Annotated in this window: 215 protein-coding genes and 2 tRNA genes (2 of these 217 only partly in view); 162 read left to right on the top strand and 55 right to left on the bottom strand. The window is 59.8% G+C overall.

The window, feature by feature from the left end; all coding sequences use genetic code 11:
- The 8 genes from dnaB to RI101_03515 all read left to right on the top strand — a co-directional run.
- On the top strand, positions 1-118 hold the 3' portion of the coding sequence (gene dnaB, locus RI101_03550; protein ID MEC4889115.1) for a replicative DNA helicase. 1,238 nt of this gene lie to the left of the window's left edge; only the last 118 of its 1,356 coding nucleotides appear in the window; its start codon lies off the left edge, out of view; the stop codon is at positions 116-118.
- Positions 119-194: 76 nt separating this feature from the next.
- The gene (locus RI101_03545) at positions 195-2,033 is read left to right on the top strand and encodes a tetratricopeptide repeat protein (protein ID MEC4889114.1); all 1,839 of its coding nucleotides are present in this window, start codon (positions 195-197) and stop codon (positions 2,031-2,033) included.
- Between the two features lie 498 nt (positions 2,034-2,531).
- Entirely contained in the window at positions 2,532-3,149 is a 618-nt protein-coding gene (locus RI101_03540; protein ID MEC4889113.1) for a prepilin-type N-terminal cleavage/methylation domain-containing protein, read from the top strand.
- An 84-nt stretch (positions 3,150-3,233) separates the two neighbouring features.
- Entirely contained in the window at positions 3,234-4,205 is a 972-nt protein-coding gene (locus RI101_03535) for a hypothetical protein (GenBank protein MEC4889112.1), read from the top strand.
- A gap of 6 nt (positions 4,206-4,211) precedes the next feature.
- On the top strand, positions 4,212-5,174 hold the full coding sequence (locus RI101_03530) for an ABC transporter ATP-binding protein (protein ID MEC4889111.1): 963 nt from the start codon (positions 4,212-4,214) through the stop codon (positions 5,172-5,174).
- Entirely contained in the window at positions 5,171-5,932 is a 762-nt protein-coding gene (locus RI101_03525; protein MEC4889110.1) for an ABC transporter permease, read from the top strand. The genes RI101_03530 and RI101_03525 overlap by 4 nt, the downstream gene beginning before the upstream one ends.
- Positions 5,933-6,052: 120 nt before the next feature.
- Positions 6,053-7,171, top strand: a complete 1,119-nt coding sequence (locus tag RI101_03520; protein MEC4889109.1) for a DegT/DnrJ/EryC1/StrS family aminotransferase — start codon at positions 6,053-6,055, stop codon at positions 7,169-7,171.
- A 157-nt stretch (positions 7,172-7,328) separates the two neighbouring features.
- Positions 7,329-8,336 (top strand): trypsin-like peptidase domain-containing protein, encoded by a 1,008-nt coding sequence (locus RI101_03515; protein ID MEC4889108.1) that lies wholly within the window; start codon positions 7,329-7,331, stop codon positions 8,334-8,336.
- A gap of 110 nt (positions 8,337-8,446) precedes the next feature.
- Here RI101_03515 and ilvD read toward each other — a convergent pair whose 3' ends face one another.
- From ilvD to RI101_03460, 11 genes are all read right to left on the bottom strand, one after another.
- Positions 8,447-10,120 (bottom strand): dihydroxy-acid dehydratase, encoded by a 1,674-nt coding sequence (gene ilvD, locus RI101_03510; GenBank protein MEC4889107.1) that lies wholly within the window; start codon positions 10,118-10,120, stop codon positions 8,447-8,449.
- A 178-nt stretch (positions 10,121-10,298) separates the two neighbouring features.
- On the bottom strand, positions 10,299-10,652 hold the full coding sequence (locus RI101_03505; protein MEC4889106.1) for a PepSY domain-containing protein: 354 nt from the start codon (positions 10,650-10,652) through the stop codon (positions 10,299-10,301).
- Positions 10,653-10,675: 23 nt separating this feature from the next.
- Entirely contained in the window at positions 10,676-11,269 is a 594-nt protein-coding gene (locus tag RI101_03500; protein ID MEC4889105.1) for a hypothetical protein, read from the bottom strand.
- 45 nt (positions 11,270-11,314) lie between these two features.
- Complete coding sequence (locus RI101_03495; GenBank protein ID MEC4889104.1) at positions 11,315-11,950, bottom strand: MarC family protein; 636 nt, start codon at positions 11,948-11,950, stop codon at positions 11,315-11,317.
- 31 nt (positions 11,951-11,981) lie between these two features.
- Positions 11,982-13,001, bottom strand: coding sequence for a DnaJ C-terminal domain-containing protein (locus RI101_03490; GenBank protein MEC4889103.1), 1,020 nt, complete (start codon positions 12,999-13,001; stop codon positions 11,982-11,984).
- A 113-nt stretch (positions 13,002-13,114) separates the two neighbouring features.
- Complete coding sequence (locus RI101_03485; GenBank protein ID MEC4889102.1) at positions 13,115-13,771, bottom strand: acyloxyacyl hydrolase; 657 nt, start codon at positions 13,769-13,771, stop codon at positions 13,115-13,117.
- On the bottom strand, positions 13,756-14,709 hold the full coding sequence (locus RI101_03480) for an ATP-binding protein (protein MEC4889101.1): 954 nt from the start codon (positions 14,707-14,709) through the stop codon (positions 13,756-13,758). Before RI101_03480 ends, RI101_03485 begins: the two co-directional genes overlap by 16 nt.
- Before the next feature lie 87 nt (positions 14,710-14,796).
- Complete coding sequence (locus tag RI101_03475) at positions 14,797-14,994, bottom strand: thiamine biosynthesis protein ThiS (GenBank protein ID MEC4889100.1); 198 nt, start codon at positions 14,992-14,994, stop codon at positions 14,797-14,799.
- Positions 14,995-15,078: 84 nt separating this feature from the next.
- Entirely contained in the window at positions 15,079-16,461 is a 1,383-nt protein-coding gene (locus RI101_03470; GenBank protein ID MEC4889099.1) for a hypothetical protein, read from the bottom strand.
- Positions 16,462-17,466 carry a galactose-1-phosphate uridylyltransferase gene (galT, locus tag RI101_03465; protein ID MEC4889098.1) on the bottom strand — a complete coding sequence of 335 codons (1,005 nt, stop codon included), beginning with the start codon at positions 17,464-17,466 and terminating at the stop codon, positions 16,462-16,464.
- Positions 17,467-17,566: 100 nt separating this feature from the next.
- Positions 17,567-19,771 (bottom strand): glycoside hydrolase family 57 protein, encoded by a 2,205-nt coding sequence (locus tag RI101_03460; GenBank protein MEC4889097.1) that lies wholly within the window; start codon positions 19,769-19,771, stop codon positions 17,567-17,569.
- A gap of 76 nt (positions 19,772-19,847) precedes the next feature.
- On the opposite strand from RI101_03460, the gene RI101_03455 reads away from it, so the two are divergent.
- Complete coding sequence (locus RI101_03455) at positions 19,848-20,306, top strand: VanZ family protein (GenBank protein ID MEC4889096.1); 459 nt, start codon at positions 19,848-19,850, stop codon at positions 20,304-20,306.
- Here RI101_03455 and RI101_03450 read toward each other — a convergent pair.
- Positions 20,278-21,066, bottom strand: a complete 789-nt coding sequence (locus RI101_03450; GenBank protein ID MEC4889095.1) for a response regulator transcription factor — start codon at positions 21,064-21,066, stop codon at positions 20,278-20,280. The two genes, RI101_03455 and RI101_03450, sit on opposite strands and share 29 nt — an antisense overlap.
- Complete coding sequence (locus RI101_03445) at positions 21,063-21,782, bottom strand: helix-turn-helix transcriptional regulator (GenBank protein ID MEC4889094.1); 720 nt, start codon at positions 21,780-21,782, stop codon at positions 21,063-21,065. The genes RI101_03450 and RI101_03445 overlap by 4 nt, the downstream gene beginning before the upstream one ends.
- Positions 21,783-22,318: 536 nt before the next feature.
- On the opposite strand from RI101_03445, the gene RI101_03440 reads away from it, so the two are divergent.
- From RI101_03440 to RI101_03430, 3 genes are all read left to right on the top strand, one after another.
- Complete coding sequence (locus RI101_03440; GenBank protein MEC4889093.1) at positions 22,319-25,354, top strand: response regulator; 3,036 nt, start codon at positions 22,319-22,321, stop codon at positions 25,352-25,354.
- A 198-nt stretch (positions 25,355-25,552) separates the two neighbouring features.
- Entirely contained in the window at positions 25,553-26,656 is a 1,104-nt protein-coding gene (locus RI101_03435) for a phosphotransferase (GenBank protein ID MEC4889092.1), read from the top strand.
- 109 nt (positions 26,657-26,765) lie between these two features.
- Positions 26,766-27,509: an NDP-sugar synthase gene (locus RI101_03430; GenBank protein MEC4889091.1), complete on the top strand. Its 744-nt coding sequence runs from the start codon at positions 26,766-26,768 to the stop codon at positions 27,507-27,509.
- A gap of 14 nt (positions 27,510-27,523) precedes the next feature.
- On the opposite strand, the gene RI101_03425 is transcribed toward RI101_03430, so the two are convergent.
- From RI101_03425 to RI101_03415, 3 genes are all read right to left on the bottom strand, one after another.
- Entirely contained in the window at positions 27,524-28,924 is a 1,401-nt protein-coding gene (locus tag RI101_03425; protein ID MEC4889090.1) for a sigma-54 dependent transcriptional regulator, read from the bottom strand.
- Between the two features lie 96 nt (positions 28,925-29,020).
- Positions 29,021-30,343, bottom strand: coding sequence for a DUF1015 domain-containing protein (locus tag RI101_03420; GenBank protein ID MEC4889089.1), 1,323 nt, complete (start codon positions 30,341-30,343; stop codon positions 29,021-29,023).
- 130 nt (positions 30,344-30,473) lie between these two features.
- Positions 30,474-31,478, bottom strand: coding sequence for a polyprenyl synthetase family protein (locus tag RI101_03415; protein MEC4889088.1), 1,005 nt, complete (start codon positions 31,476-31,478; stop codon positions 30,474-30,476).
- 358 nt (positions 31,479-31,836) lie between these two features.
- On the opposite strand from RI101_03415, the gene gltB reads away from it, so the two are divergent.
- The 3 genes from gltB to RI101_03400 all read left to right on the top strand — a co-directional run bounded on the left by gltB (position 31,837) and on the right by RI101_03400 (position 38,513).
- Positions 31,837-36,354, top strand: coding sequence for a glutamate synthase large subunit (gene gltB, locus RI101_03410; protein MEC4889087.1), 4,518 nt, complete (start codon positions 31,837-31,839; stop codon positions 36,352-36,354).
- Positions 36,355-36,367: 13 nt separating this feature from the next.
- Positions 36,368-37,804, top strand: a complete 1,437-nt coding sequence (locus RI101_03405; GenBank protein ID MEC4889086.1) for a glutamate synthase subunit beta — start codon at positions 36,368-36,370, stop codon at positions 37,802-37,804.
- A 421-nt stretch (positions 37,805-38,225) separates the two neighbouring features.
- Entirely contained in the window at positions 38,226-38,513 is a 288-nt protein-coding gene (locus RI101_03400) for an antibiotic biosynthesis monooxygenase family protein (protein MEC4889085.1), read from the top strand.
- A 416-nt stretch (positions 38,514-38,929) separates the two neighbouring features.
- On the opposite strand, the gene RI101_03395 is transcribed toward RI101_03400, so the two are convergent.
- Positions 38,930-39,292, bottom strand: a complete 363-nt coding sequence (locus RI101_03395; protein MEC4889084.1) for a PilZ domain-containing protein — start codon at positions 39,290-39,292, stop codon at positions 38,930-38,932.
- Between the two features lie 177 nt (positions 39,293-39,469).
- Here RI101_03395 and RI101_03390 point away from each other — a divergent pair, with 177 nt between their 5' ends.
- Positions 39,470-39,907: a DUF5069 domain-containing protein gene (locus tag RI101_03390; GenBank protein ID MEC4889083.1), complete on the top strand. Its 438-nt coding sequence runs from the start codon at positions 39,470-39,472 to the stop codon at positions 39,905-39,907.
- Positions 39,908-40,230: 323 nt separating this feature from the next.
- Positions 40,231-40,575, top strand: coding sequence for a hypothetical protein (locus RI101_03385; protein MEC4889082.1), 345 nt, complete (start codon positions 40,231-40,233; stop codon positions 40,573-40,575).
- Between the two features lie 109 nt (positions 40,576-40,684).
- Here RI101_03385 and RI101_03380 read toward each other — a convergent pair whose 3' ends face one another.
- The 5 genes from RI101_03380 to RI101_03360 form a co-directional block, all read right to left on the bottom strand.
- Entirely contained in the window at positions 40,685-41,116 is a 432-nt protein-coding gene (locus RI101_03380; GenBank protein ID MEC4889081.1) for a hypothetical protein, read from the bottom strand.
- 143 nt (positions 41,117-41,259) lie between these two features.
- On the bottom strand, positions 41,260-41,916 hold the full coding sequence (locus RI101_03375; protein MEC4889080.1) for a CHAP domain-containing protein: 657 nt from the start codon (positions 41,914-41,916) through the stop codon (positions 41,260-41,262).
- Between the two features lie 16 nt (positions 41,917-41,932).
- On the bottom strand, positions 41,933-43,495 hold the full coding sequence (locus tag RI101_03370; protein MEC4889079.1) for an AAA family ATPase: 1,563 nt from the start codon (positions 43,493-43,495) through the stop codon (positions 41,933-41,935).
- Between the two features lie 64 nt (positions 43,496-43,559).
- Positions 43,560-44,468 (bottom strand): SUMF1/EgtB/PvdO family nonheme iron enzyme, encoded by a 909-nt coding sequence (locus RI101_03365; GenBank protein MEC4889078.1) that lies wholly within the window; start codon positions 44,466-44,468, stop codon positions 43,560-43,562.
- The gene (locus tag RI101_03360; GenBank protein ID MEC4889077.1) at positions 44,468-45,193 is read right to left on the bottom strand and encodes a hypothetical protein; all 726 of its coding nucleotides are present in this window, start codon (positions 45,191-45,193) and stop codon (positions 44,468-44,470) included. The genes RI101_03365 and RI101_03360 overlap by 1 nt, the downstream gene beginning before the upstream one ends.
- Here RI101_03360 and RI101_03355 point away from each other — a divergent pair.
- Both RI101_03355 and RI101_03350 read left to right on the top strand, forming a co-directional pair.
- Positions 45,187-45,963, top strand: coding sequence for a hypothetical protein (locus tag RI101_03355; protein MEC4889076.1), 777 nt, complete (start codon positions 45,187-45,189; stop codon positions 45,961-45,963). The two genes, RI101_03360 and RI101_03355, sit on opposite strands and share 7 nt — an antisense overlap.
- A gap of 28 nt (positions 45,964-45,991) precedes the next feature.
- On the top strand, positions 45,992-46,633 hold the full coding sequence (locus tag RI101_03350) for an MBL fold metallo-hydrolase (protein ID MEC4889075.1): 642 nt from the start codon (positions 45,992-45,994) through the stop codon (positions 46,631-46,633).
- Positions 46,634-46,641: 8 nt separating this feature from the next.
- Here RI101_03350 and RI101_03345 read toward each other — a convergent pair whose 3' ends face one another.
- From RI101_03345 to RI101_03330, 4 genes are read right to left on the bottom strand one after another with little or no spacing between them, the layout of a single operon-like run.
- Positions 46,642-46,947, bottom strand: coding sequence for a hypothetical protein (locus RI101_03345; GenBank protein MEC4889074.1), 306 nt, complete (start codon positions 46,945-46,947; stop codon positions 46,642-46,644).
- A 28-nt stretch (positions 46,948-46,975) separates the two neighbouring features.
- Positions 46,976-47,971 (bottom strand): tryptophan--tRNA ligase, encoded by a 996-nt coding sequence (gene trpS, locus RI101_03340; GenBank protein ID MEC4889073.1) that lies wholly within the window; start codon positions 47,969-47,971, stop codon positions 46,976-46,978.
- On the bottom strand, positions 47,968-48,708 hold the full coding sequence (locus RI101_03335) for a site-2 protease family protein (protein MEC4889072.1): 741 nt from the start codon (positions 48,706-48,708) through the stop codon (positions 47,968-47,970). Before RI101_03335 ends, trpS begins: the two co-directional genes overlap by 4 nt.
- 11 nt (positions 48,709-48,719) lie before the next feature.
- Positions 48,720-50,666: a penicillin-binding protein activator gene (locus RI101_03330; protein ID MEC4889071.1), complete on the bottom strand. Its 1,947-nt coding sequence runs from the start codon at positions 50,664-50,666 to the stop codon at positions 48,720-48,722.
- Positions 50,667-50,859: 193 nt separating this feature from the next.
- Between RI101_03330 and xerD the strand changes: the two genes are divergently transcribed.
- The 17 genes from xerD (at position 50,860) to RI101_03245 (ending at position 66,164) form a co-directional block, all read left to right on the top strand.
- Positions 50,860-51,789 (top strand): site-specific tyrosine recombinase XerD, encoded by a 930-nt coding sequence (gene xerD, locus RI101_03325; GenBank protein ID MEC4889070.1) that lies wholly within the window; start codon positions 50,860-50,862, stop codon positions 51,787-51,789.
- Positions 51,790-51,905: 116 nt separating this feature from the next.
- Positions 51,906-51,981, top strand: a tRNA-Val gene (locus RI101_03320).
- A 122-nt stretch (positions 51,982-52,103) separates the two neighbouring features.
- Positions 52,104-52,181, top strand: a tRNA-Asp gene (locus RI101_03315).
- A gap of 91 nt (positions 52,182-52,272) precedes the next feature.
- On the top strand, positions 52,273-52,947 hold the full coding sequence (locus RI101_03310; protein ID MEC4889069.1) for a MotA/TolQ/ExbB proton channel family protein: 675 nt from the start codon (positions 52,273-52,275) through the stop codon (positions 52,945-52,947).
- Positions 52,944-53,387 carry a biopolymer transporter ExbD gene (locus RI101_03305; GenBank protein ID MEC4889068.1) on the top strand — a complete coding sequence of 148 codons (444 nt, stop codon included), beginning with the start codon at positions 52,944-52,946 and terminating at the stop codon, positions 53,385-53,387. The genes RI101_03310 and RI101_03305 overlap by 4 nt, the downstream gene beginning before the upstream one ends.
- Before the next feature lie 14 nt (positions 53,388-53,401).
- A complete protein-coding gene (locus RI101_03300; GenBank protein ID MEC4889067.1) occupies positions 53,402-54,430 on the top strand; it encodes a TonB family protein in 1,029 nt (342 codons plus the stop codon).
- Positions 54,431-54,433: 3 nt separating this feature from the next.
- Positions 54,434-55,750, top strand: a complete 1,317-nt coding sequence (gene tolB / locus RI101_03295; GenBank protein ID MEC4889066.1) for a Tol-Pal system beta propeller repeat protein TolB — start codon at positions 54,434-54,436, stop codon at positions 55,748-55,750.
- Positions 55,751-55,838: 88 nt separating this feature from the next.
- Entirely contained in the window at positions 55,839-56,540 is a 702-nt protein-coding gene (gene pal / locus RI101_03290) for a peptidoglycan-associated lipoprotein Pal (protein MEC4889065.1), read from the top strand.
- Between the two features lie 81 nt (positions 56,541-56,621).
- A complete protein-coding gene (gene ybgF, locus RI101_03285) occupies positions 56,622-58,088 on the top strand; it encodes a tol-pal system protein YbgF (GenBank protein MEC4889064.1) in 1,467 nt (488 codons plus the stop codon).
- 2 nt (positions 58,089-58,090) lie between these two features.
- Positions 58,091-58,867, top strand: a complete 777-nt coding sequence (gene ybgF, locus RI101_03280; protein ID MEC4889063.1) for a tol-pal system protein YbgF — start codon at positions 58,091-58,093, stop codon at positions 58,865-58,867.
- A gap of 69 nt (positions 58,868-58,936) precedes the next feature.
- The gene (gene mutL, locus RI101_03275) at positions 58,937-60,733 is read left to right on the top strand and encodes a DNA mismatch repair endonuclease MutL (protein ID MEC4889062.1); all 1,797 of its coding nucleotides are present in this window, start codon (positions 58,937-58,939) and stop codon (positions 60,731-60,733) included.
- Positions 60,734-60,749: 16 nt separating this feature from the next.
- Positions 60,750-61,760: a tRNA (adenosine(37)-N6)-dimethylallyltransferase MiaA gene (gene miaA, locus RI101_03270; GenBank protein MEC4889061.1), complete on the top strand. Its 1,011-nt coding sequence runs from the start codon at positions 60,750-60,752 to the stop codon at positions 61,758-61,760.
- A gap of 14 nt (positions 61,761-61,774) precedes the next feature.
- The gene (mtnP, locus tag RI101_03265; GenBank protein ID MEC4889060.1) at positions 61,775-62,677 is read left to right on the top strand and encodes an S-methyl-5'-thioadenosine phosphorylase; all 903 of its coding nucleotides are present in this window, start codon (positions 61,775-61,777) and stop codon (positions 62,675-62,677) included.
- 4 nt (positions 62,678-62,681) lie between these two features.
- Positions 62,682-63,596, top strand: a complete 915-nt coding sequence (locus RI101_03260) for a PfkB family carbohydrate kinase (GenBank protein MEC4889059.1) — start codon at positions 62,682-62,684, stop codon at positions 63,594-63,596.
- Positions 63,593-64,282, top strand: coding sequence for a tetratricopeptide repeat protein (locus RI101_03255; protein MEC4889058.1), 690 nt, complete (start codon positions 63,593-63,595; stop codon positions 64,280-64,282). The genes RI101_03260 and RI101_03255 overlap by 4 nt, the downstream gene beginning before the upstream one ends.
- A gap of 10 nt (positions 64,283-64,292) precedes the next feature.
- Positions 64,293-65,213, top strand: coding sequence for a DUF4115 domain-containing protein (locus RI101_03250; GenBank protein MEC4889057.1), 921 nt, complete (start codon positions 64,293-64,295; stop codon positions 65,211-65,213).
- A 504-nt stretch (positions 65,214-65,717) separates the two neighbouring features.
- Positions 65,718-66,164 (top strand): cytochrome c, encoded by a 447-nt coding sequence (locus RI101_03245; GenBank protein MEC4889056.1) that lies wholly within the window; start codon positions 65,718-65,720, stop codon positions 66,162-66,164.
- 138 nt (positions 66,165-66,302) lie between these two features.
- On the opposite strand, the gene RI101_03240 is transcribed toward RI101_03245, so the two are convergent.
- Positions 66,303-68,135, bottom strand: a complete 1,833-nt coding sequence (locus RI101_03240; protein ID MEC4889055.1) for a caspase family protein — start codon at positions 68,133-68,135, stop codon at positions 66,303-66,305.
- Between the two features lie 336 nt (positions 68,136-68,471).
- Between RI101_03240 and RI101_03235 the strand changes: the two genes are divergently transcribed.
- The 13 genes from RI101_03235 to RI101_03175 all read left to right on the top strand — a co-directional run bounded on the left by RI101_03235 (position 68,472) and on the right by RI101_03175 (position 82,774).
- Positions 68,472-69,974, top strand: a complete 1,503-nt coding sequence (locus RI101_03235; protein MEC4889054.1) for a Do family serine endopeptidase — start codon at positions 68,472-68,474, stop codon at positions 69,972-69,974.
- A gap of 68 nt (positions 69,975-70,042) precedes the next feature.
- Positions 70,043-70,981, top strand: coding sequence for a twin-arginine translocase subunit TatC (tatC, locus tag RI101_03230; GenBank protein MEC4889053.1), 939 nt, complete (start codon positions 70,043-70,045; stop codon positions 70,979-70,981).
- 48 nt (positions 70,982-71,029) lie between these two features.
- Positions 71,030-71,983, top strand: a complete 954-nt coding sequence (locus tag RI101_03225; protein ID MEC4889052.1) for an Mrp/NBP35 family ATP-binding protein — start codon at positions 71,030-71,032, stop codon at positions 71,981-71,983.
- A gap of 13 nt (positions 71,984-71,996) precedes the next feature.
- Positions 71,997-73,295 carry a molybdopterin molybdotransferase MoeA gene (locus RI101_03220; protein ID MEC4889051.1) on the top strand — a complete coding sequence of 433 codons (1,299 nt, stop codon included), beginning with the start codon at positions 71,997-71,999 and terminating at the stop codon, positions 73,293-73,295.
- A gap of 19 nt (positions 73,296-73,314) precedes the next feature.
- On the top strand, positions 73,315-73,827 hold the full coding sequence (gene mobB, locus RI101_03215; protein ID MEC4889050.1) for a molybdopterin-guanine dinucleotide biosynthesis protein B: 513 nt from the start codon (positions 73,315-73,317) through the stop codon (positions 73,825-73,827).
- A complete protein-coding gene (locus tag RI101_03210; GenBank protein MEC4889049.1) occupies positions 73,811-74,515 on the top strand; it encodes a NapC/NirT family cytochrome c in 705 nt (234 codons plus the stop codon). Before mobB ends, RI101_03210 begins: the two co-directional genes overlap by 17 nt.
- Complete coding sequence (locus tag RI101_03205; GenBank protein ID MEC4889048.1) at positions 74,516-75,268, top strand: ABC transporter ATP-binding protein; 753 nt, start codon at positions 74,516-74,518, stop codon at positions 75,266-75,268. It begins immediately after the preceding gene.
- A 14-nt stretch (positions 75,269-75,282) separates the two neighbouring features.
- A complete protein-coding gene (locus RI101_03200) occupies positions 75,283-75,696 on the top strand; it encodes a hypothetical protein (GenBank protein MEC4889047.1) in 414 nt (137 codons plus the stop codon).
- A 6-nt stretch (positions 75,697-75,702) separates the two neighbouring features.
- On the top strand, positions 75,703-76,494 hold the full coding sequence (locus RI101_03195) for an ABC transporter permease (protein MEC4889046.1): 792 nt from the start codon (positions 75,703-75,705) through the stop codon (positions 76,492-76,494).
- A 286-nt stretch (positions 76,495-76,780) separates the two neighbouring features.
- Positions 76,781-79,462, top strand: a complete 2,682-nt coding sequence (locus RI101_03190) for a PAS domain-containing protein (GenBank protein MEC4889045.1) — start codon at positions 76,781-76,783, stop codon at positions 79,460-79,462.
- Between the two features lie 55 nt (positions 79,463-79,517).
- Positions 79,518-81,422 (top strand): response regulator, encoded by a 1,905-nt coding sequence (locus RI101_03185; GenBank protein ID MEC4889044.1) that lies wholly within the window; start codon positions 79,518-79,520, stop codon positions 81,420-81,422.
- Positions 81,423-81,613: 191 nt separating this feature from the next.
- Complete coding sequence (locus tag RI101_03180; protein MEC4889043.1) at positions 81,614-81,955, top strand: RNA-binding protein; 342 nt, start codon at positions 81,614-81,616, stop codon at positions 81,953-81,955.
- Positions 81,956-82,099: 144 nt separating this feature from the next.
- Positions 82,100-82,774, top strand: a complete 675-nt coding sequence (locus RI101_03175; GenBank protein MEC4889042.1) for a 2OG-Fe(II) oxygenase family protein — start codon at positions 82,100-82,102, stop codon at positions 82,772-82,774.
- Positions 82,775-83,091: 317 nt separating this feature from the next.
- Here RI101_03175 and RI101_03170 read toward each other — a convergent pair whose 3' ends face one another.
- Positions 83,092-83,586, bottom strand: coding sequence for a response regulator (locus tag RI101_03170; GenBank protein ID MEC4889041.1), 495 nt, complete (start codon positions 83,584-83,586; stop codon positions 83,092-83,094).
- Positions 83,587-83,717: 131 nt separating this feature from the next.
- Complete coding sequence (locus tag RI101_03165) at positions 83,718-85,160, bottom strand: NFACT family protein (protein MEC4889040.1); 1,443 nt, start codon at positions 85,158-85,160, stop codon at positions 83,718-83,720.
- A 244-nt stretch (positions 85,161-85,404) separates the two neighbouring features.
- Between RI101_03165 and RI101_03160 the strand changes: the two genes are divergently transcribed.
- From RI101_03160 to RI101_03145, 4 genes are all read left to right on the top strand, one after another.
- Positions 85,405-85,632 carry a hypothetical protein gene (locus RI101_03160; GenBank protein MEC4889039.1) on the top strand — a complete coding sequence of 76 codons (228 nt, stop codon included), beginning with the start codon at positions 85,405-85,407 and terminating at the stop codon, positions 85,630-85,632.
- Positions 85,633-85,812: 180 nt separating this feature from the next.
- Positions 85,813-87,372 (top strand): HEXXH motif-containing putative peptide modification protein, encoded by a 1,560-nt coding sequence (locus tag RI101_03155; GenBank protein ID MEC4889038.1) that lies wholly within the window; start codon positions 85,813-85,815, stop codon positions 87,370-87,372.
- Between the two features lie 245 nt (positions 87,373-87,617).
- Positions 87,618-87,800 carry a hypothetical protein gene (locus RI101_03150; GenBank protein ID MEC4889037.1) on the top strand — a complete coding sequence of 61 codons (183 nt, stop codon included), beginning with the start codon at positions 87,618-87,620 and terminating at the stop codon, positions 87,798-87,800.
- Complete coding sequence (locus tag RI101_03145; protein MEC4889036.1) at positions 87,788-88,072, top strand: type II toxin-antitoxin system RelE/ParE family toxin; 285 nt, start codon at positions 87,788-87,790, stop codon at positions 88,070-88,072. The genes RI101_03150 and RI101_03145 overlap by 13 nt, the downstream gene beginning before the upstream one ends.
- A 16-nt stretch (positions 88,073-88,088) precedes the next feature.
- Here the strand turns inward: RI101_03145 and RI101_03140 are convergent, their stop codons facing one another.
- The 4 genes from RI101_03140 to RI101_03125 form a co-directional block, all read right to left on the bottom strand.
- The gene (locus tag RI101_03140; GenBank protein MEC4889035.1) at positions 88,089-88,286 is read right to left on the bottom strand and encodes a hypothetical protein; all 198 of its coding nucleotides are present in this window, start codon (positions 88,284-88,286) and stop codon (positions 88,089-88,091) included.
- A gap of 197 nt (positions 88,287-88,483) precedes the next feature.
- Positions 88,484-89,146 carry a hypothetical protein gene (locus RI101_03135; protein MEC4889034.1) on the bottom strand — a complete coding sequence of 221 codons (663 nt, stop codon included), beginning with the start codon at positions 89,144-89,146 and terminating at the stop codon, positions 88,484-88,486.
- 150 nt (positions 89,147-89,296) lie between these two features.
- Positions 89,297-90,400: a PKD domain-containing protein gene (locus RI101_03130; GenBank protein ID MEC4889033.1), complete on the bottom strand. Its 1,104-nt coding sequence runs from the start codon at positions 90,398-90,400 to the stop codon at positions 89,297-89,299.
- A gap of 24 nt (positions 90,401-90,424) precedes the next feature.
- A complete protein-coding gene (locus RI101_03125; protein ID MEC4889032.1) occupies positions 90,425-92,248 on the bottom strand; it encodes an APC family permease in 1,824 nt (607 codons plus the stop codon).
- Between the two features lie 352 nt (positions 92,249-92,600).
- On the opposite strand from RI101_03125, the gene RI101_03120 reads away from it, so the two are divergent.
- The 28 genes from RI101_03120 to RI101_02985 all read left to right on the top strand — a co-directional run bounded on the left by RI101_03120 (position 92,601) and on the right by RI101_02985 (position 129,218).
- On the top strand, positions 92,601-97,460 hold the full coding sequence (locus RI101_03120) for a multicopper oxidase domain-containing protein (GenBank protein MEC4889031.1): 4,860 nt from the start codon (positions 92,601-92,603) through the stop codon (positions 97,458-97,460).
- Between the two features lie 107 nt (positions 97,461-97,567).
- On the top strand, positions 97,568-98,542 hold the full coding sequence (locus RI101_03115) for a carboxypeptidase regulatory-like domain-containing protein (protein ID MEC4889030.1): 975 nt from the start codon (positions 97,568-97,570) through the stop codon (positions 98,540-98,542).
- 23 nt (positions 98,543-98,565) lie between these two features.
- Complete coding sequence (locus RI101_03110) at positions 98,566-99,183, top strand: hypothetical protein (GenBank protein MEC4889029.1); 618 nt, start codon at positions 98,566-98,568, stop codon at positions 99,181-99,183.
- A gap of 20 nt (positions 99,184-99,203) precedes the next feature.
- Complete coding sequence (locus RI101_03105; protein MEC4889028.1) at positions 99,204-100,568, top strand: HEAT repeat domain-containing protein; 1,365 nt, start codon at positions 99,204-99,206, stop codon at positions 100,566-100,568.
- A gap of 219 nt (positions 100,569-100,787) precedes the next feature.
- On the top strand, positions 100,788-101,585 hold the full coding sequence (locus RI101_03100; GenBank protein MEC4889027.1) for a hypothetical protein: 798 nt from the start codon (positions 100,788-100,790) through the stop codon (positions 101,583-101,585).
- Positions 101,586-101,754: 169 nt separating this feature from the next.
- Positions 101,755-102,735: a methyltransferase gene (locus RI101_03095; protein ID MEC4889026.1), complete on the top strand. Its 981-nt coding sequence runs from the start codon at positions 101,755-101,757 to the stop codon at positions 102,733-102,735.
- 15 nt (positions 102,736-102,750) lie between these two features.
- Positions 102,751-103,464 carry a DUF420 domain-containing protein gene (locus tag RI101_03090; GenBank protein MEC4889025.1) on the top strand — a complete coding sequence of 238 codons (714 nt, stop codon included), beginning with the start codon at positions 102,751-102,753 and terminating at the stop codon, positions 103,462-103,464.
- Positions 103,465-103,494: 30 nt separating this feature from the next.
- The gene (locus tag RI101_03085; protein ID MEC4889024.1) at positions 103,495-103,962 is read left to right on the top strand and encodes a PCP reductase family protein; all 468 of its coding nucleotides are present in this window, start codon (positions 103,495-103,497) and stop codon (positions 103,960-103,962) included.
- 77 nt (positions 103,963-104,039) lie between these two features.
- Positions 104,040-105,095: a hypothetical protein gene (locus RI101_03080; GenBank protein MEC4889023.1), complete on the top strand. Its 1,056-nt coding sequence runs from the start codon at positions 104,040-104,042 to the stop codon at positions 105,093-105,095.
- Positions 105,096-105,099: 4 nt separating this feature from the next.
- The gene (locus RI101_03075; protein ID MEC4889022.1) at positions 105,100-106,971 is read left to right on the top strand and encodes a cytochrome ubiquinol oxidase subunit I; all 1,872 of its coding nucleotides are present in this window, start codon (positions 105,100-105,102) and stop codon (positions 106,969-106,971) included.
- 24 nt (positions 106,972-106,995) lie between these two features.
- Positions 106,996-107,652: a DUF3047 domain-containing protein gene (locus RI101_03070; protein ID MEC4889021.1), complete on the top strand. Its 657-nt coding sequence runs from the start codon at positions 106,996-106,998 to the stop codon at positions 107,650-107,652.
- Between the two features lie 21 nt (positions 107,653-107,673).
- Positions 107,674-108,075, top strand: coding sequence for a hypothetical protein (locus RI101_03065; GenBank protein MEC4889020.1), 402 nt, complete (start codon positions 107,674-107,676; stop codon positions 108,073-108,075).
- A 36-nt stretch (positions 108,076-108,111) separates the two neighbouring features.
- On the top strand, positions 108,112-109,029 hold the full coding sequence (locus RI101_03060; protein MEC4889019.1) for an SUMF1/EgtB/PvdO family nonheme iron enzyme: 918 nt from the start codon (positions 108,112-108,114) through the stop codon (positions 109,027-109,029).
- A 5-nt stretch (positions 109,030-109,034) separates the two neighbouring features.
- Positions 109,035-109,985, top strand: coding sequence for an SUMF1/EgtB/PvdO family nonheme iron enzyme (locus RI101_03055; GenBank protein ID MEC4889018.1), 951 nt, complete (start codon positions 109,035-109,037; stop codon positions 109,983-109,985).
- Positions 109,986-110,343: 358 nt separating this feature from the next.
- The gene (locus RI101_03050; GenBank protein MEC4889017.1) at positions 110,344-110,466 is read left to right on the top strand and encodes a hypothetical protein; all 123 of its coding nucleotides are present in this window, start codon (positions 110,344-110,346) and stop codon (positions 110,464-110,466) included.
- Positions 110,467-110,532: 66 nt separating this feature from the next.
- A complete protein-coding gene (locus RI101_03045; GenBank protein MEC4889016.1) occupies positions 110,533-112,446 on the top strand; it encodes a cytochrome ubiquinol oxidase subunit I in 1,914 nt (637 codons plus the stop codon).
- 78 nt (positions 112,447-112,524) lie between these two features.
- The gene (locus RI101_03040; GenBank protein MEC4889015.1) at positions 112,525-113,835 is read left to right on the top strand and encodes a nitric oxide reductase; all 1,311 of its coding nucleotides are present in this window, start codon (positions 112,525-112,527) and stop codon (positions 113,833-113,835) included.
- 39 nt (positions 113,836-113,874) lie between these two features.
- Complete coding sequence (locus tag RI101_03035; protein ID MEC4889014.1) at positions 113,875-114,912, top strand: cytochrome c; 1,038 nt, start codon at positions 113,875-113,877, stop codon at positions 114,910-114,912.
- 50 nt (positions 114,913-114,962) lie between these two features.
- Positions 114,963-116,741: a c-type cytochrome gene (locus RI101_03030; protein ID MEC4889013.1), complete on the top strand. Its 1,779-nt coding sequence runs from the start codon at positions 114,963-114,965 to the stop codon at positions 116,739-116,741.
- A gap of 83 nt (positions 116,742-116,824) precedes the next feature.
- Complete coding sequence (locus tag RI101_03025; GenBank protein ID MEC4889012.1) at positions 116,825-117,448, top strand: molybdenum cofactor guanylyltransferase; 624 nt, start codon at positions 116,825-116,827, stop codon at positions 117,446-117,448.
- The gene (locus RI101_03020) at positions 117,448-118,461 is read left to right on the top strand and encodes a glycosyltransferase family 9 protein (protein MEC4889011.1); all 1,014 of its coding nucleotides are present in this window, start codon (positions 117,448-117,450) and stop codon (positions 118,459-118,461) included. The genes RI101_03025 and RI101_03020 overlap by 1 nt, the downstream gene beginning before the upstream one ends.
- Positions 118,462-118,544: 83 nt before the next feature.
- Positions 118,545-120,299, top strand: a complete 1,755-nt coding sequence (gene argS / locus RI101_03015; GenBank protein ID MEC4889010.1) for an arginine--tRNA ligase — start codon at positions 118,545-118,547, stop codon at positions 120,297-120,299.
- Entirely contained in the window at positions 120,296-121,462 is a 1,167-nt protein-coding gene (tgt, locus tag RI101_03010; protein ID MEC4889009.1) for a tRNA guanosine(34) transglycosylase Tgt, read from the top strand. The genes argS and tgt overlap by 4 nt, the downstream gene beginning before the upstream one ends.
- A gap of 26 nt (positions 121,463-121,488) precedes the next feature.
- Positions 121,489-121,821 (top strand): preprotein translocase subunit YajC, encoded by a 333-nt coding sequence (gene yajC, locus RI101_03005; GenBank protein ID MEC4889008.1) that lies wholly within the window; start codon positions 121,489-121,491, stop codon positions 121,819-121,821.
- A gap of 32 nt (positions 121,822-121,853) precedes the next feature.
- Entirely contained in the window at positions 121,854-123,497 is a 1,644-nt protein-coding gene (secD, locus tag RI101_03000) for a protein translocase subunit SecD (protein ID MEC4889007.1), read from the top strand.
- Between the two features lie 99 nt (positions 123,498-123,596).
- Positions 123,597-124,514, top strand: a complete 918-nt coding sequence (secF, locus tag RI101_02995) for a protein translocase subunit SecF (GenBank protein ID MEC4889006.1) — start codon at positions 123,597-123,599, stop codon at positions 124,512-124,514.
- A 79-nt stretch (positions 124,515-124,593) separates the two neighbouring features.
- Positions 124,594-127,773 (top strand): PAS domain S-box protein, encoded by a 3,180-nt coding sequence (locus RI101_02990; protein MEC4889005.1) that lies wholly within the window; start codon positions 124,594-124,596, stop codon positions 127,771-127,773.
- The gene (locus RI101_02985) at positions 127,770-129,218 is read left to right on the top strand and encodes a sigma-54 dependent transcriptional regulator (protein MEC4889004.1); all 1,449 of its coding nucleotides are present in this window, start codon (positions 127,770-127,772) and stop codon (positions 129,216-129,218) included. The genes RI101_02990 and RI101_02985 overlap by 4 nt, the downstream gene beginning before the upstream one ends.
- A gap of 116 nt (positions 129,219-129,334) precedes the next feature.
- Here RI101_02985 and RI101_02980 read toward each other — a convergent pair whose 3' ends face one another.
- The gene (locus RI101_02980; protein MEC4889003.1) at positions 129,335-130,435 is read right to left on the bottom strand and encodes a WD40 repeat domain-containing protein; all 1,101 of its coding nucleotides are present in this window, start codon (positions 130,433-130,435) and stop codon (positions 129,335-129,337) included.
- 209 nt (positions 130,436-130,644) lie between these two features.
- Here RI101_02980 and RI101_02975 point away from each other — a divergent pair, with 209 nt between their 5' ends.
- The 13 genes from RI101_02975 (at position 130,645) to RI101_02915 (ending at position 144,291) form a co-directional block, all read left to right on the top strand.
- Positions 130,645-131,643 (top strand): hypothetical protein, encoded by a 999-nt coding sequence (locus tag RI101_02975; protein MEC4889002.1) that lies wholly within the window; start codon positions 130,645-130,647, stop codon positions 131,641-131,643.
- A gap of 11 nt (positions 131,644-131,654) precedes the next feature.
- Positions 131,655-132,251 (top strand): 4Fe-4S binding protein, encoded by a 597-nt coding sequence (locus RI101_02970; protein ID MEC4889001.1) that lies wholly within the window; start codon positions 131,655-131,657, stop codon positions 132,249-132,251.
- Between the two features lie 231 nt (positions 132,252-132,482).
- Complete coding sequence (locus RI101_02965; protein MEC4889000.1) at positions 132,483-133,457, top strand: molecular chaperone TorD family protein; 975 nt, start codon at positions 132,483-132,485, stop codon at positions 133,455-133,457.
- Positions 133,458-133,544: 87 nt separating this feature from the next.
- Positions 133,545-134,498 carry an ethylbenzene dehydrogenase-related protein gene (locus RI101_02960; protein MEC4888999.1) on the top strand — a complete coding sequence of 318 codons (954 nt, stop codon included), beginning with the start codon at positions 133,545-133,547 and terminating at the stop codon, positions 134,496-134,498.
- A gap of 267 nt (positions 134,499-134,765) precedes the next feature.
- Positions 134,766-136,538 (top strand): radical SAM protein, encoded by a 1,773-nt coding sequence (locus tag RI101_02955; GenBank protein ID MEC4888998.1) that lies wholly within the window; start codon positions 134,766-134,768, stop codon positions 136,536-136,538.
- Positions 136,539-136,632: 94 nt separating this feature from the next.
- Complete coding sequence (locus tag RI101_02950; protein MEC4888997.1) at positions 136,633-137,751, top strand: hypothetical protein; 1,119 nt, start codon at positions 136,633-136,635, stop codon at positions 137,749-137,751.
- Between the two features lie 59 nt (positions 137,752-137,810).
- The gene (locus RI101_02945; protein ID MEC4888996.1) at positions 137,811-138,593 is read left to right on the top strand and encodes a tetratricopeptide repeat protein; all 783 of its coding nucleotides are present in this window, start codon (positions 137,811-137,813) and stop codon (positions 138,591-138,593) included.
- Positions 138,594-138,618: 25 nt separating this feature from the next.
- A complete protein-coding gene (gene tatA, locus RI101_02940) occupies positions 138,619-138,906 on the top strand; it encodes a twin-arginine translocase TatA/TatE family subunit (protein MEC4888995.1) in 288 nt (95 codons plus the stop codon).
- 42 nt (positions 138,907-138,948) lie between these two features.
- On the top strand, positions 138,949-140,202 hold the full coding sequence (locus RI101_02935) for a hypothetical protein (protein ID MEC4888994.1): 1,254 nt from the start codon (positions 138,949-138,951) through the stop codon (positions 140,200-140,202).
- Between the two features lie 67 nt (positions 140,203-140,269).
- Positions 140,270-141,091 carry an ethylbenzene dehydrogenase-related protein gene (locus tag RI101_02930; protein MEC4888993.1) on the top strand — a complete coding sequence of 274 codons (822 nt, stop codon included), beginning with the start codon at positions 140,270-140,272 and terminating at the stop codon, positions 141,089-141,091.
- Between the two features lie 161 nt (positions 141,092-141,252).
- The gene (locus RI101_02925) at positions 141,253-141,687 is read left to right on the top strand and encodes a PDZ domain-containing protein (protein ID MEC4888992.1); all 435 of its coding nucleotides are present in this window, start codon (positions 141,253-141,255) and stop codon (positions 141,685-141,687) included.
- A gap of 9 nt (positions 141,688-141,696) precedes the next feature.
- Positions 141,697-142,989, top strand: a complete 1,293-nt coding sequence (locus RI101_02920) for a multiheme c-type cytochrome (GenBank protein ID MEC4888991.1) — start codon at positions 141,697-141,699, stop codon at positions 142,987-142,989.
- A 54-nt stretch (positions 142,990-143,043) separates the two neighbouring features.
- The gene (locus RI101_02915; GenBank protein MEC4888990.1) at positions 143,044-144,291 is read left to right on the top strand and encodes a multiheme c-type cytochrome; all 1,248 of its coding nucleotides are present in this window, start codon (positions 143,044-143,046) and stop codon (positions 144,289-144,291) included.
- A gap of 74 nt (positions 144,292-144,365) precedes the next feature.
- Here the strand turns inward: RI101_02915 and RI101_02910 are convergent, their stop codons facing one another.
- Positions 144,366-144,620, bottom strand: coding sequence for a hypothetical protein (locus RI101_02910; GenBank protein MEC4888989.1), 255 nt, complete (start codon positions 144,618-144,620; stop codon positions 144,366-144,368).
- Between the two features lie 315 nt (positions 144,621-144,935).
- Between RI101_02910 and RI101_02905 the strand changes: the two genes are divergently transcribed.
- From RI101_02905 to RI101_02890, 4 genes are all read left to right on the top strand, one after another.
- Positions 144,936-146,990 (top strand): sodium-translocating pyrophosphatase, encoded by a 2,055-nt coding sequence (locus RI101_02905; GenBank protein MEC4888988.1) that lies wholly within the window; start codon positions 144,936-144,938, stop codon positions 146,988-146,990.
- Between the two features lie 188 nt (positions 146,991-147,178).
- Positions 147,179-147,376: a ubiquitin-like protein Pup gene (locus RI101_02900; GenBank protein MEC4888987.1), complete on the top strand. Its 198-nt coding sequence runs from the start codon at positions 147,179-147,181 to the stop codon at positions 147,374-147,376.
- Between the two features lie 207 nt (positions 147,377-147,583).
- The gene (gene recJ / locus RI101_02895; protein MEC4888986.1) at positions 147,584-149,278 is read left to right on the top strand and encodes a single-stranded-DNA-specific exonuclease RecJ; all 1,695 of its coding nucleotides are present in this window, start codon (positions 147,584-147,586) and stop codon (positions 149,276-149,278) included.
- Positions 149,279-149,284: 6 nt separating this feature from the next.
- The gene (locus RI101_02890; GenBank protein MEC4888985.1) at positions 149,285-151,462 is read left to right on the top strand and encodes a bifunctional (p)ppGpp synthetase/guanosine-3',5'-bis(diphosphate) 3'-pyrophosphohydrolase; all 2,178 of its coding nucleotides are present in this window, start codon (positions 149,285-149,287) and stop codon (positions 151,460-151,462) included.
- 5 nt (positions 151,463-151,467) lie between these two features.
- Here the strand turns inward: RI101_02890 and RI101_02885 are convergent, their stop codons facing one another.
- Complete coding sequence (locus RI101_02885; protein ID MEC4888984.1) at positions 151,468-151,935, bottom strand: DUF192 domain-containing protein; 468 nt, start codon at positions 151,933-151,935, stop codon at positions 151,468-151,470.
- A gap of 138 nt (positions 151,936-152,073) precedes the next feature.
- Between RI101_02885 and RI101_02880 the strand changes: the two genes are divergently transcribed.
- A complete protein-coding gene (locus RI101_02880; protein ID MEC4888983.1) occupies positions 152,074-152,259 on the top strand; it encodes a hypothetical protein in 186 nt (61 codons plus the stop codon).
- A 44-nt stretch (positions 152,260-152,303) separates the two neighbouring features.
- Positions 152,304-152,939, top strand: coding sequence for an NAD(P)H-dependent oxidoreductase (locus RI101_02875; protein MEC4888982.1), 636 nt, complete (start codon positions 152,304-152,306; stop codon positions 152,937-152,939).
- A 92-nt stretch (positions 152,940-153,031) separates the two neighbouring features.
- Here RI101_02875 and RI101_02870 read toward each other — a convergent pair whose 3' ends face one another.
- Both RI101_02870 and RI101_02865 read right to left on the bottom strand, forming a co-directional pair.
- A complete protein-coding gene (locus RI101_02870; protein MEC4888981.1) occupies positions 153,032-153,277 on the bottom strand; it encodes a (2Fe-2S)-binding protein in 246 nt (81 codons plus the stop codon).
- Between the two features lie 216 nt (positions 153,278-153,493).
- Positions 153,494-155,314, bottom strand: a complete 1,821-nt coding sequence (locus RI101_02865) for a M3 family oligoendopeptidase (protein MEC4888980.1) — start codon at positions 155,312-155,314, stop codon at positions 153,494-153,496.
- A 130-nt stretch (positions 155,315-155,444) separates the two neighbouring features.
- Here RI101_02865 and RI101_02860 point away from each other — a divergent pair, with 130 nt between their 5' ends.
- Both RI101_02860 and RI101_02855 read left to right on the top strand, forming a co-directional pair.
- Positions 155,445-155,774, top strand: a complete 330-nt coding sequence (locus tag RI101_02860; GenBank protein ID MEC4888979.1) for a hypothetical protein — start codon at positions 155,445-155,447, stop codon at positions 155,772-155,774.
- A gap of 91 nt (positions 155,775-155,865) precedes the next feature.
- Positions 155,866-156,711 carry a hypothetical protein gene (locus tag RI101_02855; protein ID MEC4888978.1) on the top strand — a complete coding sequence of 282 codons (846 nt, stop codon included), beginning with the start codon at positions 155,866-155,868 and terminating at the stop codon, positions 156,709-156,711.
- 21 nt (positions 156,712-156,732) lie between these two features.
- Here RI101_02855 and RI101_02850 read toward each other — a convergent pair whose 3' ends face one another.
- Positions 156,733-157,047, bottom strand: a complete 315-nt coding sequence (locus RI101_02850; GenBank protein MEC4888977.1) for a tetratricopeptide repeat protein — start codon at positions 157,045-157,047, stop codon at positions 156,733-156,735.
- 134 nt (positions 157,048-157,181) lie between these two features.
- Between RI101_02850 and RI101_02845 the strand changes: the two genes are divergently transcribed.
- From RI101_02845 to RI101_02815, 7 genes are all read left to right on the top strand, one after another.
- Positions 157,182-158,126, top strand: a complete 945-nt coding sequence (locus RI101_02845) for a histone deacetylase (protein MEC4888976.1) — start codon at positions 157,182-157,184, stop codon at positions 158,124-158,126.
- A complete protein-coding gene (locus RI101_02840) occupies positions 158,123-159,409 on the top strand; it encodes a multiheme c-type cytochrome (GenBank protein ID MEC4888975.1) in 1,287 nt (428 codons plus the stop codon). Before RI101_02845 ends, RI101_02840 begins: the two co-directional genes overlap by 4 nt.
- 21 nt (positions 159,410-159,430) lie before the next feature.
- On the top strand, positions 159,431-160,309 hold the full coding sequence (locus RI101_02835; GenBank protein ID MEC4888974.1) for a sulfurtransferase: 879 nt from the start codon (positions 159,431-159,433) through the stop codon (positions 160,307-160,309).
- Positions 160,310-160,398: 89 nt separating this feature from the next.
- Positions 160,399-160,752 carry a small metal-binding protein SmbP gene (smbP, locus tag RI101_02830; GenBank protein MEC4888973.1) on the top strand — a complete coding sequence of 118 codons (354 nt, stop codon included), beginning with the start codon at positions 160,399-160,401 and terminating at the stop codon, positions 160,750-160,752.
- Positions 160,753-160,862: 110 nt separating this feature from the next.
- The gene (locus RI101_02825; protein MEC4888972.1) at positions 160,863-161,654 is read left to right on the top strand and encodes a nitrilase-related carbon-nitrogen hydrolase; all 792 of its coding nucleotides are present in this window, start codon (positions 160,863-160,865) and stop codon (positions 161,652-161,654) included.
- Between the two features lie 81 nt (positions 161,655-161,735).
- Positions 161,736-162,296 (top strand): YqgE/AlgH family protein, encoded by a 561-nt coding sequence (locus RI101_02820; protein ID MEC4888971.1) that lies wholly within the window; start codon positions 161,736-161,738, stop codon positions 162,294-162,296.
- 66 nt (positions 162,297-162,362) lie between these two features.
- On the top strand, positions 162,363-163,616 hold the full coding sequence (locus RI101_02815) for a CsgG/HfaB family protein (protein ID MEC4888970.1): 1,254 nt from the start codon (positions 162,363-162,365) through the stop codon (positions 163,614-163,616).
- A 54-nt stretch (positions 163,617-163,670) separates the two neighbouring features.
- Here the strand turns inward: RI101_02815 and RI101_02810 are convergent, their stop codons facing one another.
- Both RI101_02810 and uvrA read right to left on the bottom strand, forming a co-directional pair.
- On the bottom strand, positions 163,671-164,843 hold the full coding sequence (locus RI101_02810; GenBank protein MEC4888969.1) for a hypothetical protein: 1,173 nt from the start codon (positions 164,841-164,843) through the stop codon (positions 163,671-163,673).
- 34 nt (positions 164,844-164,877) lie between these two features.
- A complete protein-coding gene (gene uvrA / locus RI101_02805; GenBank protein ID MEC4888968.1) occupies positions 164,878-167,667 on the bottom strand; it encodes an excinuclease ABC subunit UvrA in 2,790 nt (929 codons plus the stop codon).
- Between the two features lie 128 nt (positions 167,668-167,795).
- On the opposite strand from uvrA, the gene RI101_02800 reads away from it, so the two are divergent.
- Complete coding sequence (locus RI101_02800; GenBank protein ID MEC4888967.1) at positions 167,796-168,116, top strand: heavy metal-binding domain-containing protein; 321 nt, start codon at positions 167,796-167,798, stop codon at positions 168,114-168,116.
- 54 nt (positions 168,117-168,170) lie between these two features.
- Positions 168,171-168,743 carry a hypothetical protein gene (locus RI101_02795; GenBank protein ID MEC4888966.1) on the top strand — a complete coding sequence of 191 codons (573 nt, stop codon included), beginning with the start codon at positions 168,171-168,173 and terminating at the stop codon, positions 168,741-168,743.
- Between the two features lie 24 nt (positions 168,744-168,767).
- Here RI101_02795 and RI101_02790 read toward each other — a convergent pair whose 3' ends face one another.
- From RI101_02790 to RI101_02780, 3 genes are read right to left on the bottom strand one after another with little or no spacing between them, the layout of a single operon-like run.
- Complete coding sequence (locus RI101_02790; protein MEC4888965.1) at positions 168,768-169,106, bottom strand: DUF3147 domain-containing protein; 339 nt, start codon at positions 169,104-169,106, stop codon at positions 168,768-168,770.
- 56 nt (positions 169,107-169,162) lie between these two features.
- Positions 169,163-169,870, bottom strand: a complete 708-nt coding sequence (locus RI101_02785; GenBank protein ID MEC4888964.1) for a CPBP family intramembrane glutamic endopeptidase — start codon at positions 169,868-169,870, stop codon at positions 169,163-169,165.
- Positions 169,871-169,878: 8 nt separating this feature from the next.
- Complete coding sequence (locus tag RI101_02780) at positions 169,879-171,438, bottom strand: TolC family protein (protein MEC4888963.1); 1,560 nt, start codon at positions 171,436-171,438, stop codon at positions 169,879-169,881.
- Positions 171,439-171,499: 61 nt separating this feature from the next.
- Here RI101_02780 and RI101_02775 point away from each other — a divergent pair, with 61 nt between their 5' ends.
- Positions 171,500-171,931: a hypothetical protein gene (locus tag RI101_02775; protein ID MEC4888962.1), complete on the top strand. Its 432-nt coding sequence runs from the start codon at positions 171,500-171,502 to the stop codon at positions 171,929-171,931.
- A gap of 41 nt (positions 171,932-171,972) precedes the next feature.
- Here the strand turns inward: RI101_02775 and RI101_02770 are convergent, their stop codons facing one another.
- On the bottom strand, positions 171,973-173,553 hold the full coding sequence (locus tag RI101_02770; GenBank protein ID MEC4888961.1) for a M20/M25/M40 family metallo-hydrolase: 1,581 nt from the start codon (positions 173,551-173,553) through the stop codon (positions 171,973-171,975).
- A 180-nt stretch (positions 173,554-173,733) separates the two neighbouring features.
- On the opposite strand from RI101_02770, the gene RI101_02765 reads away from it, so the two are divergent.
- From RI101_02765 to uvrB, 4 genes are all read left to right on the top strand, one after another.
- The gene (locus RI101_02765) at positions 173,734-173,997 is read left to right on the top strand and encodes a hypothetical protein (GenBank protein MEC4888960.1); all 264 of its coding nucleotides are present in this window, start codon (positions 173,734-173,736) and stop codon (positions 173,995-173,997) included.
- 29 nt (positions 173,998-174,026) lie between these two features.
- Positions 174,027-174,815: a hypothetical protein gene (locus tag RI101_02760; GenBank protein ID MEC4888959.1), complete on the top strand. Its 789-nt coding sequence runs from the start codon at positions 174,027-174,029 to the stop codon at positions 174,813-174,815.
- 260 nt (positions 174,816-175,075) lie between these two features.
- On the top strand, positions 175,076-175,381 hold the full coding sequence (locus RI101_02755; GenBank protein MEC4888958.1) for an RNA-binding protein: 306 nt from the start codon (positions 175,076-175,078) through the stop codon (positions 175,379-175,381).
- Between the two features lie 136 nt (positions 175,382-175,517).
- The gene (gene uvrB / locus RI101_02750) at positions 175,518-177,524 is read left to right on the top strand and encodes an excinuclease ABC subunit UvrB (protein ID MEC4888957.1); all 2,007 of its coding nucleotides are present in this window, start codon (positions 175,518-175,520) and stop codon (positions 177,522-177,524) included.
- A gap of 21 nt (positions 177,525-177,545) precedes the next feature.
- On the opposite strand, the gene RI101_02745 is transcribed toward uvrB, so the two are convergent.
- Positions 177,546-177,755 (bottom strand): DUF4321 domain-containing protein, encoded by a 210-nt coding sequence (locus RI101_02745; protein MEC4888956.1) that lies wholly within the window; start codon positions 177,753-177,755, stop codon positions 177,546-177,548.
- A 264-nt stretch (positions 177,756-178,019) separates the two neighbouring features.
- On the opposite strand from RI101_02745, the gene ffh reads away from it, so the two are divergent.
- From ffh to RI101_02690, 11 genes are all read left to right on the top strand, one after another.
- Positions 178,020-179,366, top strand: a complete 1,347-nt coding sequence (ffh, locus tag RI101_02740) for a signal recognition particle protein (protein MEC4888955.1) — start codon at positions 178,020-178,022, stop codon at positions 179,364-179,366.
- A 61-nt stretch (positions 179,367-179,427) separates the two neighbouring features.
- Positions 179,428-179,709, top strand: coding sequence for a 30S ribosomal protein S16 (rpsP, locus tag RI101_02735; protein ID MEC4888954.1), 282 nt, complete (start codon positions 179,428-179,430; stop codon positions 179,707-179,709).
- An 8-nt stretch (positions 179,710-179,717) separates the two neighbouring features.
- Positions 179,718-180,236: a ribosome maturation factor RimM gene (rimM, locus tag RI101_02730; protein ID MEC4888953.1), complete on the top strand. Its 519-nt coding sequence runs from the start codon at positions 179,718-179,720 to the stop codon at positions 180,234-180,236.
- A 1-nt stretch (position 180,237) separates the two neighbouring features.
- Positions 180,238-181,023, top strand: a complete 786-nt coding sequence (gene trmD / locus RI101_02725) for a tRNA (guanosine(37)-N1)-methyltransferase TrmD (protein MEC4888952.1) — start codon at positions 180,238-180,240, stop codon at positions 181,021-181,023.
- A 4-nt stretch (positions 181,024-181,027) separates the two neighbouring features.
- The gene (rplS, locus tag RI101_02720) at positions 181,028-181,417 is read left to right on the top strand and encodes a 50S ribosomal protein L19 (GenBank protein MEC4888951.1); all 390 of its coding nucleotides are present in this window, start codon (positions 181,028-181,030) and stop codon (positions 181,415-181,417) included.
- Between the two features lie 67 nt (positions 181,418-181,484).
- Positions 181,485-182,144 (top strand): ribonuclease HII, encoded by a 660-nt coding sequence (locus tag RI101_02715; GenBank protein MEC4888950.1) that lies wholly within the window; start codon positions 181,485-181,487, stop codon positions 182,142-182,144.
- Positions 182,145-182,546 carry a YraN family protein gene (locus RI101_02710; protein MEC4888949.1) on the top strand — a complete coding sequence of 134 codons (402 nt, stop codon included), beginning with the start codon at positions 182,145-182,147 and terminating at the stop codon, positions 182,544-182,546.
- A gap of 22 nt (positions 182,547-182,568) precedes the next feature.
- Positions 182,569-183,252 carry a cell division ATP-binding protein FtsE gene (gene ftsE / locus RI101_02705; GenBank protein ID MEC4888948.1) on the top strand — a complete coding sequence of 228 codons (684 nt, stop codon included), beginning with the start codon at positions 182,569-182,571 and terminating at the stop codon, positions 183,250-183,252.
- Complete coding sequence (gene ftsX / locus RI101_02700) at positions 183,249-184,148, top strand: permease-like cell division protein FtsX (GenBank protein MEC4888947.1); 900 nt, start codon at positions 183,249-183,251, stop codon at positions 184,146-184,148. The genes ftsE and ftsX overlap by 4 nt, the downstream gene beginning before the upstream one ends.
- Positions 184,145-185,332 (top strand): peptidoglycan DD-metalloendopeptidase family protein, encoded by a 1,188-nt coding sequence (locus RI101_02695; protein ID MEC4888946.1) that lies wholly within the window; start codon positions 184,145-184,147, stop codon positions 185,330-185,332. The genes ftsX and RI101_02695 overlap by 4 nt, the downstream gene beginning before the upstream one ends.
- A gap of 76 nt (positions 185,333-185,408) precedes the next feature.
- Positions 185,409-186,770 carry a S41 family peptidase gene (locus tag RI101_02690; protein MEC4888945.1) on the top strand — a complete coding sequence of 454 codons (1,362 nt, stop codon included), beginning with the start codon at positions 185,409-185,411 and terminating at the stop codon, positions 186,768-186,770.
- Here the strand turns inward: RI101_02690 and RI101_02685 are convergent.
- On the bottom strand, positions 186,767-187,237 hold the full coding sequence (locus RI101_02685; GenBank protein ID MEC4888944.1) for a histidinol-phosphatase: 471 nt from the start codon (positions 187,235-187,237) through the stop codon (positions 186,767-186,769). The genes RI101_02690 and RI101_02685 overlap by 4 nt on opposite strands.
- A gap of 109 nt (positions 187,238-187,346) precedes the next feature.
- Between RI101_02685 and thiS the strand changes: the two genes are divergently transcribed.
- The 9 genes from thiS (at position 187,347) to RI101_02640 (ending at position 196,488) form a co-directional block, all read left to right on the top strand.
- Positions 187,347-187,562 carry a sulfur carrier protein ThiS gene (thiS, locus tag RI101_02680; protein MEC4888943.1) on the top strand — a complete coding sequence of 72 codons (216 nt, stop codon included), beginning with the start codon at positions 187,347-187,349 and terminating at the stop codon, positions 187,560-187,562.
- 18 nt (positions 187,563-187,580) lie between these two features.
- Positions 187,581-188,357 (top strand): thiazole synthase, encoded by a 777-nt coding sequence (locus RI101_02675; protein ID MEC4888942.1) that lies wholly within the window; start codon positions 187,581-187,583, stop codon positions 188,355-188,357.
- 82 nt (positions 188,358-188,439) lie between these two features.
- Positions 188,440-189,069: a thiamine phosphate synthase gene (gene thiE / locus RI101_02670; protein MEC4888941.1), complete on the top strand. Its 630-nt coding sequence runs from the start codon at positions 188,440-188,442 to the stop codon at positions 189,067-189,069.
- A 133-nt stretch (positions 189,070-189,202) separates the two neighbouring features.
- Positions 189,203-190,972, top strand: coding sequence for a proteasome ATPase (gene arc / locus RI101_02665; protein ID MEC4888940.1), 1,770 nt, complete (start codon positions 189,203-189,205; stop codon positions 190,970-190,972).
- Positions 190,973-190,987: 15 nt separating this feature from the next.
- Positions 190,988-192,487, top strand: coding sequence for a depupylase/deamidase Dop (gene dop / locus RI101_02660; GenBank protein ID MEC4888939.1), 1,500 nt, complete (start codon positions 190,988-190,990; stop codon positions 192,485-192,487).
- Positions 192,488-192,512: 25 nt separating this feature from the next.
- Positions 192,513-193,337 carry a proteasome subunit beta gene (prcB, locus tag RI101_02655; GenBank protein MEC4888938.1) on the top strand — a complete coding sequence of 275 codons (825 nt, stop codon included), beginning with the start codon at positions 192,513-192,515 and terminating at the stop codon, positions 193,335-193,337.
- A 2-nt stretch (positions 193,338-193,339) separates the two neighbouring features.
- Positions 193,340-194,026, top strand: coding sequence for a proteasome subunit alpha (prcA, locus tag RI101_02650; GenBank protein MEC4888937.1), 687 nt, complete (start codon positions 193,340-193,342; stop codon positions 194,024-194,026).
- Between the two features lie 87 nt (positions 194,027-194,113).
- The gene (pafA, locus tag RI101_02645) at positions 194,114-195,490 is read left to right on the top strand and encodes a Pup--protein ligase (GenBank protein MEC4888936.1); all 1,377 of its coding nucleotides are present in this window, start codon (positions 194,114-194,116) and stop codon (positions 195,488-195,490) included.
- The gene (locus RI101_02640; protein MEC4888935.1) at positions 195,487-196,488 is read left to right on the top strand and encodes a M23 family metallopeptidase; all 1,002 of its coding nucleotides are present in this window, start codon (positions 195,487-195,489) and stop codon (positions 196,486-196,488) included. The genes pafA and RI101_02640 overlap by 4 nt, the downstream gene beginning before the upstream one ends.
- Before the next feature lie 56 nt (positions 196,489-196,544).
- On the opposite strand, the gene RI101_02635 is transcribed toward RI101_02640, so the two are convergent.
- On the bottom strand, positions 196,545-196,805 hold the full coding sequence (locus RI101_02635; GenBank protein ID MEC4888934.1) for a type II toxin-antitoxin system RelE/ParE family toxin: 261 nt from the start codon (positions 196,803-196,805) through the stop codon (positions 196,545-196,547).
- Positions 196,806-196,814: 9 nt separating this feature from the next.
- A complete protein-coding gene (locus RI101_02630) occupies positions 196,815-197,069 on the bottom strand; it encodes a type II toxin-antitoxin system Phd/YefM family antitoxin (protein MEC4888933.1) in 255 nt (84 codons plus the stop codon).
- 222 nt (positions 197,070-197,291) lie between these two features.
- Between RI101_02630 and RI101_02625 the strand changes: the two genes are divergently transcribed.
- Positions 197,292-197,420, top strand: coding sequence for a hypothetical protein (locus tag RI101_02625; protein ID MEC4888932.1), 129 nt, complete (start codon positions 197,292-197,294; stop codon positions 197,418-197,420).
- Between the two features lie 44 nt (positions 197,421-197,464).
- Here RI101_02625 and RI101_02620 read toward each other — a convergent pair whose 3' ends face one another.
- From RI101_02620 to galU, 6 genes are all read right to left on the bottom strand, one after another.
- Positions 197,465-197,815 carry a hypothetical protein gene (locus RI101_02620; protein MEC4888931.1) on the bottom strand — a complete coding sequence of 117 codons (351 nt, stop codon included), beginning with the start codon at positions 197,813-197,815 and terminating at the stop codon, positions 197,465-197,467.
- A gap of 120 nt (positions 197,816-197,935) precedes the next feature.
- Positions 197,936-199,357, bottom strand: a complete 1,422-nt coding sequence (locus RI101_02615) for an HD domain-containing protein (protein MEC4888930.1) — start codon at positions 199,355-199,357, stop codon at positions 197,936-197,938.
- A 14-nt stretch (positions 199,358-199,371) separates the two neighbouring features.
- Positions 199,372-199,860 carry a DUF2062 domain-containing protein gene (locus RI101_02610; protein MEC4888929.1) on the bottom strand — a complete coding sequence of 163 codons (489 nt, stop codon included), beginning with the start codon at positions 199,858-199,860 and terminating at the stop codon, positions 199,372-199,374.
- Between the two features lie 17 nt (positions 199,861-199,877).
- Positions 199,878-200,912 carry a thiamine-phosphate kinase gene (thiL, locus tag RI101_02605; GenBank protein ID MEC4888928.1) on the bottom strand — a complete coding sequence of 345 codons (1,035 nt, stop codon included), beginning with the start codon at positions 200,910-200,912 and terminating at the stop codon, positions 199,878-199,880.
- Positions 200,913-200,948: 36 nt separating this feature from the next.
- Positions 200,949-203,363, bottom strand: coding sequence for an endopeptidase La (gene lon, locus RI101_02600; GenBank protein ID MEC4888927.1), 2,415 nt, complete (start codon positions 203,361-203,363; stop codon positions 200,949-200,951).
- Between the two features lie 29 nt (positions 203,364-203,392).
- The gene (galU, locus tag RI101_02595) at positions 203,393-204,301 is read right to left on the bottom strand and encodes a UTP--glucose-1-phosphate uridylyltransferase GalU (protein ID MEC4888926.1); all 909 of its coding nucleotides are present in this window, start codon (positions 204,299-204,301) and stop codon (positions 203,393-203,395) included.
- 336 nt (positions 204,302-204,637) lie between these two features.
- On the opposite strand from galU, the gene bamA reads away from it, so the two are divergent.
- The 25 genes from bamA to RI101_02470 form a co-directional block, all read left to right on the top strand.
- Positions 204,638-206,950, top strand: coding sequence for an outer membrane protein assembly factor BamA (gene bamA, locus RI101_02590; protein MEC4888925.1), 2,313 nt, complete (start codon positions 204,638-204,640; stop codon positions 206,948-206,950).
- A 35-nt stretch (positions 206,951-206,985) separates the two neighbouring features.
- Positions 206,986-207,540: an OmpH family outer membrane protein gene (locus tag RI101_02585; protein MEC4888924.1), complete on the top strand. Its 555-nt coding sequence runs from the start codon at positions 206,986-206,988 to the stop codon at positions 207,538-207,540.
- Positions 207,541-207,558: 18 nt separating this feature from the next.
- A complete protein-coding gene (locus RI101_02580) occupies positions 207,559-208,104 on the top strand; it encodes an OmpH family outer membrane protein (protein MEC4888923.1) in 546 nt (181 codons plus the stop codon).
- A 37-nt stretch (positions 208,105-208,141) separates the two neighbouring features.
- Entirely contained in the window at positions 208,142-208,600 is a 459-nt protein-coding gene (gene fabZ / locus RI101_02575) for a 3-hydroxyacyl-ACP dehydratase FabZ (protein MEC4888922.1), read from the top strand.
- Between the two features lie 120 nt (positions 208,601-208,720).
- Positions 208,721-209,527, top strand: coding sequence for an acyl-ACP--UDP-N-acetylglucosamine O-acyltransferase (lpxA, locus tag RI101_02570; GenBank protein MEC4888921.1), 807 nt, complete (start codon positions 208,721-208,723; stop codon positions 209,525-209,527).
- 5 nt (positions 209,528-209,532) lie between these two features.
- Positions 209,533-210,381, top strand: a complete 849-nt coding sequence (lpxI, locus tag RI101_02565; GenBank protein ID MEC4888920.1) for a UDP-2,3-diacylglucosamine diphosphatase LpxI — start codon at positions 209,533-209,535, stop codon at positions 210,379-210,381.
- A 24-nt stretch (positions 210,382-210,405) separates the two neighbouring features.
- Positions 210,406-211,398, top strand: a complete 993-nt coding sequence (locus RI101_02560; protein ID MEC4888919.1) for a Gfo/Idh/MocA family oxidoreductase — start codon at positions 210,406-210,408, stop codon at positions 211,396-211,398.
- A gap of 179 nt (positions 211,399-211,577) precedes the next feature.
- Positions 211,578-212,708: a lipid-A-disaccharide synthase gene (lpxB, locus tag RI101_02555; GenBank protein MEC4888918.1), complete on the top strand. Its 1,131-nt coding sequence runs from the start codon at positions 211,578-211,580 to the stop codon at positions 212,706-212,708.
- The gene (msbA, locus tag RI101_02550) at positions 212,696-214,441 is read left to right on the top strand and encodes a lipid A export permease/ATP-binding protein MsbA (protein ID MEC4888917.1); all 1,746 of its coding nucleotides are present in this window, start codon (positions 212,696-212,698) and stop codon (positions 214,439-214,441) included. The genes lpxB and msbA overlap by 13 nt, the downstream gene beginning before the upstream one ends.
- Positions 214,442-214,530: 89 nt before the next feature.
- Entirely contained in the window at positions 214,531-215,157 is a 627-nt protein-coding gene (locus RI101_02545; GenBank protein ID MEC4888916.1) for a lysophospholipid acyltransferase family protein, read from the top strand.
- Positions 215,158-215,278: 121 nt separating this feature from the next.
- Entirely contained in the window at positions 215,279-216,664 is a 1,386-nt protein-coding gene (locus RI101_02540; GenBank protein ID MEC4888915.1) for a 3-deoxy-D-manno-octulosonic acid transferase, read from the top strand.
- A gap of 2 nt (positions 216,665-216,666) precedes the next feature.
- A complete protein-coding gene (gene lpxK / locus RI101_02535) occupies positions 216,667-217,770 on the top strand; it encodes a tetraacyldisaccharide 4'-kinase (protein MEC4888914.1) in 1,104 nt (367 codons plus the stop codon).
- The gene (gmhB, locus tag RI101_02530; GenBank protein ID MEC4888913.1) at positions 217,767-219,482 is read left to right on the top strand and encodes a D-glycero-beta-D-manno-heptose 1,7-bisphosphate 7-phosphatase; all 1,716 of its coding nucleotides are present in this window, start codon (positions 217,767-217,769) and stop codon (positions 219,480-219,482) included. Before lpxK ends, gmhB begins: the two co-directional genes overlap by 4 nt.
- Before the next feature lie 116 nt (positions 219,483-219,598).
- Entirely contained in the window at positions 219,599-220,633 is a 1,035-nt protein-coding gene (locus RI101_02525) for a glycosyltransferase family 9 protein (GenBank protein ID MEC4888912.1), read from the top strand.
- Positions 220,630-221,649, top strand: coding sequence for a glycosyltransferase family 9 protein (locus tag RI101_02520; GenBank protein MEC4888911.1), 1,020 nt, complete (start codon positions 220,630-220,632; stop codon positions 221,647-221,649). Before RI101_02525 ends, RI101_02520 begins: the two co-directional genes overlap by 4 nt.
- A gap of 178 nt (positions 221,650-221,827) precedes the next feature.
- Positions 221,828-222,415: a winged helix-turn-helix transcriptional regulator gene (locus tag RI101_02515; protein ID MEC4888910.1), complete on the top strand. Its 588-nt coding sequence runs from the start codon at positions 221,828-221,830 to the stop codon at positions 222,413-222,415.
- A 165-nt stretch (positions 222,416-222,580) separates the two neighbouring features.
- Entirely contained in the window at positions 222,581-222,970 is a 390-nt protein-coding gene (locus RI101_02510) for a four helix bundle protein (protein MEC4888909.1), read from the top strand.
- 14 nt (positions 222,971-222,984) lie between these two features.
- Positions 222,985-223,491 carry a UpxY family transcription antiterminator gene (locus RI101_02505; protein MEC4888908.1) on the top strand — a complete coding sequence of 169 codons (507 nt, stop codon included), beginning with the start codon at positions 222,985-222,987 and terminating at the stop codon, positions 223,489-223,491.
- Positions 223,492-223,518: 27 nt separating this feature from the next.
- The gene (gmd, locus tag RI101_02500; GenBank protein MEC4888907.1) at positions 223,519-224,529 is read left to right on the top strand and encodes a GDP-mannose 4,6-dehydratase; all 1,011 of its coding nucleotides are present in this window, start codon (positions 223,519-223,521) and stop codon (positions 224,527-224,529) included.
- A 2-nt stretch (positions 224,530-224,531) separates the two neighbouring features.
- Positions 224,532-225,476, top strand: coding sequence for a GDP-L-fucose synthase (locus tag RI101_02495; protein ID MEC4888906.1), 945 nt, complete (start codon positions 224,532-224,534; stop codon positions 225,474-225,476).
- Positions 225,477-225,567: 91 nt separating this feature from the next.
- Positions 225,568-226,044: an NUDIX domain-containing protein gene (locus RI101_02490; GenBank protein ID MEC4888905.1), complete on the top strand. Its 477-nt coding sequence runs from the start codon at positions 225,568-225,570 to the stop codon at positions 226,042-226,044.
- A gap of 129 nt (positions 226,045-226,173) precedes the next feature.
- Positions 226,174-227,520, top strand: a complete 1,347-nt coding sequence (locus tag RI101_02485) for an oligosaccharide flippase family protein (protein ID MEC4888904.1) — start codon at positions 226,174-226,176, stop codon at positions 227,518-227,520.
- Positions 227,520-228,551 carry a glycosyltransferase family 2 protein gene (locus RI101_02480; protein ID MEC4888903.1) on the top strand — a complete coding sequence of 344 codons (1,032 nt, stop codon included), beginning with the start codon at positions 227,520-227,522 and terminating at the stop codon, positions 228,549-228,551. Before RI101_02485 ends, RI101_02480 begins: the two co-directional genes overlap by 1 nt.
- A 137-nt stretch (positions 228,552-228,688) precedes the next feature.
- Positions 228,689-229,579 (top strand): glycosyltransferase, encoded by an 891-nt coding sequence (locus RI101_02475; protein ID MEC4888902.1) that lies wholly within the window; start codon positions 228,689-228,691, stop codon positions 229,577-229,579.
- 130 nt (positions 229,580-229,709) lie between these two features.
- Positions 229,710-230,686 carry the 5' portion of a radical SAM protein gene (locus RI101_02470; GenBank protein ID MEC4888901.1) on the top strand. Its footprint extends 580 nt past the window's final position, so the window shows 977 of its 1,557 coding nt (coding positions 1-977); the start codon lies at positions 229,710-229,712; the stop codon falls past the right edge of the window.

Raw genomic sequence — 230,686 nt, 5'->3', positions numbered from 1 at the left:
AGGCATTGCCGATATCATCGTCAGCAAGCACCGGAACGGGCCGATCGGCAAGGTCGATCTCCATTTCCACAGCAAGTATGCGAAATTCGAGAATCTCGATACGCGCGAAGTTGTTTGACGGGTCTTTTCTCCGCTCGGTATACTTCTTTTCATCAGTGCGGCGCACTCCGAGTCTTTTCCCTCATAAGGGTACCGTGACGACATTACAGAATTCTTCCATCGTGGGCGCATCTTCCGGTCTGGCGCTGTCCCGGTCGGGGAAGCGGTTGTGGCTCGCGCTGATTCCGCTCGTTATCGTGGCTTGCGCAGCGGCACCCAAACCGCAGGAACCGCAGCCAGCCGTCACCGCGAGCGTCACGCCAAAACCAGCCCCTGTGCCCGATGCCTCGGCGGCCTATCATTTTATGCTGGGCTATCAGGCGGAACTGGCGCAGGACACAGAGAAAGCCATTCAGGAATATCGTGCCGTGTTGAAGGCCGATCCGTCTTCCCGTTCCGTAAAGGCCCGTTTAGCGGGGATTTACTTTGGATTGGGCGATCTGCCCAATGCCGTACGGTATGCCGAAGAGGCAGGAGAGGGGGGCGGCCAGGAGGCGCCGCTGCTCATACAGCTAGCCAGCATTTTGGCGAGCGCCGGCAAGGCCGATCGAGCGTTGCATTTCTTGGATCTGGCCATTGAACGCGAGCCTAATAAAGGCGAGGCCTATTTCCATAAGGGCATCATTCTCGTCAATCAAAAACGGATGGCCGAAGCCGAGCAGACGATGAAGCAGGGGCTGGCTGTATCGCCGGACTCGCCCAATGGGCATTATTATCTCGGGCGGATCTATGGCGACGTAGGGAATATGGAGCAAGCCGTCGCCAGTTTTGAACGGGCCATTGTCGTGAATCCCTTGTTTGAGCCGGCCTATCTGGCTGAAGCCTCTCTGTATGAATCGCGGCAGGAGAAAGAAAAAGCGATTGGCATTCTCAGGCGGTATCTCGATCGGGTCAATCCGAACAACAAAGATATCCGGCAACGGCTGGTGCAGCTGTACGTGGCGGCCAAAGACTATGCCGGTGGATTAGCCGAATTGGAGAAAATGCTGGCCGAAGAGCCCGGAGATCTTGATGCCCAGCTCAGGATGGCCTTGATCTATGGAGAAAAAAAAGACTTCCCCAAGGCCATCGAACAACTCCAGGCTGTGCTTACAGTGCGTCCGGCCGAACTGAAAGTGCGGGATTATCTGGGCTATCTCTATGAGGAGACGAGGGAGCTGCCCAAGGCGATCGACGCCTATCAGTTCAATCTGCAACTCGATGCGACCTATGTCGAGAGTCATATTCATCTTGGCGTGTTGCACTATCGGCTGAAGCACTATGCCGAGGCGATCGTTCACCTGAGCGAGGCCACCAGGCTCAACCCCAAGCAACCGGAGCCCTTTATTGTCTTGGGGCTGGCCTATCTGCAGGCTGAGCAGTTTGAGAAGTCGGTACAGACCTTTGAAGAGGGGTTGAGGCATCATCCCAAGCATGCCGACCTGCACTTTAACCTCGGCACCGTCTACGACAAGCTGAACCGGTTCGATGATGTGGTGCGGACCATGGAATCGGCGCTGGCCTTGGATCCGCATCATGCCGATGCCATGAACTATCTGGGCTACAGTTATGCCGATCGCGGGATCAAGATCGAGCAGGCCGTCTCACTCACCAGGCAGGCGGTCGCGCTCAAGCCGGAGAATGGGTATTACGTCGATAGCTTGGGCTGGGCGTTTTTCAAGTCAGGCATGCTGGCGGAGGCACTCGCTGAAATCAAGCGGGCCGTGGCGTTGGTGGGGGATGATGCGGTTATTTACGAACATCTGGGTGAAATCTATGTGAAACAGCAGAAGCTGTCAGAGGCCAGAGAAGCCTGGCTCCATTCGCTAGAACTCGATCCATCGAACGACAAGCTCGCGCAACGATTCCGCGAGCAAGGATTTGGCGATCCCGGGCAGGAAGACCGCATCCAGCAAGCCAAGCGCCGCGTATCAGACAAGATACAGACACCGTAACTTTCCTCGTACAGATTTCTTTCGTTCTTCTTCCCATTCATCAACACCAGAGAATTTCCCCGCCGACAAGTTCCCGGGTTGCGCGTAAAGTGCAAGCGCGCCCGGTTCGATCACATGCATTTCACGAAGAGATTCAATCAGATACGTGCGGTATGTTCGGTTGTAGTCTGTTCAGATCGGATTGTGTACCTCATCCAGAGCTGTCGCGTGAGGAACGTGCGACACATGCACAGAATCGTCGTTGAAGAAGAAAAAGTGCCAATTCTTGGCATCTGTGGGCACAAAGAGGAAAGGCCGTTGGTGATGGATGCGCGATGTCGCGTGGGATGAAATTCGTAAATGATTGATTTCCATACGTCTGGTGATAGAGTCGATTCTGACGCTGACAGGCACCGATCCTGCTAAGGCACAGGTAGGCGGCAGTAGAGGCGCCGCAGATGACCAAGGCACAAGAAGTAAGTTGGGCCCGTCAGTAACCATCAACCAGGAGGCAGTGCAATGTTGAAGTCATTCCGCAAACAAGAGGGTTTCACCCTCATCGAGTTGATGATCGTCGTGGCGATCATCGGCATCTTGGCGGCCATCGCCATTCCGAACTTCTTGCAGTACCAGATGAAGTCTCGGCAGGCTGAGGCCAAGACCAACTTAGGCGCGATCCGGACCTCGATGACCTCATTTCAGGCTGAGCGAGGCTGCTACATTGGCGTCCCCGTTTGGCCAACTGGCAACACACCCAGCACCACGGCTAAGAATACTCCTACCCCCTGGTCAACCGCTGCGACACCAGCGCCTGGTGGCATAACAGACTATTGCACTGTAACCTTTACTGCTCCGGCCACCGCGTCTTTCCTCGACATCGGGTTTGTGGCAACCGGAAGTGTTCTGTATCAGTATGGAGTTGTTCCGGCGGCGACGGGCTCTACAGTGCCAGTCCTGGCATGTGCCCCAGCTGCCTTTGGAACCAACACGAATGCGCTCACGGGTGCTGCTGGAGCGGCTACGGACGTTGGTTTCAATGCGTTTGCACAGTCCAACTTGGATGGAGATGGTACGATTTCACATTGGGGTGCGAGCCAGGACAACGGCTCAGCGGATTGTACTGTCGGAACATTCTAAGCCAAGTAGTTATCTAGGAATGGGTCCTGGCAGCCATTCGGCTGCCAGGACGTTCCGTTTTATTCGCCTGCCGGTATATCTCCCATGGCAGTTTCAAAACCGTTCGTATATTGCCGCAGCACAGTCCTCCTAAATCAGATTCTGCTGGGCTTTGGGGGAGGGGTGTTGCTGCTGATCCTTGGTTGGGTCCAAGGAGAACTCGATCGGCGACAGGATCGAACCGTCATTCAGATTGAGGGGCTCGCGCAGTTGCCCAAAGGCGAATATTTAAAACCTGCCTTGCTCGGCTACCATCACTTAGGGGCCGACCTTCTTTGGCTCAGGCTGTTACAGGTTGTGGGGAAGAGAGGGATTAGCGAAGACGAATACGAGTGGATGTATCATACACTGGATGTCATTACGACGCTCGATCCCCAATATACCTATCCCTACTATGCCGGCGGAGTTGTTCTCGTCGATCAGGCCAACCGCACGGACTTGAGTAATCGCCTACTTGAAAAGGGCGCCAACGAAAATCCCAGTGTTTGGAATATTCCTTTTCTCCTTGGCTACAATTACTATTTTCTGCTAGCTGATCCGGCTAAGGGGGCAGAGTACCTTATGAAAGCGGCTATTCTTCCAGATCGGCCAGCCTATCTTCCTGGGCTTGCCACTCGTATGGCTGCGGAGGCGGGGAATCCTGAAACAGCCATGGCCTTTCTGGACGCGCGTATACGAGAGACGAATGATCCAGATGTGCGAGATGTCTTGGTGAAAAGGATGAAAGAAGTTATCATTGAAAGAGATATTCGAATTCTTGAACGTGCCATCGAAACGTATCAGATATCACATCGGGCTTTCCCGACGACACTCATGGCATTAGTGGCCGACAGGATTTTATCCGGTCTTCCAGTGGAGCCATTTGGCGGTGAATATCGGTTGAATCATGAGACCGGTTCAGTGTTCAGTTCTACCCATCCAGAACGGCTACGCACGTTTTATAAACGTAAGCGGCCACCTGTTTATAGATATCCGAAAATAGAGCCTGCCTATGTGTTCCCTCGGACATGGGAGTAAGTGGTGATGCCTAGTTCAGATGTCGTGGTTCAGATCGATCAACTCTCCAAAGTGTTTCGCGTAGGGTTTTGGGGAAAGCGGGTAACCGCCGTCGATCAACTCTCGTTGAGCGTGCGACGGGGTGAAGTGTTCGGCTTTCTCGGCCCCAATGGGGCAGGGAAGACCACGACGATCAAGATGTTGATGGGCCTCATCTATCCCACAAGCGGACAGGCTTCGATTTTGGGCCATCCGATCGGTGATCCCGCGTCCAAGGCCAAGCTCGGGTTTTTGCCGGAGTCCCCGTATTTCTATGACTATCTCACCAGCCGCGAGTTTCTCAACTTCTATGGCCATCTGTTCGGCCTCTGGGGAGCGGCACTCGATACACGCGTGGACGAGCTGCTTGAATTGGTGGGCATGACCCATGCGCGAGATCTGCAACTCAGAAAGTTTTCCAAGGGCATGTTGCAGCGGGTGGGGATTGCCCAGGCGCTGATTAACGATCCTGAGTTAGTGGTGTTGGATGAGCCCATGTCGGGGCTCGATCCGGTTGGCCGGAAAGAGGTCCGTGACCTCATCCTCCGACTGAAGGAATCGGGGAAGACTGTGATGTTCAGCTCCCACATTTTGCACGATGCGGAACTGCTGTGCGATCGCGTGGCGATGATCATGAAGGGCAAATTAGTCGCCTGCGGGCAGGTGTCGGATCTGATTGAGCGTGGCGCGACTCATGAGGTGGAGATGGTTGTTGATCGTCTCTCGCCAGAAGGACTGGCGCAACTTCGGCTGCTGGCCAGTAAAGTCGTGCTCCATGGGGAGCGGGTCATGGTGGTGCTGGCCAGTCAGCAGTCTGTGGATGAGGCGCTCGACGTGATTCGCGTGGCCAACGCCAAGCTGGTCTCGTTGACGCCGCACAAGGCCTCGCTCGAAGATCTCTTTATCCGTGAAGTGCGGGGCGGGCAGCCGGCGGCGGAGGTGCATGTATGAAAGTGCTGTCGATTGCGCTGAATACCTTCCGCGAAAATTTACGGGACAAGCTGCTCTACAATCTCTTGGTGTTCGCCCTCTTGATGATCGGCAGTTCCTTGCTGCTGATGCGGCTGACGTTGGGTGAGTTTCATCGCTTGTTGCTGGATGTCGGGCTCGGGAGCATCAATATTTTTGGCGTCTTGATTGCGATTTTTGTCGGCATTGGACTGGTCAATAAGGAGATTGAAAAGAAAACGATTTACACCATCGTCTCCAAGCCCGTGGCCCGGTACCAATTTTTGGTGGGGAAGTATCTGGGGTTGACGATTACGTTGTTCGTGAACACCCTCATCATGGCCGGCGGGTTGCTTCTGGTGCTCATTGCGCAAGAGGTGCCGATCGACAGCATGTTATTCAAGGCCCTGGGACTCATCTTTGTCGAGTTTATGGTGATCACGGCGGTTGCGCTGCTCTGCTCAACGTTTACGAGTGCGACGCTCAGCGCCATCTTTACGCTGGCCGCCTATGTCATCGGGCATCTGACGGCTGATCTCAAGACCTTCGGGGCCAAAATGGGCGAGGGGGGGCAGGCGCTGCTCAATGGGCTCTACTATGTCCTCCCCAATTTAGAACGGTTCAATCTGAAGGGGCATGTGATTCACCACCTGGAGGTATCGGGGGCCGATCTGCTGTTGATTGTGGCCTACGGACTCACCTATGTCGCCTTTCTCTTGGTTTCCGCCAGCATCATCTTCCAGCGGCGAGACTTCCGCTGAGGCGGCTGGTCCGCGTCGGGTTATTTCTCCGCTTGCAAAGACAATGCGTCCAGGGTATTGATGGAGCATCGGGTGTTGTGAAGAGCCCATGCTATATCCTCCAATCACGAGCGTAATCGCATGAATATCCCTTTGCTTGATCTCAAAGCTCAATTCCAACCGCTCCGTGCCGAAATCATGGCGGCGGTGCACACCGTGTGTGATGAACAGGGCTTCATCCTCGGTCCTCGTGTCGTGGCATTTGAAGAGGCTGTGGCCAAGTACACCGGCGCCCGTTATGCCATCAGTTGCGCCTCGGGCAGCGATGCCCTGTTGCTCTCCCTCATGGCCATGGGGGTGGGCCACGGTGATGAGGTCATCACCGTGCCATTTACCTTCTTCGCCACGGCTGGCGCCATTTCCCGGCTTGGGGCGAAGCCGGTGTTCATCGATATCCAGCGGGATATCTTCAATCTCGATCCTGCGCAGCTTGAGCGGGCGATCACCCCGAGAACAAAGGCGATCATTCCGGTGCATCTCTTCGGCCAGTGCGCCGATATGGACGCGATCAATCGTATTGCCCGTGCGCACAAGATCCCGGTGATTGAAGATGCCTGCCAGGCGATCGGAGCCTGGCAGGGCGGCAAACGGGCTGGCGTGCTGGGCGAGACTGCCTGTTTCAGCTTTTTCCCCTCGAAGAATCTGGGGGGCTTTGGCGATGGCGGGATGATCACGACCAACGATCAAGCGCTGGCGGATTCTCTCTCCATGTTGCGGGTGCATGGAAGCCGCGTGCGGTATCTCCATGAGGCGATCGGCATCAATAGCCGCTTGGATGCGCTCCAGGCCGTCGTGCTCCATATTAAATTGAAATATCTCGATCAGTGGGCCGAAGGCCGCCGGCGCAATGCGGCTCGGTATGAGCAGTTATTCAAGGATGCCGGGTTGCTCGATCGAGTCACCTTGCCTGCGACCAGGCCGGGGAATTTCCACGTCTATAACCAATATACCGTTCGTGTCTCGAAACGAGACGAGCTTCGCGCCTACCTCAAAGACAAAGGGGTGGGGACGGAGATTTATTACCCCCTGCCCATGCATCTCCAGCAGTGCTATCAGGATCTTGGCCATCGAACAGGAGCGTTCCCCGAGTCTGAGCGGGCGGCGGCAGAGGTGCTCTCGCTCCCGGTCTTTGCCGAACTCTCCGAAGCCCAGCTCGCCTATGTCGCCGAGATGATCGCCGGATTCTACAAGGGCCAATAGCCGGTTCCTGCGTCTTCCGGGTGGGCCCATCATCCGGTCAACGATGGGTGCCTTCCGGCGTTCATTATTCTACGACGATCGACGTTGGTCTGGCCCATTGCGCCGGAGCCATAGGCTCATGGGCCGGTTCCATTCTTGGCGGTCAAAGGGGGACGCGATGAAATACGGCCTCGTACTTGTGGTTGTGTGCTGCCTTAGCGCAATGGCAGAGGCGAAGGACCTCTCGCCCCGAGACATTTACGAACAGGCCTCGCCGGCGGTTGTCATGGTGATGGGGCATCCCGACAGCGGAAAAAACGGAAGTGGCGGAACCGGATCCATCATTCAATCCGACGGGCTGGTGCTGACGAATGCGCATGTCGTGATCGACGACAAAACCGGCAAGCCCTATCCGCGGTTGTCGGTATTTCTGAAGCCGGCACGGGTGAGCGGCGATTCACAGGCCGATCTCTCACGGATGCTGCGCGCTATAGTTGTGGCCTATTCCTCACCGCTGGATCTGGCGTTACTGAAGCTTGAGGGGGTTGCGGGGCCGCTCCCTACGATTGACCTCAGCGATTCCGCCGGTACGAGAATCGGCGATCGAGTGGTGGCGATCGGGCATCCGGAGCAGGGCGGACTCTGGACCTTGACGACGGGGGTCATCAGCGCCGAAGTCGATAATTTCAACGGCGTGAAGGGCAAGCACGTGTTTCAGACGGAAACGGGCCTGAATCGGGGCAATTCCGGCGGCCCGCTCGTCGATGGCGAGGGGCACATGATCGGAGTCAATACGGCTATTGCCCGTGTGGCGCCGGATGGGCTGCCGATTACCAGTATCAGCTTTTCACTCAAGTCGGCGGTGGTAAGACAATGGCTCCGCGAACAGGGCGGGATCAGCCAGCAGCCCGCCTCGTCCGTTCCGGCACCAACGCGTGCTGCGGTTGAGGCTCCGGTAGGCCAGGCGGCCCCTCCTCATGCGCTGGCCTCCCCGAGTCCAGCCCCAAGCCAGGTTCCTGCGCCGAAGGTTGCCCCTGTAAAGCCGTCCGTGCCGCCAACGTCTGCAGAGAGTCTTTCTCCCGTGCGTTCCTACAACCTGGACGAGCTGGTCAGTGATCGGGCAAAGGCCGAAGCTGATCTTGAAGGCATGATCTCAGAGATGCGCGGCCGATTGAAGGGGCGGTAACGACACCAACGTGTTGTGATGAGGTGACGCGTGATGGCCTCGGTCGTCTGTCTGGCGGTTCAGGCCAGACAGACTAGATAGACCGAAGAGACCAGACAGACCGTTTCTTCCTAGGTCGTGATCGCCCCTTCCGATGCCGAGGAGACATGGCGGGCGTACTTGCCAAACACTCCGGTGGTATAGCGCGGCTTGGGATGTTTCACTTTCTTCAAGCGCGCTTTGATTTCCTTCTCGGTGAGAGCCACATCCAAACGACGCTTGGCGATATCGAAGGTGATGAGATCGCCGGTCTTGACCGCGCCGATCGGTCCGCCTTTGATGGCTTCCGGGGCGACATGGCCGGCCATGAGGCCGTGTGTGGCCCCGGAGAACCGTCCATCGGTGAGCAGGGCGACGGAGTCGCCCAGCCCGGCCCCCACGATCGCCGCCGTGACGCCCAGCATTTCTCTCATGCCGGGGCCGCCTGACGGGCCCTCGTAACGAATAACCACGACATCGCCTGCCTTGATCCGTCCTGCTTTCACGGCGGCAAAGGCATCTTCTTCCCGCTCATAGACCTTCGCCGGGCCCTGGAACTTCATAATGGAATGTCCGGCGACTTTCACCACGCAGCCTTCCGGCGCCAAGTTGCCCTTCAAAATGACCAATCCGCCTGTGGGCTTGATGGGGTTCGAGAGCGGGCGCAGGACTTGTTGCCCCGGCGTTTCTTTCCCTGTGGCAGCTTCCTCGCCGATAGTCCGGCCGGTGACCGTGGGCTGATTCGCGTGCAACAGGCCGGCGTCCAGCAAGCGTTTGGCAACCAAGGTGGTGCCGCCCGCCGCAAAGAGGTCCGAGGCCGTGTAATGACCACCCGGTTTGAGGTCCGCGAGAAGCGGCACTTTGCGGTTCAGTTTGTCGAAGTCGTCGATGGTCAGCTTCACGCCCATCTCGCGGGCGACGGCCAGCAAGTGCAGCACGGCGTTCGTCGATCCGCCGGTCGTCGCCACGGCGGCAATCGCATTCTCCAGCGACTTGCGGGTGATGATCTGCTTCGGGCGGAGATCCCGCTTGATCAAGTCCATCACCATCTTGCCGCATTCAAAGGCGACGTCATCTTTGTGCGGATCCATGGCGGGGACGCCGTTGCGGCCCATGGGCGACATCCCGAGGAACTCGAAGGCAATGGCCATGGTGTTGGCGGTAAACTGGCCTCCGCACGCGCCGGGTCCCGGGCAGGCATGGTCTTCCAGATCCTTCAGCTCGGCGTTCGTCATGTTGCCGCAGGCATGTTTGCCGACGGCTTCGAAGACGTCCTGAATTGTCACGTCATGCCCCTGGAATTGGCCGGGCATGATCGATCCGCCATAGAGCATCACCGAGGGCAGATTCAGCCGGGCGAGCGCCATCACGGTGCCGGGAATGGTTTTGTCGCAGCCGGAGAGCGCTACGACGGCATCGAACAGATGGCCGCGAGCCACCAGCTCGATCGAATCCGCGATCACTTCCCGGCTGATCAAGGAGGCCTTCATGCCTTCCGTGCCCATGGAAATGCCATCGGACACGGCGATGGTGTTGTACTCGATCGGCGTCCCGCCCGCCGCGCGAATGCCGGCTTTCACCCGTTCCGAGAGCCGCCGCAAATGGTAATTGCAGGGCATGACCTCGATCCAGGTGTTGGCCACACCGACGATCGGTTTGGAGAGATCTTCGTCGGTGAACCCGACCGCTTTCAACATCGCCCGGGCCGGTGCCCGGCCCGGGCCAACCAGCAGATCGTGACTCTTGAGCTTTAACTCTTTCGGCATAACATCCTCTTTCAGGCTGCTGAAAATGCCCTCCAGCTTCGTTCTCAGTCGTTCGGCCCCCTCAACGTACCCTGCCTGCGTACGCCTCGGGGCCCTCTCTCCTTGCGGCCTTGCTGGACGGCATTTTGATCAGCCTGGGGAGCAGTCGACCTATGGTTGAGAAATGAGAAGGCAGGAATTACTTTCCTTTCTTGCCTTCTTTTTTCTTTTCGTCTTTCTTGTCTTTGGCTTCGGTGTCGAGCACGGCTCCGGTCACGGCGTCGATGCACACTTCCGTCACCTTCCCATCCGCGCCCAGCACTTCCACTTCCCAGACGATCTTGTCGTGCTTCTTTTCGAGTTCCGCTTCGACCACCGTGCCTGGCACCTTGTCGGTCGCGGCCTTGACCGCTTGATCGATGGTGAGTTTGGCTTCTTTCACCAGGACGGCGATGTCGCCACCCTCGTCCTTCTTCTTGTCACTCCAAGCCGGAGAGCCAAGGGCTAAGACGGTTCCGACGGTGAGCGTGAGGATCAGGCTCAGGGATTTCATGGGCGACCTCCTTGGTGGATGCGTTATTGCGCGGACGGGGTGCTCTTGTGGGGGTTGGCACCGCCATGGGGATTGGCTGCCCCGCCGCCATGCGGGTTCCCGTGGCCGCTGCCCTTGTGCTCCTGCATCATTTTCTCGTGCTCGCTCTTTTCCTTGGCGCGTTGTTCCGGGGTCAACAGGCCCAACACCTCGCGCTTGGTCTTGATCGACGTCAGGCGCAGGCCGACTTGCAGGTCTTCGCTCTGCTTCAGCTTGGCTTCGATGGCCCCGAGATCGGATTTCTCCTCGTCGGTCAGGGCTTTCAATTCACGTTCCGCGACCTGGATATCCGCTTCCGCCTTGATGCGCGTCTTGTCCAAGTTGAGCTGGATCTCCTTCAGCTTGGCGACCTGGTCGGCGGTCAGGCCGATTTCCTTTTCATGCTTCAGAAGGTGGCGGATGAGATGGCCGGTGCTGCTGTGCATCATGCCCATGCCAGGGCCGCCCATGGCGCTGTGGCCGCTGCCGGCATGGCCTTCTTTTCCATAGCCTTCGGCCCAGACGCCGGACGTGCCGAGCACGAGGCTGAATGCGGTTGCAAGGCTCACCGTCAAGAGTGCGGTACGGGATCGTTGCATACTGTCCTCCTTGGTTGATGTCATAAGATGATGAATGATCTGAGATTATGGCTGTAATAGCCCGCCTGTTCCCTTCAGCCCATTAAACAGAAACTGGACCGCCAGTGCTGCCAGCAACAGCCCCATCAGGCGGGTCACGATCTTTTCGGCCATCGGGGGCAGCCATTTGGCGCCCGTCGCGCTGAGGGCCAGAATGATGTAGCTTGCCAGACCGACCACCACAAGGCAAGCGAGTAAGATACCGCGTTGCGCGAGCCCTGCGGCCTGGGCATCCAGCAAAATGACGGTGGAGATGGCGGCGGGGCCTGCCAGCATCGGAATGGCCAGGGGCGTAATCGCAATGTCGTCCTTCGCGCTCGCGGCTTCTGTTTCCGCCGCCGTTTCCATCACCGGCGAACGCTGCGCCCGCAGCATATCCAGCGCCACGAGAAGCAACACGAGCGCCCCGGCGACTTGGACGGCAGGGAGGGTGATGCCCAGGAGATTGAACAGGGATTGGCCGACGAGGGCGAATCCCGCCAGGACGCCGACCATGACCAGGCAGGCCACGCGGGCCATCCGGAGGCGCTGCTGGACTGTATCGCGCGCGGTCATTGCGAGGAAGGCGGGGACGGTCGCAATCGGATCGACAATCACGAAGAGCGAGCTGAAGGCCAGGAGGGCATACTCTGTGAGTGGCATGGGGGGAGGATCTCCGGGACGTCCGGTGTGGTTAGCTCCGTTGCGCCGCCGCGAGCAGCTCGGCTCGCGGGTCGCCCGGTTGCAAGCGGCCCAGTTGCGCATAGAGCGCGCGTTCTTCGTCGGTCAACGAGGCCGGCATCACGATCTGCAAGACGAGAAAGAGATCGCCGTGGCCTCCTGCGGCGGTCGGCAGCCCTTTGCCTCGGAGGCGCAGCTTGCTGTCGGCCCGGCTCCCGGCAGGAATTTTGACGCGCACCGGTTCGGTCAGCGTCGGAGCCATGACCTCGGCGCCGATGGCGGCTTCCCAGGGCCAGACGGGGAGCGTCGCGTGCAAATCGCTGCCTTGGCGGCGAAAGATCTTATCGGGCGCAATGGTGACATGGAGGTAGAGATCCCCGCGTTTGCCGCCATTCATGCCGGGCTGGCCTTTGCCTGCCACGCGTACCCTGGTGCCGTCCTGCACGCCGGCCGGGATTTTTACCTCGATCGTTTTTGATTCCATGAGGCTGCCGGTTCCGAGGCACCCCTGGCAGGGGCGATTCTTGATGGCCCCGTTGCCCTTGCAGGTAGGACAGGGGGCAGGCTCTTGCAAATTCACCCGCTTTGTCACGCCGGTGAGGACTTCGCGCAGCGAGAGCGCAGCCTCGGTTTCCAGATCCTCCCCCTGGGCCGCAAATCCCCGTCCTCCGCTGCTCCGGCCTCGTCCCCCGAAGAGATTTTCAAAGATATCGGAGAAGCCTTCGCCACTGAAGGAATGGGCCTGGGTCCGGCCTTGTGCTTCGGCGGCCTGGCGGGCGCGCTCGTAGGCTTCGGCCTGTTCCCAGTTCGAGCCATGCTGATCGTATTTCTTGCGTTTATCCGGGTCGCTCAGAACCTCGTGTGCCTCGTTCAACTCCTTGAACTTCTTCTCCATCTCGGTTTTCTTGCTGCCGCTGTGCATGTCGGGATGGAGTTGGCGCGCCAGGCGGCGGTAGGCCTTCTTGATCTCGTCCGCCGACGCCGACTTGGGGATTCCCAGTACTTGATAATAGTCGCGTTCACTCGTTGCCATGAGCCTGCTCTCTGGATTGGGGGGCCGCTACATCGAAGATAATTTCGCAGCTTACGGGGTCAATCCCCTCTTTGCAAGCCAAGAACGGTCCGGGACCGCCATCGAGGGGGCGCTCAGAACCCTTGATAGGACAAGCCGAGAAAGGGGAGCCCGAAGTTCAGGCCGGAGTTGGGCTGACGCGTCCCGGCATTGGAGATGTGCATGACGCGATAGCCGGCGTCGATCGTCCAGGCTCTGGTCATGTGGTAGGAGCAGCCTGCGCCACCCCACACGAGAAAATTGAATTGCCCCGGCTGTTCGGGAACCCGGCCGCCGAGATCCGTCCACACGGGGCCTCCGCCTGCTTCGAGGAACGGGCGCACCCGTCCAAAGGCCGTGGAGGTATAGACCAGCTTCGGCGTAAATCCGATGCCATAGGCGGTGATCGGCTCGTTGGTATGAAAGGCCACGATCTCCGCGCCGAGTGCCAACTGGCCTTGGTACCAGCCTGAGCCAATCGGTTCCGTGAGCGTGACCCTCCAGGAGGGCATGACGGCTTCTCCAAAGAGTTTTGAGGATTGGCTGGAGAGCACCCGGACGGGAAAGAATGGGCCGGCGGCCATGCCGATGGTGTGGGTGCCGACAGGTGTCGATGCGGGAAGGTCCTCTGCCGCCGCCGGACGGTCCATGAGTCCGCAGAGCATGAGGAGGAGCGTCACGATCAGCCCGAAGGTTGTCCGTACCAGCCTTCGTCCGGGTATGGGAACGTCGTGGATCAGGCCGGTGGGCATGACGAAGCGGAATGGGTTTTGGCGCGCGCCATCATTTTGCAGTAGGAGCAGACTTCAGCGGTCGTCGGTTGCTGGCAGACCGAACAGGGGTGGAGAGAGGCCTGGTCGCGTTCCGCCATCGTCGTGGGCGCCGTCTCCGGCTTGTGCTGTTTGTCGAGAAAGCCCCAATAGAACGCTTGCTTGGTGCCGGGCGATTCGGTTTCCAGCCGGTTGAGCACCTCTTTATAGAGAATCGTGCGCGCGCCCTTCGCCATCGGACATTCTTCGACGATGTAGTCGATCCGGTTCAAGACCGAGTAGGCGGCGAGCTCCCGTTCGGAGAGCCGATAGAGCGGCTTCACCTTCTTGGCGAATCCTTCCAGCGAGGCTGGCAGGCTGGGAGTCTGCTTATCCAGATATTCCTCCTGCCAGCGGAGCACGTTGCCGAGGAGGCGGGCGGCTTCGTCGTCCAGATTATGGCCGGTCGCCATCACGTCGTACTTGTGCTCCAGCGCCACGCGGTTGAACTGGTAGCGCTTGATCGTGCCGCAGGCCGAGCAGGCAGGGCGATGAATCAGCTGCGCCAGTTCCTTGATCCCGGCCCCGGCCTCTTCCTGGACGGTATGCACGTGGAGAGTGGCGCCATGCGCCGCCGCGGTGGTCTCGGCAAACTTCGTGACTTTCCGGTGCGATTCTTCCGAATAGGTCCCGATGCCGAGATTGACGTAGAGGGCATCGGCTTTGTAGCCCAACTTCAATAAAATGTCCCACAGCGCCAGACTGTCCTTGCCGCCGGACACGGCCACCAGAATCCGGTCGTCCTTCCCGAACATCTTCTGCGACTTGATGGCCTTGGCCGTCTGATCGTGGACGAAGACGTTGAAGCAGCCTTTGCAGAAGGCGGCATTGTGGCGCGGCAGATCGATCACCGCTTTGGTTTTGCATTTGGTGCAATTCATATTTTTACGGCGCGAGGCTCGTGGCGAGAGGCAAGGGGATAGGGAATTGCAGCCCTCGTGCCCCTAGCCGCTTGCCCCGTGCCTGTTTCAATTTCCACCGGAGATCACCGGTCTGATTTCGATCAGGTCCTTGTCATAGAGCATTTCGTCTTCGGTCACGAGTTCATCGCCGCGGATGACGAGGTGTGCTTCGACGACGAGGTTCAGCTCCTTGAGCAGCTCTTTGGCCTTCTTGGGGCCTTTGATTTCGACACTTCGCGTGGGATGGCTGAGTTGGATCTGCATGCCGCGATCATATGCCGCGGATATGTGAGGGAGCAAGGGGCTTGGGGAAGTGATGGGGGATGTGTGATGAGTGGGGGGATTGGGTTAAGACGTCGCGGAGTGAATTCTGCGGGCGTAGGCCAGGCCCTCGTCGAGGGTCGAGAACACGCCATCCAGTTGGGCTTCGTAGCAGGCCTCCAGCAGCGTGCCCATGGCGGGGCCTGGCGGGACTCCCAGTTCAAGCAGATGGCGGCCCATCACGATCGGCGCCGGCGCCTCTCGTTCGACCGCCAGTTTCCGTGCCTTCTCTAGCAGCCAGACGCCGGCGGGAAAGCCGTCGTCCGGTTTAGGGGGGCGGCCCAGATGATCGGCGCGCGCCACTCGCACGAGGCGATCGATCCGTCCGACCTGTTTGGCCAGCCGGCGGACCGCGCTATCCGAGGCCTGAGCGTCGTAGAGCTGGCGTGGGCGCAGGTGGCAGCGGACGAGCAACACGACCTCATCTGCCAGGCCTTGTTGATTGGTCAGGCGTTCGAGAAAACGTCTGGTCGGCGCCTCGCCTTCCGGTTCGTGGCCGCGCGAAGTGATCCGCCCCGCCTCCTCTTTTGTCGTGGCGGGCTTCCCAAAATCATGGCAGAGTACGCCGAGCCCCACAGCCAGATCATCGTCATTTTGGCCGGTTCGTTCAGTGGCGAAGGCATCAAGGCAGTGCAGTGTATGCACCCATACGTCCCCTTCCGGGTGCCATTCCGCATCTTGAGGGCAGCCCTGCAGGGCTGCGAGCTCCGGATAGAACCGCAGCCACTCGCAGTCATGCAGCCAGTGCAGCCCCGCCGAGGGTTTCGCGCCTTGCAACAGCCATTTCTTCCACTCATCCCACACTCGTTCAGAGGGCAGGGTATCCTGCGTGAGCGTTCGACAGAGCGCCAGCGTGTCCGGCGCGCCGGTCAGATCATAGCGGGCGGCCAGTTGCATGCCGCGCAAGACGCGGAGCGGGTCTTCGCTGAAACGGTCCGAGACATGGCGCAGGCAGCGTTGGGCGAGATCCGCTCGGCCGTCGAACGGATCACGGAGTTCCAGCGTGTCGGGGTCCCAGGCCATGGCGTTGATGGTGAAATCGCGCCGGGCCAGGGCCTCGTCGATGTCCATGTCAGGATCGGCTTGTTGCAAGAGTCCGGGGATGGAAGGCTCGCCCATGAGGCGGCGCGTGGGGAGCGCGATGTCGATCGGCAGACCGGCCAGCTTGAAGACGCCGAAGGCCTTGCCGACGAACTGCACGGGGACGTGTTCGGTGAGCAGTTTGTGCAGCAGCCCCGGCGGGAGGCCGTGGATTTCGAGATCGAGGTCGCGCGGTTGCCGGCCGAGCACGAGGTCGCGCACGCAGCCGCCGACCAGCCAGGTGCGGCCGCCGGCGCGGCGGATTACCTGCTCAATCTGCCGCAGCGGCTGCGCGAGCGCGGGATTCTCGATGCGAAAGCGCGCGGGCACTTAGAGCTCCGCGTCTCGCAGGCACTTCGCCGATTCTTCCGGTGACACGGGGTTGATGTAAAAGCCGGTGCCCCATTCAAAGCCGGCGACCTGCGTGAGTTTCGGAATAATCTCCAGATGCCAGTGGTAATAGTCTCCGGTCTTTTCGTGCAGCGGGGAGCTGTGGAGGACGAAGTTGTACGACGGCCGCGCGAGAACCTTGTCCATGCGGCGGAGCGCTTCGGAGAGCATCGGGGCCAAAAATTCGAATTGCGACTTTTGGCTTTCTTCAAAGTAGGCCGCATGGCGCTTGGGGAGAATCCACATTTCAAACGGAAAGCGCGGGGCAAAGGGTGTGACGCAGAGGAACTCGGGATTCTCCGCCACGATCCGCTTTCCGTCCGAGAGGTCTTGCCGCAGGATGTCGCAATAGATGCAGCGCTCTTTCTGCAGATAGTGCGTCCGGCACCCGTCGAGTTCCTCCAGGACGCTGGTCGGGATGACGGGGAGCGCGATCAGCTGGGAGTGGCTGTGCTCCAGTGTGGCGCCGGCTGAGGCGCCGTGGTTTTTGAAGATGAGAATGTAGCGGAAGCGCTGGTCTTTCCTGAGGTCCAGCATCCGGTCGCGATAGGCCCAGAGCACGTCTTCGATCTTTTTGGCCGGCAGGTCGGCCAGGCCGGCCGTGTGCTCCGGCGTTTCGATGATGACTTCATGGGCGCCGATGCCGTTCATGCGGTCGTACAGGCCGATGCCCTCGCGGCCCATGTCGCCCTCGACTTGCAGGGCGGGGAATTTGTTCGGGACCACGCGCACGGTCCAGTTGGGCGTGTTGGGCCCGGCGGGTTGTGGCCGGTAGGCCATGATTTCCTTCGGGGTCAGCCGCTCCTGACCTGGACAAAAGGGACAGAGCGCGGTGGAGAGCGGGCGCGCGGGCTGCAGCTGGACAAAGTCGTGCGGGCGGCCGCTCCGCTCCGTGGAAATAATCACCCAGCGGCCGACGATGGGATCGCGTCGAAGATCTGGCATGTATTCCTCCGTGTTGGGTCAGGGGCGAGAGGCTAGGGGCTATGGGTATGAGGTGTTAGTCCGGCCTCTCGCCGCATGCCTCTTCCCTCTCGCCTTCATCTCATACCCGCCACATGGCGGCATCAAAATCATCGCCGGGAACCAGTAAAGTTGCCGGCGCCTGATGGGGATAGCGGGCGACTTCCAACCCATGTTCCAGGACGATCAGACTCATGTGAATACTATCTCCTGGTTCAAGCGAAAGATCCTTCACCGGGATCGCCAGTTCCACAATGGCCTTGGCGCAGATGGAGCGATAGCAGCCCTTTTCTTCCCAGGTTCCGTTTTCGCGTTGCTGGAAGAGCTGAAAGGAGTCCGGTCCCGGTGGCGGACAAGAGAATGCCAGGCGAAAGTGATGGCGAGGACCATGGAGGACAATCTGCATTGCCAGGCTCTGGTGTCTGGGCTGCGCGGCCTCATCCGGGTCCAATCGCAGGAAGAGCTGTTCGTCGCTCCAGCCAAAACGGATCGCGGTAAAGAGCCCTTCCGCTTTCCACATGGCGCCGAGCGGCGGCTGGGTGTTGATCGTGCCGGCGCCGCGCCATTCGAAGAAGTCCGTCACCACGCCGTCGATGGCCGGGGAGAGCCGCGCGACCGGTTGCATGACGCGATCCGTATCGGGCGGTGCCGTGATGGCGCAGATGGGCTGGTTCAAGGAATCCGGCGGCGTCAGGCCCATGTGCGTCCAGACGTTGCGGAGGTGCGTCCTGAAGAGCCGGTCGAATTCGGGCTTGAAGTCGGTCTCGAAATCATCGCCGTACCACCAGAACCAATCGCTGCCTTCGGCGGCGTAGAGTTCGTTCCAGGCGGCGCTGGCCTGCGCCGTTGGAAGTGTCGGAGCGGCCTCAACCAGGCGGGTACGGGTATGGCCGAGGAGATCCCAACCGCGATTGTCTTCGGCGTGCCCGATCCAGATTTTGTAATCCTGATTGATCCAGGAGCCGGAATGGAGATGGGACAGGGATTGCGCCGGAGGCACGGCCGCAAGGCCCTCCGACATGGTGGAGGCGACACATCTTACTGCGCCGGGCTCATCCAATGTCTGCGCCGTCAAGGCGCGGTAGAGGCGGGAGAGAAAGTGCTCGCCGCCGTCGTGATAGTGTTCCCAGGGATTTTCGCCGTCCAGAATGATCGGGATCAGGAGATGTTTGTGTGGCGCGTTGTGGACAATGGCGCGGAGGCGGCGGAGGACATCGTCGGCAGCCGAGTCCGGATCGGTCTTGTGATAGACGAATCCGAACGCATCGGACAGGTCGCGATCGCGAAACACCATCGTGACCTCTTGCCCAGGCTCGCCGGCCCGATAGGGCTGGTAGAGCGAGCGGGAGCGGTCCCAGGGCTGGCCGCCCATGTCGAGCGACCGGGCCAGCACCCCTTCATCGGTCGCCAGCCACTGGAGGCCGGCACGCCGGACGAGCGGGAGCAGCTCGGGACACACTGAGCCTTCAGACGGCCAGAGGCCGGCGGGAGGGTGGCCGAAGGTGGCGGTATGAAATGCGACGGCGCGTTGCAATTGCGCTTCGGCATCGTCCGGGGCGCGGAATCGGGACGGAAGCGGAAGGTCGGGTCTCGCGCGGCGCGTGAAGTCGGTATCGATGACGAGCGGCAGGATGGGATGGAAAAAGGGCGTGGTGGTCAACTCGATCTGGCCCTGTTCCGCGAGCCGGCGATAGAGCGGGACAATCTCTTGCACCGCGGCGCGCTGGAGGGCGAGCACTTCCTGTTTCTCGTCTTCCGTAAACCCGCGATTCTTGCTGCGCAAGGCGGCGAGGCGCGGATAGCGGCGGACGGCGCCATAGCCGAACCAGGCGAGGTTGTGCCAGACCTGCAGATCGAGAAAATCCTGCGTCGAAAACTGCTTCGCGACCTTGGCCAGATCCTGTCCGTTGACCTCGGTGCCGCGTTTGACGAGCAACTCATGGTAGCGGGGGTAGGGGCGGACCATCGTGGCCCAGTTGGCCGAAAAGAAATGGCGGATCAGAAACGCCTGTTCCTCCTGAGTCAAATCCGCGGCCGGGCGTTGGGCCCGTTCGAGAAACAGGTCCCGGATGGTGCCCCCTCCGATCTCCTGGAGTTGCAAGAGCAGCGACGGCGTAAAGTTGAACGTCGCACGGACAGCCGGGAATTGCTCCAGCAGAGAGGCCATGTCGTAATAAGCTTTGGTGGCGTGGAGGCGCACCCAGGGCATACTCGCCGATCCCGCCACCGGATCGGTGTAGTAGGGCTGGTGCATGTGCCAGAGAAAACAGACGTGAACGTGTTTCATCGGTGCGTGATGTCTCGAAGAGTGTTAAGTATGTCATAGGGATACGGGGCATGCAATGAACGGAGGATAGCCGGTGATGGAGCGGCAGGCGGGCGGCTTAGGATGGAGGAGAGTCGTCGCCTATTGGGGGCCGGTGGTCCTATATGCCGGGGTGATCTTTTATCTCTCTTCACGATCGCATCCGGACGACGATCTGCCGTCGCTGTTCGATCTCTTCGGCGACAAGGTCTTGCATCTGGTGGAATATGCCGGATTGGGTGGCCTCTGTTACCGGGCCTTCCGCTGGGGCTTGGAGGGGCCCCTTGCCTCGTGGGCGATGTTCTGGGCCATTGGGGCCGCGTCAGTCTATGGCGTGACGGACGAAGTGCACCAACTGTTTGTCCCCTTTCGTGAGGCGGGCTGGCAGGATTGGCTGGCCGATACGGCCGGGGCGGCCCTGGGAGCGGCTGGGATCAGCCTCTGTGGAAGAAGCCTGGGCGGCGGTTCCGGGGATGGGCCTGCGGGCGTCACAACTCAGCGGACGAGGCCGTTATGAGGGGGCATGAGAAATCGGTGAGGCTCGGGTGGCCGGCCCCTCTGGTCTGTTGGAGGAAGGCGGAGGCGGCGTGAGCCCGGCGGGTGACCTGCAGTTTGGCGTACACGTTGCTGAGGTAGTTTTTGATCGTTTTATCGCTGAGGCCCAGCGCCCGGGCGATCTCTTTGTTCGTTCTCCCCTGGGCCACGAGTTCCATAACCCGCTGTTCCTGCGCGGAGAGTCCGGTGCTGCCTGTGCCGCGCATCGAGAATGACAGGCTACAGAGGTGTGACAGCAGCCGGTGCAGGAGCGCGCCATCGAAGATGGCGTGGCCGTTCCGTACCGCGTCGAGGGCGCGGGCGATGTCCGTGCCGGAGGCGGTTTTGAGGAGCACGCCTGCGGCGCCTGCGCGCAGCACGGCCATGACGGATTCGTCATCCGCCATATCGGTAAGAATCAAAACCCGCGTGTTGGGAGAAGACGCACGAATATGCCGGCAGGCGTCGATGCCGCTGCCATCCGGCAAGCGCAGCTCCATCAGCACGACATCCGGCGTATTCCTGCCGAGGGCCTCCATGGCGCCGGCGATCGTGGCGGACTCGCCGATGGATCTGATATGCGCGGTCCGTTCGAGCATTGCCCGGAGCCCCTGGCGGACCATTTCGTGCCCATCCACGATCTGCACTTTGATGGCGGGAGGAGCGGGAGCCGCGGCCGGTGTGTTCACGGAGGCCGGTCCGGCTGATGGCCGTAGTGGAGAAGAAATCGTCCGGCGTGTCATCGCAGGCTCGATCTCAGCGCGAATCGAATGAGCGCGCTGCGCGAGTGCAAAGCGGTTTTTTCACGGATTCTGGCCAGATGGCCTTCGACGGTCCTGACGCTGAGCCGGAGGGCTTCGGCGATCTGTTTGTCCGACAGTCCTTCGGCCAGCTGCGCAACGATTTGCCGTTCTCGCGGCGTCAGTTGGGTGAGGACGCGGGCGGCGGCGGCATCGGTGCTGCCGCTGTGGCTATGAGGAGAGAGTGGGAAGGTCAATCCTTCGGCGGCGAGGCTGTGCGGCGTCTGTTCCGTGTGGATGGTAAACCGGCAATTGCGTGGCGGCTGGCTGTCGCCGCGTTGCAGCGCGACTTTGCCGTAGCCGAACAATTCTCCGGCGATTCCCCCCAGGATGCCGATTTCCACCCCGCAAATATGCGACTGGTGCTGGCTGAGATGTTCAAACGGGCATCGGTGGCAATGTACGTCAAGCTGGCCGTCCTTGCCGGCAGAGGCGGTGTGCTCCCACCCCCAATGAGTTTTCATCCAGTCGCTGCATCGAAAGTAATCGGTCCGCGCGTCGGGGAAAGGGGATGTGCGCGGTACGGAGGCTTGCGCGACGACGTCCCGCCCGAGGGTGGCCCCCACCTCTAAGAACGTTCGTTCAAAAATAGCTGGGTGCAAGAGATTTTGGAAGGATTCAACCACCCGAGCCAAGACTTGTTCCGGGAATGGCATCATGTCTCCTGTGAGTACGAGTCACTCATCTGGGTGTTCAAGAGAGGCATCTCACAAACCCCCAGGGAGAAACTGGCCCAGGGGGTTGTCGATGGTCGAAGGCATTGAAATAACTCTTGAACTCATTCCGGCCTTGTTTTTGGAACCATTTTAAGTGCAACTGGACCTAGGGCGGTAGAGCTGATATGCCCTGATATAAGAGCCGGATGCGGATTGTCGATGGTTGTATCGGCCGGATACATGATAACGGTCATACTATACGAAGGCTCAAATTTTTATGATAGCGGGAGAATGCGTGTCCAAGCCGGGTAGTCCTACGGGGATGTCAGGGTGGTCAAGAACGGAGAAAAATTCACCGATAAGTCAAAATGTTACCAGCGCCGAGCGGCGAGGTTCTCTATGGCCGATCCATTCGTGGCGCAGCTGGCCACCCATAAGGTTCCGTTACTGCCGTTTCTTGCTGCTATAGGCTGAGGCACGATGTAACCATTTGACATCATGTGGAAGTCTGGAGGCGATTGTTGCCGGTACAAGATGTTGTGAAGAAGCATAGCTTGCCGCTGCTCATCGTGTTCTGCACTGTGCTGGTGCTTGGGGGCGGCCTGGTGACGCTTCATTATATCGAGTCCCGGTTTGTGGCGAATGCGGGGGAAAGTCTTGCCTTGGCCGCGGTCGATATTGCGGGCAAGCTGGATCTGTTGATGGCGGAACGCTACGGCGACATTCAGATGATGGCCCGGTCGCGCGTTGTTCAATCGGGCGATGCGGTGGCTGTCTCGCAGTACATGGAGTGGATGATCTCGGCCTATCCGGTCTACGAATGGATCGGTGTGACGGATGCCGCCGGGCGTCTCGTGGCGGCATCCGACCGGGCCAGTGTCGGCAAGCACTATGGCAATGCCCCCTGGTTTCTGGCCGTGAGGGATCGCGGGGGGATTTTTGTTAGGGATGTGTTTGCGCCAGACGAAACGACGGAAGAGAGAAGGACGGTGGCCTTTACGGCGGCGGTCAGAGGGGGGCGTGGGGAATTTCTCGGCACGGTGACGTCGCGTGTGGCCTTGCCAGTCCTTGAAGATCTCATTGTGCGCACGGCGGTGGCCTTGCAGGCGCAATGGGGCACGGATGTGCGGATCGAATACCTCTTTGTCGATCGTAACGGAGAGGTCATTGCGGATTCGCTCTTGCGGGAAGAGGGGCGTATCAATTTGAAGCAGGCGGGGCTGCCCTCCGCGGACCTGTTCGATGCGGCCCCTCCCGGTTTTGTCGAAGAGCGGCACCTGCGCCGGCAGGTCGATGTGCTGACGGGGTATGCGATGACGGCAGGCGTGGGGGACCACGGTCTGCTGCGCTGGGGCGTGCTGGTGCGGGTGGACCGGAGCGATGTACTGTCGCCCATCAGGGCGATCGTGCGGAACGTCGGATTGGCCGGAGTCGGCATGCTGCTTCCGCTGGCCGGATTTCTCCTGTGGAGCATCCGGCGATTGGAGCGCACGCGGGCGATGGCCTTCGAAGAAAGCGTGCGGGCCAGGGGCGCGGAGCGGAAATTTCAAGAGCTGCTGCAGGCGGCGCCAGATGCCATTGTCATGACCGATATCCGTGGCCGGATCGTGCTGACGAATCGTAAATCCGAGCACTTGTTCGACTATACGGCGGACGAATTGCGCGGCGCGCCGATTGAGATCCTGGTGCCGGAACGGCTGCGCGCACGGCATCGAGAACATGTCGCGCGTTTCATGGAGTGGCCTATCGCCAGGCCGATGGGTGCGGGGTTCGATTTGTCGGGCTGCCGCCGAGACCAGAGTGAGTTTCCCGTGCAGATCAGTCTCAGCCCGGTCGATACGGCGGAGGGAAGGTTCGTGCTCGCGGCCATCCGCGATGTGTCACAGCAACGGGCGCACGACTTGGAATTGTGCGCCGCCAAGGAGGCGGCGGAGTCCAGCGCCCGGGCCAAGAGTGAATTCCTGGCGACGATGAGCCATGAAATCCGGACGCCGATGAACGGGGTTATCGGCATGACGGATCTGTTGATGGGCACGGCGCTGACCGCCGACCAGCGGGATTATGCCGAGATGATCCATGCGTCCGGGGAGTCGCTGCTGGGGATCATCAACGACATCCTGGATTTCTCAAAAATTGAAGCGCGGAAGCTCGATCTGGAGCAGGTCGCGTTCGATGTGCGCACGACGATCGAGAGCACGGTGGCGAGCTTTTCCGATCGGGCGCGGAACAAGGGGATCGAGGTGGGGTGCCTCATTCACGGGGCGGTGCCCGCCATGGTGGAGGGGGATCCCGGACGCCTGCGGCAGGTGGTCAGCAATCTGATCGGCAACGCGGTCAAGTTCACGGAACGTGGCGATGTGCTCGTGGCGGTGACGGTGGCGGCAGCCGGAGGGGATGGATCCGTTGACCTCCGTGTCGAGGTGACGGACACGGGCATCGGAATGACGCCGGAGCAGAGCGGGAAATTGTTCCAGCCCTTCACGCAAGCCGACAGTTCGACAACCCGCAAATATGGCGGCACCGGCTTGGGGCTGGCCATTTGCAAGCAGCTCGTCGAATTGATGCAGGGCCAGATCGGCGTCGAGAGCACGCCGGGAGCGGGGTCCCGGTTCTGGTTTACCGTGCGAGTGGCCCGGCATCCGAAGGACAGCCAGATGCCGGCGCTGCCGGATGAGATGTCCGCCCGGCTGCGCGGCCGGACGGTGCTGATCGTGGATGATATGGCGATCAATCGGAAGATTCTCGAACAGCAATTTCTCAATCATGGGCTGGTCTGCCAAAGTGTGGGCGATAGCGAGAGCGCGCTGGCTGCGCTCAGGCAGGCCGCGGAGGACGGCCACCCGTTCGATCTGGCCATCCTCGATATGCAGATGCCCGGAATGAACGGTCTTCAGCTGGCCCGCCATATCAAGGGGGACCCGGCAATCCGGCCGGTCCGTTTGGTACTATATGTCTCGCATGGCCAGCGCGGAGATGTGAAGGCGGCTCATGAAGCCGGGGTGGCCGCCTATTTGACCAAGCCGGCTCGCCAGGATCAATTGCTGGACTGTTTGCGGCTGGTGCTGGATCAGGCGCCGTCCGGCCCGGATTCTTGCGAGGCCAGTACGATCATTACCCGGCATCGGCTGGCCGAAGTGCGCGCCGGAATGCAGGGATCCGTGTTGGTGGTGGACGACAATCCGATTAATCGGAAGGTCGCGGCCAAGATGCTGGAAAAGCTGGGGTGCCGGGTCGAGGTGGCCGCCAATGGCCGGGAGGCCGTGGAGGCGGTAGCCAATCGCTCGTACAGCCTGGTATTTATGGACTGCCAGATGCCTGAGATGGATGGATTCGAGGCCACGCAAGAGATCCGAAGGTGGGAGGCGAAGGGGCAGGAGGGGGCGGCATCGGATGCCTCCGGCCACTCGCTTCGCCGTATTCCCATCGTTGCGATGACGGCCAATGCCATGTCCGGGGACCGGGACCAGTGTTTGGCCCATGGCATGGATGATTATCTGAGCAAGCCGGTGCAGTTGCAGGATGTGAAGCTGGTGCTCCAGCGATGGCTGGAAATGCCGCACCCTGCGGACTCTTGAAATTCGTCGATGCTGTGGGCCTGAGGGGATGCGGGCCTCTTGCTGCGCGGAGGAAGCGGTCCTGCGTCCGTCCGGCATGGCTGTAATGGTTTCAATAGGGCCGGTCTATTATTTGAAATCCTTTCTTTTCGTGCCCGCTTCCTGTATAGTGTGGCCGCTTTTGAGCACGATGAACAACCTAGTGATAAGTAACTACGTATGACAACGATTCATCCGGCGGCTCCCAGAGGGCCCCTTGCGTTTCCCGACCGGGCGCTCGTGGCGCAGACGATCGAGTCTCGATTCGCGCCGGGCCTTGCCCTTGGTGAATTACAGCCCTTGGCCGGCGATGCCTCCAATCGCCGCTACTTCCGCGCGGTGCTGACGGGCGGCCCGCCGCATTCCCTCATCCTCATGCAGCTGGCGGAGCCGGAGGGGTTCAAACAGTCGGAGGAGGCCGTCAGCGGCGCCGCCCACCAGATCACCGAGCTGCCGTTTCTGAATATTTTGTCGCATCTGGCGAAGGCGGGCGTGTCGGTGCCCCGGCTGCATGTCTACGATCAGGCGGCGGGGCTGCTCTACCTTGAGGACTTTGGCGATCTGACGCTGGCCGAGGCCGTGCGGGAGGCCGACGGGCCGACGGTGGAGTCCCGATACAAACAAGCCATCAATGTGCTGGTGCAGATGCAGGTGAAGGCCACGGCTCCGGCCGATCCGGGCTGTCTGGCATTCCACCGGAGCTTCGATGCGCCGCTGCTGATGTGGGAGTTCGAACACTTTCTCGAATACGGGATTGCGGCGCGGCGGGATCAGCCGATCCCGGCGGGAGACGAGGCGGCGATCCGCCAGGAATTCGGGAAGCTGGCCGATCTGCTGGCCGGCCAGCCGCAGGTTTTTACCCATCGGGATTTTCATTCCCGCAATTTGATGGTCGATGGGTTGCGTCTTGGCGTGATCGACTTTCAGGATGCCCTGCTGGGCCCGGCGACGTACGATCTGGCCTCCCTGCTGCGCGATGCCTATATCCAGCTGGACGAAGCCTTGGTCGATCATTTGGTCGAGTACTATCTGGACCGGCTCGCGGAACACCGGCATGTCTGGACGAATCGCGATGCGTTTCGGCGGCTCTTCGATCTGACCAGCATTCAGCGGAATCTGAAAGCGGCTGGCCGTTTCGTCTATATCGATCGGGTGAAAGGGAATCCGAAATTTCTCGCCGATATTCCCCGTGTGTTGAGTTATGTGAAACGCAATTTGCAGCGGTACCCCGAACTGGCCATTCTGCGCAAGCACCTCACCCCGTATGTGCCTGAATTGCAGTGATGGGCGGGCTAGAGGTGAGTGGCCAGAGGCGAGGGAGTAGAGTTATCATGGGAAATATAGCCCCGCTTCTTGTCCCGTGCCCCGCGCCGCATGCCTGCGCCGAAATTATATGAAAGCCATGATTCTCGCGGCGGGTCTTGGGACCCGTCTCAGGCCATTGACCAATACGATTCCCAAGCCATTGCTGCCTGTCGGTGGAATCCCGCTCATCGTCTGGAATCTGCTGTTGCTCAAACGGCACGGGTTTCATGATGTCATCATCAATCTGCATCATCTCGGGCCGATGATCGAACAGGCGCTTGGCAACGGATCGGCCTTCGGGTTGCGGCTGATCTATTCGCGTGAACCGGTCATTCTTGGAACCGGCGGCGGGATCAAGCAGGCCGAAGGCTATTTTGCGAACGAGGCCGTGCTGGTGCTGAACGGAGACACCCTCTTTGATCTGGATCTGAGCGCCCTGTGCGCCTTTCATCGGGAGCGCCATGCCGTGGCTACCTTGGTGGTGCGTGAAGATCCGGATGCGAAACGGTGGGGGCTGGTCGAAGTGGGGGACGAGGATCGCATCGTGCGGATTACCGGCAAGGGTGTGCCGGATCCTGTCCCGACCAAGCCGCGCATGTTTGCCGGGATTCACATTTTGCACCCGCGGCTGCTTCGGGGCGTGCCGAAGGGAGTGATCTCCTCGATCATCGATCCCTATGTGGCGGCGATTATGCGGGGCGAAACGGTGCTGGGCTATGATCTGACCGGGTACTGGTCCGACGTCGGCACGCCTGAGCGCTATGCGCAGGCGGAGCGGGACGTCATGGACGGACGCATTCGCATCGAAGACCGGCAGGCCGTGCCAAGCTGAGTTTCCCCCCAGGTTCAGGATTCCGGTTCGCTCTCGGCTTTTTCGTCCTGCCGGTCGCGCTGTTGCTTGAGAAGCCGGGCCAGGTAGGTGCGCTGCAGCTTGAGGTATTCCGCCGCTCTCGTTTGATTCCCCTCGGCCTTTTCGATCGCGCGCGCAATGATGTGGCGGCTATGTTCGTCCATCGATTCGTGGTAGGGCAAATCCAGATAGGGCAGGGCCTCTTCGTGTGTCCCGCAGAGGTGGGCGTCTTCCGGCGCCAGGGCGATGACCTCGGGCTCGATGGTGTCGGTTGGACTCAGGACGACCGCCCGGGCAATGACGTTGTCCAGTTCGCGGATGTTGCCGGGCCAGGGGTGCCGCGTCAGGGCGTCCATGGAGGTCGGGCTCAAGGCGATGGCGGGCCGTTTGGCCTCCCTGGCGTGCCGCTCAAGGAAAAATTGGGCGAGGGCCGGGATGTCGCTCCGCCGTTCCCTGAGCGGCGGGAGCGTGAGGGTAATGACGTTGAGCCGGAAATAGAGATCCTCGCGGAATTGCCCGGTCTTGACGGCCTGCCGGAGATCCTTGTTCGTCGCGGCAATGATGCGGATATTGATCGAGACGGTTTTCGTGCCGCCGACCCGCTGAAACTCGCGGTCTTGAAGCACGCGCAAGAGCTTCGCCTGAAGCGGAAGCGGCATGTCCCCGATCTCATCGAGGAAGACCGTGCCGCCGTCCGCCATTTCCAGCTTGCCCTTCTGTTGCCGGTCGGCGCCCGTGAAGGCGCCGCGTTCGTGGCCGAACAGCTCATTCTCCAGCAGGGTTTCTGTCAGCGCGACGCAGTTGATGACCACCAGGGGCATCGCATGGCGATGGCTCCATTGATGGATGGAGCGGGCGAACAGTTCCTTGCCGGTTCCGCTTTCTCCCAGCAGCAGCACGCTGGCGTCGGATCGCGCGGCGCGCTGCGCCGCTTCGACGACCGACCGGACGGAGGTGCTCTGGCCGATGATTTTGGCGTAGCGGCCGTCCACTTCCGATCGAAGATAGGCCACCTGGCGCTTGAGGGAGTCGCGCTCGAGCGCTTTCCGGATGACGATCAGCAGGTGGTCTTTGTCGAGCGGCTTGGTGAGGAAGTCGTAGGCGCCTTCTTTCATCGCCTCGACCGCGGCGTTGACCGAGCCATGCGCGGTCATCACGATGACTGGCAGGTCCTCGACCTGTTTGATCTGTGAGAGCCGTTTGAGCACCTCGATGCCGGTGAGTTTCGGCATGTCGAGATCAAGGAGCACGAGGTGTGGCGCGTCTTGTTCGATCTGATCGAGAGCCTGCTGGCCGTCGCGGGCGACGAGCGGATGATAGCCTGACGCCTGAAGGCGGTCTTCCAAGACCGTGACGATGTCCGGATCGTCATCGACGATGAGGATCTTGGCTTTCATAACGCGTTTGCGAGGCGAGGGGCGCGAGGTGCTGGGCAAGGGGGGGAGATTCGACGTTGGCCGGCTTTCCCGCCCCGTGCCGCTGGCCTCTCGCCGCTAGCCCTCCATCACATTCATGACCAATCCGGTCAGCGGCTTTGGAAAGAAGTAGGTGGATTTGTGCGGCATCCGCTCGCCGGCGGTGGCCACATCCTTCACCTCGCTCACCTTCGTCGCGTTCAGCAGCAGGGCGCCGGTGCCTGTTCCGTTGGCCGCCCAATCCAGTGCTTCGTGGTCGTCTTTGGTGTAGAGGATGGCTTCCTGTTCCTGTTGGGTGGGGCAGAGTTTCGCCACGACCAACTGTTGTAAGAGCGAGACGTCAAGTTTCGCGCGGGGCGACGCGCTGGCCGGCGGGCGGTGCGTGGCCTTGAGCTCAAGGGTCAGATAGGCGTCTCGTCCCTTCAGCGCGATTCCGAACATCGGGGCCGTCCGGCCTTTCGTGCGCAATGCATCGAGAAATTGCCGGCGGACGGCCGATTGGGTCTGGCCGGTGAATGCGTATTCATGCACGTCGAACTGGTCCGCGAAGAGGGCCTTGACCTGATCGAACGGTGGCAGCGGAGTTGTGGTCACCCGGTGCGTCGGCAAGACGGTGAGCCCCGGATCTTCGATCGGGGTGAAGAGCATGAGCACGCTGTCATAGGGCTGGAGGCCCTGCGGATTCCCGGCCTGCTGGCGGCGGAGTTTCTGGTAATTCAACGCGGTCTCGTAGCGGTGGTGGCCGTCGGCGATGAAAATAGGCTTGCTCGCCATGGCGGCGGCGATCTGCTGCGTGATCGCGGGATCGTCGATCACCCACAGGCGTTCCTCGAAGCCGGCGTCATCGCGGAAGGCGATGTGGGGGGCGATGGTTTTGGCGGCCTGGGCCAGCGCGGAGAGGATGGCATCCTGCGGGTCGGAATAGAGCGACCAGATCGGGCTGAAGTTGGCGCGGCAGGCTTCCATCACATTCAACCGGTCGGTCTTGGCCGCGGCTCTGGTGTTTTCATGCGGATAGATCGCACCGGTGCCGAATTCTTCCAGCTTGAACGTGGCAAGAAATCCGCGCAGAGTTTTTCTCGGCCCGTTCGGATCAGCTCCCGGCGGCACATACTCGATGGTGTGGTAGTAGATGGCCGGCCGCGCATCCCGCTTGAGCGCGCCGGATTGCATCCACTGGGAGAGGGTGGCGGCGGCGCGCGTATAGCGATTGTTGGCGGGGCCGTCGTCCGGCTGGTCCATGCCCAATTCCAGGCGAATGACGTTGTGCGGATTGCGGTTGTACAGCGCCTGCTGGCCGGCGGCGTCGATAATGTCGTAGGGAGGGGCGACCACGTCGCGCGCGGCTCCGGCAATGGTGGCGTCGTAGCGTGCACCGCAAAACGGGAAAATCTGGGCCATGATGGTTTCGTGCTCCAGTGTGTGATGGTATGAGTAAAAGATACGAGACCGGAATGATCTCCGCCCCTTCCCGGCTCAGTGCCGCTCTTCTCACCGGACACGGGTGGCGACAAGAGTGAGCGGAGGGCGGTTACCGGTCGCGGGTGATCATGTAATCGGCGGCGACGGCCAGGGCCCGGCGCGCCGTGGAGTCCTCAAACGCTTCAAGTTCGTGCTTGGCCGCGGCAATGTAGGTTCTCGCCCGCTCCATGGCATAGGTCAGTGATCCATGGTCGTGCATTAACGCGAGGATGCGAGCCAGGTCCCCCTCGGTGAGGGTGCGGGTCTCCATCCGATCCTTGATCATGGTCCGGTCCTGTTCGCTGCAGTGCGCGAGCAGGTGAAGCAGGGGCAAGGTCGCCTTGCCTTGCCGCAAATCCTGGCCGAGGGTTTTTCCCAGCCGTTCTCCGTCGGCGTTGTAGTCGAGGGTGTCGTCCGCCACTTGAAACGCGATCCCGATATATTGCCCGAACCGGAAGAGCGCGGTCTGTTTGTCTTCGGAGGCCTCGGCGAGGATGGCGCCCATGCGGCAGGCCGCGGCCATCAGCCCGGCGGTTTTATGTTCGACGATCTTGATGTAATCGGATTCCGGCATCGACGGGTTGCCGTTATGGTAGAGCTGCAGGACTTCCCCTTCCGCCATCTTGGTGCAGGCTTCGGCCAGGACCTCGTTGATGCCCTGGCTGCGAAACTCGACCACCTGGGCCATGGCTTTGGAGTAGAGATAATCGCCGACGAGGATGCTGATCTGATTGCCCCAGACTTTTCTGGCCGTTTGCCGTCCGCGCCGGATATCGGCGTCGTCCACCACGTCGTCGTGCAGCAGGGTAGCGGTATGGATGAATTCAACGAGGCTGCCGAGCTGATGGTGTTCGCGGCCGATGTAGCCGCAGGCTCTGGCGCTGAGGAGCAGCAGAAGCGGGCGGACGCGTTTGCCGCCGCTGCTGAGGATGTGAGCCGCAACCGTGTTGACGAGGGTGACGCTGGAATCGAGATTTTTTCGGACTTGCTGCTCGACGCCGTCGATCTCGTCGCGGTACGCGTCCCAGACGTCCGCCATGCTGCTGATGGTCGAGATGGCTGGTCCCTGTGGCATGCGGCGGATGGTAGGGCAGCGGGGGAAACAAAGTCAAGCAAACGGCCGGCCCGATTCATGGTCCGGGAGTCCTTGCGGGGCCGGTGGAATAAGACCATTTTCTGGCACGGGAGAATCTTGACAGGGCCGCAACCCATCCAGTAAGGTGGCGCACGAGAGAACGCTGTAGGAGATCGTCAAGAAAACAACAAGATATCGCGTTTCTGCCTCCTCGCACGAGTGGCCCCAGACCGCGACGCAGTCACCTGCCTTGCTAGATAACGAGATTGAATGATGCTGATCCCGGGCTTCCCCGAAGCAAGGCCTTTATGACCCTGTGCATGAAATGAATTCCTGTGTGCCATGGTGAGATGACGAGATGATGATTCCAGGACTTCCCCCGAAACAAGGCTTGTACGATCCCGATCAGGAAAAGGATTCCTGCGGGGTGGGCTTTGTCGTCAATATTCAGGGCCAGAAATCCCATACGATCGTCCAGCAGGGGCTGCAGATCCTTGAAAACCTGACCCACCGAGGGGCTCAGGGGTGCGACCCCTGTACCGGCGACGGCGCGGGCATTCTGCTCCAGGTGCCGCACGACTTTTTGAAGCGCGCGGCCGGCGATGCCGGCGTGTCGTTGCCGGGCGCCGGCGAGTATGGCGTGGGCATGGTGTTCTTGCCGCCCCAGGCCGACCGCCGGCAGCAGTGCGAACAGCTGTTTGCGAAGGTGATTGCGGAAGAAGGGTTGCGGCTGTTGGGCTGGCGCGATGTGCCGGTGAAGAGCGATGCCATTGGCGACGTGGCGCGCAGCACCGAGCCGTTCATGCGGCAGATCTTTATCGCCCGCGACGTGCTCAACGACGCGCAGTTCGAGCGGAAACTGTACGTGGTCCGCAAGCGGGTCGAGAACGCCGTGCGGGCGTCCGCGATTCAGGGCCGCGAGTATTTCTATATTCCCAGCCTGTCGGCGAACACCATCGTCTACAAGGGATTGCTGCTGCCGCATCAGATGGCGGCGTACTATCAAGATCTCAAAGACGCGAGCGTGACCAGCGCGCTGGCCCTGGTCCACTCGCGGTTCAGCACCAATACCTTTCCGACCTGGCCGCTGGCCCATCCCTATCGCTATATCTGCCACAACGGCGAGATCAATACCCTCAAGGGCAACGTGAATTGGATGCGCGCCCGCCAGGGGCGGCTCAATTCCGATCTGTTCGGCAAGGATCTCGAAAAGCTCTATCCCATCGTCCATGAGCAGCAGAGCGACTCGGCCTGTTTGGATAATGCCGTCGAGTTTCTCACCATGGGCGGCCGGTCGCTCCCCCACGCGATGATGATGCTCATTCCCGAGCCCTGGGTGGCGAATCCGCAGATGGATCTTGACCGGCGCGGGTTCTACGAATATCACGCCGCAATGCAAGAGCCCTGGGACGGCCCCGCGGCGGTCTGCTTCACAGACGGCAAATTGATCGGCGCGACGCTGGACCGGAACGGCCTGCGTCCCTGCCGGTATCAAGTCACCACCGATGGCCTGGTCATTCTGGCGTCGGAAGCCGGGGTGCTGCCGATCGAGACACAGAAGATCCGGCAGAAGGGCCGGCTCATGCCGGGCCGCATGTTCCTGATCGATACCGTGCAGGGCCGCCTGATCGACGACGAAGAAGTGAAGGCGGAGATTGTCAGCCGCAAGCCCTATCGGTCGTGGGTCACGCAGTACCGGATTTCGCTGGATGAATTGCCGGAACCGTTGAACGTGCCGCAGCCCGACCATCCGACGACGCGCCAGCGTCAGCAGGCCTTCGGCTATACGGTCGAAGAGCTGAAGATGGTGCTCACGCCGATGGTGGTGAACGGGGAAGAGGCGATCTCGTCGATGGGCACGGATACGCCGCTGGCCGTGCTGTCAGACCGGCCGCAGCTCCTGTTCAAGTATTTCCGGCAGCTCTTTGCGCAGGTGACGAATCCGCCGATCGATCCGATCCGCGAAGAACTCGTCATGTCGCTGACGACGAGCATCGGGCCGAAGCCCAATCTGATGGATGAACATCCGGAATCCTGCCGGCGCATCCGTGTGAAACAGCCGATTCTGACCAATGCCGATCTGCAAAAGATTCGCGAGATCGCCGATCCCCATTTCAAGAGCAAGACGTTGAAGATGCTCTTCCGCGTGGCCGAAGGGCCGGAGGGATTGGGCGCCGCGGTCGATGATCTCTGCCGCCAGGCCTCACAGGCCATTAAAGAGGGCTACAAGTTCCTGATCCTGAGCGACCGGGGCGTGAACGAAGAGTGGGCGCCGATCCCGAGCCTGCTCGGCATTGCGGCGGTGCACCACCATCTGGTCCGCGAATGCACCAGGACGGAAGTCGGGTTGACCGTGGAAACCGGCGAGCCGCGCGACGTGCACCACTTCGCCTGCCTCATCGGCTACGGCGCCGGGACGGTGAATCCGTACCTCGTGTTCGAGTCGCTGGTGGACATGGAGCGCGACGGCTATTTGCCGGAAGGGCTCGATGCGCAGACCGCCGAAGGGAAATTCATCAAGGCGATCAATAAGGGCCTGCTCAAAGTCTTCTCGAAGATGGGCATCTCCACGGTGCAGTCGTATTGCGGTGCCCAGATTTTCGAGGCCATCGGGCTCAATCATGAATTGATCGGCCGCTACTTTACCGGGACGCCCTCCCGCGTCGAAGGGATCGGCATTCGGGAGATCGGCGAGGAAACGCTGCGTCGGCATAAGCTGGCCTACGAACCGGTGCCGATCAGACAGCTCGATTTCGGCGGCGAAATTCACTACCGGATCCAGGGCGAGCACCACAACTGGAACCCGGACACGATCTATAAGCTGCAGCACGCGACGCGGAACAACGATCCCAAGACCTTTGCGGAGTTCTCGCAGCTCGTCAACGACGAGAGCAAGCGGCGCTCCAATTTGCGCGGGCTGCTCGATTTCAAGTTCCTGCCCGAGCCGATTCCCCTCGATGAGGTGGAGCCGGCCAAGGACATCGTCAAGCGCTTTACCACCGGCGCCATGTCGTTCGGCTCCATCAGCAAGGAAGCCCACGAAACGCTGGCGGTCGCGATGAACCGCCTCGGCGCCAAGAGCAACACCGGCGAGGGCGGCGAAGATCCGGAGCGGTTCAAGCCGCTGCCGAACGGGGATTCCAAAAACAGCTACATCAAGCAGGTGGCGTCGGCCCGGTTCGGCGTGACCAGCCATTATCTGGCGAACGCCAAAGAGTTGCAGATCAAGATGGCGCAGGGTGCGAAGCCGGGCGAAGGCGGCCAGTTGCCGGGGCACAAGGTCGATGAGAACATCGCCAAGTTCCGCCATTCCACGCCCGGGGTGGCGTTGATTTCCCCGCCGCCGCATCACGACATTTATTCCATCGAAGACTTGGCGCAGCTGATTTTCGATTTGAAGAATGCCAACCCGGACGCCGCCGTGTCGGTCAAGCTCGTGTCGGAAGTGGGCGTCGGGACCGTCGCCGCGGGCGTGGCCAAAGCGCATGCCGACAAGGTATTGATCAGCGGCGATTCCGGCGGAACCGGCGCGTCGCCCTTGTCGTCGATCAAGTATGCCGGCGGGCCCTGGGAGCTGGGGCTGGCGGAAACCCATCAGACGCTCGTGATGAACGATCTGCGCGGCCGTATCCGTGTCGAAACCGACGGCCAGTTGAAGACGGGGCGGGATGTCGCCATTGCCACGCTGCTCGGCGCGGAAGAATATGGCTTTGCCACGGCGCCGTTGATCGTGGAAGGCTGTATCATGATGCGCAAGTGCCATCTGAACACCTGCCCGGTCGGCATCGCCACGCAAGATCCCGAGTTGCGCAAGAAGTTCAGCGGACAGCCGGAGCATATCGTCAATTTCTTCTTCTTCGTCGCCGAAGAGTTGCGGCACATCATGGCGAAGCTGGGGTTCCGGACCATCAATGAGATGGTTGGCCGCGTCGATAAGCTCAAAGTGCAACAGGCCATCGATCATTGGAAGGCCAAAGGCCTCGATCTCACGCCCTTGCTGAAGGCGCCGGACGTCGGTGCCGATGTCCCGCGTCATTGCGTTCAGAAACAGGACCATGGCATCGCCGAGGTGTTGGACAACCAGTTGATCGAGCTGTGCAAGCCGGCCTTGGACAGACGCGAAAAGGTCTCGCTCGACTTGCCGATCCGCAACGTCAATCGGACCGTCGGTACGATGTTGTCGAGCCGGATCTCCAAGCAGTATGGCTCGGAGGGGCTTCCGGACGACACGATCTCCATCAAGTTCAATGGATCGGCGGGCCAATCCTTCGGCGCATTTCTGGCGCGCGGCGTCACGCTGACGCTCGAAGGCGAGTCGAACGACTATATCGGCAAGGGGCTCTCCGGTGGCAAAATCGTCGTCTTCCCTCCGAAGAACGCGATCTATGTGCCGGAAGAGACGATTCTGGTCGGCAACACGTCGCTCTACGGCGCTACGCAGGGCGAAGCCTATTTCTACGGCATGGCCGGTGAACGGTTTGCCGTGCGGAACAGCGGCGTGCGGGCCGTCGTGGAAGGCACCGGCGATCACGGGTGCGAATATATGACCGGCGGCGTCGTCGTCGTGCTGGGACGGACCGGGCGCAACTTTGCGGCCGGGATGTCGGGCGGCGTGGCCTTCGTGCTCGACGAATTGGGCAAGTTCCCGGCGCGCTGCAACACCGGCATGGTCGAGCTGGAGAAGGTGGCGGCCGCCGACGATAAAAAGCTGCTGCATGAGATGATTACTGCGCACTTCATGGTCACCGGCAGCCGGAATGCCAAGCGCATCCTGGATTCGTGGGAGGCCCTGTTGCCGAAGTTTGTGAAGGTGATGCCGGTCGATTACAAGCGCGTACTGGAAGAGCGGAAGAAGAAGGCCGCCGCGAGCAAGTAGAAGGATAGAGGGAATGGGCGATCCAAAAGGTTTCATGAAATATGCCCGCGAGGGCCCCAAGCGGAAACCGGTCGAGTTGCGCGTGCTCGATTGGAAGGAAATGTACGAGCCGATCCCCGAGGACAAGCTCAAGGTCCAGGGCGCCCGTTGCATGGATTGCGGTGTGCCGTTCTGCCAGGGCTCGACCGGCTGCCCGGTGGTCAATCTGATTCCCGAGTGGAACGATCTCGTCTACCGTGGCCGCTGGAAAGACGCGCTCAAGGCGCTCCATACCACGAACAACTTCCCCGAATTTACCGGCCGGCTCTGTCCGGCTCCCTGCGAAGGCGCCTGCGTCCTCGGCATCAATGAAGATCCGGTGTCGATCCGCATCATCGAATGGAACATCATTGATCGGGGATTCAACGAGGGCTACGTCGAGCCGATTTTGCCGGTCGTCAAGACGGGCAAGACCGTGGCCATCGTCGGGTCCGGCCCCTCCGGGTTAGCGGCCGCGCAGCAACTGGCGCGCGCCGGACATAGTGTCACCGTGTTTGAGAAGGCCGATCGCATCGGCGGCTTGCTGCGCTACGGCATTCCCGATTTCAAGATGGAAAAGTGGGTCATTGACCGGCGGCTGGAGCAGATGAAGGCCGAAGGCGTCGACTTCAAGACCGGCGTCACGATCGGGAAAGACATCACGGGCGAACAACTGCGCAAGCAGTTCGATGCGGTGGGTTTAACCATGGGCGCCGAGCAGGCGCGCGAGCTGCCGATCCCAGGGCGCGAGCTCAAGGGCGTGCACCTCGCGATGGAATATCTCACCCAGCAGAACAAGCGCACGGCGGGCATTCCCATCACGGACGAGCCCATCGTGGCCAAAGGCAAGCGGGTGATCGTGATCGGCGGCGGCGATACCGGGTCCGATTGCGTCGGCACCGCCCATCGCCAAGGCTGCGCGGAAGTGCATCAGTTTGAATTGCTGCCGGAGCCGCCTCCAACCCGCGCCAGTTCAACGCCCTGGCCGCTCTGGCCGATGCAGCTGCGGACCTCGCATGCGCATGAAGAAGGCTGCGACCGGCAGTGGAGCATTTCGACCACTAAGTTTACCGGCCACAACGGCCAGGTCACCAAGCTGCATGGGAACAAGGTGAAGTTCGAGGGCGGCAAGTTCACGCCAATTCCGAACAGCGACTTCGAGATGGATGCGGATCTTGTCTTGCTCGCCATGGGCTTCACCGGTCCGGTGAAGAACGGCCTGCTCGACAGCCTCGGCGTGAAGTACGATCAGCGCGGCGCGGTGTCGGTGGACGAAGGCTTCATGACCAACCTCGACGGGGTTTTTGCCGGCGGCGACACCAAGCGCGGCGCCTCCCTCATTGTCTGGGCGATCTCCGAAGGCCGCAAGATGGCCGCGGGGATCAATCAGTATCTGCAAGCGGGAAAATCCGCAAAACAGGCAGTAAAGTAACGGGGACTGGCTCCGGCATCGCCGGCGCCTGTCCCTGGCCCAGCTTCCTGAGGCGGCGGGGCCTGTCACGGAGAACAGCCCCGCCGTGCTCACTCCACCCATCCCCCAGTGGGGCCCTTTCGTTGCGCGCCCTTGGTGAAAAGCCGCGTCTTGGCGCGGCAGGGCTGGGAGGGTGAGAAAGTCGCCCAGTTCGCCGTGCCACCCGCTGATAATTTCAGCTTCCCCTCTTGGTTAAGTCTCGGTGGGTCCCCGCTCCTTCGGCAACGTCAGCGAGGAGCCCCGGCACACGCGGGCAATTGTCTCCCTCGTCTGGTTGACACGCTGTGGTACAAAAAGTAGCCTGTTCCTATTCCTGTCCGCAAACGTTGTTAGGCGGAGCGGCAGCGCCTTTTATCTGCCGCAATCTTTTAGGGGAAACACCATGAGTACAAATGTAATCGTCACTTTTAAATCGAAGCCTGAAAAGTTAGCGGCGTTTGTAGAAATACTGAACCAAGCAAAAATTGACGTCCCTAAAGTCGCTGGCTGCAAGGCATTTCGAATATTCAATGACGTCAACGAGCCTTGTACATTTACTCTGGTCGAAACGTGGGTATCTGAAGCCGAGCATAAACAATTTTTCGAAGGTATGGTGTCATCTGGTTTTTGGAGCCACATTGCTACACATTTAGCTTGTGATCCAACAAGCAGTTACTACAAAGAGTTCTAAGGCATGGCAATCGCCATAGCTATGCTTAACATGGCACTCGAGAGGGACACGCCAAAAGCCGCGTGCCCCTTAATGTAACGTTAGGTAATCTGAAAAGAGCAGTTACTTTTCAGTGCAGGGGTAACAGGTTGCTCATCTAATCAGTCCGTTTCTGGCCAAGAAGTGCGGCTAGTTGAAAAGCGCAGTGTTTACGGACAGACATCACTCTGATCCGTGATGAGTCGTTTCTTGGCAAGGAGTGAGTAGACTTTTTAGATTTCTCGCCTTGACTAGTTTTTGTGCGGGTGGCATCAAGCGCAAGGCAACATCAGAACCGGAAAATCTACCGAAAGTCTTTCAGGGAAAAGAAAAACTCTCTCTTCGGTCGAGCCCGCTCAGGGGTTCTATTTGTGAACGTGATTTTTGCGGAGATTGGGCTATACGCTGGCGGCGCTGAGGGTTGATTCTGCGTAGGCCGAGACGGGGGCGTGATACGAGGGCATGGTTTCGACGAAATGCGTGACCCGCTCGCGGTCTCCCTGGCGGTACCGAAGAAACTCAATTCCCAATTGGCCGTCCTTGCACCAGCGGACCACGGACACTTCCACTCCCAGCGGGGCTGGCTCCTGGGCCACCGCGATCTCGAGCGCCAGGTAGGTGCCTGCATCTAGCGCAATGTCGCTGCGCATTCTGCAGCCCGTGGGCGAGAGGTCGAGCAAGGTGCCTTCACCGGCGCAGGTATCACTTTGGATATTGGCCGGATAGCCGACGGGAATGCGGTGGCGACCTCGGGACTGCATGGTTTTGCCCTCCTGTTAGATACGTATCGGTCATGCGACGGAAAACTTGATGTTGTGGCATCTTCGCTTGGCAAAAGTTGGGGTGCTTGCGTTGAATTCCATCCGCGCGTTCCTCGCTAGACTTCTCTTGCCCAGGCCTGTATGGTTTGGGTCCTCACCAATCTGGAGAATACTCGCATGACGCAATCCACCTATCCCCGCAGTCCGAAAGCCTTGCTCGGTGGCATCGCCCACCTGGGCCGGTTTATCGACAAGATCAAGCTCCGCCATGCGGGGCAGATTCAGGATTACAATTACATCACGGTAGGGTTTGACAAGTATCTGATCGATTTCCTCGGCATCGATGCGAAGGCGTTTGAGCAGAAGGTGTTGGCCGGTGGAACGGATGAACAGTTGCTGGACTGGGTGAAGGCGAACGGCAAGCCGCATTCTCACGAAGCGATCGCGCAATGGTCGCAGGGCTTGCTGGTGTCCGGCCCGAAAGATGACGCGACTCGTGCGCGCTTTCAGGGACGGCTGGATGAGATAGCCAAGAAGCGCGGCGTGCCGGTTAGTGCACTGCCTCCGGCATCGACCTGGGCGGATGCGATTGAACTCGACGAAGGGCGCCTGTAGGTCGGTTGGCAGAGGAGAAGACTCGGGGAGACGGCCTGGCCCTGTGCTCAAATTGTAGAAGTGTATCGGTTCTCGTACTTATCTCCCCCTGTGTAACTCGACAAGAGATGAGGCGATCCGGCTGGTCTGTCGCGTTTTTGCCGGAACTCCCTGGCGCAAGGACACAGAAAGATTGAGGCAATCCTTCGTATATCAGGGATCTGCACACTTCAAAGATTCGATGGCGTAATGGCATCGACCTTGCTAGATTTCAGGGTTCCTAGACGCATTGTGCGGGGAATTCCCCGAGTGCACCATTATCCATTTCAACGAGGAGGATCAGCATGATCAAGACTGTCTCGACTGTGACCGCCGCGGCGGTGTTGTTGGCATTTTCGAATTTGTACGCGCAGGCGCCGGCCCCGGCTCCGGAAGCCACCGCTCCGGCTCATGCACCGGCTGCGGCCCCAGCCCCAGCCCCAGCTCCGGCGCCAGCGGCGGAAGCCCCCAAGGCTGATGGAGAGAAGGAGAAGATGAAGGGCGATCGCCATGGCCGCGGCAAGAGTGGTGAACATCGCAAAGATGGTGAGCATAAGAACCGCGGCAAGCATAAGGGCAAGCATAAGGATGGCGAGAAGCACGGCGAGAAGGACAAGCACGACGAGGGCGACAAGCAGGAAAAGAACTAGCCAGTCGTCGTCTGCCGGGATCGTTGTTGGTTGAGCCAGGCGGCCCGCTCGTTCGAGTGGGCCGCCTGGTTTGTTATGAGGGCTCTGAGGGGGCTGGTCCGCAGATGGGTCAGACTGCGGGCAGGGTCAGGAGTTTTTTCATTTCACAGTGGGCCATGACGACGTCAGGGGCCCGCTGAAGGGCCTCGTAGTAACTGCGCTCAAATCCATCTCCCATCTCGGAGGGCCGGATCATGCCTCTGACTTCGCTCAGGAGTATGGCCACTTCGTCGATCGTGAGGCTCTCTTCGTCCTCCAGCATCTCATCGATGCGCACCACCATATTCGACAGGGGGTGGAGCCAGGTAAACCACGGATCGTTCATGACGAGTTGCAGCAGCTGTCCGGTGGAATCCACGCGCCCGTATATGCGTTCGAACGTCAATTGCTCGGCAACGATCAGGGCTTTGTGAAGGCCTAAGAGTCCGTATCGGACACCCATGAGCGTTTGGCGCAGGGGGGTGGCTTTCTTGGTGGTGAGTTCTTTCGACGATGTGGCCATGAGTCCTGCCTCCAGGTTGTACCAGCGGACCGGCCGTGTCAACGACTCCGGCGAGCGTGATCGGCTTGCCTCCATTATCGGCAGGTCTCTTTCCAGACTGTAGCGCGCAGAGCCCCCGGCAGGCGGGCCGGTAGGCCGGGGTATTATTGCCCCAGCCGCGCTCCATAGAAGGTGAAAAGTTCGCCGGTGAGGTGCCCCATGTCTACGGGGTCGCTGGGGTGGATGCGGCGGATGTAGTCGTTGAGGACGCGGCCATCGGCGGTTTTGTGGATGTGGGGAAGGGCGAGGTTCATGCGATAGCGCTCGACCGACTCGGCCACGCGGCTGATGAAGGTGACGGTGCCGTCGGGATCGACGCGTTCCACTACGCCGACATGGGTCAAGGGATCGTTGAGCCTGCCGTCGCCGTTGAAGTCCCAGGTGTTGTCGAAAAAGACGAGATCGCCGGGGTGGGCGACAGGGTTCTGGTGCAGGGTCCCATGCCGTCGGACATGCGAGAAGATGAGGCGGACTCCGTTGGCGTTCGGATCGTTTGTGCCCCCGCTGTACAAGTCGATCCCATGTTCGAGGAAGATGGCGCGGGTGACCCCGGCGCAATCGTAGGCGATCCGCCGCCCGTTGCTCTGTAGCGTGGTGGTCCCGACGAGTTTAGCCGCGGTGCGGACGACGGCGGCTCTGGTGCGTGACAGCCCGGCGGGAGTCTTGGCCGGGACGGCGTCAATCTGGGGAGCCGGCGGCAGTTCGATCGGCGCGGTGGCGCAGCCGGCCAGGGTGAGCAGAGCGAGGGTGGTTCCAGTCATCAGCAGACGCATAGAGTTACCGGACATTCACAAAACGGCCTTGGGCGGTCTCGCGGAGGCGGTCGATGTCTTCCCGCCGCGTGACGGAGAGCGGGATGGTTTGGGTCAGCTCTTCAATCAACAATTCGGTCGTCAGGGTGGTCTTTTGGTGCAGGGCGCGATAGAGGGCGGCGACGACTGCCTGTTCGATTTCCGATCCGCTGAATCCATCGCTGGCACTCACCACATGGGTGAGGTTGATGGCCGTCACGTCCTGCTTGCGGAGCCCGAGATGAATCTTCCAGATGGCCTCACGCTCGCGATCGTCCGGCAGGTCCACAAAAAAGATTTCATCGAAGCGCCCTTTGCGGAGCAGTTCAGGCGGCAAGGAGGAGAGGTCGTTGGCTGTCGCTACGACGAAGACGTCTTCTTTCTTTTCCTGGAGCCAGGTGAGGAAGGCGCCGAAGAGCCGCCGGCTGAGCCCGGCATCGGCCTCGCCGTTGCCTCCGCCCGCCACCAGGGCCTTCTCGATTTCATCCACCCAGAGGATAATCGGGGCCAGCGATTCCGCCATCTCCACCGCTTTGCGAAAATTCTTTTCCGATTCGCCGACGAATTTGTCGAACAGGCGGCCGGCGTCGAGCTTCAGGAGCGGCAAGCGCCACTCGCGGGCGATCACTTTGGCCGCCAGCGATTTGCCGCAGCCCGGCACGCCGACCAGCAGGATGCCCCGGGGCGGCTGCAGATTCAGCGCTTTGGCTTCCGGCGTGAAGCCCATCTTGGCACGGTCAAGCCAGCGCTGGAGATTGCCGAATCCGCCCAGCTCGAACCGATTGTCTTCGAGCGGGTAGTACTCCAACAGCCCGCCATCTTTCACGGCCTGCACTTTCCGGTCGAGAATTTTCTGCACGTCGTCCGCCGTAAGGGCGCCGTCGTCCACGACGCATTGGGTGATGACTTGCCGCGCCTGGTGCAAGGTCATCCCTTTGAGCGCCCGGAGGATGGCTGCGCGTTCTTGCGGCGGCAGCGGGGGTGGCATGTCGCGAGCCCCTGTGAGGGCGCTGGCCATGCTGTGCGCGAGCGTGGTGGATCGGGGGCGGCCCTGGAGTCGGTGCCGGTCGAGTGACTGCAGCACATGGCCGAGCATGGCGTCCAATTCATCTTGGTCCGGGAGGCTGAGCCGGTAGCGGACGGCCAGGCGTTCAAGGTCGGGCGGCAGCGCGATCGGCTCCCCGGTGATCACGCAGGTAGCGCGGGAGCGGCTGTAGGCCGCGGCCACTTCACGGAGCTGGCGGGCCGTGGCGGCATCTTGCAGATGAGGGGCCATGTCCTTGAGCCAGAATATGCCTTCGACCGTGAGGCCCTGCACATGTTGGAGCAGCGCGAGGGGTGTGGCGGTCATCTTGCTGAGCGTGGGGCCGTCTTCCTGCCGGGTCAGGCCGCGCGTAATGGACCATTCAAACAGCGGCATGCGCTCCTGGGCGCTGACCGATTGCAGCAGCGAAGACACGCGGTCTTCTTCCACCGTTTCGATGACGATCAACGGGTGGAAGGACCGGATCAATGTGCGGAGGTCGTGGACGCTGGTTGAGAGTGCCATGTGAACGGAATGCTAGCATGCCACGCGCAGGGGGCCAAGAAAAGGCCTCGTTGCTGCGCGCGTGTTAGGGCGATGCGATGGATTGCGCGCAGCGAAAGCCGATGGTGGCCGATCGCTTCTCGGGCTCCGAGCCGCTCCGCGTGGCGGTCCGCAGCATGATCACTCTGCTTTTCCACGATCCGCCGCGTACGCTGCGGTAGCGTCCGCTCGCCGGTCCCGGCGGATTCTTTTCCGGCATATAGGCGTAGTAATCGAATCCGAACCAGTCCTGGACCCACTCGGCCACGTTGCCCGCCATGTGATGGAGGCCGAAGGGACTGCGTCCGTCGTCGAGGGAATCCACCGGGGCCAAGATGGGGATCTCGTGGACGTGGTGTTGCCCGAACATGGCGAGTTTCGAGTCGGGCATGGCATTGCCCCAGGGAAAGAGTCCGCCGTCCGTGCCGCGCGCGGCTTTTTCCCACTCGGCCTCGGTCGGCAGGCGTTTCCCCTGCAACTGGCAGAAATCGCGGGCTTCGGTCCAGCTGACATAGAGCGCCGGCCAGCGCGTGAGCGTCTCATCGCTGACGGAGTGGACGGTGATCACGTGCCAGATCAGTTTCTGCAATTCGTCCGACGGGGTGATCTTCTGCCGGTACAGGAACGCAAGATATTCGCCCAGGCTCACTTCGTCCCGATCTATTTCGAAGGCGTCCATCCACACGCGGTGCTGGGGGAGTTCCGTATCGTCAAACTGCGTGCCGATGCCGTAGGGGTCGTCATCGATGCGTTTGCTGCCGAGCAGGAACGCCCCAGCCGGTACGGTGACGATCGGCGAAGGTTTCGCGAGCGCGGCGATCCCGGTGAGGTGCCGCGCCAGATCTTGAGAGGGTTTAGGATGCGGAGCTTTTGCGGCTTTGGCAGGGGGCGATGCCAGGGACCAGGCCGTGAGAGCGAGGAGAAGAATCGTGGAGCACCAACGCGAGAAGGCCATCAGATCTTGCCCGGCTGTTCGAGGGCTTTGCTGATTTCACGGATCAGGCCGCGTTCGACCTCCGCGATTTCCTCCGGGCTGACAGAGAGAATGCGTCCATCCCGTGTCACCTTCTCAAACTCCGCCTTGACCGTGAGCTTGGTCAGGTTGGCGGGCAGGGCCTGCAGCACGAGGAGGTATTGATTGCGGGAGCCGGAGGCTTCGAGCGACGCGGGGTTCGACAGTTTCCGCTCCGTCACGTAGACGGTTTTCTGGTCGCTCTTGAAGCTGACTTTGACCGAATACCCGTTCTTGGCGAGCGCCTCCTCGACGACTTTGGCGACGGCGGTCAGCGGGCGCGGGAGGGTGTCGGTTTGCGCGCCTTTTTCGTCAATCCGCAGCTGTTGGGCGGCCTGTGTCGCCGCGGATTTCTGCGCATCGGCGCTCAGGCGCTTGGCTTGGGCCAATTGGGTAGTGAGTTGGCTGGATAAGACGGCCATCTCCGCTTTGGCCGATTCCGTCGCCTTCTTGGCATCGCGCAGTTCCTGATTCAACAGGTCGATCTGCTGCTGCATGACCTTATTCCCGTCTTGCAGCGAGGAGAGCAGGGATTCCTGCCGGGCCACTTGTTTCTTCAGCGATTCATTCTCGGCCTTGAAGGGCGAGTCGTCCGGTTTGCAGCCGGCGGCCAGCAAGCAACAGGCCAGCAGGCCGATATGGGCCATGGAGATCTGCTGTCGTGTCACGCCGCGCTCCCGATGAAGATCATCCGCCGATTATCCATGGTTCACGTGAGCTTGTCCATGCAGTATTTCTCGAATTGACCGGCCTCCGGCCTGGCGGCTATGCTCCACTCATGCGTGGCGTCGTTCGCTTCATTCTGCTTGTGATCAGCCTGGGTATTGCCTGGCCGGTGCAGGCGATGGAGCTGCAACCTGCCCTGTCAGGTTTCCCGGACGACGAGTATCGACTCTACGACGAGATCATCACAAGCAAGTTTCTCACCTCTGAGACCTCTCTCGTCCTCATCGAGCGCATGACCACGACCCAGATTGTCCCTAACCAAGAGGGCCCATTGACGGTGCCGCTGTTCCTGGAGCAGGGGTATTTCGATGGGGCGCTTCCGGCGGATCTGGTGCGGGAGTTTGTGGCTGTGAATCAAATGGCGATCCGGCTTGAGGGACGATTCCATTTTGGCACGCGCTATCGGTTTGTCTCGGGGGATACGATTGAAGAGCCGGAAGTGTCGCGTGCCCAGCCTGTCCGCTGGGAGCAGGCCAGATCCGTGCAGGCCTTGCCGGTGTTGGATCGGCTCGTGTTTTCGCGCGTGGCGTTCACTCTCCAGCAGAACCAGGCGCTTGTCTATGTCGGCAACCCTCGCCCCGATAGAAGCGGCGCCGGCTTTCTGGTCTGGTTTCGGCGGCAGGGATCACGCTGGACGATCTGGGATACCGAGGTCATCTGGACGGTCCGCATTCAGCCGGAATCAGACGGCGGGCCGCTGCTTGCACCCTGAGCCGGTTGAGCGGTAGCATGCGACCTCCATGCCGATCTTGATTCGCAAAACGTTTTCGGTTCCGCCGCTCGGGTGCAATTGCTCCATCATCGGCGATCCGGTCACCAAACAGGCCATCGTGGTCGATCCCGGCGGTGCGCCCGAACGGATTCTGCACGAAGTCCAGCAACTCGGGCTGACGGTCCGCTATATTTTTCACACCCACGCGCATTTCGATCATTTCCTCGCCGCCGGTGAAATGAAGAAGGCGACCGGCGCGACGCTCTGCCTCCATCAAGACGATCTCGACCTCTGGCAGAATCTTGATGTGCAATGTCGGATGTTCGGTGTGCCCTACGTGGCGGTGCCAATGCCGGACTATTGGCTTAAGGATGAAGAGAAAGTGCTGGTGGGGCAGGTGCCGATTGTGGCCATCCATACGCCGGGCCACACGCCGGGCTCGATGAGTTTTCATGTGCCGGATGACCAGCTCGTGCTGGCGGGCGATACTCTGTTTCGTGGCAGCATCGGGCGCACCGATCTCTGGGGCGGGGATTTCGATGCCATCGAGCGGTCGATCCGCGAGCGGCTCTATACGCTCGACGACGCGACGGCAGTCGTCACCGGGCACGGGCCGGAAACTGAAATTGGCATTGAAAAAGAGTCGAATCAGTTTTTTCGCGTGGAGTGAGGCTGCGGCTATTCTTTCGCCATGCGCTCCTTGAGGCGCGCCAGGCGTTTCTCGGTCGACTGTTTGATGAAGGCCATGTTTTCGGCCAGGTGTTGCTGGGCGTTGATCTTCCCTTCCTCACGCCGCTTTAGCTGGTCGAGCCCGAATTGGGCGATGGCGTTGCCGTCTTCCTTGTTCAGCTCTTTCCAAATCGTCACGCAGCGGGCTTGCTTCGCCTGGGGATAGGCGTCGCAGGGTGGATCGATCGCGGCCGCTAGGCCGGCGAAGCTCAATAGGCAGGCCAATGCGGTACAGGGCACCATCCATCGAATCATGACTATCCTCATGCTGCCTTGACCCGGCTCAGATCTTCATTGCCTCGTTGACTTCGGCGAGGGTGGCTTTCGCGACCTTTTCGGCCCGCTGGCTGCCGTCTTGAATGATCTCGTCGATGCGTGACGGGGTGCTCGTCAGCGCGGCGCGGGCGTCCCACATGGGGACCATGCGCTCCACCATTTTATCCGCCACCTGTTTTTTGCAGTCGATGCAGCCGATGGCGGCGGTGCGGCAATCCTTGTTGATTTGGTCCTGCACGGCTTGCGGCGAATAGATCTTGTGAAATTCGTAGACCGGGCAGACATCGGGGTTGCCCACGTCCGTGCGCCGTACGCGGGCCGGGTCGGTCACCATGGTCTTCAGCTTTTGCCGGACCACCGGCTCCGTGTCCGAGAGATTGATCGTGTTGCCGTAGCTCTTGCTCATCTTGCGTCCGTCGGTTCCCAGTACCTTGGGGAACTTGGTGAGGTACTCCTTCGGCTCGGGGAACACGGACTTCTTATAGATGTCGTTAAAGCGCCGGGCCACTTCCCGCGTGAGTTCCAGGTGCGGCAGCTGATCTTTCCCGACCGGCACGAAGTCCGGCTTATACAATAAAATATCCGCCGCTTGGAGGACGGGGTAGCCGAGGAATCCGTAGGTGCTGAGGTCCTTTTCCTTAATCTCTTCCTGCTTTTCCTTGTACGTCGGATTCCGCTCCAGCCAGGAGACGGGAATCATCATGGAAAAGAGCAGATGCAGCACGGCGTGCTCGGGGATGTGCGATTGGATGAAGACGGTCGATCGTTTCGGATCGATGCCGGCGGCAAACCAATCGATCAACAATTCGCGCACGAATTCTTTCAGGCGGCTGGTGTCGGCGTAGTTGCTGGAGAGGGCATGCCAGTCGGCGACGAAGAAGAAGCACTCGTGCTCTTCTTGCAACAGCTTCCAGTTTTCCAGGGCGCCGAGGTAGTTGCCGAGGTGCATCAATCCGCTGGGCTGCATGCCGCTGAGGACGCGTTTCTTGGGTGCGATGGTCATTGCAAGACTCCTGTGCCGAAGCCGAGTGCCGTCGAGAGAATGGTGCCCGACAGGGCGTTGGCGAATGTGCCGGTGATCGTGTGGATCACGCGGAGTTCTTTGTCGAATACGATAAGGCCCATGAGAATCATCATGCCGTACGGCTCCAGCTTCGCCAGCGCGAGGGCCGGGCGTGGAGGCAGCAGGCAGGTCAGGATGCGGCCGCCGTCGAGCGGCGGGATGGGGATCAAATTGAAGAGCGCCAGAAAGACGTTGATGAGGACGGAGTACAGCGCCATGACGGAAACGGGCAGCAGGATCATGGTGGCCAGGCTCGAGGATGTGGAGTCGCGCGCGGCGGTCTCTTGCTGCAACAGGGTCGGATCGACGGCCAGGAGCCCGGCCACGAGCAGGGCGCTGAGGGTGGCGAGCAGGAGATTCATGCCTGGCCCGGCCGCGGCAACGAGGGCCATGTCGCGCCGGGGCTGCCGCATGTTGCGCAGATCGATGGGGACCGGCTTGGCCCATCCGAGGAGAAAGCCGCCGGGCAGGGCCAGGCAGATCAAGGGAAGAATAATGGTGCCGAGGGGATCGATGTGCGCGATCGGGTTAAAGGTGAGCCGGCCCTGCAGCTTGGCGGTGGGGTCGCCGCACTTGTCGGCCACCCATCCGTGCGCATATTCATGGAACACCATGGCGAACAGCAGCGGGAGCGCCATGTAGGAGATTTTATGAATGATCGGGGCGAGGGTGTCCATGTCCGGTCCGGTTAGTTGAGCTGCACAAATTTACCGTGTTTGACTTGCAGGAGAAAGAGGGGCCGGTGCAAGGTGCCTTCCGGTCCGAAGCTGGCCGGTCCCAGGAGCGTGGGCAAGTCTTGTTGCGTGGTCAGAAACGCGCGCACCGCGTCCCCTGAGGTGGCGCCGTGGCGGACCGCTTCGAGAACGAGTCTGGCGGCGTCGTAGCCTTGCATGGTAAAGAGCGTCGGCGTGCCGGAAAACCGTTTCTGGTAGCGCTGGACGAACTCCTGCACGGCGGCGCTCGGACTGTCCGCGAAGAATCCGTCCACAAAGACGGCGCCGTCGACGGTGCGGTCCGCGGTGCGGAGGAAGTCCGGGGAGTTCCAGCCATTGGTGCCCAAGAGCGGGACTTTCACATCATGAAAGGCGAGCTGGGCCGCCAGCAGGCCGATCTCGCTCGCCCGGCTGGGGATAAAGACCGCGTCGAATCCCGGAGTGTAGAGAATTCGTTTCTCGGTTTTCCCGATCGGTTTCCCGGCCGGCCGTGACGGGTCGTAGGGGACGGCCAGTCCGTATTTCTTCAGATCTTCTTCCTTCAACCGCTTGATCTGCGCCGAATAGTCCGTGTCGCCTTCCTTGAAGGATTCCATGGCAATGATTTCGCCGTTACGCTGCCGGATTTCCTGTGCAAAGAGGCGGGCCTGTTCGCGCCCGTAGATGGTATCCGGGTAGAGAATGCAGAACCGGCGGTACGCTTGTTCTTTGAGCGCGTAGTCCGCGATGCGTGTGGCTTGGAGCCCGTAGGTCAGGGTGGTGCTGAAGAGATAACTGCCCAGGCGGCGGACGTTGGGGAAGGTGGCTGCCGGTGTGATCAAGGGCGTTTTACTGCGCTCGGCCATTTCCGCCATCACCGGGAGGTTCTTCGACAGCACCGGACCGATAACGGCCAAGGGGTGGTCGTCGCTCAAGAGGGTAGCGAGGTCTTCGATGAACGAGGCTCGGTCCGATTCGTTGTCTTTGACCAGCAGGCCGACGGACGGGGCGCCTGCTTGTTCACGCGCGCGTTCGACTGCCAGCTGGATGCCTTCTAGAATTTCGTTGGCGAAGGGGGCGAGACGGCCCGAAAGTGGAAGGACGGCGGCTATGGAGTATTGATTCGTCTTGAGCCGGGCCTTCAACTGCGCCAGGGCTTCCGTCGCTTTGGGCTCGTACGGGTGATTGGGAAATTGCTTGAGAAATTGCTGAATCTGCCGTTCCGCGAGATGGTCTTCTCCCCGCTCGGTATAGATTTCGATCAGCCGGATCGAGGCCAGGTCGCCGGGAAATGCCTTCGGATACAGTTCTCGTATCCGGAGGAGCGCGTTCTTGTCGAGTTTCTCGGTGAGAAATTCACGAATCTGGTTTCGTGTATCGGCAACCTGCTCATCCGTTCCTTCCGCGGCCTCTTCGAGGAGGGCTTGAATCGCCCGGACGTAGTCTTTTTTCTGGGCCAGAAACTCTGCCGTCAGCTTGCGGGCTTCCCGTTTCGTGTCATCGGCGGCTGCGCCGGTCCGTAGCTGGGTGAGGAGGGGCAACGCCAGATCGATGTTCCCCATGGCGGCATGGGTCTTGGCAAGCAGCACCTTTCCCCGGTCGCTCCATTCCGAGGCGGGAAACTCGGTGTAAAGTTGATTCAAGACTTTCAAGGCGTCCGGGTATTCCTTCAGGTCGAAGAGGGCCGCTCCCAGGAGCAGATAGGTGTCGTCGAGGTATTCGGCGCGAGGCGAGGTCGCCAAATACCGGCGGAGTACGGTGGCGGCGGATTCCGGATCTCCCTTGTCGATGAGGCGTTTGGCCTGAGTCAGGATGGGAGGATCGGCTGCCGGAGATTTGAGATCGGCCGCCAGGAGGGTGTCTGTTGAGATGCCTGCGAGGGTGAGGCAGGTGAAGAGGAGTGCCACCATGGCGTAGAGATGCGGATATCGTCGGTCTGTCATCTGGACTGGCATGTGGGTGTTGAATATGTGGGTGATGGTTGTTGTGGCACCGAGTGACTAGTATCGGAAAGGGTGGAGGGTGTCAAGGAGATCTGCCGGTCGTTTCATTGAGTTCACCCGGGAGAGTTGGCTATAGTTTGCCGCGGAGGCAGATCCCCGGTGTGCATGTTCACGGTCCGGTGCGTATTGATCGATGGCACAACTTCTCGAGCAGAATCTTGACCCGCTGGCTGAGCGGTACCTGAGCCACCTTCGTGTCGAGGGAGGGCTGGCGACCAATACGCTGGAGGCATACCGGCGTGATCTCTCCAAGCTGCAAGCGTTTCTGAACCGGCAGCAACTCCCGATGGATGCGCCGGTGTCCCCGCCGCAGGTGGTGGGATTTCTCGCATCATTGAATGCGGAGGGCCTGTCGCCGGTTTCGATGGCGAGGACGGTGTCCGCGCTGCGCGGGTGGTTTCGGTTTCTGGTGCGTGAGGGGATTATTGAGGCCAATCCGACTCGGGATCTTGCCACGGCGCGGCGGGGGATCAAGCTGCCGGGTACCTTGACGATGGCGGAAGTGACGGCCTTGCTGGAGTTGCCGGCGGTGCAGACGGTCGAGGATGCGCGCGATCGGACGATGCTGGAGCTGATGTATGCCTCGGGGTTGCGGGTGTCGGAGCTTGTTGCGCTGGAGCTGGCGCGGCTGGATCTCACGGTCGGATGTGTGCGGGTGTACGGAAAAGGGGCGAAAGAGCGGCTGGTGCCGATTGGAGAGGCCGCGCGCGAGGCGCTGGTGCAGTATCTCGAGCAGGTGCGGCCGGTCATTCTTCGGCGGCGGTCGTCGCGCGCGCTCTTTGTTTCGCGGCGCGGCGGGGCGCTGACCAGACAGGCCTTCTGGAAAATTGTGCGGCAGCGGGCCAGGCGCGCGGGGATTGCCAAGCCGATTTCTCCCCACATGCTCCGCCATTCGTTTGCCACGCATTTATTGGAGGGCGGCGCCGATCTGCGCGCCGTGCAGGTGATGCTGGGCCATGCGAACATTGCGACGACGCAGATCTATACGCATGTCGAACGCGGGCGGCTGACGCAGGTGCATCGGAAGTTTTTCCCCCGGCAGGCGCGGCGTGCCAAAGCCTGAGCGGATGGCTGAGAAAAATATTTCTCGGTGCGCCAGAAAACTGCAAGAATAGTGCGAGAATCGATTGACAAGCTCCGATGGACTTGGTAGCATCCGCGAATCTTGTGAGGACAATCGGGCGGATAGCTCAATTGGGAGAGCGCTGCCCTTACAAGGCAGAGGTCACAGGTTCGATCCCTGTTCCGCCTACCACGGCAGACTGGTGTGCGAGGACAGGGCGAAGAAAGAAGATATAGCCATTTTAAGTTTTGGAATCGACCGACCGCTAGATATCGTCTTGTCGTTCCGATCATCCGCCAAATATAGAGTCTCGAGGGGCCGTCGTTCAGCCTGGTTAGGACGCCAGATTGTCAATCTGGAGGTCGCGGGTTCAAATCCCGTCGGCCCCGCCATTTTCTCCAAAGTTTGGTACACTCCATCACACCACGGTGTGTCATGATTCAAGGAGGGAGACGCTAGCGCCCTATGTTCCAGTCAGGTCCCATGGGTCTTCTCGGGTCACTGGGGATGGTGTCGAAAGTCGTTCTTTTCCTGCTCTTTTTGTTGTCAGTCCTCTCTTGGGCGGTCATTCTCCTCAAGTGGAACATGTTCCGGTCGGCTGATGCCGAAGACCTCCGTTTCATGGCGGTCTTGTCGAAGGCCAAGGATGTGGACGAGGTGGCGCGCCACGCCTATCGTTCCGCCGGGAGCCCCTGCGCCAAAATATTTCATGGCGTCGTGGACCGGGTGGGGACGGGGCAGGGCGCTCAGGATGGCGGCAGCGCGCCGGCCGTGGACCGCCATGTCATGGAGCGCACGGCGCAGCATCTTGCCCAAGGCCAGCTGTCGCAGCTCGAATCGTATCTGCCGTTTCTGGCGACGACCGGCAATATCAGCCCCTTTGTCGGGTTGCTGGGGACCGTCATGGGCATTATCGATTCGTTCCGGGAAATCGGCTCGCAGGGGACCGCCAGTATTGCAGCGGTGGCGCCGGGTGTGTCGGAAGCGCTGGTGGCCACGGCCGCCGGATTGTTTACGGCGATTCCCGCGGTCATGGCGTATAATTATTTTCTGTCGCGCATTCGCCGCACGGCCTTCCGGATGGATACGGTGACCGTGGAGCTTCTTGCCTTATTGTCCCCCAAATCGAAACCGGGATCGGTCGGAGCCAAGGGATGATTCTGGAAACCCGCCAGCGCCGGTTCATGGCGGAGATCAACATTATTCCGCTGGTCGATGTGGTGCTGGTCCTGCTCGTCATCTTCATGGTGACGGCGCCCATGTTGTATCGTGGAATGGATATCACCTTGCCGAAGTCGGCGTCCAATACGATCAAGCCGGAGATCCGCGCCGTCCTTACCATTGAAAAAGACCAACGGCTCTATCTGGACAAAGATCAGGTCAGTGTGGCGCAGCTGGAGCGCAAGCTCAGGCTGCTGAAAGAAGAACATGCGGATGTGGCGCTCTATCTGCGGGCCGATCGTGATGTCCCCTACGGCATTGTGGTGCAGGTGATGGATGGGGTGAAGAAGGCCGGCATCGAGAAGCTGGGCATGGTGACGGATCCGACCGGGCCTGAGCGGGTGACGGATGCGTCGTCCCCTCGTCGAAAGAACTAGAGTCCTGAATCGCTATGGTGCAGGCTTCCGCACAATCGCACGCGTGGCTGGATGAGGATGTGCAGGGGCGGGTCGCCCGTCATCTCCGGCTGGCGGTGGTCTGGTCCATGGTCCTGCACGTGGTGGTGTTGGTGGCGGTCACCTGGGTCCGGTGGCCCCGGCATGGAGAACAGCCGCTGGCGTCCATCGAAGTCTCCCTCGCGTCGTTGCCGGCGCCTTCGGTCAAAATGCCGGAGCCGGTCAAGGCTCCTGCGAAGCCGGTCGAGGCTGCCAAGCCGCCCGCTCCGGCGCCGCCGGTCAAAATGGCGCCTGTGGCTCCGCCCGTTGCGAGACCTGAACCGGCGGCCCCGGCGAGGCCGGCCCATGATCCGATGCGAGACTTGATGAAGGGGGTGGACCTGCCTCCGGACGCTCCGAAGTTTGGAGATTTTAGCCCGACCGATCGGCCGAAAAAAGTTCATGAACCGGTGGCGCCTGCCGTCTCGAAGCTCAAGCTGCCCGATGTGCCGGTTGCTCAGGATGCCAAAGAGCTTCCCAGGAAGCCATCCGAGGTCAAGCCGCGAACGTCGTTGAGCGAGGAGATGAATCGGGAGCTGGACGAGGAACTGAGCAAGATCAAGAAGGTGGAGCTGCCAAAGGAGTCGAAGCCGTTGCTGGCGGAGGCGCCGGCGAAGTCTGCGCCCCAGCGTGAAACCAAGATTCCAAGCGTCAAAGCGGTCGATACGGTGCTCAAGGTGCCTGGGAGTACGTCGGGGGCCAGCGCGTATCTGGCACGGGTACGGCAAAAGGTCAGTAGTGTATGGTCTGCCCCACAGGTCGATGTGACCGCTCAGGTCTATTCGGTGGTCGTCAAGTTCCGGCTGCACCGGAATGGAACGGTCAGCGGCGTGGCCATCGAGCAGTCTTCAGGCAATGAATATTACGACTTGGCCGGCAAGCGGGCAGTCATGAATGCCGAGCCTTTGCCGGGGTTTCCGCCCGAGCTGACAGAGTCCTTTTTTGATGCGCACTTTACCTTCACAGTCGGGGAGCCGAACGGATAATCCATGAGACTCAGAACCTGTCTTCTGCTGACCTGTTGTGCCCTGGTAGGAGCCATCGGCATCATTGAGTCCGGCGCGACCGATGTCTTTCTGGAAGCGACGCGCCCGGATTTTCAGAAAATTCCCGTGGGGGTGATCGGGATTCAGAATGCCGGAGGGCCTGAATGGCTGGGGGGCCGGCTGGAAGAGGTCTTGAAGTCCGATATCCGCCGCTCATTGGTGTTTACGCTGGTGGATGTGCCGGGTCTCGGATTCAAAGATGTGGGGACGGTGCCGAATCCCGCATTCAAGCAGGCGGTGGAGGGCGGCGCGTCGGTGCTGGTGTGGGGGAAAGCGGGCTTGAAAGAGGGGGATAAAGACGCGGATATCAGCATGGAGGGGTTTGTCTATGACGGGGGGAGCAACGAGGTGGTCGGCGGCAAGCGCTATGTCGGGTCCTCCTCCGTGGCCCGTTTGATGGCGCATCGGTTTGCGGATGAATTGGTGTTCCGGTATACGGGAGAGCCTGGGATCGCCCGCACGAAAATTGCTTACGTGTCAGAACAGGGATCGGCGCGCGAGTTGTTCGTGATGGATTACGATGGGTATGAGCCGCGCCAGGTGACGTCCGACGGGTTTCTGAATTTGATGCCGCGTTGGTCGCCCGATCGGCGATTCCTCGTCTTTACGGCCTATCGCAACCGGAATACGCAGGATATCGACATGATCGAGCTGGCAACGGGGAAGCGCTGGACCATGGTCTCGCTGAGCGGGCTCAATATTACGCCCGCTCTGTCGCCGGACGGGAACTTCCTCGCGTTTGCGTCGAGCTATGAAGGGAATTCGGAGCTGTATCGGCTGGATACCAGAACCAAGGCGTTGCAGCGGATGACGACTCATGCTTCCGGCGATCTCTCGCCTTCCTGGGCGCCGTCGGGACGGGAGCTGGCGTTCGCATCGGACCGCAGTGGTGGGCCGCAGATTTTCCTGATCAGCGCCGATGGCTCGAACGTGCGGCGCTTGACCTTTGAAGGAGACTACAACGCCGCGCCGGCTTGGTCGCCGCGGGGGAATTGGATTGCCTATGTGTGCCGGACGCCAAAAAAAGAGTATAAACTGTGTCTCATTACGCCGGACGGACAGAAGCGGGTGCAGTTGACGACGGGGCCGGGGGTGGACGATTCGCCGTCCTGGTCGCCGGACGGCCGTCATCTGGTGTTTAGTTCAACGGCTGACGGAAAAAGCCAGATTTACATGATCAATGCCGATGGCAAAGATCTTGAGCGGGTGACGTTCACTGGGGTACATAACAGTGCGCCGGCCTGGTCGCCGGCGTCATGATGCGTGCCAAGTGAACAGTGCAACAATCATGTGATGATGTTTGGCTGGGGTGGCCAGCGGATGTCTTTTTAGAGGGAGGGGAGAAGATATGCGGACAACAGGAGTGATTTGGTATGCATCGATGACAGCGGTGGTGCTGCTCATGGCCGGGCCAGGCTGTTCAAAGAAAGCCGTGCAATCCGGTGGGGATGCCCAGTCTTCGCAGCAAGGAGCGGCCAATGCCGATAAAGGGACGAGTGGCGGAGGCGTCGGGTCGAATTTTCCTGACACCACGTTGTCTAACAGAGATGCCGGCGCGACCGGGGGACTGCGAGGGTTGGATGCGGTCGCAGGAGGGAAGAGTCCCTCTGAAGAGCGTGTGACAAACGGGACGATGATGGCCAAGCTCGATCCATCCCAGAGCGGCCGCCAGATGGATGCGATTCGATCGGAACAAGCCGCGGCGGATGCCGCCGGATTGCGGGATGTGTTTTTCGCCTATGACAGCTTCGCCATCTCCGAAGACGGCCGCCAGGCCTTGTCGCGCGATGCCGAGTGGATCAAGGCGAATGCCGGTGCGAGCCTGAAGATCGAAGGGCACTGCGACGAGCGCGGGACCTCCGCCTACAATTTGGTGTTGGGTGAAAAGCGCGCGAAGGCGGTGCGGAATTATTTAGTCGAGCTCGGGGTGAGCGCGAGCCGGGTAGGCGTGGTGTCGTATGGCAAGGAACGGCCGTTCTGCAAAGAGCGCGATGAGGCCTGCTACGCACAGAATCGCCGCGGACATGTCGTGGTGAAGACCGGGAAATAGCAAGGGCGCGCCGCTCCGATTGCGCCGAGAAAGGCCGGGATGTTTCGTTACGTCGATCAATGTTCAGGAGTGAGGTGTTCCGTGGCTTTTGTGTTGGTCATGTTCATCACACTGTTGTCCGGATGCGTTGCGCAACAGGCCGATTTAAAGAAGGCGGAGCAAAGAATCAAGCAGCAAGATGAGCAGTTCTCGCAGGCCAGAGCCCGGCAGAGCCAGGAGATCTCGTCGTTGCGCGACCAAGAGTTGCCGCAATTGCGGGGTGAATTGGAGAAGGCTCAGCATCAGGCGCAGGAACTCCAAGCCAAGCAGGAAGATATCAAGCATCGCGCGGCCCAGCTGGAGCTGCAGACAAAGAAGATCGAGCAGCTGGCGGCCAAGCTGGAAGCCGATACGACGACGCGGTATCAGTGGCTTCAGAAGAGTCTCGATACCCAGGATGCGAAGGTAAATGCCCGTCTCGATAAAATGTCCGAAGATGTGTCCAAGGCGATCGAGGGGATGAAAGAGCACCTGGCCGGGGTCGTGAAGAAGACCAATGAAGACATGGCCAAGCGGGTGGATGCGAAGCTCGATGATCAGCAAAAGGGGTTGGGCGAGAGCCAGCACCGTTTGGATCAGGTGTCTCAGAAGTTCACGCAGTTCAATCAAGCGCTGACCGGGTTCAAAGAGGCGCTGACCGGATTGAATGAACGAGTCGGGCAGGAAGAGCAGGCCTCGAAGAGCCTGGCGGCCAAGCTGGAGGCCAGCAGCCGGGAGACGGCCGCCTATGTGAATGACGCCAATAAGTCGATGACGGGGTACGTCGAAACGGTCAAGAAAAGCGTGGATTCCGTCGCGAAAACCCTGGAGTCGATGAATCACAAGGTGGCCTCCCGTTTTGAAGAGCAGGACCGCCGGCTTGACGCGCTGGCTCGGTCGGTCGATCAGGTGAGCCAGAAGGCCGGTGGGCGGCAGGCCAATGGGAAGCATGCCCAGCGCTCTCAGCCGGTTGCTGCGCCGGAGGGCGGCGGGGCGGAGCGGGCGGCGCAGGATTCCGAGCAGGCTATGGCCGCAAGTCCGTCGCCGGTGTCCTCGAGCGAGGACTCCTCGTCGGTAGCCACACCGCCTGCAGCACTGGTTGCTCCGGCGGAGGCGCCAGCCGTCGAGCCCGCCCGCTCATCGGTCGCGGCGGACCGGGAGCAGTATGAACGGGTGTTGGCGCTGTTTCGCAACGGAGATTTGGAGGCCGCGCGAAATGGCTTCGCCGCATTCTTGGCCGGTTATCCCAACTCGGATCTGGCTCCGAATGCCCGGTATTGGCTGGGTGAGTCCTATTACGGTTCGAAAGAGTATAAGAAGGCGATCGACGCCTATGACAAGGTGGAGCTGGATTATCCCCGCAGTGAGAAAGTCCCGGCGGCCCTTCTGAAGAAGGGCTATGCGTATCTCGCGTTGAAGGATAAGAAGCGGGCCTCCTCGGCATTCAAACAGGTGGTGACCTTGTATCCCAGGACTCCGGAGGCTGGCAAAGCGTCCGACAAGCTGGTGCAGTTGAAGGAGGGGCGGTAGAGATGCTGTCGTCACGTGCGCAGTGCTATCTATGGTCTGTGGCGGGTGTGTGCCAGCTGTTGATGCTGACGGGTTGCGCCAAACATGCCGATTTTGTGGAGCTGAGAGATTCGATTTCGACGATTTCCAAGTCGCAGGAGCAGGATCATCAGCGGGTCGATGCGGCGTTGCGCCGGCTGGAGTCCCTTGAGCGGGTGAAGGACGCGGAGCCGGGAAAGGCCCGATTCGAGGAGTTCGCCGCGCGGCTTCAAAAGATCGAAGCCCGGCTGGCCAAGCTTGAAGAGGGGCCAGGGAGCCCGGTCTCCAAGCTGGATCCGGTTCCGTCCGAGGCGCCGAAACTAGCCAAGCCGAGCAAGCCTCAGGCGCAGGTAGAGAGCGCGCCGATTATTCCCAGTTCGCCGGGGATTACGCCGACGGCGGCGTTCAACCTGGCCTATAACGATTATCTGAATGGGAAGTATGAGCTGGCGGTGTCCGGGTTTCAGCGGTTCACCAAGGATTTCCCCGGCACGTCGCTGACCCCGAATGCCCATTACTGGCTCGGCGAGTCGTATTACAATCAGAAAGACTATGCGCGCGCGATTCAAGCCTTCGAATATCTGGTCACGGAATATCCGGGAAATGAGAAGGTGCCGGCTGCGCTCTACAAGCTCGGCCTCGCGACGGCGGAAACGGGCGACCTGGTCAAATCACGGAAATATCTCAAGCATGTCCTGGAAGAGTTTCCCTCGTCCGAGGAAGCCAAGCTCGCCAAGAATAAACTCGCCGATATCCGATGACCGTCGCAGGCGCGCGGCGAGCCGCCCTTGTGCCTCAGCCATGCCGCATCCTTCGTGGAGCCTGACCCCATGGTGACGACCGGCCTCAGTGGAAAGATTCAGGTCTTGCCGGACGACGTCATCAGCCGGATCGCCGCCGGCGAGGTGATTGAACGGCCTGCCGCGGTGGTCAAGGAACTCATCGAAAACAGCCTCGATGCCGGCAGCCGGACGATCACCGTCGATGTGAAGGACGGCGGCCTGGCCATGATCCGTGTGACGGACGACGGCGAGGGAATGACCCGGACCGATGCGCCGCAGGCCTTTGGACGGCATGCCACCAGCAAGCTTCGCTCGGACCGGGATCTCTGGTCGATCCGCACGATGGGGTTTCGCGGGGAGGCGCTGCCGAGTATCGCCTCGGTGTCCAAGGTCCGGCTGGTGACCGCGGCCAAAGGGGACGCCGTCGGCACCGATCTGCAACTGGCCGGTGGGCAGCTCCAGCAGGTGCTCGATGCGCCGCCGGTCGTGGGCACGCGCATCGAGGTCGCGGAGCTGTTTTATAACCAGCCTGCCCGGAAGAAGTTTCTGAAGTCGATGCCCACGGAATCTTCCCACATTACCCATGTGGTGCAGCAGGCGGCGCTGGCCTGGCCGTCGGTGCACTTCAAGCTCACGAGTAATGCGCAAGAGGTGTTGAATTACCCCGCCGTGTCCACGGCTGAGGATCGTATCGGCCAAGTGTATCGGCAGATGTTTCTCGACCGCGCGGTGGCGGTGCAGGGGGAGCAGCCCGGGGCGGCGATCAGCGGGATGATCATCGATGCCAACCATGCCAAAGCCTCACGGACCCCGCAAGAGTTGTTCGTCAATCGCCGGCCGGTCCGCAATGCGGCGATCCTCCATGCGGTGGCCGAAGGCTACGGGTCGTTTTTGGCCAAAGGGCACCAGCCGCAGTTTGTCCTGTTTCTCGAGATCGATTCCGATAGCGTGGATGTGAACGTGCATCCGGCCAAGCGGGAAATCCGGTTTGCCGCGAATGAGGCCATTCATCAGCTGGTGCGCCGCGCGGTCCGGCAGGCCTTGGGCCGCCGCGAGGGCGTCGTGCAGGTGCTGCCGGATCCCGTGCGCGCGCGGGGAGCGGTGTTGCCGGCCACGGTGCCGTCTTGGCCTCAGAACCCGCCGGTGTTTGGAGGGGCTGTGGCTCTTCCGTCCGGTTCAGACCGGCCGGCAGGGGAAGCCCGCCTGGTGGAGCAGCTGGCGTTTGTGAGCGAGGCGGCGGAGTCCTATGTGCGGGTGCCTTCCTCGGACGTGGTCGCGCTCGGACAACTCAATCGCACCTACCTTGTCGTGCAGATTGGCGGAGCCCTGACCATTGTCGATCAGCATACGGCGCATGAACGGGTGTTGTTCGAACGGCTCTATCGCGCCTGGCAGGCGCGGGGCATGGCGGCCCAGCCGCTGCTGATTCCTGAATCGGTTGAACTCACGGCTCCGCAGGCTGCATTGCTGCAACGCTATCAGGGCGATCTTGACCAACTTGGACTCGGCCTTGAGCCGTTCGGGCCCGCCACTGTGCTGATCCGGAGCGTCCCGCTGGGCATCGGCAAGGTGGATGCGGAGGGTTTTCTGCAAGATGTCCTCGAGGATCTCAGTCAGTGGGACCGGGCGTCGAGCCTGGAGGATCGGGTGCGGCCAGTCTTGGCCTCGCTGGCCTGTCATGGCGCCGTAAGGGCGGGGCGTGCCATGGAGTTGCCCGAGATCAAGCACCTCGCGGCGGATTGGCTGGCAGAGGGAAAGATCCAGACCTGCCCGCATGGCAGGCGCACGGCCTATCATCTGGGCACCGAGGAACTGGAAAAAATTTTCGGCCGGGTCGGCTGGTAGGGGTTGTGTGACGGCCATGCGAGTATTATCCGAGTCTGTGCTGCGGCATCGTCCATTGGCCGTGTTGTTGGGGCCCACGGCTGTGGGCAAAAGCGCCGTGGGCGTGCAGGTGGCGAAGCGGTACGGCACGGAGATTCTGACGGCGGACTCGCGGCAGGTGTACCGGGGGATGGATATCGGGACGGACAAGCCGCCGCCTGAAGAGCGCCGCGGTGTGCCGCATCGTCTGATTGATCTTGCCGATCCCGATGAGGTGTTCAATACCGGGCGGTACCGGCGGGAGGCGGAGGGGGAGATCGAGCGGGCGTTCGGTGCGCGCCGGTTGCCGTTCGTGGTCGGCGGGACGGGGCTCTATATCAGGACCTTGATCCGGGGAATGTGCGAGGCGCCGGAGGCGAACCAGGAGGTCCGGCAAGCCCTCTATCGGATCGTTCAGGAACGGGGCCGCGAGGGGTTGTATGCCGAACTGGTTCGAGTGGACCCGGTCACGGCGGCGAAGCTGCATCCGAACGATGAGTCGAAAATCATCCGGGCGGTGGAGGTCTATCGCCTGTCCGGAGTCCCGCTCTCCAGCCTGCAGGCGCAGCATGCGTTTCAGGGAGCGGGGTTTGCCACGCTGCTCATCGGGCTTCAACGGTCGAAAGAGAGTATGTATCGCCGGATCGAAGCGCGCATCGATTGGCAGTTGTCGCATGGCATGATAGAAGAGACGCGCGCGCTGTTGGCGAAGGGATACGGCCGGCAGCTTGGCTCCATGAAAGGGCTGGGGTACCGGCATATCGCGGCGCATCTGGCGGGTGAGTATGATGCGGCTGAGATGGTGCGGCGGTTCAAGCAGGACACGAGACACTTCGCCAAGCGGCAGCTCACCTGGTTTCGGAAAGAACCGGGCATCATCTGGCTCTTTGTCGAGGAGCATGAATCGACCGAGCGGATTGCCGATCGCGTGATCGGACAGATCGAACAGTTCCTGACGGCGTTGGAATCCGCGAATCCGCTGGCAAGGGCCGTTGGCCAGGACACATGAGGAGTAAACAGGGCATGGCACGGGAGGCAAGTCGTGGACGGGCGGCGTTGGGAGTCATCGGCGGGAGCGGGTTATATGATATCGAAGGGCTGACCGCTGTTCGGGAAGTGCGCATGCGCACCCCGTTCGGCCTGCCCTCGGATGCGATCCGGATCGGGACGCTGGATGGCGTCCCCATCGCGTTTCTGTCCCGCCATGGGCGCGGGCACAAGCTGAATCCCACGGACATTAATTATCGCGCCAACATCTATGCGATGAAGGCGCTGGGGGTGCAGCGGATCATTTCGGTGAGCGCCGTCGGCAGCATGAAAGAATCGATCAAGCCGGGTGATGTCGTGCTACCCGATCAGTTCATCGACCTCACCAAGCGCCGCGCGTCCACGTTTTTCGAGGGCGGTGTGGTGGCGCATGTCGGATTTGGCGATCCGATTTGTCCAACCGTGGCGCAGGCGCTGGCGTGGGCCGGGCAGCAGTCCGGAGCCTCGCTCCAGGAGGGCGGCATGTATCTCTGCATGGAGGGGCCTCAGTTTTCCACGAAGGCCGAGTCGCGCCTGTACCGCCAATGGGGTGTCGATGTGATCGGCATGACGAATATGCCGGAGGCGAAGCTGGCCCGGGAGGCGGAGATATGTTATGCCACGATGGCGTTGGTGACGGATTACGATTGCTGGCATGAGACGGAAGACGCCGTCACGGTCGAAGCCATTCTCGCGACGTTGCATCGGAACGTGGCGCTGGCCAAACGGATGTTACGGGCGGTGGTGCCGCGCCTCGGGGCCGCCGTGTCAACCTGTGGCTGTCAGCAGGCGTTGCAGACCGCCATCGTCACGGCGCCGGAGTGCATCTCTGCGGCTTGTCGGAAGAAATTGGGCCTGTTTCTTGATCGCCTGGCCCTCCCGAAGAAAGGAAACAGGTAACTCCATGGGCAAGTTATTGGTGGTCGGGTCTGTGGCGTTGGATACCGTGAAAACGCCTTTCGGGGAGGGGACGGATATTCTCGGCGGCTCGGCGACGTATTTTTCGACGTCGGCGAGTTTTTTTACGGCGGTCAGCCTGATCGCGGTGGTGGGCGACGATTTCCCCGCGCAGCATACGGCCTTTCTCAAGAGCCGGGGGATCGATCTGACGGGGCTGGAACAGCGGCCTGGCGCGACCTTCCGGTGGAAAGGCGAGTACACGCACCAGTTGAACGAAGCGCATACGCTGGACACGCAGCTCAATGTGTTTGAAACGTTTCGGCCCAAGATTCCGGAGGCTTATCGTTCGCCCGATGTGTTGTTTCTCGGCAACATCGATCCGGAGTTGCAGCTGGATGTGTTGCAGAAGGTCGAACGGCCCGGTTTGGTGGCGTGCGACACCATGAATTTCTGGATCAACGGGAAGCGGGATGCCCTGTGGAAAGTCCTGGAGAAAGTCGATGTGCTCATCATCAACGACGGAGAGGCCCGCGCGCTCGGCCAGGACACGAATTTGGTGAAGGTGGCGAAGCAGGTGCTGTCCCGCGGCCCCAAGCATCTCATCATTAAGCGGGGCGAATACGGCGTGCTGATGTTCAACGAGAAGCAGGTCTTTGGCGCGCCGGCCTTTCCGTTGGAGGATGTGCGGGATCCCACGGGCGCCGGCGACACCTTTGCGGGCGGCTTCCTGGGCTATTTATCCGCGACGGGGAACTATTCGCCGGAGGCCATGAAGCAGGCCATCATTTTCGGGAGCGTGATGGCGTCGTTTACGGTAGAAGCCTTTAGTCTTGACCGTTTGCGCATCCTGGATTACAAAGAGATCGAGGCTCGGTTCCGTGAGTTTAAGCGGCTGACGCATTTCGAGGACATTTCGTGAGCGTGTGGCGAACCTGTAAACATATGGTCTGGCTCCATCGCGCTGTCTGTGGACTATGCGCCATCGCGGGGCTGTTCGCCTTGACGGCTTGTGCCACCAGTGAGGAATCGACGCAGAAATCCCAAGGGTATTATCAGGAGGGGCTCGCCAGCCTCAACAACGACCGGCAGAAGGCGTTCGTGTCGTTTCAGAAAGCGGTGCAGGTCGATCCGAACAATAAAGAGGCCCGCTACGCCCTCGGCCACGTCTATGCGGTTCAGGGGAAGTTGAAACAGGCCGAGCAACAGTTTCGCTCGGCCATTGCCATTGACGATGTCTATTCAGAAGCGCATACCTACTTAGGCCAGGTGCTGGCCAGCCAAGGGAAATGGGATGACGCGATTCGGTCGTATCGGACGGCCTTGGCCAACCCGCTCTACGCGACGCCGGATTTAGCGCGGTTTCATTTGGGGCGCGCGCTGTCGCATCAAGGAGATTTTCAGGGGGCCATGGAAGCTTTGGAGGATGCGGTGACGGTCAACCCTGCCAGTGTCGCGCCGGCGTTGACTCATCTTGAACTGGGCCGGGTCTATTCGAAGCTGGGATTCACGGCCAAGGCCAGGGAGATATTGGGCAAGGTGCTGACGATGGATCAGGGTGGGGAGTATGCGGCAGCGGCAACGGAACTCTTGGCTCGAATCAAGTAGTTGAGGGCGTATGGAATCAGTCGGCGAATTCTTTAAGCAGGTCCGGGAAACGAAGGGGCTGACGGTTGACGAAGTGGCCTCGAAAACGCGCATTCGCTCGGACTTTGTCAAGGCGCTGGAGGACGGCAACTTCGCAAAATTGCCGGACCAAGTCTTTGCCAAAGGATTTGTCCGGTCCTATGCCCGTTCTCTTGGCCTGGATGAGGAAGACGCCATTCACCGGTTTGCCCAATCAGCCGGGGCCTTTTACGACAAGCAGGATGAACGCGAGCGGCTGAAAGTCCGCCAGGTGGAAGAAGAACGCAAGCGTCAAGCGAACCGGAAGGCGGTTGCGGTGGCGATCGGGATTGCGGTGCTGACGCTCATCTTTCTGCTCAGCCGTGAGCAATCGTCGGTGCTCCGTCGGAGCACATCCGAGTTAAATACTCCCAAGCGCACCACGTCCGCTTCGACAGAGGCCACGGAATCCGCTGCCTCTCCTGGCCAGGAGTCTGCGCGGGGGCCTGCCGTATCGGGCGAGGCTCCTCCGGCTCCGTCCAAGCCGGCTCAAGAGGCGCGCTCAATCGAGCCGGCTTCTCCGGCAGGAATCACCACCAAGCCGGAATCCGAGGCGGTCTCGACCGCGTCGCCTGGAGCTGACGGTCCACTGGGAAGCATCTCGATCGATGGAGGCGCAGCCAGTCTAGCGGAAGACCAATTGGTGCTCGATCTTGAAGCCGTCGAACTGACGTGGGTCGTCGTGCAGATTGATGGTGGAAGCCCGCAGGAGGCCCTCTTGCGTCCCGGTGAGAAGGCGCATTGGAAGGGACAGGATCAATTCGTGTTGACGCTGGGCAATGCGGGCGGTGTGCGGGCCACGCTCAATGGACAGCCGCAAAAGCCGTTTGGTCCAAGCGGAAAAGTGGCGCATGACGTGGTGCTGAAGCGCTAACGGCGTTGCTCCTTCCCGCCAAGGGATTTCCCTTCATCCCCTCGTGAGCCTTGCTCGATCGTATTTCCAACGGTCGAGTGCGGGGCGGTGTGTGGGGGGCCTCTCAGTTATCAGGCCATCAGTGGGCTTGCATGGGGCATCCGTGGAGCGCTTGTGGCGCAAAGGTGTCCCGGCTTACAGGCATGAAATCGATCGTTTGGTCCGCCCTCCATAAGTGGTTCATTTATCTCAGGCATTGCCCGTCACATTTTGGCACGGCCCTTGATACATCTTTCGATACGGAGCGTATCGAAGGGATTGTGATGATCAAAAAGAAGGGAGCACCTGAAGGTGGGGCTGGACCATCGTCTCAGGGAAAAGGGTGTGAAGGTTTCTTGACAAGAATCGAACCTGATTGCTATAGTCCGCCCGTTTCATCGCAGTCTTTTTGATATGGGAATTAATGAGCCAGCGGCCTTCGGCCGAGTTCACGTGCAGTGTGTTCAACACAAAGGAGGAAGTGCAATGGGTTATTTCTCAAAGTTCCTGGGAATCAGTGCAGCCTTGCTGCTTATGTCGGCCACCGTGGCGGGTGCAGCGGAAAGAGATCCCCTGAAGCCCCGCGTGCCTGCTGACCAGATGGCGGATGCCAAGGCCATGAAGAATCCGGTCGCGTCGACTCCGGAGAGCATTGCCAAGGGTAAGGCGTTGTTCGAGGGGAAGGGCACCTGCTTCAATTGCCATGGTAAGGAAGGCAAGGGCGATGGACCGGCCGGCGCGATCCTCGATCCGAGCCCCCGGGACTTCACGAATTGCAAGTTCCACAAGAAGCGGAAAGATGGTGAGTTGTTCTGGGTGATCAAGAACGGCAGCGCGGGAACGGGCATGGTGTCTTTGATCCCGGCCGCAGTGACCGAAGAAGAAGCCTGGAACATCATCAACTACGAGCGGAGCTTCTGCAAGGGCGAGTAATTTCCCAAGCGGATCGGTGTTTCAGAAAGGGGTGGGGGGATGTCCCTCCACCCCTTTTTATTTTGCGGCGCGTTCCCGCCCTTCCTGTTCCGACGGATCGTGTGAGTGGAGCGCCTGATTTCGCAGGGCCGCCCAAGATTACGGAACGGGCTCTCCGCGAATGGCGGCCAGCTTGCTGAGCACAAGGGCCGAGGGAAGATGATCCGATTTGGCCGAGGGAAACAGAGACGGATGTTGGTCCACGGCAAATTGGGTTTTTGCCGCCCATACAACTTTTTGGCTGACGTAGCCGGACAGTTCTCCCAGTGTCACCGCGCCATCCCGGTTTGAATCTGCTTCTCCGCGCAAGGCCCGCAAGAGATAGTAGGTAAAGAGTCCGTGGTGATGCTTGTCGTCCTCAAGGCCTGCGCCGAGGGCTTCCCCGCTGATCAGGCGAATCGTGGAGGCCCCGCCACTGTCCCAGCGGGGAGGCAGGTGTTTGGTCTTGGGATCGCTATGAAGCCGCGAAACCATTCCATCGAAGAGCAAGATCGTGTGCTTGGCTTTCAGACGGGACAGCGCCGACTCCAAATCCTTCAGGGAATACATACGGGTCGTGGCCGTCGGGCTTCCGTCGTAAGGGACAAGGAGCACCGTGCCGTCATGGTCTACCATGGCTTGGCCGGAGAAGTAGACGATGACGACGGCCTCTTTCGTCATCTGTGGTGGAAGCCAGGTTAAGAGGGCTTCGTCGATATTGGATCGGGAGGCAGTCCAATCTTGAAGCACGCGTACATTCGATGCGGGAAGGCCCCCCAGCGCTATGAAATAGGCGGCGACCATCTCGGCATCCAGCGAGGCAAATGTTCGCGGTAAGAGCCGCTGATCCCGGTATGAGCTGACACCGATGGAGATGAGGTAGGTCTGCGGCTGGCGAAACTCCATGGCCGCCGCCGGGATCTGATCGACGTCGTCGGCTTTGATGCCGGTCGGTTGTAGGGCGATGGCCAGTATCTGTGCGGGGGCTTGGGCTTGTGCTTGTGTCGCGGATTCTTCGACCGTCACCTGCAGCTCGGCTTTTTTCAAAGGGATTGCGGGCGGGAGCGTGGCCAGGAACTCGACGGATTTCACCTCGCCTGGTTGAAGGGGGGGAAGTGTGAGCGAGGTGGAGGGAAACAGGCGTAACAGTGCGTCCGGGCCCGAGAGCAGCACACGGGCTTGGTGAACCGGAGTGGATCCCGTGTTGGCCACATCCACGCGCACGCGAAAGCGTTCTCCACCTTCAAGCGTGAGGGAGCCGTTCTCGTCCAGCAGCATGGAGGTGAAACGCACCTTCGACGGAAGCGTTGCCGCTGCGGCCGGGCTCGGAGCCGTTGGGACCGGAGAGGCCGGCGGGGGGGGCGTCAGGCCTGTCGTGAGTTTGGCCGGCAACAGACCGCTGAAAGCCTGTCGAGCCTCCATGGCGAATTTCGTCGCCAGTTCCACGGAGACCTCTTGGAGCAGCGGATCAAGTCTGTACGCGCATTCATCCTGCACGGGCTCGAGGCGCAGGGGCGCTTGCCGGGTCACCAGGATATCGGATGCGCGCAAAAGCGTTCCGGTGTGATCACTTACCCGGATTCGCACATGCAATTGAATATGTGCCGTGCCCGGTTTCTCTGTTCTGTCATGCTGAAGCTGAAAGGACCAGTCCGCCAAATCGAAGTGCACGAGCGCTGCGGCAGCGTTCCCGCTCTTTTCTCCATAGGTGACCGATTGAAAGGTTCGGGAGGACGCCTCGATCAGCGCGGCGTCCAATCGGGTTCCCAGCGGTTCCCGCATCGGATGCCCGCAGAGATCCATATAGTCCGCGCGCAGTTCTTTGATGGAAGCGGGGATGGTGAGTGTGGCTGAGATGGGAAGAGGATCCCCGAGAGGCGGGAAGTCGAATCGGCTGGCGCAGCCGGCTGTGAGGCTGGTCAGCGCGACGATAAGAGCGAAGGAATAACGCATGTGGCGAGAGGTTCACCTGGATGGCCGGGCCGGTTCACGGCCTCACCTACGTACCGTACTGGAAGCGCGGTGGGAAGACAATAAAAGAGCAGGAATCCGCTGCGCGGTATTGCAGAGAGAGGAGGACAATCATGCGAAGAACCGAATCGATGGAAGCCGGGGTGCGAGGTTCTAGGGGATTTATAGGCCGGCTGAACGGGACTTTTACTCTTTGAAGCCCAAGGAAAGATTAGTGTAAGATGTACCGCTTGGCTGGCTCTTCGCTTCATGCGGGCCAGTGTCGGTGAGCGTGATTGATTGATGGTAGGTGAGATCAACCGTCGGGAGGAACTGAGTATGGTCATTCGGCGTCAGCAGGCGACCAAGTTCATCATTGGTTGTGGACTCGTTGTGGCGGCGGCCGTCGCGGGCGGGTTCATGGAGAGCTCCGTTGCGACTGCGGCCTCTCCGGCCTTGGCCCAGGGCTTCTCTGAAATTGTGAAGAAAGTGAATCCGGCGGTCGTGAATATTGCCGTGACCGGAGGCGGTGGAGAAAGCCGGCGTCGCGGGTTGCCTCCCGGTCCGTTCGGAGCGCCTCCCGGGGAGGAACCGGGCGGGGGCGATTTGCCGACTCCGCCTCCGATGCCTCCAGGGCCTCCAGGCGGACATGGGCGTCCCGATCAAAGCGCCGGATCAGGCGTGATTTTCGATTCGAACGGATACATTGTCACGAACAACCACGTGGTTGAGGGCGCGACCCAGATTACGGTCACGCTGAGTGATCGGCGGGAGTTCACCGCCAAGACGGTGGGAACCGACCCCAAGACCGATCTGGCGGTCATCAAGATCGACGCGAAGGATTTGCCCGCCCTCAAGTGGGCGGAATATGAAAAGCTGCAAGTCGGCGATCTGGTGCTGGCGGTCGGCAGTCCATTCGGGCTGAGTTCCACGGTGACGCTGGGCATTATCAGCGCCTTGGGCCGGGGCAACGTCGGCATTGCCGATTATGAAGATTTCATTCAGACCGATGCCGCGATCAATCCCGGCAATTCCGGCGGCGCGCTGGTGAACATGAACGGCGAGCTGATCGGGATCAATACGGCGATTTTCTCGCGGACCGGCGGGTCGGAAGGCATTGGCTTCGCGATTCCCAGCAGCATTGCGGTCGATATCGTCGATAGCCTCCAGAAAACGGGCAAAGTCGTCCGGGGCTGGATGGGCGTCGCGATTCAGGAAATCACGCCGGCTCTGGCCAAGTCGTTCAAGCTCTCCGAGCAGCGGAAGGGCGTGCTGATCAGCGATGTGAATGAAAATGGGCCGTCGCATGCGGCCGGGATCAAGCGCGGCGATGTGGTCATTGCCTTCAACGGGAAGGAAGTGTCGAGTGTCAGCCAGCTTCGGAATCTCGTGGCGCGCACCATGGTCGGGAAAGATGCCCTGGTGAAGGTGTTGCGCGACGGCAAGGAACAGACGATCGCGGTGAAGGTGGCGGAGCGTCCGTCCGACGAGCTGCTGGCCAAGAAGGAAGCGGCGCCCCAGAAAGAGCAGGGCGAAGCCATCAAGCCGCCGGACAACGTGCTGGCGTCGATCAAGATTCAGGCGTTGGACAATGCGCTGATGAGCCAGCTGAATATTCCGGCCAAGACCACCGGGGTGGTCATCACGGCCGTCGAAGCGGGCGGTCCAGCCGAAGCGGCGGGGTTGCAGCGCGGCGACGTGATTCAGGAAGTCAACCACGAGACCGTGAAGACGGTGGATGAGTACCTGAAGGCGGCCAACAAGATCAAGAAGGATGAACTGGCGGTGCTGCTGGTCAACCGGCAGGGTAACAGCCTGTTCGTGGCAGTCAATCCGAAGTAGACCGAGCATGCCGCGTCCGGTGATGGGTGATCGCCGGCGCGGCATTGTCCTGTGCGGGTGAGGGCGCGGTGCTGAACGACTTCAACCGGTGGCTGCAAGACTCGGTCTTCAAGCCGCTGGAAGATAAAAAGATGCCGGTCATGGAGCACCTGGTGGAGCTCCAGGTCCGGCTGACCCGTGCCGTGATCATCACGGCGATCGTGTTCGTCGCGACGTTTTTCTACGCCGATACCCTGGTCAAGTGGCTGCGCATCCCGCTGCAGAACATGTTTGTGCCCAGCACCCTGTCCTGGGAGCCGACCGATCTGCCCACGGTCCCGTTCGTCTTTCTCGCGCCGGCCGAAGCCTTGTGGCAGAACGTCAAAGTGGCCGGGCTCTTCGCCGTCGTGCTGGCCATGCCCTATATTCTGCTGGAGGTCTGGCAGTTCGTGGTGCCGGGGCTGCATGTGCAGGAGCGCCGCTTTGTCGGGCCGTTTGTGGCGCTCAGCACGCTGGCGTTTTTTGCGGGCGTCTTCTTTTCCTTCTTCTTCGTCCTGCCCTTCGCCTTGAATTTTTTGATTTCCTACGGCGTGAGCGCGGGATTCATTCCGCAGCTCTCCATTGCGCAATACGTCGGGTTTGCGCTGTGGTTTCTGCTCGTCTTCGGCCTGATTTTCGAAGTGCCGCTGGCGATCACGTTGATGGCCAAGCTGGGCTGGGTGGATGCGCCGTTCTTGCGGCGCTACCGGAAGTGGGCGCTGCTCGGCTCGTTCATCATCGCGGCCATTCTGACCCCGACACCGGACCCGTTTAACCAATGTTTGATGGCGCTGCCGATGTACATTTTCTACGAAGTCGGCATCGTGAGCGCAGGGTTCTTCAACAAGAGGAAACCCGCGCCGGAAGAGCCTGCCGAGGCGCCCGCCGCCGCGGCGGGTCCTGCAGGACGCGGCCCCGGCGGAGCCGGGATGCCGAAATCGGCGGACGGCGAGTATGTCGCCGTGCCGAGCGGGAGCCCGCGCCGGTAAGCGGCGGATCCTGTCCGCCCAGTTTCACGTTATACAGAAGGACACATTATGCCGCGTGAGTTAAATATCATTCAGACACCGACCTCGGGCGGCAGCGACGCCTGTACCTATATGTGGGCCTGCGCCATTTGTGACGAAAACGAATCCTGCCAGAAGGACAAGGAAGGCCACAGCCGCTGGCTCGTCGCGAAGCGCATGGAGCGGATCGAATATAAAGTCCTCATCATGAGCAACAAAGGCGGCGTCGGCAAAAGCACCTGCACGACGAATATCGCGGTCAGCCTCGCGCTGAAGGGATGGCATGTCGGCATTTGTGACATGGACATTCATGGACCCAACATTCCGAAAATGGTCGGGGCCGAGGGACAGAAGCTGAAGATCAGCACCTCGGGCGGCATCATCCCCTTCCAGGCCTACAATCTGAAAATCGCCTCGATGTCGTTCTTGCTCCAGAACCCGGACGATCCGATCATCTGGCGCGACGCGTACAAATACGAGTTCATCAATCAGTTGCTGGGCGGCGTCGAGTGGCAGGACCTCAACTTCCTGCTGATCGATCTTCCGCCTGGCACCGGCAACGAGTCGGTGACGACGATCGATCTGCTGGGCAAGGTCAGCGGAGCCGTCATTATCACGACGCCGCAGGAAGTGGCGCTGCTGGATTCGCGCAAGTCGGTCACCTTCTGCAAAGACAGCGAAGTGCCCATCATCGGCATCGTGGAAAACATGAGCGGCCTGGAGTGCCCGCATTGCCACAACCATATCGAGGTCTTCCGCAAGGGCGGAGGCGAAGCGTCGGCGAACGATATGGGCGTGCCGTTCCTCGGCCGGATTCCGCTCGACCCCGAAGTGGTGATGCAGTCGGATGCGGGCGAGCCCTATGCCATGTTCAATTCGGACACGGCCACGGCCGAGTGCTATCACGAGATTGCGAACAAGGTCGAAGCCTTCTGCAAAAAGAGCGGGTCGTTGCTGAAGATCGCGCCCCGCCAGCCACATTGATAGGAGTGAGATCGTGAAAGCCGCTGACGCCACCACGGGGTTGACCCCGCTCCATGCCGCGCAAAAAATCGTGCTCGATGCTACGCCGACCCTCGGCCTGGAAAAGATTTCCATCCTGGATTCGCTGGGCCGGGTGCTGGGTGAAGATATTGTGGCCGAGCGCGACAATCCGCCGTGGGACAACAGCGCGATGGACGGGTTTGCCGTGCGGTGGGAGGACATCAAGCAGGAGCATGCGATTGGGAAGCCGGTCACGCTGACGGTGATCGAAGATGTTCCGGCGGGCAAGATGCCCTCCAAGACGGTCGGCCCTGGCCAGGCGATCCGGATCATGACCGGCGCGCCGATCCCGCAGGGGGCCGACACGGTGCTCAAGGTCGAGGATACGGAACATACGCCGGACTCGGTCCGGGTCTTCAAGCCGGAGACGCGCGGGTCCAACATTCGGCCCAAGGGCGAGGATGTGAAAAAAGGCGACTGCATCATCGCCAAGGGCACGCAGATTCGCCCCGGCGATGCCGGCATGCTCGCCATTCTGGCCAAGTCCTTTGTCTTCGTCTACCAGCGTCCGCGCGTGGCGATTCTTTCGACAGGCGATGAGCTGGCCGACCTGGACGAGCGTTTCAGCGAAGAGAAAATCATCAATTCGAACAGCTACGGCATTGCGGCGGCCGTGCAGGAAGCCGGCGGGATTCCCTTTCTCTTGGGGATTGCGCGGGACACGCCCGACGCCTTGAAGGAAAAGATTTCGCATGGCCTCAACGCCGATATTCTGGTGCTCTCCGGCGGCGTCTCGATGGGCGATTATGACTTCACCAAGGCCGTGTTCCGGGATCTGGGCGCCGAGATGAATTTCTGGAAGCTGGCGATCCGCCCCGGCCAGCCGCTGGCGTTCGGCAAGATCCAGGGCAAGCTGGCGTTCGGCCTGCCCGGCAACCCGGTCTCGTCGATGGTGACGTTCGAGCAGTTGGTCCGCCCGGCCATGTTGAAGATGTGCGGACATCCCACCTTCGGCCGTCCGGTCGTCCATGCGGTGTTCCAGGAAAAATTTTCGAAGCGGACGGATCGGCGGCATTTTCTTCGCGGCGTGCTCACGCGCGAAGACGGCGTGTTCAAGGTGCGGACGACGGGCGATCAAGGCTCAGGGATTCTGACCTCCATGGTCAAGGCCAATTGCCTGATCGATATTCCGGTGGAAGTCGAACGGTTGAATCCCGGCGATCTGGTGACGGTGCAGTTGCTGAGCGGGGCCGTGTGGAGCACGCAGGCGGCGCCGTCGCACAGCGGCGGCCATAAGACGTCCTGTTGTTGAGAGGAAAGGGATTGAAGTCATGGCCGTGCCCATTGTCTCATTCGTTGGACGGTCGAACAGCGGCAAGACGACGTTGATCGAACGGGTGATTCCCGAGCTGGTGCGGGCCGGATACCGCGTGGCCACGGTCAAGCATGCCGGGCATGGATTCGATCTCGATACCGAAGGCAAGGACAGCTGGCGGCACAAGCGGGCGGGAGCCAGCAGCGTCGTCGTGGTGTCCCGCGGCAGTCTGGCGATGTTTGCCGATGTGCCGGAAGAAATGAAAGTGGAGGAAGTGCGGGACCGGTTTCTCGATTCCTCCTACGATCTTATCATTGCCGAAGGCTGGAAGAGCGAGGGCTATCCCAAGATTGTCATTATCCGGGAACAGGTCGGTGAAGTGCCGGTGTCTCCCGATGGCCTGCTGGCGGTCGTCTCCGATAAACCGATCGACCTGCCTGTCCCGGTGCTCGATCTGAACGATGTCACGGGCGTGGCCGCCCTCATTATGAAGCGGTTTCCTCGCGTCGCGCATGAACTGGAGCCGTAACACGACGATCGTCCTGGCCCTTGTCGCCGGAGCGTTCGCCTTCGGCGGTCTCGCAATTCCTCTGACGAATCATCCGAAGTTTTGCGCCAGTTGCCACACCATCGCTCCCTCCTATGACAGCTGGGCCGCGTCGTCCCATAAAGAAGTCACCTGTGTGGCCTGCCATGTCCGGCCGGGCGTCGAGGGCTGGCTGCACGACAAGGCTTGGAACGGGACGAAGGATACCGTGACCTATCTCTTTGGCACGCCGACCGACGCGCACAATCTCAAGGCCAAGGTGGACTCGGACGTGTGCTTGAGCTGTCACCGGAATATTCTGCGGGTCTCCGAGATCGCGGCGCGGGATCTGCCTCCGCCGGTCAAGGAGGTGGGCTTGGTGATGAGCCATCGCGCCCACATGGACGCGTTCGGCGTCAGAGGGCAGGGCGAGGGCTGCACGACCTGTCATTCGGGGGTCGTGCACGAGAAGCCGATCAAGGGCTATCCCATCGTGATCCCGCGCGGGCATGTGTCGGCGGACAGCAAGCCCTGGAACCCCGAACATCCCGAGGGCACGTATCTCCGCGCGCGCGCCTTGTCCGATTGTTTCCGGTGCCATGACGGGAAAACCGAGCATCAGGGCAAGCCCATCAGCCGGAAGTGCGAGACCTGTCATCTTCCTGAAAAAATCAGCGCGGCGTTGTTTTAAATGATGCGCGAGACCTCCACGATGACGCAGCCTGTGCTCGATGTCCGCGATCTCACCAAACGGTTCGGCTCGTTCACGGCGGTGAACGGGATTTCGTTTACCATCAAGCCGGGAGAGATTCTCGGGGTGCTGGGGCCGAACGGGGCTGGCAAGACGACGACCATTCAAATGTTGCTGGGGCTGGTCACGCCGACGGCCGGATCGATCCGCATGTTCGGGCTGGATCTGGAGTCGCATCGGGAGGAGATTCTCCAGCAGGTCAATTTTTCCTCGACGTATATCTCCATGCCGATGTCCCTGACGGTGGCGGAGAACCTTCGGGTGGTGGCCCGCCTCTATGGGGTGGCGGATGTTGAACGGAAGATCGGCGAGATCGTCACGAAGCTGGAGATGGAAGAGTTTCGTGAGAAGGTGACCCGTAAGCTCTCCTCCGGGCAGATGACGAGGCTGACGCTGGCCAAGGCCTTGCTGACGGAGCCGAAGATTCTGTTTCTCGATGAGCCGACGGCGAGCCTCGATCCCGATATCGCGCATAAGATCAGGGCTTTGCTCAAGGAGGCGAGGCGAACGTCGGGGCTCAGCATCCTCTATACGTCGCACAATATGCAGGAAATGGAAGCCATGTCGGACCGCATCATTTTCTTGCAGCGGGGCAAGATCGTGGCCGAGGGTACGGCCGCCGAAATCGTCGCCCGGTTCGGGCAGGCAGATTTGGAAGAGGTGTTTCTCAAACTGGCCAGAGAATCGTCGTAAAGGAACGAACGGCTATGCAGGAATGGTTGGTACAGGGGGTGGTCGGGATCGTGGCCGGCGGGTTGCTGCTGAGCGCCTGTTGGGGATGGTATTGGCTGGTGGTCAGCCTGATCGGCTTCACGCGCGGGACCTGCCGCCGGCTGGCGGTGCTCAATAGTCTTGCCGTGGCGATGGCGCCGTTGCTGGTAGGCGGGGCGCTGCTGGCCCTCGCGGGGGGGCCTTGGCTGCTCACTGGGGCGTTTGCCGCAGGTTTGACCGTGGTGCCGCTGGCGCTCCTGGCCCTCGCCGCGCGCCGGGCGCCGGATGGGCAGCGGGCGGGATCCCATATGGTTGAAGGCGTGCGGCAGTTGCGAGCCGAACTGCTCGGCGCGCATCGAGGCTGTGGGGACTGCGGCGGGTGCGGCGACACCCATTCGCATGAGCACTGAGTCTGCATGAAGCTGCATCGCATCACGGCCATTCTGCTTCGCCACCTCTATCTCTATCGCCGGAGCCTGCCCCGGATGATGGAGATTTTCTACTGGCCGTTTCTCGATCTGGTCATCTGGGGATTCATTACCCTCTATCTGGCCCGCTATCAGACTCAGGTGCCGGGGTTCGTGACCTTCTTCCTCGGCGCGTTGATTCTCTGGGACATGCTCTTTCGCTCCCAGCAAGGGGTGACGATTTCGTTTCTCGAAGAGCTCTGGGCCCGCAACCTGATGAATCTGTTTGCGAGCCCGCTGAAGCCGGGCGAGTTTCTCGCCGCGACCATGATGATGAGCCTGTTTAAAGTGACCTGCGTGTCGATCGTGATGGCGGTCTGCGCCTGGCTGTTCTATGGATACAATATTTTTCTGATCGGCGTCTGGCTCTTTCCCTTCGTCGTGAGCCTTGTGGTGACAGGCTGGATCATCGGGGTCTTCACCACCTCGCTCATCATGCGGTTGGGCCAGGAGGCTGAAGTGCTGGCCTGGAGCATGGTGTTTTTGTTTCAGCCAATCTCCTGCGTATTCTATCCCATGGACGTATTGCCGGTCTGGCTAAAGGCGGTCGCCTGGGCGAACCCCGCGGCCCACATTTTTGAAGGCATGCGGGCGGTCCTCACGCCGGAGGGCATGCCGCTCATGCATCTTGCCTGGGCCTGCGGGCTCAATATCGCGCTGCTCGTCGCGGTCATCGCCTGGTTCCACCGCACCTTTGCGTATTGCAAAGAACAGGGGCTCTTAGTGCGCGTGGGCGAGTAGCGGCCGTCTCCCCTTGCTTCTTGCGTTTTTCTTGTGCCGATGGGCAAGCCGCCGTGATGAAATTGCCGGAGGATTTCTTGAGGGAAAGGCCATCCTGGCCATTTCATTGAGGGAAGCAGGGGGTGTTTGAGCAAGGGGAAAAACCCTGACATTGCTTGCCCTAAAGCCATTTGGCTCTATATGATTATAGCCCAACGCATGGTGCGTTGCCTCTTTGGCCGTCCTGGGCCATTGGGTCTGTCTGTAAAGCGCTGGCGGTTCACGCTCTCATGGAGTGCAGTCTCCCATGTCCAGTCTCTCTCTCCCGGTGCGCGGTGAATTGAAGATGGTTCCGAGCATCGGCGGGATCGCCGCTGCCGCAGTGGCGGTGTTCGTCGCGGACTGGCTGACGCCGCTCGGTGTGCTGGTGTTTATCCTGTATGTGCCGTTGTGCCTGGCTTGTCTTTGGATGGCGAGTGAGCGCCAGGCCGTGTTCATGGCTGGGTTCTGCTCGGTCTTGATGATCCTTGGATTATTTCTCTCCCCGCCTGGTGTTCCCTTTGTCTGGGGGATCTTCAACCGTTCACTGGGGCTTGCGTCGTTATGGGGGGCGCTCTGGGCCGGCGTGACGTTTGGGAGGCGTACCGAGCAACTGGCCGATGCCTTGCGGCAGTCGGAACAGGAGCAGAAGGCCATTGCCGAGCGTGAGCGGACACGGGCTCAGCAACTGAAGCGGCTGTCAGAGGTAAGCCTGGCCTTGTCCGGTGATCCCGGGGACGTATTCGAGCAGGCAGTGCGGGCGATCGGCGAGTTATTCGAGGTGCCGGTTGTATGTCTCTCGGAGATTGTCGGTCAGGAGCTGAAGTTCAAAGCCGTGTATGTCAAGGGGCAGGTGTTTCGAGACGCCGGCGGATGCCCGATGGCCATCACGCCCTGCGCCACCGTCGAGGTGACCAAAGACTTGCGCGTCTTTGACCGTGTTATCGAACGGTTTCCTGAGGCGTCGTTTTTGAAAGACCACCAGGCCTATGCCTATTGCGGATTTCCCGCGCTGGATGGTGAGGGCCATGTCGTGGCCGTGACCTGTCTGCTGGACGACAAGCCGCATGCATTTACCGAAGACGATCAGGCGCTGCTGCGCGCGTTTGGCCAGCGCATTGCTATTGAGGTCGAACGAAGCCGGCATCTTGCCGAGCGCAAGCAGGCGGAGGCGCGGCTGTGGCAGCAAGAGCGCCAATTGCAGGCGCTGGTGACGTCGCTGGACGATGTGGTGTTCGAGTTCGACGAATACGGCACCTATCTCAATGTATGGACCGGGAATGAGAGTTTGTTGTTTAAGCCCAAGGGCGAGATATTGGGGCGAACGATTGAAGAAGTATTAGGGCGTGAATCCGGCCGGCCGTTCATGGAGATGCTGGCGCGGGTTTCGGCCGGCGGAACGATGGAGGAGGTGGAGTATCCTCTTGAAGTGCCCGGCGGGCGGCGGTGGTTTGAGGCCAGGACCAGCCTCATTGCCTCGGAGGATCGTAGAACGAACACCGTAGCGATGGTGGTTCGTGATATTACCGATCGCAAGGCGGCTGAGGACGCGTTGCGGGTGAGCGAGGAGCGGGTGCGGTTGGCCCTAATGGCATCCCAACAGGGGATTTTCGACCTTGACCTGCGAACGGGGAACGCAGAAGTGAGCAATGAATACGCGACGATGCTGGGCTACGATCCGGCTACATTCAAGGAAACCAACGCACAGTGGGCAGCGCGGATGCATCCCGAGGACCGGGAAAAGGTCTATCGAATCTACGAGGCCTATATCCGAGGAGAGAATCCAACCTATGAAGTGGAGTTTCGGCAGCGCATGAAGTCCGGCGAATGGAAGTGGGTGCTCTCCATCGGCAGCATTGTCGAACGGGATGCGGAAGGGCGTCCGCTGCGCATGCTGGGGACCCATACGGACATCTCGGAGCGAAAAGAGCGGGAGATGGCGTTGTGTGAGGCCGACGCGAGGCTGCAAGAGGCGCAAGCCATGGCGAAACTCGGCAACTGGGAATTAGACCTGGTGTCGAATCGGCTGTTCTGGTCGGACGAAATTTTCCAGATCTTTGAGATCGACCAGACGAAGTTTGCGGCATCCTATGAGGGGTTTCTCAACGCCATTCATCCCGACGACCGGGCGATGGTGAATGAGGCCTATTCGCAGTCGGTGCAGAACCGTACTGCCTACATGATTATGCACCGGCTGCTGATGCGGGACGGACGGGTCAAGCATGTGATGGAGCGGGGCGAGACGTTTTACGATGCGTCTGGGCAGCCCTTCCGCTCGGTGGGCACGGTGCAAGACATCACCGAGCAGCGGCTGGCGGAATTGCAGGTCGCGCAAGCGCTCCAGGAAAAAGAAATGCTGCTGCGCGAGATCCATCATCGCGTGAAGAACAACCTGCAGCTCGTGTCGAGTCTGCTCTACTTCCAATCGAAGAAAGTCCGGAGCGATGAAGACCTCGCGGTGATTCGCGAGCTGCAGGACCGGATCACCAGCATGATTCTGGTGCATGAGAAGCTCTATCGCTCCGGCGATCTGGCCCATATTGCGTTCGGCGACTATGTGCGGGCCTTGGCGGAGAGCATTGGCCGTTCGTATGAGCGGATGCGTGGGAAGGTCGAGGTTCTGGTTGACGCGCAGCCGGTCACCTTGCCGGTGGAGCTGGCGCTGCCGGCTGGGCTGATCGTGAACGAGCTGCTGACGAACGCGTTCAAATATGCTTTCCCCAAGGACGGCAGCGGCGAGGTGCGGGTGCAGGTGCTGAACGGCGATGGCCAGGTGGAGATTGCGGTTGAGGACACGGGCGTGGGGCTGCCGGACGGGTTCGAGCTTCAGACGTCGGCCACGTTCGGCATGCAGCTGATGCGCGGGCTGGCCGCGCAAGTCGGAGGCGCGATCACATTTGAGAGCGGGCGCGGGACGGCGGTGCGGCTGACGGTGCCGCTGCCGGAGTGAGGCCACGCATCGCGGGGTATGACTGGGGCAGTCTTGGAGGAAAAGGAGTCGCACGATGGATAAACGGCGCGTATTGATCGTCGAAGATGAAACGTTGATCGCGATGGAGCTGGCGGACCGCCTGGAGCGCCAATACTATACCGTCTGCGGTCTCGTCGCGCGTGGCGAAGAGGTGATCAGCCGGATCGAGGAGTTTCGCCCGGATCTCATTCTCATGGACATCAATCTGGCCGGTGCGTTGAGCGGCATCGAGACGGCTGCGGCATTGCGGGATCTGGTTGATGTGCCGGTCGTATTTTTGACGGCCTATTCCGACGCCGAGGCGATCGAGCGGGCGGCGAAGACCTCGCCCTATGGGTATTTGCTCAAGCCCTTCAACGAATCCGAGGTGCGGGCGACGATCGAGATGGCGCTGCACCGGCATGCGATGGAGCGGCTTGTGCGGGAGAGCGAGCGCCGCTTGCGGGCGCTGTTCGATCAGGCGGCCGTGGGTGTGGCGGAGATCGACAGCCGGACGGGCCTGTTTGGCCGCGTCAACCAGCGGTACCGCGACATTTTCGGGTATGCGCCTGATGCCCTGAGCCTGGACGATATTCGATTGGAGACCGATCCCGATGCCGCGCAGGCCGAGCGGCAGCGCATGGCGTCGTTGCTGGATGGCCGTGTCAGGGAATATACGCTGGAGAAGCGGTGTGTCAGGCCGGATGGGCGGACGGTGTGGGTGCACGTGACGGTCTCCCCCCTGTGGGCGCCAGGAGAAGCGCCCTCGTCGTACGTGGCGATCGCGCAAGATATTACGGAACGCAAACAGCTGGAGGCGCAACTCCTCCAGGCGCAGAAGATGGAGGCGCTCGGGCGGCTCGTTGGCGGCATCGCGCACGATTTCAACAATCTGCTCACGGGCATCAATGGCAACGCGGAATTGGTGCTGGGTCAATTGGAGCCCTGGAATCCGATCCGTCCCAGGCTGGAAACCATCAGGGGCGCCGGTGAGCGCGCCGCCAAGCTGACCAAGCAACTGTTGACCTTCAGCCGGAAGCAGGTGGTGCAGCCGGAGGTGCTGGAGGTGAACAGCCAGGTGCACAAGTTCGCCGACATTCTCGCGCGGCTGCTCGGGGAGCGGATCCGGCTGGTGCTGACGCTGGCTCCCGACGCCGGATCGGTCAAGGCCGATGCCGGCCAGCTCGATCAAGTGCTGTTGAATCTGGCGACCAACGCCCGCGACGCTATGCCGGATGGCGGGGTATTGACCATCGAAACGATGCTGGTGAAGGGAGATGAGCCGAAGGTGCGGTTGGTGGCCAGGGACACCGGCCACGGCTTTTCCGACGATGTGCGGGCGCGTCTCTTCGACCCGTTCTTTACCACGAAGGAACAAGGGAAAGGCACGGGCTTGGGGCTCTCGATCGTGTACGGCATCGTCTCGCAGCATGGCGGCACGATCGAGGTGGAGAGCGCCCGCGGCCGCGGCACGGCGTTTACGATCACGTTTCCCAGAGTCGCGGCGGCAGCCGCTGCCGAACCCGCGCCGCAGCCGGCCGGGCCGCCGGTGCCGACGGTGTTGCTGGTGGAAGATGAAGCGATCGTGCGGGATATCGCCGCGCAAATGCTGACGATGCAGGGCTATCAGGTGCTGGAAGCCGCCAGCGGCGCCGAGGCGCTTCAGCGGGCGGAGGCCTTTGCCGGGCCGATCCATCTGCTGCTGACCGATGTGCTGATGCCCGGGATGAACGGGCGCGAATTGGCCGATCGGCTGAAGACGGTCCGGCCCAATCTTTCGGTGGTGTTCATGTCCGGCTATAATCAGGACGAGTTGTTGCGCCAGGGCATCACGGGCTGTTCGATGATGTTCGTGCCCAAGCCCTTTACGTCGGAGTCGCTGGTGCAGGCGGTCAAGGGGGCCTTGAGCGCCCAGGCCAAGCTGGCGGCCTTGTTTGCTATTGGGACAGGCGTGTGGTAGGGTGGAAGCACTTTACCGTACGGGCCTCACGGTGAATCGTTCAGGTATAGCAGGCCCGCAACGATGTTGCCTTAACCGGGAATTTCGTCGGAAGTCAGACCTAAGTCGCCGCACCGTTTGCGTCTTCGGCCCGCTCCTTCCTCCGTCACTCGAGTTCAAGACAATATCAACTTTCTAAAGGAGGAACCCACATGGGTTCGAAGATCTATGTCGGTGGGTTGCCGTACGCGGCGACTGAGCAGCAATTGAGTGAACTGTTTGCGGCGCATGGCGCGGTGGAATCCGCCCGCGTCATTACAGACAAGTTCACGGGGCAATCACGGGGCTTCGGCTTCGTGGAGATGGCCTCTGATGCAGAAGCCCAAGCGGCGATTACGGCGTTGAACGGCACCGATTTCGGCGGCCGGACCTTGACCGTCAACGAAGCGCGTCCGCAAGAGCCCCGCACTGGCGGCGGCGGTGGTGGTGGACGTGGCGGATTTGGCGGCGGCGGGGGCCGGAGCGGCGGCGGGGGCAAGCGCGATCGCTGGTAGTCCCAACGATACGATAAGCCTGGAAGGGGTTGCTATCGCAGGATAGCAACCCCTTCTGTTTTTGCGGCCTGTCTTGTCATTTGAATCGCGGGGATGATAAGAGAGCGGCGTTCGGATGGCCGGTCTGACGAAGGGAGCAAGCTGGTGAGCCCTCAGGGAGTCGTGCAATCGTCATCGGTGGCGCTAGCGGATCTGCAGTCGTTTTCCTTCCGCACAAGCCCCGTGCTCGTGGTCGAAAACTTCTGGTCCGCGGAGGAACGCCGGTTCTTTCGCGAGGCTATGAATCAAGCGGCCTGGAAAAGCCTGTCGGATCTGCCGAACGTGCGGGAGGACTTTCCCGATTCGGGCAATTGGGCGAAGGCGGAGATCGGTCCCGCCCAAGGGCAGCGCTTTCTCTCACGGCTGCAATTGCCCTGTATCCAGCAGCATATGGAATCGTTTCCGAACATCATCGGGCGCCACATGGGCTTCAGTTACTATTCCTATTCCGCCGGCGACTGTCTGCTCACACATGACGATACCGATCAGGGGCATCCCATGAGCGGACGGCGGCCACCGCAGCGCCGGATTGCGGTCGTCAGTTATTTCCATGAGGAGTGGCAGTCGGATTGGGGGGGAGAGTTGATCGTCTATGCCACGAGGCCGGCCCACACCGCCGAGAAGCCGGCGCTCGATATCACCCATTGCATCGAGCCGCGTCCCGGCTCGCTGGTCATGTTTACCGTGCCGCGCTTTCACCGCGTGTGCCGTGTGGACCAAACCGCCGGACAGCACCGGCGTCTCTCCATTGCCGGTTGGTTCATGACCGAGCATCCCTAGCAGGATGCTGAAAAAGTCCGCCAGCGGCGTTCTCAGGAATCGTGAAACGTGAGGCGTGAAAGGTGAAACGAGGGGAAGTCCCGAGCGGCGGCCTTGCCGCGGAACGGCGCGTCTCGGCGCGCCGGGGGGGGGGGGAGGGTGAGAACCGTGGCCTTTTTGATCATCCTGCGATTACTCTGAACCACTCCCGTGTCTGCTCCATTCATCGATGCAGAGCGTTTCTACGCGAGTTTTTCCGCAGTCTGCTAGACGGGGCCAGCCAGAATTTCCACCGCTGCCATACCGTGTGAGCCACGCAAACGGAGCGCGCAGAAGGATTAGTCGAACCAGGCCACGTCACCCGAGGCGTTGCCCGAATCTGCGGTGAGGGCCGGCGGGGGATTTTGCAGGGTGTCACGGATGGCGTGGAGCAGAATGTCCTTCTTCAAGGGCTTGTGGAGGAAGGGCAGCCCGCCGTGCTTGATCGCATGTTTGGAGAGTTCTTCTTCCGAGACTGCAGACATCAGCACGATTCTCAGCCCTTTCCGAATCGCGGCGGCTTTGACTGCCAGGACGTTGCCATTCACGTGTGGGAAGGCGTTCGTGCTCGTGGCCATTTCAAAGTCCGGGGGAGGAAGGAATAAATCCGTGAGCAGAAGGTCGATCGGCCCCTGATGCTGTGTGCAGATTTTGAGTGCCTCCCGGCTTCCTTCCGCGCCCAAGACCGTGAAGCCCGCTTGCTCCAAAAACTGGCGGCATAGCGATACCATTGAGGAATCGTCATCGACGACGAGGATTGTAGGTGCTGCGGGCGGCGATTGGGCTTCGGCCATAAGCCCCTCCCTTCAAGTTTCTGCCATCATAAAGAGAGTTGTATAAAGTTGCGAGAAAAACTTGTATTCTCGCAAGGCAGGAGCGGCCTGGCAGGCGTGACGGTGAGGGAAGATTCCGGCCGTGCGCCGAGTTAGTCTCCGGCTGAGGCCGATCGTGCCTTGAGTTGGTCGAGGCGGTGGCGATCGAGCGAGACGAAAATCGATTTGTCCTGTGTGACGGTGACCGCCCCGGCTGCCTGCCCCTTCGCCTTCTTGACCCATTTGCGCTTGGTATAGATGACGTCGCCTTTCCCGCTTTTCTTCAGATCGCTGTAGAGCAGTGCGAGCGTGGCCGCATCGCGGAGGGTTTCGATCGGAGCCTCGGCCCCCTTGTCCAGCCGCACGACGACATGAGAGCCCGGTGTTCCGCGGGCGTGCAGCCACAGGTCTTCGCTTTTGGCCAGGCCAAAGGTCAGCTCGTCGTTCTCGCGCGCGTTGCGCCCGACAAAAATCTGGAGGCCGTCCGACGACGTAAAGCGGCGGAAGGGGCCGGACTTTGCCGGCGGCTTCTGGCCGATAGCTGGCGGCCGGTGGCGAGCAGGCGCGGGAGCGGAGGCAGCGGGCGGCTGCCACGTGCCTTGCTCGATGGCCGTCAGTTCACGGCGGAGCGCCTCGAACTCCTGTTCCCCTTGGGCAATGCGCGGGCCGAGTTCCCGTTGAGCCGTGTCGTATTTGCGTTGCTTCCGGAAGTAGTCGTCCATATTGCCTTGCGCCGACTTGGTCGGATCAAGCGGAATGGTGATCTGCGGAAGGGCTTCGTCAAAATAATCCACGACCGTCACGGCCTCTTGTCCCTTTTTGATGACGCCCAGATTGGCTTTGAGCAATTCCCCGTAGCGCGCGTAGTTCCGGTACTTGTCGGCCTTGGCGAGGTCCGCATGCCAGGCGTCGATGCGCCGGCGCTGCTTCTTGAGCGCTTTCTTGAGGTGCTGGGCGCGCGCGTCTTTCAGCGCGGCTGACGCATCCGTCGATTCCTTGTCCTGATAGTGCGCTTCAATGGCCGCGGAGAGACTGAACGGCGAATCTCCTGTCGTGGGGAAGCGGGGCACGCGCTCGCGATGGCCCGCGCCTCCCGGTGCGGAGGGCCACTGATAGGGCTGCCCACACAACGCCTTCGAACGATTCAGGTCGGTGAGGAGCCGGCCGTCGGCATCGAGCACCAACAGATTGGCGGTATGACCGGTCAAGGCGGCGACCAAGCGGACCGGGCCTTCTTTCGCGGTCAGGCTGATAGTGACGATACGGTCGTTCGATTCCTGGCGGAGGCCATCGATGCGCGCCCCTTGCAGATGGGCCCGCAGGTATTGGCAGAAGGCCGGCGGCGCCGGGGGATTCTGCAGGGGCTGTGTGACCAGGTGCAGGCGGGCGGCGGAGGGGTTGGCCGATAGCAAGAGGCGGTGGGTGTGGCCCGGCGTCCGAATTTCCAGCACGATGGTGCGCGGGGCCGGTTGATAGACTTTTTGAATCCAGCCTTCGGTCAAAGCCGGAGCCAGCTCCGCGACAACGTGGCTGATTTCTATGGCGGTCAGTGACATGCGAACGTCGGCCCCTCTCCATTTCCGTCCCATGGGGCCAATTCGGTCACATGGGTGCCAGGCGAATGGTTGCCTGGAGAGGTCCACTCTACGATTCACCGCAAAAACCCGCAAGAGTGTTGGTGGTGAAACTGGCATTATGATTGCTTTCCCTTTTGAGGCAAGCGCGCTTTCGGCACGCTGCCAGACGGTGAGAAGGGGGCGCGTGAGGCAGTGGGCGGTCACCATCATCAGGAGGTGCGCGATGACGTGCACGAGATGCCAGGGCCTCATGGTTGTCGATGATCTGGTCGATCTTCAGGAAAGCTGTCTCCCGATGTGGATGCGCGGGTTGCGCTGCCTGTCCTGCGGAAATATCGTCGATCCGCTCATCGTGCGCAATCGCATGATGCAGCGCTCCGGCTCGTTGCGGCTGCTCAAGACCGGGCTGCGGCTTCCGGCCTTTGCAACCTCGGTGAACGCCACGGCGTGATCGGACCAGGGCGGATCTGACGAGGGGCAGAAAAGCCTGTCGCCGTTGTCCTCGCTGAAAACCGTGCGGGATATCTCTTGCGCGGCGGTCTGCTCGCTGCCCTGCCTCGTTCTCTCCTTGCAGCCTCGTTCTTCCTGCGATACAGTCGCCCCCTCTGCTTGACCCACCCACGAGGTTGCCATGTCTTTACTGGATGCACAAATTTTGACCCGACTGACCGGAGAGCTTCGTGTGTCGATGCGGCGGCTGCTTCAGGACCTCTGTCGGGAGCTGCAAGACGATTATCCGGAGCTGGCCTCACAGCTTGCGTTCCCGACCGGCTACGCGGAGTTTCTCAGCCGCTCACTCAAGGCGGAGCAGTTGTCCAATTGGAAAGTCGTGGGATGGATCGAGGCGCTGAACGATTGGGTCTACTTCCTGGATATTTGGCAGCAGTGGCGAGGGGAATCCGACCGCCGGGAGTTTGCCGAACAATTGTTCGCCGAATGCCAGGAGAAGTTTTTCGAGAACAGCTATCTCGATGAGCTGTTTCCCAACGGCAAGCCGCAGACCGGTGGATTGGACCGGAGATTGGCTGGTCTTTGCAAACGACTCGCCCAGGAGATTGCACAGGAGTCGCTGTGGCTCGATCCTGCGGCGGCGGTGGCCTGGTGCCGCGCCCGCAATATGCCGCACTGGGACGTGCCAGGAAGCCTCGCGCAAAACTTTGAAAAAGCGGAAGCGGCCGGCACGGTGCCCCTCGGTGTCGCGGGGGATTGCTGCGAGGCGCCGCTCGCGCTGAAACGCGCGCTGGCGCAGGCCGCCGGTCGAGCGACGTTCCGAGTCGATGCGCAGGGGATTGCCATAAAGGCCGGGCGCAGCCTCTCGCCGGTCTGGTCCGCTCTTGGCGGGCAGGCCCAGTGGCATTGGGCCCTGCGTCCGGCCGCGGTGGCGCTCTGTACCACCTATGGCGCGGTCACGGTCGGCCCGACCTTGGCCTATGGGAAAGACCGCCAGCCACGGAAGGTGGTGGGCACGGACCCGGCGCAGGTCGAGCGGATCCAACGCGCCTGGGAAACGATTCACGACGCCTGGCCGGAAGGGCATGAGGTCTTGGCGCTGCTGACGTCCTATATCGTGCCGCTGAATGCGAACGGCGTCGTCAGTTTCAGCTATCGTCACAGGCCGGGCCTCTCCTTCATCAACTGTTTCGAGCGGGACAATCTGGATCTGATCGACGACCTGATCCATGAAAACAGCCATCACCATTTGAATCTGCTGCTGCGCAAGCATGTCATGTATCGCGGCGACCACAATCAGAAGATCTTCTACTCGCCCTGGCGGCGGAGCCTGCGCCCGCTGCGCGGGATTCTGCATGCCTCCTTTACCTTTACGATGGGGGCGATGCTGTTCGAGCGCTTGTCTGTGTGGGGCGAGGGGCTGGCGGCGGCGTGGCGCCAGGCAGGTTTAACGACACGCGACTTGGTCAGGGCGCGGTTTCGTTGTTTGGAAGAGGTGGAGTCGGTGCGGTATTCCCTCCAAGACCTGCACTATGCGGATCATCACCTGGGCTGGCTCACCGGCTCAGGCCGCCGCATGGTTGGTCAGCTGACAGAGGCGATCGATCAGGTGGAAGGCAGCATCGCGCCCCACCGCAAGGCCGTGCTGCAATCCAAATTCGGCCCAGCCCTCCGGCGGCATAGTAAGGAGCTTCAACAGGCTCGCCAGCTCTTCGGGCCGGTGAGATTGGGGGAGGTGTGAGTGCACGTGTGTTTCTGAGTGGATGTTGCTTCATCATGCTATGCAAACTCAGAAGTTGGGTAGGAGAAAGCAAAGGTTGGAGTCGGCACTGCTCGGATGAAAACGGCAATCAATTGGATTCTAAACACTATTGGATCTGTGTTGAAAAGGCTTGTGAGAGGAATGTCCTTCGACGTGCAACCGGCACGGTATCCTCGTATAATACACGGTATCCTTGGAGTGATGTGTTTTGCCGGAGGTGACTAATGGGAGAAAAAGCGGCTGTCCTTAAATTGCTCGAACAGTTGCCGGAAGAAGCCACGCTCGAAGACATTCAGTATCACTTGTACGTGCTCCAAAAGATCAAGGCCGGGCAAGAGGCTGTGGAGAGCGGACATGTCATCCCGCACGAGGATGTCATGCGTGAGCTGGCAGGATGGCTCGCATAGTCTGGTCGTTCGTTGCGCGCGACGACCTCAAGGCCTTGGTGGACTTCATCAAAGCTGACTCCCCCGGCTACGCTCAAACTTTTGGATTGCACATTCAGCAGCGTGTTGAACAATTGCGGCAGTTCCCTGAATCCGGACGGAAAGTTCCAGAAGATAAACGCGGCATCTATCGGGAACTCATCGTGGGAAACTACCGGGTGGTGTATCGAGTCGATGGGGATACCGTAACCATTGTGACGCTCATCCACGGTGCACGCCTGCTTCAGTTGTAAGTCATTCTTTTCGGCGTCACGAGAGGCGGCGGTAAAGGTCCGCATTTTTTTCAAGCACTCGTGGTGCTGTGCTTTGAAAGAGTTCGTCGGGTTGGGCTATCCAGTCGCGGACACAAAGTCTCACCATCTGCTCCACGGTTAAGCCCTCGTCCCCACTCAGGTTTTTCAGCCGCCGCATTTCTTCCTCTGAAAGAGAAGTTGTGAGTGTTGGCATGACGGTTCCTTTGTAAGGAAGCTGGGTTTCGAATAGGGGAAGTATAGGAGAAAGGATTCGTGTGGGGAAACTTGTGAAAGCCCTCCGCCGCCCCGTCAAAAAGCTCAACCAGGTGTGCCAGCTTTTGGACCCTGTGTGGTAAGTGGGGCGTGAAAATAGATTGGAGCGGTTCCTCCCACCGATATTGATTCTCCAACTTATTCTCGCAAGAAAACATTCGCAAACCGTTCCCAATCTTCGTCCGATATTTTGGTGGAAACTTTTGAATTGGGAATTCTCACCGAGAAATCACTCGCAATCCTTTTTAGCATAACTCTAGCCATGCTTCGGGCGTAATCTCGTGGGGCAGTCTCGCCCAGAGGATCGTGGTACATCCTCAGCGTGTTGCTTGGAATCCGAAATCGTTCTTTGCCATGCTGGTCTCTTGTCAGATGGAATGGGAGAGGGACGGGATAACGGGCTTCAGTGTGGGCTGCCTCTAAGCCTTTCAAAAGGTCATCTTCCGAATAGGGACGAGGCGCCGTATACGCTGGCAGTATTCCTCTCGATTGCAGACATCTCACCATACGAAAAAGGTTGTGGTTAAGAGATTTGGCTATTCTGTCGATTTCCTTCAACGCAGATGCATCGTTCAATTTCTCCCAGCGCGCTGAAGATTTCCCGATGTGGTAAGCCTTGCAGATTTTTTCCAGACCTTGATGGCAATAGAAAATGCTGTGCCTGTGCCATCTATCCTCTAACTCGAAGCTCAGATAGAAGTCTTCAATGCCTGATTTTATCCATGTTTGGAGTATTTCTTGCCTGTCCAGGCCAGGAGTCTTTTTGAGACCTAAGTCTTTAGGTGCTTCATCTGCTTGCATGATGATACTCGGATATCCTTTCGGATAGGCTGCTCAAAAAGGCTATCCAGCAAGGCCGCAAGGAGTGGGGCGACTGAGGCGTACCCGAGAGGGTACGTCGCAGGGAGGCACACGACTGAGAACGCCGCTGGGGGCCTTTTTCAGCAGCCGTTATGGCTCCACCACCACATCCACAAATGCCGGCAGTGAGTCCGCCCCTTTCTTATCCGTCACGCGCAGTTTGAAGCGGTAGGTGCGTTTTTCGGAGACGGTCGGCGCGAGGAAGGACGCCTCGGCATTGTTCACGTCCAGCAGGGGGACTTTGCTGCCGCGGATCTGGCTCCAGGCATAGTACAGGGCTTCGCCTTCCGGATCGCGGCTCTTCAAGCCGTTCAGCTTCACCTTCATGCCGGCTTTCACCGTCTTGTTCGGCCCTGCATCGGCCACCGGCGGTTCATTCGGCTCGTCGTTCACGGTCACATTCACATCGAGCGAGGCCTGCTTGCCCCGGTTGGTTACGGTAAGAGTCGCTTTGCCGTTGCCGACGATCTGCAGCATCCCGTCATTCAGGACCTTGATGACGTTGGCGTCAGAGCTGTGGTAGCTGGTGCCGCTGGATGGCGTGGGGATCGGGCGCACGATGCCGTCGGCGAATTCGCCCACGACCGGCAGCTCGAAGATCTTGCCCATCGAGTCAACATGACCGAAGGCCGAGGATTGTCCAGCGCGTCCCAGTTGCAACGGCTTGTCGGTCTCGAAGTCGATGGTCTGCAGTGCTGCGTCCGGCTCCACCTTCACGATGACTTCGTCGAACACGGTTCGGGTACCCAGGCGTCCGCGTGAGATTTCCGCCACGGCCAAGAGGCGCATCGGTCCCACGGCTTCTTTCGGGACTTTCAACGTGCCGCCGAACGGTGGGGTCTGGTCGAATCCGGACGAGAGGGCGGCCACCGCAACGACCGGCGCGCCGGTGATGCTGTCTTTCTGCGAATACTTGTCATCGGCCAGCTTGTCCTGTTGTGGCATGGTCGAGGCGTCGGAGTCGTCCTGCTGCACGAGGGTGTCGGCCTGTTCCCCGTACCAGTAGTAGCGGACTTTCACGATGGCGGTGTCTGCGCCGAGGTCGACCTGGGCGGTGACGGTTTGCCCCGACTTCAGCCTGGCGCCGTCGGTGGGTGAAATAATCTTGAAGGCCCAGGCCTGTTCTGACGGGGCGCCGAGGAGCAGAGCCAGCGCGAAGACGGCGGCTGTCACTCCCTCCGTTTTACGTTTCACGTCTAACGCTTCACGCGGCACGGGTCACCTCGTCAGGTGGAAGGGCACATCCGTCAGCACGACGCGATCCTTGAACAACAGCGCCGCTTTGAGCATGAGGGCTCGTTGGTTGTGCAGGATATTTTGCCACCAGCGAGCGGGGAGAATTTCCGGGATCACGACGGTGACCCAGGTGTCCGGTTCTTTTTCGAGAATTTCTTCGATGTAGTCGAGCAGGGAGCCGAGGACGGAACGGTAGGGAGAGGGGAGGGCAATGAGATTCACGCCGCAGCCCCATTGCGCCCACTGAATTTCGATCTTGGCCGTTTCTTCGGGGTCGAGGTCAACGAGCACGGCCCGCACTTCCCCCGGACGGCTGCGCGCATAGTCGACGGCGCGCACGACGGCGCGGTTCACGCCGCTAATCGGCAGGACCACGATGTTGCGCCGCGGCATGGGTGGCCGGGCACCCCGGCGGTCCAAGGTAATTTGTTCGGACACGGCTTTGTAATGCGAGCGGATGCCGCGAAACATCATGATGAAGAGCGGGATCAGCACGATCACGATCCAGGCGCCATGCATGAACTTGGTGCTGGCGATAATGATCGTGGCAATGGCCGTGGTCAGGGCTCCAACGCCATTGATGGCGAGCTTCGTTTTCCAGTGGGGCCCCCGCTTGATGAGCCAGCGCTTGACCATCCCGGCCTGCGACAGGGTGAAGGAGAGGAACACGCCGACGGCGTACAGCGGGATCAGGGCGTGGGTATCGCCTTGAAACAAGACAATCAAGAGGCAGGAGAAGACTCCGAGGATGATGACACCGTTTGAAAAGACCAGACGGTCCCCCATCACGGCCATCTGGTGCGGCATGAAGCTGTCTCGCGCCAGCAATGAGGCGAGGCGGGGGAACCCGGCAAAGGCGCTGTTCGCCGCCAAAATAAGAATCATCATCGTCGTGGCTTGAACCAAATAGTAGAACGCCCCCTCGCCGAAGATGGCGCGGGCGACCTGCGAGATGACGGTCTCGCTTTCTTTCGGGATCACGCCGAGATGAAACGCCAGCGTGCTGATTCCCATGAAGAGCGTCGCCAAGACGGCGGCCATTACGCCCATGGTGATCGCCGCATTTTTCGGTTCGGGCGCGCGGAAGGCGGAGACGCCGTTGGAAATCACTTCGACGCCGGTGAGCGCGGTACATCCGGAGGAGAAGGCGCGAAGGATCAGGAAGATCGACAGCGATTCGACGGCGGCTTGACCGGCGAGATCCGGGGGGGTGACCGGCATCAGTTGCCCCATGATCAGTTGCCCGCCGCCGATGCCCAGCATGAGCAGGAGTGCGCCGATGAACAGATACGTCGGGATGGCGAAGAATTTCCCCGATTCCCGCACGCCGCGAAGATTGACCAGCAGGACGGCGACAATGGCGAAGACGCCCAGCGCCGTGCGATGGGGAAACAAGCTCGGGATGGCCGAGGTGATCGCCGCAATGCCTGCCGCGACGCTGACGGCGACCGTGAGCACATAATCGATCATGAGGGAGGCGGCCGCGGTCAGTCCGGGCCACTCGCCCAGATTCGATTTGGACACGATATAGGCGCCTCCGCCTTCGGGATACTCGAAGATGATCTGTGAGTAGGACACGGTGAGGATGGCCAGGAGCAGCACGATCATGAGACTGATCGGAATTGAAAACTGGGCGAAGGCGATGCTGGCCGGCACCAAGACGAGGAGGATTTCTTCTGTCGCGTAGGCCACGGACGAGAGGGCGTCCGATGAAAAGACGGCCAGGGCCAGGGTTTTCGAGAGCCGTTCGTGCGCGGCTTGCGCCGTTTTCAGCGGGTCGCCGACGAGCCAACGTTTTATAATCATGGGTGCATTATCGCACAATCCGAGAACGGAGGAAAAAGATGAGGGCCTAGGCGGGATAGGCCTAAATGCCCAAATCCCCCGATGGACGCCGCCGCCCTCGCTACCAGTCTCGCCATGAGTGAATTCGGAAAAATTCCTGAGGCCTGTACGCTGGCCTTGCGTCATGGCCTGAGCGGGTATGACTGTCCAAAGGGGTTGACACAGACTTTCAAGTTCAGTATCGTGCGGCCTCCCCGCGAGGGGGGCCGTGTGTTCGTTTGTACAATGGAGCCTACTATGTAAACCGCAGTCGTTACATTCCGTGTCATAGGTTTTATTTCTGCATCGTTCATCATAACAAGGAGGCCGGTCCATGTTATTTCGTACGGTACGGGGTAGTGTACCTACCCGCATGCTCGGCATGATGGCAGCGGTAGCCCTGTTCGGGGCTCCGCTGGCATCGGCTGAGACTTCCAGTTCAGCTGGTCACGCGACGCATCAAGTCGCGATGAATCATCAGCTTCCCGCGTGGGCGGAACAACTCAAAGGTCAGACGATCGTCGAAGACGCGATGTCCGGAAAGGGCGAGCGGTCGTCGATGGTCGAGCAGCAGCATCAGCGAATCATGGAGCACATGAGCCAGGATCCGCAGGTGCAAGGCGTCAACACCGGCATGTACAACACCCAGTCCATGATGCACCAGTACGGTGCGGGCGGGCAGGACATGTTGCTGGTGTCCGATCCGCGCGTTGAGCCGGTGGCCATGACCGGCGGCGGCAAGTGCCCCGCGACGGCGCCGGTGAAGCAGTACAACGTGTCCGCGATCAACGTCGAGATTACCTTGAATCAGTGGCTCGATTTCTATCCGGGCTACATGTACGTGCTCGATGAGAACCTCGACAAGGTCCGTGCGGAAGAGGCGACGAACAAGGCCGCGCGCGAGAAGGAAGGTTTCGATCCCGGAGCCATCATTCCCGGCGTGCAAGCCCAGTGGATTCAACCCCTGACCATCCGCGCCAACCAGGGCGATTGCCTCAAGATCAAGCTGAGCAACAAGCTGGAAGGCGGCGAAGAGGTCAGCCTCCACATCCATGGTTCATCCATGGTGGTGAGCGCGACGGGCGCCGCGGCGACCACGACGAACTCGGATACGATCGTCGCCAAGGATAAGAGCGGCGATTTCGAGTGGTACATCCACCCGAACACGCAGGAAGGCGTGCGCCAGTTCCATACGTTCAGCAACGACCGTGAGCTCACGGTCATGGGCATGTTCGGGTCCTTCGTCGTCGAGCCGCGCGGCTCGTCCTACTGGGAAGCCCTCGGCAGCGGGGATGCGACCCCCGCCAGCAGCGGCTGGCAGGTCATGATCAAGAACGGCACGGGCCCGGATTTCCGCGAATTCGTGCTCTACTACCATGAAGTCGGTGATGAGGCCTTCCGTCCGCTGAACAAGAAGGGTGACTTCTTGCCGCAGCGCGATCCGTTGACGGACGCCTATCGTCCGGGTGGCCGCGCGATCAACTATCGCAGCGAGCCCTTCGGCATCAACAATATGCATGTGCAGCACGAGTACTTCGGCTTCGAGGATGAGTCGATGGGGTACAGCTCCTATACGTTCGGCGATCCGTCGCCGACGATCCCCCGCTCCTACATCGGTGACCCGGCGAAGTTCCGCCTGGTGCACGGTGGATCGGAAGTGTTCCACAGCCACCATCCGCACGGAGGCACGATCCGGTGGCCGCGCAGCCCGCGGGCGATCGATGACATGAACCTCTGGGCGACCAGCACGAACGGGCCGGTCAAGTATCCGGTCATCCGCGCCAAGACCGACCGCGTGGACGTGGAAGTCATCGGGCCGTCCGAAGCGCTCGACCTCGAAACCGAGTGCGGGTCCGGTCTCTGCCAGCAGCTGGCCGGCGACTTCCTCTTTCATTGCCACGTCGCGCACCATTATGTGGCGGGCATGTGGGGCTACTGGCGCGTGTACAACACGATCCAGCAGGGCGATCTGCGGAACGACGTGATGCCGGATCTCCGCGAGTTGCCGGACCGCAAGGGCCGCATCAAGACCCCGATTGCGTCGGACAAGCTGATCGGCCAGACCGTGGACTGGTTCGGCAAGCAGTTCACGATTACCGACAAGGGCAAGAGCAATTGGAAGGGCAACCCGGCCGTCATCAACATCAAGGATTGGGTCGCCATGCAGCTGCCCACCATGGGCAAGCCTGGCCACAAGGATGACGAAAAGGGCCAGACGCAGTCGTACGATGCCACCGTCCTGGATTGGACGTGGAACGGCAACGTGGCGATGAGCGAACGGGAGAGCGAAGTCGACAATCCCAAGTACAAGTCCACGCACCCCGGCAAGCGGCACCCGATCATGTTCGAGCCGATGACCGGCAAGGTGGCCTGGCCGCATCTGACGCCGCACTTCGGCCGGCGCGTGATGTTCTCGCCGAACCACGTCGGCGCGCCCTGGCTGGAGATGATCCGCCGGGATGCCAACGGGGACGAGAGTGTCGATCAGGCCTTGCCCGGAGAAAACGGCGTGTGGAGCCTCTGCCCGGAGAATGCCGGACGGAAGCACTACAATGTCCACTTCGTGAAGATGCCGATCAAGATCGCCAAGGCGCAGGGCAAGGAGCCGGCCGTGGTCGATCCGAACGGGTTGATCTATGTGCTGCATGAAGAAGAGGCGGCGGTCCGCGCCAACGACGACCTGAAGTATCCGCTGGTCGTGCGCGGCAACATCTATGACTGCCTCGATTGGACGTTGACCAGCGAATGGGACGACGACGACTACACGAACTTCCAGTCGTCGAAGATCAACACCCATTGGCATTTCCTGCAGTTCGACAACCAGGCGTCGGACGGCGTGATCACCGGCTTCTCCTATGAGCAGTCGGTCCGTCCGTTCACGATGCTGGAGAAGAAGAATCCGAAGGGCCTCCCGGCCCCGATGAACACGCCGTTGACGGCGGCGGCCAAGAAGGGCGCCAGCAGCATCACGGTGAAGAACGCGAAGCAGTATCACGTGGGCACCCTCATCATGGTGGGCGCCGATAACGTGAAGGGCAATGAAATCTCCCGCATCAAGGCGATCAACGGCAACACGATCACCTTGGCGAAGGGCCTGAAGAACGACCATCCGGCGAACGACATCGTGACGGTCGAGTTCGTCCGGCAGCGGTTCTGGGTCGATGCGGACGTGGGCACCGTGTTCTGGCACGACCATGCGTTCGGCGCGACCACCTGGCCGCACGGCGGGTTCGGCACCTTCATCGCCGAACCGGTCGGGTCCACCTATCATGATCCGAAGACCGGCAAGGAAGTGCGGAGCGGCCCCATCGCCGACATCCGGACCGTCGAGCCGGTGGGTCATGGCGTGAACAACAGCTTCCGTGAGTTGATGGTGCAGGTGCACGACACCGTGCCGCACACCGTCAACGTCGTGACCGCGGGCAATCCTCCCGGGCAGCCGATTGAAGTGGCGCTCGAGGCCGGCAAGACCGTGTCGTTCATGATGCCGGACAAGATCTACATGACGCCGATGCCGTTCTTGAATGGTGGCACGCACACCACCGGCAGCGGATTGAATTTCAGGGCGGCTCCGATCGCGCAGCGGTTGGCGACCAATCCTGATTCGTCGCAGATCTTCAACAGCAACGTCCACGGCGATCCCTATACGCCGACCTTGAGGGCCTATGTGGGAGACACGATGGTATTCCGTCTCCTGCATACCCTCATGAACGAGTCGATGGTCTGGACGATTTCCGGCCATACGTTCCTCTCGGAGCGCTATGCCGGTGACGCCAATCGCAAGAATTCGATGCACGTCGGTATTGCGGAGCGCTACGATCTCGTGGTGCCGCAGGCCGGTGGGCCTCGCTTGCAGGCCGGCGACTACATTCACTTCAACGGCCGGTCCTCAAAGTTCTCCGAGGGCGGTTGGGGTATCGTGCGCGTGTATGACAAGGAACAGGCCGATCTGAAGAAGCTCACGTCGGGCTTCTCCACGAAGAACGAAATCCCGAAGGCCCTGCCGGTGTGTCCGGCGGATGCTCCGGTGAAGTCGTTCAATGTGGTGGCGCTGGATTATCCGTCCATGAAGTTCAACGCGAAGGCTCCTGAGACCATCGAAGTGGACTTCGAGCGGAAGATCCTCATGACCAATCCGGACGCGAAGATCTACGCCTTGGAGGAAGATACCGCCAAGGTGGCGAGCGGCGCGCAGCCGATGCCCCTCACGCTCCGCGTGAACGTGGGCGATTGCGTGAAGGTGAATCTGAAGAACAAGATGAAGGAGAGCAAGGCGTCCTTCTCGGCCATCGGGCTGGCGTTCGACCCGAAGGATTCGATGGGCGCCAACATCGGCATGAACCCCGGCGATCAGACGATCGCGCCGGGCGCGGAGCGGACCTATACGTACTACGCGGATCCGTTCAACGGCGAGACGACCTCGTTGGTGTGGGATTGGGGCAATGCGATGACCAATCCGCGCAACGGGCTGTTCGGCGCCATCGTGGTGGGCCCGAAGGGCGCCAAGTACCGCGATCCGAAGACCGGTGCCGATTTGACGAACAAGAATGCCTGGGCGGCCGACGTGATCCTCGATCACTCGTTGCCCGGCATGGAAAACCGGCCGAACTATCGTGACGTGGCGTTGTTCTTCCAGGACGAAGACAACATCATCGGCACGAGCTTCATGCCCTATGTGCAGAACGTGGCGGGCCTGACCGGTGTGAACTACCGGTCCGAGCCGTACAAGTTCCGTGAAGAGCAGGGCTGCTCGCTGGGCAAGGTGTTCCAGCCTTGCAAGGCGGACAAGCCCGAGGATCCCGCGACGCCTCTGATCGAGGCGCATGCCGGCGATCCCGTGCGCATTCACGTGCTGGGTGTGAGCAACGAACAAAACGGCATGTTCAGCGTCGAGAAGCACGAGTGGCCGATCGAGCCCTTCATGCGCGGCGCGGATCAGATCAGTGTCGTGGAGTTCTCCGGCTCTGAGACGATCGATGCCTTTATCCCCTCCGCGGGCGGTCCCTATCGCCTGCCTGGCGACTATGTGTACAGCAACCAGCGGTTGCCGTACTCGCAGTCCGGCCAGTGGGGGTATGTGCGGGTGTTGCCGTCCGGCGATCAGCGGCTCTTGCCGCTGCACGGAGCGGCGGCCGGGATGAAGAGCGCGTCGGCTGAACCGCCGGCGATGGCGATCCCGGTGTCCGTAAAGTAATCTCCGGCCTCCTGCCTTGCGGCGGGGGCATGGGCGATCGCGAAGGGGGAAGCCGAAAGGCTTCCCCCTTTTGCTTTGTGGCGGCCTTTTGATACGATGCGGACGCGGTGCAAATTCACATCCGGATGGAGGACGACGCGGTGAATGGCAAGGCGGTTTGGCAGCGGGCAAGCAAGGCGGCGATAGCGGCCCTCTGGCTGCTGGTTCTGGCGGTTGGTGTGTTGCCGGCGGCGGCATATGAAGTGGTGGACGTGCCGCATGGCGGATCCATCGAAGGTGTCGTGCGGCTGGATGGTCCGATTCCCGAGCCCAAGGGCTTCAACCTGATTACCTTTCCCGATCCGGCCTATTGCGGACGCATCTCGAATGGCCGTGGCTGGCGGCTGCTCCGAGATTTTGTGGTCGGGCCGAATGCGGGGTTGAAGGATGCGATCGTGCTCCTGGAGGGGGTGGAGTCGGGCAAGCCGTTTGAAATTTCCGTGCCCCTGATCGAGGCGCGCGACTGTTTGTTTCTGCCCTTTATGACGATCGTGCGGAATGGGCATGCGGTGGAAGTGATCAACATGGATCCCGTGATGCACGATATTCAGGGGTATGAGACGTCGCTGGAATCCGGGGCGCGGACGCTCTTCAACACCCCGCTGGTCATGAATCACCAGCACCACCGGGGTGATATTCATGCAATGCACAATCATGCGCCGGGGGCCTCGCTGATTGGGCCGGTGTACCTGAACAAAGGGCGGCGGACCTTTTATATGCAGTGCGGATTTCACGCCTATATGGAGAGTTGGGCGATGGCGGTGAACAATCCCTATTATGCGCTGACCGATGAGAATGGGGCCTTCACCATCGATCGCATTCCGCCGGGGACCTATCAGATGGTGGTCTGGCATCCACAGACCGGGCCGGGGTTGACGAAAACCGTGACGATCCACGCCGATGGCAAGGTGCAGGAGCAGTTCTCGCTGCAGGCGCCCAAAGGGAATCGTTCCGCCTACAAGGTGATGGATAATCCCCGCTTCGGTCCGGAATCCCTCGGTTATTCGATCGACATCCAGCCGTTTGTGGAACGTCAGCATTGAGGCCCTTCCCCGCCACCGTTCGCATGAGGGCGCCAGTCCGATTACTGTGTCTCGGGCTGGCGTTCCTGTCAGGCAGCGTACTCGGCCAGGCGTGGGGCGGTGAGGCGGCGGCACCGGCCGTTGAATTTTCCGGGACGCTCATCAAGCAGGTGAACGGCCGTCGGCATCAGGCGCAAGTCTTTGCGAAGGAGGACCGGATCCGTCTGGAGTATAAGTATGCCCTCAAGACCGACTATGGGTATGCCGCGATCGAGATCGTTCGCTTGGACAAGGCCGAAACCTGGTATCTGCTTGCGCAGCGGAAGGAGTTGCTGGTCACGCCGGTGGATGTGGATGATGTGCTGCCGGTTCGTCCGGCCTTGCCGGGCGAGAAGGAACGGGTGTTGGTCGGAGAGGCCACGGCGGTCGGCCGCGCGGCGCAATTGTTCGAGGTGCAGACGGATCGCCATGGCCGGGTTGAACGGTTTTTCGAATGGGTCGATGTGGAAGCGGGGATCGTGTTGAAGCTGGTGAGCCGCGACCGGGATTGGTCGATCGCGTACGAACGGATTCGCCTCTCGCCGCAGCCGGATTATTATTTCGACGAACCGCCCGGATATAAAAAACGAGCGAGCCCCGCCGGGCCCAGAGTGCAAGGGTAACGGGGCGGCAAGGAAACAGGATGACACGAAGGCTATTCCATCGTCGCGGGATCGTGGTCGCGGGATTGCTGTGCGTGCTGGCGGGAATGAGCCCGTCGGTGCTCACGGCGGGAGCGCCCGCCGTTCCCAAAGAGGCTCAAGCGGCCTTTGAGAAAAAGGCGTACCAGCAGGCGCTTGATGAGCTGGCCAAGCTTGATAAAGAGAAAGGAGCGGCGCCCGATGTCAGGCGGCTCAAAATCCGGTCGCTGATTAATCTGGGCAAGCCCAAAGACGCGCTGGAGGAGTACGATCTGCTGGCCCAGGCTCTCAAGCACGACGATGAGCCGGTGTTGCGCGAGGTGGCGCTCGGCATGATCGTCGTGCTCGTGAAGGACATGCGCGAGCAGATGCGCGGCGCGGCCTACACGGCGTTGAAGGAAATCGATTCCGCCGAGGCGGTGCCGTTTTTCGAAGACGGGTTGAGCGATGGGTCGGGACCGGTGCGCGTGCTGGCGGTCGAAGGGCTGGGCCGGTCGGAAGCCGGTCGAAAGTCGAAGAAGTTGCGCGGCGCGCTGGAGGATCAGGCCGGGCTGGTGAAGGCCCGCGTCGTGAAAGCGCTCGGACGTTCGGGCGATCCCTCTGTGCTGCCGCTCATTGAGGCCGCAGCCAAGGATGAGCTCTCTCCCGTGCGGATTGCCGCGTATGCGGCGCTCGTCAGGCTCGGGAAGAAAGAGGCCTGGGACGATTTGCGGAAGGCCGCCGAGGCGGCCAACCCGGATGATCGAACCGATGCGATCAGGGCCATCGCCGATCTGAAGGATCAGCGGGGCGCGCCTCTCCTCATGGAGATGCTGACCTATCAGCAGCCCTCGGTGCGGGGGACGGCGGCGAGAGGGCTGGGACAGCTGGGGCGCAAAGATGCCCGCGAAAAGATCGAATTGTTGCTGAAGGATCCTATCCCGGCGGTGCGCGAATCCGCCGTGTCGAGTCTGGCTGAGCTGGGCACAGGTGAGTCGGTGCCGGCCATCGCGCAGTTATTAGGAGATGGACAAGTGACGGTCCGGGCGGCGTCGATCGCGGCGCTGCTTCAGCTCGGGCAGCCGTTCGAGAAGGTGGCGGAGCCTGCCAGAGCCTTGGCGCAGCAAAACGATACGGCCGCCCGGGCGTCGATTGCGTTTGCGTTGGGCAAGGCGACAAAGCCGAATGCGAACGATGCGATTGCGTTCTTGAATGGCTTGACGGACGATCCGCTTCCTGGGCCGAAGATTGTGGCCATTCGTTCGCTCGGCCACATTGGGGACCGGGAGCAGATTCCGCTGATGAAAGCGCAGTTGCACGATGCGAATGAGGCGGTGCGGGCGACGGCGGCCGGGGCGCTGCTGCACCTGCTGCAGCGGAAACTGTAGTGGCGGGTGGGGCAGAGTGCCCCCTTGTTTCAGATTGACAGGGGACGGTAGACTTTTATATACATACTCGGTCCAGATCAGCCTCGCCAGCAGGATGTTGATCGAGTACACCAGAGGGGAAGCGAGTCCTTCCATTCTCCTCATCAGGCCGGTGGGTGACGGAAGGGAATCACAAGCAAGAAATCAGGGGCGGTTAGTTCATCACAAGGAGGCAGTCACATGAAGAAGGGTGCGTTATCAGTTGTGTTTGGTGCGGCCGCAGTGGCGTTGATTGCAGCGCCGTTGGCTGCGAATGCCGGCGGAACCATTGCCGGGAAAGTGACCTATGCCGGGAAAGCTGAGCAGAAGGAATTCTCCTTCGCCAAGTTCCCGAATCCCAAGTTCTGCCCGAAGAACCCGAACAAGAGCTTGATGGATGGCGATAAGCGTTTCCTCAAGACCATCGAAGTGGGCAAGGATGGTGGTCTGAAGGGTGCGGTTGTGGCCGTGGTCGATATCGAAGACAAGGCGTTCATGGATGCCTATGCCGGCACGGATGTGGTCGCGGAATTCTGCGAATTCCTCCCGTTCACGGGCATCGTGGTCAACAACAAGAACTTCCGCGCCGAGAACCACGATGCGGATCCTGACGATCCCAAGTCCAAGGAAGGCGTGCTCCACAACCCGCACAGCTTCACCGTGAAGGGCTCCACCTCGGCGACCGGTTTCAACATCGGTCTCGCCAAGAAGGGTGACAAGCTCGAGAAGCCGGTGACGTTCCGCGGCGGCGCCGAAAAGGAAGGCTACTATCGGTTGCAGTGCGACCAGCATGAGTTCATGCAGTCCTTCTTCCTCCCGGTTTCGAACAAGCACTATGCCGTTGTGAAGGAAGACGGTTCGTTCGAGCTCAAGGATGTCCCGGCCGGCAAGCACAAAGTGGTGGCCTGGCACCCCTTTGCCGCGAAGGGCAAGAAGGTCGAGTTTGAGGTGGAAGTGGCCGATGGCGGCACCGCGAACCTCAAGGCCGAGATCAAGTAAGGTTTCTATTCTTCCGGCGAGGTCACTCGCCTCATCGAGGGCAGCGGAGCAATCCGCTGCCCTTTGTGTTTCTGCCGCCTCGGTTCCGCGTCCGGCTGCCTTGCCTTTCACTTTCTGAACTGGGTAAGATGCCTGAATTTTTAGGCCATTCAGGCTCAAGGGGATTGGTGTGTCACGGGAACTCTCACTCGCGGAAATCTTTCAGCTCGGCTATTACTGGGAAACCAAAATCCTGCTGACGGCCGTCCGTCTGGACGTCTTTTCCGCGTTGGATGGCAAGCGGAAAACGGCCGCTGAAATTGCGGCCAGGATTGGCGCGCACGAACGGACGCTGGCGCTATTGCTCAATGCCTTGGTGGCGATGCGTCTCTTGAACAAAGACGGCGAAACCTACGGGAATGCGTCGGCTGCCGAGACTCATTTGGTGCGGCAATCTCCTCAATATATCGGGCATCTGCTGTTGCTGCACGATGCCGAATGGGAGAATTGGGGCAAGCTGGAGCAGACGATCAAAACCGGCCAGCGAGCCGTCGATCGCCATGTCTTTGAAACCGATCCGGAACTTGGCGGCAATGTGCTGGCCGTCTTGCATCGAATCGGCCAGCAGAGCGGCCCTGATTTGGCGAAGCGCCTGCAGCTCTCTGGGCCGGTGCGTCTGCTGGACTTGGGGGGCGGGGCCGGGACCAACTCGATTGCCTTTTGCCGGGTGTACCCGGAATTGACGGCAACGGTGTTCGATTTGCCTGCGACGTTGCGGCTGACCGAGCGCACGGTGAAAGAGGCGGGGCTGGAATCGCGGATCGCGCTGCATCCGGGGAATTTCAACCAGGATGCCCTGGGCGGCCCCTACGATGTCGCCCTCATGTCCGACATTCTGCACTATCAAGATTTTGAGACGAATGCGGCGCTGGTCAAAAAAGTGTTCACGCATCTCGCGCCGGGGGGGCGGTTGGTGATTAAGGATCGTTTTCTCGATGACGCGGGGACCGGTCCGGCCTGGACCACGGCCTTCGCGGTCCATATTTTGGTCAACACGCAACAGGGCGGGTGCTACAAGACCGGCGAAGCGATCCAGTGGATGACGGCGGCCGGGTTTGCCTCGGTCACGGAGCTGGAGCGGACGGCGGTCGTGCAGGGCATCAAGGGATAAAGGGGCGCAGGATTCATGGACTGGTTACGCGATCCGGGCTTCTTTGGCACACACGCCACGGTCGGCGCTGACGTCAGCCAGTTGATGGCGACGTTCTTCACCGCGCTTTTCGTGATCGGCTGGATTCAGGCCAAACGGAATCGGGCGCATGCGCATCATTGGCTGATGCTCGGTGGCATGATCGCGATGCTCAGTTTCTTCGTCGCCTATTATCTCTTCCGGCAGCTTGGGGTTCTGGCCTTTGAGGGGAAGGAAGGGTTCGGCGGCTCGCAGGCGCTCTACGATTATGTGTTTATTCCCGTCCTGACGCTCCACATCATTCTGGTGATCATCGGCTTGGTCATGGCGGTCTACATGATCGTGCTGGGCTTTCGGTCCCAACAGGTATTGGATGGGGTGCGCACGCTCAAGGAGTCGCTCCTGCTGACGTCATGGCGGAAGGTGGGCCTCATTTTCGGGGCCGTGACGGCTGTAGTCGTGCTGCTGTTCCTCTCTCGAGTGGCGACGGCGGGATTCTCACTGAGGAAAATGGAGGTCTATCTTGGCCTCCTCGCCCTCGTGGCGTTTGTCTTTTCCATTGAGATGACGATTCAGCGGATCTGGCCGAACGGCGCGCGGCGGCACCGGGCGCTCGGCCTGTTTACGATGATCATCTATTGTGTGCTGTTCATTACCGGGACCACCACCTACGCGATGCTCTATATTTTTTATCCCGGCAAGATTGGCTAAGCGATGTTGACCTGCGGCTGTGGGCGCTGGATGCACACGGAGGGTGTTGAGGAACGAACCGGTGAGGACGGGGTGCCGCAATGGTTTGTGCGCTCGGAGTGCCGCGGGTGCGGCCTGAAAGTCGGCGTGGATGTGCCGGCCGGGCAGCTGAGCGGGCTGATCGATCGGTTGACCTGGACGGACGAGGCCTTGCACCGGCTGGAGCGGATGCCGCCGTATCTGGCCCCGCTCGTACGCGAAGAAGTCGAGCAGGATGTGCGGATCAGGGGTGAGCGCGTCGTGGCTTACGAGACATTGCTGCGGCCGCGCACCGGCGAGCGGATTGTGTGGGACCCTGAAGCGGAACGGCGATTGGATAAGGTGCCGGCCCCGGTGCGTGCCATGGCCCGTGTGGAATTGGAACGCACGGCGGCAGACCGCGGACAGACGCGAATCACGGTTGCGTTGATGGAAGAGATCAAGGCGAAGTATTTCGGGATGGCGGCGCAGAAGGCGTGATGGGAGAAACGTGAAAAGTAAAACGAAATTAGAGCCTGTCGTTTCGCGTTTCACGTCTTACGTCTAACGAGTCAATTATGCTGCATCGGATGGCATTGCGGGTGTTGCCCAGTTTGACGCTGGCGGTGACGGAAGAGTCGGTCCGAAAAACCAAGCGGATTGTGATGTTCGTTCCCGGCCTCGTGGCGTTTGGGGTGTACCGGCTGGCGAAGCATCTGCTGCCGTTGACGGAACCGGTGGTGCTGTTAGCGGTCAGCGGGCTGGTGGCGGTCGTGACGGCGTTGCTGGCCTATCGCGTCGGGCGTGCGGTTGCCTGGCGGGAGATCGTTCCTGCCGATGGCCTTCGCAGGCTTGGCTGGCTGGCCGGCTGGATTGGCTTTGTCTACGGAGTGCAGCTATCGTTGCTGGTGCTGGCGCTGCTCTGGCTGGTGGGATACGACTATCTGAAACATCCGGATGGCCCGGCCATGATGGCGATTATCATTTCCTGCACGGCGGTGGCGCGGGACGCGTTTGAAATCGGGCATGTGCGAAAGATGGCGGTGTTGGGGCGGCCGTTTCCGACCTTCCCGGATGGCACGGAGCTTCGTGCCATGGTGAGCGCGCAGCCGGCACCACTGAGCTCTTGGGTCGTGGCCGGCCTGGTGCTTGGCGCACTGGGCGCCGCACTGGGGAGTGTTTCAGCGGATCATCAGATCGCCGCGCTGATTCAGTTGGCGGCGGTCACGGTGCTGGGTGGCACGGTCGCCCTCTGTGCCTATTTCGGCGGGCTCCGGCCGGCGGCGCCGTGGATGCAAGGGCTCAGGCAGACGGCTCCCGGTGAGCTGTTGAAATATTGGTGGTGGCCGGGGCTGGCCTTTGCGTCAACCTACTATTTGGTGGCGGCGGGATTTGTGATTTTTGTGCTGAGGCAGCCGGGCTTGTCTCCGCCCTATGCGGTGGCGAGCGGCGGAGGCGTGGCGGCCATGATGGCGTTGTATTGTTACTATCTCGGATATCGGCGGCATGTGGAAGAGGCGCAAGGGCAAGGGCTCTCGTCGGCGTTGCTGCGTTGTCCGTTTGTCATGGGGATTCTCGGGAAGACGATCGGGGGCACGGCTGCGGTCTCCGCGGTTCCCGGTTCAAAGGCGTAATGACATGCGTATGACACGATTCGGCTCTCTTTCAGTGGCGTTCTGGGCAGGGCTGCTGCTCTTGGTCAGTCTCGTGGGAATGGGGTGGGGGACGCAGGGCCTCTCCTTCGCCGAGGAGACGACGGATTTGTATTTTAAGACGCCGGGGACGCCGCAGGGTCCGCCGGCTCCGGGTCCTCATGAGACCGTCTATTCACGGATCGGGTCATTCGACAGCCGGTTGCTGGTCTGGTTCGTGACGCAGCAGCATACCTACTTCGGCGGATTCGTCCTCGCGCTGCCGCTGTTTTGCGCCTTGCTGGAATTTGTCGGGCTCATCACGAAAAAACCGGCGTTGTCGCTGCGCTACGACGGCCTGGCCAGAGACTTGGCGAAGGTCGCGTTGCTGGCCCTCTCGGTGACGGCGGTGGTCGGGAGCCTCATGCTGTCCATGTTCATCTACTTCTATCCGTCGTTCATGAAGTACATGGGCGGAACCTTCAAGTCCTTCATGCCGGTCTACGCCATCGTGTTTGTCGGGGAGTCGCTGCTGCTGATTCTCTATTACTACAGCTGGAATCGGATGGCTGAACGCGGATTGAAGTGGATCCATGCCGCCATCGGCGTCCTGACGAATATTTTCGGCACGGCCTTGCTGCTGCTGGCGAATGCCTGGTCGGCGTTTATGATGGCTCCGGCCGGTGTGGATGCGCAGGGCCGGTTTCTGGGGAACGTGTGGCATTTGCTCCATTCGTCTCTCTGGAATCCGCTCAACGTCCACCGGTTTCTCGCGGACATTATGTCCGGCGGCGCGGTGGTGCTGGCCTACGCCTGTTACCGGTTTTTCACCAGCAAGACCAGCGAGGAGCGGGCCTATTTCGATTGGGTCGGCTATATTTTCCTGTTTGTCACGGTCTGCGCGCTGCTGCCGATGCCGATCGCCGGCTATTGGTTGATGCGTTCGGTGTATGCCTTCAGCCAGAGCATGGGCGTGACGATGATGGGCGGGCTGTTGACCTGGCTGTTTGTCGTGCAGGCGTTGTTGATCGGGGCGCTGCTGCTGGGGATCAACTATTACATTTGGCAAAGCATGGCGCGGATCAAGGGCGGGGAGCGCTATCAGCCGTACTACCAGTTCCTGCTCGGGGTTCTGACGCTGGCGCTGTTTATCTGGCTGACGCCGCACACGGTGATGATGTCGGCCGGTGAAGTGAAGGCCATGGGCGGGGCGCAGCATCCGGTGGTCGGGAACTACGGGGTCATGTCGGCGAAGAACGGCGCGGTGAACGTGATGATCCTCATCACGGCCCTCAGCTTTCTCTACTATCGCCGGGCGAATCGCACGATGACGGTGTCGTGGGTCAAGACCGGCAATGCGCTGATCGGGACGTTGTATGCGGTGGGCATGGTGAATGTGATCTGGCTGTCGATTTATGGATTCTATCTGCCCGCGAAGATCCGCGTCGGACTCTCTTCGCCGCAAGCCTTTACCACGCTGACGGTGATTGTGGCTGGGGTCATCATCAACCGTCTCATGCTGAGAGGCTCGATTGTGCACGGCCCGGTGCAATGGGGAAAGATTTCGGTGCGCGGGATGGTGGGGCTCTTTGGCTTGGCGGCGGCCTTCACCTGGGTGATGGGGCTGATGGGCTATATTCGGTCGTCCGGACGATTGGCCTGGCATGTGAGCGAGCTGATGGCGGATGTGTCTCCCTGGGCCTTTACGCCGGATCTGGAATTCGCCGCGAAAATGGTCACGCTCAACATGGTGGTCTTTTGGGGCGCGGTGTTGGGGTTGTTCTGGATGTGTCAGCGCGGGCAGCAGCCGGTGATGGGGGAGGAGTTCTTTGAGGAGAAGCCTCCGGCCTTGGCGCCGTCGTCGTCGCAGGAAGCCTAAACGGGAAGAAAGGTGATGAAGGATATGAAGCGCAGAGCGGTGTGGAGTGCGGTGGCCGTATTCGGTGCGGTGTTGTGTGCGGGCATGCTGATGAGCGAGCGGGCTTCAGCCGAAGGCCAGGTGTTGGTGCTGGAGGATTTTCAGGGGAAAGAGGCCGATGGATTTCCTTCCGCCTGGGACCACGAGAATCAGCGCAGCCACTCCAAAGGGCGGGAAGCCTACAAGGTGCATACGGAGAACGGCGTCAATTTTCTTTCGGCGAAGGATGCCGGGCAGCGGATCAAGAAGAAGAAAATCGATTGGGACCCCAAGGCCTATCCGGTCTTAACCTGGCGGTGGCGGTTGCAGAAGGCGCCGGCCGGCACCGATCAGATCGCGGCCATTTATGCGTCATTGGATACGGACCTCATGTTCATACCGGTCTTTACCAAGTATGTCTGGAGCGGGACGAAGCCCGACGGCACCTTGACGGAGGGCGGGATGTTCAGCGGGGCCGAGATCGTGGTGCAAAGCGGCACGAAGGACGTCGGCCAGTGGTTTGAGGAGCGGGTGAATGTCTACGAAGATTTCAAGCGCATCCATCAGCATGAGCCCGCGCCCAAAGCCTGGGGTATTTCGATTATCGCGGCGCCGGGTGTCGAGATCGACTTTGGTTCGCTGGTCGCGAGCCCTGCCAAGTAAAGGAAGGCATTCGGGAGTGGTATGACTGAGGCTGGCGCAGCGCAGGGGATTCCCACGCAAAAAATCGTGGATATCGTGTTGGGCATCCTTGTGATGGGGACGGTGGGAACGCTCATCGGCCTCATCATGGGCAGTGAATTCATGCTGCCGGCGATCGGGATCGGGTTGGTGATGGGGGGCGTCGTCGGCTTTCTTGGAGGGCGCCGGTTTTTGATCAGCATTTTGGTGGGGACTGTCTTCGGCGGTCTGCTGGCCTGGGTGTTGGCTGGACCGGAGCGGATCTCATATGGGGCCGGTGCCGGGGCCGCAATGGGTGGATTTCTCGGGGTTCAGGTGTCGATGCTGTTGGATATGCGTGCGGCCCGCAAGGCCGAGGCGGCGGGTGCGTCGGTTGACGGTGCGGCTCAGGACGCTCGCCAATAAGGGTCATCGTCGAATTTTTGAGGCGCTCGGAGACATATGGAAAACAGGGGTGTGCTGATCGGGTCAATCGTCTTTGTATTCGGGTCGTTTATTCTCCTGATCGCCGGGCTGGTCTACGAGTCGTACAAGGACAAGCAGATGCGGAAATTGGTCATGAGCATCCAGACGGAGGCTCGTCCGGCCGCGGCCAAGACGGTGGCGCAGGATTACTCCATGTACAAAACCAGAGTCGGGGATGAAGGCCGGGAGATGGTGCAGATTCCTGCCGGCCCCTTTACGATGGGGAGCAATGACGGCGATCCGGACGAGGCTCCCGAGCATCAGGTGTTTTTGAAAGGCTACTATATCGACCGCAATGAAGTGCGGCAGGACGAATATTTGCGTTTTGCCAAAATGACGAAGCGGCCCGAGCCGCGCATCGAAGTATTTGAAGACGATCAGTCCAAGGTGCTCAAGCCGGAGCTGGCGGCCATGAGCGTCTCGTGGGAAGATGCCGCGGCCTATTGCAAGTGGGCCGGGAAACGGTTGCCGACCGAGGCCGAGTGGGAAAAGGCCGGGCGCGGCGAGGGGAAACGAAAGTATCCCTGGGGCGACAAGTTCTTGAACAATGTTGCCAATGTGGATGGGCCTGAGGATGGCTATAAGTATCTTGCGCCTCCCGGCTCCTTCGAGGCGGGCCGCAGTCCCTACGGGTTGCATGACATGACCGGAAACGTCGCGGAGTGGGTCGCCGATTCCTACGACGAACATTTCTATAAAAAAGGGGTGTATCGAGACCCGAAAGTCATCGACGATAGCCAGCTTAAGGTGGTGCGTGGCGGCTCCTGGAGAGAAACGGAGCAGAACGCAAGGCTGTCCAAGCGGTTTGCCGCCAAGTATTGGCGGAATGACATCACGATCGGAATCCGGTGCGCGAGCGATCTGGACTCCGGAGTGGAAGCGGCCGGGCAGTAACCGCCATGCTGGAGACTCGATTCAAGGTTGTCTTTGGAATTACCGTGCTGCTGTTTGCCTCCATGCCCATTATTGCGATCCTGCGAGGGACGACCAGTACCCCATTGGAGGACTCGCCTGAAGAGCTGCTGGAGCCGGTGAAGACGGGCGAAGGCCCAGGAGAGGCCGCTGAGGAGCCGCTCAAGGACGAGATGGTGCTCATTCCTGGTGGCCCGTTCGTGCGTGGGACCAATGTGGGAGGATTTGATGAGCAGCCGGCCAGAGAAATTCTCCTCGATCCGTTTCAGATCGACCGGTATGAAGTGACGAACTATCACTACGGACAATTTGCGGCTGCAACGGGCCATCGCAAGGCGGGTCCTCCGGCGCGATACGCGAAGAATGTGGGCAAAATGCGCGGGCCGAATCAGCCGGCGGTCTATGTATCCTGGGACGATGCGCAGGCCTATTGTCAGTGGAAAGGGAAGCGGTTGCCGACCGAGGCGGAATGGGAAAAAGCCATGCGCGGTGTCGATGGGCGTCTGTGGCCGTGGGGCAATGCCGATCGGCCCAACGGGGCGAATTGGGCACGTGTCAATGACGGCTATGAGGTTGCGGCATCGGTGGGGGCCTTTCAGTCCGATGTGAGTCCGTTCGGAGTGGCGGATGGAGCCGGGAACGTCATGGAGTGGGTCGAGGATTGGTACGCAGAGAACTATTTCAAGGAGTCGCCAGACCGGAATCCCCCCAGCCCGGAGCATGGCGTCTATCGAGTGCTCCGTGGCGGGGGCTATACCACAGCCGGGGCCGATGTCAGAATCACCAGCCGCAGTAAAATGGTGCCTGATTTTCGCGATGAAACGATCGGGTTTCGATGCGCTAAATCCGCTGACAGGGGGGATGGTTCAGGGGCATCTGGCCTGGAGAAAATTACAGAAAGTCAAAGTAGTAGAGAATCAGAAACACGGCCAAAATGATGTTGACAACCATTCCAGCCAAAACTATAATGTCGAACAATTTTGAGTTTTTGGTCATGATTTTCCCTTTGTTTTTAAGTGACTTGCGATGAATTTTGAATAGCACACAGATTTTTGAGTGTCAAGGATTTCGCCGATTTCGATCAACTCATTCGATTTTAGGGAGGGGGAATACGATGGCGACAGCACCAGCTGACAGCGATTTGATGGTTAAGGTCGGGAAGATGATTTTCTACATCACGTGCGCCGTGGGCATGTGGTTCTTTTATTGGTTCGCCGGCATTCAGTGCCCTTGCTAATACGGTATTCAGCGCGATGATGGTAACGGTGTAGCACTCATTTTGAGGGAGGCAGCGAGATGGGGCAGACAATTTTCTACGCGATAGTTTCAGTGGCGATTTGTGTGGCGTACTTTTTGGCGGTTGACCATTTCCTGATGGACGCGCAGGGGTTGGATTTCTGGTACATGTTCAGGAAGTAGTCTGGCCTGGCAGGGTTGTTTGAAGATTGGTTCATCATATTTTGGAGTGCATCAAGGAGGTTTGCCATGGGTTTTTTAACCCGTAAGAAGATGATGTCGATCATGGCGCTGGGCGCGATGGTCGGCCTCCTCCTGCTTCCGATCGCCGTATCGTTGCCCTCACTGACTTCCGGTGGGGTGGCGTTTGCGGAAGAGGGGAAGAAGGAAGAGGCGAAGGTTGAGAAGGGGCGTGACGTCTATTACAAGACGGAGGGTATCGTTGTTGGCGCCCCTGCTCCGGTGACGACGGATGGCCCGAAGGATTATCCGCGGTATAACTTTGAGAGCCGCGTCCTGCTGTGGTTTGCGAATCAGCAGCACCTCTATTACGGCAGCTTCGTGCTGGCCGTGCCGATCTTCTGTATGGTCGTCGAATTTATGGGGGTGGTGACGAAGGATAAGGCTCTTGCGAAGCGGTACGATCAGCTCGCCTACGACTTTATTAAGATCAGTCTGACGGCCTACTCGCTGACCGCTGTGCTCGGCGGTATTCTTATCTTTACGTTCTTGACTCTCTATCCTGCCTTCTTCGGGTATCTGTCCAGCATCTTCCGTCCGGTTATGCACATCTATGCATTGATGTTCGTGGCTGAGAGCGGGACCCTCTACATCTATTATTATGGCTGGGACAAGATGAAGGAAGGGTTCCTCAAGTGGATCCACTTGAGCATGTCGGTCATTCTGAACATCATCGGCACCTTGCTCATGTTCTTGGCGAATTCGTGGATCGGTTTCATGATGTCGCCGGCCGGTGTTGACGAGCAGGGACGGTATCTGGGGAATATCTGGCACGTGCTGCACACCGCATTGTGGAATCCGCTCAATCTCCACCGCATTCTCGGAAATATGGCGTTCGGTGGCGGTGTCGTCGCGGCCTATGCGGCATACAAGTTCCTTGCGTCGAAGACCGACGAAGACCGCGCCCATTACGACTGGATGGGCTATATCGCGATGGCGCTCGGTGTCGCGTTCTTGATCCCGTTGCCATTCGCTGGCTACTGGCTCATGCGCGAAGTGTATGCCTATCGGCAGCAGATGGGTATTACGCTCATGGGTGGATTGCTTGCCTGGCTCTTTATCATTCAGGCAACCATGATCGGGATTCTGTTTTTGAGCACGAACTACTACCTCTGGCAGGCCATGGGCCGGATGCGTGGCGCGGAAAAATATCAGCGCTACATCAAGTATCTGGTCTTTATTCTCGCTTGCGGATATCTCGTATTTATCACGCCGCACACCATGGTTATGACTCCTGCGGAGTTGAAGGCCATGGGTGGACAGCAGCACCCGGTGTTGGGTAACTATGGAGTTATGTCGGCCAAGAACGGCGGCATCAACGTCATTATTACCACCACGGTGTTGAGTTTCGTGTGGTACATGCGGGGTAATAAGGTTTCAACTGTGTCTTGGGCGAAATTCGGAAACATCTTCATGGGATGTTTCTTCTTCTTTGCCTACATCAATATTGTCGGTCTCGCTATCTACGGGTATTACATTCCGGCGAACGTTCGCGTAGGTTTGTCTGTCCCGCAGGTGGCGACGACGCTCTCATGTCTCTTCTTCATGTTCGCGCTCAATAGCGTCATGATGAAGGGGGCCAAGCAGACAGGGGCGATTGAGTGGGGCAAGATTTCTGCCCGTTCGCAATATGCTCTGATCATGCTGGCGACCGCCTTTACCTGGATGATGGGCTTGATGGGCTACATCCGCTCATCGGTCAGACTCTTCTGGCACGTGAATGAAATTATGCGCGACAATTCACCCTGGGCCTATACCCATACGGTCGGATTTGCCGCGAACATGATTTCGTTCAACGTGTTGTTCTTCTGGATTAGCATTCTCTTTGTGTTCTGGCTTGGCAGCTTGGCCGCTAAGAAGGCACCGGTCGAAGCAAAGGCAGCGGTTCCCGGTAGTGCGCCGCAGCCGGCAGGTAGCCACTAACTATTATTGAGCAACTTGCTTGTGGAGGAGGGGCCAGTAGCGCCCTTCTTCCCCAGGTAGGCGCAGGAGGTCAAAACCGTGGGCGATTTGATTAAACAGGCACTTGATATGGGGTGGCCAGCGCTCGCACTGCTGGCTGGCCTTTTAGTGTACTTTCAGGTTTCTATCAGCGATCCTGCTGCCAAGAAGCGGGCCACGTTCAAGACGTTTATCGGCATGCTCGCAACGCTGATGTTGTTCATGGCGATCGCGAACTACAAAGAGAATTTCTACGGCGAGAATCGTCTCTTGCCGGTGTCTCTTGTCATGGTGACGGCGACAACCTTCATGCTGGCGATCTACTTCACCAATCTTGGGGCGCTTTTGAAGATTGGTGGGTTGATGTTCTTCGTGGCGGCCTTTCTTTCCGGTTATGGAAATTGGTTGCCGCAGGTTGAAGGCGGATTTCCTCCGAAGGTTGAGAAGCTCGAGTACAGCGGTATGACTCCTCAGCAATTGGCTGACGAGGGTGAAAAGATTATTTTCGGCGGCGTGGGGAAGAACAAGGAGCAGGGCGCAATCGGAAAAGGTCAGTGCCCATTGTGTCATGCGTTCCATGCAGGCATGCTCGGAGAGCGTGCGCCGAACTTGCAGGGGTTGCCTGAACGCGCCGGTAAAGAACGTCTGGAAGATCCGAAGTATTCAAAGGGGCATCCCGAGAAGCGTGAATATGCTCAGAAGGAAGCCTTCCCTGGATCAGGGACGGCTGAAAATGGACAGGAATACATCGCAGAGTCCCATGCGTGTCCGAATTGCTACGTGGTGGCTGGATACGGTGTGAAGGGTACGAACGACAAGGAAAGCCCAATGCCGTCAATCCACAAGCCGCCGATTTCACTTAGCTTGGATGAATTGGCAGCGGTTGATACCTGGCTCTATCTTCGCGAAGGACGTGACGCTCCGTCATTCGATGAAATCGTGAAGTCATACGAAAAGTTTATCCCTGAAGCGGATCGGCCTAAGAAGAGCGAAGAAAAGGCTGGCCCTCCGAGCGCGTTGATGGCTGATGGTACTGAGCCTGTGGATCAAATTTTTGCCAAGGCCCAGTGCGTATCGTGCCATACGATTCCTGGTATTCCTGGTGCGAACGGAACAATTGGCCCGAAGCTTGTCGAAGGGACCAACGCACCGACTCGCATCAAGGACAAGGATTACAAAGGGACCGCGAAGACGACTCCGGACTATATTATGGAGTCGATCGTCAATCCGAGTGCCTATGTCGTGAAGCCGTTCCCGGATAACACAATGCCTAAGGTGTTCGGGCAGAAGCTCAGTGCCGGAGCGCTTAAGAAGATCGTGGATTACCTCTCGCAGGTGTATGAGGGGAAAGAGCCTCCGAAGATTTCGTAAAACTGAGTGGCGAACTTTTAGACTAAAGGGAGTGAACCCATGAAAGCATTGATGTCAGTCGGTGCACTGATTGGAGCAATCGGATTGCTCCTCTTGGTGGGGATGATCCTCGACGTCGTCCCGTCGAACACCGTGCGCTTAGTCGAAGGCTACATGCCGATGCAGATGCTCTTCGAAGTAGCCTGCTTTGTGGCAGGATTTACCGGATTGAGCTATCTCTTGAGCTCGATGGGCATGGCTCTTCCGCGATTCTGGCAGGGAATCAGTTTTTGGGCCTTTGTCCTGCTGTACCTCAAGTTCCGCGTGTATCCGCCCATCCCGTTCAGCGTGCGCGCCATGTATGGCACCGTGTCGCTTGTGGCGGTGTTCATGTGGGTGTCCGCCAATGAAGAGGATTGGAAGAAGTTCAAGCAGCCGATCATGAACGTGCTTGATGCGCAGTCGGGAGCAAATAAGATGCTCCGCTATGCGTATCTGATTCTTATCCCGGTCTTGATTGGATGGACCTCGTTCAATTCAATGAAGCCGAAGTCCGAAGAGCCGATCGAGTTGCGCACAGTGCACCCGGCTCCTCCTGCCAGCACGAAAGTGCATGGGAAGACCTATACACTGCAGACGTCACAGAATCCCTATCGTGTGAACCCTGAGGGCAAGTTCGATCAGGAATACAGCAACAAGCTGATCGTCGAACAGGGCATGGGGCGATTGATGGCCCCTAACGCCAATCCATGGGATGAAAAGAACGAAGGGTATCTGAAGTATGTGCGGGAGGGCGGAGAGATTTTCTTCCAAAACTGCCACTTCTGCCACGGCGACAATTTGAATGGCCGTGGATTGCACGCATTTGCCTTCAACCCGATTCCCGCGAACTTTACCGATCCGGGAACAATCGCCCAGCTTCAGGAGACGTTCATTTTCTGGCGCGTCGCCAAGGGTGGCATCGGGTTGCCGAACGAAGGGTTCCCCTGGGCCTCTGTGATGCCGCCATGGGAGCAGCATTTGACCGTGGATGAAATTTGGAAAGTCATTCTTTTCGAATATTGGCACACGGGTTACTACCCCAGAACCTGGGACTAATCGTCCAGCGGTATTACGGATAACCCATGGATTATGAGATGAGGGAAAACATGATGAATACGTCGAAGGGCAGAACAGCAGGGATCCTCCTTGCCTCGGCCTTTGGTCTGGCATTGTTTTCTGCCGGTCCTTTGGTTCAGCTGGCATCGGCAGAGGATGTTCCGCAAGGTTTCAAAAAGGGCGAATTGGCGCCTGAGCCGCCTGCCGATATGATTGAGGCGGGCAAGCGGGTCTACTTTACCAAGTGCGTGTGGTGCCATGGCGTGGAAGGCGCTGGCGATGGTCCCGGTGCGGATCGTCTCTGGCCGCGTCCCCGCAACTTCAATCAGGGAACATTCAAGATCCGGCACACCGCCAGCGGTGAATTGCCCTTGTTTGACGCCAAGAAGCCGATCCCTGGGCAAAACGACCTCTATGAAACGGTCACACATGGCTTGCCAGGATCGGCTATGCCCTCGTGGGAAGGTATCTTGACCGAAGAGCAGCGCCTCCAGGTGCTCGCGTTCGTCACCACACAATTGGTGAAGGATCGGAAGTTCACGGATAAGCAGTCTGAAACCCAGACGATCTTGCAGCTTGCGGATTTGAAGCCCAAAGAGGCGACGGACGAAAGCCGCAAGAGAGGGTCTGAGCTCATCGTTGAAAAGAAGTGCGTGGAATGCCACGGCATGGAAGGCCGCGGAGATGGAAACGCCTTCAATCTGAAGGATGACTGGGGCTTCTCGATTCAGCCGGCCAACTGGCACAAGTGCTGGAACTTTAGAGGCAGCCGCCAGGATCCGTATAATGTGAAAAACATTTTCCGCACCTTCTCGACGGGTGTGAACGGGACGCCGATGCCGTCGTTTGCGGATAGCACCAGCGTCGATGACCGTTGGGACATTGCCAATTTCGTCAACTCGCTCTGTGAGCGGGATGCGCTTGGCCAGCCGCTCCCTATCGATCCGTTGACGGATAAGCCGAAAATTAACTTCGTTGTTCCGTCCTATGTGGTTGAAGGCGAGATCCCTGCCGATATGGAAAATGAAGCCTGGCAGAAGACCCCCAAGCGCTATGTGGCGATGGGCGGCCAGATCACGCACAAGCCCCGTAACTTCGTCAATCGTATCGACGATATCTGGGTGCGGTCGCTCTATAACGACAAGCATGTCGTGTATTTGCTTGAGTGGGATGACCGGACCAAGAGCGTGGCCGAAGGGAAGTTGCCCTGGGCTCCGACCGAAGTGAACCTCGACATCAAGGAGCAGGATCCCAAGACCGGTGAAGAAGGGTCCATTGCGGCTCATCAGAACAACTACACGGTCTATAACGATGCCATCGCCATCGAGACGCCTGTGAAGTGGCAGGAGCTTCCGGCTCCGATTAAGCCCCGGTATCTCTTCGGAAGCAATGAGCAGTTCCCTGTCGATATCGTGAAGTGGGAAGCTGATGGATCCATCCGGGCCTTCAAGGGTACCGGTTGGGACAAGGACTTCGAAGAGCGTGACAGCTATGAAGAGAACCTGAAGGTTCTGAAGTCTGAGTGGAAGAATGGCCGCTGGTACGTCATGATTCAACGTCCGCTTGGCAACAAGAAGGATCAGGATTATGACGAAGACACGCTGTTCGAGATGGGGAAGTACATCCCGACCGTGTTCTTTGCCTGGGACGGTCATAACGGGGATGCAGGACGGAAGATGGCCGTGTCGGCCTTCTATTACACCTTCTTGCAGCCTCCGATTCCTCAGGAAGTCTATATCTATCCGTTCGTGATTGCCGGTGGTATCGTGATCCTGGAAGCCTGGGTCCTGACCCGCCGTGCAAACAAGCGGAAAGGCAAGACTCTCTAATCTCTGATTGGGAGTGAGGGTTGTTTCTAGCGAAGGGGGTGGGGTAACCCACCCCCTTCGTGCTTTTTGAGGGCTGGGAGAATATGAGGCTTCAACGAGATGCAACGGGAGTCATCCTGGCCGGTGGGAAGAGCCGGCGAATGGGTGAAGACAAACGCTTTTTGAAGGTCGGAGAGGCTACTCTGCTGGAGCGGTCTATCCATGTGATGTCCCGGGTTTTCTCAGAAGTATTGGTCATCATCGCACAAGACAGCCCCGCGTTAGATGTGCCCGGTTGCGTAGTCCATCGTGATCTGATTCCTGATTGCGGCAGTCTCGGGGGGCTCTATACAGGGCTGGTGCAAGCGTCTCGTGGCCGGATCTTTGTCGTGGCCTGCGATATGCCGTTTGTGAACCCGGATATGATTGGGTGGTTTCTTGCCCGCGACCAAGAGGCGGATATCGTGATAGCGCAGCTGGAAACCGGTTTGCAGCCACTGCATGCGGTCTACGGAAAGCGTACCCTTCCTTATCTCAAGCAGCGGGCTGAGGCGCGGCAGCTGAAGATTCAGACGGTGGCCTCAGAGCCGTCGTTGCGCGTGAGAATTGTCTTGCCCTCAGAGTGGAGGGACCTGGATCCCGAGTCGCGCTCCTTTCAGAACGTCAATTCACCGGCCGATCTGCAAGCCGCAAGGGCTGCAATTTCAGGGATTCATCCTTCCTTGTGATGGCAAGCGACCTGTGCAGCGTCCTCGTCATTCACCCGGGCGGATTGGGTGATGTGCTCCTTGCTGTTCCAGCCTTGCAGGCGATTCGGTCTCATTATCCAACACAGGAATTAGTCCTGCTTGCCGGTACGGAAGTGGGGCATCTCTTACAGCAATGCGGGGTTGTCGATCGAATTCTGCCAATGGAAGCAGGCCACCTGGCCACGCTGTTCATCGGCCCCCAACAGCTATCGCCATCGATACACAATATTGCCAAGCGTTGTGAGCTGGCTATTGGGTGGTTGAAAGATTCCGATGGTTCCCTTCTTGGAACATTGCGGGAGGCGGGGATTCCCCGCGTGATTGTAGAAGCTCCGATGAGCGGGACCCGCCGTCATCAAAGCGAGCGGTTTCTCGCGTCAGTGGAGAAGGTGATCGGAACGGGCCACGAAGGATCTGTCCGTCTCACTTTGCCCGAGTCATTGCTTCAAGCGGCTATCACTGAGTTGAAAAAGACCGGTCTCGGAGAGGGAGTGGCCTATGTTGTGTGCCATCCGGGGAGCGGGAGTCCGCATAAATGTGTGAGGGCCGACCGGTGGCTCGATATTCTTTCCGGTTGTCGAGCACGGGGCCTTGCGCCAGTTATTGTGGCCGGGCCGGCAGATGAGCAAGCGGTGCAGGCGCTAGGCGAAGAAGGGCTGAAGGACATTCCTGTCCTGCGGCCGAAAAATCTGACAGCGCTCTCGGGAATCCTAGCGCAAGCCAAGGGGTATATCGGCCATGATTCCGGTGTGACGCATCTCTCAGCCTTACTCGGGGTCCCGACCGTGGCGATGTTTGGCCCCACTGATCCGCAGCAGTGGGCTCCCCGAGGGGCTCATGTCTCGGTGGCCACCGGCGCGGCCTGCTCTTGCAGTGGGTGGTCTGCGGTGCAGACCTGTCGTGAGAAGGCCTGTCTTCAAGTGCCGGTGATAGGGGTGCTGCATGGGCTGGACAATCTTCTTGCTCGCTACCGCCAGGTAACAAATTCCTGACCCCTCACCTTGTCACCTCCTATGCCGTATGCTACAGTGCCGAATTGTTTTTCTCTTTCTTCTCTAAGTACTTAGGAGATTTTGTGACGCAAGGGTTCGTGCAGGAACAGGTTGTCAACGCACTTCACGGTGCGTTGTCCGATGCCAAGGCGAAAGGCCAACTGAAGATCGAGTCTTGGCCGGCCCTGACGTTGGATGCACCCAAGCGTCCTGAGTGGGGTGATCTGGCGACGACGGTTGCGATGGCATTGGCGGCATCCGAGAAGCGTGCGCCTCATGACATTGCGCAGATCATTGCCGATAATCTATCCGCCCGCGATCAACTGTTCGAGCGAGTCGAGATCGTGCGGCCGGGATTTCTCAATCTTACCGTCAAACGGGCCGTCTGGCTGGAAGTGCTTCGAGAGATCGAACGACAGGGCGCAGCCTTCGGGACCTCGACGCTGGGAGTCGGGAAGCGCGTGTTGGTTGAATATGTCAGTGCCAATCCCACCGGCCCGCTGCATGTGGGGCATGGCCGCGGGGCCGCCGTGGGGCAGGCGCTCGCGCGGCTCCTGAAAGCGGTGGGATACGACGTCGTCAGCGAATATTACATCAACGACGCGGGCCGGCAGATGAAGCTGCTCGGCGCATCGGTATTCGCCCGTGTGCAGGAACTTGCGGGGAAGACCGTGACGTTTCCCGAAGAGGGGTACCATGGCGAGTATATTCGCGAGGTCGCCGCACGGATTCACCAGTCCGAAGGCGCGCGCCTGGCGGAACTCGCTCCGGCTGAGGCGGAACAGCGCTGCCGCGATTTGGCCTATCAGGCCCTGCTGCAGCTTATTCGGGAGGACCTCGCGGCCTTAGGGATCGAGTTTGAGTCCTGGTTCAGCGAAGCGTCGTTGCTCGCATCCGGCGCCGTGGAGCGGGCCTTTGCCGATCTGAAACAACAGGATTTGCTGTTCGAGAACGAAGGGGCGCTCTGGTTCCGGTCATCGAAATTTGGCGACGAGAAAGACCGGGTCGTGCGCAAGCAGGACGGCGAGTGTACCTATCTCGCCTCCGACATCGCCTATCATCGCGACAAGCTGCAGCGGGGATACGATCTGCTTATCGATGTGTGGGGCGCCGATCATCACGGGTACATCCCGCGCATGCAGGCTGTCATGCAGGCGTACGGACATCCGAAGGAGCGTCTTCAAGTCGTGCTCGTGCAGCTGGTCAGGCTGCTGCGGGGCGGCGAAGAAGTAAAAATGTCGAAGCGCTCCGGCGAATTCATCACCATGCGTGAAGTGCTGGACGAAGTCGGCGCCGATGCGGCCAAGTTTTTCTTCCTCATGCGCGACTCGAAGACGCATTTGGATTTCGATCTCGAATTGGCCAAGCAACGGTCGGCGGATAACCCCGTCTATTATGTGCAATATGCGCATGCTCGAATATCGAGCCTGGGGCGCGTGGCGGCGGCGCGCGGCATCCTGTGCCCATCGGCTGCCGAAGCCGATCTGACGGTGCTGACCGATCCCGATGAGCTTGGGCTGATCCGCAAGTTGTCGGCCTATCCCGAAGTGTTGGGCGCGAGCGCCGCGGCCTTCGAACCGCACCGTCTGACCTACTATTTGCAGCAACTGGCGGCCCTGCTCCACACCTTCTATAACAAGCATCGGATTCTTCCGCCGGCGGCGGATCAGGAGCCTCAGGAGAGTCCAGAGGCTCCCGTGGCGGAAGAGATTTCGCCGAAGGTTACGGTGGCGAGGCTGGTCTTGATGCGGGCGGTGCAGCAGGTCATCAAGAACGGATTAGGGGTGCTGGGGCTCTCCGCGCCGGACCAGATGTCGCAACAGGCGAGTACGGCATGATTCAGTTTACGCTCAGGCAGCAGGACCGGCAGACGAAGGCACGGCTCGGCCAGCTGCGCACGGCGCGGGGCGTGATCGACACGCCTGCGTTCATGCCGGTAGGGTCGTTGGGCCCGGTCAAGGGGCTGGAGCCGGACGATTTGCAGAACCTGGGTTTTCGGCTGATGCTCAACAATGCCTATCATTTGTACCTCCGGCCCGGGCACAAAGTGGTCGCGGAATTGGGCGGACTGCATGCCTTCACCGGATGGCCCGGCGCGATTCTGACGGACAGCGGCGGGTTTCAAATCTTCAGTCTCGCGAAACTGTGCAAGATCACCGATGACGGCGTGACATTCCAGTCGCATATCGACGGCTCGACGCATTTCATCACGCCGGAAACCGCGATCGAGATCGAAGAGGCGCTCGGCGCCGATATCATCATGGCGTTCGATCAATGTGTGGCCTTGCCGGCCTCGCGCGAGGCGATTCAAGAGGGCGTGCGCCGGACCACCGAATGGGCCAAGCGCTGCCAAGGGAGCCGCCGGCGGGCCGATCAATCCCTCTTCGGCATCGTGCAAGGCGGCCTGGAAGCAGATTTAAGACGGCGCTCGGCGCAGGAGCTGGTCGCGCTCGACTTTGAAGGGTATGCCATCGGCGGGCTGTCAGTCGGGGAGAGCAAGGCGGATATGTATGCCATGCTGGACGTCACGGCGCCCGAACTGCCGGAGACCAAGCCACGGTATCTCATGGGGGTCGGCCTGCCCGAAGATCTGATCGAAGGCGTGGCGCGCGGCGTCGATTTGTTCGATTGCGTGGTGCCGTCCCGGCATGGCCGGACCGGCTGGCTGTTCACCGGCTTTGGCCGGGTGTCGATCAAGCAGGCGCAGTATACGCGCGATGAACGGCCCATCGATCCCGATTGCGGATGCCCGGTTTGCAAACGGTACTCGCGGGCCTATTTGCATCACTTGTTCAACGTGAAAGAAATGCTGGGATCGAGGCTGAATACCATCCATAACCTCTGGTATTTTGCGGATCTCATGCAGCGGATTCGGTCGTCGATCGAGCGCGGGACGTTTCTCGCGTTGCGCGACGAGTTTTACCGGGCGCGCGCCGAGGTGGCGCCGGCTGGAGACGCGCGGGAGAGCGCTGACGATGACCGCCGGACCGGGCTGGATTAAGACCCGAGCAAAAGGAGTGCAGCGACATGGTGATGGCGTCAGTAGCATGGGCGCAGGGGCTTGGCGGCGGCGGAGGGTCCAATTCGGGGACCTTGCTGTCGCTGGTGCCGTTCGTCCTGATTTTTGTCATTTTTTATTTCCTGCTCATTTTGCCGCAGCAGAAGCGGCAGAAGGCGCAGAAGGCGATGCTGGATGATTTGAAAAAGGGCGACAAGATCATCACGGCGTCCGGCATTTGGGGCACGATCACGAATCTCGGGAAGGAGACCGTGACGCTGCAGGTGGCCGACAACACGAAGATCAAGATTCAAAAAGAGCATATTGCCAAGTTGCGCGCGGATGACGACGACAAAGAGTAGCTGAGTCCAAGACAAGAGAGGGTGGCGGGGACATGAAAAAAGTGAGCGGGCGGTTTGCGGTACTCGCGTTGGTGGTGGTGCTGTCGGTCGTGTTTTTCTTGCCGTCATACAAGCCGCTCTATCAGGCGTTGCCTGATTGGGCGCGCAAGGTGTTGCCGGACAAGGGCATTACGCTGGGGCTGGATCTCCAGGGCGGCATTCACATGGTGATGGAGGTCGATGAGGATCGCGCGGTGGAAATTGCCGTCGATCGGTCCGTCAATTCCCTCCAAGACGTGCTGGTCGATAAGAAGATTCCGGCTGAATCGGTCAAGCGGACGGCGCCGCAGCAGGTCACCATTCAGTTTGCCAACGGGGAACTGAAGGCGCAGGTGCAGAAGCTGCTTGAGGACTACCCGACGTTCTTCGAGGTCGAGGCGGCTGGTTCGGCCAATATGGTCGTCTGGGAGCTGCGCGACACCGAAATCAAGCGCATCAAGGATTCCGCGATCAATCAGGCCCTGGAAACCATCCGGAACCGCATCGATCAGTTCGGCGTGTCGGAACCGCTGGTCCAGCGTCAGGGGCTCAAGCAGATCGTCGTGCAATTGCCGGGCGTCAAAGAGCCGAAGCGGGCGAAGGATCTCATCAAGGAAACCGCCTTGCTCGAGTTCAAGATGCTCGACGAAGACAACCAGATGAAGATGGATTTCCCGGCCCGTATCCCGAAGGAAAAAGAGGCCGAGACCGTCAGGCAGTTCGAGGCCAAAATCCCCGAGGGCGATCAGATCCTTTTCGAGCGGGTGTTTGAGAAAGAGACCGGACGGGAGTTCCGGGTTCCCTATCTCGTGAAGAAGCGGGTCATGCTGACCGGCGATGTGTTGAGCGATGCCCGCGTGTCGATCGGCCAGTTCAACGATCCCTACGTGTCCATTACGTTCGACGGAAAAGGCGGACGTGAATTCGAGCGCATTACCGGCGAGAACGTGAAGAAGCGGATGGCCGTGGTGCTCGACAATACGATCTATTCCGCTCCAGTGATTCAAGAGCGCATCACCGGCGGACGGGCGCAGATCACCGGCACCTTCAGCACGCAGGAGGCCAGCGACCTGGCGATCGTCCTGCGCGCGGGCGCGCTGCCGGCGCCGCTCAAAATCATTCAAGACCTGACGGTCGGCCCGTCGCTCGGCCAGGATTCCATCGACAAGGGCGTGCAATCGACGCTCTTTGCCGGCGCCATGGTCGTGGTCTTCATGATCGTCTATTACCGCCTGTCCGGCGCGATCGCGGATTTCGCCCTGGTGCTGAATCTCGTGTGTCTGCTGGGGGCGCTGTCGGCGTTGAATGCCACGCTCACCTTGCCGGGCATCGCCGGTATTGTGTTGACGATCGGCATGGGGGTCGATTCCAACGTGCTGATTTTTGAACGCATTCGTGAAGAGTTGCGCCAGGGCAAAGGGGTCCGCCTGGCAGTGGACGGCGGGTACAACAAGGCCTTGCTGACGATCATCGACTCGCACGTCACGACGCTGATCACGGGGGTCGCCTTGTTCCTGTTCGGCACGGGTCCGATCAAGGGATTTGCCGTCACCCTGTGTCTGGGCATTGCCATTAACCTGTTTACGGCCTTGGTGGGCACGAAGGTCATCTTCGATGTCCTCAACCAGCGGCCTAAAGTCGAGACTCTCAGCATCTAAACGAGAAAGGGCTTGAGGCATGAGGCGAGAGGCAAGGTCGGAGAAAACGTGTCACCTAGCCTCTAGCCCCGCGCCCCTTGCCAGCAGAGGAGTGTATTCATGTTAGAGATCCTGGGGAAAACCAATTTTGATTTCATGGGGAAGCGCAAGATCGCGTTTCTCTTTTCCGGCATCATGGTGTTGCTGGGGCTGGTCGCGGTCGTGCAGATCAGCCGAGGCGCAGCCAATCTCGGCATCGATTTCGCCGGCGGCACTGCCGTGCAGCTCAAGTTCGAGCAGCCCATTCGGATCGACGAAGCGCGCCGCGCGCTGGATGCGAACGGGGTGAACAATGCCGAACTGCAAGAGTTCGGGCAGGAGAACAAGCTGCTGGTCCGTGTGAAAGCCTCCACAACCATCGAAGAAAAGACCGCCGAACGGGTGATGGCCGTGTTTACGAAAGACTTCCCGACCAACAAGTTCGTCGTCGATGCCTCGACTGAGATCGGGCCGACGATCGGGAAGAAGCTGCAGGAAGATGCGCTGATCGCCGTGGTCATCTCGTTCATCGGGATTATTCTGTACATTGCGATGCGTTTCGAGCTGCGGTTCGGCGTGGCGGCGGCGCTGGCGACGTTCCACGACGTGCTGGCGGTCCTGGGGGCGTTTTATGTTCTGGATAAAGAAATTACGCTCTTGGTCGTGACGGCCCTCCTGACCTTGGCCGGGTATTCGCTGACCGACACCGTGGTCGTGTTCGACCGGATTCGTGAAAACCTCCGCCTGCGCCGGCGGGAGTCGGAAGAGGCTACGATCAACGGCGCGGTGAATCAGGTGTTGAGCCGCACGATTGTCACCAGCTTGACTGTCGTGCTGGTGTTGATCCCCTTGACGCTGGCGGGCGGCGAAGTGCTGCACGATTTCTCGCTGGCGCTGTTGTGGGGCGTGATTTTCGGGACCTATTCGTCGGTGTTTGTCGCCAGCCCGCTGCTGTTGCTCTGGCCTGGCGCGGCTGGACGCATGATGAAGCGGGGTTAGCACGGCACGTTCCGGGGCGCCCCGCCGTGACGGCGGGGCGCCCCAGTTACATCATCGCGCGCCCGGATGGGCACACTTCATGGCATTCTGGAGTCGGTCTCACAGTCTCCAGCATAAGATCATCACGGCCATCGTGATGGTCGGTCTGCTCCCCCTTGGCCTCTCCCTGTTCCTGAGCTATCTCGAAGAGCGGCGCGCGCTGCGCGAAACCATCGGCGGCAGCTTCAAGGAAGTGGCGGTCGAAGCCTCGCGCCGCATCGAGATGCACGTCACGCGCGGGATCAACGAGGCGCAGCAGCTCGCCACCACGCCCTTTCTCCGCACCGCCGTCACGGAATCGAATCGCACCTACGAGGGCAAGGACGACCGCGCCGTCGAGGAGATCATCAAGGATTGGCAGCAGCGATGGCGGCAGCGCGACAAGCGGAGCGAGTTCCCGCTGTTCATCAACCGCATCGTCACGAACTATCTCATCCGCTGGCACGACATCCGCAAATCGGACTATGTGGGGATTCTCGTCACGGATGCGCGCGGCGCGCTGGTGGTGAGTTCCATTCCCCAGGTTGAGTATTACTACGGCAAAACGCCCTGGTGGGCGGCGGTCGTGAAGTCGCAAGTCCCCAATCCCTACGTGAGCGACATCGCCTTCGATCCGGCCTTTGGCACCCACGTTGTGGTGGTGGCGGTGCCGATTCTGGAGGATGGCAAGCGCGGGGTCATCGGTGCCGTGACGATTTTGCTTCGCCGGGACACCTTGTTTCACTCCATTTCCGAAGTGGCCATCGGAGCGACCGGCCATGCCATGCTCTTCAGCACCGACGGGGCGCCGCTCATCTGCCCGATCCTTTCTCCGGAAGAGCATACGGTGAATCCGGACCTGATCCGGACGATCACTCAGGACAAGCCGGGCTGGGCGCTGACGCAGGACGACTCCCATGGCAGCCGGGACGCGCTGATCGGATTTTCCCCCGTGCGGTTCAGCGAGGCGCTCGCGCCGGGCAGCATGGGCGGCACACAGTGGGTGACGGTCGTGCGGCAGGACCCGGAGGAGACCTACGCGCCGCTGGGCCGCCTGGTCGGCAAGACTCTGCTCTATGGCGTCTTGGTGTTTGCGGTGTTGTGGGGAACGGGGCTGATCGTCGCCAGGCGGATCGCCCGTCCGATCAAGGCCTTGCACGACGGGGTGCAGGAAATCGGCAGCGGCCGGCTTGATCAGCAATTGCAGATCAAGACCGGGGACGAGATTGAGGATTTGGCGGACGCGTTCAACCGCATGGCGGGGAATCTCCAACTGTCCTTCGCGCAGATCGAAGCCCGCATGGGGGACGTGCGCCGGCTGGAGGAAAAGTATCGCGACCTGATCGAGCACTCGCCGGAAATGATTTATCAGCTGGATCGGACGGGCCGCTTCGTCCATATGAATCAGACAGGCCTGGAGAAGCTGGGCTATACGCTCGACGAGATGCTGGCGATGCGGCTGTGGGAACTGGTGCCGGAGAACCAGGGCGGGCAGGTGCTCAGTTATCTTGAGCGCCTGATGTCGAAGGGGCGCAACACGATTGAAACGGTGTTTCTCGCCAAGGACGGACGCTCCATCGATGTGGAGATCCATGCCACGGCGCTGTTCGATCAGGAAAGCGGCGGGGTCGTGCATACGCGCGCCTTTGTCCGCGATGTCACCGAGCGGCATCAACTGGAGCGGCAGCTGCAACAGTACACCAACAAGCTGGAAGTGGCGGTGTCCGAGCGGACCGAACAACTGGTGGCCTCCCAGGCGCGCTATAAGGCCCTCTTCGACCTGGTGGCCGATTCGGTCTTTATGGTGAATCAACAGGGTACTGTGGTGGCCGTGAACAAGCGGGAGGAGCAGGCGCTCGGCTATTCCGAATCGTCGGTCGTCGGGCGGAGCATTTTCGAGGTGGTGCTGCCCGCGTTCCATGAAGGCGTCCGCGCGCTGCTGTTGGAATTGGCGGGCGGGCAACGGCAGGTGCCCACGCATGAAATCGCCGTCCGCAATGCGGCCGGCGTCGAGATGCCGGTCGAGATGGATTTGATTCGCGTCGGATCCGACGAGGCGCCGCTGGCCATGGTGCAGCTGCGCGACATCACCGACCGCAAGCGGATGGAGCGGCAGCTCCAGTCGTACCGCGAAGAACTGGAAGTGAAAGTGCGGGAGCGCACGAAGGAAATCGAAGAGACCAAACAGTACCTGGAAAATCTGCTCGAAAACGCCAACGATGTCATCTATACCCTGGACAACGAGCAGCGCTTCACGTACGTCAACAGCAAGATCGAGGCCTGGGGGTACCGGAAAGAGGATTTGCTCGGCCGGCCCTATCTGTCGCTCTTGTCGAAGCGCCATCGGGGTCGCCGCCTCAAGAGCACGCTCGATATCGGCGCGAAACAGGTCTATGAAGTGGAGGTCGTCACCCGCACGGGAGAGGCCCGGTCGGTGATGGTGAGCGTCTCTCCGCTGCATGGGGTGGATGGCGAGATCCTGGGCGTGCTCGGCATTGCGCGGGATATGACGGAGACGAAGAAGCTGGAGCAGCAGATCAGGAATTCGGAGAAGCTGGCGTCGGTGGGCAAGCTGGCGGCCGGCGTGGCGCACGAAATCAACAACCCGCTCGGGGGCATCCTGAACTGCCTGTACAACCTCGGGAAGGGGACGATTCCCCCGGCCCGGCGCGAGGAGTATCTCGCGTCGATGGAAGACGGGCTGCGGCGTGTTCAGAAAATCGTCCGCCAGCTGCTCGATTTCTCGCAGCAGCATCAGCCGGAGTTCGCGCTGGCCGAGATCAATGCCGTGATCGAGCGGGTGCTCGTGCTGACCAACCATCTGTTTGCCCCCAACCGGATTACGCTCGAAACGGCGCTGGGAACGGGCCTGCCGAGCGTGATGATCGACCGGCATATGATCGAGCAAGTGCTGATGAATCTCATTTTGAATGCCGTGCAGGCGATGAAGGAGGGCGGCGTGCTCTCGATCAGGACCTGGGTGGAAGAGGGAATTTGCATGGTGGAGATCCGCGATACGGGGTCCGGGATTCCGGCCTCGGTGCTGCCGAAAATTTTCGATCCGTTCTTTACGACGAAGGGCCAGGGCGAGGGGACGGGACTGGGCCTTTCGGTCAGTCTTGGCATTGTGGAACGGCATGGCGGTAAGATTCTGGTGGAGAGCGAGGTCGGGAAGGGCACGGTCTTTACCCTCTGCCTGCCGGTGTCGCGCGAACGGGAGCCGATGGAGCGGGTATCATGATGCCGATGACCATTCTGATCGTCGATGACGAACCCTTGATGCGCCTGTCCATCGTGGACGCCCTTGAAGCGGTGGGGCATGAGGTGAGCGCGGCGGCGACCGGCACCGAGGGGATCGAGCAGGTGCGGCAGCGCGGGTTCGATCTTGTGATCACGGACCTCCGGCTCCCCGGCGCCGACGGGCTGGCGGTGCTCAAGGCCGCGAAGGAGGCCAGCGCGCAGACGGAAGTGGTGATGATTACCGCGCACGGGTCCGTCGAAACGGCCGTGGGCGCCATGAAGCTGGGGGCGTTCGATTACATTACCAAGCCCTTCAATATGGACGAGCTGCTGTTGATCGTGGAGCGGGTGGGGACGGTGGTGGCGCTGCGCAAAGAGAACCAGGATCTCAAGGCCACCCTGGAGAATAAATTCAGTTTCGGCGGGATTCTCGGCGCGAATACGAAAATGCGCGCGGTGCTGGAGAAGATCAAGATGGTCGCCGCGACGGATTCTACGGTGCTGATCCTCGGCGAGAGCGGCACGGGAAAAGAGCTGGCCGCCAACGCCGTGCATCAGAACAGCCCGCGCCGCGACTATCCGCTGATCAAAGTGAGCTGTGCCGCGCTGCCGGAAACCCTGTTGGAGGCGGAACTGTTCGGCCATGAAAAGGGCGCCTTCACGGGCGCGTTGCGCCAGCGGCGCGGACGGTTCGAAATGGCCAATCGCGGGACGCTGTTCCTCGATGAAATCGGGGAGATCTCCCCCATTGTGCAGGTCAAGCTCCTGAGAGTGCTCCAAGAGCGGAAGTTCGAGCGGGTCGGCAGCAATCAAACCATCGATGTGGATGTGCGGCTCGTGTGCGCGACACAGAAAGACTTGCGGAAGGAAGTCGCGGCGGGCCGCTTCCGTGACGATCTCTTCTACCGCCTGAACGTCGTCCAAGTGGTGGTGCCCCCGTTGCGTGAGCGGCAGGAAGATATCGCGGTAATCGCCGATCATGTGCTGCAGACCTGTTCGGAAAAGATGAACAAGAAACTGCGGGGCTTTTCCCAGCCGGCGCGGGAGCTGCTGTTGCGCTATTCCTATCCGGGGAATGTCCGAGAGCTGGAAAACATGGTCGAGCGGGCGGTGGCACTGGGGCGCGACCGGGAGCCGATTCAACCGGCCGATCTGTGCGGGTTTCAAACCTGTCCGTACTTGGGCGGCGAGCCGCAAGAGTCCTGCGGGTTCTGCCACGAAGGGCTCAGTGGCGGTGGGAAGAAGAAAGACGTGCCGTTGACGGCCCTTTCGACTGCGCGGGAGGGGTTTGAGAAAGAGTACATCCTCTCCGTGCTGGAGCGGGTGGAAGGCAGCAGGACGACCGCGTCGAAAATCCTCGGTCTCTCCCGCAAAGCGCTCTGGGAGAAGTGCAAACGCTACGGCATCCCCTCCGCCCATAGTGAAGGCGAGGAGGACGAGGGCTAGGCGGTGCTCCCTGCTTTCTTGGTGGATATTTTTTGCGACCGGGGGTAATGCCGAGGGGTGCGAGGGGAGTCGGCGCGCCCTGTGCCCGGTGCGGCACAGGACGCGCGTGAGGTTGCTTACTCTGCCGGTTCCGCTCCGCCTTCCCACAGCTTGATGGTGCGATCCCAGGAGGCGGTGGCGAGGCGTTTCCCGTCTGGTGAAAAGACAACTTGCCGGACGCCGCCGGTGTGGCCCTTCACGGTTTTGAAGTGGCGGCCAGCGGCGATATCCCAGAACTTGATGGTGTTGTCGTCACTGGCGCTGACCAGGACTTTCCCGTCCGGCGAGACAGCTAAAGATCTCACCCAGCCGGTGTGCCCGGTCAGGCATTTGGTCTCGACGACTTTCGGCATCTCGAAGAACTTGATGGTTTTGTCGCGGCTCCCGGTGATGAGGGTCTTCCCGTCCGGGGTATAGATCATGGCGCCGATCCAGTAATCCATCGGTTTTTGGAATCCGCCGTCGTCTTCGATGAAGTAGCCGCGCGTTTCCGTGGAATCTTCGTTGTCGCGCTGCCAATGGCCGTCGTGCAGGACTTTCTCTTCCCCGCTGGGCAGCACTTCCCACACTTTGATCTTTCCGATGTCGGTGCCGCTGGCCAGGTGGATGCCGTCCGGCGAGAAGGCGACGCATACGGACCAATGGTGGTCGTACTGGTCTTTGCCCAGCAGGGTCATCAGTTCGGTGCCGGTGGTGACTTCCCAGATTTTGATGTCTTTGTTGTGGCTGCCGCGCGCGAGCATGAGGCCGTCGGGCGACAGGGAGAGGCTGCATACGTTGTGGTCGTAGCGGGTAAAGAGCAATTTCGTCGGTTCGCCGGTTTTGGGATTCCACAAGCGGATGGTCCGGTCTTCGCTCGCGGTCGCGATGGTTTGGCCGTCCGGGGTATAGACGATGGCGCGGATGTCATTGGTATGGCCGCGGAGCGAGCGCAGGAGCCGGCCGGTTTCGATGTCCCACATGCGGACGAGGCGTTCGGCGCCGCCGCTGGCGAGCGTCAATCCGTCGGGCGAGAAAGCGACGGCCCAGACGCCGTGCGAATGGCCGCGAAAGGTTTTGATCTCGCGGCAATCGGTTTTCCAGTACTCCAGAAAATCGATCGGCGCGGTGGGCGCCGTGGTTGGCTGCGTTCCCTGGGCGGCGTTTGGCATCGGCGGGGTCATCGTGTGTTCAGGCATAGGGTCTCCAGTCACCGGGGACACGCTCATGGTCCCCCTTGATTGCAAATCGGCTTTTCAGGCCAGTATACTCCGGTCGAATCTGAACGATCGTAAGAGATGCTCAGCAGCCAAGTCAAGGTGGCTCCAGCCGCCGGTAACGAGGCTCCGAGAGGCTCGGCTGGTGCTCCGGTTCGATCTGACGCAACCCCAACGCTTCGAGGCTTCCAATGGAAATCAGGTTTCAGCCCGCATTGCTCCAAGAGGTCATTGACTCCTTTGTGGAAAAGACGGAACGCGAGGGCGATCCGACCTATTATAAGGAGTTCCATGAGTATGCCGATCCGATCTACGAGAAGTTTATGCTGGAGGATCGGGAAGGGGAGTTCAAGAAGCTCTATCAGTATCTGTTCGGCACCTGGGGGTTCTCGGACATTATCCGCGATTCGTTCAATGAGTATCCGTTGTTGAAAGACAAGGTCGGCATCGTGCTGGTCAAGGGTGTGTTGAAGGAAGACCAGGAAGGCGTCGATATTCTGCGCAAGTGGGGGTCTGTTGAGCAGGAGCTGGCCAAGCAGTTTGAGGAAAAGGGCCTGAAGGGCGTCGGTATTAAGCTGATTCCCCGCCGGTTTTACGATCCGGCCCTCACGCGCTATTGCCGCCATGAACTGATGCATATCTCCGATATGCTGGATCCGGTGTTCGGCTACGATCCCGATACGAAGGTGGGGCAGAACCCCGGAGAAGAAACGCTGATTCTCCAGCGGTACCGCGTGCTCTGGAGCGTGAGTGTCGATAGCCGGCTGAGCACGGCGGGCAAGGAACCGATGCTGAGCAAGGAAGACCGGTTCAAAGAGTTCCGGTCCTGGTACCGGAAGATTCCCCCGCCTCAGCTGAAGTCAGTGTTCGAAGGGTTGTGGCAGACGTCCTATTTCACCCACTCCGAGTTGATCGAAATGTCGACTGACACGTTGCGTGTCATGGATCGCGCCGTCGATGTGGAGGGGGGAGAAGTTCCGGAGTCCGAAAATAAAGTCATGCTGATGCCGGGGTTCCCCTGTCCGTTGTGCCGTTTTCCGACCTATTCGTGGGTGGAGGATATGGGCACAAAGCTGGAGCCCTATGTGCTGGACTTTATCCGGGAAAATCATCCGGGGTGGGACATCGAGTACGGCGCCTGCGATCGCTGTGTAGAAGTATATAAGCTGCGTGCAGACGGCGTCATGTAGGTTGCGCGCATATGGCTTCCGATCCATCATACGGGCGGCGTGATTTTCTGAAGGACTCCGTCCTGTCTGTGGCCAAGGCCGCCCAGGAATTCTCCAAGCAGACCGAGGTGACGCCGGAAGTCTCTGCGCCGGTCTTGCGCGCGGATTGGTTGCGCCCGCCCGGCGCGGTTGAAGAAGCGCTGTTTCTGGATCGTTGCACCAAGTGTGGCGATTGCGTGAAGGCGTGTGATCCGGGCGCGATCGTATGTCATCCGGCGGATGGGTTGCCGATTCTCTATGCAGACCAGTCGCCCTGCCTGCTTTGTGAGGATCTGCCCTGCGTCGCTGCCTGTGCGGAGGAGGCGCTGGAGCCGGTTAGCCATGTGCGGGATGTCCGGATGGGCAGTGCCGTGGTCACGCATCGGCTCTGTACCGCTGGCCAGGGTTGCCACGCCTGCGTCTCCAGGTGTCCGGTCGATGCGTTGGCGATGGATTTCGGCGAGATGCGATTAGTGATTTCACACGAGCGGTGCGTCGGCTGCGGCATTTGTGAGCATGTGTGCAAGACGGTGAACGATCATGTTGCCATACGGGTGACGCCGGCCAGGCAGATGGCCGGTTTGTGGTAAAAAGTCAAGACAGGATTTGAACGTGACTGTCTGAAAATCATGAAATTCGCAGCGATTGAAAGAGGAAATTTGTTCGTTCGATTTTGCTGGTTCGCGCAGGAGTTCTTGCTTGACATCCAGAGGACCTTTACCTATCATACGCAGGCCCGTGAAGGTAGTGTGTGCAGTTAGTGCGGGACTTGTGTGAGCTGTGAGGCCTGGGTTGAGTCTGACATCCAGGAGACAATTGCCATGACGAGTAAACAACCGGTGCAGAGCGCAACAACCACGGCTGCTGCCGTTATTCCGACTACCCCGACCATTAAAGATTCCCCCGCCGTCGAGCGAGCCCTGAACCGCAGCAAGCTCTATCTCTTGATCTCCTGGAGCCTTTTGTATCCAGAAGACGAGGAATTTCTTGACTATCTGCAGTGCGGGGAGTTCGTTGAGGATGGCCGTGCCGCGCTGGACGCCTTGCAGGCTGCGCTGGACGCGAATCAGGGTGGCGACCGCGCGAAGCAGAAGCTGGCGGCGCTGAAGAAGCAGCTCGATCATATTGAAAAGCTCATTGCGACCGAATGTGTGAACTGGCAGTTGAGCGATCTCCAGTCGGAGCACCGGCGGGTGTTTAGCAATGTCATTACGCTCGATTGTCCTCCTTACGAGACCCTGTTCGGCAACGACCACGTCTTTGCGCAATCGCACACCATGGGCGACATCGCGGGATTCTACAAGGCCTTCGGTGTCGAGCTGTCGAAGGATATCCACGAGCGTCTCGACCACCTGAGCGTCGAATTTGAGTTCATGCATTTCCTCGCTTACAAAGAGTCGTATTCGCGGTGTCACGACGGGGCCGAGAAGACGCAGATCGTCGTCGATGCGCAAAAGAAATTCGTTAAAAACCATATCGGCCGGTGGGTTCCGCTGTTTTGCCGCATGTTGACGAAGAAGTCGGATTCGGGCCTCTTCAAAATCGTGGCCGATATGACGTCCGATTGGATGGAGTTTGAGACCGCCTTCCTGGGTGTGACACCGCAGCCTTATACGGAAACCGATTATCGTCCGGCCACCTTCAATTCGCCGGAAGGCCAGACCTATGAGTGCGGTGCGCAGGACCAGGGCAATGAGTTGAGCATGCTCCTGAACGAAGTCGGGGCGCAGTCGTTCATGGACGTGAAGGACAAGGAGAAGGATAAAGAGGAGGGTGGACCGGTCGGAACTGCGTAAGTTCCGTGCAATTATTTTCAGTTTTCTAGTCGGCAGTCATATTGGGCGATGTCATTAATCATTTAATTGAGAGGAGGGGTTAGTCGTATGAGAGTTGTGCAGACGACCAACAAGAAATTGGTGTTTGGCATTCTTCTCTCTGCCCTCGTTGTCGGCGTGATGCTGACGATCGGGCAAGTCCCATTGGCCGTAAGCCAGCCGGTGACCATCCCGGCGAAGGCGGTCAAGGGCCCGATTCCCATGGATGGCGCAAATCCCGTGTGGGAGAGCGTTCCTGGTGTCGTGGTTCCTTTGAGCGGTCAGCTGATCACCACCCCGATGCACCCGAACATCTCCGTGAAGTCGATGTTCGTCAAGGCCATGAGCAATGGCAAGGAGCTTGGGTTGCGGGTGGAGTGGAGCGATCAGACCAAGAACGATACGGCCATCGGTCCGCAGGATTTCCGTGACCAGGCCGCGATCATGTTCCCGGTGAACACAGCCGGTGCGCCGCCCTTCCAGTGCATGGGCCAGTCTGGCGGAACCACCAACATCTGGCGGTGGAACGCGGAATGGCAGAAGGACTTGGGCAAGGACAGCGCTGGTATGTGGGATGTGGACGATCAGTATCCCGGCATTTTCTGGGATTACTACTTTGAAGAGCCGGCTGGCGGCGTGACCTATCCTGACCGGATCGGTCGGAGCCTTGGGCCCTTCAACTCAGGCATTTGGTCCGGTAACATCATGTCCGATCCGACGCTCCGTGTGAGCTCGGTGGAAGACCTGAATGCCAACGGATTCAGCACCTTGACCACCCAGGCCCATCAGGATGTGATCGGGAATGGCGTGTGGGAGCCGTCAGGTTCCGTCAAGGGCGGTGGATACACTGGTCCGACATGGCGCGTGGTCATCAAGCGCAGCCTGGAGACCGGCGATGCCAACGATACGCAATTCAAGGCGGGGATGTCTGTGCCCATCGCGTTTGCGGTGTGGGATGGGAACAACATCGAGCGCAACGGTATGAAGGCGCTCTCCACCTGGTTCACGCTCAAGCTTCCGTGAGCGAACCGGTCTCTGGAGAGACCAGCGTTCTTCGCTAAGGCGTCGAGCGTCGTGAAATAGAGGGGCCCCGGGTCGGCGTCACGTGAGTGGCGAAATGATCCGGGGCTTCTTCTTTTGGCGATCCGTTCGCGCAGCCAGTCAGGCCTGTTCTCCGTGGAAGATGGGACGGGAGACAGGGTTGCAATTGGCAAATGGGGGAGTGTATAAACGAACGATCAAACCACTCGAAACTATCTGATTTTCCGAAGATATTAGAAAGTGTCTTCCATGAAAGTTTCGTTGCTTTTCCCTCCGACGTGGCATCCCTCGCAGCCCTATCTCAGTCTCCCATCATTGACCGGATTTCTGCATCAAGCCGGGGTGACGAACGTCTCCCAGCGGGATCTTGGCATCGAATTGCTGGATCAGGTGCTGACGAGGTCTTTCGGGGTCGAAGTTCACCAGCAATTGCTGGACAAGCAACGAGCGCTTGAGCGGAGCCAGTCCGGAGATACCGGTCCTGGGAGCCGGGAGCATTACGCGAAGGTCGTCGAATCACTGGATCGGTTCTCCTACCTCATTGATCGCGTGGAGCTGGCCAAAGAAACGCTGCGGGGCGAAGGGTTTTACGACCTGGATGCCTATCGAGGCAGCCTTTTCATGATCGATAAATGGCTGGAGCTGATTTCTTCCGTCTATTTTCCGACCAGGCTGACGGTGGTTGATAATCAGTTCAGCAACTATTCCATCTATTCCTCGAAAGACCTCATGAAGGTCATTCGGGATGAGGCGCAAAACCCGTACATTAGCCTCTTCCGTGATCGGTTCATCCCGTCGATCGTGGGCGATCGTCCGGATATCATCGGCGTGTCGATTACCGCCACCTCACAGATCATCCCTGGGCTGACTTTGTGCCGTTTGATCAAAGAAGCCGCACCGGATCTGCATGTGACGATTGGTGGCAGCATTTTCACGCGTTTGGTGGACAACATCAGGCGGTGCCCAAGCTTGTTCGACCTTGCGGATGATATCGTGGTGTTTGAGGGCGAAACGGCGCTGCTGGAGCTGGTGAATCAGATGGCCGGCAAAAAGGATTTCAGCAGGGTGCCGAATCTGATTTACCGTCAGAACGGGAAAATTACGGTTAATCAGCCCTTCTATTCCGAAAATGTGAATCAATTGCCCGCTCCGAATTACGACGGATTCCCCCTCGATAAATACTTGTCGCCGGAGCCGGTGCTGCCGGTGCAATTCTCTCGCGGGTGTTACTACAAGGACTGCGCCTTTTGCGCGCTGACGCTCGACCACCAGAATTTCAGGCAGAAGGATCCGGGGCGCACGATCGAAGAATTGGAATGGCTCAAGCAGCGGTACGGGGCGCAGTATTTCTTCTTCACCGACGAATGTTTTGCCCTGGCGCCGACCAAACGGCTCTGCCAGCAAATGGTCGAGCGCAAGCTGGACATCAAGTGGACCTGCGAGATGCGGTTTGAAAAGAATCTGTCGCGCGAATTGCTGGCGTCGATGCGGGATGCCGGCTGTCTCAAGATCGTATTCGGGCTGGAATCGTTCAACCAGCGCATCATGGATTTCATGAAGAAGGGCATCAAGCAGGAGTGGGTGCGGCGCATCGCCGACGACTGTGTGGATTTGGGCATCGCCGTCCATTGCTATATCATTGTGGGTTTCCCCACCGAGAAAGAAGAAGAAGCGCTGGAAACGATGAACTTTGTCGTGGAAAACAAGAAGCTGCACGAATCGTTCGGCTTCTCCTGCCAGCCCTGCCTCTTCGATCTTGAAAAAGAGGCGCCGATCATGAGCGATCCCGGCGGGTACGGCATCCGCCGCATCATGCGGCCGTCGGCGGAGGACCTCAGCTTGGGGTTCTTCTACGAAGTGCAGGAAGGGATGACGCCGGAGCAGTCGGAGAAACTGTACCAGTATGTCTATGAACGGATCAGCGAAGTGGTGTGCGAACTGCCGTTCAACTATTCAATGGCGGACGGCTTGCTGTATATCGCCCGGGAGAAGCAGGCGCCGCAACCGATCGGTTCCTCGTAGGCCGAGAGAGCGGCCAAGTACCCGGTCGATCCGGCATTGACCTCGTTTTTTTTCGACGGCTATAATCCGGCGTGATTCAGGCGGAGCGCATGCGATGAAGATTGCGACGATGGGAGAGCGGCTCACGGGCAGGGTGAGCGATTATGGCCCGCTCTTCGAGTATACGGTCAAGCTCGTCCTCCTGACGTCCTTTCTCGAGCTGGTGCTGTATCGCCTGGTCTCGCGGCTGGGCATGCACCTCAGCAAGTTGGCCGTGGCCCATCCGTGGATTACCCCGACCTTTAGTACGCTCACTGAAATCGGAACGTGGTTGCTCAATATTGTGGCGATCCTCCTGTTTCTCGCCTTGATCGTGACCATGGTCAATCGGGGGGTGGGGCCCGATACCAGCCGGGTATCCAAGGTAGCGATGGCCTGCGCCGCGCTGCTTTTACTTCTTACGGCGGGGTTTTTAGTAGTCCCTCCAGGGATGGTGGGCTCCCTGGTGTACAACGGAATTGCATTTGTGACCCTGGTGTTGCTGATGGCCGAGTACCTCGCGACCCATCAGGGCCGCGCGCAGCGGATATTGGGTCTGACGTTCGCTGTCGGGATATCGGGCTGGCTGTACTATCAGATCGTCTCCACGGCCTACAGCGTGGCAGGCACGGTGGCGGCGCCGCCATTCGTCTATGAAGCGCATCGCATCGGCGAAGGACTGATGGTCCTGGCGAGTTATCTCACCTTCGTGGCGTATGGCCAGGGGCTCTCGCTCCGCACGAAGAACCGCCGCCAGCGCAACCGGGCCATCTGGTTCTGGGGCACGACGGGGATCATTTTCACGACCTTGATCTTTACCGACTATCTTCTCGGGCTGTATGATCCGGCCATGGCCTCTGCGGTGCGCCAGGCATCGCAGGGGATCGGGTGGATTTTCCAGTTCGGCATGGGCTATACCTTCTATCTCCCGTTTGCGATTTACATGGGAGGGTTGCTCTGCTGGTCCTACACGGTGATCAAGCTGCTCAATATGGGGCGGCTGGCCGGGTATGGCATCGGGCTCATGTTCATCGCCGGGTATGCGTTGCTGTTTTCCAATCTGACGTTGATGGTGATTCTCGGAGTGATGTTGTTGACGCTTGATCGGGCCAAGCCGGTGGCTGCGGAATCGGCGGTGCCGACGGAGAGTCCGTTGGTAGGCTCGTCGGATGGACTGGTGACGGAACAGGTTTAACCCTCAGCACAGACACACAAGGTACACGTATGGACACAACGAAGCCGACATCTGAACCAATGCCTGCTGCCACTGCCCTGGATCCGGGAGATCAGCCGCTCTCTCCGGACGAAGAAATCGTCGAAATCGAGAAGCTGCTGGCGACCGAGCCGGACGATTTTCAGGCCCGCTGCCGGCTGGGCGAGCTGTACTTCAGCAAGGGGCGTCTCGACGATGCGCTGGCCGAGGTCAAGAAGTCGATCGAGATGGCCGAGGGTCTGCGCGCGGAAATGAACCGGTCGCTGGCGATGTACTACTCGAATCTCGGGACCATCTACGCCACCAAGAATATGGCCGACGAGGCGGAGGCCGAGTTCAAGCATGCCCTCGAAGTCTTCCCCCACGACGTGCTGTCGTTGTTCAATCTTGGCCGCGTCTATGCGGACAAGAAGAAGTACATGGAAGCCAAGGACTACTACGAGCGGCTGGTCGAAATTACGCCGGAGGATCCGATCGCCTGGTACAATCTGGCCGGGGTCTATATCGAGCTGGATAATCCGCAGGTGTCGGATTACAACACGATCGATATGGGCATTCAGTGCTATCTGCGGACCTTGGAGCTGGAGCCCAGGCATTTGGAGGCCAGCTTCAAACTGATGGAAATCGCGCTGAATCATAAGAAGACGGATTTGGCGATCAAGGTCATGGAAAGCGCCGTCGAGCACAACCCCGACGAGCCGCTGGCCTATTACAACCTGATCAGCGTGTACGACAAGTGCAAGATGTTCGAGCAGGCTGAAGAGGCCCGCAAACGGCTGAAAGAGCGATTCGCGAAGAAAGCCAAAGAAAGTTCCGCATCCTGATTTACCCCTCACGAAGGAGTCCATCATGTTTGGGAGTCTTGGATTTACAGAGTTGATTCTCATCCTTGTGATCGTGTTGATCATTTTCGGCGCGGGCAAGCTGCCGCAGCTCGGAGAAGGATTGGGCAAGGCCATCAAGGGCTTCAAGAAGTCCGTGCACGAAGCCGACGCCATCGAGGCCGAGGCGCAGGCCCAAGCGCAAGCCGCGCAGCAGCAAGCCGCGGCGCCGGCTCAGGTCATCACGGCCGCGCCCGCACAGGCGATCACGGTCGATCAGTCGGCCGCCGTCGCGCAGCCGGCTACGCGCGCCTAACCGACAGCAACACGGCGGCGGCCAGACGCACGAAGGATGGGCATGGACACAGAACTGCAGTTGGCAGGCGGGTACATCGAAACCTTTGCAGGCAACGGGAAGGCCCGCAGCACCGGTGACGGCAAGCGGGCGGTGAAGGCCGGGATTCCGCTTCCCCACCACGTGGCGCTGGACAAAGAGGAGAAGTGGCTCTACTTTGCCGAGTCCGGGTCCGATCGCATTCGCCGCATCAATCTCCAAGAGGGCACGCTGCACAATTTCGCCGGCATCGGCGAAACCTGTTATAGCGGCGACGAGGGCCCTTGCGGTGAAGCCGGTTTGTATCTGCCGCTTGATGTCGCCTTCGATTCACAGAACCATCTCTATATCTGCGATTCCGGGAGCAACCGGATCCGAAAAGTGGATCGGGACACCGGCATCATCACGACCGTGGTCGGCACCGGCCAGCATGGATTCAACGGGGACGGTCCGGCGCTTGAGGTGAATCTCACGTGGCCGGCCGCGATTGCCTTCGACCGCGACGATGTCATGTATATCGCCGATACTCAGGCCCATAAAGTCCGGCGCTACGATCCCAAGACCGGGATGGTCACCACCATTGCCGGAACGTGGACCGCCGAGGATGAATCCCGTGAACAGCCCCTGGTAGCCCGCAACCTCGTGGTGCTTTCCGGCGATGCAATCGGCATCGATTTTAGTGATGATCATGGATGGCTGATGCCGGTGTGCTCGGACGGGCTGGATATGTCGATGTATCTGGACGACGGCAAGCCGGCGATCGAGGCCCGGCTCTATGACGTGGTCGGCATTGCGGTGAACAGCCACGGCGACGTGCACATCGTCGATAAGGGCAGCAATCGCGTGCGGAAGATCGACGCCCGCACCGGGATTATCTCGACGGTGGCCGGAGTCTGCCGCTACGGATTCGACGGCGACGACAAGCCGGCCATCCGGGCCATGCTGCATGCCCCGGAAGCCGTCGTGTTCGACCAGCAGGACAATCTCTACGTCTCCGATACCATGAATCACCGCGTGCGCAAAGTGGACGCGCAGACAGGCCTCATTACGACGGTCGCCGGGAATGGCGACAGCGGCTACGAAGACAAGAATATGGGGGGCTGCGGCGCCGCCCGCTTCGTGGCGAAAGAATCCGCCGGCACAGTGAAGCATGGAGACGGCTTGTTGGGCGTGGAAGCGGTGGTGAACTCGCCCGTCGGCCTGGCGCTGGATTCGCAAGGCCACCTCTATATGTGCGAGCGCGGTGAAAACAAGATTCGCCGGGTGAAGCTTCCGTAAGGGTGTGTGCGAGCAGGCAACCATCTCGACGGATGCCGTCGAGTTACCGACCTCCTGCATGGTGCGAATGACGACTCTCAATCGCTCCCGTCCGCTCCTGTTTGCTTTTCTCGCAAGTCTCCTGGTGATCGGCATCGTCCTGGGCGGATGGGGCATCCCTTTGGTCAGTTCGGAAGGGATGATTATCCGGTCCCATCTGGTCGAGGGTGAGCTGCCATCGGCGCCCGAAGATGCCGCCTGGACCAAAGTGCCGCCCATGACCCTGCCGCTCAGCGGACAGGTCATCACCCGTCCGGTCTGGCCAGAGCCCACGGCACGGGCACTGACGGTCCGGTCTATCCATAACGGCACAGAGATCGCCTTTCTGCTGGAATGGCAGGACAATACGAAAAACGACCGTCTGACGCCGGGCACGTTCCGGGATGGCGTGGCGATCGGCCTCCCGCTCGGCGATGCCCCCGCCTTTTTCTGCATGGGGCAGTTGGATCACTACATCAATATCTGGCATTGGAAAGCGGATTGGCAGAGCGACATCGACCGGCGCGCCGCGCGCCAATCGGAAAAAAAGGAGGGCGGTGTCCGCACGTTCGAAGTCATTCCCCGCCGGGTCTCGTCGGTGGAAGACTTGATCGGCGGCGGATTCAGTACCCTGACCACCAAAGAAAAGCAGGGGCGTATTCAAGGGAAAGCCCAATGGAAAGACGGCGTCTGGCATGTGGTGATGCGCCGCCCGCTGTCGAGTGAAGAGCAGGAGAACGAGGCGAAGCTGATTCCGGGCCGGGTGCAGACCATTTCGTTCGCCGTCTGGAATGGAGAGAATAAAGAGCGGAACGGACAGAAATCCGTGGCACCGTGGTTTCAGCTCGCGATCGATCCGGTGAAGCTTTAGCAGGATGCTGAAAAAGTCCGCCAGCAGCGTTCTCAGGAATCGTGAAACGTGAGGCGTGAAAGGTGAAACGAGGGGAAGTCCCGAGTTGCGGCCTTGCTGGACGGCCATGTTGAGCATCCTGCGGACTGGTAATGATGAAAGTTCTAGGAGTGATGTCCTGCATGTCCTTTGCGCGTGGTTGGGGCGGAGCGATGGTGCTGGTTGCGTTGCTCGGCTTGGCTGAGGTGGCGCAGGCTGGTACCGCGGCGCCGGCGATGACAGAAGAAGAGGCCGCACGGCTGGGGGAAGAGTTCGGCATCGTCGTGGGGGCCGTCGATGAAGAGATTCAAAAAGAGTTGAAGCTGCCTGCCCCTCAAGGCGTGGCGGTGTTCGAAGTGATCGGGAATTCCCGTGCCGACTATGCGGGCATCAAGGTGCGGTCCGTTATCAAGGAAATCGACAAGCATGAAATCCGAAACATGGCGGACTTCGGCCAGGCGATCAAGAAGGCGATGAACGAGTGCAATTTTACCGTCGGGACCTACGAGCCGGGCGATCCGGGCGATCCGGTGGGATGGGGAGTGAACTTTCATTTCGTAGGCTGTAAGCGGGACTAGGAACGAATGATGCCGATACGACGACTGGCAGCCTGGCTCTTCTTGCTGCTTGCCATTTGGCTGCAGGCGCTGCCTCACGAGCGGGCGATTGCGCAGAAAGCCGATGGCCAGGCTCCGGCCGAATGGGTCGCGGAGATCGAGAAGGTCTTTATCCGCTCCGAGGATTGCAAACAATGCCACGATCGCCACTATGAAGAGTGGAAAGGCGTGCGTGAGCAGACGCCGGATCTGAAAACCTTCGGCCGGGTCGATGCGGCTCTCCTGCACGGCACGGCGCTGGAGTCCCCCGTCTTTCGCACCGTGTTAGGCGTCTGGATGCAGACGAATCCCACGCTCGATGAGCGCCGGCGCTGCCTTGCGTGCCATGTTCCTTCGACCACGGTCTTCCCCCAGCATGTCGAAAAAATTACGGCGCAGGTCCTGGCCGGGAAACCGCAGGTTGAAGGCATCGGCTGCGCCTCCTGTCACATGATCAATGCAGTGGAGAAGACGCCAAGTTCTCCGCCGACCTTCAAGCTCTCGCCGGGGGCGGCCATGTATGGTCCCTTTGCGGATCCGGAAGAAAATCTGGTCCATGTCGGCGTGCAGTCGGAGTTGTTCCGTGGCGCGAACTTCTGCGCCTCCTGCCACTTCGATAAAGTGAAGGACGTGACCCAAAAGGAGTTGCCCGGAGAAATTTTGCAGGGAACCGTCTGTCAGGATTGCCACATGGAGCCCTCGACGGGCAGTTCGACGTCCAGGCGCGGGTCGATGACCCGTGCGATCGGCCGGCACTGGTTCAGAGGCGTTGTCATTCCGGGAACGCTCTTGAAGAATCGGAACTTGCAAGCTGAATGGATGCCGCGGGTCGATATCGATGTGGCCAAGTCGAGCGGTGTCCTGGAGGGCACCGCGCTGGTCAAGGTGGGCAGTTTGCCGCATAGTTTCCCGGACGGCGATCCGGTGTTGAAACAGTTCATGCTGACGATCACCGTCAAGGATGCGCAGGGCAAGGTGCTGGGCGAAGACACGAAACGCTTCGGGTTGCCCTATGACAAGATTCTCCGTGGCCCGATCCCCGATCCCTTCATCAAGGGCGGCAACACCCGCAAAGTGCCCTTCACGCTGCCGCTTGCGGCCGGTGCCGCGCCGGCGACGGTGGAAGCCGTGCTGAATTATGCGTTGATCCCAACTCCTGAACCGGCCTTGCGCGACAAGTACCTGGCCACGCTGGGAAGCGACAAGGAGCGGGACGAGGCCAAGAAGGTGCTCGACGAATATACCCAGCCGCGCCTGCTGACCTATCGGGCCAAGACGCTCTAGCCCAGTGACAAGCGATGGGTGATGCGTGAGGGGTTCGGCCGTAAGGAAATTGGAATGGAGCAAATCGTGAAAGCCGGCAAGCGATGGAATCTGTTTGTGGGATTGCTGTCGATGGCGGTGGCGGTGCTGAGCGTCGTGTTTGTCGATGCCCCATCGGCGCAGGATGCGAAGTCGCAGGCGGTGATCGAAAAGGCGTTCCCGAATTCCGGCAAGTGCAAGCGCTGCCACGAGCGCGTGTTCGAAGAGTGGGAAACCTCGCCTCTCTCCAAGTCGATCCATTCAGCCGCGTTCCGGGCTTCGCTTGATGCCTATCTCAATTCCTCTGCGGGCAAGGACAAAGCGCTCTGTTTCCGCTGCCATGCGCCGCATGTGCGCGAGTTTCCCGATCAGGCCCAGCTCTTTGTCGATCAAGCCAAGTCGGGCGAGCCGTCGCTCGATGGGGTCGCCTGCGCCCAGTGCCATTTGATCAAGCAGGTCGATCGCGCCAAGCATCCGCCGGAGCCGAAATACGAACTGGGCAGCAAGACTCTCTACGGGCCTTACAAGGATTTTGTGCAGAACCTGGCGCATCAGTCGATGGAGTTGGGCCTGTTTCAGAAATCCGATCTCTGCCTGAACTGCCACCAATCCGTGCCGTCAGCCGTGAATCTGGGGAAGGCCAACGATCTGCTGGGGAGCTGGGATCAGAGCAAGGCCGTGAAGTCCGGCAAAGAATGCCAGAGCTGCCACATGCCGGAACAGGTCGGTGAATCGGCCAATGGCGAGAAGAAGCGGAAAACGGCCAACCATACCTTCCCGGGCCGCATCGGCAAGCTGCGCCAGGAAGCGGCCAAGCTGGATGTGCAGACCAAGGTTGAGGGAGAGAAGACGACGGTGACCGTGACGGTCCAGAGCCTCGTGCCGCACAATTTGCCCACAACCCATCCGGCCTGGGCCAGCGTGGCCCTGGATTTGGATATCAAGGGCAAGAATCTGAAGACGGTGTTTACCGATAAACGTCTGTATGGGCGGGTCTATCAGGACGCCAAAGGCCAGAAGACCAACTTCGACTTCGAGGCGGTCAAGGTGCTGGAAGATACCGTCTTGAAGCCGGAAGAAACCCGCATCGAAACCTTCACCTTCCCCACGCCGAAAGACACCAAGACCTTCGACGTCGAAGTCACGCTCAACTACGCCCCAATCACTGGCCCCGCAGTATTCCTCCAGCGGGTCGAAGCCGAATCCTCAAAAGGCTCGCAAGACCCCGTCTTCCAACCTATCGATATCGTCAAGCGAACGGAAAATATTCCGGTCACGAAATAGGCGAGAGGCCAGAGCCTCCTCCTGAGGCGGGATGTTCCCCTGGCCCCTAGCCTCGTGCCTCTAGCCTGGGAGCGTTACTCAAACACAATCCGCGAGCCCGGCGATTTCATCTTGAAGATCTGCAGCGCGCTGTAGATGCCCTTGGCGGGGTGGTTGAGGATGAGGCGTGAGTTGGTGATGTGGGTATCGAGCAGTTCGTATTGCCCGCCGCTGTAGTAGAGATCGCAATCGTCGATCTGGCAATTTTTATAGACGTGATTGTCCAGCGCCAGCTTGGCCTTACTGAACGTTTGCCCGTCGATCACGATGTAGTTCGGTTCCAGTCCCATACGGCCCTCCACTCGCGCGGACTATAGCAAGTCTCTTTGGGGACTGCAAAGATGGCGTTGTATTGGCTGTCGCCATCTGCAGGTCCGTGGTGCGCTTGGAGGAGATTGGAAACGCCAACATCCAGTTTCGCCATCTTTCATCTTGATCCATTTCCACCATCTCTATAGAATGGCCCAGTTTTTCGGCTAGTTAGCGACATAGCGGCACCTGTACCACCCTGCGGACTTCTTCTCGGAATGGTCCTTCGGATGGGTTGAAGGCCACGGGGTAGTGAGCGACATTCAACGGTCGTTTAACCACTAGGAGGGGAACCCGTGAGCGACTCAGCCATCATTTCCTTTGCATTGATTGCGGCAGTAGCGGGCATTGCCTATGGCCTGTATTTGGCGATGTGGGTGTTCAAGCTGAACGCCGGCAACGCCAAGATGCAGGAGATTGCCAAGGCCATTCAGGAAGGCGCCGGCGCCTACATGAACCGTCAGTACAAGACGGTGGGTGTGGTGGCGGCGGTGCTGTTTGTGGTGCTGTTGGGCGCCGGGGCAGTCTCGGATAAATTCGGACTCTTGACGGCGGTCGGGTTCCTGGTCGGCGCCGGCGCGTCGGCGCTGGCCGGCTATGTCGGCATGATCATCGCCGTGCGCGCGAATGTGCGGACGGCGCAGGCCGCCCACGATGGGATGAATGCCGCCTTGACGGTGGCCTTTCGCGGCGGTGCGGTGACGGGGCTCTTGCTGATCGGGTTGGGGCTGTTCGCGATTACCGGCTTCTACACGATCGCGCAGTCGATGGCCGGCCAGGAGAAGGCGATTCATGCGTTGCTTAGCCTCGGGTTCGGCGGCAGTTTGATTTCCGTCTTTGCCCGGGTGGGCGGCGGCATCTATACGAAAGCGGCGGACGTGGGCGCGGACCTCGTCGGCAAGGTCGAGGCGGGGATTCCGGAGGACGATCCGCGGAATCCGGCGGTGATCGCGGACAACGTGGGTGACAATGTGGGCGACTGCGCCGGTATGGCGGCCGACCTGTTTGAGACCTATGCGGTCACGACGGTGGCGGCGATGGTGCTGGCCTTCACGCTGTTCAAGGGCGCGAGCGCGCCGATTCTCTATCCGCTCGCGTTGGGCGGCGTCACGATCTTTGCGACGATCATCGGCATTCTGTTTGTGAAAGTGAGCCCGGGCGGCGAAATTATGCCGGCTCTGTACAAGGGCCTGTTCGTGGCCGGCGGCATTGCAGCGGTCGCGTTTCTTCCGATCACGAATATGATCATGGCCGGCGTGGGCGGCGTGAGCGGCATGAGCTACTATATTGCGGCGTTAATCGGGTTAGCGGTGACGCTGGCGCTGGTGTTTATCACTGATTACTACACTTCCAAGAGCTATGCGCCGGTGAAGGCGATTGCCAAGGCCAGCGAAACGGGGCATGCGACGAACATCATTGCCGGCCTGGCGGTGGGGATGCAGGCCACGTCCGCTCCGGTGGTCGTGATCGGGGCGGCGATTCTGACCAGTTACTGGATTTGCGGCGGCGCGGCGTCCGGCGGCTTGTATGGCGTGGCAGTGGCGGCGGTGTCGATGCTGTCAATGGCGGGTATTGTCGTGGCGATCGATGCGTTCGGTCCGATCACGGACAATGCCGGTGGGATCGCGGAAATGGCGCACCTCGGCAAGGAAGTGCGGGACATCACCGATCCGTTGGACGCGGTGGGAAACACGACCAAGGCCGTGACCAAGGGCTATGCGATCGGGTCGGCCGGATTGGCGGCGGTGGTGCTGTTTGCCGAATACGCGCGTGAGGTTGGGAAAGGGAGCGGAGAGAGCACGTTCGATCTGTCGAATCCTTCCGTGCTGGTCGGCCTGTTCTTGGGCGGCATGTTGCCGTTTATTTTCGGCGCCCTGTGCATGAAAGCCGTGGGTGAGGCGGCTGGTCTTGTCGTGGAAGAGGTGCGGAGGCAGTTCCGGACGATCAAAGGGATTATGGAAGGGACGGGAAAGCCCGAGTACGGCACCTGTGTCGATATCGTGACGCAGGCGGCCATCAAGAAGATGATGATCCCAGGGCTCATTCCGGTCATCTCACCGATCCTGGTCGGTGTGCTCCTTGGGCCGCAGGCGCTCGGTGGCGTGCTGGTCGGCAGCATCGTGACCGGCCTCTTTGTCGCCATCTCGATGACGAGCGGCGGCGGCGCCTGGGACAATGCGAAGAAGTTCATTGAGGAGCAGGGGCTGAAAGGCACCGACACGCACAAGGCGGCGGTGACCGGCGACACGGTCGGCGATCCGTACAAGGACACGGCCGGTCCGGCGATCAACCCGATGATCAAGGTCATCAACATCGTGGCCTTGCTGATCGTGTCGCTGATCGTGAAATAGCGCGATGGGCGAGACGTGCGTGACTGGGGGAACGAAGGCTCTGAGCTTGTCGCGCAAGTCCCGCCCATCGTGCTCGTCTCGCTTTCATGCTCGGCTTGACGGCTGAAAGAACCCTGGGGTAAGGTCATCGTAGGGATCACGCTGGTGCTGATCCACGAGGGTTTCCCTGATACACGGGAGGTGCTCGGATGGAGAAACAAGAGCGTAAGCAGGAGCCCAAACGAGAGCCGCAGTCCAAGGACGAGGTCAAGGCGAACCCCAAGGTCGTCGAGGCCGGCAAGAAGCTCAAAGAAGATATCGACAAGCTCGTGGACGAAATCGACGACGTGCTTGAAAAGAACGCCGAAGAATTCGTCAAGAACTACGTGCAAAAGGGAGGGGAGTAGCGGACCGTCGGTTCGCGCTCCCCTTTCTGTTTCCCGCCTATTCCTCCGTCCTCATCTCTCCGTCCGGTGCGCGTCGGTACAGGCCGAATTTCATCGCGATTGTCCGTTTTTGCACGGTTTGACAAAGGGATAGGGAGCCATTACCATCCCGATAAATTCGATCAGTGGGCTCATGTCACGGCAGCGCGCTGCCCGAAGGCGAGAATCATGTCTAAGCTCTGGGTCTTTCGCGATATCGATCCCGGCCGGCGAGCGGCCCTGGCTCAGGCCCTCTCCATCGCGCCGGCGACGGCGTCGTTGCTGCTCGCGAGGGGCGTGACGACGGCGGACGAAGCGACGGCCTGGCTTGCGCCAGTGCGCACGCACGATCCGTTTTTGATTCCCGACATCGAGGTCGCGATCGACCGTTTGCGCCAGGCGATGCAGCAGGGCGAGCGCGTCTGTTTTTACGGCGACTATGACGTGGACGGCATGTCCGCCACGAGTATCTATCTCTCCTTTTTTCGCGGCCTGGGGGCCGATGTTCGGGCCTATGTGCCGCACCGGATTCGTGAAGGTTATGGGTTGAACGAAGGCGCGATTCGCTCGCTGGCGGCGGAGGGCGTGACGCTGCTGGTCACCTCGGATTGCGGAACGACGTCCCATCGTGAAATTGCTCTGGCCAAGGAGCTCGGCATGGATGTGCTGGTCACGGACCACCATCAAACCGACGAGCAGATGCCGCCCGCCTTGGCGGTGATGAATCCTCACCGGCGCGACGCGCGCTATCCCTTTCGCGGGCTCTGTTCCGGCGGGCTGGCCTATAAAGTCGTCGATGCCTATCAGCAACGCTTTGGCCCTGGCGCGGTGCCGCTGGAGTCGCTCCTGGATCTCGTCGCCCTTTCGACGATTGCCGACGTGGTGCCATTGCAGGATGAGAATCGCGGGTTTGTCCGCGCGGGATTGCAGCAGCTCACGCGTGGATCCCGGTGCGGGATTCGCGCGCTCAAACAGGTGGCGGGCATCACGCGCGACTGTTCGGCGGAGACCATCGGTTTCAAGCTGGGGCCGCGGCTCAATGCGGCCGGACGCATGGATCATGCGATCAAGGGGGTGCAGCTCCTGACGACCGAGTCCGAGGCGGAAGCCAGGATGCTCGCACAGGAACTCGATCAACTGAACCGCCAGCGGCAGGAGCTCGAAGCGGAGATCATGCGCGAGGCCTTGGACGTCTTGGGCGAGGGCGAGATTCCTCCGGCGATCGTGCTGGGCTCGCGCCGCTGGCATTTGGGCGTGGTCGGCATCGTCGCGGCGCGGCTGGTGGAACGATTCCACCGTCCGGCCATCGTCATGGCGATTAATGAGCAGGGTATCGGCAAGGGGTCGGCCAGGACGACTCCCGGGTTCGATCTCTATCAGGGCCTGGCCGCTTGCAATGATCTTCTCGTGGCCTTCGGCGGGCATCCGAGCGCGGCGGGCATGACGATTCAGGAAGCCCGCCTGCCGGAGTTTCAAGCCCGCTTTGCGGCGGTAGTGGGGGAGTGGGCCTTGAGCGGCGATGTGACGCCGACCCTGCACCTGGATTCCGAAGTCGCGCTGGAGGACGTGAATCTGCGGCTGATTCAGGAAATCGGCAGCCTCCACCCGTTCGGCGCCGGGAATCCTGAACCGATGTTCGCGGTGAAGGGGCTGGCCATCATGGAGGCGCGGGTCGTCGGCGAGAAACATTTGAAGATGACAGTGCGGCAAGGGCGGTCGCTGCCGTTCGACAGCATCGGCTTCGGGATGAAGTCGCTCGCGGAGCAGGGGCTTTCGCTCAAGACGCCGGTCGATCTGGCCTTCACGCCCGAGCTCAACCATTGGAACGGGTACGACCGGATTCAACTGCGCATCAGGGACATGCGCGCGGCTTCCACCGGGTAGGACGCGATGGTCTACGAAACGGTCACCGACATCGATCAATTGCTCGATCGCATCCGGAGCTATCAGCCGGAGGCCGATCTGGGACTGGTGCGGAAGGCCTATGAATTCTCCGCCAAAGCGCATGAAGGACAAGTGCGCCGTTCGGGAGAACCCTATGTCCAGCATCCCGTGGCGGTGGCAGGGGTGCTGACCTTGCTCAAGACGGATGTGGCGGCCGTGGTGGCCGCGCTGCTCCATGACACGCTGGAGGACACGGTGGCGACGCCGGAGGAACTCGAGCGTGAGTTCGGCAAGGAAGTGGTGCACCTCGTCGATGGCGTGACGAAGATCGGCAAGATCACGTTCCGCAACTATGAAGAAAAGCAGGCGGAGAATTTCCGCAAGATGGTCCTCTCGATGGCCGACGATATCCGCGTCGTCATCATCAAGCTGGCCGACCGCCTGCACAATATGCGGACGCTCGAACATATGAGCGAGGCGAAGCGCCAGGAAATCTCGCAGGAGACGATGGAGATTTATGCGCCGCTCGCGAACCGGATCGGCATCGGGTGGGTCAAGAACGAGCTGGAAGACTTGTGCCTGAAGCATCTCAAGCCCGATGTGTATGAAATGCTGCGTGTGCGGGTGGCGAAGCGGGATGAAGACCGGCAGCAGTATATTCAGGAAGTGCGGGAGCTGGTCGAGAAGGCGCTGGCCGAAGCCGGATTGCCCGGCACGGTGTACGGGCGTCCAAAGCACCTGTACGGCATCTATCAGAAGATGAACAAGCAGGATATTACCTTCGAGGAAGTCTACGACCTCACGGCCTTGCGGATCATCACCGACACGAAGATGAATTGCTATGCGCTGCTCGGCGTCATCCACTCGCTGTGGCGGCCGCTGCCCGGCCGGTTCAAGGACTACATCGCCATACCGAAATCCAACCTCTATCAATCCCTCCATACGACCGTGGTCGGGCCGAAGGGCGAGCATGTCGAGTTTCAGATCCGGACGGAAGAGATGCACCGGGTCGCCGAATACGGGATTGCGGCTCATTGGAAATACAAAGAACAGGGCCGGGTGGCGGAGAAAGACAGCAAGGCGTTCGGCTGGCTCCATCAGTTTGTCGAATGGCACCAGGATTTGCCGGATAACCGGCAGTTCATGGATTCGGTCAAGCTGGATCTCTTCCATGACGTGGTCTACATCTTCACGCCGAAGGGCACGGTGAAGGAGTTGCCGAAAGGCTCCACGCCGATCGACTTTGCCTATGCCATTCATACGGAGGTCGGCGACCATTGCGTGGGAGCAAAGGTCAACGGCAAGATCGTTCCGCTGAAGCATCAGGTCGAGAGCGGTGACACGGTCGAGATTCTGACGTCTCCGAATCAGACCCCCCACAAAGACTGGCTCAAATTCGTCCGCACCTCGCGCGCGAAGACGAAGATCAAACATTGGATCAAGGCGGAAGAACAGACGCGGAGCCTGGACATTGGGCGGCGGCTGCTGGAATCCGAGCTGCGGCGGCACGGGTTCGCCCCGGCTCAGATGCTGAAGTCGGAACAGTTGGTGGAGGTGGCCCGTCAATCGGGATACGACACCCTCGACGAATTAGTCGCCGCCGTTGGATTCGGCCACATGGCCACTGCGGAGATCGTCGCCAAGCTCGCGTCTCCGGGCACGGCGGCGCCCGCGCCGCCGGCGGAGCCGGCTCTGGCGCATAAGGTCCCGGCGGGGAAGCCGGACGACAAGGGCGTGAAGGTCAAAGGCGCGCGGGATCTGTTGATGCAGCTGTCCCGCTGCTGCAATCCGGTTCCCGGCGATCGCATCATCGGCTACATCACGCGCGGGCGGGGGCTCACGATTCATTCCGTCGATTGTCCCAATCTCGAAGCGCTCGATTACGACCGGGAGCGTCTGGTGGAAGTGGATTGGGATGCGGGCACGCCGGGGATCCATGCCGTGAAAGTCTCGGTGATGGCCGTCGATAAGACGGGAGTGCTGGCCAATGTGTCGTCGGCGATTGCCGAATGTCATGCCAACATCAGCCGGGCGGAAATCACGACCCGCGAAGACCGGAAAGCGGTGCTGGATTTTGTCGTCGAGGTCAACGACACGAAACACATCAATCAGGTGCTGAAGACGATTGAACGGGTCGATGGGGTGATTTCGGCGCGGCGTATTCGGGCCTGGCAGGAAAAGTAACGGCTTTAGGGATTCGCAAACTGCAGCTTCGTGCCCTTCTCGATCTTCAGCCCATCCACCGTCCCGCCGGCAATTTCCAGCACGAACATCGCGCCCTCGTTCGGGCGGTACTGCGGGCAGGAGTCGTCGGTTCTCGTGCAGATCGGCACGTTGCGCTCAATGTGAATCACCCGCTTCTTGGCGTCCATCCAAATCAAATCGAGCGAGATCTTGGTGTTCTTCATCCAGAAGGTCCACTCCTGGGCCTGGTCGAAGAAAAACAGCATGCCGTGGTCCTTTTCCAGGTGGTCGCGGTACATTAGCCCCGTAGAGCGTTTGAGCGGGGTGTCGGCGATTTCGGCCTGGATCACGGTCCCGGACGGAGTCTGGACGCGAATCAGCGGAGAAGCGGCCGGAGCAGACAGCGCCTCTCCGGTATATAGAGCCAGGATAGCCAATAACAGGACGCCAGCGGGAAACATGCGTGACAACATGCGGGCATGGTACCGGCCAGTGGGATGTCAGTCAAGAGAAGTCTAGGGGCCCTGTTCAGAGCAGCGTGCGGGCACCGCCAGTCTTGCAATCCCGGGGAGACCTGTGCGATTCTCGGCCCTATCAGCCAGGAGGCCCGTATGAAAGAAGTTCGGAAAGTCCATTACGTCAAGGGTGTGTTTGTGTGCCCGAATTGCCGCCAGTCCTATGTCCAGGAAAAATGGATCGAAGCGTGGCGGGTGCGTTGTCACAAGTGTGACTATCGCGGAGCCTTGACGGACGTGTCCGTTGAAGAGCGCATGGAAGAGGAAACGTTTCGCCGGTGATCCGGCGCCTGTCCTGCGCCTCCTCTCCCAGCCGGTGTGAGTCCATGGGTTTCTTCAGCATCGCGAGCACACCACTCCGTTCCCTTGTAGCTCCCTTTCTCTGCGCCGTTCTTGTGCTCCTGGGCAGCGGCTCCGGCGAAACCTTCGCCGAAGAGCCCACCCCGGTGGTGCGGGTGCTCGTCACTTACCATTCTCGTTCCGGCAATACCGAGCGCATGGCCGAAGCGGTCGTGGAAGGGGTGAAGCTTGTCGCAGGGACGGAGGTGTTGCTGAAGCGAGTGGGCCAGGTGACGGCAGAGGAGTTGTTTGCGGCCGATGCGGTCGTGGTCGGCTCGCCGGTCTATTGGTCCAATATGGCGGGTGAGGTGAAAACCTTCTTCGATAACTGGCAATTCAAATTTGGCGTCTTTCCCGAATTCAAGATGAAGAACAAAGTCGGCGCGGCCTTCGCTACCGGCGGCCAGGTGTCGAGCGGGAAGGAAGTGACGATGCTCACGATGCTTGCCGCGATGCTCGGCAACCAGATGATCGTCGTCAGCGGCGGCGGGGCCTTCGGCGCGTCCGCCACCACCGAGGGCGACAGCCCCGGGATCGACAGCAAGGAACTGGCCGACGCCCGCGCCTTAGGGCAGCGCGTCGCCGAAGTGGCCAAGCTTGTTCGGGGCCACTCTGCCCGGTAGCCCGGCAATTTTTTTCACAACGATACAAGAGGGAACGCAGTCTTTCGGACGGAGGGGGCAGCGTCCATGAACGGTCTTGTCTATATATTAGACTAGGCGGTCGTGGGGTCTGAAATGGCGGGGCGGGCGTCTGAGTGTTGTGAGACGGCAGGGGACGCATTCGCACACCCCTCTTTGGCGAGCGCGACAAATTCCTGGATATTCTTGGCGCAGCGGCCGCAACGGTCATTTTTCTTCAGTCCGAACTTCGCCTTCAGCTGGCAGGGGGTGACCAGGCCGCAGCGGCCTGCATCGCGAACCTCTGACTCGGTGATGCCGTTACAGAGACAGATATACATGGCGGCGAATCCTCCGTCGACGTCCGGCTAGAACGATACTGATAGCCGTTCTCAACTTTGATCAGTATAACCTCCTGCCTGAGGGCTGTCAAGCTACCTCGTTCTCTAAGCTCGGTGTGTTGAGATGGGTTAATCTGAGGCCTCGTCCGAAGCTCCAGGCATCCCATCGTTTCGCCGTTCACGGCTCACGTTTCACGAACCCCGTAGCCAGCTCAATCAGGCCAGAGTCTCTTCCAGCTCCCGTACCATATCCCGGATCGTGTCGAAGCCCGATTGCCAGAACCGCTCGGCGGTCATATCGACGCTGACTTTGGCCAGGATGTCCTGGGGCGACTGCGAGCCGCCGGTTGCCAGCAGGTCGAGGTATTTGGGGACAAAGGCGGCTCCTTCCTCCTTGTACATCCGGTAGAGGGCCAGCACTAGGAGATTGCCGAAGCTATAGGCGTAGCAATAGAAGGGGCTTGCGAAGAGATGGGGAATCGACAGCCATTCCCAGCGGAACTCGTCCGGCACTTTGACGGCCTTGCCGAACTGCTGCCGCAGCTCTGCGAGGTAGGTGTGCGAGAGGTCATCGACGGTGGCCCCGTTTGCGATCATGCCATGGGCCTGATTTTCGAACCGGACAAAGTAGGATTGGCGCAAGACCGTCGCATAGATATCGTCGAGCTGGCTGAGCAGCAAGCCTTGGCGGACGCCCTTGTTGGTTTCTTGCGCCATGAGGGCGTCGGAGAGAATGCGTTCGCCGAACACCGAGGCGGTTTCCGCCAGCGGGAGGGTGGAGTGGAAGGTATAGACCGAATGGTGTTCGGCCAGCATACCGTGGACGGCGTGCCCCAGCTCATGAGCCATGGTGGCGATATCGCGTGCTTCGCCGGTGTAGTTCAGCATCACATAGGGCGTCATGCCGGGGACGACGCTGTAGCAGTAGGCGCCGCCGAGTTTGCCAGGTCTTGCCGGGGCATCGATGTGCCGTTCCTGGACCACCCGTTCGGCCAGCTCGGCGAGACGCGGTGAAAACCCGCGATACGCCTCCAGCACCATCCGGACGGCGTCGGCATAGCGATAGGATTTCTGCTCGGTCCGGTGCGGGGCGTAGATGTGATAGCGGGTCATCGGCTTGATGCCGCAGAGTTTGGCCTTCAGCTTGAAATAGTGCTGGAAGACATCGGCATTCTTCCGGCAGACCTCAAGCAGGACCTCGACCGCTCGATCCGGAATATCGTTGCCGAGATTTCTGGTGGCAATCGGTGAGGAGAAGTGCCGCAGCTGGAGATTTTCGGATTTCCAATCGCTGACCAGCGTCTTATAGATTTCGCCCAACAGGTCGTGATGGGACGCGTAGACCCGGTAGAGTTCGCGATAGGCCGCTTCCCTGACGCGCGGGGTTTGGCTGCGCACATATGACGTGAGTTCCTCCCGCGAGAGCTGTTTCTTTTTGCCCTTGACGGTCAGGGTAAAGGTAAACCCGTTCGTGACCACGTCGTAGAGCGTATGGACCGCGCTCCGGCCGGTAATGTTCTTCACATTGATGATTTTCTCTTCCGGCTCCGTCAGCGTATGGGGCTTGAAGCGGCGAATGGTTTCCAGGTGGTACCGCAGGTCTCCGGATCCGGCCATCAGCCGTTCGGCGTTCGGCTGATCGACGGTTTGCCACCAGAGGTCGAAGAAGAGCAGGCGATTGCTCAGGTCGGTCAGGCGTTCTTCGACTTTGGTTTTGAACGAACGGGCCTGCAGATTCTTCGTGTCTTCCGAAAACCAGAGATAGGCGTAGGCGCTCAAGCGAGAGGACTGTTGGGTGATGGATTGGCTGAGGTCGAGCAGGGCTTGAAACGCCGATGCGTCCATCGCCGGGCTTAAGGCCGGGCGTCTCGACTCGAAATCCGTGACCAGGCGTTCGATCGCGCTTAGATGAGTCTCGATCGTGCGAACCGGATTTTCAGCCAGGTGGCTCAAGTCCCAGCGGTCCGGCACGGTGGATTTCGCCGGGGGGGTCGTTTTTTTATGCGCGGGGGCTTTGCGGGATGTCTTGGTGGCCATGGGGGACGCTCCTCCGTGAGTTGAATGCTGGCGATCATACCATTGCCGTGTTTTGGAAAGAGAGAAAAACTGCATTGCCGCCGCAGCGGGTGGTCACGGTATAATTGCACACGGTGTTAAAGAGGGAGATATGACAGAACAAGAGATGAATCGGGCGATTCAATATGTGACGGCCAGCACATCGTATGGGCGGGAGACCGTTGCGGGAATCGTGAAAACCGGTCTGAGTGAGCTGGCTGATTTCGCGACCCACGGTTCGCAACGGTTCGAGCGGACGGTCTTGCTGGAGTATGTCTGCCAATGGACAATCAAGAAGACCAGCCAGCCGGAGCCGCTGGTGCGCGAAATTCTCGGGTGCGCCGGGCGGTGGCTGGACGAAGTCTACGAAGAGCTGGAGCGGCAGAAATCCGCGGAGCAAGGCGAGACCTCGGCGGACGACGAAGGGGCCGAGCCCGTGTAGACCCGTCACTCGCGAATCGTCGTGTGTTCATCGAGTGCCCGGGCGTGTGGTGTGAGGCGCGCGTCACGAGCAACGAAAGACGGCAGTGGTTATGGCGCGATTTCGTCCGCGGAAGACAGTCAAGCTGGTCGCGCATTTCCGGGAGGGGGTGCCGCAGCCGGTGCCCGCTTGGAAGCGTGAAGAGCTGGGGCTGTCGCGCGAGCTTGAAGAACGCTGGTCAACCCTCCATCGGCATTGCGCCGATCAATCGAGCCACCTCCGGCTCGGCCGTCTTGTCCGCCGATTGACGCACTATGATTGCGGGGTCCGGGAGTCCGCGCTGGCCGAGCTGGATCTGGCGAGTCGGTTGCTCCAGGTCGGCGCGCGGGTCCACTTTCTTCCAGAGTCACAGGCCAGGACGGCCGATTTGGAATGCCAGCTCAGCCGCGAACGGTTCTTTGTCGAAGTCACCGCCATGGTCGGGTCGGCTGAGCGGCAGCGGCTTCCCCTGCGTGGCCTGATAGTGGACGACGCGCGTGGAGATGAAGAGGATCGCGGCGTCATCCTCATCCATCGGATTCTCGCCCGCATCCAACAGAAGGCCAAACAATTGGCCGACTACTGCGATCCCGTAGTCTTGAGCATCTCAATCCCGCGCGCGGATTTGCAGGGCGAGCGCAGCGTGCGCACTGACGCAATTTGGCTGGATCTCAAGGCCTTGGCCGGGGCCGTGACGGTCTTGCTCACCAGGCTCACCCCGCTCAGTGCCGTGATGATCGCGCTCTGGGACGTCGTGCCGATTCCCTCCAAGGCGGGCACGCGATTAGCCAACGTCGAATTGATTGAGCGCACCCGCCATCAGCGAGGCTGTCCGCGAGTCAGGATGCTCATTCGGAATCCCAGCGCCGCCTCCCCGCTCACGGAGCGAGTGAGCGATTCCTTCGCGCAGCTGCTGTAGCCGGATGGGTGGGGGATACTCCTAGCCGAGCGTCCCCTTTAGCATCTCCAGATTCTTCGTCACCATCGCGTCGCCATTTTTGGTGGAGACGTCGATGCCGGTGCCGCAGATCGTGCGGCATTCGTCAAGACGACCGAGTCTCTGGAGCGATTGGGCCAGCGCGTAGTAGGCCGCGGAGTAGGTGGGCTTCACCACGATACATTGCTGCAGGGCCTTGGCCGCTTCTTCGAAATTGCCATCTTCCATATAGGCTTTCCCGAGACCGAACCAGGCCACATCGTCGGTCGGTTCAATCGCGAGCACTCTCTTCAGCGGTTCGATGCGGGGATTGGGCATGTCGTCCTCCAGTTACATCGACGATAGCAGCGGCGAGCGCTCGTTGTCTATGCTCTCGGCTGCGTGCTAATCTGACTTTAGCTGTCACGATGATACGTTTCACGTTTTACCTCTAACGTTTCACGGCTTGCGTCATGGGCACAACCGGCCTCGTCTATCATCCTGCCTGCCTTGAGCACGATATGGGCATGGGCCACCCTGAGTCGCCCAACCGGCTGCGGGCCATTGTGCAACAGCTGGAGCAGAGCGGCACTATGGCTCGGTTGACGAGAATCGAACCGAGAAAAGCTGAAGACGAATGGATCACGCAGATCCACACGCCAAGTTACCTCGCGTCGCTCGCGAAACAGGCTCCCTCCAGCGGACGTGTATCACTCGATCCCGATACCTCGATGTCGCCCGGTTCCTTGACGGCGGCCTATCTGGCTGCCGGAGGCGCGCTCGCGGCGGTCGATGCGATCATGAACAAAGAGGTGGCGCATGTCTTCTGCGCCGTGCGCCCGCCGGGCCATCATGCAGAAGCCAACCGTGCGATGGGGTTTTGTCTCTTCAATAATGTGGCCATCGCCGCGCGCTATGCACAGAAGCAGCATGGGCTTGCGCGTGTCTTGATCGTTGACTGGGATGTCCATCACGGGAACGGGACGCAACACAGTTTTGAGGATGATCCCTCGGTGCTCTTTTTCAGCACCCACCAATATCCGCACTACCCCGGCAGCGGCCGGGACTCGGAGCGAGGGCGCGGCGCCGGAGAAGGGTACACGATCAATGTGCCGATGGAGGCGGGTGAGGGAGACGACGACTATCGCAGGATTTTTCACGAGGTCTTGGTGCCGGCGGCGGATGCCTTCAAGCCGGACTTCGTGATCATCTCAGCCGGGTTCGATGCGCACAAAGACGATCCCCTGGCCGGTATGGGATTGACCGAGGAGGGGTACCGCGACCTCACGGGGATCGTGGCCGGGATCGCGCAGCAGCATGCGCAGGGGCGCGTGCTCTCGTCGCTCGAAGGCGGGTATAACCTCACGGCTTTGGCGGCGTCCGTTGATGCTCACATCCAAGCGTTGTTAGCCGCATGAGCCGGGGACTCAAGATTGGGCTCGGGGTCGTTGTGCTGGCGGTGGCGATCTATGTGTATTACACCGAAATCAAGCCGGTCGTGATTTTCGGGCTGCGCGACGAGTATGCCCACGCGATTCCGTTACAGAAAGTGCCCGACGGACTGACGAGTCTCAGCGCGGAATCCTGCGGCCAGTGCCATCGCGAGATCTATGATGAGTGGAAGACCAGCATCCATTCCAAAGCCTATGAAGATCCCTTTTTCCAGGCGTACTGGAAAAAGGACAAGAACATCTGGGTCTGCCTGAACTGCCACACGCCGCTGGAAAATCAGCAGCCCACCTTGATCAAAGAGATCCCGCGCGGCCGCGTCGAGAAGGCGGTGCAGGAGCCCAATCCGCACTACGATCCCGCGTATCAAAAGGAATCGGTGACGTGCGCGGCGTGCCATGTGCGCGACGGGGTGATCTATGGCCCGTTCGAAGATTCCGCCGCGCCGCATCCCACGAAGTTCGATCCCAACTTCCGTACGACGCAGGTCTGTCAGCGTTGCCACAACGTGGTGTCTGGTCCGGCGCAGTTCTACAATGTCGGCCCCTGCGGAACCTATGCGGAGTACGAAGGCAAGTTTTTTATGCAGGAGCGTGGATTCATCTGCCAGAGTTGCCACATGCCGGAGATCGACCGGCCGGTGGCGACGGACAGCCCGATTCGCCGGGGCCGCCAGCATTTGTGGCGCGGGGGGCATGACCCGGATATGATCCAGCGGGCGGTGGCCGTGCAGGTGAAGGCCGATCCGCCTGATCCGAAGCCGGGGCAGTCGGTGGCGTTTACGCTGACATTGATCAATGCCGGGGCTGGCCATAAGATCCCGACGGGAGATCCCGACCGGCACTTCACTGTCGAGTTCTTGGTGGAAGATGCCCAGAAGAAGGTGCTGGCGGAGCAGCATTCGACGATGGGGCGCTGGATTCTCTGGCAGCCGGCCATTGTCGAACTCTATGACAACCGCCTCTTGCCCCTGGCCAGCCGGGAATACCGGTTTGCGTATCAGGTGCCGGCCCAATCAGAGGGCTTGATTCTCAAGGCGCGGGTGCAGTACCACATTCTAACGGATGGGCAGCACGAGATGCTGCAAACCAAGTATGGCCTGACCGGGACCGATCCCTATCGGTTCGTGATTTATGAACGGGATTTTCCGTTATCCGGCGCGCTGGCTGCAGCGCTCAGTGAGAGCCATCAGCAGTCCGCTCTCAGCCGTCAGCCGGAACCCACAAGCTGTCCACTGAAAGCCGATGGCTGATTGCTCAAGAGAAGGAACATCATGACACATCCACTGCTCATCGACACCGACACCCTGCAGCAGCGTCTGGAAGAACCGGGCCTCGTGATATTGGATGTCCGCGGCCGGTCGGCCTACGAATTCGGCGGCCATATTCCCGGCGCGGTCCATTCCACCTGGCATGAATACAGCGATCCCAACGCCATTCCCAAAGGGCTGCTCAATCCCGATGTGGCGCAGATCGAGCGGCGGCTGCGCGCGCTGGGCATCAGCAACGACAGCGAAGTCATCATCTACTCCAATCCGTTCGACAACTGGGGCGATGAGGGTCGGATGTTTTGGATGCTGGAGTACCTCGGCCATCAGAACCTCAAGGTGCTCGACGGCGGGTGGGTGAAGTGGACGGCGGAGAAGCGGCCGTTCAGCCACGGCCTTGAGACGCCCAAGCCCGGCACGTTCACGGCTGCGCCGGTGAAGCGCGTGATGATGACCAAGGACGAATTGAAGCTGATCGTCCGGCAGCCGCATCCGCAGACCGCCGTGCTCGATGCCCGCAGTCTGGAGGAATATCTCGGGAAGGAAATCTCCGGCATTCCGAGGCCCGGACACATTCCTACGGCGATTCTTGTGCCGTGGAACACGTTTCTCAATAAAGATGCCACGGTGAAAGATTTGGCGGTGGTTCGAGAGGCGCTGGAAGACAAGGGCGTGCAGCCGTCGCAGGAGGTCGTGTGCTACTGCACCGGCGGCGTGCGGTCGGCCTGGCTCTACTTCATCTTGAAATTGGCGGGGTATGAAACGGTCCGGAATTATCCTGGATCCTGGTGGGAGTGGAGCCGGGACTTTGCCTGTCCCGTTGAAAAAGACATTCAGGGGCTGCAGAAGATTCTGGGGTTCAATGAGGCGGCCAGGCCTTCTTGACACTCAAAAATACGCTGTGTAAGGTGAACTAATCATAGCAGTAATACGCACGTGTTGCGCAACGACATCCAACCCTTAGGGAGGCCATCATGAAGATCACGGTTCGTCACAGTGTCGCGGTTTTTGTGGCAGTGAGCGCATTGGTTGCTGCTCCTCTGATGACTGGGCTGGCGCTGGCCGACAATAAGCATGTCGCCGAAGCGGTCGAGCATGCCAAGGAAGCTGCCGCCCATGGCAAGCAGGGGCATGCTGATGCCCTGGTGAAGCATGCGGAAGGGGCGCTCCATCATGCGGAAGCGGCCCAGAAAGACGTGAAAAATCCGCATCTGGATGAAGGGGTCAAGCATCTGAAGGAAGCGGTGGAGCACGGCAAGGCCGGTCATGCGGACGTGGCCACGCAGCACGCTGAAGGCGCGGTGACGCACCTGTCTGAAGTGAAGTAGTCGTACAGGCCAGGGGCAAGAGGCATGGGGCGAGAGAACGCTGAGCCCTTGTTCTCTTGCCCCTCCTGTTTCCTCTAGCCTCGCCCCTCGTGTCTCTCGCCTGAATCTCTATGCGTGTTGGATACTATCAATACGAGCCAGAGTTTGGCGCAGTGGCCAAGAACGTGGAAACTGTTCGTGCCACGCTCGAGCAGGCCGACGCCGATGTGATCGTGCTGCCGGAATTGTTCGCGTCCGGGTATCAGTTTGTCTCAGCAGAAGAGGCGCAACGCCTATCTGAGCCGGTGCCGGACGGGCCTACGACGACGATGTTAGTGGAGCTGGCTCGCCGCCGCCGGATGCACATTGTCGCCGGATTGCCGGAGCGGGCTGGTTCAAAGGTCTACAATTCGGCCGTCGTCGTGGGGCCATCCGGGTTTCTGGGCTGCTATCGCAAGAGCCATCTGTTTTTTGAAGAGACCCTGTGGTTCGCTCCGGGCGATAGCGGGTTCCAGGTGTGGGACATCGGCCCCGCCACGATCGGCGTGATGATCTGTTTCGATTGGTACTATCCGGAAGCCGCGCGGACGCTCGCCTTGATGGGGGCCGAGATCATCTGCCATCCGTCAAATCTCGTCTTGCCGAACTGTCCCGATTCGATGCCGGTGCGGTGCCTCGAAAATCGTGTGTTTGCCATTACGAGTAATCGTATCGGCACGGAGGCCCGCGGCGGCAAGGAGCCGCTCACCTTTATTGGCCATAGCGAAGTGGTCAGCCCGCGAGGCGTCATTTTGCATCGCGCGCCGCGGGACCGAGAAGAACTGGCGATGGTGGACATCGATCCGGCCGACGCCAGGAATAAGACGCTCACTCCCTACAACGATCTGCTGCGTGACCGGCGGCCGGATCTCTATCGGAAATAATCGTTCTGGAATCCACCGGAGGCTCTGTCTCCTTCCAGGCGCAGGCTTGCGCCTAAGCTGGGGGCACGGTAGGATCTGCGTATGAACGTTGAACTGGGGAAAGGCATTTTTCTCGTCGCGGCACCGAGCCTGCGCGATCCCAATTTTCGCCAGACCGTGGTCTTGCTCTGCGAGCACGGCGCGGAAGGAGCGTTGGGTGTCGTCGTCAATCGCCCGACCGCCATGTCCATCTCCGAAGCCCTGCCGCAGGTGCCGATCATTGAAGGGGCGGGCCATGTGCTCTACGCCGGCGGGCCGGTGCAGACGAATCAGGTCATGCTGCTCTATCGGGGGGATCAGCTGCCGGAGAATTCCCATCATGTCTTTGATGGGGTCTGTCTCGGCGGGGATATCGGGGTGGTTGAGCGCATCCTGACCGGCTCTCCGACGAAAGAGTCGTTCCGTGCCTACCTTGGATACTCGGGGTGGGGGCCAGGCCAGTTGGAGTCCGAAATGAAAACCGGCTCATGGATCACCTTGCCGGCGGATTCCACGATTGTGTTCGAGAAAGATCCGGCGAGTGTCTGGCAGGAGATTGTGCTGACCCTGGGCGAATCTTACCGGCATTATGCCGATATGCCGTTCGATCCCTCCTATAATTGATTCCCCCGCATTACGCCCGCAATAACTCCATTGAAGCCTTGGGCCGGCGGTGTTAGGCTCTTGCCCATGGGACGTCTCTTCCTGGGCCGCCTGAATGTTTGCCGGAAGGTGGCGTTCAACAGCCTCCTGCTCGCCTCAATGCTGTCCTCCCATTGCGGAGTGGCGTACACCGTCTACAAATCCGAATCGAAGCTGGACCGGCTCGCCGTGCCCATGACCAAGGCTCAGATTCTCGAAGAGATCGGCCGTCCGGACCGTGTGCTGCGCGACGATGGGCGGATGCTCGTGTGGGAATATTCCCTGACGGCGCGCAAGCAATGGCTCTATGAGCTCGGCCTCTGTCCGATCTCCGTCTGGATCGGCGGCTGCGTTATCTACCCGTTCACGAATGTGGCTATGGAACGGCAGCGCGAATATCCGCAGCATGTCGTGCTCGTGAACGAGGAACTCTGCGCCTGGGGGCCGCCCGCGGCCATTTTGCAGCGGCGGCGATCCTGTGAAGTGGCCGGTGTGCCGCACGGCCGTGCAGGGGCTTTCCCGGGCAAGCCTGAGCCGACTGTGACGGGGTTGGGTCCGATCGGCCGCGAAACGATCGATCGCTACCGCACGATGGCGGTCATGCTGTTCGAAGACGGACCGAATGCACCGGGTTCCGGCTCGCGGGTAGCAGGGATCGTGACGACACTCTTGTTGGATCTCGACATGAACATGGTCGAGCGCGCCAAGCTCGATGAAGTGCTCAAGGAGCAGGTGATTCAACTGACCCATGCCGACGATGCCAATGTGCTGAAAGTCGGCAAGCTGGTCGGCGCCCATGCCATCATTGTGGGCGGGGTGCAGCAATGGGAGCAGCATGTCGAGGCGCGGACAAACAGTGTGTCGCTTTCCTTGCGCATGATCGATGTGGAAACCGACCAGCTTCTGTTCAACGGCGAGGGGCATCTGACCGATCCGACGACCGACGATCCGGAGAGCTCTGCTCGCATCATTGCCCATCGCATCCTGGCGAGGTTTGGCTCACAGACTGGTCTGCTTGGATCCGGGCGCATCGGGGTGAATTGGGAATTGCTCGAGTCAGCCGGCGCGCGTTACTACGCGGTGCGAGAATTGCGCAGTGGCCTTCCCGCAGAGAAGGCCGGATTGCACGTCGGGGATCAAGTCGTCGGCTGCAACGGATCTTCACTGGCAGGAGTGAAATCAGAACGCGAAGCCAAACGGCTCTGCCAGGTCGAAGCGGGGCAGGCTTTAAAGCTCGATGTCCGGCGCGGCGGCTCCCCGATGGAACTCGGCATCGTGGCGGAACCGAGACCGGGGTTGTGATGGTATCAAACCCCTGCGGCTTGTCTATACCCTTACCTGGTGATGTTTGTGTAATTAGGTAGTAGGCCGTGCTAGCTTTCGTAGCAACATACGTCGTAACCCCGACCGCCAAGCGACCATGTATCGTAGGCGGCGGCTCAGAGGAGGTACCTTACCGAAGAAAAGCCAATCGACTACCTCTTCGTCAGTACTACGGCGCGAGAACTCTACCTTTCCTTCTCGAACGATAGCGACAGCAAGGCAGTGTGCGTATTCCGGTTTCAGAAGCCGATCTGCCGCCGCCTTGCGGCCTTCAATCCGAGGGCTGTCAATGAAGATCACAGAGTCATGATCCTCCGGGAGTTGTCGATGTGCATCATTGATCGCTGCTCCAATAGTACGAAAGACGGCACGTTCCATCCACGGGCTTGAGAGAAGGAGGTAGTAATTCTCTGGTTTTCTTTCAATCGGTGTCGATCCGACACGAATCCTCCCGTGTCTGATGATGGAGTTGTTCGAGGTAATCTTTGACCCAATCTGAGAAAGCCTTAAAGAGAATGGGCCGTGTTCTATCGATTTTCCCAATGCCTCATTTTTGATCTGGCGGCACGCAAGTTCGGCAGCAGCTCGCAAATCTCCATAAATTGCACGGTTGATACTTACCTCCAGTCGTAGATCTTCGGGAATCTTCGACGTGTAAATTGCGGTGTCGAATGTGTCGGCAACACGGATCAGTCGTTTGGCCCAGTCTTGAGTGCGAAGGTGGAGACGCTTGCATTCGCAGACAACACGGCCTATTGGAGTCTTTAACTCGAAATCTGGGCGTTTATACCTGCCAAGCACGGTATGCTTCGGCGCAAAGCGGAGTCCCTTTATATTGGGTTGATTAAGACACCACCGCGCCATCTGAGCTTCGAAGATCGAGTCAGCGAACTGTGTGGGGTTGTTAAACCCTCTGAGAAACTCATCGAATCCATCGCATCGTGCGAGAATGCTGAGTGTGTGGCCAAGATCTACGGCTTCTGCAATATCAAGTTGTCGGTGACTCTTATGACCTGTCGGAATGCTAAAACCGCCGCAACGCCAGATCATCCAGCTCCGTGTGCCGAGTTGGTGCACTAACGATTCTAGTGCATCAACAATTTCTTCCAGCGCTAGTTGGTCTTGCCTGCAAGATGCGGTGTGGTACTGGGCCAGCCTGTCGCGGCCTATCGGGGTACGAATATCAAATTCGGCATCTGTATCCATCCTATGTCCTATGGTTATGAGGCAAGCAAAATGCCTAACAATTCGCTAGCGCCTTTGCCAAGAATCTCCCTGTGTGAGACCCCGCCACCTTTGCCACCTGTTCCGGCCTGCCTTCGGCCACGATTCGTCCGCCTGCGTCTCCCCCTTCCGGGCCTAAGTCGATCACCCAGTCTGCAGTTTTGATCACATCGAGGTTGTGTTCGACGACGATGAGGGTGTTCCCCGCGTTCACCAGCTTGTGCAGCACGGCCAGGAGTTTTTTGATGTCGTCGAAGTGCAGGCCGGTGGTCGGCTCGTCCATGATGTAGAGCAGGTCTTTCGCCGTCCCGTCTTTCAGTTCCGCCGCAACTTTCAGCCGCTGGGCTTCGCCGCCAGACAGGGTCGTGGCCGATTGGCCGAGACGCAGATAGCCCAATCCAATCGACGACAGCAGGTGCAGCTTCTCGGAGAGTTTGGGTGTGCCGGAGAAGAAGGCGAAGGCTTCATCGACTGTCATCGCCAGCACCTCGGCAATTGTCTTGCCCTGGTAGTGAATGGCGAGCACCTCAGGCTTGAAGCGCTTGCCCTCGCAGGTTTCGCAGGGGACATACATGTCTTCGAAGAAGTACATTTCCAGCTTTTCGACGCCGGCGCCCTCGCACCGCTCGCAACGTCCGCCGGTGGCATTGAAGGAAAAATGGCTGGCGGTCAGACCCTGCCGGAGCGCATCGCGTTCGGATGCAAAGAGCTGCCGGATCTCGTCGAAGGCCTTCAGGTAGGTGATGGGATTCGATCTGGGGGTGCGCCCGATCGGCTGCTGATCGATCATCCGGACGCCCTTGAGGTGCTCCAATCCCTTGATAGTGGTGAAGTGGCCTGTCGGGAAGGCCTCGACGTGAAAGGCTCGTGCGAGGGCCCGATAGAGCGTGTCTTCCACCAGCGTGCTCTTGCCGGATCCCGACACGCCGGTCACGCAGATGAACATCCCGAGCGGCAGGCGCACGACCAGGTCTTTCAGGTTGTGTTCGGTGGCTCCGGCCACCACGAGCACCTTGCCGGTTCCGGAACGGCGGGATGCCGGCAGCGGGATGGATTCGTCGCCGCGCAGATAGCGGGCGGTGAGGGAGCGGCGGTCTTGGAGGAATGCCTCACGCGGTGCGGCGCAGACGATCGCGCCGCCCTTCTCGCCTGAGCCGGGGCCCAGTTCGACGATGTGGTCGGCTGACTCGATCATTTGGCGATCGTGTTCGACGACGATCACGGTGTTGCCCACAGCGGCGAGATCGTTGAGGATGCCAGCCAGCAGATCGGTGTCCCGCGCATGCAAGCCGATCGTCGGCTCGTCGAGGACGTAGAGGGTGCCGACCAGGCGGGCGCCAAGTTGGTTGGCGAGAGCCGCGCGCTGGGCTTCCCCGCCGGAGAGGGTTTTGGTTTGGCGGGACAGCGTGAGGTAGCCAAGCCCGACACGGAGCAGAAATCCCAGCTTCGCGGTCAACATGCGCAGAATATCGGCGGCGACCTCCCGTTCGAACGGACGAAGTGCCAGGCTGTCGATCCAGTGGGCGGCTGTTTCGATCGTCATGTCCGAGACTGCATGGATGTCCACGTCGGCGATCTTCACATGCCGAGCCTCCGGCGTCAGGCGGCTGCCGTGGCAGGTGGGGCAGGCGACAGGCGTGCGGTAGCGGCTCAACAGCACGCGGACGTGGAGCTTATACCGTTGACCTTCCAGGTGTGTGAAGAAGTCATGGATGCCCTCGAACGATTGGTCCCCCGTCCAGAGGAGCTGCTGTGTTTTTTTCGGCAGGCTTCTGAACGGAGCGGTGATGTCGACACCCTGCCGTTTGACGGCGAGCAGCATGTGTTCCTGCCACCACTCGGCGCTGGGCTTGCTCCAGGGCTCGATGGCGCCGTCGGCGAGCGACTTGGCTTGGTCAGGAATCACCAGCTCGGGGTCGTAGCGCAACACGTTGCCGAAGCCTTTGCATTCAGGGCACGCGCCGAGGGGGTGATTGAAGGAAAAGAGAATGGGCCGCAGGGGCTCGAACGTGCGCCCGCAACTCTGGCAGAGAAAGTGGGTGCTGTAGGGCCTGGTGCCCTGGCCGATGATGTCGAGGCTGCAGCGGCCGTCGCCTTCGCGAAAGGCCGTCTCTACGGCTTCGACGAGTCTGGTGCGATTGTCCTCGCGGATCACCAGGCGGTCGAGCACCACGTGAAGCGGCCGGTCTTTGAGGGCGGCAGGCTTGATGAGTTCATGCAGATCCAGGATGTCGTCGCCGGCCTTGATGCGTGAGAAGCCTCTGGTGAGCAGTGCGTGCAGGAACGGCTGTTCCTGTTTGGCCGCAGGGGAGGCGATGGGAAAGAGGACCATGGCGCGGGCGTCGGGATAGCGTTCCATGAGATCCTGCGCGACGCTCTGCGGCTGAAAGCTGCGAGCCTCAATGTGACAGTCCGGGCAGACCGGCCGGCCGATTTTCGCGAAGAGCAGACGCAGGAGATCGGCGATTTCCGTCGTGGTGCCGACCGTTGAGCGGGCAGTGCGGACCTGGTTCTTCTGCTCGATGGCAATCGCCGGGCGCACATTGAGAATGCGATCCACATCCGGCCGCGCAACCTTCTCCAGAAACATCCGGGCATAGGTGGAGAGGGACTCGACATAGCGCCACTGGCCTTCCGCAAAGAGGGTGTCGAAGGCGAGCGAGGATTTGCCCGAGCCGGACAGGCCGGTAATTGCCGTCACTTTGTTATGCGGAATGCGGAGCGAGATGTTCTTGAGATTGTTTTGGCGTGCCCCCTCGACGACGAGGTCGGTGATACGAGCAGGGGGCAGAGGGGTGGAGTCCACGATGCGCGCTCCGGGAATGCAACGGCGCGATCCTATCAGGCGATACCGCGGGCTTCAACGGGGATTAGGGAAATACTTGGCGAATAATTCCGGAGGTGAGAGGATGGGACATTCACGAAGGAGGCGGTATGATTCTCTCCACGACACCAACGATCGAAGGCAAGAAGGCGGTCAAGTACCTGGGGCTCGTCAGCGGGGATGCCATTCTCGGGGCCAACATCTTTCGCGACTTTTTTGCATCGATCAGGGACATCGTCGGTGGTCGCTCGGCGGCTTATGAAGCGGAACTCCGCAAGGCCAAGGACATTGCCCTTGGCGAAATGCGCGAGCAGGCCAGGCATCTTGGTGCGAATGCGATCGTCGGGATCGATATCGATTATGAAACCATCGGCGCCAGCAGCAGCATGCTCATGGTCAGTGCGAGCGGCACGGCGGTCGTCATTGAATAGCAGGAGCCGTCTGCGGGAGAAGGGGATTCTGGGGGTTCTGAAGAGGATGCGCTGATGGTGCTGAAGAATATTGAATATCTCAACCTCGGCCGTCAGATCGCGCGTCTCTTGGGGACCGCGTTGGAAGGAGCGTCAGCCGAGGCGCTCCGTGAACTCGCCCGCGCCTATGACCCATCCGCACACGAAGCCCGCATCAGCGCCGAAGTCTTTCTCTTCCACAAGTTTTTGCTGATGCAGGCCTGCGTCGGCGTCTTTCCTGAGTCGCAGGTCGATCACGTCGTCGGGGGATTATTCGCCGCGCTCAATGAACAGGCGAAAGGGTTGGACTTGTCTCCCGAGCGGCAGCAGGCCCTCGAGCAGATGTGGCAGCTGCGCGCAGGACAATTCGAAGAGCCCTTCTCCAACGACCGGGCTCATTTTCTCGATGAGGCGCCTGGCGCCTATCATTGGAAACAGACGATTTCGCGCTTTTGCCAGAACGTCCGCGAGATCGCCAATCCGCCCAATATCTGGGTGGGATCAAATGGACCTTCGCAAATAGCCAGCCGCTCCGTCACCGCTGCGCTTGATCAGATGGTATTAGCGCTCGGGGAAATCAATCGACTCCATTTCAGCGGGGCGGTCTGACGCCGGCAGTTCGGTGCGGCCCTTTTAGCGCAGCCACAATCTCAAGGCCCCCACGCAGCCCATATAGAGTGTCAGGGAGCCGATCATGGCCGGCCAGAATCCGAAGCGGGGAACGCCGGCGATCATAGCGACGACGTAGACCATCCAGGGCGGCACGAACCACAGCAGATTTTTCGCGTAGCTGACGATCGCCTCGTTCCCGCCGTTCAGATAGATCAGCACAAAGGTGGCGCCCGTGATGGCGGGAAAGGTGCTGGCAAAGGCCGCGAGAAACGATTTCCCTTGCGCACCGAGGTAGGTGGAGACGCTCACGATCGTCCCACCCAGCAGAAAATAGATCACATACTTACCCCAGTCGGTCACTGCTGTTCCTCTTTCGTTATCTTGCCGTGCCGCTGCCGAATCATGCGTCGCGTATCTTACTCAAGGGCGGTTCGGACTGCCAGGTACATCACGATCACTTCGACGGCATGCGCTACGATGGTGCTGTACAGATTGCGTGTGCGCAACCAGATCATGCCCCAGATCAAGCCGTCCCAGACGGCAATCCAGTGGAGATGCCGGAAAGTATTCACCATGAAGGGGTCGAATGCAAATACCAGGGCGCTGGCGATAAGGGCGAGGGGCGAGAGGCCAGAGGCGAGGTCCGATCTCCAGAGCCCAGATTCCAATGCGGTGAGACGCCCGAGGAGAAATCCCCGGAAGTTGACTTCAACGAAGAGGGCGATCCCGCAGATGAACCAGGGCACCATAACCACAAACGGGATGTGTGCGTGGGGGGTGTCTTTCAGGAAGGCGATGTCGTACCCCAGCGTGGGAATGAGGTGCAGCATAACGAAGGTATTGATTGCTCCGAGGACGATTCCGACGAGGCTCCCCCACCGCAGGCCTTTGCGGAGTCCGGCCCTGTCGAGTCCTAGCCGCGGAACGGCCGGAGGATTCTGCAGGCCCCATAGGATTAAGGCAAGATAGGCGACGAGCTGCGGCGTGAATTGGACGATCGTGTGTGCTTGGAGTGACGCGGGGAGGAGGTAGTAGCTGAGGGTAGCGGCAATGGGGAGCAGCGCCAGGGCTGCCCCCCGTTCTATGGCGTGAGGTGGACCGACCTGAGCTGGTCCCGGCGCCATGGTGGCGGCTACTGCAATTCGAGATGGTAGCGGTCCAACGTGGTGGCTTTGTGGCGCGCGAGGTTCGACAGCGACTTGTTGTAATCGACGGTGGCACGCAGTTCGTTGCCTTGCGCGGTGGCGAGATCGCGCTGGAAGTCCAGCACGAATCGGGTGGTGCTCAAGCCCACTTTCAACCGTTCCTGCTCGGCTTGCAGCTGTTTCTCGGCCATGATCCGTGCGGAGCGGGTGGTCTCGATGCGCTTGAAATCGGTTTGCACACGCCGGACGGCTTCGCGCACCCCGACGATAATTTGCTGGCGGACGCTGGTGAGCGTGGCTTCGGCATTGCGGGATTCGAGCTGGCGTTTATTGTAGGTGCTGATCGCCGAGCGGTTGCCCAGCGGATAGCTCAAGACCAGGCCCGCTCCATAGTTGTAAAAGTCGCCGCTGAAGTTCTTGCTGGCAGAATCGCCGTAGTCTTTGCCTAATCCGGCCATGCCCATGGTGCCTTGAAACGAAAGGGTAGGGAGCAGCTGGTTGCGGGCAAACTGCTTGTTGAGTTCGCCTGACTCCACGTTCTTCTTCGCTTGGACGATTTCCGGGCGCTGCTCAATGGCGATGTCGATGGCCTCCTGCAGGCTCAGGGGTTCCAGGACGGTGACGGGGGCATCGGTGGGGGTCAGCCGCAGATCTTGCCGCAGGTCCTCCTCTCCCGGGTTCAGGAGGCGGCGCAGCTGATCTTCCTGGTCGCGAATGGATTTCTCCGCCACCAGCACCTGTTCGACACGCGAGGCAACGGCGGCTTCGGCTTGCAGCACATCGACAATGGACATGACGCCGGCTTTGGCCTTGGCCCGGTTGGTCGCCAGCAATTCTTCGGCGGCTTTCAGCGCGGCTTGCGCGACTTTCAAATTTTCGTTCGCAAACACGACCTCCCAGTAGGTCTGCTCGACGGTCGCCAGCACGGTGAGCACCCGATCGCGGAAGACGTGCTGCTCGACATCCGCGTTATTCTGAGCCACCTTGATGAAGGTCTTGGTCACATCGATGCCGGCGTTCCGGAGCAGGGGCTGCGTGAGGGTGAGCGCCAGCCCGCCGGTATAGGCCGGATTGAACAGAAAGCCTGTGGCCACATTCTGGTTCACATTGGAGCGGGCCGGACTGTAGTTGAGATCCACGTTGCCGCCGGTGATCAGATTTTGCGTCGCATCCATGGTGATGGAGTGGTTGCGTTGGTCGAAGGTCTGGATGTCCGTCAGTGATCCGCCGGTGCCGCCGAAGACCGGCCGGTTAAGCGGCGAGACCTGGCGGTTGTATTGCCCGTTGATGCTCAACGTCGGATCGAACTTGGCTTGTTCGATGACGATGTCGGCGATGCGGCTTTCTTTTGTCTGGCGGCTGATGGAAATGTCGAGGTTGCTTTGCAGGGCGCGGACGGCGGCCTCAGCCAGGGAGATGGCCTGGCGGCGTTCTCCTGATGGGGCCGTGGTCGATGGCCCCTGGCTCCAGCAGGGGCTGGAGGTCAGCAGGACAACGGCTATAGTGAGATGGCTTCCCCAGGAGGGGAGGAACTGGTGGATGCGCATAGATCCTCCTTGATCGACGGCGTGGAACGGCTCATATTATACTGGTTCCAGGGAGCTTGTCATGAAGCAACTCGTCGTGCAGTTCGGACGCAGATGCCGGCAGATCGGCGCGATCCTGATGGTCAGCGGACTGTTGTGTTGCGGTGTTACGTCTGCCGTCTGGGCTCAAAGCGTCTCCGGCGTACGCTCGTTCGACGGAGGCGTGGGCCCGCTCTTCAACCTGACCGGTCCTGGGAATCTGTATCTCGATGGACAAGGGACGCAGGGGTATCTCTACACGCCCGGCGGCAATCTCGAAACGTATAATTTTCGGAATCCCACCACCGGCCAAGCCTGGAGCGGCGCTGTCATGACCTTTGGACCGCAGCTCTCCATCGGTCTGATCCAAGGGGCAAACCAGGGCGGGTCGCCATTAGTGTTGCCTGGCCCGCCGCGCCAGACGGCGCCTCTGCCGGCGGTTCAATCCACGATCTCGGAAGATATCCCGTATTGAGGTGAGAGGCTCAGGCCGCGCCAGTCCGCCACGATTTGTGGCTAGGGATTGGTGGCCAGTTGCCAGGCCATGGCGAGCACATACTGAGCGACGGTTCGAAGAATCTCCGGACTGATCGTCTCGGCACTGTCGGTGGGCTGGTGATAGTGAGGATGGATTCCGCCGCTGACGACGGTGACGGTTGGAATCCCCGCCTCTGTGAACGGTACGTGATCGCCGCCGGGAAAGAATCCAAAGACATCAAGTATGGATGCGAGGCCTGCGGCCACTCCCGCCTGTTGGGCCACGCTCTTGTCCAGTCCTGTCACCCCGACGGTCAACCGTCCGTTGCCGATGCCCGCATGGTCGATGTTGATCATGGCCTTGGTTGAGCTGAGCGGGACGATGGGGCGGGACGTGTACAGGCGTGAGCCCCGCAAATCTTCTTCTTCGCCGCTAAACGACAGAAAGAGAATCGTGCGCTGGGGGCGGAGGCCTGATTGTGCCAGGGAGCGAGCGACTTCCAGCATGACCGCGGTGCCGGAGGCATTGTCGTCTGCGCCGGGGAAGAACAAGCCCGCCGGCCGGCCGAAGTGATCGCGGTGGGCGCCGATGATGATGGTGTCAGGTCCCTTGCCGGGGATGAGCCCGATGACGTTTGTCAGCAGGCCTTCTTGTGTCGTGGTCTTCCAGTGGAGCGTGGCGTAGTGATCGGTGCGGCTCGACCGCGTGGCTGATGTTGTGTTGAGTTGTTCCTGGAGCGCGCGAAGCCGTTCAGGAGCTGTTCCATTTGACCCAGCCAGGATGTGCTCCGCGAGGGCGGTGCTAATCCAGGCGCCGGGGATTGCTTGATCAGGGGGGAGCTGTCCATACAATGCGCTCGGCCGTCCGGTGACGCCGCGTTTGGCTTCGTAGGGATGGAGTATCGGACCGGTTGCGGTCAGATAGCCTAAGGCGCCATGGTCTCGCGCGAAGCGGACTTTGTTGGCATGGCTGACAGGATGCTGGGCATAAGCCGGTTTGCCTCGCAGGAAGAGCACGATGCGGTTGGTCACATCGAGGCCGGCGTAGTCGTCGATTCCCTGGGCTGGATCCACGATCCCGTAGCCGACAAAGACGATGGGGCCTTGGATATCGGCGCTGGGCGAATCGAAGATGGGCATGTAATCGGAGCCGAGGGTGGACGTTGTCAGCTGGTTTGCCGTGCCGAGTCGAAGCGTTGGGGCTGGCTGGATGGCTGCGGTTGTAATAAGGGAAGCCATCGTGCCGAGGGGAGAGCCCCGTTTCCCGCTGGCAAAGGGAAACATGAGGGAGCCGTTGTTGATCAGGGGGAGCTGAAGTCCCGCCGCATTGAATGCTTGTGCAACCCACTGTCCTGAGCGCAGGTCGTCGTCTGTGCCGGCTTGCCGTCCGTTGAATGCCGGCGCACTGAGCGTGCGAATATCCGCGAGCATCCATTCCGTAGACAGAGATTCCAGGGCTGTCTGAAGAACGGTGTCGGGCGATTGTGCGTGAGCGGGTGCCGTGAGGAGGGCAACGGCGGCACAGAACAGCGCGTGAAGGATTTTGGAGCGGAGGATTGTCAGAATCTGGGCCATCTGGATGAGCAGGAGGTGGACGGTGGAGCGTCTGATGGACAGCATAGCATAGGTGAGCCCCTGCGGGGCAGCGCAGGGAGGGCGGAGTTGAACCTGTCTGGAGGAGGCTCTTCTCTTTGACGGGTGAGCGATTGTATGATGAGGGGCAGAGTCGCTGAGGTGTTTCGTCAACGCGCATGGCCTGGTCGGTATTGCCGGCCGGCGTTGGCTTAGAAAGGAGTTCCTGTGGCTGCTGGTGGATCGGGCAACGGATTATACGATCATCTCTATGCGCGGTTCTTCGCCAATCGCGAGCGCCATCAGGGCTATGATTTTCAGCATGCGCCGGGCGGGAGTGCGGCGCCTCAGCCGGTGACGTTTGCGCAGAAGCTCCGATGGTGGACGTGGGATCGCTGGCAGCGGCGGAAGCGAATTATGGCCGAACGTGATCGGTTGCAGCAGGACATCATCAATATCCGGAAAGCCCCCAAGCCGGGCGCCCGGACATAACAGAGTCGAACGAAGAGAGGGAGTGGGATATGGTGCGTACGGGAATTCGGAAGCCTGTCATCCATACATCAATCCTGGTGAGCGGCATGTGTGCGGCGATGGTCGTACTGGCCGCGTGGCCGGCTGCGGCGGTGCCCCGCGAAAGCCATGAGGAGAAGGAAGCGAATTTACGGCAACAGGCGAAGGGCGGTCTCTTTCACAAGTGGACCTTCGATGCGGATGCGGTGAATGCCTTGCCTGGAGGGTTCTCGCCCTTGTCGGGAGACGCTATCACATCGCCGCCGGTCTGGACGGTCATACCTGATGCGACCGCTCCGTCGGCGCCTCAGGTGGTGGCGGTGACGTCGAGTTGTGAGGGTGAGGCCTGTTTTCGATTGTTGGTCGCCGACGGGCTGGCGTACGAGTATCCGGATCTGTCGGTGCGGTTTCGGTCTGCGGCGGGATTGGCCGGGGTGGGGGGCATGGCGTTCGGAGTGAAGGATGCCAAGAATTTCTATGCGGCGTTGGTTGATGCGGAGGCCCGCTCTGCGCAGGTGATCAAAATGGTTGACGGTGTGGCTACGGTATTGGGAAAAACAGCGGTGACGCTGAAGGCGATTGAATGGCACAGCCTGCGTGTGCAACGGAATACGATCATCAGTAAAGACTTTATCGAGGCCTTTGTCGATGGGGTTTTGGTGCTGTCGGTGGAAGATCAGGATCTTGGAGCTGGGCAGGTTGGCTTCGTAACACAGGGGAAAACATCTTTATATTTCGATACGTTCCACGCAGTCCCCCTATTTTCCCATCGTCCCTTGTCTGCCCCGGCAGCCTATTGAAATGGGGAGGATGGCGAAAAGAATGATTCTGCGCTTGCCTTTTCCTGTAAGGCTGGAGTAGCATCGCCTTGCTTGATCGCGAGAGGCCTGGTGATGAAGCACTGAGAGTGACAAGGCCTGAACCGATGTTGTTTTGGTCCTGCCCGGGAAACTGATCGGAAGCCAGAGCTAAGCGCCGCTGTGTTGACGTCTTCGCCCCATTCCTTCCTCACTTCGTTCTCGAGTCCAAGACAACACCATTTTCTCAAAGGAGGAACCCAATGGGTTCGAAGATCTACGTTGGTGGATTGCCTTATTCGACAACCGAGCAGCAACTGAGCGATCTGTTCGCTGCGCATGGAGCCGTGACGTCGGCGCGCATTATCACGGACAAGTTCACGGGGCAGTCCCGTGGATTTGGTTTCGTCGAAATGTCGTCCGATTCCGAAGCTCAGGCGGCGATTACCGCGTTGAACGGCACCCAGCTGGGCGGCCGGACATTGACTGTGAATGAAGCCCGTCCTCAGGAGCCCCGCACCGGTGGCGGCGGCGGTGGACGCGGTGGATTTGGCGGCGGCCGGCGCTAAGCCGCTCGCTCCAGAGATGTTATCGGAGGGCTGCCGGAACCATCCGGCAGCCCTCTTTGTTTTTATCGGCTGCTCTCACGGCGGCTGAGCCTGTGCCGGCGCGGCGCTTTTGATAAGATGACGGTCGGAGGTGCCAGTGCCGCGCTTTACGCTTGAAGCCCCCTTTAAACCCTGTGGCCATCAGCCCGAGGCCATTGCCAAGCTGACCGCCGGTATTCAGGCGGGAACAAAACATCAAGTCCTCTTGGGCGTCACGGGGTCCGGCAAGACCTTTACGATGGCCAACCTGATCGAACGGGTGCAAAAGCCCACGCTGGTCCTTGTCCATAATAAGACGCTGGCCGGGCAGCTCTATCAGGAGTTCAAGCAGTTTTTTCCCCACAATGCCGTCGAATACTTCATCAGCTATTACGACTATTACCAGCCCGAAGCCTACATTCCTCAGAGCGATACCTATATTGCCAAGGATGCGTCGATCAACGACGCGATCGATCAGATGCGCCACTCGGCGACCCGGTCGCTGCTTGAGCGCAACGACGTGGTGATTGTGTCGTCGGTGTCCTGCATCTACGGCCTGGGGTCGCCGGAGATTTATCACGGGATGCTGCTCTATCTGGAAGAAGGGATGGAGATTCGCCGCGAGAAGATGCTGGCCAAGCTGGTCGAGATTCAATATGCCAGGAACGACGTGGATTTTCACAGGGGAACTTTCCGTGCGCGCGGCGATGTGATCGAGATTTTTCCGGCCTCCAATGAAGCGGTTTCGGTCAGGGTCGAATTGTTCGGCGACGTGATCGACGCCATTCATGAAATCGATCCCTTAACCGGGAAGTCACTGGGCAAGTTGCCCAAAGTGCCGATCTATCCGAACACGCACTACCTGATCGCGCCAGACCGGTATGAGCGAGCCATCACGGGGATCGAGGAAGAGCTGGAGGAGCGCATCCTCTATTTCAAGAAACACAATCAGTTGGTTGAAGCCCAGCGGATTGCGCAGCGCACGAAGTTCGACCTCGAAATGATTCGGGCGATGGGGTATTGCCACGGGATTGAAAATTACTCCCGCCATCTCAGCGGGCGCGCTCTCGGCGAGGCGCCGCCGACGCTGCTGGACTATTTCCCCAAAGAATTTTTAATGATCATCGACGAGTCGCACGCGACGGTCTCGCAAGTCGGCGGGATGTACGAAGGCGACTACTCCCGGAAGCGCACGTTAGTGGACTATGGGTTTCGATTGCCGTCGGCGGTGGACAATCGTCCGCTCAAGTTTCAGGAGTTTGAACGGATTCTGAATCAGGTGGTGTATGTGTCGGCCACCCCCGGCAAGTACGAACTTGAGCATGCGGGGGGCGAGGTGGTTGAGCAGATCATTCGTCCGACCGGCTTGATGGATCCCTCGATCGAGGTGCAGCCTGCAAAGGGGCAGGTCGATCATTTATTGGGTGAGGTGCGCAAGGAGACGGCCAAGGGGGGCCGGGTGCTGGCGACGACGCTGACCAAGCGGATGGCCGAGGATCTCACGGAGTATTATCACGATTTAGGCGTGAGGGTGCGGTATCTCCATTCCGACATCAAGACGCTGGAACGGGCGGAGATCATCCGCGATCTGCGCCGAGGGGTGTTCGATGTGCTGGTGGGGATCAATCTCTTGCGCGAAGGCTTGGATTTGCCGGAAGTGAGCCTGGTGGCCATTCTGGATGCCGATAAGGAAGGCTATTTGAGATCCTACCGCTCGTTGATCCAGACAGCCGGCCGCGCGGCCCGCCATGTCGAAGGGCGGGTGATTTTTTACGGCGATACCGTGACGCAATCCATGAAAGTTGCCATGGAGGAGACCGTTCGGCGGCGTCGCATTCAGGCCGACTACAATCAGGCTCATGGCATTACGCCGGAAAGCATCAAGAAAGAGATTCCTGCCTTGGAATATGCCGTGGCGGAGCTGGATTACGTTCAGCTGGATCTGGCCGCGGACTCAACGGAGCCCTATGGCAAGGACGAGTCCTCCGATCAGATGATTCAGCGGTTGGAGAAGGAGATGAAGGCTGCGGCCAAAGAGCTGGCGTTCGAGCGTGCGGCGGATCTACGGAATCGAATCAGGGCATTGCGGTTGAAAGACTTGGAGGTGCCGCGCGCGCCGCTGTGACCTCTCTCCGCCAGCGCTCGGCTACACGTGCTTGTAGAGGTAGACGCCGATGAACATGCCGAGAATGCTCAGTAAATTGACCTTGATATTAAACCCAAGTGTGAGTTTGAGGAGCACGAGATCGATGGTTAGGGGAGGGTCAATCCCAGGAGAGAAATGAGTGGAGAAAATGCTCTGAATATTCCCTTGCGGGGCCATTACATGGAGAATTTCTCCAAGAATTCCGCCCATGAGCCCGCCAATGAGCACGAAGATTAGAAGGACCCAAGGGGATTTTCTCACGCGCGAGTCACCACTCCAGAGGGGGATTGTGTCATACTGCTGTTGCGGCCACCATATCGAAAGGGGCCGAGTCTGTCAATAAATCCGATTGCTTGCGTCCCTTGACAGTCCCTTGCCCATTTCTATACACTGCCCGATGCTCTTTTGCTAGATTTTTCGAGGCGATCGGAGATCTGGGCGTAGGACTTCGGTGGCCTTTTTCTTTGTGACGTGATGCTGGATGCGCTGAGCGATAAGTTTGAGAAGATTCTGAAGAAGCTTCGCGGGCAGGGTGTGCTCACGGAGCAAAATATTACCGAGGCCTTGAAGGAGGTCCGCCTGGCTCTGCTCGAGGCGGACGTGAACTTCAAGATCGTCAAAGACTTTATTGAACGCGTCCGGCAAAAAGCCGTCGGGCAGGAAGTGCTCCAGAGCCTGACGCCTGGACATCAGGTCGTCAAGGTTGTCTGGGACGAACTGTGCGAGATGATGGGCCGCGAGCGGGCCGGCCTTGCCCTCCACTCCACGCCGCCGACCGTGGTGATGATGGTCGGGCTGCAGGGTGCCGGGAAGACGACGACGTGTGGAAAGCTGGCGCGGCTCTTCAAGGGGCAGGGGAAGCGGGTCTTGTTGGTCGCCGCCGATCCTCGTCGGCCGGCAGCCGGCGATCAGCTGAGCAGTCTCGGCCGGGATCTCGGAATCGACGTTCACCGGATCGATCATGCGCAGGCCACGCAGGCGGATGTGGTGCGAATCTGCCAGGCGGGCGTGGAGCGAGGGCGGGAACAGGGTTTTGATCTGGTCGTGCTCGATACCGGTGGGCGGCTCCACATCGACGATGAACTGATGGGGGAGCTTGTCGCCGTCAAGACGGCGGTGCTGCCTCAGGAAGTGCTGCTCGTTGCCGATGCCATGACGGGCCAAGATGCGGTCACCATGGCCAGCCAATTCGATCAGAAGGTGGGTCTGACCGGGGTCATTCTGACGAAGGTGGAAGGTGATGCGCGCGGCGGCGCGGTCCTGTCCATCCGCGCGGTGACGGGCAAGCCGATCAAGTTTCTGGGAGTGGGCGAAAAGCTCGATGCGTTGGAGGTGTTCCATCCGGACCGGATGGCATCTCGCATTCTCGGGATGGGCGATGTCCTCTCGTTGATCGAGAAGGCGCAAGCGACTTTTACGCAGGAGCAGGCCGAAGAGGCACAGCAGCGGCTGACCAGCAACACCTTTACGCTGGAAGATTTTCGCAAGCAGCTGAACCAGATGAACAAGCTGGGGTCGCTGGAGCAGATTCTCGGCATGCTGCCGGGCGGACAAAAGCTGGTGAGCGCGCTCGAGAACGAAAAGCCCGAACGCGAAATGAAGCGGGTGTCGGCCATGATCGATTCGATGACGGCGCGCGAGCGGCGTGATCATACGATCATCAACGGCAGCCGGAAGAAGCGGATTGCGCGCGGCAGCGGGGCCAGCGTGCAGGATGTGAACCGGTTGATCAAGCAGTTCTTGTCAGCCAAGAAGCTGGCGAAAGCCATGACCGGCGCAGGCGGGCGGCGGCAGTTGGCCCAGCTGATGCGGTCGATGTAGGCATCGGCGGCGATCGAAGAGTGTCAAGGCAGTTAACGGGTTTTCTTAAAGGAGGGTAGCTGTGGCAGTTCATCTCAGACTCGCTCGGACAGGCAGACATAAGCGGCCGATGTATCGGCTGGTGGCGGCGGATTCCCGCAAAGCCCGTGATGGACGGTTTTTGGAAATTCTGGGGATCTTCGATCCGCTCAAGGAACAAGGGCTTCCTGAGTTGAAGCAGGAGCGCGTGCTTACCTGGTTGCATCAGGGCGCCCAGCCTTCCGTCACGGTGCGCACGTTGTTGCGGCGTGCCGGTGTGTGGAAGCAGTTTGAAGCCGAGAAGGCCGCCAAGAAGAAGGTCTAGGACGTCCCATGGTCGGACAGGCCGAGACGGTGACAGTCGGGCGGATTGAGCGGCCTTTTGGAGTGAAGGGTGAGGTGAAGGTTCGTTCGCTCAGTGATGTTCCCCGTCGCATTGAGACGCTGGGCCAGGTGAGCGTGCTCGCCACCAGCGGAAAGATCTGGGACACCCGCGTGACCCATGTGCGTCGCACGGGAACGGGGTTCATCGTCGGACTGGACGGACTGACGACTCCTGAAGATGCCGCGATGTGGCGCGGAGGGTTGATTCAGATCCCGCGCGGTACGGCGCCGGCGTTGCCCGATGGGCAATATTATGAGTGCGATCTGATCGGCCTTCACGTGCAGGACGAGCAGGGGCACGGACTCGGACGGCTCGACGATATCTGGGAATTGCCGGGCAATCATGTCTTTGTTGTGCATGATGGGACGAGGGAGACGTTGATTCCTGCGGCCAAGGATTTGATCGTAGGGGTCGATCTCGAGCAGGGTGTGATGACGGTGCGGATGGTCGAAGGATTGGGAGCCTGACATGTTGCGGGTCGATGTGCTCACGCTGTTCCCCGAGATGATCGTGCAAGCGGTGGGGCACAGCATGCTCAAGCGGGCGCAGGAGAAGGGGCTGCTGACCGTCCAGGTGCACAACCTTCGCGACTATACGCTGGACCGGCACAAAGTGGCCGACGATGTGCCCTATGGCGGTGGCGCCGGCATGGTCATGAAAGCGGAGCCGATTCTGCGGGCCGTCGATGCGCTGCGTGAGCAGGCCCGGGCGGACGGCGAGGAGATCCGGCTCGTGTTTCCGTCGCCGCAAGGCCGGCCCTTCACGCAGGATCAGGCGCGCGGGCTGGCGGCCGAGCAGCGCCGGATCGTCATTCTCTGCGGGCATTATGAAGGGGTGGATGAGCGCGTGCGCGAAGCGCTGCAGCCGGAAGAAGTGTCGGTCGGCGATTATGTCTTGACAGGCGGTGAGTTGCCGGCATTGGTGTTGATCGATGCCGCAACACGATTGGTGCCCGGTGTGCTGGGGGATCCCGAATCGGCGGTGGAGGAATCCTTCTCCGATGCGCTGCTGGAGTATCCGCATTACACCAGACCGGCGGAGGTGCGGGGCCTGCGTGTCCCCGAGGTGCTGCTCTCCGGCCACCATGAAGCTATTCGCCTTTGGCGGCGGAAACAGGCGTTGCGCCGGACTTCTGTCTGGCGTCCGGATCTCATTCGGGATCGAAGCCTGAGCAGTGAGGATCAACGGTTATTGAACGAGATTATTAGCGAGGGTGTTTCGACGACGCCCGTTCGATGTGGGGAGGAGGGGTAGAAGCATGAATCGGTTAGAGCGCATTCAGCAGTCATTGACGAAGAAGGTGATGCCCAAGTTTGAAATCGGGGATACCGTTCGTGTCCACGTAAAAGTCGTGGAAGGCGAAAAAGAGCGCATCCAGGTCTACGAAGGGGCGGTCATCGCCCGCAAAGGGGCCTTGAATACGGAAATGTTCACGGTGCGCAAGGTGTCGTATGGTGTCGGCGTCGAGCGTATGTTCCCGGTGCACTCACCGATCGTGACGAAGGTTGATGTGGTTCGGCAAGGGCGTGTCCGCCGTGCCAAGCTCTATTATCTTCGTGCCAAGAAGGGCAAGTTCGCCAAGCTCGAAGAGCGTGAATTTGTCGGCGCGGGGAAGGCGGCGGCAAAGACGGAAGCGGTCGAGGCCTAGGTTTCTCTGCGGTCTGACGGCGCGCGCATATGCAAGACCTCTGAGCCGGTCGCACTAATCGGAGGGCATGCCGGTGGGACCCACCGAGGAGTTTGAGCAAGAAGCCCGGCGATGCGGCTATCGTCGCATCGCCGGCGTGGATGAGGCCGGACGGGGCCCATTGGCCGGGCCGGTCGTTGCCGCCGCTGTAATCCTGCCCGTTCGTTGCCGCCTTGCCGGCATCGATGATTCCAAACAGCTCTCCGCCGGCGAGCGGGAGCGTCTCTATACCGCCATCCTTGAGCGGGCCGTGGGCGTGGGTGTGGGGGCTGCCTCACCCCAAGAAATCGATCAGATGAATATTCTCGAAGCGACCAGGCTGGCCATGGGCCGCGCCGTTGCGGCGCTCCATCCTGCTCCTGACTTCGTCTTGATCGACGCGGTGTCGCTGCCGCACCTGCCTCTGCCTGTTCGGCCCATTATCAAAGGCGATGCCCTGTCTCTGTCGATTGCGGCAGCGTCCATCGTGGCGAAAGTGACGCGGGACCGCCTGATGGCGGAGTATCACCAAACCTATCCGCACTACAATTTTCTGTCCCATAAAGGATATGGGACAGAGGAGCATCTGGCGTGTCTGGCCCGGTATGGCCCCTGTCCTATCCACCGGCAGACCTTTGCGCCGGTGGTTGATGCGAGACAGCGGATAGGGGTTGGGTCCCATGAGCCTGCCATGGAGGTGTTTCAATAAATGGGAACAGCAATGACGACCGGCGATCCGCGCCATCAATTCGGCCAGGCCAGCGAAGCCCGCGCGGAGGCGTTTTTGCGCCAAAAAGGGTACCGAATTCTCGAACGGAATCTGCGGACGTCGTTGGGGGAGCTGGATTTGGTGGCGGAGGAGGCGGGGGTGCTGGTTTTTGTCGAAGTAAAGGCGCGGACGATGGGTGCATTCGGCGGGGCCTTGCTGGCCGTGGATCGCCGCAAGCAAGCGAAACTGATTCGCCTGGCTTCGCAGTATCTTGCCCAGCGTCATCTGATGGATCGAGCGTGCCGATTTGACGTGGTGTTGGTCCAAGGGGAGGCGGATGCGCCGTTTCAGGTCGAACACATTGAGAATGCGTTCGATGCGTCCGATCAGGCATCGCGGTAGGGGGCGCCGGTAGAGCAATTATATGGACGCCATGATTCAGCTCATCCATGTGTCGAAGTCCTACGAGCGCCGGCCGGCGCTTTCGGATGTGACCTTCGAAGTCGAGAAAGGCGAATTCGTGCTCTTGATGGGGCCGAGCGGCGCGGGGAAATCCACGCTGCTGCGGATGCTGATCGGGGCCGAGCAGCCGGATGACGGCCAGATTTTTGTTCAAGGGAAAAACGTCACCAAGCTCACACGGTCCGAAGTGCCCTACCTGCGGAGAAAAGTCGGATCGGTGTTTCAAGACTTCCGTCTGCTGCCGAAGAAATCTGTCTTTGACAATGTCGCGTTGCCGCTGATCGTCCAGGGTGTGCCGTCCGTCGATATTCGACGAAAAGTCGCGGAGGCGTTGCGGGCCGTCGGTGTGGAGCATAAAAAGGACCAATGGCCGACCAGTCTGTCGGCCGGTGAACAGCAGCGGGTGTGCATTGCCAGGGCGATTGTCAATGGCCCCATCGTGTTGTTGGCGGACGAGCCGACCGGGAATCTCGATCCGCAATTGACCGGGGAAATCGTCGAACTGTTCAAGCTGATTAATGCGCGGGGGACGACGGTCATTGTCTCAACCCACGATCCGCACGTCATGGCGCTGGTCAATCGGCGGGTGATTACGCTTCAGCAGGGGGTGATGGTCCCGGCATCCGAGCAGCGGGTGGGTGTATGAGGTCCTTGTCGTACCTGTTCCGTGAAGCCTGGGCGAATATGCGGATCAATCGGACCACGACGGTGGTGGCGATCCTGACCACCGCCTTTACGCTGGCCTGCGTCGGAATTTTCCTTCTTCTGTACGTCAATCTTCGGAGCGCCGCCGGCTGGCTGCAAGACGATATCAAGATCATGGTGTATCTGGACGAACGGCTGACGCGCGAGGGGGCGAGCGAGCTGGAAGGCCGGCTCAAGGCCGACCGGATGGTGGCGGGGACTCTGTTTATTTCAAAGGAGCAGGCGCTGAGCGAGTTTCGAGCCCAGTTTCCCGCCGACTCCCACTTGCTCGAAGGACTGGGCGAAAATCCGCTTCCGGCGTCGTTTGTCGTGACGCTGGCCGCGCAGTATCGCGCTCCCGATGCGGTCAAGCGCTGGACAGAACGAGTCCGGACCATGCCGGGGGTGGCGAAGGTCGACTATAATCAAGAATGGATCGATGCCTTGGCCGGATTGATCCACTATATCGAACTGATCGCGATCGGCGTGGGCGTGATTCTTTCCGCGGCGGCGGTGACGATCATCGGCAATACCATCCGGCTCACGTTGGTTTCCCGCCGGGAGGAGATTGAAATCTTGCGCTTAATCGGGGCGACCCGGTCGTTCATCCGGATTCCCTACCTGTTGGAGGGCGCGGTCTTGGGGGCCTGCGGCAGCGCGTTGTCCCTGGCCATTCTCAAGGGCGGGTTCGAGCTGTTTCGCCAACAGATCTCGACCACCGGGCCATTGCGTGGGATCGAAACCCTGATTGCGTTCTTCCCGGCGTCGGTCTGCCTGGCGCTCATCCTGGTGGGAATCGTGCTGGGGATCGCGGGGAGTTTTGTGTCGCTTCGACGATTCGGAGATGGACGGACATGATTCGTCGGCTGCTTCCAATCATTGCTTGCGGGTTCGTTCTCTGGGGATCGGTGATTTCTCCGGCGTTGGCCGCAAGCGATCCCATTGCGGAAAAGATCGAGCGCGAACGGAAGACGCTGGAGCAGCTGAAGGACAAGATCGAGGAAAAGCGGAAGCGAGCCGAAGAGGCCGAGAAAAAACGCGAGTCCGTGCTCCAGGGGATCCAATCGCTCGACGAACGGTTGGTGCGCACCCGGCAGGAGCATCAGGAGATCAATAAAAAGCTTCGGAAGAAAGACCGCGAGATCGAGACCATTACCGAGCAGCTCAGGATCATGCGGGGCGGGATTCAGGAGCGCCGCGATGCCATCCTGGCACGATTGCGGGTGCAATATATGGAAGGCCGCGGGGGGTATCTCAAAACGCTGCTGGCTTCGGACTCCTACGGCGATGTGCAGCGCCGGATGCAGTATCTCTCGGCCGTTTCGCAGAAAGACTTTGAGCTGCTCGGAAGCTTTCGCGCCGATGTGGCCAGCATGGAGCAGATCGAGCGGCAACGGGCCGAGGCCAGAGCGGGCATGATGATCTACAAGGAAAGCACCGAGAAGAAGCTGGCCGATATCCGGGGGCTGCAGAAGGAAAAGAAGGTTTATCTCACGAAGATCACCCAGGAAAAGGAATCCTTCAGCCGTGCCGCGGAAGAATTGGAACGGTCTGCGGCCAGGGTGGACAGCCTGTTGCACGAGTTGGAGACCAGGCGCCGGGCGCTCGCGATGCGTCCGCCGACGGCGCCGATGGTCCCGCGCGGAACGAAAGGGGCCTTGCCTTGGCCGGCCGATGGGCAGGTGGTGTCGTTTTTCGGCCGGCAGAAGCATCCGACCTTTAATACCTATGTGCAGCGGAAAGGGATTGAAATCCGGACCACCGAGGGCAGTTTCATCCATTCGGTGATGCCGGGCACCGTGGTCTATGCGGACTGGTTGAAAGGCTATGGACTGGTTATAATCGTAGATCATACGAATGGGTTGTTCTCGCTCTATGCCCACGCGGCGAAGATTTTGGCCAAAGTCGGGGAGCAGGTGGCCCAAGGGCATCCGATCGGAGAAACCGGAGATACGGGCATGATCGGCGAAAATACTCTATACTTTGAGTTGCGAGAAGGGACGGAAGCGGTCGATCCGCTCCAGTGGCTGGCCCGGCGATAACGATAGGCCGGAGTATTGATTCGTGCGCATCTGAGGGAAGACGGTTCGGAATTCGGAAGGAAAGGATAGACGTACTATGGAACAGCAGCCGCGGCGAAAGTCTTGGGTGATCGGGCCGATGATCGTGCTGGCCCTCCTGTGCGGGGTGCTCATCGGCAAGGGCTGGGAGCGGACCGGCCACGCGAGCGAGACCTATGAGGAGCTCAAGACCTTTTCGGAAGTGCTGAATCAGGTGCAACGGCATTATGTCGATGAGACGAAAACCAAGGAACTCGTGCAGGGCGCGATCCGGGGCATGCTGGCTACGCTCGATCCGCATTCCGCCTACATGACCCCCGAGATGTATAAGGAAATGCAGGTGGAGACGAAGGGGGAGTTCGGCGGCGTGGGGATCCAGATCGGCGTGAAGGACAGCCGGCTGGCGGTCATTGCGCCGATCGAAGGCACGCCGGCGCAGCGCGCAGGCATCAAGGCCGGCGACTTCATCGTGAAAGTGAATGACGACACGACCAAGGACCTCACGCTGATGGATGCCGTGGCGAAGATGCGGGGTCCCAAAGGGACGAAGGTGAATCTCACGATTCAACGCGAGGGGACTCCCGATCCGCTCGTGTTTACGCTGGTGCGCGATACCATCAAGATCGAGAGCGTGAAGTCGAAAGTCATCGACAATCTTGGCTACGTGCGCCTCACGCAATTCCAGGAAGCGACGGGCCGGGACTTGGCCAAAGCGATCAAGCAATTCCGCGAGCAGAAAGTGCAGGGGGCGATTTTGGATTTGCGCAACAACCCCGGCGGTTTGCTGACGGCGGCGGTCGATGTGTCGGAGCAATTTCTCCCGAACGGCAAGCTCGTGGTGTTTACCAAGAGCCGGGAAGGGAAGAAGGACGAATGGTTCGCGAAATCCAAGGATCAGCTGGAAGAGTTGCCGGTCATCGTGATGGTAAATGAAGGGTCGGCCAGCGCGTCTGAAATCGTGGCCGGTGCGCTGCAAGACTATGGCCGAGCCGTGATTGTCGGGACGACGTCCTTTGGAAAGGGCTCTGTGCAGACCATTCTGCCCTTGGGCGATGGGTCAGGCCTCCGATTGACGACGGCGAAGTATTACACGCCAAAGGGCCGGTCGATTCAGTCTACCGGCATCACGCCGGATATCGTGGTGAAGCTGCCTGCGCCGTCCACTGCGAAAGACGGGAAGCCGGCCGAGAAAGAGCCGGATACCAAGGCGGTGAAGCCGCTGGTCGGAAAAGAGAAAGAGGCGCTGCCTCATTCCAATGGCAAGACCCCGGAGGAGGCAGGGGGCAAGGGTGGACCGGCACCGCAAGCGCCGCCGCTCGATAGCGCGGGCGATCCCTCGCTTGAGCAGGATGTGCAGCTCCAAAAAGCCGTGGAATTGCTCAAGAGCTGGAAGATCTTTAAAGAGATGAAAGTGTCCTAGCCCGGAAGGGGCTTGCGCTGTTGCCGAATGGCCTGGAGCAGCACCTCTTCCGATCCTGTGAAGCCCGGGATGGTTCGCAGGAGATGGGATTGGACGAGCTGCTCCAGGTCCGTGAGGGTCCGGATTCCCAGCCGGAGGTAGAGATAGCTCACCAGCGGGTCGGATAATCCCGGCAGCTGCGCCCAGCTTTTCACGTCAGGCGGGAGCGGCGTGATCAGTTCTTCGTAGGCGCGGATTTTTCCCGTCTCCAGAAATTCCCTGATTTTCCCAGCCAGATCTTTGCCGATCCCTTCGATGTCTTCCAGCGCGTTGCGCTGGGCCACCGCGCCGATCTCTTCTTCGAGGGCCAGAATGGATTCCGCCGCCTGGCGATAGGCCCGTACGCGATAGGGGTTGGCCCGTTGCGCCGCTAAGCGCGTGGCCATCGCTTGGAAGAGTTGCGCCAATTGTTGGTTCCGCGTGTGCAAGAGTCATGACTCCGGTTCTGGGTTGCGTGATATTGTGCGACGCCGGGCCCTCCGGAGACAAGGGGGCTTTGTTGACAAGGCGAATTCCGGTTTCATAGGATGACGGACGATGTCGAACGGAATACAGATTCACGTGAATGGCGAAGCGCGCGGGTGGCGGGCCGGCGGCACGATCGCGGATCTGCTGCAGGAACTCGCCATCAAGAATGAGCGCGTTGCGGTGGAATTGAATCTCGAAATTCTCGACCGGAAGGACTTCGGCCATCGCAGCTTGAAGGATGGCGACCGGGTGGAGATTCTGAGTTTCATCGGCGGCGGCTGCTGATTGAAGAGGAGTGCATCAATGGCGACGAACGATAGATTGACGATTGCCGGCCACGAGTTTCGCTCGCGTCTCTGGGTCGGGACGGGCAAATACAAAGATTTTGAGGAGACCAAGAAGGCCATCGAGGCCTCCGGAGCGGATGTGGTCACCGTCGCGGTGCGGCGGGTGAACATCACGGACCGGTCCAAAGAGAATCTCCTCGACTACATCGATCCCAAGAAGTACACGATTCTGCCGAACACGGCCGGCTGCTATACGGTGGAAGACGCCGTGCGCTACGCGCGACTGGCCAGGGCCGCCGGGGTGTCGGACCTGGTCAAGCTGGAAGTCCTGGGCGACGAACGGACTCTGTTCCCGGATACGGCCGGGTTGATCGAAGCGGCCAAGATCCTGATCAAGGAAGGGTTCATCGTGTTGCCCTACACGAACGACGATCCGATTGTCGCCAAGAAGCTGGTCGATATCGGTTGCCCGGCCGTCATGCCTCTGGCAGCCCCCATCGGGTCCGGTTTGGGGATCCGCAATCCGTACAATCTCAAGATCATCATGGAAACGGTGAAGGTGCCGATCATCGTCGATGCCGGAGTCGGGACGGCGTCGGATGCCGCGCTGGCGATGGAATATGGGGCTGATGCTGTCTTGATGAACACGGCGATTGCCGGCGCGCAGGATCCGATTATGATGGCCGAGGCCATGAAGTATGCGGTGGATGCCGGACGGTTGGCCTACAAGGCGGGCCGCATCCCGCGCAAGCTCTATGCAACGGCCAGCAGCCCGATCGAAGGGATGCTCTAAGAAACTGTGATTGGTGATGTGTGAAGCGGGCCGAGAGTGGAAGGAGTCTCATCACTGATCACCCGTCACCGATCACAATTTTATGCCTTCCGTTGATTTCCGTCTTCTCCTGGTGACCGACCGGGGCCAGGTGTGTGACGAATCGCTTTCCGGGGCTGTGCGGCTGGCCGTCGAGGCCGGGTTGCCGGCTGTGCAATTACGCGAGCGTGATCTGCCGACCGGCGATCTGCTGGCGTTAGCCCGAACGATCCACGACATCACGAAACCACGGGGCGTGCCGCTCCTGATCAATGACCGGGTCGATCTCGCGCTGGCCTTGGATCTCGACGGGGTCCATTTGCGGGCCAACAGTCTGCCGGTGTCGGTGGCGCGACGTCTCCTGGGCGGTCATCGTCTTCTGGGTGTCTCAACCCATTCCATTGATGAAGTGCGGCGGGCGAATGATGACGGCGCCGACTATGTGATTGTCGGGCCAGTCTTCGATACGCCGTCGAAGCGGGCGTTCGGCATGCCGTTGGGATTAGAGCGGCTGGCGGAAGCCTGCGGCGGTTCTTCGATTCCGGTGTTCGCGATCGGAGGCATCACGCGTGAACGGATCGCTGACGTGCGGCGTGCGGGTGCGTATGGGGTGGCCATGATCGGCGGGATTCTCGGCCGCCGGGATGTCGGCACGGCGACCGCAGAGATGTGCGCGGCGTTACGAGCATCATGACCGCGTCGGGAAGATGTGGTGCGCGCAGCTTCGAGTCGTCCAGTTGACCACCCCTAGGTCGGGTGTTAGAATCCGATCACTGGCTTGAAGGTGCGATTGCTCGCGGATGTTCAGCGTTGCAGCGAGTCGACCTATGGCGGATAAAAAGAGCGATTCGAGCCGGCTCCGGTCCCTCCGAGATTCCGTGAAGAAGATCACGAATCGGCTGTCAGAGGGGAATGCGGACGTGATTCACAAACACGAAGACCATGCCCGCGAAGTCGAAAAACTTCGCGTTCAAATTCAGTCGATGGAAGAAGAAATCCGTCGGCTGTATCAATCCCGCTACCAACTCGATCAAGCCACCAAACAGAACGACAAGCTCGTGGCGACCTTGCAGGAAGCGAAGGCGCACATCGAAGCGCTGCGCGCCGAAGTCGAAAAGCTCACGGCCCCGCCCTCGACCTACGCCATCTTCTCTTCGATGAACGAGGATGGAACGGGGAATGTGTTTATCTCCGGCCGCAAGATGAAGGTGAGCCTGCACCCAGCCATCAAGAGCCAGGCCTTGCGCCGTGGGCAGGAAGTCGTCCTCAACGAAGCGCTCAATGTCATCGAGACCAAAGGTTTCGAGGTGCAGGGCGAAGTGGTCCGGCTCAAGGATATGCTGGAGGGCAACCGCGCGCTGGTCACGCTGCATTTCGATGAAGAGAAGGTCGCGGAACTGGCCGATCCGCTCCTGGTCGAGCGGCTCAGCGTGGGCGACCATCTGCTCTATGATCCGCGCTCCGGCTATGTGGTCGAAAAGCTGCCCAAGTCGGAGGCCGAAGAGCTGGTCCTCGAAGAAGTGCCGGATGTGGACTACGAGCACATCGGCGGGCTGCAAAAGGAGCTTGAGCATGTGCGCGATGCCGTGGAGCTGCCCTTTCTCCATGCGGAGCTGTTTGCGGAATTCAAGCTGAGCGCTCCCAAAGGCGTGTTGCTCTATGGTCCTCCCGGTTGCGGGAAAACGTTGATCGCCAAGGCTGTGGCCAATTCCATCGCCAAGAAGCTGGGCCATCTCACCGGCAAGCAGATTCGGAGCTACTTTCTGCATGTGAAGGGGCCGGAGCTGCTCAATAAATATGTCGGCGAATCGGAACGGCAGGTGCGTGAAGTTTTTAAGAAGGCCAAAGAGCGGGCGGCCGATGGTAATCCCGTCATCGTGTTCTTCGACGAGATGGACGCGCTCTTCAGGACGCGCGGCACCGGGATTTCCTCCGACATCGAATCCACGATCGTGCCGCAGTTCCTGTCCGAGATCGACGGCGTCGAGCGGCTGCGGAACGTCATCGTGATTGGCGCGAGCAATCGGCAGGATCTGATCGACCCCGCCGTGCTGCGGGCGGGCCGTCTCGACGTCAAAGTCAAAGTCGGGCGTCCGGATGCGGCGGCGGCCCGGGATATTTTCTCGAAGTATCTTTCCGTCGAGCTGCCCTTTGCGCCGGAAGAGCTGGCGCAGCATGGCGGAGACCGGAACGCCCTCGTGGAGAAGTTTACGACGCTGACCGTCGAGACCATGTATGCCTCGACGGAAGAGAACAAGTTCATAGAAGTCACCTATGCCAACGGCGAAAAGGAAGTGCTGTACTTCAAGGATTTTGCCAGCGGCGCCTTGATCGAAGGCATCGTGTCCCGCGCGAAGAAATACGCGGTGAAGCGGGCGATCGCGCAGGAAGGGGTTGGGCTGCGGTCTGAGGATCTCGTCCGCGCCATCCGTGAAGAGTTCAAGGAGCACGAAGATCTTCCGAACACGACGAATCCCGACGACTGGGCAAAGGTGGCCGGCAAGAAGGGCGAGAAGATCGTGCATATCCGGACGATTAGCGGCGGCCCGGCCGAATCGCGGCAGATTGAAACCGTGACCACAGGCCACTACTTGTAGACGCTTCACCAATTTATGCAAGACCAGCCATCGACCAGCCTCCCCCGCGTCATCGGCACAGAAACGGAGTTCGGAATCGCCGCCAAGGAAGCGGCCGCGGCCGATCCTGTGTCGGGATCGATCGCGGCGATCGGCCATTACAAGGGGCTGCCGGCGCCCGACGCCATTTGGGACTATGAAAATGAAAACCCGTTGCTGGATGCCCGCGGGTTCGAGGTGGAGGGCGAACGGGAGCGGCCGAATCCGGACTACAATCGCCAGCTGAACAAGGTCTTGGCGAACGGCGGCCGGCTGTATGTGGATGGCGCGCATCCCGAGTATTCCATTCCGGAATGTTCCAATGCCAGAGAAGTCGTCGCGTTCGAGCGCGTCGGAGAGCGCATCCTGGCCCAGAGCCTCCAGGAATTGACGCGGGTGCGCGGGCGCGAGCAATACGTCCTCTACAAGAACAATTCCGACGGCAAGGGCAACAGTTACGGCTATCACGAGAATTATCTGGTGGCGCGCTCGGTGTCGTTCGATCAGATCGCGCGCGCCCTCGCGCCCTTCTTTGTGACCAGGCCCATTATCGCGGGCGCGGGGAAGGTCGGAGCGGAAAACCAGACAAGCCCCGCCGAGTACCAGATTTCACAACGGGCCGATTTTTTCGAATGTCTTCTTGATCTCAACACGATGGTCAAGCGGCCCATCATTAACACCAGGGATGAGCCGCATGCGGAATACAGCAAGTATCGGCGCCTGCATGTCATCGTGGGCGATGCCAACATGGCGGAGATTTCGACCTATCTGAAGGTCGGGACCTTGAGCATGGTGCTGGAGATGCTGGAGGCCGGGGCCGAGCTGCCGCAGATCGAGTTGGACGAGCCGGTTCGGGCGATCAAACAGGTCTCCCGCGATCTGGACATGAAGCAGACGATCAAGCTGGCCGGAGGGCGTCCGACGACGGCGGTGGCGGTTCAGCGCGCCTATCTTAATGCGGCGAAGACATTTTACGCCACGCACCGGCGCGATGAGGTGCAGCAGGATGTCTTGCGCCGGTGGGAGTCGGTGCTGGATCGTCTGGAAAAGGATCCGCGGCTGCTCGTGCGGGAGCTGGACTGGGTCGCCAAGCGCCACATGATCGAATCCTATATGGAGCGGAAGGGCTGTGGCTGGACGGATCCGCGGGCCAAGCTCATGGATTTGCAATATCATGACATCCGTCAGGAGAAGGGGCTGTTCTATACGCTGGAGCGGGGCAATCTGATCGAGCGGATCGTGAGCGAGGACGAGATCGTTCGGGCCGAGCACCTGCCGCCTCCCGGCACCAGGGCGTATTTCCGTGGCCGGTGTGTGAGCAAGTTCGCCACGTCGCTGTATGGCGTGAGCTGGACATCGGTCCTCTTCGATTTCGGGAATGCGACGATCACGCGCATTCCGCTCATGGATCCCAACCGGGGAACCGCCGCGCTGACGGGGCCGTTGCTGGAGAGCGCGGACAGCGCCGCGGCGTTGCTCGCGAAGTTGAAATCTTAATGTATCGGGAGCGTCCACACAGACTATGAAACTTCCCTATCTGCCGAATCACGACGAGCCGAGTTTCTTCGACTTTCTCTCACAGCACTATCCGGGGCTGACACTGGGGCGGACGGGGGCGGGGCCGCTGGGGAACCTGCAGGATCCCTCGCGCGCCGGGGGGCCGCTGTCGGTGCCGCATGCGACGACCGTGCTGGCGATTAAGTATCAGCAGGGCGTGGTGATTGCGGGCGACCGGCGGGCGACCGAAGGGTTTCAAATCGCCGACCGCCGGATCGAGAAAGTGTTCAAGATCGACGACTATTCCGCCATGGCCATCGCCGGCGCGGCCGGCCCCTGCATCGAGATGGCCAAGCTGTTTCAGACAGAACTGGAACATTACGAAAAACTGGAAGGGATGCCGCTCTCCTGCGAAGGCAAGGCCAATAAGCTCGGTCAAATGGTGAAGGCCAATCTGCCGATGGTGTTTCAGGGGTTGGTCGTCATGCCCTTGTATGTGGGATACGATCTCAAGCGCGGCGAGGGGCGCATTTTCAAATACGACATCACGGGAGGGCGGTACGAAGAGTCCGACTACCATGCGATTGGGTCAGGGGGGAAGGATGCGCGCAATACGATGCGCGAGCATTTCCAGCGGCAGCTCCCGGAGGCCGAGGCCCTCAAGCTGGCTCTGATGTCGCTCTACAACGCCGCCGATGACGACGTCGGGACAGGCGGACCTGATTTGGTGCGCGGCATCTATCCCACCGCGAAGTACGTCACCGCCAAGGGCATCGCCGATGTGCCGGACGACCGGATCCGTTCCGTGTTCGACGGATTGATTGCCACGCGCCGCTCGAAGGAGAGCTAGCCATGCCGATGCCCTATTACGTGTCTCCCGAGCAGATGATGCAGGACAAGGCGGAGTATGCCAAGAAGGGCATCGCCAAGGGCCGCTCCAGCATCGCCATGGAATATGCCGATGGGGTGCTGTTTACGGCGGACAATCCGAGCGCCTCGCTGCACAAGATTTCCGAAGTCTACGACAACATCGCTTTTGCCGGGGCCGGGAAGTACAGCGAGTTTGAAAATCTCCGCAAAGCCGGCATTCGCCATGCGGATCTCAAGGGCTTCATGTACAGCCGGGAGGATGTCACTGCCCGCTCGCTGGCCAACGGCTACTCCCAAAGCCTGGGCACGATCTTCAGCCAGGAGATGAAGCCGCTGGAAGTGGAGATTCTCGTGGTGCAGGTCGGGACGAACGGCCAGCCGAACGAAATCTACCGGATTTCATTCGACGGCAGCATCATCGACGAGAAATCGGTTGCGGTCATCGGCGGCAAGTCTGAGACGGTCCTCGCCGCCCTCAAAGAGAAGGCCACCGGCCAGCTGCCGTCGCTCAAGGCCGCATTGGGCTTTTGTGTCTCAGCTCTGGATCAGACCCCCAATCAGAAACTGACCCCCGAAGGCCTGGAAGTGGCTGTGCTCGAACGGTCCCGGCCCGGCCGCAAGTTCAGGCGCCTCACTCCCGTCGAAGTGCGGCAGCTCCTCTCTGCATAGCCAGGCGCGCGGTATTCCTCAGGCAAGTTGAACATCCTTCAATGGGCGTGTATTCTGTCTTTACGCCACATGCTATCTCCAGGCCCCATGAAGCACAGGATCTTCGGCCTCGAAAATGAGTACGGCCTGATCTTTTCGCCGAACGGGCGCATCTACCTGCCGATGGAGAAAGTCCTCGGCTACATCTTCGAAGGACTCATCCCCAATAGCTGGCCGTCCAACGCGTTTCTGGTGAACGGGGCGCGCTTTTACCAGGACACCGGCTGCCATCCCGAGTATTCGACTCCCGAATGCGACAACGTTCTTGACCTCGTGACCCATGACAAGGCCGGGGAGCGCTTGCTGGAAGCCTGTTTGCCGGCGGCGGAAGAACGCCTCCGCGAAGAAGGCCTGTCCGGCGAAATCTATATCTTCAAGAACAACACCGATTCACTGGGGAATACCTACGGGTGCCATGAAAACTTTCTGATGCGGCGGGATGTGGATTTTTGGAAAGTGACGGAGCAGCTGATCCCGTTTTTCGTGAGCCGGCAGGTCTATTCTGGCGCAGGCAAGGTGTTGAAGGTCTCCGGCAGGCCGCAGTACTTCATCTCGCAGCGCGCGCAGCACATTCATGAAAAGACCTCGTCTTCGACCACCTCCTCGCGCAGCATCATCAACACGCGGGACGAGCCGCATGCCGATGCCGAGCGCTATCGCCGGCTGCACATCATCGTCGGCGACTCCAACATGTCGGAGTTCGTCACCTATGTGAAAGTCGGCACGGCGGCGCTGATGCTCTCCATGATCGAAGAGGGCTATGTCGTCCATGGGATGGAACTCGAAGATCCGGTCAAGGCGATCCGCGAGATCTCCCGCGATCCCACGCTGAAAAAGAAAGTGAAGCTGGACGACGGCCGCCAGTTGACGGCCATCGAAATCCAGCGCGTGTATCTCGACCGGGCGCAGCAATATCTGGCGCAGCAGGAGCACGATCCGGTCCATGACGATGTGTTCCACAAGTGGGCCACGCTGCTCGATAAGCTGGAAGACGACCCCATGCAGCTGGTGCATCAGGTGGACTGGGTCGCCAAGAAGCATCTGATTCAATCCTATGTCGATAAGAAGGGCTGCGGCTGGGACGATCCCCGCGTGTACCTGCTCGATTTGCAATTCCATGATGTGAAGCGGACGCGCGGATTGTATTATCTGATGGAGTCCAAGGGGCTGATCGACCGGATGGTGGAAGAAGACGCGGTGCAGCGGGCCATGTCGAATCCGCCGCAGACGACCAGAGCAAAAGTGCGGGGGGACTTTATCCGGTTCGCCAGGGCGAAGAACCGGTCCTACACCGTCGATTGGACCTATCTCAAGTTGAACGGCTACTGGGAGGAAACGATTCTCTGCATGGATCCGTTCAGCTCGACCAATCGCCGGGTGGATGAGTTATTATCGCAAATGTCGGGATTGAGGTTCGGCCGATGAGGGGGATGATGCTGCCGGTGCAAGAGCGAACAGCCTATTTCAATGTTGAGCGGATGATCCTCGCGCTCATCGTCCTGCTAACCAGCATCTTTCCGGTCGAGCTGTTTCCCGGTTCGCTGCCGGCCCCCAAAGGGGTGGACGGGCAATACAGCGGCAAGCAAGGGCAGATCATCGTGGTGAAGGTGCCGGGCGGGGACGCGCTGGCTGACGTGCAAGGAACCTTCTTGGGCCGTACCGTGCCATTCTTTCCCGATCCTCGTCCAGGAGAGGCCCCGGGCTATGTTGGCCTGCTCGGGCTCGATCTGCAGGATGAGCCGGGGAATCATGAATTGGCGGTTGAGATCAAATCCGGTGAACAGACCAAGCACGCCAGTCTGAACGTCCTGGTGGTGAAAGAAAAGTTTCATGTCGAGCATTTGAAGCTGCCCAAGGACAAGGTCGATCTGGACGAAAAAGCCCTGGCGCGCTGGAAAGCGGAGCAGGAGCAGGTGAAGACCGCGCTGGCGACTGATTCACGGATGAAGCTCTGGCAGGGCACCTTTATCGAACCGGTCGGCGGCAAGCGAACCGGCATTTTCGGCAGCGTGCGGATCATGAATGGCCAGGCGAGAAATCCCCACAACGGCGAAGACATCGGCGCGCCGCTCGGGACGGACGTGCTGGCGACCAATGACGGCGTCGTGCGGCTGACCGTCGATCATATCTTCTCCGGCAAAGGCGTGTTTGTGGACCACGGCCTCGGGTTCTACTCCATGTACTTTCACTTGTCTGAGATAGCGGTGAAAGATGGGGATCTGGTGAAGGCGGGGCAGGTGGTCGGCAAAGTCGGCGCGACCGGAAGAGCCACCGGTCCGCATCTCCATTGGGGCGTGAAGCTCAACGGCGCCCGCGTGAATCCCTACGCGCTTCTCGATCTGCCATTCAAAGGCGCCGTGCAGCAGGCCGCTCCATCGCCGGTAGTCGAGCCGACATCCGGAGTAGGTTCACCGGCGCAGTAACCCTCAGCCCTATACAGGGACTGTCATGTTCGTTGTCGAATCCTCGTTATCCATGTTCAGGAGCGATACACGTCTTTGCGATTGCCGATTTTGACGACGAGGATAATCAATTCCTTGTCGCGGATCGTGTAGATGATACGGTAGTCGCCTTCTCGAATGCGATACAGATCGTCCTCTCCGGCGAGCTTCTTGACGCCTTGCGGGCGTGGGTTGTCTCGCAGTGAGGTGAGGCGTTTGACGAGCCGCTTCTGAATGGCCGGGGCAAAGGCTTTGAGTTGGCGTTCGGCCGGTGGGGAGAGGAGGATCGAATAGGCCATGGGGAGAGGCTATAGCCCAAGGTCTTTTAAGATGACATCGAGTGGTTTCGCACCCTTCTTCTTGGTTTCGGCGAGGGCCGCGCGGGCATCCACCAAGTCGATGCGGTCTTCGAGCTCTTCCAGCAAGCGCAAGTCGTCCATCGGCACCACGGCAGCGATCTCTTTCCCGCGCCGTTTCAATACGACACGCTCTTTTCCGAACGCCACGCGGTTCAGCGTATCTGAGAACCCTTCTCTCGCTTTACTAGTTGGTAAATGAGCCATGGGCGCACCTCATGTAGATATGAAATAGTACAACAATCATGAATTGTACAAATTGTACAATTGTGGATAGGGGGAGTCAAGGACGGATGGGGATGGAGATGGGGGCAGGACGGAAGACTCGGTCTTCCACGTGGCGGAAGAGGTTGGCTCGAAAAGCCTGACGCTGTTGGCTTTGTTGTCGGCGCGACTGGACGAGCCACCGGTCCGCATCTCCATTGGGGCGTGAAGCTCAACGGCGCCCGCGTGAATCCCTACGCGCTCCTCGATCTGCCCTTCAAAGGCGCCGTGCAGCAGGCCGCTCCATCGCCGGTAGCCGAGCCGACATTCGGGGTGGGTTCACCGGCGCAGTAATCCACGAGTCTGAGGCAAGCCCGTGTGTTGTCGACATTGATGCGTTAGTTCCCCGCCATTCCCAGTCCATCCATCAGGGGCATCAGGTTTTCGGCTCCTGGGCCTTGGCCGTTCTTCATCGCGTCGCTGATTTCATCCAAAAGTTGTCCGGCTTGCGGGTTGTAGGACTTGATCTTCTCGCTCAGGTGTCCGGATAGCATGCCTTGCTGAACTTCCGCCTCGGTCAGTTTTCCTTCCTTCATTCCCTGCTGCAGAAGGTTGGCCAGGGTTTGCACCTTGGCGAAGAGATCGGGTGGCATGGTGCGCAGAATGTTGGCCGCTTCTCCGGTTCCCATCTGTGCTGCGGATGGAAAGGCCAACAAGCCTATGAATCCGACCATGAGAACGACGCTCATGCACACTCTTTTCATCGGTGCCTCCTCATCCTGGTTCACTGCGGATAGGTCATTCCCGCACGGAGTCGATTCTATTATCGGCAGTGAGAGCCGTTCGAGACAGGAAAAACGGGAATTGCGTCAGTAGTTGGATTCGAGGCTGGAAGGCGTCTTATTTAGGATGGTGGCGGCGGCTCGGGAGAGGGCCGCGTCGTGGCGGTGGTCGAGGCTATAGATGCGGAATTGCACGAGACGGGTCGGCAGGAGGTCCAGAAATTCTTCAAGCGGTTCGGACGACACCTGTTTGGTGCCTGGGTCATAGACATAGAGCGGATTGCCCCGACGATCCTTGGGGTCCGGCCGGGGATCGAGCGGGGCCATGTCCACGCGGAACTCCAGGCCTCTTAAGTCTTTCGGCAGCTCTTTCGCGATTTGTTCTTCAAAGAGGGTGTGGCTGGGAATGGCCATGCCGCGCTCCTGCCCCTTTTCCTTCAGGGCCGTGCTGTAGGCCATTTTCCACTTCACGTCGCGGTCCAGAATCCGTCCCCATTCATGGCCTAATTGGCGGCGGGCTTTCTGCCGTGACTTCTTCCAGCCGCGGACTTCTTCCAGCAGCGACCAATCGGTGAGGGTGAGGTAGTCCTCCATATGCTTGCGGGGGTCGCGGGGAAAGAGCAGCTGCATCGTTTCGCCGAAGATGTCGCGCAGGTGGATGTCGATGGCTCTGGTCGTCCGGTGAAAATAGACGTTGGAGTAGAGGTACATGCGGGTGTTGAGGAACATCTGCAGTGCCGGGAGGCCGGTCTTATGGATCGTAAAGCCCTTGTCAGTGACGATGGTGTAATGGATGAGCCGGGTGAGATCCACGGGGCCGACGGCTACGCCGCACATGTAGGAATCGCGCAGCACATAGTCGAGATTATCGCCGGTATAGCTGCCGGAGATCACGGGCTGGAGCATGTTGAGCCAGCGCGGGAGGCGGGAATTGTCCTTCCCTTTTTCCTTCAAGATCAGGTGGGCGATCTGATCCGGGTTCAGCTCTTCGCCTTTGGCAAAGGGCCCGGTGGGGCTCCGGCGGATTTTTCGGATGATCGAGCCGAGATGTTCACGGATGATGATCTGGCCCAGCTTTTCATGCGTGAGGTGAAAGCCATGGAGGTAGTTGTCGTCGAAGAAATGGCAAAAGGGGCCGTGGCCGATGTCGTGAACGAGTGCGGTGATGCGCAGCAGCTCTTCGACGTAGTTTGCCGAGGGCACGTCTTTCACGATCTTTTTCAGAAACGGATAGAGGTGCCGGGCGAAGCGTCCGGCGACGTGCATGGTGCCGAGCGAGTGGACGAAGCGGGTATGTTCGGCCGAGGGGTAGACCCAGCGCGCGCTTTGGAGCTGGTAGATGTAGCGGAGCCGCTGGACCCAGGGGGAATCGATCAGGTCTTTTTCGGTGCGTTCATGGGGATCGGGGTTCGCGAACGGCACGGTGAAGGAGACGTATTTATGGATCGGATCGGCGATGAGGGCGGAGCCGTCATAGGGCGCATTGATGGATTCGTCGGCTTCTTGCATGGCAGCTCTGCATCTTAGCCCACCTGATCATGGGGCGGCAATGGCGCTTGAGCCGAAGCCTGTGCGGGGCGGCGATACTTGGTAATGAGGAAATAGGCGGTCGGATAGGCCAGGGCTGCTCCGAGCAGGCTCAGGACAACCGCGCCCAGGGTAAAGGGGATGGCGTAAGGCAGAATCTGTTGGTACAGGCCGGCGAAAGTGAGGTCGTGCCAGTCGAACGCGGGACTATCGGCCCGGCCCAGCAAGAGCGCGCCGCTCCAGTAGGTGGCGCCGAGAATCGGGACGACGGTCCAGGGATTGTTGATGAGCGAGCCTGCCAGCAGGGCAACAAAGTTGAGGCCGAAGAGCCAGGTGCATAACCCCACCAGGATGATGTGCAATCCGTAGGCGGGCGAAAAGGCAATGAAGACGCCGAGTGCAAACGCGAAGGCGGTCCGCCTGGGCGGTTCCTGGAGATGCAGGACCTGGCGAAGCAGCGATCGAAAAGATGGGGAGAATGCCACGGGGTGCGTTCGTTTCGTTACTGGAAATGTTGATAGCTCGTGACCGGGAGCGGCCTGGCCGTTCCGTCGATCGAGACCGCCTGTATGCCGAATGTACGTGGGCGTATGACGCCCACCTTCGTGATTTGAAATCCTCGCGCGCGCGCCTGGCGTTCGAGGGATCGTTCGTGGCGCGGGGCCACGGTAAAGAGAAGCTCATAGTCTTCTCCGCCGGCCAGCGCGAGCGTGGCCGGGTCGATTCCTTGCGTCTCGGCATAGGCCCGGCAGGCCGGCGAGAGCGGGAGTTGCGCGACATCGACCGTGGCGCCCACACGGCTCTGTTCGCAGATATGGCGAAGGTCGCCGGAGAGCCCGTCGGAGAGGTCGATGGCCGAGGTGGCGAAACGGGCCTGATTGAGCCAGAGCCCTTCCTGCACGCGAGCGGTCGGATGCAGATGCCGGTTGATGAGAAAGCGCCGGTCAGCAGGGCGAAGGCGCGGGCTTCGTACGGTGCGCCGTGCGTTCGTCAACAGCTGCAGGCCGGCCAGTGAATCGCCGATGGTGCCGGTCACGTAGAGACTGTCGCCGATTTTCGCGCCATGGCGGAACAGCGCCCGGCCGTGTTTCGCGGTGCCGAGCAGGGTGATGCTGAGAAAGAGCCCTTGACGGGAGGCGGAGGTGTCTCCGCCGATCAACTGCACATCATATCCGTCACAGGCCTGCATGAGCCCCCGGTAGAGTTGCGTGATGTCGGCGGTTCGCAGAGATGGCGGAATGGCGATGGAGACCAGAAGGAATCGAGGCGTCGCGCCCATGGCGGCCACATCGCTCAAGTTGGCCATGGCGGCCCGGTAACCGACCGATGCCAGCGCGGCGGTGCGCAAGTCGAAATGGACGTCCTCGGCGAGGAGATCGGTGGTGAGGACGGTCCAGTCGCCGGACGGAATCGAAACGACCGCGGCGTCGTCGCCGATGCCTTGGAGAACCGACGGGCTTTTCCGCTCAAACCGGCGCTGCAACTGCCGGATGAGCGGAAATTCCTGGATGGGTGTAGCGGCCTTTCGACGGGCCATAGGTGACACGTTAGGGCAAGGGGTTGGGCGGCGATGTCATGAGCGTCGTTTGGGCCGCGTAGATGGTTTCTTGGCTGCCGGCTTGGCGGCTGGCTTGTGCTGGAGCGCGATTTTCATGACGTCGTCCACGGTATCGGCGAACGCCAATTGAATGCCTTTCAGGAGATGTTTCGGGATTTCCTCCAGGTCTTTCTTATTGCGCTTGGGGAGGAGCACCATGGCCAGTTTGGCCCGCTTGGCCGCCAGAATCTTTTCTTTGAGTCCGCCGATCGGCAGCACCCGGCCGCGCAGGGTGATTTCTCCGGTCATCGCCAGGTCCCGTCGCACGGGAATGCCGGAGAGGGCTGAGGCGATCGCCGTCGCCATGGTAATGCCGGCCGATGGGCCGTCTTTGGGAATGGCGCCGGCGGGAACATGGATATGGAGGTCCTGCTTGCTGAACATGTCGGGATTGATGTTGAGGGTCTTCTCCCGCGACCGCACATAGCTGAGCGCCGCCTGCGCGGACTCTTTCATGACGTCGCCGAGATGGCCGGTGAGGGTGAGGTGGCCCTTGCCTTTCATGACCGTGGCTTCGATGTAGAGGACATCGCCGCCGGATTCGGTCCAGGCAAGCCCCGTGGCGACGCCGATTTCGTCTTTTTCCAGTTCCGCTTCCGGCACGTATTTCGTGACCCCGAGGTACTTGTTGAGATTGGCCGGTGTGACGGGGAAGCCCTGGCCTTTCCCTTCAGCGACTTTCTTGGCCACTTTCCGCATGACGTTGGCGATTTCGCGTTCGAGATTGCGGACGCCGGCCTCGCGCGTGTAGTTGGCGATGATCATGCGCAACGCCTGGTCCGTGATCGTGACGTGCTTGCCGGTGATCCCATGCTCGGTGAGCTGGCGGGGGATCAAATAGGTCTGGGCGATGCCGAGTTTTTCTTCCTCCGTATAGCCCGGGATTTCGATGATTTCCATCCGGTCGCGGAGGGCTGGCAGGATCGGATCGATCAAGTTCGCGGTCGTGATGAACATGACCTCCGTCAAGTCGAAGGGCACCCCGAGGTAATGGTCGGTGAAGGTGCTATTCTGTTCCGGGTCGAGCACTTCGAGCAGTGCCGCGGAGGGATCTCCCCGGAAATCCATGCCCACCTTGTCGATTTCGTCCAGCATGAAGACGGGATTATTGGTCCCGGCTTGCTTCATGCCCTGGATGAGACGGCCCGGCAGGGCGCCGACGTAGGTGCGGCGATGGCCACGGATTTCGGCTTCGTCTCGGACACCGCCGAGGCTGATGCGGACGAACTCGCGTCCCAGCGCCTTGGCAATCGATTTGCCCAGCGATGTTTTTCCCACGCCCGGAGGGCCGACAAAACAGAGAATCGGCCCCTTCATCTTTTCTTTCAGCTTCCGGACAGCCAGATATTCCAGGATCCGCTCTTTCACCTTTTCCAGATCGTAATGATCCTCGTTGAGCACCCGGGCGGCGGCTTTCAGGTCGAGATTGTCTTTCGACTTTTTGGACCAGGGCAGCTCCACCAGCCATTCGAGGTAGGTGCGCACTGTCGCCGACTCCGCCGTGTCGGGATGCATCTTCTCCAGGCGCTTGAGCTGTTTTTCCGCTTCCTTGAGGACTTTCTCCGGCATCTTGGCGTCTTTGATGCGCGTACGGAATTCGGCGACCTCTTCGGTGCGTTCGTCGAGCTCGCCCAGTTCTTTCTGGATGGCTTTGAGCTGCTCGCGCAGGAAATACTCGCGCTGCGTCTTGTCCATCTCGCCCTTGGCTTGGGCCTGGATTTTTTGCTGCATCGAGAGCACTTCGATTTCTTTGCCGAGGATGTCGCTGACTTGCCGGAGGCGCTGGATCGGATCGGCAATTTCCAGCACGCTTTGGGTGACCTCCACCTTGAGCCCGAGATTCGAGGCGACCATGTCGGCCAGCCGGCCCGGCTCTTCCAGATTTTCGATCACCACCATGACGTCGGGAATCAGAATTTTCCCCAGGCTCACGATGCGCTCGATCTGCTCCTTGACGGTGCGCATGACCGCCTCGGATTCCAGCGTCGTGGCGGTGATTTTCGTGTCTGGCAGCTTGGTGATGCGCACGGAGTAATAGGGATCGGTCTGGATGTAGTTGGTGATGTTCGCTTTGGCGATGCCTTGGACGAGGATTTTGATCCGCTCGTCGGGCAGCTTCAGCATGCGCATGATGATGCCGACGGTCCCCACGTTGTGAATGTCCTCGGGTTTCGGGTTTTCCAGGTCGAGCGCTTTTTGCGTGGCGAGGAAGATCATGCGGTTGCCTGCCAGCGCGGCTTCGATTGCGCGGATAGACATCTCGCGGCCGACAAACAGGGGCAGCACCATATAGGGGAAGACTACGATATCGCGGACGGGCAAGAGCGGCAGCTGGTCGGGTACCTCCACGTTTTGCGGCGGTTGGAGGTCTTGTTCGATGGAGTCAGTCATGGGCGATCGATCCTTCTCTATCGTCGTATCTAGCGTGATCGGCGAGTGGTGTGTCTGGCGGCGTTTGCCCGCATTTTCGTTGAGAGGTATTCGTGAAACTCAGGGCCCAGAGACGGATTTTTCAGTGCGAACTCGACGGTGGCAATCAAAAACCCTAATTTGTCTCCGGCATCGTGGCGGAGTCCCACCACTTCGTGGGCGTACATGGGTGATTGCTTCGCCAAAGTTTTCAACGCATCGGTCAATTGGATTTCACCGTTTTTCCCGGGCTTCGTCTTGCGCAGAATCGGGAAGATCTCCGGCGGAAGGATATAGCGCCCGATCACGGCGAGCGTGGACGGCGCTTCAGCCGGTGACGGCTTTTCGACGAGGTCCATGACGCGGTGCAGGCCTTTGCCGAGTCGCTTGGGCGTGACGATGCCGTAGCGGCCGACGTCCTGTTTGGGAACATCTTGTACGCCCAGCACGGCCCCATGGCGCTTGTTATAGACGTGGATGAGTTGCGCGAGCGCGGGAACCGGCGCATCGATGATTTCATCGCCGAGAATGACCGCAAAGGGTTCGTCGCCGATCAGGCGCTGCGCGCAGAGCACGGCATGGCCCAATCCGAGTGCTTCCGGCTGGCGGACATAGCAAAAGTTGGCCAGGGTCGAAATCTGGCGCATCTGGTTGAGCAGTTGGGATTTACCGGTGCCTTTAAGGTTTTCCTCGAGCTCGACTGAGCGGTCGAAGTGGTCTTCGATGGCGCGCTTGCCTCGGCCGGTGATGACGATGATGTCCTCGATGCCCGAGGCGACGGCTTCTTCGACCGTGTATTGAATCAACGGTTTATCGACCAAGGGGAGCATCTCTTTAGGCGATGCTTTGGTGGCGGGAAGGAAGCGCGTCCCGAGGCCTGCCGCGGGGATGACAGCTTTTCGAACAGTATAGGATGGCATCTGTGCGATAGTATGTGATGGGTCAAGTGAAGTCAAGAAATGGGCGCAGTTGAAACGTCGTGGCGCGCGGGCAAATTTCCTCGGCCCCATAATCCTTTACATCAACTCAAGGCATCAATATAATCCGGAAGTTTCGCGCTCGCGTTGTCTGCCGTGGGGCGGTGTCTGGCGATGTCCACACAGCCCGGGGAGGCACACCTATGAGCTGTCTCAGAGAGCGGTTTGGGGGCTGAGGGATTAAGCCTTCGGCTGTGTCTATACAGGTGCTACGGGCGATCACTTCCCGGTATCACGATTATCCCGATTGGGGTGGGGGCATCTTCGTTTGTGGCTGTAATGTGGTGTCGAAAATCCCAATGGGTGGTGTTGGCCTTGGCGCTGTTCTCCGTTCTGATGACCCTCGGGGACGTCTGGGCGCAGGCGGTCACTCCCAAGGTCAAAGCGGTCGATATCCGCGGCAATAAACGGATCGAGGTGCCCGCGATTACCGGGCGGCTGACGCTCAAAGTGGATGATCCCTACACGCCCGAAACGGTGCGCGGCCAGGTCAAGATTCTGTATGACACGGGATATTTTGAGGATGTGCAGGTCGAAACGGAATCGGTCGCGGGCGGGATGGCGGTGGTATTCGTCGTGCGGGAAAAGCCGTTCATTACCGAGATCGTGTATGACGGCAATGTGAATTTGAGCGACGATAAGCTCAAGGAAAAAACCACGATCAAGGGCCAGTCGTTCTTGGACCAGCAGCAGGCCAAGGAAAGCGCGGAGAAAATTCGCGTGGCCTACCAGGAAGAGGGCTATTACAACGCCCAAGTCACCCCGGTTGTGCAAACGCTGGACGAGGAGCAGAAGCGGCTCACGTTCTTCGTCAAGGAAGGTGAGAAGGCGCGGGTGAAGACGGTGGTGTTCGATGGGATGCGGGCTGCGACCAAGGAAGAAATTTTCAAGCTTGTGGCGGTGCGGGAGTGGATTCCTTGGTATGGGCTCATCACGCAATTGAAGTTGCCGTCGTTCGTGTCGGATGCCGGGATCTTGAAGCAGGAAGAACTGCCCAACGATGTTGAGCGGATCAAGGAGGTCCTGCTGAACAAAGGCTATCTCAACGCACAAGTCAGCCTGCCCACGGTGGAATTGAGCGAGGACAAGCAGTGGTTTACGGTGACTTACAATGTTGCCGAGGGAGAGCCGTTCACCGTGTCCGAAGTGGGATTCCGCGGCTACACCGTGTTCGAGGATGCGGAGCTCCGGGAAAAACTGAAGATCAAGGACGGGGAGATCTTTCAGCGGGCCAAGCTCCGCGACGAAGTCACGCGGTTGACCGACTTATACGGCAGCAAGGGCTATGCGTTCGCCGATGTCGTGCCGAACGTCAACCCGAACAATGACGAGCGCACGGCGAGCATCATCCTCAGCATTAAGGAGGGTGAGATGATGCGGATTCGCCAGATCAATATCGTCGGCAACGACAAGACCCGCGACAACGTCATCCGCCGGGAGATCCGTGTCGACGAGCAGGATGTGATCGATACGGCGGCATTGAAACGGAGTTTCCAGCGGCTGAACAATTTGAACTTCTTTGAAACGGTGGAAATTCTTCCCGGGCAGGTGGCTCCGGACAAGGTCGATCTCAATGTGCGCGTGAAAGAGAAGCCGACGGGGCAGTTCAGCATCGGCGGCGGATTCAGCACGCTCGACCAGCTGGTCGCGATGGCGGACATTACGGAAGGCAATCTTTTCGGCGAGGGGTATATGGGACGTATTCGCGGGCAGCTCGGCCAGCGGCGGTCCCTGGGCTTGATCACCTTTCGCAACCCCTATCTCAACGACTCATTGACCTCGCTGCAATTGGATATCTACCGCAGCATGACGAATTACCTGTCGTATTTTGAGGAGAAAACCGGCGCGAGTGTCATGTTTGGACGATGGCTCTCGGAGTATGTCTCGGGGAGCGTCAGTCTTTTTGCCGAACAGCTTCGGTTTAAGGATCCGCAAGCAGGCCTCTGTCCGGATCTCCTGCCGTTGATCTGCCGGCAGCTCGGCAGCCAGACAACCACAGGATTTCGGACCGCGCTGTTCCGGGATACCAGGGATTATTACTTGGATCCCCGGACGGGCTGGCGGATCGGAGGTGGCTTTGACCTTGGCACTCCGATGCTCGGAGGAAGCAATAATTTTTACAAATATAATCTCGACATCATGAAGTATACGCCGTTGCCGTTCGATACCCGGTTCGCGGTGCGCGCCCGCTATGCCGCGGTAGAGGCGTTGGGGGAACGGCAGGTCCCGCTGACCGAGCGGTTCTTTGTCGGCGGCATCAATACGATGCGCGGCTTTGCGTTTGGTAAGGCTGGTCCTGTGGTCCCGAATTTCTACACCATCGTCGGCGCCTCGAAACAATTGATCTTCAACTTCGACTATGTCTTTACGATTTCATCCGAAGCGAAGCTCAATGGCGTGATCTTCTTCGATTATGGAAAGGGCTTCGACGATAATGAGAAGCTCTCGCTGAATTTGCGGAAAGCGGCGGGTATCGAAGGCCGGTGGATTTCTCCCTTCGGTCCTCTGCGGGTGGCCTACGGGCTGAATTTGGATCCGAAGGTTGGCGAGCGGACGGGTGTGTTTGAGTTCACGATCGGGTCTATTTTCTAAGCGGAAAGTGAAGGAGTCTGGTGAGAAGGGACGCTGTGAATAGATTTGCATGGTCAATGGCAGGCTGGACGCAGGTGGCCCTCCTGGTTGTTCTGGTGGCGTCTGCAACCGGCTGCGCCGGAGCCGGCGGCAAGGTGGAGGGAAAGGTCGGGGTGCTGGATCCCGCGCGCATTCTGTCCGATACGGCGGCCGGAAAAAAAACCAAGGACAGCCTCGCGGCGTTTGCGAAAAACCGCCAGATCCTGATCGAGTTGGATGAAAAAGAGCTGCGCCGGATGGAGGAGGACTTTGTGAAGCAGGCCAGCGTCCTCAGCCCTGCGGCGAAACGGGAGCGCGAAGAAGTGTTTCGCCGCCGGATGCAGGAGTATCAGCAGAAGGTGACGGACCTCAATCGGGAAGTGCAGGAAAAGCAGAAGGACGTGATGGATGGTTTCCGTGAGAAGGTCGAGCTGGTCGCCGGCAAGGTGGCCAAGCGGTTGGGGCTTCAGGTGGTCTTCGACAAGGGCAAGGGCGGACCCACGTTCTATCATGACGACACGCTCGATATTTCCGGGCAGGTGATCGAGGAATTCAACCGAGAATATCCCTAACAGGAGGGAAGGCGCGCGATGAAACGACATCAGGGAATCGCATGGGGGCTTGGATTGGTGCTGGGGTGTGTGGGGCTGGTGCAATCCGCGCTGGCGGCGGAACCGGCCAAAGTCGGTGTGATGGACCAGCAGGCGGTGATGGAGCGATCGGCGGCGGGGAAGCGGGCCTTGGAGGAGATGAAGAGCTACTCGCTGACGCGCCAGAAAATCATCAGCGCGGACGACCAGGAATTGAAAGACTTCGAGCAGTCCATTCAGGACCCCAATAGCAAGCTGAGCGAGCAGGCCAAGCAGGAGAAACAAGAGCAGTTCCGGGCGAAGCTCGAAGCCTATCAGCGGCGCCTGGCGGACTTTAACCGCGAGGTGCAGCAGAAGCAGCGGGAGATGGTGATGGAGTATTCGAAGAAAATTGCCGAGGCGGCTCAGGCGGTGGCGCAAAAAGAGGGGTACCTGGCCATTCTCGACAAGGGGAGCATTACCTCGGTCCGGATCGTGCTCTATCATCAGCCGGCGCTGGATGTGACCGATCAGGTGGTGAAAGAGTTCGACCGCCAGAACAAATAATCGCAGGCAGGCGCAACGGGGAGAGGAGGCAGCGGCAATGGCAGGTATGGAACAAGCAGAGATTCAGGCATTACTCCCGCACCGGTATCCGTTTTTACTGGTCGATCGGATCAAGGAACTGGAGCCCGATCGCCGCATTGTCGGGATCAAGAATGTCACGGTCAATGAACCGTTTTTTCAAGGCCATTTCCCGGGCCGGCCGGTCATGCCGGGTGTGTTGATCATCGAAGCGATGGCGCAGGTCGGCGGGGTGCTGGCGTTCAAGTCGGTCATCACGACCGGGCAGCCGGTGGTCTATCTTACCGGGATCGATCATGCGAAGTTCCGGAAGCCTGTGGTGCCCGGAGACCAACTGCGGTTCGAGATCGAGGTGGTGAAAAAACGGGCTCCGTTCTGGAAGATGCAAGCGAAAGCGTTTGTGGACGACGAGTTGGTGTGTGAAGCCGAAGTGACGGCGATGGTGACGGAAGAAAAAGCTGTGAAGGGTGATGCGTGATCTGCCGCACGGCGGGCGAGCCATGCGGGATGCGAGGCATGACCGAGTCGCGCGTTTCTCGCGCGTCCCGCCGTTCCGTCTTATCACCCATCACCGATCACGGATCACTGGAGGTTTAGCGTGCAGATTCATGCGACAGCGATAGTGCATCCCAAGGCAAAGCTGGCCGATGACGTGGCGGTGGGGCCGTTTTGCCTGGTCGGCGAGCATGTGACGATCGGCAAAGGCACCCGCCTCCTCTCCCATGTCACGGTGGAGGGATGGACCGACATCGGCGAGCGCAACGAATTCCATCCCTTTTCATCGATCGGCGGCCCTCCGCAGCATTTGGGGTATAAGGGGGAGCCGACCAAAGTCGTCATTGGCGATGATAATATTTTCCGCGAATATGTCACGGTTAACCGCGCGACGGTGCAGGGCGGCGGGATCACCTCCGTCGGCAATAAGAACTTTCTCATGGCCTATGTGCATGTGGCGCACGATTGCCGCTTGGGGAGCCATCTGATCATGGCGAACGCCGCCAGCCTAGCCGGGCACATTACCGTCGGCGACCATGCGATCATCGGCGGCTTGACCGGCATCCATCAATTCGTCCGTGTGGGCGCCTATGCCATGGTGGGCGGGTGCTGCGCGATCGGGCAGGATGTGCCGCCGTTTACGCGCGCGGCCGGCGGGTATCGTGCCCATCTCTATGGCTTGAATTCCGTCGGGCTCCGCCGGCACGGGTTTTCCTCGGACCGGATTGCGGCGATCAAGAAGGCCTACGATCTGTTGTTCCGTTCGGGCCATAAGATTGCCGAAGCGGTCAAGCTGGCCAAGGCCGAGTTCAAGGACCAGGCCGATGTGGCACAGATGCTGGCGTTTATCGAGGGGACCAAGCGCGGTGTGTCCCGTTCGGTGGTGAAAGACCAGGAGGGTGAGGACTAACCGGGGTGGTCACGTCATCTCCTACCACTGGCGGCCGAATCGGGTTGATTGCCGGGAACGGTCGTTTCCCCATCATCTTTGCGGACAATGCCCGCAAGCTGGGCTATCACGTCTCGGCGGTTGCTCACGAGGGGGAGACGGATCCCGAATTGGCGCGCCACGTCGATCGTATTCAGTGGATCAAGATCGGCCAGCTCAATAAGCTGATTCAGGCGTTCAAAGAGGATGAAATCCGGCAGGCCGTGATGCTGGGGGGCATCAAGAAAACGCACGTCTTCACCACCGTCCGTCCGGATTTTCGCACGCTGGCCCTGGCCGCGCGGGTGGCTCTGTGGAAGGATGACGATATCCTGCGGGAATTTGCGGCTGAGTTGGAGCGGGAAGGGATCGTCATTTGCGAATCGACCTTCGGGCTTGAGGGGATTCTGGTTGAAGAAGGCCCGCTGACGTCCCGTACGCCGACCAAGAAAGAGTGGGACGATATTCGATATGGATGGCAGGTGGCTGAAGCCATCGGCCGTCTCGATATCGGCCAATGTGTGGTGATCAAGGACAAGGTCGTCGTCGCAGTCGAAGCGGTGGAAGGGACTGACGGCGCCATCAAGCGGGGCGGTGAATTGGCCAAAGACGGCGCGGTGGTCGTGAAACGGTGCAAGCCGCAGCAAGACTTGCGGTTCGATCTGCCGGCCATCGGGCCGCGCACGATCGACGTGATGGCCTCGGTGAAGGCCAGCGTCTTGGCGGTCGAAGCCGGCCGGACGGTGATCCTCGATCGCGAGGCGGTGCTGGAAAAGGCCCAAGGGTTTGGAATTGCCATTGTCGGGCTCAAGCAGGTCGAGCCGATGGAGAGGTGATGGGGGATCGGTGAGCCGTGAGGCGTGAATGACCAGACAGACCAGACAGACCAGACAGACGAGGAAGGCATGACGGCTTTGCGCGCGGGAGTCATTGGGGTCGGGCATCTGGGACAGCACCATGCGAGGCTTTATGCGTCGATTCCCGGTGTCACGCTCGCCGGAGTGACGGATCAAAGTCTCGAGCGGGCACAGGAGATTGCCGGCCGCCATGGCGCGCAGGTGTACGGCAGCCCGGCCGAGCTGTTGCCGCATGTCGATCTGGTGAGCGTGGCCGTTCCGACCTCGTCGCATTATGCCGTCGCCAAGGTGTGTCTCGAAGCGGGCAAGCATGTGCTGGTCGAAAAGCCGATCGCCGTGCAGCCGGCCGAGGCGCATGAGCTGGTGGCGTTGGCGAAGGCCAAGGGGCGCCGTCTGCAAGTCGGGCATAGCGAGCGATTCAATCCGATCATGCGGGTCATGCGGCCCCACATTCAGCGGCCGGTCTTCATCGAAGCCCATCGGTTGGCGTCGTATAACGAACGGGGTACGGATGTCGATGTGGTACTCGATCTAATGATTCACGATCTGGATCTGGTCCTTTCGTTCAACCCCGGTTCAGTCGAAGAGGTGCGGGCCTCCGGTGTGGCCGTGCTCTCCCCGACCATCGATATCGCGAACGCGCGCATCCAATTCAGCAGCGGGTGTGTGGCCAATCTGACCGCCAGCCGTATTTCGACCAATAAGATGCGCCGCCTGCGTCTGTTTCAGCGCGATGGCTATGTGTCCATCGATTTCCAGACCCGGCAGGGCATCATCTCCCGTCGCGTGTCGCCACCCGGTGAACGGCCGACGCTCGATACCGAGCAGTTCCAGGGAAATGCCGACGAGCCGCTGAAGCTGCAGCTCGAATCGTTCGTGCAGGCCATTCGGACTGAGTCCCGTCCCGAGGTGTCCGGCGATGACGGCGCGGCAGCGCTGGATGCCGCCCATCTTGTGCTCAAAGCGATTCAGGAGTTCGCCGCGCGCCAGTCGTAGCAGGCTGCTGAAAAAGTCCGCCAGCGGCGTTCTCGCATCGCTCAGAGGCTCAACGTACTGAAGCTGTACGCCTCGCCTCTTCTCTCGCTGCGGCCTTGCTGGACGGCCTTTTTGAGCAGCCTGCGGTTTTACAAATCTTTGGTGTGTTGAACAAATGTCTGGAGTGGAGTCCCCTCAGTATGCCCAAGGTTCTGATCATCAGCGGTGAGGCCTCAGGCGATCTGCACGGAGCGAATCTGGCGCGGGCGCTGAAGGCGCTCGATCCGGACGTGACGCTGGTGGGCGTCGGAGGGGCGGCGATGAAGGCGGCGGGCGTACGGCTCGTGGAGGGCTTCGGCCATCTCGATATCATGGGGCTGATCGGCCTGTCGGCCATCCGCGCGGTCATCAAGCGGTTTGTGGCCATGCGCCGGCTGCTCAGATCGGAACCGTGGGATGCCGTGGTGTTTATCGACAACCCGGGATTGAACCTCCGCTATGCCTGGTTTGCCAAGGCGGCGGGCCTGCGGGTGATCTACTATATTGCACCGCAGATCTGGGCGTGGAATCCGGGCCGGATGAAATATATCCAGCAGCGGGTGGATCGGGTGATCGTCATTCTTCCATTCGAGGCCGAGCTGTATCAGAAAGTTGGGCTGCCGTGCACGTTTGTCGGCCATCCCTTGCTCGATGCGGTGGCCCCGCACTACGACCGGACGAGTTTGCGGGAGCGATTTCAAGTCAAGACGGGCGGGCCTGTGGTGGCCTTGTTGCCGGGAAGCCGGTCCCGCGAAGTCCAGTCCCTGCTTCCGACCTTGCTGGAGGCTGCGGAACGGCTGGCGCGCGCCCGCCCTGACATGCAATTTATTTTGGCGCAGGCTTCCACAATCTCCGATCATCTCATTCAGCCGATTCTGCGGCAGAGCGCCGTGCCGGTCACGGTGGTGAAGGAGCAGGCCAGCGAAGTGATGGCTGTGTCGGATCTCGTCTTGGTGGCGTCGGGGACCGCCACGCTGCAGGCCGCCGTCGTGGGTACTCCGATGGTGCTGCTCTATCGAACCGATCGGGTGACCTATCGGCTGGCGCGCTGGTTGATTCGCGTACCATGGATCGGGCTGGTCAATCTGGTCGCCGGCCGGTCGGTTGTGCCCGAACTGATTCAGGATGAGGCGACGGGTGAGCGATTGTATGAAGAGGCTCGCCGGCTCTTGGAAGATGCGGCGGCGTATGATGAAATGAAACGGGCGTTGGCGGCGGTGAAGGCCAGCCTCGGAGAGCCGGGCGCGTCGTATCGGGCGGCCCAGGTGGTGTTGGACACATGTCGAGCCTAGAGCGATTTCGACGTCTCGTTCGGTATGTCCGCCCGTATCGGGCGCGGTTCATCGTGGCCATCGCCTGTTCAGGGGCGGTGGCCGCCTTGTCCGGCCTCTATGCCTGGTTGGTCAAACCGGTGCTTGACGGCATCTTCATCGAAAAAAACGAGAGCCTGTTGCTGGCCTTGCCGCTGGCCCTGTTAGGCGTATCGATTGTGAAGGCTTTTTTTAGCTATGGGCAGACCTATTTGACGAGTTATGTCGGCAACCGGGTGATTGCGGATATCCGTCAGGCGCTGTTCCAGCATCTCATGCGCTTGCCGGTGGGGTATCACGACGAGAATACCTCAGGTCGGCTGGTCTCGCGCGTCGTCAACGATGTCAGCTTGATGGCCAACGCGGTGTCCAACGTCTTGAAAGATATTTTCCAGCACAGCCTCACGTTTCTCGTGATGCTGGGGGTGATTTTCTATCAAAATTGGAAATTGGCCGGCCTGTCGATCGTGGTCATTCCGCTGTCGGTCGTCACGATGTCGCGGATGGGCCGGCGCCTGCGGACGCTGGCCACCAAGGGGCAGGAGCGGATGGGCGACATGTCGAACACCATTCAGGAGACCTTGAGCGGCATCCGGATGGTGAAGGCGTTCAAACGGGAAGAGGCGGAAGCTCAGCGCTTTGCCGTCAGCAACCAGGCGTTTCTCGCGACGACGCTCAAGGCGAATCAAGTGTGGTCGATCGGGTCGTCCCACATGGAAGTGATCGGCGTCATCGGCGTGGCGGTGATTATCTGGTATGGCGGCTACCTCGTCATTCACGATGAGATGACGCCGGGGGCGTTCTTCTCCTTTCTCACGGCCATGTTTATGGCGTTTACGCCGATCAGAAAACTGGCGGGCTCGAATAATTTGATTCAGCAGGCCTTGGCGGCGGCTGAACGGGTGTATGAAGTGCTCGATCTGAGAACGGAGCAGGACCAGGATCGAGGGACGGTGGAGTGTCAGGGCATCCGCCAGGGCATCGAGTTCCAAGGCGTGGCGCTCAGCTATAACGGGCAGACGGCGGCGGCGCTGTCGGGGATCGACCTGGCGATTCGTACCGGCGAGGTCGTGGCGCTCGTGGGCAGCAGCGGGAGTGGAAAGAGCACGCTGGTGAGCCTCTTGCCCAGATTTTATCAGCCGACGAGCGGACGGATTCTGCTCGATGGCACGCCGCTGGAATCCTATTCCTTGCCGTCGTTGCGCGCCCAGATCGGAATTGTCTCGCAAGACATTGTGTTGTTCGACGATACGGTGGCGAATAACATTGCCTTTGGCCGTCCCGGTGCGAGCCCGCAAGATGTGGAACGAGCGGCCGTGCAGGCCTATGCCCATGACTTTATCATGCAATTGCCGGACGGGTATGCCACGGTGATCGGTGAGCGGGGTGTGAAACTGTCTGGCGGCCAGCGCCAGCGGCTGGCGATTGCGCGGGCGATTTTGCGGGACCCGCCGTTGCTGATTCTCGACGAAGCGACCTCCGCGCTCGACACGGAATCCGAGCGCATTGTGCAGTTGGCGTTAAGCAATTTAATGCGGAACCGGACGACGGTGGTGATTGCTCATCGTCTCTCGACAGTGCAGAATGCGGATCGGATTGTGGTCTTGGACCGGGGCAGGATTGCCGAGATCGGGTCGCACGAGGAGTTGCTGCGGAAGAACGGATTGTATCGGCGCTTGCATGCGATGCAGTTTCAGGATGTCGCGAATGGATGAAGCCAAGTGACAGGTGACAAGTACCAAGTGGCCAGATAGACCGAATAGACCAAACAGACTAGATAGACCAGACAGACGAGATGAACCACATGAGCATAAAGAAGCGCATCGAGAATTGGCTCAAGTTTACGGTGCTGCCGCCGCTCGGGGCGCTGGTGATCCGCGGAATTAAGGGGACGATGCGGCTGGAGCAGCGGGGCCATGAACCGGTGGATGCGTTGTATCGCGAGGGGCGGTCGATCATTCTCGCGTTCTGGCATGCGCAGCAGTTGATGATCCCCTTTGGCTATCGCGGCGCCGGCTCGCATGTCTTGATCAGCCAGCACGGAGACGGAGAGATCATTGCCAGAATTATTGCCCGATTCGGCCACGAGGCGGTGCGCGGGTCGAGTACGAGAGGCGGAGCCGGAGCGTTGCGTGCGTTGATCAAGCTTGGACGGTCGGGGAAAGATGTGGTGGTGACGCCGGACGGCCCCAAAGGGCCTCGGCAGGTGGCCAAGCTGGGCGTGATTCAGCTGGCGAAGGCCACCGGGTTGCCGATTGTTCCCTTGGGGTTTGGCTGCTCAAAAAAAAACTCTTCTCGAGCTGGGATCGCTTCATGGTGCCGTATCCCTTCTCGCGGGGACTGTTCCTCTGGGGCGCACCGATCTGGGTCTCGCGCGAGGCGGATGAGGCTGCCCTTGAAGCCGCTCGCGTCGAACTGGAATCAGCGCTGAATCGGCTGACAGCTGAGGCGGAAGCGGACGTTGTCGCGATGAGCGGGAAAAGCAAGACTGGCGTGAAAGGTGGGGCGTGCTAGTCTCGCCTGTCGCGCCTCTCTCGCGCTGTAGCAATCTCATGTGGCGACTGCTCTACAATACGCTGCTCATTCTGGCTACTCCGATCATTCTCTGCATTCTGCTCGCCAAGAAACGATGCCGTCGGGGACTGCGCCAACGGTTGTTCGGCGGGGATCGCCTGTTTGGTCTATTTAGTCTGTCTCGTCCATCGGGTCGACCAGACAGACCAAACGAACCAGACAGACCGAATAGACCGACTATCTGGATTCATGCCGTGTCTCTCGGCGAAGTGGTGGCGGTGACGCCGCTGGTGAAAGATCTGCACCGCAGCCATCCCGATCACCGGTTCATCGTGTCGACGGTCACGGAAACAGGCCGGGAGGCGGTCGAGCAGCGATTGGCTGGGGTGGCGGAACACCGGTATGCTCCGCTCGACGTTCCCTGGGCCGTGTCACACGCGATCGCGCAGTGGCAGCCTGTGCTTTATGTGTTCGTCGAGACCGAACTCTGGCCGAATCTCTTGTGGGCTCTGCGGGACCGGCAGGTGCCGGCCGTTTTGGTCAATGGCCGGTTGTCGTCACGATCATTTTCACGGCAGCATGTCGCCGGTCTCACGTCGTTCTATCGTTCCGTGCTGCGGTCGCTCACGCTCTGTCTTATGCAATCGGAGCGCGATGTGCAGCGCATCGTGGCCTTGGGGGCCGATGCCGATCGGGTGCATAGGACCGGCAACATCAAGTTCGATCAGCCCATGCCGGCGACGGTGGCCGAGCCCTCGTTTCGCTCCAGGTTGGGGGTGCATGAGGGCGAGTCGCTTCTGCTCGCCGGCAGTACGCATGCGGGTGAGGAAGAGGCGCTGGTCGCGGCCTATCAACAAGTTATCGGCAGGCATCCTCATGCCGCTCTTATGCTGGCTCCGCGTCATATCGAACGCGTGCCGGCGGTGATCGCGATGGTCGCGTCAACCGGATTGGCGGTGCAACGCAAGAGCCAGCTCGATCGGAGAGTCACCGGGCCGCGGGTGATCATTCTCGATACGCGGGGGGAATTGGCTCAGGCCTATGGCGAAGCGGCGGTCGCCTTTGTCGGCGGGACGCTGGTGCCTGTGGGGGGGCATAATTTATTGGAGCCGGCCGTGTGGGGCAAGCCGGTGCTGTTCGGCCCCTATACGGATCATTGCGCGGAGATTGCCGCGATGTTGCTGGAGGCAGGCGGAGGCGTGCGGGTTGCGAATGCCGATGAGCTTGCACGCCAGATGAGCCAGTGGCTCACGGATGAGGAGGCGTGCCGTCGCACGGGTGAGGCGGCGCGCCAGATGGTGCGTGATAATCAAGGCGCATTGAAGCGGAGCCTCGATCTCATTGAAGCGTGCTTCCGAACCGCTCGTCATTCTGCGTCCCGGTCTGCTGATCGTGCCTCGCAGGCTGCGATGGTGGGGTCGTAAGCGTGGCGTGGTTGCGACCGGGGGATCCGGTTCGATCCTGGTTGGGATGGGCGGCCGTTCTATATGGCCTCGTGGTCCGGCTCCGGATGCGGGCGTATGATCGCGGGTGGTGTGCGCAGGCACGGCTGCCTTGCCGCGTGATCAGTGTGGGGAACCTGACCGTCGGAGGCACCGGCAAGACCCCGCTGGTGATTCTCTTGACGGAATGGCTGCTGGCGCAGGGCCAGCGGGTGGCGATCCTCAGCCGGGGATACAAACGTGCATCGACGGCGTCTCGCCTGTTGGTGTCGGATGGCCGGAGTCTGCTGGCCGGACCAGGCGAAGCGGGAGACGAACCCTATCTGATCGCGCGCCGTTGTCCGAAGGCCATCGTGGCGGTCGGGGCGGATCGTGCCTCCTTGGGCCGTTGGGTATTGGCGCAAGAACCGGTGGATTGCATCATCCTGGATGACGGGTTTCAGCATCGGGCGCTCTCGCGAGATTGCGATGTGGTGCTCGTGGATGCGATGGATGCCACAGGATTGGATGCGCTCCTGCCGGCCGGGCGGCTCCGCGAGCCGTTGGACGGCGTGCGGCGCGCGACGGCCGTGGTGATCACGCGCGCTGACTCGGAGCGGGACGTGTCGGCGGTTCGCAGCCGCTTGCAGAGGATGCTGCCTTCTGAGTCGCTCGCCGTGGAAGTGCGGTTCAAGTCAGATGAGCTCGTATCCGTGATGACCGGCGACCGTCACCCTGTCGATTGGGTTGTCGGGAAGAAGGCCTGGCTGGTGAGCGGGATCGGTAACAGCGAGGCGTTCCGGCGATTGGCCATGGATCTTGGAATACAGGTGTTGGGCGAAACGGCGTATATCGATCATCATGGCTATGGGTTGGAGGATGTAGTTCGCATTCGCGGACAGGCTGCTCGCGTGGGGGCGGAGATCGTATTGACGACGGAAAAAGATGCCGGGAAGCTCGCGCCGCTGCTGGCGGCTGATGACCAGTGGTGGGCCTTGCGGCTGCGCGCGGATGTGGTGCGCGGGGAAGCGCGGTTGCGCGGGCTTATAGTGGGCACGGGGCACGAGGCAAGGGGCGAGGGGGAGGAGGCGGAAGGGACAGCGCGATGAGCAGGATGAGCGGGAAAAGCGCGGCGTTTCGTCGCATCGTGGTACGGGCGCCGAATTGGATCGGCGATGCTGTGATGTGCGAACCGGCGCTTCGAGGTCTTCGGTCGCTCTTTCCGCAGGCGGAGCTCACCTTGCTGGCGAAACCGGCGATCGCGGAGCTCTTCGTTGCCTATCCTGGCCTGAATCATGTCGTGCGGTATGAGGACAAGGGGATCCACGCGGGGCTTTCGGGAAAGTGGACGCTGGCTGGGACGTTGCGGCGGCAGCGGTTCGATCTCGCGGTGCTGTTTCAAAATGCGTTTGAGGCGGCGCTGCTCACGTGGCTGGCCGGTATGCCCCGCCGCTACGGGTATGCCACCGATGGGCGGGTCTTTTTTCTGACCGATCCTGTGGCGGTTCCCGACCGGCAGGCCTTACGACATCAAGTGCACTACTATTGGGATATGCTCAGACCGTTGGGGCTCGCCGGCACGCCGGCCTCTCCGATGTTGACGCTGCATCAAGACGAAGAACGGGCGATGGATCGCCGTTTGGTGGAAGCCGGCATTGCCGAGACGGATCTCGTTTTGGGGATCAACCCCGGATCGACCTATGGCGGGGCCAAGCGCTGGTTGCCTGAGCGGTTTGCTGAGACCGTAGCACGACTGAGTCTGGAGATCGGCCGGCAGCAGGGGCGGACCCTGTCGGTGATCATCCTGGGAGCGAAGGGTGAAGAGGAGCTGGGGCAGGCCATCGCGGCGCGGCTTGGAATTCGTTCGGTGGTGTTGTCCGGCAAGACGACGATTCGTGAATTGATGGCGGCGACCAAGCGTTGCGCCCTGTTGGTGACGAATGATACGGGGCCGATGCACATTGCGGCGGCGTTCGGTGTGCCAGTGGTGGCCGTGTTCGGCCCGACCGATTGGCGCACGACGGCGCCCTACGGCCAGGAGCAGGGCATGGTTCGGCACCCGGTCGAGTGCGCGCCCTGTCTGTTGCGGGAGTGTCCCATCGATCATCGCTGCATGACGGGAGTCACGGTCGATCAGGTGTATGAGGCCGGTCTCTCTTGTCTATCTGGTCAAAGAAGTCTGTCTAGTCTATCTGGTCGAGGAGGAAGTTCTTCGACGGACCAGACTGACCAGATAGACCGAACAGACCAGACAGACCGAACAGACCTTCTTCACGGAGTCACCGTCTTTTTAGATCGTGATGGGACCTTGAATCCCGATCCCGGCTATATTCGTTCCCCGGAGCAGTTCGAACTGTTTCCCGGTGTGCCGGAGGCGCTGGCCAGACTGACAGGGGCCGGGGCGCGGCTGGTGCTGGTGACGAATCAGTCGGGGATCGGGAGAGGCTTCTTTTCAACGGCCGATCTGGAGCAGATCCACGCCAAGCTGCGGCGGCTGGCCGGTGAGGCTGGTGCTTCGTTCGCGGGGATGTATTTCTGTCCCCATCATCCGGACGAGACCTGTCATTGCCGAAAACCGGAGACCGGGATGGTCGAACAGGCGGTGAACGAGTTAGCCATCGATCTCTCGCGATCCTATCTTGTTGGCGATCATGCCAAGGATATGGAGCTGGCGAGACGGATTGGGGCCAAGCGGGTGCTGGTCAAGACGAAAGTCCATGGATCTCCTGAAGAGGACGGGGAGTGCAGGGAGGCCGATGCCGTCGTTTCCTCGCTCTCCGATGCGGCCGAGTGGATTCTGGCGGATGCGAATCAGCGGTAAAAGTGATCTGTCTTGTCTATCTGGTCTATCTCGTTTGTCGAGTCGATGGCGCGAGTAGGACCAAATAGGCCAGACGACCAAATAGACTGAACAGACCAGATAGACCTATGGAGCCAATGTCTGATTTCCAACGCATCCTGCTCATCAAACCCAGCTCGCTCGGAGATATTGTTCACACGCTTCCTGTCGTGGCGGCGCTCAAACAGCACTGGCCGGAGGCCCATCTGACCTGGTGTGTCAAACGGCAATGGGCTGAGGTGGTCGAGCGTGTTGAGGGCGTCGATCGTGTGTGGCCGATCGATTTCACGGTACGCGGGTGGACCGGTTCTGTCCCGGCGCTGCGGCGTCAGCGGTTCGATCTGGTGCTCGATCTTCAGGGCCTTTTGCGGAGCGCGGCGCTGGCGTGGCTGACCGGGTGCCCAACGCGGGTGGGATTTGCCAATGGGCGCGAGGGCAGTCCGTGGTTCTATTCCCGCCGCGTTGCCGTGCCCATGCCCGAGATGCATGCGGTGGACCGGTATCTGCTTATGGTTGCCGCCCTTGGCGCAGCGGTGCAGGGCCGGCCGCAGTTTCGATTCCGATTGCCGAGTCAGGATTATTCGGCTGTCGGGGAGGTGTTGCGAAGAAAGGGCGTGAATGTCGATGCGCCGTGGGTAGCGATGAATATCTCCGCCCGCTGGCCGACGAAGCGCTGGCCGGTCGAATCGTTTGCCGCAGTGGCGGCACAATTGTCGCGCGAAGGGGTGGGGCCGATTGTCGTAATCGGGGGGCCGGATGAGCGCCGGGAAGGCGAGCAAATGAAGCGGCTGGCGGATTGTCCCGTGATCGACCTCATCGGTGAGACGACGCTCGGAATTTTGCCGGCCTTGTTGTCCAAGGCTTCGTTGTTGATCACGAACGATTCCGGTCCCATGCATGTGGCGGCCGCGGTAGGGACTCCCGTTGTCTCGGTGTTTGGTCCGACCAGCGCTGTGCGCACCGGCCCTTATGGAGAAGGACATGCCGTCTTGACCCACGAGATCCCTTGCCGCCCTTGCTTCAGCCGGGTGTGCCGGAATGCGGTCCAGATGGAATGTCTTCAGCGCATTATTCCTGCTCAAGTGGTTGCGGCGGTGCGGGATCGCTGGGCCCTTCGCATGGTGCCGCGATGAATGTGCTGATTGTGCGGCCGGATGGGATGGGCGATCTGGTGCTGGCGCTTCCTGTCGCCACGCAGCTGCGCCAACTGATTCCCGGCGTCCGTATCGGGATGCTCGCGAATCCGGTTGCCGCCCCCATCTTGGAGCATCATCCCGACATCGACTATGTGCGGACCTGTACGGTGCATGCGCCGACGCAGACGATGCGAGAAGCGTTTGCGGGAGGGATCGATGCGGCCATTTTCCTTAAACCATTTCGCCGGCTGATGTGGGCGGCGTGGCTGGCTCGGGTTCCCATTCGAGTCGCCATCGGCTTTCGCTGGCAGAGTGTGCTGGCGAATCGTTGGACCCATGAACACCGGAGTACATTTGCCAAACACGAGTCCGAATACAATGTCGGGATGTTGAAGGGGCTGGGACTCACTCCGGGAGAGGTTCGCCGTCCTCAGCTGGTTGTGACCGAGCGCGAGCGCGCAGCGGGGGAGCAGCGATGGGGTGGTGACGCAAGAAGGCGGGTGATCATTCATCCCGGCGGGGTGTCGGCTCGCCGCTGGCGGCCGCAGCACTATCGCGACCTGGCCAATCTGCTTGTGGAGCAAGGGTGTTCGGTGATTCTGACCGGCAGCGAGACGGAACGAGCGCAATTTCAGGAAGAAGCCTTACAAGCGGTGCCGCTCGATGGGAGAATCAGAAATCTTATGGGGCAGTTGTCGGTGCGCGACCTCATGGGATTGATTGCGGTCTCGCAAGCAGTGGTGTCAGGCGCAACCGGGCCGGCGCATCTGGCGGCGGCTCTCAATGTGCCGAATGTGAGCTTATTCGACCCGCGACGGAACAATTTGCCGACCAGGTGGAAGCCCTTGGGTCTTGGCGTGCTGCTTCGTCCGGATGTGCCGACCTGTGAAAAATGCATCGGTGAAGCCTGTTCCTATTGGGATTGCATGGATCGTCTAACTGTCTCTGGCTTGTCGACGCATGTGGAGCAGGTGATCCAATCCAGGACCCCTCTTGCCATTCACCATATATAGGGTGCGAGGCAGGCGCGATGAGCGAGACGTGCATTGCTCGCCAGTTCAGCCAGTCCCGCATTTCTCGCCAGTCACGCCCGCCTCGCCGCGTACCACCCCTTGTAGATTTGCGCCTTGACTCATTCTGCTAATTGTGTTCATATGCTGAACATTGTCCATTAGTGTTCATTTCTAACGAATGAATGTTCAAGGGCAGCGGGATCTGATCCTTCTGACGGAGTTAGAACGGGACGGCGCGGTCACGCAGCGTACCCTTGCGAATAAATTGGGCGTCGCGCTTGGCCTGACCAATTTGTATCTGAAACGGCTGGCGCGAAAAGGGTACGTCAAGGCCACGACCATTCCTTCTCACCGTATTCGCTACTTGCTCACGCCCCAGGGATTTGCCGAGAAATCCCGTCTTACGTATCTCTACATGCAATATTCGTTGGCCCATTACCGGGAGATGCGTGCCCGGTTACGCGAGGTCTTGTCGCGAATGATGGCGGATGGTGGCACGCGGGTCGTGATTTTCGGGACGAACGAATTGGCGGAATTGGCCTATCTCTCATTGCGGGAAATGGATTTGGTGCTTGTGGGGTTTATTGACGACGGCGAGGCGGAGACCTTTTTGTCCTACCCGGTTTCGAAGCCCGATAGGGTGGCGTGGTGGGAGTTTGACGCGGTGTTGCTGGCGGATCTTGATCGGTCGCGAGAGCATCGCGAGCTGTTGCTGCAACAGCTCGTGCCGAATGGAAAAGTCTTAGCCTTGGGACCGTCGGTCTAAGACGCGCGATTGTAGGAGCGTTTTTCTGTTCACTGTAAGTGAGAGGGCGAAGCTGTATCCGAAGACGGTCTGTCTGGTCAAAGATGTCTATTCGGTCTATCTGGTCTGTTCGGTCAGTTGACCAGATAGACGAGAAAGACCAAACAGACCAAATGGTCTAGCGCAATGAAGATCACGCGTTTTGAAGATCTTGATTGTTGGCAGGAGGCTCGAAAGCTCGTGAGGCACGTGTATGAAGCGATTGACCGCAATTCCTCCTGGAAGAGAGATATTCGTTTGTGCGGACAAATCCAAGCGGCGTCTGTGTCAGTAATGTCTAACATCGCTGAGGGATTTGTCCGGCATTCGGACAAAGAATTTGGACAGTTCTTATTCATAGCGATGTCTTCAGCGGCAGAAACTCAAAGCCACCTCTATGTGGCCGTCGACCAAAAATATCTTTCCCAAGAGAGCTTTGACGAGATTTACGCGCAAGCGGAGAAGACAGGCAAGATGATCTCTGGCCTGATTAAATACCTCCGGACTGCAACCAGACAGACGAGACCGACCAGATAGACCAGACAGACTAAATGAACCAGACAGACCAATCTCCCCACTGGTACGCTGTACGGACTCGATCTCGCCATGAAAAGTTGGTGCGCGATCAATTGGAGAAACAGGGGATCGAGCCCTTGCTGCCGACGGTGAAGCGGCTTAGTCAGTGGAAAGATCGGCGGAAAGAGGTCGAAGTCCCGCTCTTCTCCGGCTATTGCTTCGTTCGGTTCTTGCAGCAAGACAAGCTTGCAGTGCAGAAGGTTTCGGGCGTGGTGGAAGTGGTGGGGAGCGGGAGCCGTCCTGAACCGATCCCGGATGAAGAGATTGACGCCATCAAGACCCTCATGGCGAGCGTGCTGCCCTATGATCCGCACCCCTACCTCCATGAAGGGATGACGGTGGAAGTTGTGCGGGGGCCGCTTCAGGGCCTGCAGGGGATCCTTCTCCGTAAAGAAAAACGCCACCGGCTGGTCATCGGTGTTCGGCTGATTCAGCAAGCGGCCGCGGTGGAAATCGATGTGCGGGATGTGGTGCAGGCATAGTATTGCAGTTAAATCACAGGATTTGTCATGGCTAAGAAAGCGTTGATCACAGGTATTACCGGTCAGGATGGATCGTATCTTGCCGAATTGCTTTTGAGTAAAGGGTACGAGGTCTACGGCATTATTCGACGATCCAGTTCGTTCAATACCGGACGGATCGATCCGATCTATCAGGATCCCCACATTCCCGATGTACGGTTGCGCCTTGTCTATGGAGATCTCAACGATGCCAGTTCCCTCAATAAGATTCTCCGAACCACACAGCCCGATGAAATTTACAATTTAGGCGCGCAGAGCCACGTGCGAGTGAGCTTCGATGTGCCTGAGTACACAGCGGAGGTGACCGGCGTGGGCACCGTTCGCCTCTTGGAAGCCATTCGTGAGTCCGGGCTCAGGCCAAAGTTCTATCAGGCCTCCTCAAGTGAAATGTTCGGCAAGGTTCAGGAGATTCCACAACGGGAGACCACTCCGTTCTATCCGAGAAGCCCCTATGGGGCGGCCAAGCTGTATGCGCACTGGATTACCGTCAATTATCGTGAGGCATACAGCCTCTTTGCCTGCAGCGGCATTTTGTTTAATCACGAATCTCCGCGACGTGGAGAGACGTTTGTTACGAGAAAGATTACGAAAGCAGCTGCTCGGATCAAGCTCGGACTGCAACAGGATCTGTACCTCGGGAATCTGGATGCAAAGCGAGACTGGGGGTATGCGGGAGATTATGTCGAAGCGATGTGGTTGATGCTGCAGCAAGAAGAGCCGGATGATTACGTTATCGCGACCGGAGAAACCCATACGGTCAGAGAGTTTCTGGATGTGGCTTTTGGCCATCTTAGTCTGGACTGGAAGCAATATGTGAAGATCGATCCGAAATATTATCGCCCCACGGAGGTAGATCTGCTTATAGGCGAGGCCTCCAAGGCCAGAAGGAAATTGGGGTGGCAGCCGAAAATGTCTTTTCTTGAACTGGTGGAGACAATGGTACATGCCGATTTGCAGCACGAGCGGCGATTGTTGGAGGGAACACAGGGAGGCAAGTGACGGTGGGATTCTGGGTAAGCAAGCGTGTGTTGGTGACGGGAGGGGCAGGGTTTCTTGGCCGGTATGTGGTCGAGTTAATTCGGGCACGGGGAGCCACGGAGGTTTTCGTGCCGAGAAGCCAAGTGTATGACCTTGTCAGCATAGAGGGGGTCGAACGCGTCTATCGTGATGCGAAGCCCGACCTTGTCATTCATCTCGCGGCGAGGGTTGGCGGGATTGGTGCGAACCTCGACAATCCCGGGAAATTCTTTTATGACAACTTGATGATGGGGGTGCAGCTCATCGAGATGGGGCGGAAGTTGGGCATTGAGAAATTTGTGTCTCTCGGCACGATTTGCGCTTACCCCAAGTTTACTCCTGTACCCTTTAGGGAGGAAGCCTTATGGGACGGGTATCCGGAAGAAACCAATGCTCCGTATGGATTGGCCAAAAAAATGTTGCTCGTTCAGGGGCAGGCCTATCGACAGCAGTATGGGTTCAATTCCATCTATTTGTTGCCGGTCAATTTGTATGGTCCTGGAGACAACTTTGATTTGCACACGTCCCATGTCATTCCCGCGTTGATTAGAAAGTGCGTCGAGGCTGTTCGTCGAGGGGATGATCGAATCGTATGCTGGGGAGATGGAACGCCGACGAGAGAGTTTTTATTCGTCAAAGATTGCGCTGAAGCGATTGTCCTTGCGACGGAACGGTACAATGGGAACGAGCCAGTCAATGTGGGAACGGGGGAAGAAGTCTCCATCAAGACGTTGACCGAAATGGTCGCCGAGCTAACCGGCTTTGCTGGCAAGATTGTCTGGGATGCTTCGCGCCCCAACGGCCAGCCACGGCGATGCCTCGATACGTCACGGGCGCAGCATGCGTTTGGCTTCAAAGCGCAGACACCGCTTTGCGAGGGAATTCGCCAAACTGTTGAGTGGTATCGTCGGGAGGGGAGTGAGGGATGACGCGGCGGCGGCCGAGAGCGACGTCCGGGGTGTGGTACCGGTGTGACGCCAGCTGCATGTGTGCAATCCGCCATCGGTTTAATGAAGCGGTATGACCGGTGATCGGGCTGTCTCAATGTATGGAAATGCCGTTGTCGCCGGGATGCGAGTGCGAGCAGGAGTCGGGGTGGTAATTTGGGGGCCTGAACAGTCGATCCTCATGGAGAAACGCCGTGATTGTGGCTGGTGGGGGCTGCCGGGAGGAAGGGTGGAACCGGGGGAATCGCTGCTGGCTGCCGCGGTCAGAGAGGTCGCTGAGGAAACCGGATTGACCGTGGAGATTACCCATCTGATCGGTGTGTATTCGAACCCGAACGGCCGGATTGTGACCTATCCCGATAACGGAGATGTAGTGCAATTGATCGATGTGATCGTTGCAGCACGAGTGCTCGCTGGTTGTCTGGCCTGTAGCGATGAAAGCGAAGAGTTAGCTTATTTTACGTCTGGTCAGTTGCCTGAAGAAATTGTGCCTCCGGCGCGGCAACCGATAATCGATGCATTCGAAGGCCTGCGTGGGGTCCTGCGCTAGGATGGATTCGTAGTGACACCATTCAAGGACCTCCTGTTGCTTGGGCTTGGACGAGGCCTTCAAGTGCTCGCCGGCCTTGTCACCATTAAGACCGCGACGACTCTATTGTCTCCAGGCGATGTCGGGAGCATGAACCAACTGATGAGTCTCGCGACCTTGGGGACGTCGGCCTTGCTGATGCCTGTGGCGGCGTATATCGGGCGAGGATGTCTCGAGTGGATGGATGCTGGAACATTGAGTCAAAAATTAAGGGCATATTTTCTGATTGTCCTGATTGGCACGCTGGTTCTTGGCGCGGGGGCCTGGGCAATTCAGAGTTGGTTGGTATTGGTTGCAGGTATTGGGGCTGTCTGGGTTGGCGCATTGGTAGCGTTCTATACAGCTGGATTTTCACTCCACACGATGGGGACGATGGGACTCAATTTGATCGGTCATCGGTTTCTGTATGTGGCATTTGGGAATATTGCGGCTTGGGGGGGGCTGCTCTTTGCGCTGTGGTATTCGAGGAGTGAAGCAAGTGCGGAGATGTGGCTGGTGGGAATCTTTTGTGGGTTTCTTCTTTCTTCTCTGTCCTATGTACTTTTTGATCGGTATGCCAAAGCGAATGCTCCTGTGCACATTTCAGACCAAGTGAGGAGGCTCCCATTTGATTGGTGGACGGTATTCACGTTTGTGTGGCCGCAAGCAATCATTTACATACTCTATTGGATCCAGTCGCAGAGTTATCGGTTTGTGCTTACCTCGGTTGCCGACATTGCGACTGTGGGGCTGTTTGCGGCTGGGTATATGATTTGCTCCGTGCCGATGCAGACCTTTGAAACATTGTTCAATGAGTTTTATAGCCCGACCCTGTTTCGCGCGCTCAAAGGGCATGATGCAGAAGGCATGACACAGGCTTGGAATGCCTATGCTGCAGCGTACATTCCTGCGGTCATGTTATTCGGCGCATTTCTAGCAGGGAATGCCGCATTTATGGTGAAGCTGCTCTTAGGTGAACAATTTCAGACGGTAACGTCGATTCTTCTTTGGCCAGCATTGACGGAAACGTTTCGCGCCATCTCATCCGTACTCTACCAACTTGGGTTGGTGAAACTCGATATGAGCGTCAACGTTCTGCCCGTTGTCGTTGGTGCGCTCATCGCCCCTACATTGGTCTACCTTCTGGCACCCTATGAGCCACTGTTGGGAACGGCGTTAGCCCTTCTGGCGGCCGGAGTGGCGGTTCTTATCGTGGTGATTCCCCTCAGTTGCCGTGCCTTGCCGGTTGTGTGGCCTATCCGGAGGATCCTATATGCGGCAGTGCTAGGTACTCCGTTGTATTTGATGGGATGGATGATGCGGGTGGTCCTGGGTGAATTAAATGATAGCGGAGCAGTGATTGCCCTCACGATCTCAGGTTTGTTGATGGTGGGCCTGCAGTATGTCATGGCCAAATCCTGGCTCCGCGAGGTGCTCCCAGTGGTAAGGAGAGTCTAATGAGGGTGCCAGGTCTTGTCACAATTATGGTGCCGGTGCTTAACGGGGAACTTTTTCTGCCCTTGGCACTGGACTCATTGCTGGCCCAAGACTATCCGAAGTTCGAAATCGTGATTCTCGACAACCAATCGACCGATCGAACGGCGGAAATTTGTCGCGAGTACGAACGCCGCGATGCGCGGGTGAAGTATGTGCTGGATACGGTCAATCGTATTTCTCACGATGCCGCCAACCATCTTGCGACGTTCATGACGGGTGAATTCTGCATGATCGCATGTGATGACGATCTCTGGGCACCGAATTTTCTCAGTGTTCTTGTGACGTATCTTCAGCGGCATCCCGATGTTGGGTTGGTGTTTCCCAATGCCTGCTATGTGGATGTGGAGGGGAACCGAGGTGCGCAGCGGCTGCTGGCAAGGCGACACCTTTATACGAAAGATGATTCTCCGTTTCTGAATGTGTGGCGCTATCTCGGGCAACGCCGAGTGGTTCCGACGATCTTCGGTGTTTATCGGAGCGAAGCGTACTTGGCGGCTCTGCCGTTCGATACCTTTGACGAAACGATCGCCGATGTGGATAACTTGTTCCTCATTAAGCTCATGGTGCAGAGCAAGGTGCACACGATCGACGAGATTCTATTCTTCTATCGCAACAAGTATCGAGGGTATGACCCTTCTCTGGCGAGCGGGAGCCCCAAAGGACAATCTGTGTTCCTCGCATGGTGGTTCTTTACTCAGCATCAATGGCGTTTCGTCCACAAGATTGTCCGGGTGGTGAATGAGTCTCGATTGAATGGGACCGTGAAATACGCCTTGCGGGTACGGACGTACTACACGTTCCTGATCGCCATCACCGTTCTTCGCGTGCGTGCATTGGTCGGCCGGCTCCTGGTACTGCTTCGGTTGAGAGAGGGGCCGCCGGTAAAGAAGGACATTCATTTTGAAAAACGATCCACGGCTCTTCGTGCGGCAGGATATGATCCGGTCGGAAGTAATGTTTCCGGTAAAGATCTTTCAAGGCACGAACAGTAGTTTTGCTGTCGGCACGAGTTGAGGCTCGGAGTGGTTGAGCTAAGGCCTGCAGTTACGATTATTCCCCGTATTCCCACGTGATGATGCACAAGGGTAGTGAGAATCTGGGTATTGTCACGCAGCCTTTGATCTCGGTCGTGACGCCGTCACTTAATCATGGCCGCTTTCTTCGGCAGACGATTGAGAGTGTCGCGGCGCAATCGTTCAAAAACGTCGAACACATTGTCGTTGACGGAGGATCGACAGATGGAACCGTGGAGATCCTTAAAGAATTTCCGCACCTCCGATGGGTGTCTGAACCGGACGATCACGTTCTGGAGGCCTATCAAAAAGCGTTTGCCATGGCGCGAGGGCAGTACATCATTCAGTGTTGCGTCTCAGACGGATTTCTCGATCTCCACTGGTTTCGAAAGTGTGTCGATGTGCTTGAGTCGGACGACGAGGTGTCGCTGGTATGGGGATTTGCCCAAGCCATGTCCGAGGAGGGCAATCTGCTGAATGTCTCTTTTCAGGATTTTTTTGCGGATCCTCCTCCGCAGAAACAGAACTTTCTTGCATTCTGGCTTGAGAGCGGTTTTCCCTTGCCCGAGGGGAATTATTGTGTGAGAAGCGAGGTGATTAAGAAGTGGTTCCCGGATTCACACGCGCGGGATTGGTTCAGAGTCTGTCCCCATCTTGGGTTTATGTTCAGATTTATTACTGAGGGCTATAGTCCGTATTTCATTCCGGCGGTTGCGAATTTCGGCCGTACGCACCATGATCAGCGCAGTCAACGTTTGAGCAATGTGGAAAAGCCCGGACAGGTTGCGTACGCAAACGCCGTCAAGGAGTACGGGCGACGAGTTCTCAGTGGAACGACCGTGCATCGCTTCCGCAACGGTCGTTCGCAGGTGATCGGGGAGATTCAGCCACATCAGCTCTCCTCGTTGAGGCGGCGTATCTGGCGACATCGGTTGCTGCGCTCCCGTCTGCTTCGAGTCGATCCATATACTCTCGCATTGAAACTTAAGGAGCGGCTATTCAGCTGAAACCGGTTGGGGTGCTCCCCGGCGAGAGTGTTCCTCCGCCGTTGCCGTAGAATCATCGGGAGGGGGACGTTTTGCCGAACACTCGCCTAAAAGGAATTCTGAGAACATCAGAGGAGAGGCAGGGATATTGATGGCCGCATCGCGCATGCCCTCAAGGCAATTGGATGTGCTCTTCGTCAACGCCGATTCATCATTGCAGGCGTATCAGGGATTAGCGAAGACGTATTCAGCGATCGAGCCTCCTACATGGGCATTATTACTGGCACAGTCATGTCGTGCCAAGGATTTCGGCGTCGCCATCCTGGATTGTGATGCGGAGAAGTTATCGCTGGCCGATGCCGTGAGCCGGATTCAGAGTGCGAACCCGCGGCTGGTCGTTTTTGTGGTGTATGGACAAAACCCCAATTCCGGGACGACTGGAATGATCGGCGCCAGCGCGCTTGCCAATGAACTGAGGCAGCAACATCCGGAATTCTCTATCTGCTTCGTGGGGTCTCACACCAGTGCGTTGCCACTGGAGGTTTTGCAGTTCCCGTTTGTCGATTTTGTTCTACTGAATGAAGGTGTCTACGCACTGCACAATCTTCTGCGGACCGATCTCAGCTCCGGGGTGAAGGCTGTAAAGGGGATCGGATACAAGGCGGCTGATTCTTCAGGGACAATCCGATCCATCTTGAACGAGCCGCAATCCGTGGTTCCGCAGGACTGTATGGATATTGATATGCCCGGTTACGCATGGGATCTTCTTCCTTACCGATCGCGTCCGCTCGATTTGTATCGGGCGCATTTTTGGCATGCCGAGTTCGATCACGAAAAGCGGACACCGTTCGCGGCCATCTATACCTCGCTCGGCTGCACGTTCGGCTGCGACTTCTGCATGATCAACATCATCAATCGTGTCGATAACGGGAGCACGGTCGACGCGGCGCAATCGCGCGGCATGCGCTTCTGGAGTGCGAAGCTCATCGCCGGAGAACTCGAAAAGCTGGCCCGCATGGGAGTCGAGACCGTTCGCATCAGCGACGAAATGTTCTTCTTGAATCGCAAGTACTACGAGCCTCTCCTGCATGACATCATCGAGCGGAATCTTAAGTTGCGGATGTGGGC

It is taken from the genome of Nitrospira sp., assembly GCA_035968315.1.
GTDB lineage: Bacteria > Nitrospirota > Nitrospiria > Nitrospirales > Nitrospiraceae > Nitrospira_D.
Note: the sequence above shows the minus strand (reverse complement) of the source record. Positions and strands in the feature narration are given on the sequence as shown.

Coding starts and splice junctions, on each gene's coding strand:
- RI101_02810 (MEC4888969.1), bottom strand. CDS start 164,843: ATGGATACAGATGCCGAATTTGATATTCGTACCCCGATAGGCCGCGAC.
- RI101_03515 (MEC4889108.1), top strand. CDS start 7,329: ATGAAATACGGCCTCGTACTTGTGGTTGTGTGCTGCCTTAGCGCAATG.
- RI101_03140 (MEC4889035.1), bottom strand. CDS start 88,286: ATGCCAACACTCACAACTTCTCTTTCAGAGGAAGAAATGCGGCGGCTG.
- RI101_03050 (MEC4889017.1), top strand. CDS start 110,344: ATGGGGCAGACAATTTTCTACGCGATAGTTTCAGTGGCGATTTGTGTG.
- RI101_02850 (MEC4888977.1), bottom strand. CDS start 157,047: ATGCCCAATCCCCGCATCGAACCGCTGAAGAGAGTGCTCGCGATTGAA.
- RI101_02825 (MEC4888972.1), top strand. CDS start 160,863: ATGCGTGTTGGATACTATCAATACGAGCCAGAGTTTGGCGCAGTGGCC.
- RI101_03165 (MEC4889040.1), bottom strand. CDS start 85,160: ATGTCACTGACCGCCATAGAAATCAGCCACGTTGTCGCGGAGCTGGCT.
- RI101_02580 (MEC4888923.1), top strand. CDS start 207,559: ATGAAACGACATCAGGGAATCGCATGGGGGCTTGGATTGGTGCTGGGG.
- RI101_03305 (MEC4889068.1), top strand. CDS start 52,944: ATGATTCTGGAAACCCGCCAGCGCCGGTTCATGGCGGAGATCAACATT.
- rplS (MEC4888951.1), top strand. CDS start 181,028: ATGAATCGGTTAGAGCGCATTCAGCAGTCATTGACGAAGAAGGTGATG.
- RI101_03150 (MEC4889037.1), top strand. CDS start 87,618: ATGGGAGAAAAAGCGGCTGTCCTTAAATTGCTCGAACAGTTGCCGGAA.
- RI101_03500 (MEC4889105.1), bottom strand. CDS start 11,269: ATGCAACGATCCCGTACCGCACTCTTGACGGTGAGCCTTGCAACCGCA.
- RI101_03335 (MEC4889072.1), bottom strand. CDS start 48,708: ATGGACACCCTCGCCCCGATCATTCATAAAATCTCCTACATGGCGCTC.
- RI101_03025 (MEC4889012.1), top strand. CDS start 116,825: ATGAGGCTTCAACGAGATGCAACGGGAGTCATCCTGGCCGGTGGGAAG.
- arc (MEC4888940.1), top strand. CDS start 189,203: ATGGCGGATAAAAAGAGCGATTCGAGCCGGCTCCGGTCCCTCCGAGAT.
- RI101_03495 (MEC4889104.1), bottom strand. CDS start 11,950: ATGCCACTCACAGAGTATGCCCTCCTGGCCTTCAGCTCGCTCTTCGTG.
- RI101_02505 (MEC4888908.1), top strand. CDS start 222,985: ATGAACCAGACAGACCAATCTCCCCACTGGTACGCTGTACGGACTCGA.
- RI101_03310 (MEC4889069.1), top strand. CDS start 52,273: ATGGGTCTTCTCGGGTCACTGGGGATGGTGTCGAAAGTCGTTCTTTTC.
- gmhB (MEC4888913.1), top strand. CDS start 217,767: ATGAGCAGGATGAGCGGGAAAAGCGCGGCGTTTCGTCGCATCGTGGTA.
- msbA (MEC4888917.1), top strand. CDS start 212,696: ATGTCGAGCCTAGAGCGATTTCGACGTCTCGTTCGGTATGTCCGCCCG.
- RI101_02760 (MEC4888959.1), top strand. CDS start 174,027: ATGGTGCGTACGGGAATTCGGAAGCCTGTCATCCATACATCAATCCTG.
- RI101_02525 (MEC4888912.1), top strand. CDS start 219,599: ATGTCTGATTTCCAACGCATCCTGCTCATCAAACCCAGCTCGCTCGGA.
- RI101_03235 (MEC4889054.1), top strand. CDS start 68,472: ATGGTCATTCGGCGTCAGCAGGCGACCAAGTTCATCATTGGTTGTGGA.
- RI101_03435 (MEC4889092.1), top strand. CDS start 25,553: ATGACAACGATTCATCCGGCGGCTCCCAGAGGGCCCCTTGCGTTTCCC.
- gmd (MEC4888907.1), top strand. CDS start 223,519: ATGGCTAAGAAAGCGTTGATCACAGGTATTACCGGTCAGGATGGATCG.
- RI101_02485 (MEC4888904.1), top strand. CDS start 226,174: ATGAACCAACTGATGAGTCTCGCGACCTTGGGGACGTCGGCCTTGCTG.
- RI101_03110 (MEC4889029.1), top strand. CDS start 98,566: ATGAGGGCGCCAGTCCGATTACTGTGTCTCGGGCTGGCGTTCCTGTCA.
- RI101_02965 (MEC4889000.1), top strand. CDS start 132,483: ATGACGAGTAAACAACCGGTGCAGAGCGCAACAACCACGGCTGCTGCC.
- RI101_03035 (MEC4889014.1), top strand. CDS start 113,875: ATGAAAGCATTGATGTCAGTCGGTGCACTGATTGGAGCAATCGGATTG.
- RI101_03535 (MEC4889112.1), top strand. CDS start 3,234: ATGGCAGTTTCAAAACCGTTCGTATATTGCCGCAGCACAGTCCTCCTA.
- galU (MEC4888926.1), bottom strand. CDS start 204,301: ATGCCATCCTATACTGTTCGAAAAGCTGTCATCCCCGCGGCAGGCCTC.
- ftsX (MEC4888947.1), top strand. CDS start 183,249: ATGAGGTCCTTGTCGTACCTGTTCCGTGAAGCCTGGGCGAATATGCGG.
- RI101_03485 (MEC4889102.1), bottom strand. CDS start 13,771: ATGCCCACCGGCCTGATCCACGACGTTCCCATACCCGGACGAAGGCTG.
- RI101_03385 (MEC4889082.1), top strand. CDS start 40,231: ATGATCAAGACTGTCTCGACTGTGACCGCCGCGGCGGTGTTGTTGGCA.
- lpxB (MEC4888918.1), top strand. CDS start 211,578: ATGCCCAAGGTTCTGATCATCAGCGGTGAGGCCTCAGGCGATCTGCAC.
- galT (MEC4889098.1), bottom strand. CDS start 17,466: ATGCCAGATCTTCGACGCGATCCCATCGTCGGCCGCTGGGTGATTATT.
- RI101_02985 (MEC4889004.1), top strand. CDS start 127,770: ATGATGCCGATGACCATTCTGATCGTCGATGACGAACCCTTGATGCGC.
- RI101_02975 (MEC4889002.1), top strand. CDS start 130,645: ATGGAAATCAGGTTTCAGCCCGCATTGCTCCAAGAGGTCATTGACTCC.
- RI101_02840 (MEC4888975.1), top strand. CDS start 158,123: ATGAGCCGGGGACTCAAGATTGGGCTCGGGGTCGTTGTGCTGGCGGTG.
- RI101_03415 (MEC4889088.1), bottom strand. CDS start 31,478: ATGCCACAGGGACCAGCCATCTCGACCATCAGCAGCATGGCGGACGTC.
- RI101_03180 (MEC4889043.1), top strand. CDS start 81,614: ATGGGTTCGAAGATCTATGTCGGTGGGTTGCCGTACGCGGCGACTGAG.
- tatA (MEC4888995.1), top strand. CDS start 138,619: ATGTTTGGGAGTCTTGGATTTACAGAGTTGATTCTCATCCTTGTGATC.
- prcB (MEC4888938.1), top strand. CDS start 192,513: ATGAAACTTCCCTATCTGCCGAATCACGACGAGCCGAGTTTCTTCGAC.
- RI101_02980 (MEC4889003.1), bottom strand. CDS start 130,435: ATGCCTGAACACACGATGACCCCGCCGATGCCAAACGCCGCCCAGGGA.
- RI101_03145 (MEC4889036.1), top strand. CDS start 87,788: ATGGCTCGCATAGTCTGGTCGTTCGTTGCGCGCGACGACCTCAAGGCC.
- RI101_02815 (MEC4888970.1), top strand. CDS start 162,363: ATGGGACGTCTCTTCCTGGGCCGCCTGAATGTTTGCCGGAAGGTGGCG.
- RI101_03475 (MEC4889100.1), bottom strand. CDS start 14,994: ATGCAGATCCAACTCAGCCATCCCACGCGAAGTGTCGAAATCAAAGGC.
- RI101_02515 (MEC4888910.1), top strand. CDS start 221,828: ATGAATGTTCAAGGGCAGCGGGATCTGATCCTTCTGACGGAGTTAGAA.
- RI101_03400 (MEC4889085.1), top strand. CDS start 38,226: ATGAGTACAAATGTAATCGTCACTTTTAAATCGAAGCCTGAAAAGTTA.
- RI101_02870 (MEC4888981.1), bottom strand. CDS start 153,277: ATGTATATCTGTCTCTGTAACGGCATCACCGAGTCAGAGGTTCGCGAT.
- RI101_03455 (MEC4889096.1), top strand. CDS start 19,848: ATGGAGCGGCAGGCGGGCGGCTTAGGATGGAGGAGAGTCGTCGCCTAT.
- RI101_03120 (MEC4889031.1), top strand. CDS start 92,601: ATGTTATTTCGTACGGTACGGGGTAGTGTACCTACCCGCATGCTCGGC.
- RI101_03520 (MEC4889109.1), top strand. CDS start 6,053: ATGAATATCCCTTTGCTTGATCTCAAAGCTCAATTCCAACCGCTCCGT.
- trpS (MEC4889073.1), bottom strand. CDS start 47,971: ATGACCATCGCACCCAAGAAACGCGTCCTCAGCGGCATGCAGCCCAGC.
- RI101_02950 (MEC4888997.1), top strand. CDS start 136,633: ATGAAGATTGCGACGATGGGAGAGCGGCTCACGGGCAGGGTGAGCGAT.
- RI101_02915 (MEC4888990.1), top strand. CDS start 143,044: ATGGAGCAAATCGTGAAAGCCGGCAAGCGATGGAATCTGTTTGTGGGA.
- RI101_03370 (MEC4889079.1), bottom strand. CDS start 43,495: ATGGCACTCTCAACCAGCGTCCACGACCTCCGCACATTGATCCGGTCC.
- RI101_03350 (MEC4889075.1), top strand. CDS start 45,992: ATGCCGATCTTGATTCGCAAAACGTTTTCGGTTCCGCCGCTCGGGTGC.
- RI101_02540 (MEC4888915.1), top strand. CDS start 215,279: ATGTGGCGACTGCTCTACAATACGCTGCTCATTCTGGCTACTCCGATC.
- gltB (MEC4889087.1), top strand. CDS start 31,837: ATGATGATTCCAGGACTTCCCCCGAAACAAGGCTTGTACGATCCCGAT.
- RI101_02875 (MEC4888982.1), top strand. CDS start 152,304: ATGGGTTTCTTCAGCATCGCGAGCACACCACTCCGTTCCCTTGTAGCT.
- RI101_03080 (MEC4889023.1), top strand. CDS start 104,040: ATGCTGCATCGGATGGCATTGCGGGTGTTGCCCAGTTTGACGCTGGCG.
- RI101_03105 (MEC4889028.1), top strand. CDS start 99,204: ATGACACGAAGGCTATTCCATCGTCGCGGGATCGTGGTCGCGGGATTG.
- RI101_03055 (MEC4889018.1), top strand. CDS start 109,035: ATGCTGGAGACTCGATTCAAGGTTGTCTTTGGAATTACCGTGCTGCTG.
- RI101_02615 (MEC4888930.1), bottom strand. CDS start 199,357: ATGCAAGAAGCCGACGAATCCATCAATGCGCCCTATGACGGCTCCGCC.
- RI101_03380 (MEC4889081.1), bottom strand. CDS start 41,116: ATGGCCACATCGTCGAAAGAACTCACCACCAAGAAAGCCACCCCCCTG.
- RI101_03260 (MEC4889059.1), top strand. CDS start 62,682: ATGGGCAAGTTATTGGTGGTCGGGTCTGTGGCGTTGGATACCGTGAAA.
- RI101_03075 (MEC4889022.1), top strand. CDS start 105,100: ATGCGTATGACACGATTCGGCTCTCTTTCAGTGGCGTTCTGGGCAGGG.
- RI101_03375 (MEC4889080.1), bottom strand. CDS start 41,916: ATGACTGGAACCACCCTCGCTCTGCTCACCCTGGCCGGCTGCGCCACC.
- RI101_03070 (MEC4889021.1), top strand. CDS start 106,996: ATGAAGCGCAGAGCGGTGTGGAGTGCGGTGGCCGTATTCGGTGCGGTG.
- RI101_03525 (MEC4889110.1), top strand. CDS start 5,171: ATGAAAGTGCTGTCGATTGCGCTGAATACCTTCCGCGAAAATTTACGG.
- RI101_03065 (MEC4889020.1), top strand. CDS start 107,674: ATGACTGAGGCTGGCGCAGCGCAGGGGATTCCCACGCAAAAAATCGTG.
- ffh (MEC4888955.1), top strand. CDS start 178,020: ATGCTGGATGCGCTGAGCGATAAGTTTGAGAAGATTCTGAAGAAGCTT.
- RI101_03425 (MEC4889090.1), bottom strand. CDS start 28,924: ATGAAAGCCAAGATCCTCATCGTCGATGACGATCCGGACATCGTCACG.
- thiS (MEC4888943.1), top strand. CDS start 187,347: ATGTCGAACGGAATACAGATTCACGTGAATGGCGAAGCGCGCGGGTGG.
- pal (MEC4889065.1), top strand. CDS start 55,839: ATGCGGACAACAGGAGTGATTTGGTATGCATCGATGACAGCGGTGGTG.
- RI101_03205 (MEC4889048.1), top strand. CDS start 74,516: ATGATGCGCGAGACCTCCACGATGACGCAGCCTGTGCTCGATGTCCGC.
- RI101_02845 (MEC4888976.1), top strand. CDS start 157,182: ATGGGCACAACCGGCCTCGTCTATCATCCTGCCTGCCTTGAGCACGAT.
- RI101_03160 (MEC4889039.1), top strand. CDS start 85,405: ATGACGTGCACGAGATGCCAGGGCCTCATGGTTGTCGATGATCTGGTC.
- RI101_02770 (MEC4888961.1), bottom strand. CDS start 173,553: ATGCTGTCCATCAGACGCTCCACCGTCCACCTCCTGCTCATCCAGATG.
- RI101_02675 (MEC4888942.1), top strand. CDS start 187,581: ATGGCGACGAACGATAGATTGACGATTGCCGGCCACGAGTTTCGCTCG.
- RI101_02630 (MEC4888933.1), bottom strand. CDS start 197,069: ATGGCTCATTTACCAACTAGTAAAGCGAGAGAAGGGTTCTCAGATACG.
- RI101_03125 (MEC4889032.1), bottom strand. CDS start 92,248: ATGATTATAAAACGTTGGCTCGTCGGCGACCCGCTGAAAACGGCGCAA.
- secF (MEC4889006.1), top strand. CDS start 123,597: ATGTTAGAGATCCTGGGGAAAACCAATTTTGATTTCATGGGGAAGCGC.
- RI101_02775 (MEC4888962.1), top strand. CDS start 171,500: ATGAAGCAACTCGTCGTGCAGTTCGGACGCAGATGCCGGCAGATCGGC.
- RI101_03240 (MEC4889055.1), bottom strand. CDS start 68,135: ATGCGTTATTCCTTCGCTCTTATCGTCGCGCTGACCAGCCTCACAGCC.
- RI101_02930 (MEC4888993.1), top strand. CDS start 140,270: ATGACGACTCTCAATCGCTCCCGTCCGCTCCTGTTTGCTTTTCTCGCA.
- RI101_03300 (MEC4889067.1), top strand. CDS start 53,402: ATGGTGCAGGCTTCCGCACAATCGCACGCGTGGCTGGATGAGGATGTG.
- smbP (MEC4888973.1), top strand. CDS start 160,399: ATGAAGATCACGGTTCGTCACAGTGTCGCGGTTTTTGTGGCAGTGAGC.
- xerD (MEC4889070.1), top strand. CDS start 50,860: ATGGCACAACTTCTCGAGCAGAATCTTGACCCGCTGGCTGAGCGGTAC.
- RI101_03225 (MEC4889052.1), top strand. CDS start 71,030: ATGCCGCGTGAGTTAAATATCATTCAGACACCGACCTCGGGCGGCAGC.
- RI101_02545 (MEC4888916.1), top strand. CDS start 214,531: ATGAGCATAAAGAAGCGCATCGAGAATTGGCTCAAGTTTACGGTGCTG.
- RI101_03090 (MEC4889025.1), top strand. CDS start 102,751: ATGGACTGGTTACGCGATCCGGGCTTCTTTGGCACACACGCCACGGTC.
- RI101_03405 (MEC4889086.1), top strand. CDS start 36,368: ATGGGCGATCCAAAAGGTTTCATGAAATATGCCCGCGAGGGCCCCAAG.
- RI101_03185 (MEC4889044.1), top strand. CDS start 79,518: ATGGATAAACGGCGCGTATTGATCGTCGAAGATGAAACGTTGATCGCG.
- RI101_03365 (MEC4889078.1), bottom strand. CDS start 44,468: ATGGCCTTCTCGCGTTGGTGCTCCACGATTCTTCTCCTCGCTCTCACG.
- RI101_02620 (MEC4888931.1), bottom strand. CDS start 197,815: ATGAGCGTCGTTCTCATGGTCGGATTCATAGGCTTGTTGGCCTTTCCA.
- RI101_03430 (MEC4889091.1), top strand. CDS start 26,766: ATGAAAGCCATGATTCTCGCGGCGGGTCTTGGGACCCGTCTCAGGCCA.
- RI101_02640 (MEC4888935.1), top strand. CDS start 195,487: ATGAGGGGGATGATGCTGCCGGTGCAAGAGCGAACAGCCTATTTCAAT.
- RI101_02715 (MEC4888950.1), top strand. CDS start 181,485: ATGCCGGTGGGACCCACCGAGGAGTTTGAGCAAGAAGCCCGGCGATGC.
- ftsE (MEC4888948.1), top strand. CDS start 182,569: ATGGACGCCATGATTCAGCTCATCCATGTGTCGAAGTCCTACGAGCGC.
- RI101_03345 (MEC4889074.1), bottom strand. CDS start 46,947: ATGATTCGATGGATGGTGCCCTGTACCGCATTGGCCTGCCTATTGAGC.
- RI101_03390 (MEC4889083.1), top strand. CDS start 39,470: ATGACGCAATCCACCTATCCCCGCAGTCCGAAAGCCTTGCTCGGTGGC.
- RI101_03190 (MEC4889045.1), top strand. CDS start 76,781: ATGTCCAGTCTCTCTCTCCCGGTGCGCGGTGAATTGAAGATGGTTCCG.
- RI101_02695 (MEC4888946.1), top strand. CDS start 184,145: ATGATTCGTCGGCTGCTTCCAATCATTGCTTGCGGGTTCGTTCTCTGG.
- RI101_03170 (MEC4889041.1), bottom strand. CDS start 83,586: ATGGCCGAAGCCCAATCGCCGCCCGCAGCACCTACAATCCTCGTCGTC.
- RI101_02820 (MEC4888971.1), top strand. CDS start 161,736: ATGAACGTTGAACTGGGGAAAGGCATTTTTCTCGTCGCGGCACCGAGC.
- RI101_02990 (MEC4889005.1), top strand. CDS start 124,594: ATGGCATTCTGGAGTCGGTCTCACAGTCTCCAGCATAAGATCATCACG.
- RI101_03135 (MEC4889034.1), bottom strand. CDS start 89,146: ATGCAAGCAGATGAAGCACCTAAAGACTTAGGTCTCAAAAAGACTCCT.
- RI101_03480 (MEC4889101.1), bottom strand. CDS start 14,709: ATGAATTGCACCAAATGCAAAACCAAAGCGGTGATCGATCTGCCGCGC.
- RI101_02970 (MEC4889001.1), top strand. CDS start 131,655: ATGGCTTCCGATCCATCATACGGGCGGCGTGATTTTCTGAAGGACTCC.
- RI101_03445 (MEC4889094.1), bottom strand. CDS start 21,782: ATGATGCCATTCCCGGAACAAGTCTTGGCTCGGGTGGTTGAATCCTTC.
- RI101_03020 (MEC4889011.1), top strand. CDS start 117,448: ATGGCAAGCGACCTGTGCAGCGTCCTCGTCATTCACCCGGGCGGATTG.
- RI101_02490 (MEC4888905.1), top strand. CDS start 225,568: ATGACCGGTGATCGGGCTGTCTCAATGTATGGAAATGCCGTTGTCGCC.
- RI101_02745 (MEC4888956.1), bottom strand. CDS start 177,755: ATGGGCGGAATTCTTGGAGAAATTCTCCATGTAATGGCCCCGCAAGGG.
- RI101_03420 (MEC4889089.1), bottom strand. CDS start 30,343: ATGGCCCAGATTTTCCCGTTTTGCGGTGCACGCTACGACGCCACCATT.
- RI101_02955 (MEC4888998.1), top strand. CDS start 134,766: ATGAAAGTTTCGTTGCTTTTCCCTCCGACGTGGCATCCCTCGCAGCCC.
- RI101_03200 (MEC4889047.1), top strand. CDS start 75,283: ATGCAGGAATGGTTGGTACAGGGGGTGGTCGGGATCGTGGCCGGCGGG.
- RI101_02755 (MEC4888958.1), top strand. CDS start 175,076: ATGGGTTCGAAGATCTACGTTGGTGGATTGCCTTATTCGACAACCGAG.
- fabZ (MEC4888922.1), top strand. CDS start 208,142: ATGGCAGGTATGGAACAAGCAGAGATTCAGGCATTACTCCCGCACCGG.
- RI101_03155 (MEC4889038.1), top strand. CDS start 85,813: ATGTCTTTACTGGATGCACAAATTTTGACCCGACTGACCGGAGAGCTT.
- RI101_02960 (MEC4888999.1), top strand. CDS start 133,545: ATGAGAGTTGTGCAGACGACCAACAAGAAATTGGTGTTTGGCATTCTT.
- RI101_03540 (MEC4889113.1), top strand. CDS start 2,532: ATGTTGAAGTCATTCCGCAAACAAGAGGGTTTCACCCTCATCGAGTTG.
- RI101_03100 (MEC4889027.1), top strand. CDS start 100,788: ATGAAGAAGGGTGCGTTATCAGTTGTGTTTGGTGCGGCCGCAGTGGCG.
- RI101_02865 (MEC4888980.1), bottom strand. CDS start 155,314: ATGGCCACCAAGACATCCCGCAAAGCCCCCGCGCATAAAAAAACGACC.
- RI101_03195 (MEC4889046.1), top strand. CDS start 75,703: ATGAAGCTGCATCGCATCACGGCCATTCTGCTTCGCCACCTCTATCTC.
- RI101_03330 (MEC4889071.1), bottom strand. CDS start 50,666: ATGACAGACCGACGATATCCGCATCTCTACGCCATGGTGGCACTCCTC.
- RI101_02795 (MEC4888966.1), top strand. CDS start 168,171: ATGGTGCTGAAGAATATTGAATATCTCAACCTCGGCCGTCAGATCGCG.
- RI101_03245 (MEC4889056.1), top strand. CDS start 65,718: ATGGGTTATTTCTCAAAGTTCCTGGGAATCAGTGCAGCCTTGCTGCTT.
- RI101_02855 (MEC4888978.1), top strand. CDS start 155,866: ATGGCGCGATTTCGTCCGCGGAAGACAGTCAAGCTGGTCGCGCATTTC.
- RI101_02690 (MEC4888945.1), top strand. CDS start 185,409: ATGGAACAGCAGCCGCGGCGAAAGTCTTGGGTGATCGGGCCGATGATC.
- RI101_03250 (MEC4889057.1), top strand. CDS start 64,293: ATGGAATCAGTCGGCGAATTCTTTAAGCAGGTCCGGGAAACGAAGGGG.
- RI101_02800 (MEC4888967.1), top strand. CDS start 167,796: ATGATTCTCTCCACGACACCAACGATCGAAGGCAAGAAGGCGGTCAAG.
- RI101_03490 (MEC4889103.1), bottom strand. CDS start 13,001: ATGGCAACGAGTGAACGCGACTATTATCAAGTACTGGGAATCCCCAAG.
- RI101_03530 (MEC4889111.1), top strand. CDS start 4,212: ATGCCTAGTTCAGATGTCGTGGTTCAGATCGATCAACTCTCCAAAGTG.
- secD (MEC4889007.1), top strand. CDS start 121,854: ATGAAAAAAGTGAGCGGGCGGTTTGCGGTACTCGCGTTGGTGGTGGTG.
- ybgF (MEC4889063.1), top strand. CDS start 58,091: ATGCTGTCGTCACGTGCGCAGTGCTATCTATGGTCTGTGGCGGGTGTG.
- RI101_02880 (MEC4888983.1), top strand. CDS start 152,074: ATGAAAGAAGTTCGGAAAGTCCATTACGTCAAGGGTGTGTTTGTGTGC.
- pafA (MEC4888936.1), top strand. CDS start 194,114: ATGAAGCACAGGATCTTCGGCCTCGAAAATGAGTACGGCCTGATCTTT.
- mtnP (MEC4889060.1), top strand. CDS start 61,775: ATGGCACGGGAGGCAAGTCGTGGACGGGCGGCGTTGGGAGTCATCGGC.
- thiE (MEC4888941.1), top strand. CDS start 188,440: ATGCCTTCCGTTGATTTCCGTCTTCTCCTGGTGACCGACCGGGGCCAG.
- RI101_02520 (MEC4888911.1), top strand. CDS start 220,630: ATGAATGTGCTGATTGTGCGGCCGGATGGGATGGGCGATCTGGTGCTG.
- RI101_02480 (MEC4888903.1), top strand. CDS start 227,520: ATGAGGGTGCCAGGTCTTGTCACAATTATGGTGCCGGTGCTTAACGGG.
- RI101_02910 (MEC4888989.1), bottom strand. CDS start 144,620: ATGGGACTGGAACCGAACTACATCGTGATCGACGGGCAAACGTTCAGT.
- miaA (MEC4889061.1), top strand. CDS start 60,750: ATGCGAGTATTATCCGAGTCTGTGCTGCGGCATCGTCCATTGGCCGTG.
- mutL (MEC4889062.1), top strand. CDS start 58,937: ATGGTGACGACCGGCCTCAGTGGAAAGATTCAGGTCTTGCCGGACGAC.
- tolB (MEC4889066.1), top strand. CDS start 54,434: ATGAGACTCAGAACCTGTCTTCTGCTGACCTGTTGTGCCCTGGTAGGA.
- recJ (MEC4888986.1), top strand. CDS start 147,584: ATGTCTAAGCTCTGGGTCTTTCGCGATATCGATCCCGGCCGGCGAGCG.
- prcA (MEC4888937.1), top strand. CDS start 193,340: ATGCCGATGCCCTATTACGTGTCTCCCGAGCAGATGATGCAGGACAAG.
- ilvD (MEC4889107.1), bottom strand. CDS start 10,120: ATGCCGAAAGAGTTAAAGCTCAAGAGTCACGATCTGCTGGTTGGCCCG.
- RI101_02785 (MEC4888964.1), bottom strand. CDS start 169,870: ATGGCGCCGGGACCAGCTCAGGTCGGTCCACCTCACGCCATAGAACGG.
- tgt (MEC4889009.1), top strand. CDS start 120,296: ATGATTCAGTTTACGCTCAGGCAGCAGGACCGGCAGACGAAGGCACGG.
- RI101_02860 (MEC4888979.1), top strand. CDS start 155,445: ATGACAGAACAAGAGATGAATCGGGCGATTCAATATGTGACGGCCAGC.
- lon (MEC4888927.1), bottom strand. CDS start 203,363: ATGACTGACTCCATCGAACAAGACCTCCAACCGCCGCAAAACGTGGAG.
- RI101_02925 (MEC4888992.1), top strand. CDS start 141,253: ATGTCCTTTGCGCGTGGTTGGGGCGGAGCGATGGTGCTGGTTGCGTTG.
- RI101_03030 (MEC4889013.1), top strand. CDS start 114,963: ATGATGAATACGTCGAAGGGCAGAACAGCAGGGATCCTCCTTGCCTCG.
- RI101_02935 (MEC4888994.1), top strand. CDS start 138,949: ATGGACACAGAACTGCAGTTGGCAGGCGGGTACATCGAAACCTTTGCA.
- RI101_02920 (MEC4888991.1), top strand. CDS start 141,697: ATGCCGATACGACGACTGGCAGCCTGGCTCTTCTTGCTGCTTGCCATT.
- RI101_02510 (MEC4888909.1), top strand. CDS start 222,581: ATGAAGATCACGCGTTTTGAAGATCTTGATTGTTGGCAGGAGGCTCGA.
- yajC (MEC4889008.1), top strand. CDS start 121,489: ATGGTGATGGCGTCAGTAGCATGGGCGCAGGGGCTTGGCGGCGGCGGA.
- RI101_02635 (MEC4888934.1), bottom strand. CDS start 196,805: ATGGCCTATTCGATCCTCCTCTCCCCACCGGCCGAACGCCAACTCAAA.
- RI101_02835 (MEC4888974.1), top strand. CDS start 159,431: ATGACACATCCACTGCTCATCGACACCGACACCCTGCAGCAGCGTCTG.
- RI101_03060 (MEC4889019.1), top strand. CDS start 108,112: ATGGAAAACAGGGGTGTGCTGATCGGGTCAATCGTCTTTGTATTCGGG.
- RI101_02780 (MEC4888963.1), bottom strand. CDS start 171,438: ATGCGCATCCACCAGTTCCTCCCCTCCTGGGGAAGCCATCTCACTATA.
- trmD (MEC4888952.1), top strand. CDS start 180,238: ATGTTGCGGGTCGATGTGCTCACGCTGTTCCCCGAGATGATCGTGCAA.
- RI101_03210 (MEC4889049.1), top strand. CDS start 73,811: ATGAACTGGAGCCGTAACACGACGATCGTCCTGGCCCTTGTCGCCGGA.
- RI101_02885 (MEC4888984.1), bottom strand. CDS start 151,935: ATGTTGTCACGCATGTTTCCCGCTGGCGTCCTGTTATTGGCTATCCTG.
- mobB (MEC4889050.1), top strand. CDS start 73,315: ATGGCCGTGCCCATTGTCTCATTCGTTGGACGGTCGAACAGCGGCAAG.
- thiL (MEC4888928.1), bottom strand. CDS start 200,912: ATGGCCCGTCGAAAGGCCGCTACACCCATCCAGGAATTTCCGCTCATC.
- RI101_02900 (MEC4888987.1), top strand. CDS start 147,179: ATGGAGAAACAAGAGCGTAAGCAGGAGCCCAAACGAGAGCCGCAGTCC.
- RI101_03395 (MEC4889084.1), bottom strand. CDS start 39,292: ATGCAGTCCCGAGGTCGCCACCGCATTCCCGTCGGCTATCCGGCCAAT.
- RI101_02710 (MEC4888949.1), top strand. CDS start 182,145: ATGGGAACAGCAATGACGACCGGCGATCCGCGCCATCAATTCGGCCAG.
- rimM (MEC4888953.1), top strand. CDS start 179,718: ATGGTCGGACAGGCCGAGACGGTGACAGTCGGGCGGATTGAGCGGCCT.
- RI101_03045 (MEC4889016.1), top strand. CDS start 110,533: ATGGGTTTTTTAACCCGTAAGAAGATGATGTCGATCATGGCGCTGGGC.
- RI101_03505 (MEC4889106.1), bottom strand. CDS start 10,652: ATGAAATCCCTGAGCCTGATCCTCACGCTCACCGTCGGAACCGTCTTA.
- RI101_03450 (MEC4889095.1), bottom strand. CDS start 21,066: ATGACACGCCGGACGATTTCTTCTCCACTACGGCCATCAGCCGGACCG.
- RI101_02945 (MEC4888996.1), top strand. CDS start 137,811: ATGCCTGCTGCCACTGCCCTGGATCCGGGAGATCAGCCGCTCTCTCCG.
- RI101_02890 (MEC4888985.1), top strand. CDS start 149,285: ATGGTCTACGAAACGGTCACCGACATCGATCAATTGCTCGATCGCATC.
- RI101_03460 (MEC4889097.1), bottom strand. CDS start 19,771: ATGAAACACGTTCACGTCTGTTTTCTCTGGCACATGCACCAGCCCTAC.
- RI101_03085 (MEC4889024.1), top strand. CDS start 103,495: ATGCACACGGAGGGTGTTGAGGAACGAACCGGTGAGGACGGGGTGCCG.
- dop (MEC4888939.1), top strand. CDS start 190,988: ATGCAAGACCAGCCATCGACCAGCCTCCCCCGCGTCATCGGCACAGAA.
- bamA (MEC4888925.1), top strand. CDS start 204,638: ATGTGGTGTCGAAAATCCCAATGGGTGGTGTTGGCCTTGGCGCTGTTC.